At 44.1% G+C, this 230,686-nt stretch carries 186 protein-coding genes, 3 pseudogenes and 1 riboswitch (2 of these 190 cut by a window edge); of the genes and pseudogenes, 78 read left to right on the forward strand and 111 right to left on the reverse strand.

Translation table 11 applies throughout. The features are described from left to right. Both OCU90_RS21180 and OCU90_RS21185 read right to left on the reverse strand, forming a co-directional pair. Positions 1-1,376 carry the 5' portion of a TolC family protein gene (locus OCU90_RS21180; RefSeq protein ID WP_061025426.1) on the reverse strand. It extends 67 nt beyond the left edge of the window, so the window shows 1,376 of its 1,443 coding nt (coding positions 1-1,376); its start codon is at positions 1,374-1,376; its stop codon lies off the left edge, out of view. Positions 1,377-1,475: 99 nt separating this feature from the next. Further along, positions 1,476-1,940 carry a hypothetical protein gene (locus OCU90_RS21185; protein WP_061025425.1) on the reverse strand — a complete coding sequence of 155 codons (465 nt, stop codon included), beginning with the start codon at positions 1,938-1,940 and terminating at the stop codon, positions 1,476-1,478. 233 nt (positions 1,941-2,173) lie between these two features. Between OCU90_RS21185 and OCU90_RS21190 the strand changes: the two genes are divergently transcribed. Then, positions 2,174-14,872, forward strand: coding sequence for a VCBS domain-containing protein (locus OCU90_RS21190; RefSeq protein ID WP_061025422.1), 12,699 nt, complete (start codon positions 2,174-2,176; stop codon positions 14,870-14,872). 89 nt (positions 14,873-14,961) lie between these two features. Here the strand turns inward: OCU90_RS21190 and OCU90_RS21195 are convergent, their stop codons facing one another. The 6 genes from OCU90_RS21195 to OCU90_RS21220 all read right to left on the reverse strand — a co-directional run bounded on the left by OCU90_RS21195 (position 14,962) and on the right by OCU90_RS21220 (position 23,419). Beyond that, positions 14,962-16,275 (reverse strand): HlyD family type I secretion periplasmic adaptor subunit, encoded by a 1,314-nt coding sequence (locus tag OCU90_RS21195; protein WP_061025421.1) that lies wholly within the window; start codon positions 16,273-16,275, stop codon positions 14,962-14,964. Further along, the gene (locus OCU90_RS21200) at positions 16,268-18,520 is read right to left on the reverse strand and encodes an ABC transporter transmembrane domain-containing protein (protein ID WP_061025419.1); all 2,253 of its coding nucleotides are present in this window, start codon (positions 18,518-18,520) and stop codon (positions 16,268-16,270) included. Before OCU90_RS21200 ends, OCU90_RS21195 begins: the two co-directional genes overlap by 8 nt. Then, complete coding sequence (locus tag OCU90_RS21205) at positions 18,517-20,163, reverse strand: ABC transporter transmembrane domain-containing protein (RefSeq protein WP_061025418.1); 1,647 nt, start codon at positions 20,161-20,163, stop codon at positions 18,517-18,519. The genes OCU90_RS21200 and OCU90_RS21205 overlap by 4 nt, the downstream gene beginning before the upstream one ends. Positions 20,164-20,328: 165 nt before the next feature. Beyond that, positions 20,329-20,964, reverse strand: coding sequence for a CatB-related O-acetyltransferase (locus OCU90_RS21210; RefSeq protein ID WP_061025415.1), 636 nt, complete (start codon positions 20,962-20,964; stop codon positions 20,329-20,331). Positions 20,965-21,383: 419 nt separating this feature from the next. Beyond that, positions 21,384-22,439, reverse strand: a complete 1,056-nt coding sequence (locus tag OCU90_RS21215; protein ID WP_240513380.1) for an NADH:flavin oxidoreductase — start codon at positions 22,437-22,439, stop codon at positions 21,384-21,386. A gap of 344 nt (positions 22,440-22,783) precedes the next feature. Next, positions 22,784-23,419, reverse strand: coding sequence for an SDR family oxidoreductase (locus OCU90_RS21220; protein ID WP_061025411.1), 636 nt, complete (start codon positions 23,417-23,419; stop codon positions 22,784-22,786). Between the two features lie 231 nt (positions 23,420-23,650). On the opposite strand from OCU90_RS21220, the gene OCU90_RS21225 reads away from it, so the two are divergent. Continuing rightward, complete coding sequence (locus OCU90_RS21225; protein WP_061025408.1) at positions 23,651-25,594, forward strand: winged helix-turn-helix domain-containing protein; 1,944 nt, start codon at positions 23,651-23,653, stop codon at positions 25,592-25,594. Positions 25,595-25,770: 176 nt separating this feature from the next. On the opposite strand, the gene OCU90_RS21230 is transcribed toward OCU90_RS21225, so the two are convergent. The 4 genes from OCU90_RS21230 to OCU90_RS21245 all read right to left on the reverse strand — a co-directional run bounded on the left by OCU90_RS21230 (position 25,771) and on the right by OCU90_RS21245 (position 31,912). Continuing rightward, complete coding sequence (locus OCU90_RS21230; protein WP_054542536.1) at positions 25,771-26,892, reverse strand: phospholipase A; 1,122 nt, start codon at positions 26,890-26,892, stop codon at positions 25,771-25,773. Positions 26,893-26,896: 4 nt separating this feature from the next. Continuing rightward, entirely contained in the window at positions 26,897-27,577 is a 681-nt protein-coding gene (locus OCU90_RS21235; protein ID WP_017081484.1) for a DUF3313 family protein, read from the reverse strand. Positions 27,578-27,703: 126 nt separating this feature from the next. After that, positions 27,704-30,751: an efflux RND transporter permease subunit gene (locus OCU90_RS21240; protein ID WP_061025406.1), complete on the reverse strand. Its 3,048-nt coding sequence runs from the start codon at positions 30,749-30,751 to the stop codon at positions 27,704-27,706. 9 nt (positions 30,752-30,760) lie between these two features. Next, positions 30,761-31,912 carry an efflux RND transporter periplasmic adaptor subunit gene (locus OCU90_RS21245; protein WP_240513378.1) on the reverse strand — a complete coding sequence of 384 codons (1,152 nt, stop codon included), beginning with the start codon at positions 31,910-31,912 and terminating at the stop codon, positions 30,761-30,763. 244 nt (positions 31,913-32,156) lie between these two features. Between OCU90_RS21245 and OCU90_RS21250 the strand changes: the two genes are divergently transcribed. The 3 genes from OCU90_RS21250 (at position 32,157) to OCU90_RS21260 (ending at position 36,029) form a co-directional block, all read left to right on the forward strand. Further along, positions 32,157-32,417, forward strand: coding sequence for a hypothetical protein (locus OCU90_RS21250; RefSeq protein ID WP_061025402.1), 261 nt, complete (start codon positions 32,157-32,159; stop codon positions 32,415-32,417). A gap of 146 nt (positions 32,418-32,563) precedes the next feature. Then, entirely contained in the window at positions 32,564-34,282 is a 1,719-nt protein-coding gene (gene aspT / locus OCU90_RS21255; protein ID WP_061025399.1) for an aspartate-alanine antiporter, read from the forward strand. 148 nt (positions 34,283-34,430) lie between these two features. Beyond that, entirely contained in the window at positions 34,431-36,029 is a 1,599-nt protein-coding gene (locus OCU90_RS21260) for a bifunctional aspartate transaminase/aspartate 4-decarboxylase (RefSeq protein WP_061025398.1), read from the forward strand. 113 nt (positions 36,030-36,142) lie between these two features. Here OCU90_RS21260 and OCU90_RS21265 read toward each other — a convergent pair whose 3' ends face one another. From OCU90_RS21265 to OCU90_RS21295, 7 genes are all read right to left on the reverse strand, one after another. After that, complete coding sequence (locus OCU90_RS21265; protein WP_061025396.1) at positions 36,143-36,832, reverse strand: hypothetical protein; 690 nt, start codon at positions 36,830-36,832, stop codon at positions 36,143-36,145. Next, the gene (locus OCU90_RS21270; protein WP_061025393.1) at positions 36,832-38,022 is read right to left on the reverse strand and encodes an OmpP1/FadL family transporter; all 1,191 of its coding nucleotides are present in this window, start codon (positions 38,020-38,022) and stop codon (positions 36,832-36,834) included. Before OCU90_RS21270 ends, OCU90_RS21265 begins: the two co-directional genes overlap by 1 nt. 93 nt (positions 38,023-38,115) lie before the next feature. Then, a complete protein-coding gene (locus OCU90_RS21275; RefSeq protein ID WP_061025391.1) occupies positions 38,116-38,928 on the reverse strand; it encodes a crotonase/enoyl-CoA hydratase family protein in 813 nt (270 codons plus the stop codon). 237 nt (positions 38,929-39,165) lie between these two features. Then, positions 39,166-41,160: a Fe(3+)-hydroxamate ABC transporter permease FhuB gene (gene fhuB / locus OCU90_RS21280; RefSeq protein ID WP_061025388.1), complete on the reverse strand. Its 1,995-nt coding sequence runs from the start codon at positions 41,158-41,160 to the stop codon at positions 39,166-39,168. 2 nt (positions 41,161-41,162) lie between these two features. Continuing rightward, a complete protein-coding gene (locus tag OCU90_RS21285; protein WP_061025386.1) occupies positions 41,163-42,098 on the reverse strand; it encodes an iron-siderophore ABC transporter substrate-binding protein in 936 nt (311 codons plus the stop codon). 82 nt (positions 42,099-42,180) lie between these two features. Continuing rightward, positions 42,181-44,328 carry a TonB-dependent siderophore receptor gene (locus OCU90_RS21290; RefSeq protein WP_061025383.1) on the reverse strand — a complete coding sequence of 716 codons (2,148 nt, stop codon included), beginning with the start codon at positions 44,326-44,328 and terminating at the stop codon, positions 42,181-42,183. A 206-nt stretch (positions 44,329-44,534) separates the two neighbouring features. Beyond that, on the reverse strand, positions 44,535-45,443 hold the full coding sequence (locus tag OCU90_RS21295) for an AraC family transcriptional regulator (RefSeq protein ID WP_017091277.1): 909 nt from the start codon (positions 45,441-45,443) through the stop codon (positions 44,535-44,537). Between the two features lie 219 nt (positions 45,444-45,662). Between OCU90_RS21295 and OCU90_RS21300 the strand changes: the two genes are divergently transcribed. Further along, positions 45,663-46,424 carry a siderophore ferric iron reductase gene (locus tag OCU90_RS21300; protein ID WP_061025381.1) on the forward strand — a complete coding sequence of 254 codons (762 nt, stop codon included), beginning with the start codon at positions 45,663-45,665 and terminating at the stop codon, positions 46,422-46,424. A 77-nt stretch (positions 46,425-46,501) separates the two neighbouring features. Continuing rightward, the gene (locus tag OCU90_RS21305; protein WP_017077534.1) at positions 46,502-47,287 is read left to right on the forward strand and encodes an ABC transporter ATP-binding protein; all 786 of its coding nucleotides are present in this window, start codon (positions 46,502-46,504) and stop codon (positions 47,285-47,287) included. Between the two features lie 169 nt (positions 47,288-47,456). Here the strand turns inward: OCU90_RS21305 and OCU90_RS21310 are convergent, their stop codons facing one another. Further along, positions 47,457-48,650: a multidrug effflux MFS transporter gene (locus tag OCU90_RS21310; RefSeq protein ID WP_061025379.1), complete on the reverse strand. Its 1,194-nt coding sequence runs from the start codon at positions 48,648-48,650 to the stop codon at positions 47,457-47,459. 297 nt (positions 48,651-48,947) lie between these two features. On the opposite strand from OCU90_RS21310, the gene OCU90_RS21315 reads away from it, so the two are divergent. The 4 genes from OCU90_RS21315 to OCU90_RS21330 all read left to right on the forward strand — a co-directional run bounded on the left by OCU90_RS21315 (position 48,948) and on the right by OCU90_RS21330 (position 51,929). After that, positions 48,948-50,039, forward strand: a complete 1,092-nt coding sequence (locus tag OCU90_RS21315; RefSeq protein WP_061025377.1) for a PQQ-dependent sugar dehydrogenase — start codon at positions 48,948-48,950, stop codon at positions 50,037-50,039. A 448-nt stretch (positions 50,040-50,487) separates the two neighbouring features. After that, entirely contained in the window at positions 50,488-50,697 is a 210-nt protein-coding gene (locus OCU90_RS21320) for a cold-shock protein (RefSeq protein WP_004731543.1), read from the forward strand. Positions 50,698-50,815: 118 nt separating this feature from the next. Next, on the forward strand, positions 50,816-51,355 hold the full coding sequence (locus OCU90_RS21325; RefSeq protein WP_004731545.1) for a YaeQ family protein: 540 nt from the start codon (positions 50,816-50,818) through the stop codon (positions 51,353-51,355). After that, positions 51,348-51,929: a hypothetical protein gene (locus OCU90_RS21330; protein ID WP_061025375.1), complete on the forward strand. Its 582-nt coding sequence runs from the start codon at positions 51,348-51,350 to the stop codon at positions 51,927-51,929. Before OCU90_RS21325 ends, OCU90_RS21330 begins: the two co-directional genes overlap by 8 nt. A 527-nt stretch (positions 51,930-52,456) precedes the next feature. On the opposite strand, the gene folE is transcribed toward OCU90_RS21330, so the two are convergent. Continuing rightward, positions 52,457-53,110, reverse strand: coding sequence for a GTP cyclohydrolase I FolE (gene folE, locus OCU90_RS21335; RefSeq protein WP_004731548.1), 654 nt, complete (start codon positions 53,108-53,110; stop codon positions 52,457-52,459). Positions 53,111-53,326: 216 nt separating this feature from the next. Between folE and moeA the strand changes: the two genes are divergently transcribed. From moeA to OCU90_RS21370, 7 genes are all read left to right on the forward strand, one after another. Further along, positions 53,327-54,562, forward strand: coding sequence for a molybdopterin molybdotransferase MoeA (gene moeA, locus OCU90_RS21340; protein WP_061025373.1), 1,236 nt, complete (start codon positions 53,327-53,329; stop codon positions 54,560-54,562). Positions 54,563-54,574: 12 nt separating this feature from the next. Continuing rightward, a complete protein-coding gene (moeB, locus tag OCU90_RS21345; protein ID WP_004731552.1) occupies positions 54,575-55,324 on the forward strand; it encodes a molybdopterin-synthase adenylyltransferase MoeB in 750 nt (249 codons plus the stop codon). 255 nt (positions 55,325-55,579) lie between these two features. Further along, positions 55,580-57,715, forward strand: coding sequence for an LruC domain-containing protein (locus OCU90_RS21350; RefSeq protein ID WP_061025371.1), 2,136 nt, complete (start codon positions 55,580-55,582; stop codon positions 57,713-57,715). 11 nt (positions 57,716-57,726) lie between these two features. After that, positions 57,727-58,344 carry a hypothetical protein gene (locus OCU90_RS21355; RefSeq protein WP_061025369.1) on the forward strand — a complete coding sequence of 206 codons (618 nt, stop codon included), beginning with the start codon at positions 57,727-57,729 and terminating at the stop codon, positions 58,342-58,344. Between the two features lie 224 nt (positions 58,345-58,568). After that, the gene (locus OCU90_RS21360) at positions 58,569-58,883 is read left to right on the forward strand and encodes a hypothetical protein (protein ID WP_017077526.1); all 315 of its coding nucleotides are present in this window, start codon (positions 58,569-58,571) and stop codon (positions 58,881-58,883) included. Positions 58,884-59,023: 140 nt separating this feature from the next. Next, entirely contained in the window at positions 59,024-59,872 is an 849-nt protein-coding gene (locus OCU90_RS21365) for a sulfurtransferase (protein ID WP_061025367.1), read from the forward strand. 394 nt (positions 59,873-60,266) lie between these two features. Then, positions 60,267-62,561 carry a putative bifunctional diguanylate cyclase/phosphodiesterase gene (locus OCU90_RS21370; protein WP_061025365.1) on the forward strand — a complete coding sequence of 765 codons (2,295 nt, stop codon included), beginning with the start codon at positions 60,267-60,269 and terminating at the stop codon, positions 62,559-62,561. Between the two features lie 82 nt (positions 62,562-62,643). Here OCU90_RS21370 and OCU90_RS21375 read toward each other — a convergent pair whose 3' ends face one another. Both OCU90_RS21375 and OCU90_RS21380 read right to left on the reverse strand, forming a co-directional pair. After that, positions 62,644-64,011 carry a glycoside hydrolase family 18 protein gene (locus OCU90_RS21375; protein ID WP_181258801.1) on the reverse strand — a complete coding sequence of 456 codons (1,368 nt, stop codon included), beginning with the start codon at positions 64,009-64,011 and terminating at the stop codon, positions 62,644-62,646. A 172-nt stretch (positions 64,012-64,183) separates the two neighbouring features. After that, positions 64,184-65,188, reverse strand: coding sequence for a sugar-binding transcriptional regulator (locus OCU90_RS21380; protein WP_061025363.1), 1,005 nt, complete (start codon positions 65,186-65,188; stop codon positions 64,184-64,186). A 459-nt stretch (positions 65,189-65,647) separates the two neighbouring features. Between OCU90_RS21380 and tal the strand changes: the two genes are divergently transcribed. Continuing rightward, positions 65,648-66,598, forward strand: coding sequence for a transaldolase (gene tal / locus OCU90_RS21385; protein ID WP_029222135.1), 951 nt, complete (start codon positions 65,648-65,650; stop codon positions 66,596-66,598). A gap of 90 nt (positions 66,599-66,688) precedes the next feature. Continuing rightward, positions 66,689-68,680, forward strand: a complete 1,992-nt coding sequence (tkt, locus tag OCU90_RS21390) for a transketolase (RefSeq protein WP_004731573.1) — start codon at positions 66,689-66,691, stop codon at positions 68,678-68,680. 183 nt (positions 68,681-68,863) lie between these two features. Here the strand turns inward: tkt and OCU90_RS21395 are convergent, their stop codons facing one another. Beyond that, positions 68,864-70,426, reverse strand: coding sequence for a methyl-accepting chemotaxis protein (locus tag OCU90_RS21395; RefSeq protein WP_099426129.1), 1,563 nt, complete (start codon positions 70,424-70,426; stop codon positions 68,864-68,866). Positions 70,427-70,603: 177 nt separating this feature from the next. After that, complete coding sequence (locus OCU90_RS21400; protein WP_017086398.1) at positions 70,604-71,071, reverse strand: Lrp/AsnC family transcriptional regulator; 468 nt, start codon at positions 71,069-71,071, stop codon at positions 70,604-70,606. Positions 71,072-71,224: 153 nt separating this feature from the next. Here OCU90_RS21400 and OCU90_RS21405 point away from each other — a divergent pair, with 153 nt between their 5' ends. The 3 genes from OCU90_RS21405 (at position 71,225) to OCU90_RS21415 (ending at position 75,839) form a co-directional block, all read left to right on the forward strand. Continuing rightward, on the forward strand, positions 71,225-72,190 hold the full coding sequence (locus tag OCU90_RS21405; RefSeq protein ID WP_061022313.1) for a hypothetical protein: 966 nt from the start codon (positions 71,225-71,227) through the stop codon (positions 72,188-72,190). A 501-nt stretch (positions 72,191-72,691) separates the two neighbouring features. Next, complete coding sequence (locus OCU90_RS21410; protein ID WP_061021915.1) at positions 72,692-73,027, forward strand: hypothetical protein; 336 nt, start codon at positions 72,692-72,694, stop codon at positions 73,025-73,027. 55 nt (positions 73,028-73,082) lie between these two features. Beyond that, positions 73,083-75,839: an immune inhibitor A domain-containing protein gene (locus tag OCU90_RS21415; RefSeq protein ID WP_061021917.1), complete on the forward strand. Its 2,757-nt coding sequence runs from the start codon at positions 73,083-73,085 to the stop codon at positions 75,837-75,839. Between the two features lie 267 nt (positions 75,840-76,106). Here OCU90_RS21415 and OCU90_RS21420 read toward each other — a convergent pair whose 3' ends face one another. Beyond that, positions 76,107-77,282, reverse strand: coding sequence for an MFS transporter (locus OCU90_RS21420; RefSeq protein ID WP_054545657.1), 1,176 nt, complete (start codon positions 77,280-77,282; stop codon positions 76,107-76,109). A gap of 227 nt (positions 77,283-77,509) precedes the next feature. Here OCU90_RS21420 and OCU90_RS21425 point away from each other — a divergent pair, with 227 nt between their 5' ends. Beyond that, positions 77,510-78,400, forward strand: a complete 891-nt coding sequence (locus tag OCU90_RS21425; RefSeq protein ID WP_017082005.1) for a LysR family transcriptional regulator — start codon at positions 77,510-77,512, stop codon at positions 78,398-78,400. A gap of 148 nt (positions 78,401-78,548) precedes the next feature. On the opposite strand, the gene OCU90_RS21430 is transcribed toward OCU90_RS21425, so the two are convergent. From OCU90_RS21430 to OCU90_RS21455, 6 genes are all read right to left on the reverse strand, one after another. Then, entirely contained in the window at positions 78,549-83,474 is a 4,926-nt protein-coding gene (locus OCU90_RS21430; protein ID WP_061021919.1) for an ATP-binding protein, read from the reverse strand. Next, the gene (locus OCU90_RS21435) at positions 83,467-84,492 is read right to left on the reverse strand and encodes an HD-GYP domain-containing protein (protein ID WP_061021921.1); all 1,026 of its coding nucleotides are present in this window, start codon (positions 84,490-84,492) and stop codon (positions 83,467-83,469) included. The genes OCU90_RS21430 and OCU90_RS21435 overlap by 8 nt, the downstream gene beginning before the upstream one ends. Before the next feature lie 278 nt (positions 84,493-84,770). Continuing rightward, on the reverse strand, positions 84,771-85,535 hold the full coding sequence (locus tag OCU90_RS21440; protein ID WP_017094730.1) for an iron ABC transporter ATP-binding protein: 765 nt from the start codon (positions 85,533-85,535) through the stop codon (positions 84,771-84,773). 12 nt (positions 85,536-85,547) lie between these two features. Then, positions 85,548-86,498: an iron chelate uptake ABC transporter family permease subunit gene (locus OCU90_RS21445; protein ID WP_061021922.1), complete on the reverse strand. Its 951-nt coding sequence runs from the start codon at positions 86,496-86,498 to the stop codon at positions 85,548-85,550. Further along, the gene (locus OCU90_RS21450; RefSeq protein ID WP_017094729.1) at positions 86,491-87,444 is read right to left on the reverse strand and encodes an ABC transporter permease; all 954 of its coding nucleotides are present in this window, start codon (positions 87,442-87,444) and stop codon (positions 86,491-86,493) included. The genes OCU90_RS21445 and OCU90_RS21450 overlap by 8 nt, the downstream gene beginning before the upstream one ends. Positions 87,445-87,543: 99 nt before the next feature. Next, positions 87,544-88,476: a siderophore ABC transporter substrate-binding protein gene (locus OCU90_RS21455; RefSeq protein WP_004731599.1), complete on the reverse strand. Its 933-nt coding sequence runs from the start codon at positions 88,474-88,476 to the stop codon at positions 87,544-87,546. Positions 88,477-89,426: 950 nt separating this feature from the next. On the opposite strand from OCU90_RS21455, the gene OCU90_RS21460 reads away from it, so the two are divergent. Further along, a complete protein-coding gene (locus OCU90_RS21460; protein WP_004731601.1) occupies positions 89,427-89,636 on the forward strand; it encodes a hypothetical protein in 210 nt (69 codons plus the stop codon). Between the two features lie 231 nt (positions 89,637-89,867). Here the strand turns inward: OCU90_RS21460 and OCU90_RS21465 are convergent, their stop codons facing one another. After that, positions 89,868-90,461: a hypothetical protein gene (locus tag OCU90_RS21465; RefSeq protein ID WP_061021924.1), complete on the reverse strand. Its 594-nt coding sequence runs from the start codon at positions 90,459-90,461 to the stop codon at positions 89,868-89,870. 266 nt (positions 90,462-90,727) lie between these two features. On the opposite strand from OCU90_RS21465, the gene OCU90_RS21470 reads away from it, so the two are divergent. Next, positions 90,728-90,889 (forward strand): hypothetical protein, encoded by a 162-nt coding sequence (locus tag OCU90_RS21470; RefSeq protein WP_165690356.1) that lies wholly within the window; start codon positions 90,728-90,730, stop codon positions 90,887-90,889. 260 nt (positions 90,890-91,149) lie between these two features. After that, positions 91,150-91,689 carry a DUF3332 domain-containing protein gene (locus OCU90_RS21475; RefSeq protein ID WP_029222428.1) on the forward strand — a complete coding sequence of 180 codons (540 nt, stop codon included), beginning with the start codon at positions 91,150-91,152 and terminating at the stop codon, positions 91,687-91,689. A 145-nt stretch (positions 91,690-91,834) separates the two neighbouring features. On the opposite strand, the gene OCU90_RS21480 is transcribed toward OCU90_RS21475, so the two are convergent. From OCU90_RS21480 to OCU90_RS21495, 4 genes are read right to left on the reverse strand one after another with little or no spacing between them, the layout of a single operon-like run. Beyond that, entirely contained in the window at positions 91,835-92,494 is a 660-nt protein-coding gene (locus tag OCU90_RS21480) for a potassium channel family protein (RefSeq protein WP_004731606.1), read from the reverse strand. After that, entirely contained in the window at positions 92,495-93,595 is a 1,101-nt protein-coding gene (locus tag OCU90_RS21485) for an AI-2E family transporter (RefSeq protein ID WP_004731609.1), read from the reverse strand. A 22-nt stretch (positions 93,596-93,617) separates the two neighbouring features. Further along, the gene (locus OCU90_RS21490) at positions 93,618-94,637 is read right to left on the reverse strand and encodes a DUF2955 domain-containing protein (RefSeq protein WP_061021928.1); all 1,020 of its coding nucleotides are present in this window, start codon (positions 94,635-94,637) and stop codon (positions 93,618-93,620) included. Further along, complete coding sequence (locus tag OCU90_RS21495; protein WP_061021930.1) at positions 94,627-95,748, reverse strand: HlyD family secretion protein; 1,122 nt, start codon at positions 95,746-95,748, stop codon at positions 94,627-94,629. Before OCU90_RS21495 ends, OCU90_RS21490 begins: the two co-directional genes overlap by 11 nt. Before the next feature lie 159 nt (positions 95,749-95,907). Between OCU90_RS21495 and OCU90_RS21500 the strand changes: the two genes are divergently transcribed. Next, on the forward strand, positions 95,908-96,903 hold the full coding sequence (locus OCU90_RS21500; RefSeq protein WP_061021932.1) for a helix-turn-helix domain-containing protein: 996 nt from the start codon (positions 95,908-95,910) through the stop codon (positions 96,901-96,903). Positions 96,904-96,940: 37 nt separating this feature from the next. On the opposite strand, the gene OCU90_RS21505 is transcribed toward OCU90_RS21500, so the two are convergent. After that, the gene (locus tag OCU90_RS21505; RefSeq protein ID WP_061021934.1) at positions 96,941-98,002 is read right to left on the reverse strand and encodes a sensor domain-containing diguanylate cyclase; all 1,062 of its coding nucleotides are present in this window, start codon (positions 98,000-98,002) and stop codon (positions 96,941-96,943) included. Positions 98,003-98,183: 181 nt separating this feature from the next. Next, complete coding sequence (locus OCU90_RS21510; protein ID WP_061021936.1) at positions 98,184-99,188, reverse strand: Solitary outer membrane autotransporter beta-barrel domain; 1,005 nt, start codon at positions 99,186-99,188, stop codon at positions 98,184-98,186. Positions 99,189-99,531: 343 nt separating this feature from the next. Here OCU90_RS21510 and OCU90_RS21515 point away from each other — a divergent pair, with 343 nt between their 5' ends. Beyond that, positions 99,532-99,999, forward strand: coding sequence for a hypothetical protein (locus OCU90_RS21515; RefSeq protein ID WP_004731619.1), 468 nt, complete (start codon positions 99,532-99,534; stop codon positions 99,997-99,999). 96 nt (positions 100,000-100,095) lie between these two features. Here the strand turns inward: OCU90_RS21515 and OCU90_RS21520 are convergent, their stop codons facing one another. The 5 genes from OCU90_RS21520 to OCU90_RS21540 all read right to left on the reverse strand — a co-directional run bounded on the left by OCU90_RS21520 (position 100,096) and on the right by OCU90_RS21540 (position 105,534). Continuing rightward, the gene (locus tag OCU90_RS21520) at positions 100,096-101,295 is read right to left on the reverse strand and encodes a carbohydrate porin (RefSeq protein ID WP_061022316.1); all 1,200 of its coding nucleotides are present in this window, start codon (positions 101,293-101,295) and stop codon (positions 100,096-100,098) included. A 164-nt stretch (positions 101,296-101,459) separates the two neighbouring features. After that, on the reverse strand, positions 101,460-102,008 hold the full coding sequence (locus tag OCU90_RS21525; RefSeq protein ID WP_235447498.1) for a DUF3299 domain-containing protein: 549 nt from the start codon (positions 102,006-102,008) through the stop codon (positions 101,460-101,462). A gap of 203 nt (positions 102,009-102,211) precedes the next feature. Beyond that, complete coding sequence (locus OCU90_RS21530; protein WP_061021938.1) at positions 102,212-103,588, reverse strand: metal-dependent hydrolase family protein; 1,377 nt, start codon at positions 103,586-103,588, stop codon at positions 102,212-102,214. Between the two features lie 357 nt (positions 103,589-103,945). Then, entirely contained in the window at positions 103,946-104,926 is a 981-nt protein-coding gene (locus OCU90_RS21535; RefSeq protein WP_061022319.1) for a helix-turn-helix domain-containing protein, read from the reverse strand. A 179-nt stretch (positions 104,927-105,105) separates the two neighbouring features. Continuing rightward, positions 105,106-105,534 (reverse strand): PACE efflux transporter, encoded by a 429-nt coding sequence (locus OCU90_RS21540; protein ID WP_061021940.1) that lies wholly within the window; start codon positions 105,532-105,534, stop codon positions 105,106-105,108. Between the two features lie 138 nt (positions 105,535-105,672). Here OCU90_RS21540 and OCU90_RS21545 point away from each other — a divergent pair, with 138 nt between their 5' ends. Both OCU90_RS21545 and OCU90_RS21550 read left to right on the forward strand, forming a co-directional pair. Further along, positions 105,673-106,575, forward strand: a complete 903-nt coding sequence (locus OCU90_RS21545) for a LysR family transcriptional regulator (RefSeq protein WP_061021942.1) — start codon at positions 105,673-105,675, stop codon at positions 106,573-106,575. A 418-nt stretch (positions 106,576-106,993) separates the two neighbouring features. Continuing rightward, a complete protein-coding gene (locus OCU90_RS21550; RefSeq protein ID WP_009844840.1) occupies positions 106,994-107,338 on the forward strand; it encodes a hypothetical protein in 345 nt (114 codons plus the stop codon). A gap of 127 nt (positions 107,339-107,465) precedes the next feature. Here the strand turns inward: OCU90_RS21550 and thiE are convergent, their stop codons facing one another. Next, on the reverse strand, positions 107,466-108,083 hold the full coding sequence (thiE, locus tag OCU90_RS21555; RefSeq protein WP_061021944.1) for a thiamine phosphate synthase: 618 nt from the start codon (positions 108,081-108,083) through the stop codon (positions 107,466-107,468). 262 nt (positions 108,084-108,345) lie between these two features. Between thiE and OCU90_RS21560 the strand changes: the two genes are divergently transcribed. Continuing rightward, positions 108,346-110,289 carry a methyl-accepting chemotaxis protein gene (locus tag OCU90_RS21560; protein ID WP_061021946.1) on the forward strand — a complete coding sequence of 648 codons (1,944 nt, stop codon included), beginning with the start codon at positions 108,346-108,348 and terminating at the stop codon, positions 110,287-110,289. Between the two features lie 137 nt (positions 110,290-110,426). Here the strand turns inward: OCU90_RS21560 and thiM are convergent, their stop codons facing one another. From thiM to OCU90_RS21615, 11 genes are all read right to left on the reverse strand, one after another. Beyond that, positions 110,427-111,212: a hydroxyethylthiazole kinase gene (thiM, locus tag OCU90_RS21565; protein ID WP_017081466.1), complete on the reverse strand. Its 786-nt coding sequence runs from the start codon at positions 111,210-111,212 to the stop codon at positions 110,427-110,429. A gap of 29 nt (positions 111,213-111,241) precedes the next feature. Next, positions 111,242-111,922 (reverse strand): thiaminase II, encoded by a 681-nt coding sequence (gene tenA, locus OCU90_RS21570; protein WP_061021949.1) that lies wholly within the window; start codon positions 111,920-111,922, stop codon positions 111,242-111,244. Between the two features lie 8 nt (positions 111,923-111,930). Then, entirely contained in the window at positions 111,931-112,887 is a 957-nt protein-coding gene (locus OCU90_RS21575) for an ABC transporter substrate-binding protein (RefSeq protein WP_061021951.1), read from the reverse strand. Between the two features lie 103 nt (positions 112,888-112,990). Continuing rightward, positions 112,991-113,806 carry an ABC transporter permease gene (locus tag OCU90_RS21580; RefSeq protein ID WP_061021953.1) on the reverse strand — a complete coding sequence of 272 codons (816 nt, stop codon included), beginning with the start codon at positions 113,804-113,806 and terminating at the stop codon, positions 112,991-112,993. Continuing rightward, positions 113,799-114,557 carry an ABC transporter ATP-binding protein gene (locus tag OCU90_RS21585; protein ID WP_061021955.1) on the reverse strand — a complete coding sequence of 253 codons (759 nt, stop codon included), beginning with the start codon at positions 114,555-114,557 and terminating at the stop codon, positions 113,799-113,801. The genes OCU90_RS21580 and OCU90_RS21585 overlap by 8 nt, the downstream gene beginning before the upstream one ends. Next, positions 114,547-115,440, reverse strand: a complete 894-nt coding sequence (thiD, locus tag OCU90_RS21590) for a bifunctional hydroxymethylpyrimidine kinase/phosphomethylpyrimidine kinase (RefSeq protein WP_061021957.1) — start codon at positions 115,438-115,440, stop codon at positions 114,547-114,549. The genes OCU90_RS21585 and thiD overlap by 11 nt, the downstream gene beginning before the upstream one ends. Before the next feature lie 96 nt (positions 115,441-115,536). Continuing rightward, a riboswitch (TPP riboswitch) is annotated at positions 115,537-115,648 on the reverse strand. Positions 115,649-115,746: 98 nt separating this feature from the next. After that, positions 115,747-116,664 (reverse strand): DMT family transporter, encoded by a 918-nt coding sequence (locus tag OCU90_RS21595; RefSeq protein WP_061021960.1) that lies wholly within the window; start codon positions 116,662-116,664, stop codon positions 115,747-115,749. 73 nt (positions 116,665-116,737) lie between these two features. Next, complete coding sequence (locus OCU90_RS21600; protein ID WP_061021962.1) at positions 116,738-117,478, reverse strand: helix-turn-helix domain-containing protein; 741 nt, start codon at positions 117,476-117,478, stop codon at positions 116,738-116,740. A 173-nt stretch (positions 117,479-117,651) separates the two neighbouring features. Beyond that, entirely contained in the window at positions 117,652-118,677 is a 1,026-nt protein-coding gene (locus tag OCU90_RS21605; RefSeq protein ID WP_061021964.1) for a DUF4382 domain-containing protein, read from the reverse strand. Positions 118,678-119,099: 422 nt separating this feature from the next. Further along, positions 119,100-119,351, reverse strand: coding sequence for a DUF2999 family protein (locus OCU90_RS21610; protein WP_004731647.1), 252 nt, complete (start codon positions 119,349-119,351; stop codon positions 119,100-119,102). Between the two features lie 130 nt (positions 119,352-119,481). Beyond that, the gene (locus OCU90_RS21615; RefSeq protein ID WP_061021967.1) at positions 119,482-120,579 is read right to left on the reverse strand and encodes a YdcF family protein; all 1,098 of its coding nucleotides are present in this window, start codon (positions 120,577-120,579) and stop codon (positions 119,482-119,484) included. A 484-nt stretch (positions 120,580-121,063) separates the two neighbouring features. Between OCU90_RS21615 and OCU90_RS21620 the strand changes: the two genes are divergently transcribed. Beyond that, positions 121,064-121,738, forward strand: a complete 675-nt coding sequence (locus tag OCU90_RS21620) for a glutathione S-transferase family protein (RefSeq protein ID WP_061021969.1) — start codon at positions 121,064-121,066, stop codon at positions 121,736-121,738. 137 nt (positions 121,739-121,875) lie between these two features. Here OCU90_RS21620 and OCU90_RS21625 read toward each other — a convergent pair whose 3' ends face one another. Together OCU90_RS21625 and OCU90_RS21630 are read right to left on the reverse strand one after the other, a co-directional pair. Then, entirely contained in the window at positions 121,876-122,379 is a 504-nt protein-coding gene (locus OCU90_RS21625) for a hypothetical protein (RefSeq protein ID WP_017105147.1), read from the reverse strand. Positions 122,380-122,441: 62 nt separating this feature from the next. Further along, positions 122,442-123,413 carry a hypothetical protein gene (locus tag OCU90_RS21630; RefSeq protein WP_017105148.1) on the reverse strand — a complete coding sequence of 324 codons (972 nt, stop codon included), beginning with the start codon at positions 123,411-123,413 and terminating at the stop codon, positions 122,442-122,444. A gap of 526 nt (positions 123,414-123,939) precedes the next feature. Between OCU90_RS21630 and OCU90_RS21635 the strand changes: the two genes are divergently transcribed. Together OCU90_RS21635 and OCU90_RS21640 are read left to right on the forward strand one after the other, a co-directional pair. Continuing rightward, positions 123,940-124,263 (forward strand): hypothetical protein, encoded by a 324-nt coding sequence (locus OCU90_RS21635; protein ID WP_017105149.1) that lies wholly within the window; start codon positions 123,940-123,942, stop codon positions 124,261-124,263. Positions 124,264-124,479: 216 nt separating this feature from the next. Continuing rightward, positions 124,480-125,466 carry a hypothetical protein gene (locus tag OCU90_RS21640; RefSeq protein ID WP_061021971.1) on the forward strand — a complete coding sequence of 329 codons (987 nt, stop codon included), beginning with the start codon at positions 124,480-124,482 and terminating at the stop codon, positions 125,464-125,466. A gap of 205 nt (positions 125,467-125,671) precedes the next feature. Here OCU90_RS21640 and OCU90_RS21645 read toward each other — a convergent pair. The 4 genes and pseudogenes from OCU90_RS21645 to OCU90_RS21660 all read right to left on the reverse strand — a co-directional run. Continuing rightward, positions 125,672-125,773 (reverse strand): annotated as a pseudogene (locus tag OCU90_RS21645) (IS66 family insertion sequence element accessory protein TnpA); the annotation flags it as partial. A 51-nt stretch (positions 125,774-125,824) separates the two neighbouring features. Further along, a complete protein-coding gene (locus OCU90_RS21650) occupies positions 125,825-125,965 on the reverse strand; it encodes a DUF285 domain-containing protein (protein ID WP_240513376.1) in 141 nt (46 codons plus the stop codon). A 559-nt stretch (positions 125,966-126,524) separates the two neighbouring features. Continuing rightward, on the reverse strand, positions 126,525-127,154 hold the full coding sequence (locus OCU90_RS21655; protein WP_017104804.1) for a LysE family translocator: 630 nt from the start codon (positions 127,152-127,154) through the stop codon (positions 126,525-126,527). Between the two features lie 75 nt (positions 127,155-127,229). Next, positions 127,230-127,658, reverse strand: a complete 429-nt coding sequence (locus tag OCU90_RS21660) for an ester cyclase (RefSeq protein ID WP_017104805.1) — start codon at positions 127,656-127,658, stop codon at positions 127,230-127,232. A 332-nt stretch (positions 127,659-127,990) separates the two neighbouring features. Here OCU90_RS21660 and OCU90_RS21665 point away from each other — a divergent pair. Further along, positions 127,991-128,128 (forward strand): annotated as a pseudogene (locus OCU90_RS21665) (transcriptional regulator); the annotation flags it as partial. Positions 128,129-128,268: 140 nt separating this feature from the next. Here the strand turns inward: OCU90_RS21665 and OCU90_RS21670 are convergent. The 3 genes from OCU90_RS21670 to OCU90_RS21680 all read right to left on the reverse strand — a co-directional run bounded on the left by OCU90_RS21670 (position 128,269) and on the right by OCU90_RS21680 (position 131,621). After that, on the reverse strand, positions 128,269-129,312 hold the full coding sequence (locus tag OCU90_RS21670; RefSeq protein ID WP_009844818.1) for a GMP reductase: 1,044 nt from the start codon (positions 129,310-129,312) through the stop codon (positions 128,269-128,271). A gap of 865 nt (positions 129,313-130,177) precedes the next feature. Beyond that, positions 130,178-130,615, reverse strand: coding sequence for a PAS domain-containing protein (locus tag OCU90_RS21675; RefSeq protein ID WP_061021973.1), 438 nt, complete (start codon positions 130,613-130,615; stop codon positions 130,178-130,180). A gap of 1 nt (position 130,616) precedes the next feature. Further along, positions 130,617-131,621: a response regulator gene (locus tag OCU90_RS21680; protein WP_004731662.1), complete on the reverse strand. Its 1,005-nt coding sequence runs from the start codon at positions 131,619-131,621 to the stop codon at positions 130,617-130,619. 102 nt (positions 131,622-131,723) lie between these two features. On the opposite strand from OCU90_RS21680, the gene OCU90_RS21685 reads away from it, so the two are divergent. Next, positions 131,724-131,921: a hypothetical protein gene (locus OCU90_RS21685; RefSeq protein ID WP_017077466.1), complete on the forward strand. Its 198-nt coding sequence runs from the start codon at positions 131,724-131,726 to the stop codon at positions 131,919-131,921. A 27-nt stretch (positions 131,922-131,948) separates the two neighbouring features. Here OCU90_RS21685 and OCU90_RS21690 read toward each other — a convergent pair whose 3' ends face one another. Further along, positions 131,949-132,194, reverse strand: coding sequence for a hypothetical protein (locus tag OCU90_RS21690; protein ID WP_029223306.1), 246 nt, complete (start codon positions 132,192-132,194; stop codon positions 131,949-131,951). A 226-nt stretch (positions 132,195-132,420) separates the two neighbouring features. On the opposite strand from OCU90_RS21690, the gene OCU90_RS21695 reads away from it, so the two are divergent. Continuing rightward, positions 132,421-132,858: a Spy/CpxP family protein refolding chaperone gene (locus OCU90_RS21695; protein WP_017087288.1), complete on the forward strand. Its 438-nt coding sequence runs from the start codon at positions 132,421-132,423 to the stop codon at positions 132,856-132,858. A gap of 202 nt (positions 132,859-133,060) precedes the next feature. On the opposite strand, the gene OCU90_RS21700 is transcribed toward OCU90_RS21695, so the two are convergent. Then, positions 133,061-134,413, reverse strand: a complete 1,353-nt coding sequence (locus OCU90_RS21700; protein WP_061021975.1) for an MATE family efflux transporter — start codon at positions 134,411-134,413, stop codon at positions 133,061-133,063. Between the two features lie 100 nt (positions 134,414-134,513). Between OCU90_RS21700 and OCU90_RS21705 the strand changes: the two genes are divergently transcribed. Further along, a complete protein-coding gene (locus OCU90_RS21705) occupies positions 134,514-135,485 on the forward strand; it encodes a LysR family transcriptional regulator (protein WP_061021977.1) in 972 nt (323 codons plus the stop codon). A gap of 133 nt (positions 135,486-135,618) precedes the next feature. After that, positions 135,619-136,740 (forward strand): FAD-dependent monooxygenase, encoded by a 1,122-nt coding sequence (locus OCU90_RS21710; RefSeq protein ID WP_061021979.1) that lies wholly within the window; start codon positions 135,619-135,621, stop codon positions 136,738-136,740. 118 nt (positions 136,741-136,858) lie between these two features. On the opposite strand, the gene OCU90_RS21715 is transcribed toward OCU90_RS21710, so the two are convergent. Then, positions 136,859-138,259, reverse strand: coding sequence for an alpha-amylase family protein (locus OCU90_RS21715; RefSeq protein WP_017081444.1), 1,401 nt, complete (start codon positions 138,257-138,259; stop codon positions 136,859-136,861). Positions 138,260-138,528: 269 nt separating this feature from the next. Here OCU90_RS21715 and OCU90_RS21720 point away from each other — a divergent pair, with 269 nt between their 5' ends. Further along, positions 138,529-139,428, forward strand: coding sequence for a DMT family transporter (locus OCU90_RS21720; protein WP_081089960.1), 900 nt, complete (start codon positions 138,529-138,531; stop codon positions 139,426-139,428). A gap of 154 nt (positions 139,429-139,582) precedes the next feature. Here the strand turns inward: OCU90_RS21720 and OCU90_RS21725 are convergent, their stop codons facing one another. The 7 genes from OCU90_RS21725 to OCU90_RS21755 form a co-directional block, all read right to left on the reverse strand. Then, positions 139,583-140,002 (reverse strand): VOC family protein, encoded by a 420-nt coding sequence (locus OCU90_RS21725; RefSeq protein WP_061021983.1) that lies wholly within the window; start codon positions 140,000-140,002, stop codon positions 139,583-139,585. Positions 140,003-140,231: 229 nt separating this feature from the next. Then, on the reverse strand, positions 140,232-140,996 hold the full coding sequence (fecE, locus tag OCU90_RS21730; protein WP_061021985.1) for a Fe(3+) dicitrate ABC transporter ATP-binding protein FecE: 765 nt from the start codon (positions 140,994-140,996) through the stop codon (positions 140,232-140,234). 2 nt (positions 140,997-140,998) lie between these two features. After that, on the reverse strand, positions 140,999-141,970 hold the full coding sequence (locus OCU90_RS21735) for a FecCD family ABC transporter permease (protein WP_029224331.1): 972 nt from the start codon (positions 141,968-141,970) through the stop codon (positions 140,999-141,001). Beyond that, on the reverse strand, positions 141,970-143,004 hold the full coding sequence (locus OCU90_RS21740) for a FecCD family ABC transporter permease (RefSeq protein ID WP_061021987.1): 1,035 nt from the start codon (positions 143,002-143,004) through the stop codon (positions 141,970-141,972). The genes OCU90_RS21735 and OCU90_RS21740 overlap by 1 nt, the downstream gene beginning before the upstream one ends. Then, entirely contained in the window at positions 143,001-143,978 is a 978-nt protein-coding gene (locus tag OCU90_RS21745) for a Fe(3+) dicitrate ABC transporter substrate-binding protein (RefSeq protein ID WP_061021989.1), read from the reverse strand. Before OCU90_RS21745 ends, OCU90_RS21740 begins: the two co-directional genes overlap by 4 nt. 87 nt (positions 143,979-144,065) lie before the next feature. Beyond that, positions 144,066-146,195, reverse strand: coding sequence for a TonB-dependent receptor family protein (locus OCU90_RS21750; RefSeq protein WP_061021991.1), 2,130 nt, complete (start codon positions 146,193-146,195; stop codon positions 144,066-144,068). 184 nt (positions 146,196-146,379) lie between these two features. Next, positions 146,380-148,416 (reverse strand): TonB-dependent receptor, encoded by a 2,037-nt coding sequence (locus OCU90_RS21755; RefSeq protein ID WP_061021993.1) that lies wholly within the window; start codon positions 148,414-148,416, stop codon positions 146,380-146,382. 241 nt (positions 148,417-148,657) lie between these two features. Here OCU90_RS21755 and OCU90_RS21760 point away from each other — a divergent pair, with 241 nt between their 5' ends. The 7 genes from OCU90_RS21760 (at position 148,658) to OCU90_RS21790 (ending at position 157,157) form a co-directional block, all read left to right on the forward strand. Then, positions 148,658-149,869, forward strand: a complete 1,212-nt coding sequence (locus tag OCU90_RS21760) for an ATP-grasp domain-containing protein (protein ID WP_061021996.1) — start codon at positions 148,658-148,660, stop codon at positions 149,867-149,869. After that, positions 149,866-151,677 (forward strand): IucA/IucC family protein, encoded by a 1,812-nt coding sequence (locus tag OCU90_RS21765; RefSeq protein ID WP_061021997.1) that lies wholly within the window; start codon positions 149,866-149,868, stop codon positions 151,675-151,677. The genes OCU90_RS21760 and OCU90_RS21765 overlap by 4 nt, the downstream gene beginning before the upstream one ends. A 6-nt stretch (positions 151,678-151,683) precedes the next feature. Next, positions 151,684-152,901, forward strand: coding sequence for an MFS transporter (locus tag OCU90_RS21770; RefSeq protein ID WP_061021999.1), 1,218 nt, complete (start codon positions 151,684-151,686; stop codon positions 152,899-152,901). Beyond that, positions 152,873-154,738 carry an IucA/IucC family protein gene (locus OCU90_RS21775; RefSeq protein WP_061022001.1) on the forward strand — a complete coding sequence of 622 codons (1,866 nt, stop codon included), beginning with the start codon at positions 152,873-152,875 and terminating at the stop codon, positions 154,736-154,738. The genes OCU90_RS21770 and OCU90_RS21775 overlap by 29 nt, the downstream gene beginning before the upstream one ends. Then, entirely contained in the window at positions 154,731-155,933 is a 1,203-nt protein-coding gene (locus OCU90_RS21780) for a type III PLP-dependent enzyme (protein WP_017092036.1), read from the forward strand. The genes OCU90_RS21775 and OCU90_RS21780 overlap by 8 nt, the downstream gene beginning before the upstream one ends. 275 nt (positions 155,934-156,208) lie before the next feature. Further along, complete coding sequence (locus tag OCU90_RS21785; RefSeq protein WP_061022003.1) at positions 156,209-156,475, forward strand: DUF3081 domain-containing protein; 267 nt, start codon at positions 156,209-156,211, stop codon at positions 156,473-156,475. Positions 156,476-156,521: 46 nt separating this feature from the next. Further along, entirely contained in the window at positions 156,522-157,157 is a 636-nt protein-coding gene (locus OCU90_RS21790; RefSeq protein ID WP_061022005.1) for a CIA30 family protein, read from the forward strand. 113 nt (positions 157,158-157,270) lie between these two features. Here the strand turns inward: OCU90_RS21790 and OCU90_RS21795 are convergent, their stop codons facing one another. Continuing rightward, positions 157,271-158,296, reverse strand: a complete 1,026-nt coding sequence (locus tag OCU90_RS21795) for a zinc-binding alcohol dehydrogenase family protein (RefSeq protein ID WP_061022006.1) — start codon at positions 158,294-158,296, stop codon at positions 157,271-157,273. A 156-nt stretch (positions 158,297-158,452) separates the two neighbouring features. Next, positions 158,453-159,220 carry a glycine betaine ABC transporter substrate-binding protein gene (locus tag OCU90_RS21800; protein ID WP_061022008.1) on the reverse strand — a complete coding sequence of 256 codons (768 nt, stop codon included), beginning with the start codon at positions 159,218-159,220 and terminating at the stop codon, positions 158,453-158,455. Between the two features lie 267 nt (positions 159,221-159,487). On the opposite strand from OCU90_RS21800, the gene OCU90_RS21805 reads away from it, so the two are divergent. After that, positions 159,488-160,420 carry a LysR family transcriptional regulator gene (locus OCU90_RS21805; RefSeq protein ID WP_061022009.1) on the forward strand — a complete coding sequence of 311 codons (933 nt, stop codon included), beginning with the start codon at positions 159,488-159,490 and terminating at the stop codon, positions 160,418-160,420. A 155-nt stretch (positions 160,421-160,575) separates the two neighbouring features. On the opposite strand, the gene OCU90_RS21810 is transcribed toward OCU90_RS21805, so the two are convergent. Both OCU90_RS21810 and OCU90_RS21815 read right to left on the reverse strand, forming a co-directional pair. Continuing rightward, entirely contained in the window at positions 160,576-160,965 is a 390-nt protein-coding gene (locus OCU90_RS21810) for a hypothetical protein (RefSeq protein ID WP_017087308.1), read from the reverse strand. 170 nt (positions 160,966-161,135) lie between these two features. Beyond that, entirely contained in the window at positions 161,136-162,329 is a 1,194-nt protein-coding gene (locus OCU90_RS21815) for a benzoate/H(+) symporter BenE family transporter (protein WP_061022011.1), read from the reverse strand. Between the two features lie 99 nt (positions 162,330-162,428). Between OCU90_RS21815 and OCU90_RS21820 the strand changes: the two genes are divergently transcribed. Further along, positions 162,429-162,995: a helix-turn-helix domain-containing protein gene (locus OCU90_RS21820; RefSeq protein ID WP_061022014.1), complete on the forward strand. Its 567-nt coding sequence runs from the start codon at positions 162,429-162,431 to the stop codon at positions 162,993-162,995. 104 nt (positions 162,996-163,099) lie between these two features. On the opposite strand, the gene OCU90_RS21825 is transcribed toward OCU90_RS21820, so the two are convergent. Continuing rightward, a complete protein-coding gene (locus tag OCU90_RS21825; protein ID WP_061022016.1) occupies positions 163,100-164,149 on the reverse strand; it encodes a cysteine synthase A in 1,050 nt (349 codons plus the stop codon). A gap of 170 nt (positions 164,150-164,319) precedes the next feature. On the opposite strand from OCU90_RS21825, the gene OCU90_RS21830 reads away from it, so the two are divergent. Beyond that, complete coding sequence (locus OCU90_RS21830) at positions 164,320-164,535, forward strand: hypothetical protein (protein WP_004731730.1); 216 nt, start codon at positions 164,320-164,322, stop codon at positions 164,533-164,535. A 170-nt stretch (positions 164,536-164,705) separates the two neighbouring features. Here the strand turns inward: OCU90_RS21830 and OCU90_RS21835 are convergent, their stop codons facing one another. Beyond that, positions 164,706-165,899: an acetate/propionate family kinase gene (locus OCU90_RS21835; RefSeq protein ID WP_061022018.1), complete on the reverse strand. Its 1,194-nt coding sequence runs from the start codon at positions 165,897-165,899 to the stop codon at positions 164,706-164,708. A gap of 760 nt (positions 165,900-166,659) precedes the next feature. Then, the gene (locus tag OCU90_RS21840) at positions 166,660-168,753 is read right to left on the reverse strand and encodes a DEAD/DEAH box helicase (protein ID WP_081089953.1); all 2,094 of its coding nucleotides are present in this window, start codon (positions 168,751-168,753) and stop codon (positions 166,660-166,662) included. A 309-nt stretch (positions 168,754-169,062) separates the two neighbouring features. Between OCU90_RS21840 and rnb the strand changes: the two genes are divergently transcribed. Both rnb and OCU90_RS21850 read left to right on the forward strand, forming a co-directional pair. Beyond that, a complete protein-coding gene (gene rnb / locus OCU90_RS21845; protein WP_061022023.1) occupies positions 169,063-171,069 on the forward strand; it encodes an exoribonuclease II in 2,007 nt (668 codons plus the stop codon). A gap of 188 nt (positions 171,070-171,257) precedes the next feature. After that, on the forward strand, positions 171,258-172,061 hold the full coding sequence (locus OCU90_RS21850) for a helix-turn-helix domain-containing protein (protein WP_061022026.1): 804 nt from the start codon (positions 171,258-171,260) through the stop codon (positions 172,059-172,061). Between the two features lie 107 nt (positions 172,062-172,168). On the opposite strand, the gene OCU90_RS21855 is transcribed toward OCU90_RS21850, so the two are convergent. Further along, positions 172,169-172,531 carry a DUF3024 domain-containing protein gene (locus OCU90_RS21855; protein WP_004731741.1) on the reverse strand — a complete coding sequence of 121 codons (363 nt, stop codon included), beginning with the start codon at positions 172,529-172,531 and terminating at the stop codon, positions 172,169-172,171. 309 nt (positions 172,532-172,840) lie between these two features. On the opposite strand from OCU90_RS21855, the gene OCU90_RS21860 reads away from it, so the two are divergent. Next, positions 172,841-173,656 carry a phosphate ABC transporter substrate-binding protein gene (locus OCU90_RS21860; protein WP_017081946.1) on the forward strand — a complete coding sequence of 272 codons (816 nt, stop codon included), beginning with the start codon at positions 172,841-172,843 and terminating at the stop codon, positions 173,654-173,656. Between the two features lie 235 nt (positions 173,657-173,891). Here the strand turns inward: OCU90_RS21860 and OCU90_RS21865 are convergent, their stop codons facing one another. The 3 genes from OCU90_RS21865 to OCU90_RS21875 form a co-directional block, all read right to left on the reverse strand. Continuing rightward, positions 173,892-174,578: a MaoC family dehydratase gene (locus OCU90_RS21865; protein ID WP_004731744.1), complete on the reverse strand. Its 687-nt coding sequence runs from the start codon at positions 174,576-174,578 to the stop codon at positions 173,892-173,894. A gap of 333 nt (positions 174,579-174,911) precedes the next feature. Next, positions 174,912-178,064 (reverse strand): efflux RND transporter permease subunit, encoded by a 3,153-nt coding sequence (locus OCU90_RS21870; protein WP_054541799.1) that lies wholly within the window; start codon positions 178,062-178,064, stop codon positions 174,912-174,914. Between the two features lie 11 nt (positions 178,065-178,075). Continuing rightward, positions 178,076-179,212: an efflux RND transporter periplasmic adaptor subunit gene (locus OCU90_RS21875; protein WP_029222275.1), complete on the reverse strand. Its 1,137-nt coding sequence runs from the start codon at positions 179,210-179,212 to the stop codon at positions 178,076-178,078. A 259-nt stretch (positions 179,213-179,471) separates the two neighbouring features. Between OCU90_RS21875 and OCU90_RS21880 the strand changes: the two genes are divergently transcribed. Continuing rightward, positions 179,472-179,915: a dCMP deaminase family protein gene (locus tag OCU90_RS21880; protein WP_017081944.1), complete on the forward strand. Its 444-nt coding sequence runs from the start codon at positions 179,472-179,474 to the stop codon at positions 179,913-179,915. 144 nt (positions 179,916-180,059) lie between these two features. On the opposite strand, the gene OCU90_RS21885 is transcribed toward OCU90_RS21880, so the two are convergent. The 3 genes from OCU90_RS21885 to pepT form a co-directional block, all read right to left on the reverse strand. Beyond that, positions 180,060-180,902, reverse strand: coding sequence for a mechanosensitive ion channel family protein (locus OCU90_RS21885; RefSeq protein WP_004731751.1), 843 nt, complete (start codon positions 180,900-180,902; stop codon positions 180,060-180,062). A 409-nt stretch (positions 180,903-181,311) separates the two neighbouring features. After that, complete coding sequence (locus OCU90_RS21890) at positions 181,312-181,779, reverse strand: DM13 domain-containing protein (RefSeq protein WP_017088448.1); 468 nt, start codon at positions 181,777-181,779, stop codon at positions 181,312-181,314. A gap of 76 nt (positions 181,780-181,855) precedes the next feature. Further along, on the reverse strand, positions 181,856-183,088 hold the full coding sequence (gene pepT, locus OCU90_RS21895; RefSeq protein ID WP_061022028.1) for a peptidase T: 1,233 nt from the start codon (positions 183,086-183,088) through the stop codon (positions 181,856-181,858). Between the two features lie 348 nt (positions 183,089-183,436). Between pepT and OCU90_RS21900 the strand changes: the two genes are divergently transcribed. The 3 genes from OCU90_RS21900 (at position 183,437) to OCU90_RS21910 (ending at position 185,895) form a co-directional block, all read left to right on the forward strand. Beyond that, positions 183,437-183,583 carry a hypothetical protein gene (locus OCU90_RS21900; protein WP_004731758.1) on the forward strand — a complete coding sequence of 49 codons (147 nt, stop codon included), beginning with the start codon at positions 183,437-183,439 and terminating at the stop codon, positions 183,581-183,583. A gap of 409 nt (positions 183,584-183,992) precedes the next feature. Further along, positions 183,993-184,985, forward strand: a complete 993-nt coding sequence (locus OCU90_RS21905; protein ID WP_240513379.1) for an aldo/keto reductase — start codon at positions 183,993-183,995, stop codon at positions 184,983-184,985. A gap of 175 nt (positions 184,986-185,160) precedes the next feature. Then, positions 185,161-185,895 (forward strand): RNA methyltransferase, encoded by a 735-nt coding sequence (locus OCU90_RS21910; RefSeq protein WP_061022031.1) that lies wholly within the window; start codon positions 185,161-185,163, stop codon positions 185,893-185,895. Between the two features lie 97 nt (positions 185,896-185,992). Here OCU90_RS21910 and fdxA read toward each other — a convergent pair whose 3' ends face one another. After that, positions 185,993-186,316: a ferredoxin FdxA gene (gene fdxA / locus OCU90_RS21915; protein WP_061022034.1), complete on the reverse strand. Its 324-nt coding sequence runs from the start codon at positions 186,314-186,316 to the stop codon at positions 185,993-185,995. A 254-nt stretch (positions 186,317-186,570) separates the two neighbouring features. Here fdxA and OCU90_RS21920 point away from each other — a divergent pair, with 254 nt between their 5' ends. After that, complete coding sequence (locus tag OCU90_RS21920; RefSeq protein WP_017077435.1) at positions 186,571-188,202, forward strand: NAD(P)/FAD-dependent oxidoreductase; 1,632 nt, start codon at positions 186,571-186,573, stop codon at positions 188,200-188,202. 124 nt (positions 188,203-188,326) lie between these two features. Here the strand turns inward: OCU90_RS21920 and OCU90_RS21925 are convergent, their stop codons facing one another. The 3 genes from OCU90_RS21925 to bluB form a co-directional block, all read right to left on the reverse strand. Next, on the reverse strand, positions 188,327-189,790 hold the full coding sequence (locus OCU90_RS21925) for a hypothetical protein (RefSeq protein WP_061022035.1): 1,464 nt from the start codon (positions 189,788-189,790) through the stop codon (positions 188,327-188,329). Between the two features lie 176 nt (positions 189,791-189,966). Next, positions 189,967-191,622, reverse strand: coding sequence for an ABC transporter substrate-binding protein (locus OCU90_RS21930; RefSeq protein WP_061022037.1), 1,656 nt, complete (start codon positions 191,620-191,622; stop codon positions 189,967-189,969). Between the two features lie 204 nt (positions 191,623-191,826). Next, positions 191,827-192,498: a 5,6-dimethylbenzimidazole synthase gene (bluB, locus tag OCU90_RS21935; RefSeq protein ID WP_004731771.1), complete on the reverse strand. Its 672-nt coding sequence runs from the start codon at positions 192,496-192,498 to the stop codon at positions 191,827-191,829. Between the two features lie 167 nt (positions 192,499-192,665). Between bluB and OCU90_RS21940 the strand changes: the two genes are divergently transcribed. The 3 genes from OCU90_RS21940 to OCU90_RS21950 all read left to right on the forward strand — a co-directional run bounded on the left by OCU90_RS21940 (position 192,666) and on the right by OCU90_RS21950 (position 195,084). After that, positions 192,666-193,865, forward strand: coding sequence for a DEAD/DEAH box helicase (locus tag OCU90_RS21940; protein WP_004731773.1), 1,200 nt, complete (start codon positions 192,666-192,668; stop codon positions 193,863-193,865). A 106-nt stretch (positions 193,866-193,971) separates the two neighbouring features. Beyond that, entirely contained in the window at positions 193,972-194,376 is a 405-nt protein-coding gene (locus tag OCU90_RS21945; protein WP_061022039.1) for a PPC domain-containing DNA-binding protein, read from the forward strand. 84 nt (positions 194,377-194,460) lie between these two features. Beyond that, complete coding sequence (locus OCU90_RS21950) at positions 194,461-195,084, forward strand: 3'-5' exonuclease (protein ID WP_061022041.1); 624 nt, start codon at positions 194,461-194,463, stop codon at positions 195,082-195,084. Between the two features lie 69 nt (positions 195,085-195,153). Here OCU90_RS21950 and OCU90_RS21955 read toward each other — a convergent pair whose 3' ends face one another. Further along, positions 195,154-195,990 (reverse strand): DUF6279 family lipoprotein, encoded by an 837-nt coding sequence (locus tag OCU90_RS21955; protein ID WP_061022044.1) that lies wholly within the window; start codon positions 195,988-195,990, stop codon positions 195,154-195,156. A gap of 303 nt (positions 195,991-196,293) precedes the next feature. Here OCU90_RS21955 and OCU90_RS21960 point away from each other — a divergent pair, with 303 nt between their 5' ends. Then, positions 196,294-196,467, forward strand: a complete 174-nt coding sequence (locus OCU90_RS21960; RefSeq protein ID WP_081089954.1) for an RNA helicase — start codon at positions 196,294-196,296, stop codon at positions 196,465-196,467. An 84-nt stretch (positions 196,468-196,551) separates the two neighbouring features. Here the strand turns inward: OCU90_RS21960 and dbpA are convergent, their stop codons facing one another. The 4 genes and pseudogenes from dbpA to OCU90_RS21980 form a co-directional block, all read right to left on the reverse strand. Beyond that, the gene (gene dbpA / locus OCU90_RS21965) at positions 196,552-197,931 is read right to left on the reverse strand and encodes an ATP-dependent RNA helicase DbpA (RefSeq protein WP_004731781.1); all 1,380 of its coding nucleotides are present in this window, start codon (positions 197,929-197,931) and stop codon (positions 196,552-196,554) included. Between the two features lie 149 nt (positions 197,932-198,080). Continuing rightward, positions 198,081-198,989, reverse strand: coding sequence for an aldo/keto reductase (locus OCU90_RS21970; protein WP_017081935.1), 909 nt, complete (start codon positions 198,987-198,989; stop codon positions 198,081-198,083). Between the two features lie 218 nt (positions 198,990-199,207). Continuing rightward, positions 199,208-199,801 (reverse strand): hypothetical protein, encoded by a 594-nt coding sequence (locus OCU90_RS21975; protein WP_017089870.1) that lies wholly within the window; start codon positions 199,799-199,801, stop codon positions 199,208-199,210. Positions 199,802-199,968: 167 nt separating this feature from the next. After that, positions 199,969-200,082 (reverse strand): annotated as a pseudogene (locus OCU90_RS21980) (PstS family phosphate ABC transporter substrate-binding protein); the annotation flags it as partial. Positions 200,083-200,179: 97 nt separating this feature from the next. Here OCU90_RS21980 and OCU90_RS21985 point away from each other — a divergent pair. Beyond that, the gene (locus tag OCU90_RS21985) at positions 200,180-202,027 is read left to right on the forward strand and encodes a M3 family metallopeptidase (RefSeq protein WP_061022046.1); all 1,848 of its coding nucleotides are present in this window, start codon (positions 200,180-200,182) and stop codon (positions 202,025-202,027) included. Positions 202,028-202,120: 93 nt separating this feature from the next. Here the strand turns inward: OCU90_RS21985 and OCU90_RS21990 are convergent, their stop codons facing one another. The 3 genes from OCU90_RS21990 to OCU90_RS22000 form a co-directional block, all read right to left on the reverse strand. Next, positions 202,121-202,432 (reverse strand): hypothetical protein, encoded by a 312-nt coding sequence (locus tag OCU90_RS21990; RefSeq protein ID WP_054541813.1) that lies wholly within the window; start codon positions 202,430-202,432, stop codon positions 202,121-202,123. Positions 202,433-202,605: 173 nt separating this feature from the next. Then, positions 202,606-203,640, reverse strand: a complete 1,035-nt coding sequence (locus OCU90_RS21995) for a porin (protein ID WP_061022047.1) — start codon at positions 203,638-203,640, stop codon at positions 202,606-202,608. A 156-nt stretch (positions 203,641-203,796) separates the two neighbouring features. Continuing rightward, positions 203,797-204,714: a DUF3187 family protein gene (locus OCU90_RS22000; RefSeq protein WP_061022049.1), complete on the reverse strand. Its 918-nt coding sequence runs from the start codon at positions 204,712-204,714 to the stop codon at positions 203,797-203,799. A gap of 258 nt (positions 204,715-204,972) precedes the next feature. Between OCU90_RS22000 and OCU90_RS22005 the strand changes: the two genes are divergently transcribed. Continuing rightward, the gene (locus tag OCU90_RS22005; protein WP_017077418.1) at positions 204,973-205,767 is read left to right on the forward strand and encodes a response regulator transcription factor; all 795 of its coding nucleotides are present in this window, start codon (positions 204,973-204,975) and stop codon (positions 205,765-205,767) included. 39 nt (positions 205,768-205,806) lie between these two features. Here the strand turns inward: OCU90_RS22005 and OCU90_RS22010 are convergent, their stop codons facing one another. Together OCU90_RS22010 and OCU90_RS22015 are read right to left on the reverse strand one after the other, a co-directional pair. Continuing rightward, a complete protein-coding gene (locus OCU90_RS22010; protein WP_061022052.1) occupies positions 205,807-206,640 on the reverse strand; it encodes a RecX family transcriptional regulator in 834 nt (277 codons plus the stop codon). 234 nt (positions 206,641-206,874) lie between these two features. After that, positions 206,875-208,479 carry a mechanosensitive ion channel family protein gene (locus OCU90_RS22015; protein WP_019350652.1) on the reverse strand — a complete coding sequence of 535 codons (1,605 nt, stop codon included), beginning with the start codon at positions 208,477-208,479 and terminating at the stop codon, positions 206,875-206,877. Positions 208,480-208,731: 252 nt separating this feature from the next. On the opposite strand from OCU90_RS22015, the gene OCU90_RS22020 reads away from it, so the two are divergent. Continuing rightward, the gene (locus OCU90_RS22020) at positions 208,732-208,980 is read left to right on the forward strand and encodes a hypothetical protein (RefSeq protein ID WP_017077416.1); all 249 of its coding nucleotides are present in this window, start codon (positions 208,732-208,734) and stop codon (positions 208,978-208,980) included. 526 nt (positions 208,981-209,506) lie between these two features. On the opposite strand, the gene OCU90_RS22025 is transcribed toward OCU90_RS22020, so the two are convergent. Continuing rightward, complete coding sequence (locus OCU90_RS22025; protein WP_061022053.1) at positions 209,507-209,710, reverse strand: hypothetical protein; 204 nt, start codon at positions 209,708-209,710, stop codon at positions 209,507-209,509. A 180-nt stretch (positions 209,711-209,890) separates the two neighbouring features. Here OCU90_RS22025 and OCU90_RS22030 point away from each other — a divergent pair, with 180 nt between their 5' ends. From OCU90_RS22030 to OCU90_RS22040, 3 genes are all read left to right on the forward strand, one after another. Next, a complete protein-coding gene (locus OCU90_RS22030) occupies positions 209,891-211,954 on the forward strand; it encodes a protein-disulfide reductase DsbD family protein (protein WP_061022320.1) in 2,064 nt (687 codons plus the stop codon). 3 nt (positions 211,955-211,957) lie between these two features. Further along, positions 211,958-212,527, forward strand: a complete 570-nt coding sequence (locus OCU90_RS22035) for a protein disulfide oxidoreductase (protein WP_061022055.1) — start codon at positions 211,958-211,960, stop codon at positions 212,525-212,527. A gap of 127 nt (positions 212,528-212,654) precedes the next feature. Beyond that, on the forward strand, positions 212,655-213,374 hold the full coding sequence (locus OCU90_RS22040) for a DsbA family protein (RefSeq protein WP_061022057.1): 720 nt from the start codon (positions 212,655-212,657) through the stop codon (positions 213,372-213,374). 280 nt (positions 213,375-213,654) lie between these two features. Here OCU90_RS22040 and OCU90_RS22045 read toward each other — a convergent pair whose 3' ends face one another. Then, the gene (locus OCU90_RS22045; RefSeq protein WP_061022059.1) at positions 213,655-214,668 is read right to left on the reverse strand and encodes a succinylglutamate desuccinylase/aspartoacylase family protein; all 1,014 of its coding nucleotides are present in this window, start codon (positions 214,666-214,668) and stop codon (positions 213,655-213,657) included. 376 nt (positions 214,669-215,044) lie between these two features. Here OCU90_RS22045 and OCU90_RS22050 point away from each other — a divergent pair, with 376 nt between their 5' ends. From OCU90_RS22050 to OCU90_RS22060, 3 genes are all read left to right on the forward strand, one after another. Beyond that, entirely contained in the window at positions 215,045-216,043 is a 999-nt protein-coding gene (locus OCU90_RS22050) for a porin (protein WP_004731820.1), read from the forward strand. Positions 216,044-216,196: 153 nt separating this feature from the next. Further along, on the forward strand, positions 216,197-217,087 hold the full coding sequence (locus tag OCU90_RS22055) for a DMT family transporter (RefSeq protein WP_017077409.1): 891 nt from the start codon (positions 216,197-216,199) through the stop codon (positions 217,085-217,087). A gap of 68 nt (positions 217,088-217,155) precedes the next feature. Then, complete coding sequence (locus tag OCU90_RS22060; RefSeq protein WP_061022063.1) at positions 217,156-217,773, forward strand: glutaredoxin domain-containing protein; 618 nt, start codon at positions 217,156-217,158, stop codon at positions 217,771-217,773. Positions 217,774-217,927: 154 nt separating this feature from the next. Here the strand turns inward: OCU90_RS22060 and OCU90_RS22065 are convergent, their stop codons facing one another. From OCU90_RS22065 to OCU90_RS22075, 3 genes are all read right to left on the reverse strand, one after another. Further along, positions 217,928-218,062, reverse strand: coding sequence for a hypothetical protein (locus OCU90_RS22065; RefSeq protein WP_004731825.1), 135 nt, complete (start codon positions 218,060-218,062; stop codon positions 217,928-217,930). Positions 218,063-218,399: 337 nt separating this feature from the next. Then, positions 218,400-218,750, reverse strand: a complete 351-nt coding sequence (locus OCU90_RS22070; RefSeq protein WP_004731829.1) for a hypothetical protein — start codon at positions 218,748-218,750, stop codon at positions 218,400-218,402. A gap of 98 nt (positions 218,751-218,848) precedes the next feature. Beyond that, positions 218,849-220,054 (reverse strand): multidrug effflux MFS transporter, encoded by a 1,206-nt coding sequence (locus OCU90_RS22075; RefSeq protein ID WP_061022068.1) that lies wholly within the window; start codon positions 220,052-220,054, stop codon positions 218,849-218,851. 108 nt (positions 220,055-220,162) lie between these two features. Here OCU90_RS22075 and OCU90_RS22080 point away from each other — a divergent pair, with 108 nt between their 5' ends. Continuing rightward, positions 220,163-221,059 (forward strand): LysR family transcriptional regulator, encoded by an 897-nt coding sequence (locus OCU90_RS22080; protein ID WP_004731832.1) that lies wholly within the window; start codon positions 220,163-220,165, stop codon positions 221,057-221,059. 131 nt (positions 221,060-221,190) lie between these two features. Then, positions 221,191-223,029: a putative bifunctional diguanylate cyclase/phosphodiesterase gene (locus OCU90_RS22085; RefSeq protein ID WP_061022069.1), complete on the forward strand. Its 1,839-nt coding sequence runs from the start codon at positions 221,191-221,193 to the stop codon at positions 223,027-223,029. A 122-nt stretch (positions 223,030-223,151) separates the two neighbouring features. Here OCU90_RS22085 and OCU90_RS22090 read toward each other — a convergent pair whose 3' ends face one another. The 3 genes from OCU90_RS22090 to OCU90_RS22100 form a co-directional block, all read right to left on the reverse strand. After that, a complete protein-coding gene (locus OCU90_RS22090; RefSeq protein ID WP_004731836.1) occupies positions 223,152-224,444 on the reverse strand; it encodes a peptidoglycan DD-metalloendopeptidase family protein in 1,293 nt (430 codons plus the stop codon). 231 nt (positions 224,445-224,675) lie between these two features. Continuing rightward, positions 224,676-224,975 carry an isoamylase early set domain-containing protein gene (locus tag OCU90_RS22095; protein ID WP_009845720.1) on the reverse strand — a complete coding sequence of 100 codons (300 nt, stop codon included), beginning with the start codon at positions 224,973-224,975 and terminating at the stop codon, positions 224,676-224,678. Between the two features lie 126 nt (positions 224,976-225,101). Beyond that, positions 225,102-225,755, reverse strand: a complete 654-nt coding sequence (locus OCU90_RS22100) for a hypothetical protein (RefSeq protein WP_061022071.1) — start codon at positions 225,753-225,755, stop codon at positions 225,102-225,104. Positions 225,756-225,787: 32 nt separating this feature from the next. Here OCU90_RS22100 and OCU90_RS22105 point away from each other — a divergent pair, with 32 nt between their 5' ends. From OCU90_RS22105 to OCU90_RS22120, 4 genes are all read left to right on the forward strand, one after another. Further along, positions 225,788-226,270, forward strand: a complete 483-nt coding sequence (locus tag OCU90_RS22105) for a GFA family protein (protein ID WP_017077401.1) — start codon at positions 225,788-225,790, stop codon at positions 226,268-226,270. 150 nt (positions 226,271-226,420) lie between these two features. After that, positions 226,421-227,095, forward strand: coding sequence for a YoaK family protein (locus OCU90_RS22110; protein WP_004731845.1), 675 nt, complete (start codon positions 226,421-226,423; stop codon positions 227,093-227,095). Between the two features lie 229 nt (positions 227,096-227,324). After that, positions 227,325-228,695 (forward strand): YjiH family protein, encoded by a 1,371-nt coding sequence (locus OCU90_RS22115; RefSeq protein WP_017089884.1) that lies wholly within the window; start codon positions 227,325-227,327, stop codon positions 228,693-228,695. Positions 228,696-229,152: 457 nt separating this feature from the next. After that, positions 229,153-230,686, forward strand: partial view of a methyl-accepting chemotaxis protein gene (locus OCU90_RS22120; RefSeq protein WP_004731849.1) — the 5' portion only. 338 nt of this gene lie beyond the right edge of the window; only the first 1,534 of its 1,872 coding nucleotides appear in the window; it begins with the start codon at positions 229,153-229,155; its stop codon lies beyond the right edge, outside the window.

A 230,686-nucleotide genomic window follows, 5' to 3' on the forward strand; every position in this document is an offset into this window, starting at 1 on the left:
CCACTGACTAACGCCGCCAGTTTGCTATTAACGATGTTGAGATCGGTGATCAAACGTTGTTGCTCTAACTGAAGCGCCAGCTCATCGGTCGTTGCTGAAATGACATCGTTAAACTGGGCGGTATTGTTTTGATAGCCCCTCTCAACCGCGCTGATTCGGGCTGCGGTTTGAGGAAGCAAGGACGTTTGATAGCGATCTAATCGCTGGATCAGATTTGATCTGTCCACCAGCAATGCATTCACTTGCGCGTTCATTTGGGAAAGTAAGGTGTCTTTTTGAGATTTAGCCGCACCAACTTGATACTGAGCAGCCGATAAGTTTTTATCTTGTCGATTCCCAGTAAACAGCGGGATGTCGACTGTCAGATAAGCACTCACCAGATCAGAAGCAGGTTCACCCGCCATGTTATTGGCTTGACGGTGTGCATACATCACTTCCACCCCAAACTGCGGGGTATAAGCTTGCTCGGCTAACTCGACCTGAGTTTGATTGGAGGAAATACTGACATCGGAGATCTTAACCAAAGGATGGTCAGTCAGTAGCTGGTAGTGCTTGGTTGAATCGATATTGGTCGCTAATTTGCTTTCCAATAACGACCAATCGATTTGGTTAGTTGCATTCAGTGTACCCTGAGAATCAAGAACCTGAGAGCTTAGCCAATCAGAACCCAACCATTCAGAAAGCTGAGAGATTAGACGACGCTGAACCTGCTGGTTTGCCTGAAGTTTCTCATCAAGCTTGCTCACTTGGAGCTGAGCATTAAGCAGATCTTGCGCTTCACTTTTACCAATCGAGTAATTGGTTTGTACATAGTTTTCAAGCTCAACCAACAAACGACGATTTTGACGAATCACCGACTCAGCCTTTTGCTGATAACCTAACTCAAGCCAAAGCTGCGTCATGCTATTCGCAACCGTCAATTCTCTTGCTTGCACCTGCAAAGCTAAAGCATCTGCCTGTTGGCCTGCCTTTTTCTGTTGAAGGTTAAGCGTATTGCCACGCTCAAACTGCTGCATAAGCCCTACCGATATATTAGTCATCGGGTCTTCGTCGAATTGAAAACTATCGACAGGCAAACCGCCAAATCCAACTTTCAATTTCGGGTCCATTAAGGTCGAGCTGGCAATGCCCGTTTCTCGCATCGCTTGAGACTGAGCAAAGTACTGCTTGCGATTTCCATCTTCGCTTAAAGCAATCTCAATCAGTATATTGAGTTGCTGCGTCGAGCTTGCTTGGTTATGTGCTGAAATGTGTTGAGCATTTGAAGCTGACGCCGTGGTAGCCGCGAGCGTAGCACTTGAAAACAAGGCCATAGGCAAGGCAGCAGCAACCACTAAGCTCGTGTTCATGACAAACACAGAGGTTGTTGGTTTCATATTCACAATGAATGTCCATATCTAGCGCTAATTAGCGCATAAAAAAGAATGGCTTATCAGGTTTATCTAACTGATAGAGCTGTATTTTTAGATATAGATTTATGCGGAAGGTGGGCGTAGCAAAGATTGAGCGCGTGCGACTTTCTGGCCAATCGTGACCGATTGAAAACGAGCTAATGAAAAGGAAAGTTGATCAACGGCTTGAACAGCCTGAATTGGATAGGGACTTGCAGAACACATTGAGGCACAGCAATCGGCACTCGAACAATGGTTACCCATCATCGGACTGCCGTCTTCGCTCATTGAAGACATATCGCATTGAGCCATCAAAGCATGGGCACTCATGTTAGAGTCTTCAGCGTGTACTTCTTCACTCATCACATGACACCCCGCCATTGAATCATTAACCGAAGTATCGCTGTGGTAACAAGCCGACTTGCTCGACCCCATTTCCATCATCATTACTTCAGTCATCAAGGCTGAGGAGCTTGAGGCATAGCTAGACATCAACATCGCAATGATGCTGAAAACAATAATCCAAGTTTTTCGGAATGTGTTTGTCATAGTTTACCTTTGAATTTACAACGCAACTATAAACGTTCCCCTTAGGGTAAGGTCAATGCCATTGTGCCGATATTTACCTGACCGTTGAAAAAGTATTCATCCTCTCTTTCATCAAAACGAGATAATTCTTCGACTTTGCAGTTTTTTCTTTAAAAATTATCCAATTAGCTAGCGAAACCTCTATCTGTGTATTTTACTTAAAATAGTGCAACCACGATTCACGGATGATAAAAATGGCTAACAAAAAAAACGTCGAAACAAACAAGAAAAATACAGAAATCAAAAACAAGAAAAGTAACGAGCTAGAGCAAAAGAAACCAACACAAAAAAAGAAGCGCAGACTGCATTCACATCTAAAAGTGAATATCCCACTTTTTCAGTCACTCATGATGATTTTGCCATCATTGGCTAAACACGCTGCTGCAGAGAGCATAGACAATTCCAGTGACGCTGCAGATCAAGTAACCGCAAATAACGTGACCGAAAAAGATGTCACCGATGAGCATAGTAAGGCGGACTCATCAGCGGTTGCTCTCCAAGACGCTCAGGCGAGTGACAACGACGTAAACTCAACCTTAAGTGCAAATCATGCCGCCCATGGTTCGAGCTCTAACTTAGTTCCTTCTCATCATTTATCGACGCTTTCTCACCCGCAAGTCCATTACATTCCTTCGGTATCGATGCCGACTATCTCCTCAGGGAGTAACGGTCAGCCGACTCATTCGAATGCGCCTACGACGCCCGCTTTACCCGTCACCTTTATGCCAGAAGTCATAAAAGGTACGTACGGAGAGCTTCATGTTGATGCAAATGGTCAATACACATTCGTATTGAATCCAAATTCTCCTCAATACATCCTGTTAAACCAGCACCAACCAGGTACTGATCATTTTGCGTTACATCTATCTAATGGCTCGAGCATCATTGTTCAGATACCGGTAACAGGTAAGCAAGACACGCCAAATATTTCTGGAGACCTAACAGGTGTGGTAACAGAAGATCACAATATTGATTCACAAGGCTTGTTACATGCGAACGGTAAAATTGATGTCATAGACCCTGACCAAAATGAAAATTCGGTTACGCCTGAAGTTATCTCAGGTAAATATGGTTCATTAACTATCGATGCTGATGGACATTGGCAGTATCAAGTTGATAACTCGCTCTCTAATGTTCAAGCTTTAACCGCAGCCACTTCATTGCACGAAAGTTTCACAATTCACACCAAAGATGGCACACCGCAAACGATCGATATGACGATTGGCGGGAACGACGACAATGCCGTAATTACGGGTGTGGATGCTGGCACGTTAACTGAAGATTTAACGACACAAGTTCAAGGGCAGCTTTCGGTAACGGACTCTGATCTTGGAGAGGACCACTTTCAAGCCTCACAAGTGACTAGTAATTTCGGTACGCTAAGCATCACCAAAGACGGTGCGTGGACATACAGTTTAGACAACAATAACCCAGTAGTTCAAAGGCTTGGCCAAGGTTCAACTGCGACAGACATCGTCACTGTTCACTCAGCTGATGGTACAGCGCATCAAGTCATGGTTACGATCAATGGCACCAACGACCATGCAGTAATCACGAGTAGTTCAGCAAATTCACCAAGTTCATTTTTCGCTATCGGGACAAGTAATGGCTCAAGCCAAGTTACTGAAGATAAAGACCTAACGGTTTCAGGCCAACTCAACATCACCGATATCGACTCAAAAGAGGCGCATTTTTCTAATTCCGACCTCAAGGGGACACTGGGTACTTTACACCTTAAAGACAATGGCGATTGGAGCTACGACCTAGATAATAAAAATCCACAAGTTCAGGCTCTTGGTCAAGGATCTACGACAACAGACATCATAACCATCCACTCCGCCGACGGCACTCCTCATCAAATTGCAATTACCGTTAACGGCACCAATGATAAAGCCGTGATAAGCGGAACAAGCTCCGGTGCAGTGACCGAAGAAACACAACTGCAAACCTCGGGCACACTTGCGGTAACGGATGTGGATACTGGCGAGGCACACTTCTCCAACACCGATATCGTAGGCTCGTTTGGTACGCTTCATCTGACTGATACTGGTTCTTGGACGTACGATCTTGATAATACAAATCCTAACGTTCAAGCATTGGGCAAAGGAGCAACCGCTACCGACACCATCACCGTTCATTCTGCTGATGGCACGCCGCATCAAGTGACTATCACAGTAAATGGCACTAATGACGCAGCTACTGTCAGCAGTGCGACCGTTGCCATCGATGAGACCGACAAAGCAGTAACGACATCAGGAACGTTGACTAGTACCGATGTAGACAACCCAGACAACACGTTTACGCCAGACTCGATTACTGGATCTAACGGCGACCTAACTATTGATGCCAGTGGTCACTGGGTGTTCACCGCCAACAGCGCGTTTAATCAGTTAAACGTCGGCGACAAAGTAGAAGAAACCTTCACTGTCACTTCCGTTGATGGCACACCTTCGACCATTAAAGTCACGATTAACGGCACTAACGACGCCGCTACTGTCAGCAGTGCGACCGTCGCTATCGATGAAACCGACAAAGCGGTAACTACCTCAGGTACGCTAACCAGTACTGACGTGGATAATACAGATAATACCTTCACGCCGGATTCCGTTGTTGGATCTAATGGTGACCTGACTATTGATGCCAATGGTCATTGGACGTTCACTGCGAACAGTGCGTTTAACCAATTGAATGTCGGCGATAAGGTCGAAGAGACCTTCACGGTATCTTCTGTTGATGGCACAGCGTCAACCATCAAGGTGACGATTAACGGCACCAATGATAAAGCGACAGTCAGTACCGCAACGGTAAGTGTGGACGAGACTGACAAAGCGGTAACTACTTCAGGAACATTGACTAGTACCGACGTGGATAACCCAGATAATGCGTTTACTCCGGATTCTATTGCAGGCACCAATGGCGACCTGACTATTGATGGTAATGGTCATTGGTCGTTCACCGCGAACAGTGCGTTTAATCAATTGAACGTCGGCGATAAAGTCGAAGAGACCTTCACGGTGTCGTCTGTTGATGGCACAACGTCGACCATCAAAGTGACGATTAATGGCACTAACGACAAAGCCACTGTTAGCAGTGCAAGCATCGCCATCGATGAAACTGACAAAGCTATAACTACCTCAGGAACGTTGACCAGCACCGACGTGGATAACCCTGACAACACATTCACTCCGGTTTCGCTCACAGGAACCCACGGCGGCTTAACCATTGATGCCAACGGGCATTGGGTGTTCACCGCCGGCAGTGCGTTTAATCAGTTAAATATCGGCGACAAGGTCGAAGAGACCTTCACGGTGTCATCCATCGATGGCACACCGTCGACCATAAAAGTGACGATCAATGGCACCAATGATAAAGCTACTGTCAGCAGTGCGACCGTCGCCATCGACGAGACTGACAAAGCGGTGACAACCTCAGGCACCCTAACCAGTATCGACGTCGATAACCCAGATAACGCATTCACACCGGATTCGATTACTGGCACCAACGGCAACCTCACCATTGGTGCTAACGGCCAATGGACCTTCACCGCCAACAGCACGTTTAATCAACTAAACGTTGGTGATAAAGTCGAAGAAACCTTCACGGTGTCGTCTGTTGATGGCACACCTTCGACCATCAAAGTGACGATTAACGGCACTAACGATGCAGCGACAGTCAGTACCGCAACAGTCAGTGTGGATGAGACCGACAAAGCGGTGACAACCTCAGGCACCCTAACCAGTATCGACGTCGATAACCCAGATAACGCATTCACACCGGATTCGATTACTGGCACCAACGGCAACCTCACCATTGGTGCTAATGGCCAATGGACCTTCACCGCCAACAGTGCGTTTAATCAATTAAACGTTGGCGATAAAGTCGAAGAAACATTCACCGTAACTTCGATTGATGGCACACCGTCCACCATCAAGGTAACGATTAACGGCACTAACGACGCCGCTACTGTCAGCAGTGCGACCGTCGCCATTGATGAGACCGACAAAGCAGTAACGACCTCAGGCACCCTAACCAGTATCGACGTCGATAACCCAGATAACGCATTCACACCGGATTCGATTACTGGCACCAACGGCAACCTCACCATTGGTGCTAATGGCCAATGGACCTTCACCGCCAACAGTGCGTTTAATCAATTAAACGTTGGCGATAAAGTCGAAGAGACTTTCACTGTCTCGTCCATCGATGGCACACCTTCGACCATAAAAGTCACGATTAACGGGACCAATGACAAAGCCGTGATAAGCGGAACAAGTGCCGGCGTGGTAACCGAAGAATCTCAGCTTAAAACCTCTGGCTCACTGACTGTGACTGATGTTGATGCCGGTCAAGCACACTTCTCCAATACCGATATTGCTGGGACTTTAGGCACCTTACACCTCACTGATTCGGGTACATGGACTTATGACTTAGATAATAAGAACCCAACCGTTCAAGCGTTAGGTAAAGGAACAACCGCTACCGATACCATTACTGTCCATTCTGCTGACGGCACACCACATCAAATTACGATTACGGTGAATGGCACCAATGATGCAGCGGTAATCACTGGAACTACAACTGGCAATGTCGATGAAGGTCATGGCAGTTTCGGTGATATGTCACCAGATTACGCTCAACCTGGTTTGGTGAAGCTAGGACAAGCTGGACTATCAGCTGATGGCAAGTTGGATATTGTTGACCCAGATACTGGGGAATCTCAGTTTGACTCTAAAGGGGGAGCTTGGAATAACTCTTACCATGGCCAGTATGGGCACTTAATATTAAACCCAGATGGTACTTGGCATTATCATGTTACTGTTGGCAGCGTTGATTGGGTTAGTCATCGTAACACAACCGTCGGCACGACTATTGATGAATTAGGTGAAAATCAAACCCTCACCGACACCATTACCGTTTATTCTAAAGATGGTACAAGTCACGACATAGTCATTACCATTCATGGTGATAATGATAGACCTTATATCAGTTCTGAAGTAACACTTTCCACAGGCACAGAAGATACAGCACTTACTTTCACCAAAGCTGATTTATTAGCCAATACTGTCGACGTGGATGCGAATGACGCAGGCAAACTTTCCATTGCGAATCTGTTAGTCGATCACGGTTCTGTTGTTGATAACAAAGATGGCACCTACACTTTTACTCCAACCAAAGACTATAACGGACAAGTTCATTTTAGCTATGACGTGACAGATGCGCATGGGGGTATCACTGCAACAGGCGCGAATTTACACTTACAAGCAACTGGCGATGCTGCGACTATTACTGGAATTGATCAAGGGAATGTGACAGAAGATCGTGGTTATATTGATACACAATATAATCTTCATTTTGATGGAAAATTAGATATTGTTGACCCCGACCAAGGTGAAGCTCAGTTTGATATTCAAAGAGGCCACACCTATCACGGAATTGGCTATGATACAAAAATGGGTGGGTGGGTACTTTTACAACAAGATGGTACTTATACTTATACAATTGATAATCGTAAACCAGAAATTCAAAACCTTGGGTCAACAGAGACTCTTGTCGATAAAGTGACAATCCACAGTGTCGATGGAACAAGTCATGAAATTCAGATCACAATCCACGGTACAAATGATGACCCTAAGGTTTCTTCGGTAACAACTCTTCCTGCAGGAACTGAAGATACAGATGTCGTTCTACACGCTTCTGATTTACTCGCCAACGCTACAGACATCGACCACAATGATGCAGGGCAACTCTCAGTGGCCAATCTCACCGCCGACCATGGCAAAATCACCGATAATCATGACGGTACTTTTACCTTTCATCCAGCCCTAGATTACAATGGGAAAGTCTCTTTTACCTATGATGTAAAAGATGCACATGCTGGCAGTACAGCGACTTCAGCGAGTATGACGTTAGCACCAACCAGTGATGCGGCGGTTATTACAGGCCCGCATTCTGGTGATATTACAGAAGATAAACTTCAGCAGTATCAAGGTATGTTAAGTGTTCATGGTGATTTGCATATAATTGATCCTGATAGTGGAGAAGATCACTTTACTACGGTGACAAAAATCCATGACCCATTTAATTCTCACCAAAATGGGTTGATTATTTCACCTAGTGGTTATTGGTACTATTCAGTGAGGAATGACTTAGTCCAGCATATGGCTCAGGGTGAAACAACAGATTTAGTGTACGAAGTGTCAACTGTTGATGGAACTACTCAACGAATTAATATCACACTTCATGGTACTAATGATAATCCACACCTTATTTTTTCTGGTTATGGAAGTTTAGGTGGAGGTTCGAATCCAATAAGTACAGATGAAGATAAAGCGGTCACTATTCCAATAGAACGCTTTAGTCTTGTTGGAAAAGATATTGACCACGGGGATGCCCTTCATCTAGAACAGCTGAGTGTTGACCATGGAACCGCTGTCATTTCTCCTGATGGGAAAACTGTGCTGTACACTCCTGAAGCTAATTTTAATGGACGTGCTACTTTTACTTACTATATCGCTGATAGTCATGGTGCTAGGGCAATAGACCCGTCTACAGGCCATATCGGTATGTCAGGTATGATGCTTTCAGTGAATGCAGTATCTGATAAAGCTATTATTTCTGGGGTTGATACGGCGTCAATTATAGAAGACCATAATATCGGGCACAGCTCAGCTCAAAAGATTGCAGTATCAGGCTCTTTGTCTGTAACTGATCCTGACACAGGCGAAGATCATTTCCGGTTTAACCAATTTGGTGAGAAAGCGATACATGACCCCTTTGGTGGAGATCTAAGAATAACTCCAGCTGGAAGTTGGGGGTATGAGGTTTCAAACAGTCGCTTGCAATCATTAGCTGAAGGTGAAGTAGAAAAGGTTGTATATCGTGTTTATTCTGCAGACCACACTGCCCACGATATAACCATAACGGTGACAGGCACCAATGATCAGCCGACCATCATTGCGACAACACTTGCACATGGCACTGAAGACACGCACTACCAAATGCAAGCCAGTCAATTTGGGTTCACCGATATCGACTCCGGCGATACGCTACATTCCATAGCAATCACAGATCTTCCGCCAGCAACACAAGGTAAGTTTTTACTTGATGGACACGATGTTACAGCGGGACAACAGATCCCTACAGCTGACATCAGTAAACTTCAGTTCGTCCCTGCGCAAGATTTCAATGGCGATGTTCAGTTTAAATATACTGTTAACGATGGGCATACCGACTCTCAAGAGGCTACTAACACACTTCATATTGATGCGGTGGGAGATAAAGCCGTTATATCAGGTGTGGATACTGGCGATGTTTATGAAAACAGAAACCCTGATATGTCGCCAGACTTTGCCCAGCCAGGTATGGCACATTTAACTAATAGTATGATTCATGTTGAGGGGCAACTAACAATCATCGATCCAGATACCGGCGAGAATAGTTTTGATTCTAAAGGTATTGGTTATACCTATCATGGAAAATATGGCCATTTGATTCTTAATACAGATGGTAAATGGTTTTATGGTGTTGCAACCGGCACTGCTGATGTAAATGGTGGATTAACAACAAATGTAGGATCGACGATTGATCAACTTGGTGCAAATGAGACACTCACTGATACGATAACGATACAAAGTAAAGACGGTACTACTCATGATATTGTTATCACGATACATGGTGACAACGATAGGCCTTATTGCAATAGTGAAGTACAACTTAATAGTGGTAAAGAAGACACGCAAGTATCGTTGACTACTCAAGAGCTTCTTGCCAATACTGTCGACGTAGATGCGAATGACTTAGGCAAGCTGACGATTGCGAACCTTCATGCCGATCATGGTTCTATTCAAGATAACAAAGACGGCACCTACACTTTTACCCCAACCAAAGACTATAACGGCCAAGTTCATTTTAGTTACGATGTAAAAGATGCGCATGGTGGTGTTACGCATACTGGAGCGAGTACGACACTTGCTGCTGTCGATGACAAAACCATTATTTCTGGCATTGATCATGGTGTTGCAACTGAAGATATCGCCACTCATATGTCTACGAATGCCAATATTATGGATGCTGTAGATTGGCAAGCGCTACAAGTTACTGATGTAGACAGCCCTAATACTCAAGTCACTGTCGAATTTGCAGGCAAACAATACACATGGAATATAGGCAGTAACCTAGATGTAACGACTCCTTATGGCAAATTCCAGTTCCACACTATCGCAAGTGGATCTCACAAAGGTGAGCACTCTTGGAGTTATATTGGCGACAATAATAATGTTCATGTTCAAGAGTTAAAGCATGGCGAATCATTAACCGAATCTATAAAGCTAATAGCAACCGATGGTACTGAATTTCCTATTACGGTTAAGGTTAACGGCACAGAGGATGGGGTCGTCATCGATTCCAATTCAGAACTGGGTCATGTCGTAGAAAATGCCCAAACAGGTGCTTCAGTTACCGGCAATGTAGTCGCACATGATGTTGATCTCCACGATACGGTGAGCTGGACACAAACACCAACAGGTGGCATTAGCGGTCAGTATGGAACGTTCCATCTAAGTGCAGATGGACAATGGCATTATGACGTTGATCAGAGCAAAGCGACAAAACTAGGAGACGGCGACGAATATTGGGAGCACTTTACGGTTGAGGCAGTGTCTACTGATGGTAGCCATGTCTCGAAAAGTGTCTCTGTTGTTGTGCATGGCAATAATGATGTACCAACCGTTAGTGGTGAGGTCTCTTTACCTTCAGGTAAGGAAGATACTTCAATACATATTACACAAGCTGAATTAATCGCTAATGCGACAGATGTTGATACTAACGATAGAGGTTGGTTACACGTTGAAAACTTGACTGCAGACCACGGTAGCTTGGTATCAAATTCAGATGGCAGTTTTACCTTTAACCCCGACCCTAATTACAACGGAACGGTCAACTTTACTTACGATGTTGCCGATAGACACGGTGGCATAGCTCATACAAGAGCAAACACTTCTCTTGTTGCTGTTAATGATGCCGCAACATTTACCGGTGACTCCGGCAGCATAAGTGAAGATACAAACATTCATCACAACTTGCATACCACCGGGTCAGCAACCATTCCAGATGCCCTTTTTTGTCATGGGCACCTGATTGTTTCTGACGCTGATGGGCATGGCGAAGCTGCATTAGATCTTAAGGGGCAACAGAAAATATCTCTTGATGGAACCTATGGTCATTTCGACATCACTAGTACTGGGAGATGGGTTTATAAAGCAGACAACAATAGTGTGCCTATTCAAGACTTAGACAATGGACAAACACTCACAGATAGCATTGAAGTCACATCAAAAGACGGTACCAAGCATTCAATAACCGTCACGATTAATGGGACCACCGATGATCCTGTTCTTCACAGCCTTAGTGATTCTGGTGTTCAACATAGTGGTCCAGTTGAAGGGAATCTACTTACTGGCTCTGGGACGGATCAAGGATTGAGTGGTGCAGCAACAGACACCGATTCCAACGCACATCTGGTGTTGCAAGATATTCAAATAAAAGACCCCGTGTCAGGTTATGTCGCGGTAAGGCCGGGGCAACCACATACTATGGCCGGTATCGGTACACTCGCGATCGAAGCGAATGGTCATTATACCTTCACCCCGGAAGCTGGCTTTACAGGTAAAGTGCCAAGTATGGTTTATCGTGTCGGCGATGATGGTGGTAACCCAATAGGAGATTCTTCTCAAAATTCTCTCTCTATTGAAGTCACCCCTCCTCTACAACATGCGCCAACGGTGACAGGGCAAACCGTTTCTACAAATGAAGACATCACCAGAACCTTTACAACCAGTGAATTTGGTTACAGTGATCAAGATGGCGACACGTTACAGTTCGTGACTATTAGCAGCATACCGAGCCATGGATTATTACTTCTAAACGGTAACGCCGTAACCGCCAACCAGCAAATCAGCAAGGCTGACTTAGACGCAGGCCATTTAACCTTTACGCCGATCACTAATGAAAACGGCGCCAACTATGCGCAATTTACATTTACTGCGAATGATGGCCATAAAAATTCGGCAAGCGCAACGATGGTAGTGGATGTTAGTGCAGTCAATGATGCACCTATCGTTGGATCGAGTTTTATTAGTTCTTTAGAAGATAAGCCTCATGCGTTCACCACCGCAGACTTTAAATATTCTGATATTGATGGAGATGCGTTAAACCACATCACGATTACCAATGTCGCCCATGGCGTGTTATCGCTGAATGGCACCACAGTGAATGTTGGTGATGACGTCAGCGCCTCCGACGTTTCATCACTCATCTTCACCCCAACTCACAACTACTTTAGTTCTGGTGTCAGCGGATTAGGAGGGGTGCAATTTACCGCAAACGATGGTCATCTTGATTCAAAAGAAGGGTCAATACTCATTAATATAGCGAGTGTCGCTGACCCTGCAACATTCAGTGGAGACTCCACAGGAGTGGCCAAAGAAGACATAACACTTCAAGCTTCAGGTACGTTGACGGCGAGTGATCCTGATGGAACAGCAGGGTTTACCGCGGTACAGGGTGGAGCTGGAATAGCCGGAAGCAAAGGCTATGGGCACGCTCATATCGATGTAAATGGTCACTGGACTTACGACCTTGATAACAACCATCCTATAGTTCAACAGCTTGGCGAAGGTCAGACAGACACTGAAACCATCACGGTTCAATCTGCAGATGGCACGCACCATGATATCGTGGTTACCATTACCGGAACCAATGACGCACCGATTCTCGGCGTTAACCAAACATCATCAACGACAGGCACATTAACAGAGACAGATGTAGACGTTAATGACACTCATATGTTCTCTGTCGTCAGCTCAACAGGGCAATTCGGTTCATTGTCGGTAGATCCAAATACTGGTGACTACGTCTACACACCAAATACCTCTATCACAGGAATGAGTTATAACTCTGCCACCAACTCCTATCATGGTGTCGATGTATTCGAAGTAAAAGTCAGTGACGGCCATACGGAAGATTCGAAATTCATCACCTTTGATGCCTCGGGACATGTCACCATGTCACCAACGGGTAGCTTAGTCACCTCGACGACTGTTCCGCACCAACCTGTGGTAACTGCGACGCAACCAACCTTGCCTTCAGGCACTAACGTCGCGCCAACGAACACCGTTACTCTGGATCTCGCGTCAACAAGCGATTCAGGTTCATCGCAAACTGACAACCTGACCAATGACACGACCCCAACGATTACCGGACACACTGATATTCCATTCTCGAAAGTCACGATTTACGATGGTTCCACACCCGTTGGACACTCGGTATCTGATGCCTCTGGCCAATATAGTGTTTCAGTAAGCAGCTTATCGGACGGCGATCATAATCTATCCGCCAAAGCATTGGCTCCTTCATCAGTGATGTCTGCAACTTCTTCGCCTCTGTCTGTCCATATAGATACGCAAGTACACGTCGGTATTCAAACAGACCCGATTACCGCCGACAATGTGATTAATGCTCAAGAATCCAACAGCTCCATTGACATCACCGGATCCGTTTCTGGCGATTTTAATACAGGCGACATTGTGACTTTAGATGTAAATGGGACACAGCATACTGGCGTGGTCGATGCAAAAGGACACTATTCAATTGCCGTACCTGGCAGTGAACTCATCGCCGATGCTGACCAAAAAATAGAGGCATCAGTAGCGGTAACAGATACCGCAGGTAATAGCGCTCATGCCACTGCAGATGTTACTTACCAAGTTGATACACAGGTTAGCGTTCCTACGATTACCTTTGAAAACGCAGGGGCAGACAACTTATACAGCAAAGCTGAAATCGCCCGAGGACAAGCAAACACGATCACAGCAACCGTTACGCCTCCTGGTGATGCCAAAATCGGTGAGCATCTTGTCGTTAACGGTCAGGATCATGTATTAGATGCTCATACTCTACAGCACGGAATACAAATTGAAGTTCATCCGGGTTCTAATGTACAAGCAACAATGACTGACGAACACGGTAATACCGCGGGTAGCCAAGGTTTTGCTGCAAGCGCTATTCCTGAACCAATTATTGTCAGACCGCCATCGGGAAGCCACCAAGTGTCTGGCACTCTTGGAATACCACCACTGTTACCATCTTTAACTCCGGTACCAACAGCACAAAGCGGTTGGCGAATCCATTTACCTAATGGACAATATGTCACCAGCCACCATGGGCAATATGGAACATTAACCATTGATCCTCAAACCGGCCACTTACATTACCAAGAGCAAGCTCAGGTTCATACGGGCCCACATGGCAGCGCTTCAGGTATCGGTCAACATGAAGATAAATTTGAAGTAGCATTGCAAGGGTCAAATCAAGATGAAGTGGTCGCCCATGTGAATATTCAGATACTCAGTCATGGGCCTGGACATAGTGGAAAGCTGACAGTTGGAACTGAAGTGGTTGATATGACAATCACACCTTTAGTCCATACATCGCACCCTGCGCCACCGCCACCGCCTCCTGTTCAACATGACGAGCCAGATATGGCTTCGCAAGCCGACTTTACGGTCACACTAAGCGATGATAGTAATCTGGATTTAACCCAGCAGACCCATCAAGAACCCGAACAGAAAACCAGCCACCATGGTGCAGCAGCTTATCTGGATGCATTGGGCATTAAACCCGATGCGACATCGACAACGGTTCACGATCAACCTGCGGATATGGATATCGTACTTGCACAAGTCGACCAACCAGATGCAGCAACACATGACCAAGCGCACTTGGATATGTCAGACGCGCTGGAACACCATGATGCAAACATCAACCATAACCAAGATGATGAGCACCATCATCACAACGATATCGATGGGTTACCGGACATTGATCCAAATAGTTAACCGATAACGAGACTAAACAAAAGGGAGCACATGATGTGCTCCCTTTTCTATTTTCTTATTCGTATACTCTCATCGACTAGTTAAAGTAGCTACCTTTCACCAAATGCGACACTGACATTGGTGTAGATCGGTTTCCATAAATACTGGAAAACGGACTTCTCACCGGTTGTAATATCTACCTCGCCCGTCATACCTGGCAAGATAGAAAAGCTCTCCGGATTATCACGGAAATAGGGAACATCCACCGAGACGACGACTTCATAATAGATCTCGCCACGTTCGCTTTGACTTGTGGTCGGTGAAATACTCTCAACCGCTCCTTTTAGCGCCCCAAAGCGGCTGTAATCAAACGCATCAATCTTGATACGAGTCGGCTGCCCTACACTAACAAAACCAATATCTCTTGGCGATAAACGCGCTTTAAAGTCTGCTTTCCCACCAACAGGAACAATTTCAACCACTGTCCCACCCGGCTGAATAACACCTCCGTTCTGTGTACTTGGCAGGCTTTGCACCAAACCTTGTAGCGGCGACACTAACATGGTGTAGGTCAGTTTCGCTTGGCTTGAACGTACTCTGGCGTTCAGGGCTGACAAGTCAGAGACGGCTTTAGAACGATCATCGCTCACTTTAGCTTTCGCCTCGGCCAGAAGCTGTATAATTTTTTGGTCATTACTGTCAGCTTGTCTAATCAATACCGACTTCTTGCCACGAGCTTCTTCAATTTTCTGCTCAATACTGGCCAGTTTCTGACGCATTTCAAGCACACGTAAGCGTGAAATGTTGCCCGATTTATAACCCTTTTCCAGTATGTTCAACTCTTGCTTAGTCGCATTTAACTCTTTCTCATAACTCGGCAAGGCCTTTTCTACGCTACGAAGCTGCTCTGCAATTTGCTCGCTCTCTTTCTCAAGCACCACACGCTTTTGGAAGTAGAGGGCTTTTTGCGCGTTTAGCTGCGCTTTTTGTTGGCTGACGATCTCTGGGTAATCGACCTCAAACTCAGCAAGGTTAGGCTCACGCTGCTCAAGCAGCGCATTCATACGTTCCACACTGGCTAGAAGCGTCACTTGTTGGGACTTTAGCTCTTCAAGGGCGGTACGCTGGAAAGTGGCATCAAACTCAACAAGCGGCTGGCCTTTCTCTACCAACTGGCCTTCTTTAACGAGAATTTGCTTTAACTTACCGCCAATCGCGCTTTGTAATACTTGCTTCTCGCCTTCCGGAATCACAGCACCTTTGGCTTTGGCGATTTCATCAACTTGAGTGACTACAGACCAAGTGGCAAAAGCAATAACACATAAGGCAACCGACCATGTGGCCAGCGCCAATGTACGAGCCGTATTTTGTGATTCAACAAGTTCACCGTAGCGCTTGCCCTTCTCGATAGATTGTTTAGTCATTAGCGACTCCTTGCTTAGACTTTGATTGTTCTTGTTGGGCTGCATTTTGTTGAGCAGACGCCTCTTGAGTTGACGGCTGTAGCTCTTGAGATAACGGTTGCTCAGATAACAGCGGTTCTTGAGAAGCTTGAGGCTCTGAAGGCTGTTCCTGCTTCGAAGACTGCTCCGGCTCTAATGGACCGGCATAAACCACTGCACCTTCATTTAATACCACCACTTTATCGGCAAGCTTGATTAAATCCGGATCGTGGGACGTGTAAATCACCGTTGCTTTTCCTTTTTTCGACTGCACAAACTCACCAAATATACGTTTAGCATTTGGGTGAGCATCAGGCACAGGATTATCCATTAAGAACATTGGGTAGTCATAAACCAGCGCTTTCGCGTCAATGAGGATCTGCGCGACGCTGCCAGACAACATGTCAAAAAGGCTGTCCGGCTGAATACTGCTGATGGAAGTATCGAGCCCACCTGATAATGTCTCGAACCAACGCTTTCCTCCCACAATTTCAATTGCAGAGATCATTTTCTGATCTTCGACTTTGTGACCGTCGTTTAGCCACTCTCGAATACTCAGCGTAAGCAAATCAGGATATGCGGCTCGAATGAAACACCAGTGGCGATAAAGCTGCGGATCGTATTGAACGAGGTTAACGCCTTCAAGCTCGACCATGCCGTTTTGGATAGGCTGCAAGCCAGACAGCACTTCAATTAATGTTGATTTACCGCTCCCAGAAGGGCCGGTAATCGCGACAATTTCACCGGCTTCAATATCAAAGCTCACACCATTCAAAGCGGGGCGACTCTGTTTAGGATAACGCAGTGTCACTTGGTCTAATTTCAAGTTAGGCGCTACCACAGGTAACGGGTGATGCTGGTAACTGAATTCACGCTCAGATGGCTGAGACAAAATACGGTTCACTTGCAGCTTGGATTGATTAAAGCTATTAAAACGCATCGCGCTGTTTGCCAACACCTGAGCTGGGCCAGTCACCTTAGATATCAACATCATTGAAGCAATCAAACCACCGGGCGTCATCACTTGTTCAAAAATAAGTCCTATTCCTAACCCCATCACGGCGAGTGTCGACCCCACACCAATGAAATAGTAAATCGAGGTGTACCGGCTCTGGAGAACCGATTGATTAAAGGTCACTGTTGAAGCAAGAAGATTGGCCTTTTTGAAACGTTGAATCCAGTGCTCTGAGAATCCAGCACTGCGAATAAAGGCAAGCTTGGATGACAGTTCATTGGTCATGTTTTGACGATTCGTACCTGCCACTGTCGATTGCATTGAGCGCTTACTGCTAGAGCGTATCGAGCGTTTTGCTAGCAAGTAATAAAGGATTAAAGAGACGACTGGAACCAGTACCAACCATCCGCCTAAAACACCTATCGCAAGTACAAAAATAAGAATGAATGGCAGATCAAACAGCGCATTTCCTAATGGCCCCGATAGCACACCTGAAATACGCTCTGACAGCATCACTTGGTTTTGCTGACTAGAAGAAGCTGTTTGCTGATTTTGAGCATAGCTATTACGAAGCAGACGCTGCACGAGGGATTGAGAAATCTCACGACTTACTCGGTTGGAAACTGAAGCAAACACTCGGCTACGTAATGTTCTCAACCAACCCATCATCACAAACAACAACGCCGCGCCAATGGCGATACCTTGCAACTCATGCCCTGCATCACCACCAATCACATGGTCATAAATCGACATCGTGATGAAGGGAACAGCAAGCGCAAATAAGTTAGTGATAAAGCTGACCAACAACAATTTAGGAATGATGGGACGAAACGCATGTAACCTTTCGCCAACCCAGTCAGGAGAGGCCTTCTCTAATGGTGGCCCATCGATAACGATGAAAAACTGAGGGACATCGGTGATGTCGTCATTGGCGTTAAAAGCAACAAATTGCTTGGATTCTAAATGACCAGAGACCAGCTCATGTTCACCAAGTACCAGTAAGACCAATTTATGTTCACCAACTTCATCTAGGTTGGCAACCAAGCGATAAGGCAGTGCAAGCCTGTCGAACAAGGCAAACATATCGTCGATTGATTCAATGCCATTTTCATCGACCCATTGATGTGCGAACAACTGGATATTAGCATTCACTTCCAACTGCTTAAGAACGGAAAGGCTCTCGGTTTCTAAATGATTCATCACCTCTTGTCGACCGCTGGTATCTGCACGGTTGTTCTTACCTGAAGGGTTACCAATATCTAAACGATTCATACGACGGCCTCCTGAGTGCTCTCGCTGTCGACCGTAATAGCTCGACTTTCCACTGTAATGATTCGATTAGCCAATTCGCGAAGCTTAGAATAGTAGCTCACCATCAGTATCGTCCGCCCTGCTGTTACTTCTTCTTCCAACACCTTAGCTAAATTCCCAAGGGCGTCTAAATCAAGTGAAGAATCCGGCCTTTCCAACATGATTATGGGTTTATCACTTGCCAATTGAGCCGCGATATTGAGCATTTTCACGTTACCCATACTCAACAAAGAAGCACTCGTATGGCCAATTTGTGTCTCGAGCCCATCGGGTAATCGAGTAATCTCTTTGGTTAAACCCAAACGCTTTGCATAGTCACTGGCGCTTTGCGTTTTCTCAGGGTCAAAACCGCACAAGTTGTCGAGAATAGTACCCGACACCAACTGCCCTTTAACGCCGCAGTAGGCCGCAATGTTGGTTACGGATGCGATTGAAACGGCAGCTCCGTTAATGAAGCACTCCCCCGCTTTTAGATCATCGATACCTGCAATCGACGACAATAAATGACTGTTGGTGTGGCGGTCCTCACTCTCTAACAATACCAACTCACCTTTATTCAGTGTGACATCTGCATGAGAGAGTTCACCGTATCTTTCAACGGTCGCTTGCTTAATTTCCAACGTCTCAAACTCAGATAAGTGGTTCTCAGCTTGCTCAGAACCTGAAAACTCAGATAGTGACAAGTCACTCAATTTTTCTATTGCCTGATTAGCACTGTGTATTGAATTAAGCTTGATTCTAACCCCAACCAGAGCACTCAAAGGCGCAACCGCTCTGCCAGATAAGATAGAACATGCCGCCAAGCCACCAGTAGTTAACTGACCATCCAACACCCACAAGCTCCCCGTAATTACGAGTAAAACTGACGTGGCTAATGCGGCAAGCTGAATACATTCTTGGGCAAAGGCGTTCTGTTCTTCTTCTCTCGCTTTAGACTGAGACCGAACGTTATTGAGGGATTTAAACTGATTGAAGATTCGAGACTCAACGGCCTGGCGTTTGATTCCCTGAATGGTTTGGCTTAGCAAAATCAAAAACGCTTTTCGCTCCTGCTCATCTTGGGAAGCCTCTTCACTTAAGCTTTTAACACGAATAGAAGATAACCAAACGATTCCAAGAGTAATCAGCCAAACTGCCAAAGGTATCGCCACCAGCTCACCGCCGATGTAAGCCACCAAGCCCAAGAAGATCAAGGCAAAAGGCAAATCAATAAAGCCTGCAATCACACCACCGGAATACCAATCTTTGACTTTTGATACTGAGCCCAGCCCCTCTTCCACGCCGCCAACACCAATGTGGCGAAGATGGCCTGATGAAGCCGTTGTTACTCTTTCAACCAAGGTTTGATAGGTCACTTTCTCGGTATTGCTGGCCGCGGCTGACAAAAGCCAAGTACGCACAAACCGGATTAATGCTTCCATGGCAACAGCCAACGCTGCACCCGCCAACAACAATGTGGCAGTACCGTAACTTTGGTTAGGTAAAATACGATCGTAAATTTGTAAAACCGTTAATGGAACGGCGAGAGAGAGAAGATTCATGAGTAAAGAAGGCAGTAGGACTTTCCCCACCACCCCTTTGTTTTTCATTGAACTTGCGGGCATACACAATCCTTATCCATGCTTATGAAATAAGACTGGTACACCATGTTCAGTATTGCAAGGTAACGGACTGATTTAACGTGTTTTTCAATATAAATATGACACAGATCTTTTTACACAAATCTGTGGCTAAACCCGTACCTTAAAAATGCTCGTTACAAGCGCTCCTTACAAACAATTGTCGTAATCCGTTATCGCCTGCTTTAGCTTTGAAAAGTCTGAGTTACATAAATACGGTTTCAGCGCTTCAAATTTATCTGAGGGCCACTCGTATATTTTGAATGACATGAGCTCGTCAATAACGAACTCATCAAAGCGGTATTTGACGACTTTAGCTGGTGAGCCACCGACAATGCTGTATGGAGCGACGTCTTTAGTCACCACACTATTCGCTGCGACTACAGCGCCTTCGCCAATCGTCACACCGGGCATCACCATCGCTCTCATGCCTACCCAAACCCCATCTTCAATGTGAGTATCGCCTTTGCCAATGTAGGCGTCGTCGATAACATCCATAAATGGATACAGTGAAAACCAATCAACTCTGTGTGTATGGTTGCCACCCATTAAAATCACGACCTCTGCGCCAATACAGACATAATCACCGATATAGAGTTCGTCGATTTCCCATCGAGGCTCCCACTGGCGGCTGACTTCGTCGCCGTGTAAATAGCGCACTACCGATTGTTCAAAACCATTATCCCAGCAATCGCTGTAATAACTGTGTTGACCTTTTACATGAATATTGGGGTTGGTTACGACTTCATGCAGCAACTCGAATTTGGACCAATGCTTCTTTTGCATTTTTACCTCTGAATGATCTATTTAGTTTTATTCGTTAACGATCAAAATGTTCGACGGTGCAAATCCAAGGTGCACAAACTAACGCCCTATAAACACAGGGTTCACTGGGACTAATAGTGAGTATCACGCTTAAATCATAGCAATGTCGCTAAAACTAAAGAGACGTCAGTGGATTCGAGGTTGCTTAAGAAGAGGAAGTAGTTTCAAAGTTTGCTCAGTTTTTATCGATAACTTGGTTGGATAATTTACAGGCGTAGTGTAACTGTTTAGTCGCGCCAATTTGACAGGAAGATGTGATTAATAAGGTTTCAAATTTCGTTTCGTGGAATACGGAATGAACAAGAGCCTGCGCGATTACACAGGCTCAAACTTAGACTCGGCTATAAACTTCGGAGCTCGCTTGGAGCTAGGGTCAGCGACTACATGCGTGCAAGCTGTGCTTTTCTGTCTTTATTCACCACGCAGAAGTTACCGCGCTTAGTACGACACTTAGAGCACCGTTCGCATTCAACAGGGCTTCTATCCCCTTCCTTCCAACGCTTAACTAAATGGGGTTCAGAAAGCAGCGGTCTTGAAAGTGCGAAGTACTCAATGCCCGTGTTGTTTGCAATCGCTTCGATAGCATCAAAATCCGTTAGACCACCTACCGTGATCACTGGGATATTAACGTCTTGGCTGATCGCGTGACCATACTCATGGAAATAGCCTTCAGCTTGAATGGTAAAGCCATCGTGCGACTCGCCAATCATAGTGTCTGCTTTACCATGAATATTACCTGACACGACAATGCCATCCACGCCCATTTGTTCAAGCTTTTTACAAACAATACGTGTTTCGTCAAAGGTGACACCACCTTCAAAAAACTCCGATGCAGTGAGTTTAACTAAGATAGGGAAATCATCACCCACCAGCTTACATGTCGCGGTATAGATCTCTAACAAAAATCTCATGCGGTTTTCTAAGCTACCGCCGTATTCATCTTCACGTTGGTTGTAATAAGGGCTTAGAAATTGGTTAATCAGGTAAGTGTGAGCGGCATGAATTTCAACGCCATCAAAACCTGACTTCTGTGCTCTTAATGACGCTTGAGCAAAGGCATCAACAATGTAGTCGATCTCGCGTTTGGTCATCGCTTTGCCTAGTGTTTGAGTTCCTTTTTCTGGAACCTCACTTGGTGCGTAGATGACTCGTTCACCAAGATCATGTGTGGTTTTGGTGCCACCATAAGCCAACTGCATCACGATTTTAGAGTCGTTGTCGTGCACCAGCTGAGTCAGCTTCTGGTACTCTTCGATGAATGAGTCGTTATACATACCCATCATGCCCGCATTCGGCTTTTCTTCTTCAACGATGTTCGCGTAACCCGTCACGATCAGGCCGACTTCACCTTGAGCCAACTCTTCATAGATAGCGTAAAGCTTGTCTGTCATATGGCCATCTTCGGTGGCCATATTTTCCCACGTTGCACTTCTCATTAAGCGGTTCTTTAGTGTCATCTTGCCAATGTGGGTTTCTGTAAACAAAGTGCTCAAGTGTCTTCCTCTCAAAATCGTGTTACGCGAGTTACCCATCAAGCATGGGCACTGATTCAGGCGGATACTACAGAGAATAAACTAGGGAAAACTTAATCTAGATTAAGAGAGCGCCACTCTCATATGAGGAAAAGGCAGAAAGAGACAGCAAAAGAATAGAAAGGCAGGAATTAGAGAGAACAAAGGAAGCAAACAAAAGCCGCTTAGTTTAGCTAAACGACTTCAGGGATTTATAAGCTTATAGATTTATAGCTTGAAGGCTTTACTAAAAATCAGACTTAACAGCGTTATCCATATTGAACCGTAGGATCAACACACTGATAGATCTGCCCAATGCTCGCTTCATTGGTTAACAAGGCTTCAATAAGGCGCGCCACTTCTTGTCTATAAATCACACCATGAACTTCGACTTGCTGGGACAGCTCACCGTTGCCAGTCTCCTCACCGTCTAACAAGCCACCCGGACGTAAGATGGTGTAATCCAGAGAACTCGAGGTTAGCCAAGCTTCAGCCAACGACTTTTCACGAACCGCTGCGCCAAACCCTTTTCTAGATCGCTCCGACAAATACTGCCAAGAGTCACCACAACCTAGCGACGTTACCAGCACAAATCGAGCGATACCATTGGCTTCAAGCTCATCAGTAAGATGTCGGTGTCCAATGTAATCAACGGGAATGTCAGCTCTGAAGCTGCCCATACTAGAAACGACCAGTGTCGATTTAGGTAACTGAGCGACCACAGATTCAACCTGTTCTTTATCGGTAGCATCACAACGCAGTGTGGTGATACCAAGTTCAGCCAAGCGCGTGTTCTTCTCTGGGTTTCTCGCAATCGCTATTACTTGATAATCTTGTTTGTGAAAATGCTCAACAATTGCAGCACCCAGTCCACTTCCTGCTCCCCATACAACGACCGTACTCATAAAAAACCTCATAATATTCATGTTGTAGTGATACTAACCAGACAATTTAAACCGTTCCTTTATCGAGATCAACAAATGAGAATAAGTCTCAATGTTATTTTTATTTTTTTGCTGGCTTTCACTAATCCGCTCAAAAGCACGACCACTTATCATAATTAGACATTGGTTAATTGAATTGCCCAAACATGTCTACTAAAGTAATTTTAATACAATGACTTAGTCTCGGTGGTTATGAAAAAAGAACGCATTCAATACTCTTTCGACGTGTGGTTATTTATTCCTGATGAAGACAAACTCATCATGAATGATGAAGACGTGATCATCGACAATCGCTTGTCCAAGCTACTCAACTTCTTCTGCCAAAATCCTAAGATCGTATTCTCACGAGATGAGCTGATTAATGAAGTCTGGAATGGCTCAATCTTGACGGATCAGGTGATCACGCAAGTTATTTTTGAACTGCGCAAAATACTCAAAGCGGCTGAACGACATTCAATGGGACACATCATCACCGTGCCCAAACGCGGTTATAAACTGGATGTTGATGTCCACAAAACCATCTTAGTACCTGCAAGTGTCACCACAAATACCGTGTCAGTTACAGACATGAATCATGCACCTAATGCTTTTGGTTCCTTTCCTTCAACTCAATCAGACGCACCAGATACATCGCCAGTTTTGGATGAGGAGAAAAAACAACAAGTCGAACCAAAAGCAGAATCTATTACTGGTGAGAACCTAATAAGCGATCAAGGCTCAGAGGACAAATCCGTACTCGAAGAATCTAAAGAGCGTTCAATCGATGCAACCTCAGAAAAACCTGCTTCACAAGAGCCTGTTCAGCCTATTGATCCGCAACCTAGCGCTTCGAAACCTAGCGCTTCGAGACCTAGCGATTCGAGCTATGTCGATCCAAGCCATACCGATTCGAGTACAGCACAGTTCATTCAACAGTCACCTGTAAATAAAACAGCTAACGACAAACAAGCGCCTATCACAGAAAATAAACCGCAGAAAAGAACGTCTCGTGCTGTGATGTTTGGGGGCGCTATAGTTATTGCGCTTGGACTTATTTGGTGGACGTTAAAACCGACCAGCCCTACATCGGACGCCTTCGATTTGAGCAGTTTAAATACCGCCGCTAATGAATCAAACCAACCACTCGCTGACTCAAATCAATCAACGGAACAAAATCGTCTTAATCAAACAGCAGACAGCCAAAACCCAGAAGTCCACAAAGCACACGAATCTGTGCACTACTTGTCTTTAGAGCCTAGATATATCTACGTAAGTATCGATGACAACTTGAAGACGGATGCCTTTAAGCGTGGGATCATCCATAAATTAATGAGCTACTTGACCACCTATCGCGATTTTCGTGTCGTAGTCGATGAAACCTTGGTGCCGAATTCAGCCAACGTGATCAGTTTCAAGAGTGAAATTGATGGCGACAGAGAATACCTTGATATCACCTACTTCAACCGAATTTCTAATTTCAGACACCTAGGTCGAGATTACCTGATTGACCCGGCTTCACTCCACACGACCATGCGTTCAATGCTCGATGATCTATTGGATTCATTTAATTTGGATATTCAAAAATCGATATTGAAGCAGCAAATCTCTGAGTTACCCAAACAAGAAGAAGCCTTACAGCTCACCCTTGAAGCGCTCGGGCTCACCTTCATGACGTTAGACAGAACCGACACCTTGTCTAAGATCGCCCAAGCCAATGAGCTAGAACCCGACAACCACTTCGTTATGTCGAACCGTTACATGTATGAGCTTGCCGACATTTTTATAATGAGATCGAAGAATAAGAATAAGCAGGTTGAAGCGCTCAATAAGAAATTCAAAAAACAGTTACTCAATGCTCAGAACAATGCTAACTCTTATCGAGTCTATGACGCATTAGCAGCCTACTTCCTCACTGAAGATAACCCTGAACAAGCCGAGTACTATCTGAGCTTGATTCCGAGGAATGAATACAGTGTGATGTCTATGATTATCTTGGCAAAAATTGAAGAGTCTCAAGGCAACCCTTCAATGGCGGAAGAGTATTACTATGAAGCGATATTAGAATCTGGCCACCCTGTGGTTTTGAAAGTCGCTCAAACGTTGTTTTTCAAAAGTAACATCACCGAGATTGAATCCAAATTGGGTATCAACCAATGATTAACAGCTCTTAACTATTTGCTCTTAACTATTGGCTATTGGCTATTAACTATTAGCCGTTAGCTATTAATATAGCAAACACACCGCTTACTCAGGCGGTGTGTTTTTGGGTTCTCACAGAAATCAGTAATCGTTAATCGTTAATCGCTCAATCGTTGATAAAAAAGCGATAACCGCTATAAGGCATTGGTTAGCAGAATACCCACACCAATCCTTTCACTGTTGTAGTCATAATCAATCAAGCTTTCTCCATAGCCTTTGTAGTACTGGACATACCCTTGAAGCCGGCCATACAGAGGAAAGCTGAGTGATGTCTGTATTCCACCATACCCGGTTTGAAAGTTGTAACGACCCAATGCTGAAACCTCAAAACCATCCCACTTGTAAGCGCCAGACAATTCATAGTGACCGAGATAATCTTGAATATCAGGGTTGTCATCGCTACTGCTCGACTCAGGAATTCGGTACCAAGGCTGGAAATAAACCGCAAAGTCATCTTCGGTATACCCTAGCCCAACATAAGCGCGGTTCCAGCTACGACTAAGCTCTGCCGTTCGTCCGTTAGATTCATGCTCTAAACCCAAACGCGAAAACCACACACCATCAGCTGACTCGATGTTCAAAGGCGTTTCGTAAAAGATCTCTGGGCGATAGTTAGTCTCTCTAAATGGTGCCGAGATATCAGAAGAGTACGCCTGCCAAAATGATTTGAGCGTAAAACCAAAATAGATTTTGTCCGCTTGATTAAAAACACCATCATCGACCACTGGAATTTTCAAACTTAACTGCAGTTTGATCTCTTCATCGCTGAGGTCATCCGCTTTACCTCCGAATCGCTCATCCCCATAGGGCTGTGTATTCACGTTGGTCATATGAGTCACTGGCAAAATATAGTTCAAACGATAAGGCGTTATAACAAACGGGTTATCTTCAGTTGTGTACTCCATCTTCAATCGCGGGACTTTAGACTCAAGTGCACTTTCGCTGATTGAGTCTAAACCGACTTCGCTGGTTTCACCCGAGAACTTATTTTCGGGTGTTTTGTTTGATGTAACGGCTTCTTGGGATGCGCATTGCTGCTTTAACCACTCAATACTTTGTTGATTGGTTGCTTTGGCCAATGAAGACAAAATGCATTGCTCATAGCTTGCTCGTTCATCAACACCGATAGTATTGGCATACGCTGAAGCATTCACAGCGAGGCCAATAGCCAGTAGAGCAAGCATGTTTTTGTGTCCAGCTAGCTTTTCACCAACCCCAAGGCGTTTACTCGCGCTGTTCTGTTTACGAGCTCGCATAACTCTACCCTTGGTCTTTATCTTGGTAAGTCACTTCAAACGCAAAGTCGACCGCTTGCTGAGTAATTTGCTCAACGTTTTTATCAAGCATCTCAATGGTGATTTCTGATTTGTCGTTCTCAAGTACGCCATTATCGTTCACGACGAAAATACGACGACCAATAAGCTGAGATGAATCATGATCTTTCAGATCCACACTCGCCAATATACGAATAGAGCGATCACGAGTACCTGCTGCGTATTTTACAGCGCCGATAACCGAACCTACTGGGATAAACTCAGTCACACGCATGTCTTCAGGAATGTCATTGATATCATATAACTTCACGCTAATATCAAGCTCCTTGTTCTCCAAAACTACGTTCTTGTAGCCCTGTAATTTCTCAGCCAACTTCTCATCCATTTTCTTATGGATCTGTGCTTTAAATTGAGACTGAACCTCCTTTGATACATGCTGATCAACACCCGAGCTTTTCATGCTAACGGTTGTAAATTCAAATTGATTAAAGTGAAGTGACGCGCTGTCTTTCGCTATCCAAGAAACGCCTTTCCTATCATCATCAAACTGGCTATCAATAAAATAATGGTTTGAGTCGACGCTCTGGATTTCTTGTTTATCTGGCATGTTGCTTGAACAGCCAGCAGTGAATAAAACGAACAATGGGAATAGGTAATGTAGTTTCATGTGAACCTCTAGTTTTCTAAATTTTGAGTGCACGAATCCCTGAGCGATAAGGCTCATAAAATGGGACTCGTGTTGATTAAACTTTTATGTTTATTGGCCGCGTAAAGTAAGCAGCCAGATAACGGACTAAACTTCTTGTTCTTGCCCGCGGTGATCCGCAGCCAAGTAGGTGTATATCGTTGGCACAACGAACAGGGTGAATAATGTGCCCACCGACATACCAACCGTGATGACCAAACCAATCGAGAAACGGCTTTGAGCACCGGCTCCGCTTGCAATAAGCAGCGGTACGACACCGACAACCATCGCAGCTGTGGTCATCAATACTGGTCTCATTCGAACAGTCGCTGAACGAATAGCGGCCTCGCGTCGGCTACATTTCAATTCCTGTTGCATTTGGTTTGCAAACTCCACAATCAAAATACCGTGCTTACTGATTAAACCTATCAAGGTTACCAACCCCACTTCGGTGTATATGTTGAGCGTATCAATGCCCAAGTACAGTGGCATCAGAGCGCCAAAGATAGACAATGGCACACTGGTCAATACCACTAGTGGGTCTCGCAAACTTTCAAATTGAGCTGCCAGCACCAAGTAAATAATCACAAGAGCAAGGAAGAACGTCGTAACCAGTGAAGAGCCTTCTTGTAGGAACTGTCTCAATTGGCCTGAAGTGTCCGTCGTATAAGACTTCGGCAATATCTTCGCCGCCCCTTCTTCCATTACTTTATAGGCTTCACCGATACTGATTCCCGGCATCATTTTCGCTTCAATCATGGCGCTGTTAAGCTGTTGAAACTGATCCACTTTCGATGGCTGTACTGATTGGCTAATTTCAATCAATGACGCCAGTGGCACCATCTCATTGGTGTTAGAGCGTACGTGGTAGTTCTTCAAATCATCCCAAGAGTTACGGTTCTCGTTAGGTACTTGAGTAATAACTTGGTAGCTGCGCTGATCCATCGAGAAGTAATTCACGAAGCCTTCACTGATAAAGCGAGACAACACGGTACCAATATCTTGTGCGTTCACGTTCATCTGAGCCGCTTTATCGCGGTCGATGCGAATCTCTACCTGTGGCTTATTAAAATTCAGGTCGTTTTGCACATAGATGAATTTGCCACTATTTTGCGCGTACTCTTTCAGTTTTTCAGCGTACTGATAGAGATCTTGATAAGAACCCGTTGGCGTTTTCAGAACCATCTGGAATGGCAAGCCTTGCGGTGTGCCTGGCAAGTCCGGTGGAGAGAAGGTATACACCTGCAAACCCGGTAATACAGAACTCTCTTTTTCGAAACGTTGCATTACTTCTTTTGCCGTTGCTTCGCGTGAATCCCAATCTTTCAATACACCCAAACCAAAGAACGCATTATTGTTCATGTAACCGTTGTCTAGCATGGTCATTTCGACTTCATCGTTCTTGCTGATAGAGTCAATAAGAGCCGGAGTAAAGTGGCGAATGTAATCGGTATTCGCTTGTGCAGGACCTTGCCCCATCACAATCATCACGCCCTGATCTTCTTCAGGTGCCAGTTCAGATGAAGTATTCATAAACATGAACACCAAACTGATCAGTAACGTTCCTACCACTGGCCAAATATAAACACGGTTGTTCAACACATGTTCGAGCACTTTTCGGTAGCGCTCTGTTACGCCTGCAATCACTGCATCAATTTTCTTAACCAGTTTTCCGTCGAGAACCGATTTATTAAGCAGTTTTGAACACATCATCGGCGTTAGCGTTAAGGCGATGAAACCCGAAATGAGTACTGAACCCGCCAAAGTGAATGCGAACTCAGTAAACAGCTTGCCGGTGAGTCCTCCCATGAAACCAATCGGCGCATACACTGCGGCCAATGTAATGGTCATCGCAATAACCGAGCCTGCAATTTCACGAGCACTGTCTATTGCAGCCTTAATTGGGCTAGTGCCATCTTCTAAGTGGCGAAAGGTGTTTTCTACAACAACGATGGCATCATCAACCACCAGCGATATCGCTAATACCATGGCAAGCAGCGTCAACAGGTTAATACTGAAGCCCATGCTCAACATGAAGAACATAGAGCCAATCAATGACAAAGGAATCGTTACAAGTGGTATCAACATCGCTCGCATTGAGCCCAAAAAGGCGAAGATAACGATGACTACGATCAGTGCGGCTTCGATTAAGGTTTTCGCTACTTCGTCAATTGAGGTTTCGATAAACTTAGTCGAGTCATAGATTACATCCGCTTTAATACCTTCAGGTAAGCCTGCTTGGATCTGTGGAAGCAATTCGTAAATGCCTTCAACAACGGTCAATGGGTTAGATGTTGCCGTATTGCTGATCGCCGTTGATACGGTAGTCACACCATTGAACTCAACGTCTGAGTCGTAGTTTGCTGCGCCTAGTTCAACCGTCGCCACATCTTTTAAGTGCACCAGTTGCCCGTCGTGCGCTTTCAAAGCCATGTTCTTAAAATCGTCTACCGAACTTGAATCGGTATGAGCGTTAATATCAACTTCGATATAAGGGTTTTGCAACTTGCCCGCCGCACTCACAATGTTATTTGCACGAAGCGCGTTTTGAACATCTTCAGCCGTCAGACCATATGAAGCCAGTCGTTGAGGGTTCAGCCAGATTCGCATTGCAAAATCTTCTTGCCCCAATATGTCGACCTTTGACACCCCCTCAACAGTAGAGAAAGTCGGCTTAACTACGCGGCTCACATAGTCCGAGACTTGCTCCGTCTTCAATGTGTCACTCGAAAATGAAACATATAAGATCGGAGATTGAGACGTCGATTTAAGAATGCTCGGGTCCAATACACCCGACGGCAGCTTATATTTCACTTGCTGCACGAGAGACAAAATCTCAGTCAAAGCACTATCAGACGGATACCCTAGCTTCAAATAAACCGTGATAACCGACTTACCCAGAGCACTATCCGATGTCATGTAATCAATGCCCGCTGTTTGAGCAATTTCTGCCTGCAGTGGCTGCGTCACATACCCTTGAACGCTGGATGCACTGGCACCTGGATAACTCGTTGTAATGGTAATAACGCCCGTTTCAATTTCTGGATATTGGCGCACTTGCAGTGAGGTGAAGGCTTTAAGGCCTAACACCAACAGTACAAGGCTTAATACCGTAGCCAAAACTGGACGTTTGATAAATACATCAGTAAATGTCATGGGAGTTTCCTAGTTACTTTGCTTAGTACTTTTGTCAGTAATCAACGGATGTTGGTTATTAACCAGAACCCATCCACTATTCTTGAGTTGGTGTTGGTTTGAAGTCACAACAACATCCCCCTCTTTCAAGCCCGAAACCACACCAACATAACCGCCTTGTTTGGGGCCGACTTCAACAGTGCGCTGCACAACCTTGTACTCGTAAAATGGTGATGCATCGTTGCTCGAATGTTCGCTGGCCTTTTTAGTCGACGTATCCAACACAAACACGGTGTTTCCGTATAAGGTGTAACTGATCGCAACAGAAGGTACTGCCACGATAGTGTCCGATTCTGATGTGATTAACGTAGCGTCGACATACATACCCGCCTCTAACGGCACGGCTTGGTTAGCCATGGCTCTCAATTCGATATTGTGCGTGTTGCTGTCTGAGCTCGGTTCAATGGCAGAAATCGTGCCGTGAAAGACTTCGTCGTTCGTTGCTTCTGAATAAAATTGTAAATATTGCCCTACCTTCACATCGTGTAAATAAAGCTCTGGAATAGAGAAATCGACATATTGCTTTGATTTGTCTTCCAGCTCGACAATCGCTGTGCTTGAATTAATAAAGTCACCCACATCGATATTACGAATCCCAACGCTGCCAGAAAATGGCGCTTTCACTTTCATGTAGTCAATTTGCGTAGCAATATATTCCAGCTTTGCACCTTCAGCATTAAATTGAGCTTGTAGCTTATCAACCGAGTTTTTTGAAACACTGTTATTTCTAAGGAGCAATTTATTTCTCATCAATTCGACTCTAACCAATTCAACTTTGGATAGCTGGCTCTTATAGTTGGACTTCAATAACGCATCATCCAATTTAACAAGAACATCACCCTTATTTACTTGCTGACCTGAAGTAAAGAGAATTTCTTTCACTTGGCCTGACATTTGGCTCGTCACATCAATAGATTGATTAGAATGAATGTTACCAATGACTTTTAAACTTTTATCCCAAGTATCTTGATTTACTTTTTCCGTTGTTACAGATATAGCTGGCAATTTAAAATTAGCGACCTTCTCTTTGATCATTTCACCTTTTACATAATGAAAGCCAAATACAAAAGACAGTAATATAAAAAGAGCTGACCCGACAATAACGCCTTTATACTTACTCATGTGTTCACCTTGCTTTTTAAGTCTGGTCATTCTATCTATCGACACTGCCAATAAATCAAACTCATATAACATCCACCCAATCTTATATAAAATAAAAATCAAACCTTAAAAATCAAATACTTAAGATAAAAATATCAATCGGAACTCAATTTTTGTTTTATTGCTATTTTATTTGAACATGATTTATCTATTTTCTCGATCGATATAATTCTCATCGTTCCTTAAACAAATAAACGAGTTAACTATGTCGAATCAAATTAATCACACTAAAGTCGCTATTAAAGAAAAGATGAAACGTATATATGGAGAAGATGTTGACCATAAACATAATAAAGACCATTTAGAATATAGAGAGCATCAACCCTCTCATTCAGGTCAACATGGTGGCGACCCAGAAGGTCATAAGCATTTAGTCAATCACCATTCTGATGGTCATCATGATAAACATCACAAAGATAAAATGCATGATCATAAAAAATCATCGAGACTGCATCATAAAAAGTAGAAGGCTGGATGAAGTCCAGATTATTAAAAATAAAGCATTAGATCAGTTTATCAACCAAATATGGATTAATGCTTAATCAAACGTTAAACCAAATTAAAAAATGAAATAGCGAGTCAATGATGATGCTATTTCATTCAAGGATTACTATGTCATTTATTATTGAACAACTTAGAGACTATCCGTTTATAGCGCTCTTTTTATCACTCGGTCTCGGTTACTTAATCGGTAAAATTAAAATCGGTAAGTTTGAATTAGGTGGAATCGCAGGTTCACTGCTTGTTGCTGTAGCACTTGGTCAGATCGGCGGTATCGCGATCTCTAACGAAGTAAAAAGCATCTTCTTTGCTTTATTTATTTTTATGGTGGGTTACAACGGCGGTCCGCAGTTTTTCTCGTCATTCCGCCTTTCATCGCTAACACGCTTATTCGCTTCGTTTGTGATGACGTTTGTAGGATTAATCACGGTTGTGTTGCTCTCTAAATGGGCAGGACTAGATAAAGGTTTAGCGGCGGGCCTTGCGGCTGGTGGCTTAACACAATCGGCAATCATAGGTACTGCAGGTAATGCTATCGATCAGCTGAACCTAGCGCCAGATGTCACCTCAACGCTTAAAACAAATGTGGCTGTGGGTTACTCGATCACCTACATCTTCGGCTCTCTTGGTCCGATTCTAATGATGTCACTCATTCCAATGGTAATGGGTTGGAACATAACCAAAGAAGCGAAGAAGCTTGCGGAAAAAATGGGCGCTGGCAGCAAGCAACTAAACGAGGGTGAATTCTCTGCATTGAACCGCGTATCTTCTCGTGCTTATCAAGTGACCGCGAACTCTATGTTTGTTGGTAAAAGTGTTGTCGAGTTAGAAGAAGCATTCGATGCCGACCTCACAATTGAAGCTATTTACCGCTCACACCAAGACACAGAATCAACGTTAGATTTGGCGAAGAACCCTATTTTAGCGGCGGGTGACAAAGTTTACCTTACTGGTCTAACTCAGGCATTTCCTAAAGTGACCTCGTTGGGTATCGAACTCGGTGAATTTAATGAAGAAAGCAATGTTGTCCAAACACAACAGAAGGTCGTACTCACGAATAAGAAACTAGCGGGTATTACGCTACGTAAGCTTCACGATGAAACGAACGCACGTATTCGTCGTGGTGTTTATATCACTCAGCTATCACGCATGGGCCATGATATTTCGACATTGCCAGAAACTGAACTGCACATTGGTGACGAAATCACCTTAGTTGGACAAAAAGAAGACATAGCTAAAGTCATCAAAAAAATTGGCTACAACAGCCCACTGCCTAGTGTTACTGACTTCGTAACAATGTCTTTCGGCATGGTGCTTGGCTATCTAATTGGTGAGATTGGTTTCACTATCGGTGGTTCTCATATCGCTCTAGGTTCAGGTTTAGGCTGTCTGGTTTCCGGCTTACTTGTGGGCTACCTAAGAATGCGTACACCTCGTTTAGGCAGTGTTAACCATGGCGCAGCCAACTTTATGCAGACATTCGGCCTAGCAGTATTTGTTGCGGTTGTTGGTATTAATGCAGGCGCTCCAGCGCTGACGGCAATCAAAGAGAATGGCGTAACGCTTTTACTGCTAGGTGTGTTGGTCACTCTAATTCCTCAAGTACTGACGTTCCTATTCAACTACTACGTACTCAAAATCAAAAACCCAGTAGAAGCGCTAGCGGTTATCGCGGGTAGCCGCAGTGCAAACCCTGCATTCGCATCGCTACTAGAAAAAACACAAAACAGCACACCAGTACCGAGTTTCACGATGACTTATGCGGTTGCCAATATCTTCCTCACCTTATGGGGTCCGATCATCATCAACCTAATTACCAAAATCTCGTAATCAACACCGAATCAGCCAATTGATGATTCAACTTATTCATTAACGATTTAACACAGTAGCTAGCCAAACAGGCTAGCTGCTCAAAGAAATTAACTCATTTATATATCCAAAAAACTTGGATCTTAAACAAATTTAAAGAGAAACGACTATGAAACGCACAGATGAAAAACGCCTAGAAACACTAAGCCCATTCGAAGTAAAAAACACACTGATCGACCTTGCTCAGCATTCACATGAAAAAACCATGATCAACGCTGGTCGTGGTAACCCAAACTGGGTCGCGACAGCGCCACGTGAAGCCTTTTTCCAATTAGGTATGTTTGCACTAGAAGAATCAAAATCGAATTTCTCAGGGTATGAAGGCTTTGGTGGAATGGGAGTTCAACAAGATATTAGCCTGCGCTTTCTTCAGTTTTGTGAAAAATACGAAGACCAAGAAGGTGTGCAATTCCTCATTGAAGCCTTCCAGTTTATTACGGATCAATATCAGGTAGACGGTGATGCGCTTATTTATGAATGGGTTGAGGGGATTCTAGGTAACAACTACCCAGTGCCTGATCGCATGCTCAAATATTCGGAACTCATTGCTCGTAAATACATTGAGCAAGAAATGGCGGGCTCGCAGCCATTACCTGCAGGAAAGTTTGACTTGTTCGCCGTTGAGGGTGGCACAGCGGCCATGGTTTACATATTCAACACGCTAAAGAGTAACCGACTATTGAACCCTGGTGACACCATCGCGATTGGTGCGCCGATTTTCACCCCGTATATTGAAATGCCAGAGTTAGAAGATTACGCGCTCAACAAAGTAGAAATCATGGCGGATGAAGCGTCTGCGTGGCAAATCCCAGACTCTGAATTAGAAAAACTGAACGATCCAAGTGTTAAAGCTTTCTTCCTCGTTAACCCAAGCAACCCTGCTTCGGTTCGATTAAGCGATGAGACACTCTATAAGATTGCAGAGGTTGCTAACCGCCGCCCTGACCTCATCCTTCTTACAGATGATGTTTATGGCACTTTCGCTGATAACTTCACATCACTAGCGATGCTGGTTCCGAAGAACACGATTCTAGTGTATTCGTACTCTAAGTACTTTGGTGCAACAGGCTGGCGTTTAGGCGTGATTGGCGTGCACGAAGACAATAATTTCGACCGCATGATTCGAGATCTTCCAGAAGACACTCGAAGCACGTTATCTCAGCGATACCAAGGCATTGCACTTGAGCCTAGTAAGATTAAGTTCATTGACCGTTTAGTTGCAGACAGCCGTGCAGTCGCACTGAACCATACCGCCGGTCTTTCAACACCTCAGCAGATTCAAATGACAATGTTCTCGCTGCTGTCTTTGATGAAGGATGGCGAAGAGTACAAGCGACTCGCGAAACAAATTGTGCGTCGTCGCTACCACACTCTAATGCAGAAGAACTTAGCCGCGCCAATCGTTGCTGAAGGCGATCAAACCGGTGCGTTCTATTACGTGGAGATTGATCTGAAAGAGATTGCTCAAACGATTCACAGCAACGATTTCTTCACATGGTTAGAAGAAACGTATGAGCCGCTTGATTTCTTGGTACGCCTTGCAGAAGAACATGGCGTGATTGTGATGCCGGGTGCGGGTTTTGATGCGCCAACGTGGTCTCTGCGTGTGTCTCTAGCGAATCTAGAGGAAACACAATACGCAAATATCACTAAAGCGATGAACGCGGTAATGCAGAGCTATGTTGAACGTTACGAAGCGGCTTGCTAACACGACCTCAACACTAGAAAGCTCATAGAAAAGCGATAAATTCTGAGTGTAGATTCACTAAATTAGTGAGCCTACACTCAGTTCTTTTTATCTAGGACGATATATGAGAATAACTATTTGAACTCATAGGTGTAAGACGCACCAACACTGTTATTTTCACCGAAATCGTCCTCAGCAAAAATAGTGAAGAAGTTGAATGATTGAGCATCACTCAACTTGTAACTCGCGCCGACGCCAGCCCAATACCCTGAATAATCATCAGAGCCCATTGAACCACCACCGAAGCCCATGATAGACCATTCATCCGTAATCGTTTTTAAGCCAAACGCACCAATGTAGCCACCGTGTGTTGAACTCGGCATCAACACATAGTCAGAACCAACATTATCGTCATCGAAAACAGCTACTTCGCCGTCATTATAGCTGTAACCAGCCATAGGGAAGATTTGCCAACCGAACGGCTCAATATCGAAATAGCTCAGTGGTATAAATGTGCCAATACTGTAGTTGTTCTTATAAGCATCGTTGTCATATTCAGAACGGCTAAAGTTGAAATTCACGATACCCATCGGCAACAGCCATGAACCGCCTAATCGCCACTCTTCACCGTCCGCATTGACACGAGCATTGATCATTCGCGCTTCATCTAAACCAATAGAGCCTGAGAACTGCAAATTTTCGTTATAAGCAACGCCCGCTTTGGTCACGATTTTAGTCGGGTCGTCAGGGTGCTTCTCTTCAGAAAAAGCACCCGTCGAACCAAGCATTGCCGCAGCAACAAGTAATAGATTACGTAATGTCATTAGAAGGTCGCACTAACCCCAACAAAGTGGATACGGCCGTCGAAAGAGCCATCTAACAAATTAACTTTTCCGAATCGACCATAACGATCCATCTCAACCGATCCTAAATCAGCATATTCGTAGAACACGTCGATCAAGATATCATCCCAATACGTTGAAGCACCTACCGAGTAGCGATACTGTTCGCCAACAGGGAGGTCAACCCATTGCATTGATGGATCATCTTGTGGCGAGGTCTCGTAAGAGAAGCCCGCTTTTAAACGCCAGTCTGAATTCAATTGATAGTCTGCACCCACCGCAAACTTCCAAACGTCATCCCAGTCACGTTTGATTGGAATTCCGCCTACAGGATTACCATCAACTGATGCACCGAAGTCTAATACTGTCTCGTCCCACGCACTCCAGCGGTGGAACTGAATGCTAGCAAGCAGGTCAAGTTGAGAGTTCAATGCATAACTTGCACTGACATCGATGATTTCAGGAAGAGCAATATCTGTAGACAAAGAGTTAGCAACATTACCTAAACCTTTCACATCGTTATTGAATTCGTGTTCTAGCTTAGAGCGGTAACTTGCGCCCAACTTAAGTTTGTCTGTCGGTGTGTACATTACACCTAGGTTATAACCATAAGCCCAGTCAGTGTCTTGCTTTGCTGTGAAAACAGAGGATGACTGTTGTAACGCAGCCCAACTTAACTGGATACCGGCACCAACCGACCACTGGTCATTCAGTTGGTAGCTTAGTGATGGGTTTACTTGCATCGCAGTGAGGGTGATATCTTCTAAGAGTTCAGCTCCCGCCCAATCACTGCCGTAATCAAGGCTAGAGCCCCCGACTGCACCCAGCGCGATACCAAGGTGTAATTTGTCTGTGACTTGATGCGCGTGGAAGGCACCAAATGAAGGCATGACTGAATGAGCTTTACCATCTTGCTTGTCGCCGTTGTCTTGATATTGCATCTCAAGATCAAACGCCATGGTATTGATCGTGGTTTTGCTTTCGCCCATATGAGACATAGTGGCTGGGTTGGTCCACATCGCCGCAGCCGAACGAGTATAAACACCGTCACCGGCACCAGTAGTACCGGCATTGGCGACAACAGCTTCTTGTAAAAACAAACCACTTGCGAAAGCATTTAAGCTTGTAAAAATTGCGGTGGCAGCTAGCGAGTAAGTAAAAGTTTTGTTCATCAGATTGCTCATTTAGCCTTAGACATTAAATTGCTCTAAGGTTACCGCAAAGCCCCATAAACAAATGGAATATCCGTTATTCCTGTACAAACGCTATTTGAACTTTCTCGCGACGTATGAACGTGGCTTGTCTCGATGAATTTCACGTTGAGCAGCGATTGCTCTATTCTTGCCTAACCCTACCTTTATCTGATACCAGGTCTCGTAAAACACTGCCATGCCAGGGCTTGACCACCAAGTCTTGTTGTAGAGTTTCTTATTAGCAGCGACAACATCTGGCGACCGATTCGCACACTCAAGTGCCAACGCATAAGCTTCAGCGTAAGGATCTTCGGCAATCTTGGTTACCAGTCCATAGTCTTTCGCTGTTTCACAGTCGATCTCTTTAGCGGTCATCGCCATTTCTAAGGTGTGATCTTTACGCATTAGCTCTCGAAATGCGATGGCGCCTCCCATGTCAGGAATCAAACCCCATTTGGCTTCCAATATCGAGAAAGTCGCGTCTGGACTGGCCATCCTAAAATCACCACCACTGGCTAATTGAAGGCCGCCTCCCCAACAACGACCATGAATCGCAAAAATGACAGGACATGGGATCTCTCGCCAACCAAGCGAAAAGTGCTGCGCAGCATTAGGTAATGTCGGTAACCATTTGAACAAAAGCTTCATCGCCCCAACTTTACTGTTCAATAACGATTTAACATCTAAGCCAGAACAAAAATCGGAACCACTGCCCTTAACAATAACAGCTCGAATATCTCTGTTCTTCTTGAGCTCACTTATCATGTCATTAACGGCTTCAAACATCGCCATATCAATAGCATTGAGCTTATCGGGTCGATTCAACACAACCGTCGCAATTTGGTTTTCATCGATAGAATAAGTAATACGATCGAGGTTTGGCATGGTGGCTACCTTATAAGTGGTCAGACCTTTAGATTATACATTTTATTAACATATGCCAAACTTGCACATTAAGAAGCGAGACCTGTGTTGCTTAACGCCGCCCCCTTACACAAACAACATCAATAAAAAAGCAGTGATGGATCGCTCTATTCACTGCTTTTCATTCGTAGCTTTTATTGCCAGTAGCTTTGAATACCAGTAGCTTTGATAATCAAGGACTCTCAGTTTTGGTAGAACCTATGTTCTTCGAGATTTCAATAACAAGAAGATGAAGTAGCTACCACCAATAATGGAAACTAACGTCCCTGCCGCAAGCTGCGCCGGAAACACCACCACTTGCCCTAACCAGTCTGCAAATAGCATGAGTGCAGCACCAATTAAAAACGACAAGATGATCTGCTCTCGAACCAAACGAGCCCCCACCATTGCAGCGATATGCGGAGCTAACAAGCCGACAAACGCAACAGGCCCCATGGTGGTTGTCACGACCGAACATAAGATCGCAACAATGCACAACAACGCCACGTAAGCGATATTGATATTCAACCCTCTGGCACTCGCGAACTGACGTCCAGTCGCAATTAAGGTCACCCAACGACTCAGCAGCAGAGCCACACCAATAGAAGCCGTGATCACAATGGTCATAATTACTGCCGACTCAGGTTCAACACGATAGGTAGACCCTGCTAACCAAGCCAATAAAGTATATTTCCCCTCACCCACTCGCGTTAAAGAGAATTGCACCAAAGCTTCCAATACCGCGGTCAGCGAAATACCAGTGAGGATCAAAATCGATGGCGCGAACTGATGCTTCTTGCCAAGGAACAATAACAAACAGAGTGCAATCGCACTGCCCAGAAACGCAACCCACGGGCTTAGCGAGTGAATCGAATAGCCCATGAATAAGCTACTGAAAATCAACGCCAGAACCGCACCCGCCGACACACCAAGAATATCTGGGCTTGCGAGCGGGTTGTAGACCAATCTTTGTAAAATCACACCCGCCACCGCTAAGCCGCCACCAGCGAATATCGCGGTTAACATTCTAGGCCAACGAATAGACCATTCAAATGCGTCTGGAATAACAAAGTAGCCCATATCAGAAGAAGGCTGAGACAATGAACTCAACGCCAGCAACCCGAAAATCATTGTGCCCAACAAGAAGTAAGCCACTGATGAAATAAACTTTGGACCTTTAGGCATCGAGAAAAACAGCTGATCTTGGGCAGATAACTGCTTTCTCGCAATAATAATCAATGCAGGAGCACCAATCACTGCGGTTGCTGTCCCTGTTGGAATCATATCCAAAGACCATTGTGCCAAGAAGATCGCCAAGCTGTCAGTGACACACAGCAGTAACGCACCTAATACACAGCTTGCGATGAGTTCAGATTTCGCCTTTAGAAAACCTAGATGCCTAGCAATGTTCGGAGCAATCAAGCCGATAAAGCTGATCACGCCCACTGAGGTAATCGACACAGACACCAACCAAACGCCAACCGCCATCAATACAAAGAATGTCGTTCCGATGTTAAGGCCACGCGCTGCTGCCCCTTCTGTGCCGATGGAAAGCAGAGTCAGAACTCGTGGCGCCAACAAGAATATGGCAAAAATCGGCAACAGCTTAGGCATCAACCACAGCACTTGTTCCCAGCCATTTTGCCCTAGGTCGCCCGCTCCCCATACAAACAGATTCTGTGCGTACTGGTCGTTAAGCAGAATAATCGCCGTTGCAAATGCCCCTAGCAACAAGTTGACCGCCATGCCCGCCAATACAATTGGCAAGCCGCTCATGTTTTTGATTCCGACAATCGAAACAATCAGCCCCATCGCAAGCAGCGCACCAACTAGAGCAAACCAAACTGAATACTGAGCGACCAACATCGGCGCGACCACATTCAGAATAACCAGACCAAGCCATGCACCTGACGACGTACCTAAGGTTAGCGGCGACATCATGCGATTTTGTGTCAGTTGTTGAAACAAGCTGCCGATGGTGCCAAGTGTTGCGCCAACCAAGATTGCCATCACCAAGCGAGGTAAGTTGACATAGGCTAACGCCATCAACTCGAATGAATCATCAACCATTAAGTTGAATGTTGCGATATCACTGATCTGTGAGGCTTGCTGAAGCAACTCTCCAATAGGGCCAAATTCCGACTGCCCTAACCATAAATGAACAAGAGCAGCACAAAGCAGCGCAGCCCCCATCATAAAACTACTGGATTTCATTACTACTCCGCTAGCGTCAGCAGCGATTGCGCCATAGCTTCAACGTTATACAAAATCGACATGGCACCGCCGTAACTCCAACTTGCCGCGACTGGGCTAAATTGACCATTGCGAACGAAAGGCATGCTTTTCCAAACAGGAGAACGGTCTAGCTTGTCTTGATATGGGAAAGGTTCAAAGTAAAGCGCAATACCCTTCTTCACGTTCTTAAGCTCGGTCATGCGTTTTTGACTGATACCCCACTGACTTGCAGGAAGATCCATAGCGTTCTCAAAGCCTAGCTGTTCAAGTGCGTATTGTGGAATAGAGTTATCGCCGTAAATGAACACCGATGTGGTGCTCGCAAAACGGAAAGAGGTCACTTTCGGTTTGTCGCCCGGATACGCTTTATCCAGTTCAGCCTTAAGGACAGCGATACGCTCATCCATTGCGGCCAGCTTTTGGTTCGCTTGTTCTTCTTTACCAAGCAACTGTCCGATCTTCTTGAAGTTCTCGATAGCAGCCGCTGCATTGCTGTGCAGGTCACTGTACGTTTGGTAGTAAAGCACGGGCGCAATTTCAGAAAGTCGTTCCTGAAGATCTTTCTGAGGAGAAGCGATAAGAATCACATCAGGGTTTAGCTTCTTCAAAGCAGAAAAATTAGGCTCAGTTCGAGTGCCAATATCTGCCACGCCTTCTGGAATCGCAGGTTGAACAACCCAATCTGTATAGCCAGCGATATCAGGCACTGCCACTGGTGTTACACCGAGTTCAATCACTTGTTCAGCAATGTCCCAGTTCAGCGCAGCCACTCTAACAGGCTGAGCTTCAAGGGTTTTAACCCCCTCACTGTCTTCAACTTGAAAGTTGGCCACCGCTTGAGCTGATAACAACAAGCTCAATGAGACAATGAACGAACTCACTTTAGGAAAACGAGAAGTAAAATAGTTGGCTTTCATATAATCACTGTCACTTTTTAAGTGTTTATTTAACGACAAAAGCAGCCTACACAGGCTGCTTAGATTTATGTATTCAAATGAATTAGAACTCGTAGTTCACGCTGAGCTCTACAGACTGCTCAGCACCGAACCAACAGTTCGATTGGTCGTAGCAGGTGTAGTACTCTTCATTAAACAGGTTATTAACGAGCAAGTTAGCCGTTGCACCTGACAGAGTTTCACTTGCTTCCCCTAGGTCATAACCCACAGAGATATCAACGACAGTGTAAGACGGCACTTTCCCTTGAGTATTGGTTGCATCCATCTCCATGTCACCCATGTAACGAGCACCTGCACTGAAGCGAGTTCCTGCTAAAGCACCACCGTACACATAGTAGTTACTCCACAAATTCGCAGCGTGTGTCGGTACGTAAATTGGTGTCGTTCCTTCTAGATCCGGGTTTGCATCTTCCGTTACTTCCATATCAACGTATGTATAGCTCGCATTAACATCCCAGTTGTCCGTTGCAAACCATCGGCCTTCAACTTCCACACCTTGAGAACGCACTTCGCCTAACTGAATCTTAGAGCGATACGTTGGATCCGATGGATCGGCAGCAATTGAATCTTTCTTAGTAATGTAAAAGTATGATGCTGTAAGTTGCTGTGCCATATCAGCAGACAGGTATTTCACACCTAGTTCGACTTGCTCACCCAGCTGAGGTTTCAACGAGTTACCGTTGATATCAGTACCAGCAGCTGGCTCAAAACTCGTCGCGTAACTTACAAATGGAGAGATGCCATTATCTAACTCATACAAGGCACCTACGCGGTAAGAGAACTGATTGTGATCCGCTTTTTCTGTGCCATCGCTTGTTGGGTAAGTACTCGTTTTATCGTCACTCGCTTTGAACATGTCGTAACGTCCACCAGCAAGTAAAACCAGCGCGTCGTAGCGAACTTGATCTTGGAAATACAAGCCCAGTTGCTCGGTCGTGATGTCATGTGATTCACGATAATTCTCTTGTAGCTGACTCTTATCAAGCAAGTCATTATTTGGGTTGTATGCGTTAAATCCGTAGAAACCAGCGTTCGCGGTGAACTCTTGATACAAAGAGTCACCTGTTAGCTTTAGGTAGTCGACACCGAATAGTAAATTGTGCTCTAAGCCACTAATTTCGACGCGGCCTGAAACTTGGTTATCGATAACAAAGCTTTGAGAGTCTTCATCCGTGCTATACACATTTCGAATTAAGCTACCAGTTGCGGCGTTAAAATTCGTACCGCGATGGTAGGTGTTTTCTTGATATAGCGACGCATCGGAATAACGAGCGTTCTGAAGGAAAGTCCAGCTGTCATTGAATTGGTGGTTAATCTTATAGCCAACCATCAACACTTCACGTTCGAATTTACTCCAGTTCTTGTCGCCCATGGACACAGATGGATCACTTGCCTTCAATACTTCGAGCGGCATTGCAGAGTTAGTACCCATTGACGGATCATTCTGATAGTAAAGATTGAAGTTAATAAGTGTTCTATCAGATACCTGCCAATCTAGCGATGGAGCAATCACATAACGCTCTTCTTCAGCGTTATCAACTTGACTGTCTTGTTTACGAGCGAGTGCAACTAAACGATATGAAAAGTCACTGTCACCTAACTGACCTGAAGTATCAATTGACGCTTCCATCAAGTTTCTTGAGCCTGTAGATACACCCACTTTTGTCAACCCGTCTTCTTGCGGTGCCTTCGCGATCATGTTGACCATACCACCCGGCGGCATCGATCCATACAACACAGACGTAGGGCCTTTAAACACTTCAACTTGCTGAATCGCAATAGGGTCGATCTGAGGTTGCAGGTTCCATCCAGTCAGGAACGGCAGAATCAAGCCATCGTAGTAACTCTGATTGTTACTAAACCCACGAATCGAGAACGTATCGTACATGGTTACTGATGCGCCCTTTTGCTCAGTCACAACACCCGGCGCGTATCTAAGCGCTTGGTTAAGAGACTTTACACCTCGTTGCTCTAACTGTTCTTCATCAATGACTGTAATACCTTGAGGTGTTTCTTCTGGCTCAAGTGCCGATTTAGTTGCTGTATTACGATAGGCTTTACCCATAATAGTGACAGTTTCTACATTCGAATCTGCCGCAGTAACGGTTTCTTCCGCCAATGCTTGCGCTGAGAACGCAGTCAGCAACGCTACTGCCAATGATGAATACTTAAAACGAGTGTGAGTGGTCATAATTCCCTCGGTACCAATGCTTAATATAAATAATAATAAATCTCATTTGCATTGTATGTATCTAGAGGTGGGATAATTAACAATTTGGTGCAAATTCAAAAAGAACTTGACCTATTTTTAGTAGAAAACGGTCAATTGGTGATTTAAAAGACAATTGACCCTATTGATAGGAAGGCTTTGCTAGAAGAGAGTGAGCGGGAATATGACTACGATTTAATAATAGGAACCCAGTACTCCATTTCAGCGTCAGAGGCATGTGCTTGATAGGCAAACGGGTACACTTCAAGCTCATATCCATCGACGCCACGATAACCTGAACTTGGCATCCAATTCAGCACAAACCAACTCAAGGTGTGTCGTAAATTCTCAATTGGACCACAGTGCTTCACTACAGCATAAGTTTGCTTAGGAACCGTCAGTACCTCTAACCTTTCAGAGATAATACTCGGTAATTGCGGGATTGAAATGCCTTCCTGAAGTTCTACCCCTGCCCAATAGTGAATATTAGTCCCGTCAAAGCAAGACTGAGTCAGATCAACCACGCCAATGAACTGGAGCACGTTGTCGTCAGGGATCTCAACCTCACCTTCTAAACGTGACCATAACTGAGGGACTTTCTGAGCGAAGTCTTGCGTGAGTGAAAACAGACCACTGATTTCTGATGTCATACCTTTCACTAGGAAAGACTCTCTTTCATCAATGCGCACTTCCACAAAGCTTAACGCCCCTTTTTCAGAAGTACTCGCTGTTTCAGATACTTGTATCGGCTTTCTTAGTCCGACTCTTTTGCCTGCTTTTCTATACTGACTTGGGCTAGACCCAAACATCTGCTTAAACGAGCGGCTAAAGCTTATTTCTGAATTGAACCCGAGCCCAAGAGCAATATCTATCACGCGCTCTTTTCCATCAAGCAGGTGTTCTGCAGCTTGGCTTAATTTTAGCTCTCTCACATAGTTAGCCACAGTAAGCCCTGTTTCGGCTTGAAACACTCTCTGAAGCTGCCAACGAGACCAACAGCTTTGTGTCGCAATATCTTCTAACGATAGCGAGGAGCTAAGGTTCGAATGGATATAGGTTAAAACGCGACTGATACGACCAAATGCAGGTGTGTTCATATTTAAGCTTTTATATTCTCTATAGTTGGCAGCGATATATTCGATTCACCAATACTTTTATCATTTAAAGCGGCTTTTATCACTCAAAAAAGAAGTACTCATATGTGTTCTATAAAATAACCAAAAGACAGAGACACCGAGTAGATGCTCCATTTTGTATGGTTATCCTCGATTATGTTCGTTATGATAACGCTACTGATTCTCATTTAATGGTTTATGATGCTTTCCCAGCTGCACAATATTATCACTCGTCGGAGAGCCCCGTCTCTACATCAGAAAATCTTCGCTCACTCAAAACAAGTGACACCTTATTTAAGTGGAAGCTTTGGTACTCTGCATAGCAAGAGCATTGCAATAACGAATGATGATAGCCATAAAGAAATCAAACGAGTTTACGATGGCCTTGCGCAGAGCCACCCTGAAGCAGGCAAAGCCTATTGGTTAACCCGAACGTGGGATCTGGTTTGCTGGCAACCAATCTACGTGACCTTTATATCTATCTACGGCCTTCACTCACTGCCTGATATTAAGAACATCGGCCAGTTTAGGTACAAAGAATTTGTCACAGGCTACCGTTTCTTTAATGGTGATCATCAACACGGTTCACCAGAAGAACTGATTCCACAAGCAGGTGAAGCTATTCTTGCACTCACAGAGTTTTATCGTAGCCAGATTAGTGAGTGGACACGTATTCGTCCGGGGTTTACCAGTCATCTACTTGCTGATCTGTTACTAGGCAGCTTGATAAAACTACAGCAGCACGAACCGAGCCTAACCAACGATTATATCACTCAACAAGCTAAGCTTTGGTTAGAAGCGTGCCAGTTACCTGAAAATCATTTAGACAGCCTTAAAATAGACGCTGATTCGGGGATGCTAAAACTGATCAGAATCAGCTGCTGCTTAGTTTATAAGTGCGACTCTAGAAAGTATTGCGACGATTGCCCAAGACACCCCGACAACAAAAAAACAGCTCAATAACACCCTCTATTTTTAAAAGCCAATAAAGCTCGTTTAATTTCACTGAAGCGCTTTATTGGTCTAGGCACAGGACTGACATGTTTCAGCTTTCAAACATAAAAATTGTTCGTGATGAACGAACGATTCTCTCAATCGAAGACCTCACGATTCCGACCAACGAACTGACCGTCGTTCTTGGCCATAATGGTTCAGGTAAATCTACACTCGTTAATTTGCTCTCAGGGCAGATGTCACCAGATCATGGCAGCGTGGAACTAGACGGCGCTTCCCTCTCTTCATTCAAAAGCAAAGACTTAGCCAAGCAGATTGCGTATTTACCGCAAAAGCTTCCCGCTTCTGCTGGCTTAACAGTCGAAGAGCTGGTTCGTTTAGGACGTTTCCCATGGAGAGGCGCACTAGGTCGTTGGAATTCAGAAGACAAATCGATTATCCAACAAGCGATGGAAAGAACCGGTGTCACTGAATTCTCACAAGCTTTGGCGGATGATCTATCAGGAGGAGAACGTCAACGAGCATGGGTCTCTATGTTATTAGCTCAGCAGTCACCGGTATTGATCCTTGATGAACCGACCTCTGCATTGGATGTTCATCATCAGTTTCAGCTAATGGGCTTACTATCTGAACTCAACAAAAAAGAAGATGTTGGGGTGATCGTTATTTTGCACGATTTGAACCTAGCGCTTCGTTACGCGACGCACATTGTCGCCCTGAAAAAAGGTCAGATTGCGTTCGAAGGCAGCGCGGATAAGTTACTCGATGAAGAAGCTTTGTCAGCACTGTATGAGTCCCCTATCCGACTGATCGATCATCCAGTTCCAGCCAATACTGCAGCAAGTGAGAAGGTTGCAGTCGTCTGTGAATAGTTCGGGCATTTCAATTTAAATCTAAGTTCTAAGCTCTAAGCTCTAAGCTCTAAGCTCTAAGCTCTAAGCTCTAAGCTCTAAGCATAATAAAGGCCATCGAAATCATAAACTTCAATGGCCTTTTCGTTTTTCACTCGCTAGCTAGCTAAATAATTAAATAACCAAATAACTAGCTAAGCTGGGACTCTCTCGCTTCTTGGCTACTGAAACCACGTAAAATATTAAACAGGGTAATCAGTGTGAACAACATGATGACAAGCGATAGATGCCACGCTTCCCCTAGCCCTAATTGAACTAGCCCCATACTCACCATTGAAGACACCACCATCTGCCCTCCGCCAGACATCGCAGCAGCCGCGCCAGCGTTCTTCTTATAAGGCAACATCACCAAGGCCTGAGCACAAGGTAACGCTATACCATTGCCAAGAATCATCAAGAACTGGCCCAGCATTAAATACAGTGGCTCAAGTGGACAAAAGAAAAGCCACAACGCCGCAGCAATATGTAATACAGGTGTGCATAACAGAGTTTTCTTGTTACCCAACATAGGGCGAATACGGTTACATAAGCTTGTTCCGCCCAGCATACCTAATGCAGGAATCACCGCCCACATCGCGTATTCATCTGACGTCATGCCAATCTGATTTTGCATGATAAATGGCATCACTGATACGGTGGTGATCATCAAGCTAAAGTTAAGCCAGCCAATACTCGCAAAGCTCATAAAATAACGAGAAGTGAGTAACTCTTTATATTGAGAAACCATTTTCTTCGGTGAAGGGATAGCCGAAACCTGAGTGACGGTTTCCTTAAACTTGAACGCCAATACCACCCAAGCCAATGAGACATAGCCAAGTAGTGAGATAAACACCATACTCCAGCCAAAGTGGAAGTTAATAAACCCACCGATAACAGGCGCGATCAAAGGTGTTATAGAGGCAACCATAGCAATATAAGACATCGCCAAAGGCAAGTCTGCGCCGTTGAATCTATCGCGCGTCGAGGCACGAGCAAGTACAGCGCAACAGCCAGTTCCTAGGCCTTGCAGAAATCGCCCCATCACCATATTGGTAAACGAGTGGCTGAAGAAAATGATCATCAATAGTCCCAGCATGGCGATTAATAATCCGCTCAGCAGTACTTTCTTGCGCCCGAGAGCATCGGAAATAGGGCCATAAATAAACTGGGAAGGCCCAAAACCTAATAGGTACACGCTTACCAAAAGCTGGGCTTGCTCTAGTGACACATCGAAGTCTTTGGCGATCCAAGGTAGTGATGGAAACACCAGTCCCATACTGAGCTGACCGATACTGATGACCAAACACGCAAGTAGGATCGATTTAAAGTCAAATCGACGACTCATGATGTAAAGTATCCAATAGAACCGCAGGTCTGAGATCGGGTGGTTTGAGAATAGATAGCTTGAATACCTACCTGACAACGTAAAGACAGAGAAAATAACGAAAAGGTTGCAGGGTTAGTATTCATTGTGCTCCGAAAAATCGAATAGAGGATGGCAGGGTAAACATACGTGAGCTTGTATAATCATACAATACTCGCTCAACTAAATATGTGAATAGTCACTTTTCATTTATCTTAACTATCCACTTAGCAGCCACAGGCTAAACTAATACAACGTCATGACAATCAAGGGACTTCAATGAACACTCATCATCGTATTCTTTCCTGTGCTTTGGCACTCATCGTTTCAGGTCCAATGGCTTCAACTCCAGTATTTGCATGGCAGGCAGAGAAGATCACTGACGGTCTCGAGATTCCATGGGGTCTCGCTTATGTCGATGACGGTACTATGCTTCTCACAGAAAAAGCAGGCGTCATTAAACACGTTGATTTAAAGACTGGTGAACAAAGCACACTGTTCAGGCTTCCCAACGTTTGGGCGAAAGGCCAAGGTGGTCTGTTGGATATCGCGCTCTCCCCTTTTGAACTTGGGAGATTCTATGTCACTTACAGTAAAGACGTCGATGGTGACGGCGTAACAACACTCGCTTCTGCCAGCTACACAAACGGTGGAGTGTCTAATTGGCAAGATGTGTTTGTGTCTAAATCTAGAACAGATACAGGCCGTCACTTCGGTAGCCGTATCACCTTTGATGATAGCCATCTGTATTTTTCAATCGGTGATCGTGGTGACAGAGACAACGGCCAAGACACCATGACTCATGCTGGCTCAATATTGCGATTAAATGCCGATGGAAGCACGCCAAGCGATAACCCATTCACTGACAACAATAAGGTACTTAATGAGATTTGGAGCTATGGCCATCGTAATCCACAAGGGCTGTTCTATGATGCTCCGACTCAAAAACTTTGGTCGATTGAACACGGCCCGCGCGGTGGTGATGAAATCAACCTAATAAAAGCAGGCGCCAACTATGGATGGCCAGTCACATCACACGGAAAAGAGTATTGGGGGCCAATTAGCGTTGGCGAGTCTAAAACCAAAGATGGTATTGAAGCGCCTAAAAAAGTCTATGTTCCTTCAATAGCTCCGGGGAGCTTGATTGTTTACCAAGGCGATAAATACCCAGAGTTAAAAGGAAAGCTGCTGGCTGGCGCACTTAAGCTTACTCACATTAATATTGTGACAGTCAATGAACAAGGTGAGGTAATCAAGGAAGAGCGTATTTTAGAAGACTTAGGCGAAAGGATAAGAGACATCGAAACTTCACCAAGCGGCGACATCTTTTTCAGTACCGATAATGGCAACCTGTACCGCTTGAAAAAGTAGTCTAGTTCTCGTTCAAGTAAAGACATTTCCCTTACAACGACAGTGATAAATATAAGCCGTTAAAAGTGGGCTCAACACCCAGTTAGCGGCTTCTAAATTGCAAAAATAAATGCGCTAAAACAGTGCATTCACTCCAAATTCGTCATCAATTTCGACCACTATTTTCACAAAAACGACAACAAATCACCATACAACTGTAACTCCATGATATTTAAGGAATGCAAAGTTTGACTACCCCCAAGTTTCTGCAACCTTTCACTATGGATTCGATTGACTATCCCCTGATTTGATTTAGACTTCATCTCGGCTAGAAAGAAAGTTCTTTGTATATAAACATTTCGTTGGATTACTAGTAACCCCGTTGTGTTGTACGCAATAGCAATAAACTTTTCCGCGCTATCAGTGCCACAATTGGCTCATAATAAAAATTTAATTTTAGGATATCATCATGTCTAACACAGTTACTGGTAAAGTAAAATGGTTCAACGAAACTAAAGGCTTCGGCTTCATCGAGCAAGAAAACGGCCCAGACGTATTCGCACATTTCTCTGCAATCACAGGCGACGGTTTCAAAACTCTTGCTGAAGGCCAACAAGTTGAGTTCACTGTATCTCAAGGTCAAAAAGGCCCTCAAGCTGACAGCATCAAAGTACTTTAATTTAGTATTTTTAAGCTTTCTAAAAATAGCCAGCCTCTGCTGGCTATTTTTTTACCCGCTATTCAGAGATTTAAGGTAATATTCCCCCCTCACTATTTCTACCTAAGACACCCTATCAATGGCTCTTAAACCGACAATCTACAAGTTTCGTATCTCTTTAACCGATATGAATCGCGACTATTACGACTCTTTTAATCTAACGGTTGCTCAACACCCTTCTGAAACAGAACAGCGCATGATGGCTCGTATCATTGCTTTCTGTATCAATGCATCTCCTGAACTTGAGTTCACTAAAGGGTTGTCTAGCATTGAAGAACCCGATTTATGGCAGAAGTCGTTAGATGACCAAATCTTAGAGTGGATTGATGTGGGTGAACCCGATCCAGAACGCGTTAAGAAAGCGACTCGCTTATCTAAGTCTGTGAGCGTGTTCAGCTTCAACACTAAATCGAATGTTTGGTGGGAACAAAACAAAGGTAAGTTCGGTTACCTGAAAGCTCAAATCGTTCGTCTAGACAACGATGGTATTGAGCAACTAGCAGCGATGACACAACGTACTATGGACCTTTCAGTAATGCTGTCGGGTAACTCTGCGTTCGTAAACAGCGACACTCAATCTGCAGAAGTAACGTGGGAAGAGCTACAGAGTAATGACTGAGATCCAAACTCAGACTGAACCTCAGCGCCAAACTAAGCTCGAAGCGTGTTTGCAGCTCGCTGGTCTCGATTCAGTCAAAGCGCTGACGACTGGCTATGAAAAAGAGCTATCGTCATTTATTGATGAAAACCATGCTCTGTTTAAGCACGCTTGCGAGAACAAGCCGGACAACTCTGCACGTCAGACGTTGCTTGGCCTGTTAACCAAAGTACATATCGATGCAAGCTATCGCTTTGAAAGCAATAAAGAAGCGAATGAAGCGATGCAAAATGTATTCGATAATACAGTGGGTACTGAGCACAGCGACAAGTTTCAAAACTCTAACGCGCAACAGTTAAAGTTAATCACTCATTTGTGGTTGTTCATTCAAGGACGACTAGGAATGGATTACAGCCTTGCTAATGATCATGCTGCTGTAGCCGCTACGCTGCTGTCTCGCATATCGAGAAGCAGTGATGATGAGATTCGCGTAGAGTTTATGGCAAGTTTTTATGATGGCTTGAACCTCTATCAAGCTGAGAACAAGCCGTCCGGTTTTGTTCACCACTTTAAGCGTTTGTTTAATCTTACTTAAGCATTCCACTAGCTGCTGTACCCAAATTTGCGCTTTATAGATTCTGTAGAGCGCATCTAATTTCCGTTCCAACCACCCCCCACCGAAAATGCAGATTCCCTATTACGCTCGTTCCTCGCTTTAGGGAATGACGAAAGTAACTAAGTCACTCATTCTGCAAGATCATCAGCGTTTGCTTCTAATAGGCTGGCGTAGAATACACTCTGAACCCCCACCCTCGTATTTTACCTCACTCGCCGTCATCCTCGAGAAGGAGGAACGACTGAGTCGGGGATCTCCCGCTAACTATACTAATAAACACCTAATCAAAACAGATTCCCTATTACGTTCGTTCCTCACTTTAGGGAATGACAAAAGTGAATAAGTCGCTCATTCTTCACTCTAGGGAGTGACGACATTCGCGGTCTTTGCAGTTTACTTCATTACAAGTACAAAAAAGCCCCACAAAAAGCGAGGCTTAGAAAATTTATTTTCAACGAACATCAATTTACAGAGGCTAAATCGCGTTCATCCAGTGACGAAACGTATTAACGCAAGCCGTGTAAGAACTCGTGGCGCGTTGCTGGGTTTGATCTGAAGATACCACCCAATGCTGTTGTTGTCGTTTCGCTGGTTGCGTCCATTACACCACGAGATTTTACGCAGTAGTGAACCGCATCCATGGTTACAGCAACATCATCCGTTTCTAGTAGCGTTTGCAATGCTACAAGGATTTGCTGTGTCATGCGCTCTTGAACTTGAGGACGTTGAGCAAAGAAACGAACGATTCTGTTGATCTTCGAAAGACCAATAATCTTACCTTGAGGAATGTAAGCGACTGCGGTTTTACCATCAATGGTCACTAAGTGATGTTCGCATGTGCTGGTGACGGTAATGTCTTTTACACGAACCATTTCACGAACACCCATCTTGTTTTCGATCACGGTGATTTTAGGGAAATTGGCGTAATCCAAACCAGAGAAAATCTCATCCACATACATTTTTGCAATACGTTGCGGTGTTTCTTCCAGACTGTCATCTGCAAGATCAAGTTCAAGGAGAGTGAGAATCTCACGCATATGGTGTTCGATTCGTTCCTTTTTCTCTTCTCGGCTAACCTGATTAGGACGCATTGGTGTCTCTAATCCGCGGCTTGCTAGCGCATCTTTAACCAACTTCGCTGATTCGCTAAGACCTGACATTGAACTTCCTCTTTTAATACCCCTTCTGGATGGCAAACAAGGATACTCGGAATTTTGAATAAATACACCCATATTTTAAGGGAGGTCATTATTTACGGGGCTTAAACTATGCTAAAGTGGCTGCAATTTCGTTGGCGAACAACCGTGATTTGATAATTATTGAGCCACCATTGCCAACCACTAAATCAAAATAATAACGACCAAAGGATTTCAATTATGGGCTGTTGCGACGCTCCGGGCTTGATGCCAATTGAAGAAGCACTAGATAAGCTGCTATCGCCAATTAAACCTATTCAAACGACCTTATCATTGCCATTAGCAGAAGCATTGGGTTACGTACTTGCTGAAGATATTCTGTCCCCTATTTTCGTCCCTCCTTTTGATAACTCAGCAATGGACGGCTATGCATTGCGCTTAGCAGACTTAGAGAACGGTAAAGTTCTTCCATTAGCAGGCAAGTCTTTTGCGGGCCAACCGTTCGAAGGTGAATGGCCAGCAAACACCTGTATTCGCATTATGACAGGCGCAAAGATCCCAGAAGGTTGTGACGCCGTAATCATGCAAGAAAATACGGCCGAAACTGAGGTTGGTATTGAGATTCAACAAGACGACATCAAGCTGAACAATAACATTCGCCCTACTGGTGACGATATCAAGCAAGGCGATATCGTACTTAGCCGTGGTGAGCGTTTAACACCTCGTGACATCCCAATGATTGCTTCATTGGGTGTGAGCCACGTGACAGTGTTACATAAACCTAAAGTCGCCTTCTTCTCTACTGGCGATGAGCTAAAGCCATTAGGTCAACCGCTTGAAGACGGTCAGATCTACGACAGTAACCGTTACGGTATTAAACCATTAATCGAAGCATTTGGTTGTGAAGCTATCGACTTGGGTATCATCCCAGATTGCCCTGCAACGCTTAAAGAAACGTTCGAGAAAGCACAGCAAATAGCAGACGTGGTTGTGACTTCTGGTGGCGTGAGTGTTGGTGAAGCGGATTACACCAAAGATATTTTGGAAGAGATCGGCCAAATCGGATTCTGGAAACTGGCAATTAAACCGGGCAAACCGTTCGCATTTGGTGAGTTGGATGACGCGTGGTTCTGTGGCTTACCGGGTAACCCAGTGTCGGCGATGATGACCATGTATGTTTTGGTTCAGCCTATGTTAGCTAAATTGGCTGGTCACACAGCATGGACAGCACCAGAGTCGATTCCTGCTATCACTAAATCTGCATTCAAAAAAGGCCCAGGCCGTACTGATTACCAACGTGGCATCTACTCGATTGAAAACGGTCAGTTTGTAGTAGAAACAACAGGTAACCAAAGTTCAGGCGCTTTCCGCTCAATGAGCTTAGCAAACTGCTTTGTGGTACTAGAGCGCGAACGTGGCCGTGTTGAAGTCGGTGAAACGGTTCAGATTCAACTGTTTAACTCGACGCTTTACTAACGAGGCTTGATGATGGAAATACTGTCTGATGCTGAAATGCTTCGCTACAATCGCCAAATCATTCTTAAACAGTTTGACTTTGAAGGCCAAGAAGCGCTAAAGCAGAGCTCAATCTTAGTTCTGGGTGCCGGCGGCTTGGGTTGTGCCTCTGCGCAATACCTTGCGACGGCGGGTATTGGTAAACTGACACTGATCGACGATGATATTGTCGAGCTTTCAAATTTACAGCGACAAGTACTTCACACCGATGCTGATATTGGTAAGAAGAAGGTCGATTCTGCCGCTGAATCGTTACAGATACTGAACCCTCACCTGACGATTGAAACTGTTGACCACAGGCTTAATGACCAAGCACTTGGCAAGTTGATTGAAGCACATTCACTTGTTCTTGATGCCAGTGACAACGTTGAAACGCGCAATCAACTCAACCGCTTGTGTTACGTCTCTAAAACGCCACTCGTATCAGGTGCAGCGATTCGCATGGAAGGTCAGATTAGTGTGTTCACTTATCAAGACGCAGATGCACCGTGCTACCAGTGTTTAAGCGCTCTATTCGGCAACGCTGCTCTAAGCTGCGTAGAAGCTGGTGTGATGGCGCCTGTTGTTGGCATGGTGGGCGCAGCTCAGGCTTTGGAAGCTATCAAGGTTATTGCTAAGTTTGGACAACCAAAGCAAGGCAAGCTTTTGATTCTCGATGCCATGTCGCACAGCTGGCGTGAAATGAATTTAATGAAGATGCCTAATTGTTCGGTGTGTGGATAAGCTAAGTCCTATCCCCTCTTATCGAAAACCTAAGCCTTGACTAAAAGTCAGGGCTTTTTTAGAGCTCAACATCAGCTTCTTAAATCGCTTTATCAATTTGAAATACTCTATGAGAGATTAATTTCATTTGAGTTCTCATTTTGAGAATACAATAAAAACCCCAGCACCCAAAAATATAAATAATAAAAATCAACAACTTAAAATTGGCACGTAACTTGTAAAAGTATCTAAACCTTCCATGACAAGGATGTAGATATGAGAATTACAACGTTAAGTTTGCTATTAAGTGCGCCCCTAGTCGCCAACGCAGCGCCATTCGATACATGTCCAAGTAAGGCGTACCTCTTTCAATCCACCCCAGTGCAAGTTTGGGGCGTTAACCTAGTGACCGGCTCAACCACTCTGTTAGAAGACGATACGGGCATGAATGCCAATATCAATGGTGTTGGTTTCGACTTTCAAGACAGATATATTTATGGCTATGACACAACCAACAAACGCTTGGTGCGCCTTGGACAGGATTTCCAAGCTGAAGTCATCAATACCAGTGGCTTACCCACCGATCACACCTTTTATGTAGGTGACGTATATGATCACGTTTACTACTTATACCGTACAGGAAAAGGGCTATTCACCGTTGACCTATCTCCTTTAGATACCGACCCAAACGCGACCGTTACGGTTAATAAAATAGCTGGTAGCCCGGCAACCGTAAAACTGACCGATTTTGCTTTCCACCCAAGTGATGGATCTTTGTATGGTATTGATAACAACTCGGGTGGCCTGTACAGCTTCAACCCCACTACAGGCGCAGAAACCTACATTGGTGACACTGGAGAAACAGGTACATTTGGCGCAGGTTATTTCGATGTAAACGGCTACTACTACGTATCTCGAAATCAAGACGGTAAAATTTACCGTATCAATCTGTCTCCTGACAACGCGACCAATATCGCTGCTGGGATTGTTCCGGCGGTTGAATTTGTATCGAATGGCCCAGCTTCTGGTCAAAACGATGGCGCTCGTTGTGCGAACGCGCCTGTTGTAGATGAAGATTCAAACATCGACTTCGGTGACGCGCCAGACAGCTACCTGACTCTTCTCGCAAGTAATGGCCCTCGACATGAACTTGATGGCATCACATGGTTAGGTACAACACCTCCAGATGCGGATTTGGATGGTTATGTCACACCACAATCAGACGAAACCGTTGGAGTGGATGATGAATGGGCCAACGGTGGTATCGGTTTTGTTACCGCACTTGAAGCCGGACTTGATTCAAAAGTTGTGATTGAAGCTTCAACAACCGGTTACCTTTCAGCTTGGATAGACTGGAACCAAGATGGCAGCTTCGATGGCGCCAACGAGCAAGTGTTTACAGATTACGCGCTCGATGCGGGTGAAAACGATCTGTTCCTTAATGTTGATATCAACGCACTAACCGGTACTACGTGGGCTAGATTTAGATTCAGCCAACAAACCAACCTAAGTTATTTTGGCGGTTCAACCTCTGGTGAGGTGGTCGATATTCAAGTCGATGTCCTTAACGATGGTGCCACCGCTCGTTACTTCCCAAGTGCTTCTGGCTACGCAACGCTCGCGTACGAAGATAACTGGCCATATAAAGCCGACTACGACATGAACGATGCTGTTCTTATGTATCGCATTACCGAGATCCTTAAAGATGGAAAGGTCGTTAAATCCACCATCGACGGACGCTTAGCTGCTGTCGGGGCATCGTACAGAAATGGTTTTGCTGTTCGACTTCCTAACCTAGACCCGAGCTTGGTGAGTAGTGGTAGCTCTTACATGAAACACAATGGTGTATTCACTGACCTCGACCTAGAAGATGGACGTAGCGAAGCAATCTTTGTTATCGCCAATGACCTGACAGAAAAAATCAGCACTGGCTGTACCTTCTACCGTACCAGTAATGGATGTAAAGAGGATGAGCAGTTCTCATTCCAAATTGGTATTACTTTAGCCGGTGACGGTGTGAGTACTGGCAGCTGGACCGATATGCCTTACGACCCGTTCATCTTCGCAACGCCTGGGTATTATCACGGTGAAAACCTACCTCTACATCCAGGACGCAGCTGGGAGGTTCACTTGCCAGACCAAGCGCCAACAGAAGCATTTGATACCACTAACCTCTTTGAAGCTGGTTTAGGCGTCGATGACAGTAATCCATCAACAGGTAAATACTTCAAAACAGTAGAAAATCACCCTTGGGCACTAATAGTGACTTCGGATGACGAATGGGAGTGGCCTCTAGAGTACGTCGATATTGTTACCGCTTACCCAGAGTTTAAAGAATACGCAGAGTCCGGCGGTGACACGAACCAAACATGGTACCAATCACCTACAGACAACCAACGTTACAAACCATAAGGAGAGACGTTATGACTATTCACACTAAACAATATCGAGACAATCATTGCGTTGATTCAAGCCGCAATCTCTCTGAGGAAGAACGTATGTCTGTACCAAGCACTTGGAACATGAAGAAGTCACTAGCCGTTATTTTAGCTGCAGCTCCATTGGTATTAGCCGGTTGTGGGGGCGGTGGTGGTGGCGGCGGAAGTGCATCTACTCCATCACCATCTACACCCTCGGCACCTGCAACCCCATCGACTCCGGTAACAGCAACGCCTTCGCCGTCTCCCGCGACAAGTGCGGTAGCTGCGCAAAGCTATACGATGAGTGATTTGGTGGTACCTGACGGGTTTGACTACAGCTCTGTTGAACAATTTGATCTCGACATCGACATCAGCAGCATTTCGACAGACCGTTCTTTTGTGACCGTTTATAGCCGATTTAGTACAAGAGGTGACTCAACCTTGAAGCCAGATTACTCCAGTAAAGTCATTGCAGGTCCATTAGATAATGGTGTGTTCGCCTCCAACTTTGCAGCACCGGTAAACCATGAAGCACTCTTGATAGAGATTTGGTTCTACGATGGTCAACCTCCATTACAACAAGTGGTTTCCAGCGGCGATTCTCAGATTGTCTGGCAGTAAGTCGTTAACAACAGGTAAGTCGTTTAACAGCAGCTAACTTGTCGTCAGCGAGGTCTATGACGAAACCGATTCAAAATTGATTCTTTGTAGGTAGAAAGTGAGCAGAAATGCTCACTTTTTTGTTTTCGCCGAAGAGCGGTTAATTCAGATTTCTTAGCGAGTAACATTCACTTTACCGCCAATCTCACTTATATTTTCAATATAACCTTCAAAGACTTACTCTCATGAAACAGTTAAAAATAGGTCTATTTATATTGATGTGCGGTGTGGGGGTGCTATTGGCCCTCTCCTATTTCCCGCTAACATCTGAGACGGGACAACGCATTCAAGCCAAAGTAATTTCGAACACGCTGACTCAATCCTTAGATGGACACAGGCGTTATCTTACGGTTCAGACAAAAGATAATGACGTATTTCGCGTCTCTATTGCTCCAACCACAGACTGCCCTATTGATTCTGTGGTCGCGCTTGATACATTAAACAATCAAATAACCGGACAAAGCAGTTATCAGTTCATCCACTGTCGAGCTGCACAGTAACGGGCTATACAACAACGGTATTCGTAAAAACGACAGTAATCTCTCTAACAACAAGAATCGCTCTAACACTGTATTAGCTAAAACAGTAGTAATGCATAACAACAATAATCGCTAAAACAACAAGAATGGATATAACAATAATGAATCAGCCACTCATCTCACCACAACAACTTCAACAACGTTTGCTAGCAGAAGACAATATCATCCTCCTCGACGCCAGTATCGAGTTTCAAATTCCAAGCGAGTCAGAGAAGATCAAAGGACAAATGATTCCTGGGGCTATTCGTTTTGACTACGACAAAGATTTTTGTAACAAGCACACTCTGCTTCCTCACATGTTCCCGACCGAAAAACACTTCAACACACGTGCACAAGAAATTGGCATCAATCAAGACAGCACGATTGTGGTTTACGATAACGCCGGAACCTTCGCTTCGCCCCGTGCGTGGTGGATGTTTATGGCAATGGGACACAACAACGTATACATCTTAGATGGTGGTTTACCTGCGTGGATCGAAGCTGGTTACGCGACAGAGACTGACTATCGAACCGAAGTGAAAACGGGCAACTTTGAAGGCCATATTCAAGACAACTATTTTGTCAGTGCTCAGCAGATTGAAAGTTACTCAACTGACAAGAGCGCAAACATTGTAGACGCGCGTTCTCAAGCTCGCTTCGATTCAGAAGTTCCTGAACCACGTGAAGGCTTACGTAGTGGCCACATCCCAAACTCAGTTTGCTTACCGTTCGCTCAAGTATTAAATGATGGAAAATTAAGAACTCAACAAGAGTTAATTGAGATATTTTCCACCATAGAGATCGCCCCTTCTCAACCTATGTTCTTTAGCTGTGGCTCTGGAGTAACAGCCTGCATCATATTATTGGCCGCTAAACTCGCTGGCTATACAGGTGAAATGGGCGTTTACGATGGCTCATGGACTGAGTGGGGCGCTAACGAGAAGCTACCTATCGCCGTAACTGAAAAGTAATTCAACTTCACTCAGTGCTACTGTTAACCATACTGCTAGAACATACGACGTGCGCATAACAAGCTTATTCACAGTGAGAATAAAACCTCATGGAGTAAGCTTTTTACTCTGTAGCTAACGGCTACCTCCGCTTGAAGCCAGAGCGCGATTAGCGTTACTGCTATAAACGACGACCGTTTGCTAACTATAAACTGTGATTAACCATGGGTTATTCGTTATCAAAATTCTGAATACTAATATTTCGCTCAAGAATCTCTGCTCGTAGTCGTTACACTATTTAATCATTAATACTTCCATTATTGATATTTGTATCCTTCGTTGCATGAATCACGCTGACAATCCACTAGTTTGTCACTTGCTCTCTGTTTAAGTAGTAATTAACAAAAGGCATCTCATGGCTCTATTTAAGAAAAATATCTGGTCGCTGTATGTTCTGATCGTACTGCTTACCCTGATACTTTTCGCTGTGTTGGGCGTAAGCAAGTGGCAAGCAAACAGAGATGACTTCACGGAGCAACAGCACATACAGGTAGAACTTTTTTCTAGCTCTGTTAGCTCGCTGATGACCAGTCAAGAAGCACTACTTGAAGTTGTAGGGCACCAGTTAGCCCAACAATCTGATTTTACTCGCACGGCTTCTATCCAGATTCGACCAATATTAGATAAACTACTTGATACTCACCCCGCGATAGCCGCATTTGGGTTACTTAATCCTGAAGGTGATTACCTTGCAATTAGCTCGAACCTACAGCTATCCGATCAGCATAATTTGCTTAACGACTCATACACCAGAGATTCATTTCTCGAGGTCATGTCTAGCGAAAAAATGGTGTTGGGACGTACCTATTTCCAGGACTCACTTAACAGCCTAGTAATTCCGCTAAGAAAGTCGATTTCAATCGATGGCAAGCATGTCGATGCGGTCATGACTGCGGGTTTGCGTTTGGACAGTACGATCGTATTTGAAAGCAACGCACACGCAGGTAGCTACAACACGTTAACTTTGCTTAGAACAGACAACTATCGTCAGTTCTTTTCTAGCGACATCGAATCTCTTGACGCCTATTTGGAACCTGTTGCTAACGACCTGATGAAGCGCATTACCAAAAACTTTTTAGAACAAGTGAATGTCAGTGTCAAAGAAGCAAAAACCGGTAAAGACACGTACTCTTTCAGTATCAGTGACGACACATATCACTCGCTCGTTAGCGCTAAATACATTCCAGACTACAAGCTTTGGGTGGTCGGCCGTACGGATCTATCGCACGTCGATGGCATATTCGTAAAAGAGTTTGGCATTCTTTTTGTTGCCTTTATTTTTCTTCAATTTGTTTTCTACTTTTTAGTAAAATCGATTGCCAAAAACGAACAACGTACTCGAAGCCAACTCATCTACCAAGCGAATCATGACCCGTTAACCTCTCTACCCAACCGTTTATACATGCGTAGAAACATTAGTAAATGGATTGAAGATGAGTCAGAGCCGTTCTCACTATTGTTTATCGATATCGATAACTTTAAATGCGTCAACGATACCCACGGGCACGACTTCGGTGACAAGGTACTCAAGCAAATCGCTTTACGTTTGATGAGATTCCGCTCTCGAGTCAGCCTATTGGTGCGCGAATCCAGTGATGAGTTTTTATTCTTAACGCCTTTATCGAATGAAGTTGAAATTAAACGACTCGCCAAGCGAATTATTGAAGTGCTATCTCAACCTTATGAAGTCGAAAGCGCGCAGTTCTTGTTAGGTTGTAGCATCGGCGTAGCGCGTTTTCCTGAACACGGAAAAGATCTTGATAGCCTGTTACGCTCTGCCGACATTTCCATGTACAAAGCGAAGCAGCAGCAAAACTCGTACAGTATTTTTACAACGGAGATGCAAGACGCCCACCTCTACAAAATGAAAGTAGAACAAAGGCTACGTATCGCAATCGAGAAACAAACTCTGTTCATGGTCTTCCAACCACTGGTCCGTGCTAATGAAAGTATTCACGGTGTAGAAGCACTCGTTCGCTGGATTGATGACGAGCTGGGTTTCGTTCCACCAGATGTCTTTATACCGGTGGCTGAAAACACTGGCTTAATGCAAAAGCTCGGCACTTTTATTATTGAGTCCAGCATTATGCAGATCGCCCATTTGCACCGAACGACGGAACAAAAGATCGGGCTTTCGATCAACATATCTGTTCGACAGTTTTCTCACCGATCTTTCTCTGAGCATTTATTTACAACGCTGGAGAAATATCAGCTCTCTGCAAGTTGTCTAACATTAGAGATTACCGAAAGCTTGTTTATTGAAGACGTAGACATAGTGAAGCCTATTTTCGAAGCCTTACACGAAAAGAATATAAAGATATCTTTAGATGACTTCGGTACAGGCTATTCCTCATTAAGCATGTTGAAAGCACTTCCTATTGATGAGCTTAAGATTGACAAGAGCTTTATTGAGAATATTGCTGTCGATCAGCAGTCACTCACCATGGTGCAAAACATCATCGCAATCGGTAAGAACTTCGGCATGGTGGTATTGGCAGAAGGCGTAGAATCGAACGAGCACTTCGCGATTCTAAAGGCATGTGGATGTGACTTAATGCAAGGCTACTACTTCTCTCGCCCTATTCCTTACGATGAGCTTGCTGCTCACCTAAACCAGCAAGTGACCGAGCACGCGGAATGTTCTGTTTAAGAACGTGAGTTAAATAGACGAGCTAAATAAAGAAGGTAGGCGGACAAACACCTACCTTATTTTCTGGGTATTTTCTGTTCGGTTATTTATTCATTTCGCTATGCATAACATCGATCAACTGTCCGGAAGGATCACCTGATAATTCCCAAGTAAAAATACCGCCTAGGTCAGACTTCTTCGCCCATTCTGCTTTTGCTTTAATGGAACGCTGATCTTCAAAAGATATGAATACTTTTTTATCTGGGTTCCACAAATAAGGTGCTTGAGCTTGTTCATCGTACTTGTACTCATAACCTTGTTTGCTGCTGTAGTTATTCATAAGATCCCAAAACATGAAGTAACCATTTTCACCAGTACCAAATTGCGCCCCTTGTTCAGAAACTAGGTCACCTTTAGGCAGCTCTCCAGCAAAGTCTTTTGTCCCTTGCCAGCCTCGACCATAAAAAGCCGCCCCGATCACGAGCTTCTCGCTAGGAATACCTTGCTCTATCATCTGATTAATGAAGACATCAGCTCCCATTCCCCACCAACTGCGCTCTGTGGCATGTAAGTTGGTTGTGTGACCAGTCTGAGTTCCCCAACCTCCGAGGAAGTCATACGTCATCGCAAACATGTTCGTCAAATATGGGCTAGCTGCGTTCCAATCAATTTGGGCTGCCTTAGCACCCACACCAACAGCCGTTGAAAGCTCGTAATCTCTTTGAGTCGTCTTTGATAGAGCGTCCAAGTCACTTCTAATTGTTTTTACTAGAAGTGTAAATGCTTCACGCTCTAGCGCTTTTTGCTCATCCGTTAGTTTAGTATCTGGGTTCCAAGGCGAAGTGGTTAAACCACCGCCTCCTGGGTATTCCCAATCAAGATCAATACCATCAAAGAAGTCATATTTTTGAATCAACTCAACAGCCGTTTTTGAAAAGTGCGCAATGGCTTTAGGGTCTTTCGCCATCGCATGGAAAGGTTCAGACATCGTCCATCCACCAAATGATGGCAATATTTTGATATTTTGATTGTCGGCCTTCAGTTGAGCTAACTGGGCAAAATGACCTTTATAGGCGACATCAACATTCACGTCTCCGAAATCGACTTCTAACGCAGCTTCTTTATCCACAATGATCGCGGTATATGGTTCTTTGTCTGCACATTGCTGCTTAATTTGTTTTTGGACAGGCTCACCAGCACCGCTATGAGGACCACACATGCTTAAGAAGGCGTAAATAATATGTGAGAGCTTGTCTGCCGGTATGTCGTCAACGGTATAAGGGTTGTCTTTATTCAGATATTGCCAATCTGCAAAATACCCAGCGACGACTTTATCATCAGCATGTGCAGTAGGCGTGAGTATACAAGCAGCGGCTATTAAGCTAAGCGCACTGATAGAATTAAATTTAAAGATAGAACTTGATTGGTCACTGTTACTAGAAATGGCTTGTGTGATAAATGACAGTTTCATAATTATCTCCTTTAGTGTGGCTTAACATTAAAGAGTGATAATTCTTTCAACCGCTGAACAAATTCACTATTCGAGTCATATCTAATAGTTATCCCCTTTATTGCACTGGTTTCATTAGGGGGAATTACCATCATTGCTCAAATAGTGAATTCAACGAAGCATGAGTATCTTACTATTTACTGCCGTTTGGTTTATTCACGCTAAGTTGTTCATCCAAGTTAAGTACCGTTAAAGCATTACTTACACTAGTCGCAATCACATCAACTACGCCAGTTCTTAACGCGCCTAATAAAGCTAATGGTTTACTGTTCTCGGCAGCGATGGCGATTACATCAGCGATAGGGCGGAACTCTTCCAAGGCCAAACCAATCACACGGTCACTCATTACTGTATTTGCCGCTTTGCCGTGAACGTCGAAAAAGTCATAGCCAGCAAAGTCACCGACGACACCTTGTAGTAAACGAGACTGTACTACCTCACCCGCGGTAAACCAGCCTAAGTCGACCATATAGCTGTTTTCACTCATATCACCGATACCCACTAATGCGACATCCGCTTTACGAGCTAGATCGAGTGTTTGCTTAACAGTACTGTTTTCCATGAACGCGGATTTTTGTGCTTTGTTTTCAGCATAAGCAGGCGCGTACAAGGTTTCAGAAGATCCGCCGTACTTTTTCGCTAGTTGTCTGCATATATGGTCGGCGTTAAACATACCGCCTCTTGGGTGAATACCGCCGATACCGCATACGAATTTACAGTCACGTGGGGTAATTACGCCAGTATGGTGAGCAACAGACGATACGTTTCGACCTTGTCCTACTGTCACCACCATGCCGTTTTTCAGTGTACTGGTAAGATAGTTAGACACCAAACCAGCAACCTGTAACCGCTGCTTCTCTTCATTCGGTTGGTCTAGTGCAACCAATGCACGCTTAACACCAAATCGTTCGATCAAACGTTGTTCGATCTTCGCGCTGAATACTGGGTGGTATTTCACGGTGATCTCGACAATCCCTTCATCGCGGGCTTGCTTGAGCATTCGACCAACCTTTGCACGAGAGATAGAGAACTTTTTAGAAATCTCTTCTTGTGTAGCGCCTTCTTGATAGTAAGCAACGGCTACTTCAGTGAGGAGATCAGTGTTTTCTTCGGAAACATCTTGGATATTCTTACTCATATACCACTCAACCAATATTTAACAATTATTTTACCTGCTGTACTTCCTAATATAGGAGAGCTCAGTAAGTGATACACAAGCTTACACCCTGAACATATGTAACAACAAGGAACATTTGCTCAGCATCTTAACCATAGTTTTATTGTTGATTAATTCACCTCACTTTGTCTGTTAAACGTTTGCTTGCATACCCCATGATTACTAGAGCGAAATATATTTGACTGAAGTCACCATACGGCACTATTTACCGTTGACTTTGGGGCTAGATCGGATAAATATGGCTACATCATTTACTCATCGAGCGAACAAATGTTCTGTGCAAATGTTCGTTCGGAGAAAAATTTAAATTAATGTAAGTTAGGCTCACTGGTACAACCATGAGGAACTTCATTAGTTCGCTTGCAAATGCCCACACCTCTCCCATTAAAGGGGTGTTCTGCGATACATAGGATGATCAAAATGAGCAATAAATTAGAGCAACTTCGTAAACTAACAACTGTTGTAGCTGACACTGGCGATATCGAAGCTATCAGCAAGTACACTCCGGAAGATGCAACAACTAACCCTTCTCTAATTCTTAAAGCCGCTCAAATTGCTGAGTACGCACCTCTAATCGATGCTTCTATCGAATACGCTAAAGCGCAAAGCGCTGATAAAGCACAACAAGTTCAAGACACTTGTGACATGCTTAACGTGAACATCGGTAAAGAAATCCTTAACGTTGTACCTGGCCGTATCTCTACTGAAGTAGATGCTCGTCTTTCTTACGACATGGAAGGCAGCGTTGCTAAAGCTCGTCAACTTATCAAAATGTACAACGACGCTGGCATCACTAACGACCGCATCCTTATCAAGTTGGCTTCTACTTGGGAAGGCATCCGTGCTGCTGAAATCCTAGAGAAAGAAGGCATCAACTGTAACCTAACGCTTCTATTCTCTTTCGCTCAAGCTCGTGCTTGTGCTGAAGCGGGTGTATTCCTAATCTCTCCTTTCGTTGGTCGCATCATGGACTGGTACAAAGCGAAAGAAGGTCGCGATTTCGAAGCTTCAGAAGATCCAGGCGTAATCTCTGTTTCAGAAATCTACAACTACTACAAAGAGCACGGTTACAAGACTGTTGTTATGGGCGCAAGCTTCCGTAACATCGGTGAGATCCTTGAACTTGCTGGCTGTGACCGTCTAACTATCGCTCCTCAACTTCTAGCTGACCTAGAAGCAGCTGAAGGCGAAGTCGTAGAGAAGCTAATCGACTCTAACGGTACTAAAGAGCGTCCTGCTGCAATGACTCACGCTGAGTTCCTATGGGATCATAACCAAGACCCAATGGCTGTAGAGAAGCTAGCTGAAGGCATCCGCAACTTCGCCGTAGACCAAGGCAAACTAGAAGACATGATCGCAGCTAAGCTGTAATCACTACCGAATAAATAAGAGGAACGAATTTCGTTCCTCTTTTACATCTATCCACGAATTTTTAATTTCGAATCAATTTTGGAAGCAATTATGAACCGCAAACATCTAGCTAACGCGATCCGTGCTCTAAGCATGGACGGCGTACAACAAGCAAACTCTGGTCACCCTGGCGCACCTATGGGCATGGCTGACATCGCTGAAGTACTTTGGCGCTCTCACCTAAACCACAACCCGTCAAACCCAGAGTGGGCTGACCGCGACCGTTTTATCCTGTCTAACGGCCACGGCTCTATGCTGATTTACTCTCTGCTTCATCTAGCAGGTTACGAGCTTTCAATTGAAGACCTTAAGAACTTCCGTCAACTGCACTCTAAGACTCCAGGTCACCCAGAGTACGGCTACGCACCAGGTATCGAAACAACGACTGGTCCTCTAGGTCAAGGCATCACCAACGCTGTTGGTATGGCGATGGCTGAAAAAGCTCTTGCGGCACAGTTCAACAAAGAAGGCCACGACATCGTAGACCACTACACTTATGCATTCATGGGTGATGGCTGTCTGATGGAAGGTATCTCTCACGAAGCATGTTCTCTAGCAGGTACGCTAGGTCTTGGTAAGCTGGTTGCTTTCTGGGATGACAACGGCATCTCTATCGATGGCGAAGTGGAAGGCTGGTTCTCTGACGATACACCTAAGCGTTTTGAAGCTTACGGCTGGCACGTAATCCCAGCAGTTGATGGTCACGATGCTGATGCTATCAACGCGGCTATCGAAGCAGCTAAAGCGGATCCTCGTCCGACTCTAATCTGTACTAAAACAGTAATCGGCTTTGGTTCTCCAAACAAAGCAGGTACGCACGACTGTCACGGTGCACCATTAGGCGCTGATGAAATCGCAGCAACTCGTAAGCAACTAGGTTGGGAGCACGGTCCTTTTGAAATTCCGTCGGAAGTTTACTCAGAGTGGGATGCGAAAGAAGCAGGCGCAGCTAAGGAAGCAGCGTGGAACGAGAAACTTGCAGCTTATGAAGCAGCATACCCTGAGCTGGCAGCTGAATTCAAACGCCGCGTAAACGGTGATCTTCCTGCTGAATGGGAAGAGAAAGCATCGGCAATCATCGCTGATCTTCAAGCTAACCCAGCAAACATCGCATCACGTAAAGCATCTCAAAATGCACTAGAAGCGTTCGGTGCTATGCTACCTGAATTCATGGGCGGCTCTGCTGACCTTGCGCCTTCTAACCTGACTATGTGGTCTGGTTCTAAGTCTCTTGAAGCAAATGACTTCTCTGGTAACTACATCCACTACGGTGTACGTGAATTCGGTATGACGGCTATCATGAACGGTATCGCTCTGCACGGTGGTTTCGTACCATACGGCGCAACGTTCCTAATGTTCATGGAATACGCTCGTAACGCTATGCGTATGGCTGCTCTGATGAAAACTCAGAACATCCAAGTTTACACGCACGATTCTATCGGCCTAGGCGAAGATGGTCCTACTCACCAACCGGTTGAGCAGATCGCTTCTCTACGTCTGACTCCAAACATGAGCACATGGCGTCCATGTGACCAAGTTGAGTCTGCTGTTGCTTGGAAACTGGCAATCGAGCGTAAAGATGGTCCTTCTGCACTTATCTTCTCTCGTCAAAACCTTGCACAACAAGATCGTGACGCTGAGCAAGTAGCAAACATCGCTAAGGGTGGTTACATCCTGAAAGATTGCGCTGGCAAGCCAGAGCTAATCATCATTGCAACGGGTTCTGAAGTTGAGCTAGCGGTTAGCGCTGCTGCTGAACTAACCGCTGAAGGTAAAGCGGTACGCGTAGTATCTATGCCTGCAACTGATGCATTCGACAAGCAAGACGCTGAATACCGTGAGTCTGTACTTCCGTCAGACGTTACAGCACGTATCGCAGTAGAAGCTGGCATCGCTGACTTCTGGTACAAGTATGTTGGCTTCGGTGGCAAGATCATCGGTATGACAACGTTCGGCGAATCTGCACCAGCAGGCGAGCTATTCAAGATGTTTGGTTTCACTACTGAAAACGTAGTAAACACAGCGAAAGAGATTCTTGCTTAGTCTGTTAATCCGTTAGCTGATTTCTAAGCACATAATAGAAAGCCCTACTCTTTTGAGTAGGGCTTTTTTGTATCTGTTGCCTGTTAATCTGTTATCTGTTCTTTTGGCTCACAAAAAAGCCCTGCTAGCTTCGCAAGGCTCTTTCTTGTTTCTTAATTTCTCATTCGGGTTTGAATTTGGCAGCTACTTCTCTTCGAAGCGCTTCGCCAAGTGATAGAACTCATTCACTTGCTCTTTTAGCTCAGTGGAGTGGTCTTTCACGGAATGCGTTGCCACTAAGTTTTGCTCTGCAGTAGACGCGATAGACTGCATATGCAGGTTTACATCACTCGATAGCTGACGCTGTTTATGCGCGGAGCTTTCAACCGACTGCATTAAATCGTTCATCGATTGCATTAAAGTTTCGACTTCAGACAAGCGCTCTGCACTCACTTTCGCAACATCGCCACACGCATCCGTTTGCTCTCGGTTCGCCAGAATATCCTTTTGCCAGCCTTCAATCGTCGCTAGCATGGTGTCGATACTCTCTTTGATCTGAACCGTCGCCTTTGACGTACGACCCGATAGCGCACGTACTTCGTCTGCAACAACGGCAAAGCCTCGTCCTTGCTCGCCCGCTCTAGCCGCTTCAATTGCTGCGTTTAGTGCCAACAAGTTGGTTTGTTCGGCGATTCCACCAATCTCTTCCATTATCTTGCTTACGCTCTGCGCTTGATCGCTCAATTGGTAAGTTGTTTGAGTCGCCTTTTCAGCCTGTGAAGCTAAGCTTTCTAAATTTCGATGGGTTTGATTAATGCTCTCTTTAGCACCAGCACAGGTTTGTAAAGTCACATCAACAATCTGGTGCGCTTCTTCTGTACGAGAAGAGACCTCGTTCGCGGTGACTTCAACCTCTTCAGTCGCCTCTCGTACTTGAAGAATGTCTTTTGTTTGTTGGTCTAAGGCTTCAGATACTTCAAATGACGTGGCATTCAGGTTGTCAGCCAAATCCTGTAGTGGCTTGGCTGAGTCTGTCATGCGACCTAGTACCGTGCGGATTCTTGCAGACAATAGTTTTAAGTGAAAGTCGGCAACAGAGAACTGACTATTACCTGAATAGACAAGGCGACTGACACTATCGAATTTAGATTGCAGCTTTTTTAACTGCAATGGAGTATCAATGAGCTCTTGTCGGAAAAGCAATGCTAATGCGGAAACAGGAAGTAAGCTCAACAACCATTGCGATACTTGCCCTACTTCGATCAGGTTTGAAATCAAAGGGGCTACTAAAGAACCGAGTAACACTGCGTAACGAACACTGTCACTGATCTGCAACGACCATTGACGACCCGACTTCTCAGCCTTCAATAAGCTTTGGTAAGCCTGATCCGCGACTTGTACCCATTCGTTTTTAGGCTTAACACGAACCGATTGGTAGCCACTCACCTTCCCGCCATCATAAATAGGGGTAACGTAAGCATCAACCCAGTAGTAACCACCAGATTGGGTTTTATTTTTTACGATACCGCGCCATGCTTTACCTTGTTTTAGGTTAACCCACATATCGGCAAAAGCCGCTTTCGGCATATCGTTATGCCTCACGATATTGTGGTGTTGCCCTAGCAACTCTTGTTGGCTGTATTCTGCGATACGACAAAAAGCATCATTACTGTAAGTAATCACACCTTTAAGGTCGGTAGTCGAGACAAGTTGTTCGTTTTCGCTTAGAAGCGTTTCACGAGATTGAGAAGATGAGCTGACAGTCATTTATATTAACTTTTGTTAATTATTGTTTTAGGCGAGGAATATATACAATTATTAAAGTTATGACAAAATGTGAACGTCACATTCTATGTAAATGCCTGCAATTTATACAAAAATACGCCTGACACCTCACAAAGCTCAAAGCTTCACGCCTTTTCTTTTCTCTTCTCAAATTAGCGGTCATGACTCATCTAAGTTAACTGCAGTGGTAAATTTCACAGTTCTCATTGAAACAGAGGTATGGAACTTGCGAATGTTTAAATCTTTGCGCAGTACTCGTTCAACAAAATCTTCGTAGGCTTGAATGTCTTTGACCGTCACAATCAACATAAAGTCAAAACTGCCCGATATCTGATAGCACTGCGTGACCTCTGACGCCTTAGAAATAGAATGGCGAAAGATTTGGTAAATATCCCCTCGGTCTCGTTCCATTTCTACGGACACAACTAAAGTCATCTTACTGCCTGTAAGTTCTGGGTTGATAATAGACACATCACTCACAATCACACCTTCCTCTCTCAATCGTTTCACTCGCTTTAAGCAAGCCGGAGGCGATAACCCAACCATCTCAGCCAATGTGAGGTTTGGGATTCGGTTGTTCTTCTGCAGTTCAACGAGAATATTTCTATCTATACGATCAATTTCCATAATTTCTCAATGCTCTAATTTTGTGACCAATAATTTCTAATACTACGACAAATAAAAAATTCGAGTCGAATATTGATGTAGATTTTGAAATAAACATCACAATAATCAAGGTAAAATCTTCTCATTCCAAACAATAGAACCATGGTCGTAACTATGAAATCAATCTATCAATTTTTTAAAGAACTCCTCAGAGAGATTTTCGATGTCACCTCGACTCTTTTCCGAATCATGATTCCAATCATCATCGTGATAAAGGTCGTTGAAGAGCTTGGCGGCGTCGTGATTCTTAGCGAATGGCTAAGCCCAATAATGGAAAGCGTCGGATTACCGAAAGAAATGGGCTTGGTATGGGCAACAACCATACTCACTAACATCTATGCGGGGCTGATTATTCTTATTAATTCCGATGCTCCCTTAACGGTTGCTCAAGCCTCGGTTTTAGGCAGCATGATGCTACTAGCGCATTCATTACCGATTGAGGGTGCAATAGCTAAAAAGGCGGGTGTGAGCTGGCTGGCTACCCTATCAGTGAGAGTCGGTGGTAGCTTGGTGCTGGCATGGTTACTCAATCTCAGTTATCAAGACGGGGATTTGCTCAACTACCCAGCAACCGTGCTTTGGCAGCCTGAAGTATCTGGAGACACGAGCTATCTTGGATGGGCTATTGAGCAGCTAAAGAGTTTTGCTGTTATCTTCATCGTCATTTCAGCACTATTACTGCTACTCAAGATTTTAAAGATTCTAGGCGTTGAAAAGCTCATGGCAATATTGTTAAGACCCTTCTTGAGACTGCTAGGAATTAGCAAGGACGCAACCAACTTAACGATCATCGGAATCACGCTTGGTCTTTCGTTTGGCGGTGGTTTATTGATCAATGAAGCTAAAAAGGGACATATCTCGGCGAGAGATGTATTCACTGCAATCATGCTGCTCAATCTACTCCACAGTTTGATTGAAGATACACTTTTGATCATGTTAATTGGGGCTGACTTTTACACCATATTTTGGGGAAGGTTAGTATTCTCAGTGCTGGTTATCGCCTTAATATCAAACGTCATTAAGCGCATGAATCCACGTACTTGTGAACGTTATTTTTATCGTGATGTCTCTCAGTCATAAGTAAATCGCCAACGAAAATAAAAGGAAAAGAGCTCAAATACGGGCTCTTTTTTACGACTTGGTGCTCCTATCACCTCCGCTATTGTTAAATTTCACGCCCTTAAAACACTGAAAATCATTCTCAGCACCCTAATTATTGATATTTCGAGTGAAAATAATTTCAGCATGGATATTTACTAATAACTCAATTATTACATGCATTTTTTTAACATAGATAATAAAACATTTGTTTGATTAATTTCAACTCCACACCTTGTATAAAGCGTTCTGAAGCAGAATAACCATTTACCTAACGATGATATTAAATATTAAAACTATCAGCTATTAATGCACCCAACCTTACTAAATAACTGACAATAAAATAAATAACCATCCTTATTTGATATTAACTCTTAATGTTGAAACCGGAACGAATAATGATTTGTAATGATTATTCGTTTGATTGGTTAATTTTATAAATATATTTTGTTACATAATCAAAACTGATGGCTTGCTATAAAAATGTCACACAAAACAATGGCTTTAATGGTTCTAATTTTTTCCTCACTGTCACAGGCTTCCACTATTGAGAACGACGAACTATTGCTGAAGTCATTGATTGAACGAGGCATTATCTGTCCTGGCTTAACCTATGAGGGCAATCAAGAAGCTTTGCGTATCTATCTAAACGCTAAAAAAGTAAAGAGCACTCAGTTTGATTCAAAAAATAGAAAAGAGACAACCAATACAAAAGAAATAGAAAGTATAAAAAAGATGGAAAGTACGAAACATACAACAAACACACGTCAGTTAAATAAGACACCACAAGAGTGTATTAGGCCAGACTCGGACAACTGATTCGAATAAGGCAGTTGATACTGATATCGACATGGAAATATAAAAAGGAAATATAATGAAAATGATGAGAAAAACATTGTTGGCTTCAGCAATGCTTACTCTATTTAGCGTCAGTAGTTATGCAAAAACACCTATTGATTTAGGCGTTGTTAATGAAGACAAACTTATTGAAATGCTAGTTAGACAAGGCTTAGTCGACCAAGATGCAACCGATGTGGCAAAGCACGACGCACTTGACCGTTACTTAAAAAATAAGATCAATTCCGGTTTTAAAGGCGACGCTCAATTCGGTAAAAAAGCACTTGAGCAACGAGCGAAAATACTCAAAGCCATCGAAAAAGGATCCGGTGTTAAAAAAGCGAGTGTCTTTGCTTTAGAAATCGGCACCAAGCGTACCGATAAAGTACTCGCTCTGTTGGTCGATTTCCCTGATTTGAACTGGGATAATAACAAGCTGACCGAAGAGCACACGCAAATGCTCTACGAGAGCTACAACCCTGAACATTATCAAGAGTTGTTGTTTTCAAATTCTGGCTACACAGGGCCAAATGGCGAAAACCTAATCTCGATGCGTCAGTATTACCAAAGCGAATCAGGTGATAGTTACAGCGTTGCAGGTCAAGCTGCGGGTTGGTATCGCGCCTCTAAGCCTGCGTCATTCTATGGTGGCAACTCCCCTACCACCGACAACGACTTAAACGCACAAGAACTGGTTCGTGAAGCGCTGAATCAACTGGCGCAAGACCCAAGTATCAACCTTGCCGATTACGACATTGAAGATCGTTACGATTACGACGGTGACGGAAACTTCCGCGAACCCGATGGTGTGATTGATCATCTAATGGTGTTCCACGCATCTGTGGGCGAAGAAGCCGGTGGTGGCGTATTAGGCCCTGATGCAATCTGGTCTCACCGATTCAACCTTGGCCGCACACATGTGCTTGAAGGTACCTCTAGCTCTCTTCCTGACCGCTTTGGTGGCCAATACGCAGCATTTGATTACACCATTCAACCGATTGACGCGGCAGCGGGTGTCTGTGCTCACGAGTATGGCCATGATTTAGGCTTACCAGACGAGTACGATACGCAATACACAGGCAAGGGTGAACCAGTATCTTACTGGTCAATCATGTCTTCAGGCAGCTGGGCTGGCAAAATTGGTGGCACACAACCAACGGCATTCAGCTCTTGGGCAAAGCACTTCCTACAAAAATCGATTGGTGGTCGCTGGGTTAACGATGATCAAATCTCGATTGATGACCTAGAAGACAACCCACAAGTTTATACACTGTTCCAAACAACGGATAACAGCCGTCCGAACATGATTAAGGTCGATCTTCCTGAAAAGCAAATTGAAAGTCTGAAACCCTTTGAGGGAGAGTATTCATTCCACTCTCAAAAAGGCGATGATCTGAAAAATAGCATGACTCGCAAGTTGGTGATTCCAGCGGGTGATTCTGCATTGCTTTCGTTCAAAGCGTGGTATGAAATAGAGAAAGACTACGACTTCGCTCGCGTACTAATCAACGGACAAGCAATAGCTGGCAACATCACCTCAATGGATGACCCATACAATACAGGCCTCGTTCCTGCTATTGGCGGCGAATCTGGCGGGTGGATTGACGCTGAGTTTGACGTATCACAATGGGCAGGCCAAGAAGTAGAGCTTTCGTTTGAGTACATCACCGATGGTGGCTTGGCGATGGAAGGCTTCTATCTGGATAACCTCAGTGTGGTCGTGGATGGTGAAGTAACCTCAATAGACGATGGAGAAAGCAACTCCACCTTCGCCCTAAATGGCTACAAGCTAAGTAATGGATTCCACCAAGCGCAACACTACTACCTACTGCAATGGCGTAGCCACATGGACGTTGATGAAGGCCTAGCCAACATCAAACGCATGGGCCAACTCATCTCATTCGATCCAGGTTTGATCATTTGGTACGTAGACGAGTCGCTGACTGATAACTGGGTAGGCAAACACCCAGGTGAAGGTTGGTTAGGCGTGGTCGATGCAGACCAGAATGCCATGACTTGGGAAAAATCCGGTGAAGTCGCTCAAACTCGTTATCAAGTTCGTGATGCTGCGTTTTCACTCAAAGATCATACCCCAATGCGTCTTGTGAACAGCGACGATGATGTACTTGAAGATACCAGTTTGGTTGGCAATGCTAGCTTTTCTGACGACCAAGATTACACGTCTCCACAAGCGCCTGATTCAGGACGTATCCTAACGGAGTTTGGCTTAGCCGTTGATATTGTGAATCAGAGTGACAACAACGAATACGGTGTGGTTCGCTTATCGAAAGTAAGCCAACACAACGTCGCTCCTACTGCTAACTTCGAGCTTAATGTTGCTGGTCTGAACGTTTCTGCACGTAACTTCAGTTCTGATCAAGACGGTGAGATCGTCAGTTATCTATGGGACTTTGGCAACGGCACAACAAGTAACGAAGTGGCACCAACTTGGTCTTACGAGCAAGCCGGTGAGTACACGGTGAACTTGACTGTTGTTGACGACAAAGGCGCTACCGATTCATTTAGTTCCGTAGTGAGTGTTGAGTCTCCAAACGCCCTTCCAGAAGCGAGCGCGAAGTACATTCACTTGGGTCGCTGGGTAACCATGTGGTCTACGAGTTCAGACAGCGATGGTCGTATTGTTGATACCGAGTGGACACTTCCAAACGGAAAGGTGAAACGAGGTCGCACATTCACTTCAATCTTCCCTTCATACGGAGAGCACGAGGTGACACTGAAGATAATCGATGACCAAGGTGGGATTACGACTAAGACAATTTTAGTCGACCTGTAGCTCATCTTGGGTCTTAGGTTTTAGGTCTTAGGTCTTAAACGATAGACCATCAAAATAAGTACGCGGCTCTATCACACGTACTTACAAGCAAGCTTAAGCACTGTTGTCTTCGAGCATGAGCCAAGACAGCAGTTTTAAGGAAACGTTATTATTTAAGCCGTAAGCAAAAGCCCTACCGATTTGGTAGGGCTTTTTATTGGTCGCAGTTCGAGATGCTAAGGTTCTAATCACAGTAACAAATTTACTAAACCGCCATTCTACAAGCCATTACACAGGCTGCTTTTGAATGCGTGATTTACGAGCACTAAATGCGAACAGCAAGATAACAGCTAACACGAATGGTAATACGTAGATATTGAGGTTCTGCCACCCTGCTGTCGATTCTAGCCAGCCAGAGAGCATCGCTGTAATAGTCACACAGCCAAAGACAATAAATTCATTAAACGCTTGTGCCTTAGCTTTATTCTGCGATTGGTAGGACTGACTAAACAAACCTGTTGCCGCGATAAACATGAAGTTCCAACCCACACCAAGCACAACCAAGGCCGCTCTGAAGTGCCAAATAGATTCGCCATGAATGTTAATCGCGATACAGACGACGAACAGAATCCCGCCTGCCAAGATCATCATTCTTGAGCCAAACCTCTCGATAAGTGATCCGGTAAAAAATGCAGGTACAAACATGCCCAACACGTGCCACTCAATCACGCCAGCAGCTTTCGTAAAGTCAAAACCACAGCCAATCATTGCCAATGGCGTTGCAGTCATCAAAATGTTCATTACAGCGTAAGCAACCATGGCTGCAAAGACCGCACCAATAAAGTTCGGTGCTTTAACGATCACACCTAAAGGATCGGCTTTGGGAGCCTGACTATTAAAAGAGACTTTAGGAAACTGAATGGTTTGTAAGATGAGTAACGCAAGAATGTTCAATCCAATCAAAGAAGCAAAAGCACCAATGTACAAGCCATCTGCTGACCATTGTTGAGACATAATCGCCAAGTTTGGCCCCAATACTGCTGCTAAAACGCCACCAGCCATCGATATAGATATCGCTCGATGACGGGCATTTTCATCACACACCTCGATTGCAGCAAAGCGATAAAGCGTGCCAAAACCTATGCCTATCCCAAGTAAGAACGTGGCGAAACAAAACAGATAGAAATTTTGCTGAGACAGTGCGTAAGTGGCAAGGCTAGCCCCTGTAATGCCAACCACATTACCAATGCTAAATCCTCGCTTTCTCCCTAACTTACCTGAAATTAGAGACGCAGGAATAGTGGCTGCCATTAAACCCAAAAACTGCAGTGCAACCGGCAAGGTAATCATGCTCACACTGGGCGCAATCTGCTTGCCGATCAAGCCAATCACAGAGATCAGTAATATGTTACCCGTCATCAACAAGGCCTGACACAGTGAGAGCAGCCAAACATTTCTATTCATCTTCGTTCCTAAATATGAGCACAGTTGGTCAATAGACCAAATAATCAACAAAGTCGCAACACTTTGTTACTCATAGCAACTCTACAAAGCGGCCAATAGACCAATATCAATAGTTACCACCATATGACTTTGATTAGCGTTACTTAAGACGCTAGAGTTGAAATTATCATTACTTAAGATAATAATAATTTTCTGTTATTTATAGGCTTTAGCATTTGAAGGTGAGTATGATCAATCCACTTTGGCTCAATACATTTAAGACTCTGGTTGAAGTTGGACATTTCACCCAAACGGCTGAAAAGTTGTACATGACACAACCAGGGGTCAGCCAGCACATCAAGAAGCTTGAACAAGCTTGCAATTGTGACCTGTTATCGAGAGAAAATAAAAGCTTCGAGCTGACCGAACAGGGTCGGATTATGTATCGCTATGCGCTCAAGCTAGAAAAAGACCAAGAAGATTTATTCGAATCTCTGAGTTTTGACAATCCTTATGCTGGGCAATGTCATCTATCCTGTTCGGGTTCACTCTCTTTACGTCTGTATCCCAAGCTTCTTGAACTTCAGCAGCAACACCAAGATCTGAGCATTAACTTAGAAGCAGCTCCAAACAAAAAGATATTGAACGACCTGATCCAAGGCACCACCGATATCGGCATTGTTAGGCACTCCCCAAACGACAGTTACTATCAGAGCCAAGTCATTGGTAAAGAAGCACTCTGCCTCATCGTTCACAGCAGTCTGGCTCACTTAGAGATAACACCACAAGTACTGCACGACATTGGCCTTATTGCGCATCCAGATTCTGCTCACTACCTGTCTTTGTATTTCGACCTATGTGGAGACAAGGATCTCGCGAACATCAACGTTAATGAAATACCAAGATCTGGCTACATCAATCAGCTTCACCAGATCTTGCTGCCAGTATCGAAAGGGTTAGGCTTTACCGTCTTACCGGCTGGCGCCGTTGAGCACTTCCCAGAAAGAGACAAGTTGCACGTTGTGCCACCCAAAGTAGAGGTTGAGGAAATACTGTATCTGGTTCAAAAACGAAACAGAAAACTGCCGCACCGATACGATACAGTTATCGATCTGATCAAACAAAATGTGAGTGGTTAGAAGCGTTGATTAGTTGATTAGTTGATTAGTTGATTAAATTTAAAGCCTTTAACCCAAAAGGTTAAAGGCTTTAATACTGAAGTGCTTGTTATTCAGACAGTAATAGCGATAAGACAACAACTGTAATATACCGACGAAGCAAAGCGGCTTATTCCAAGGTGTGGAGAACCTCGCACGCTCGCTCGAAGTCATAATTATCTAACGCACGTTGTACATCGTTAAGCGCAGCAGAACTTGGATACTCTGCAAGTAACTCGGCCACGTATTGCGTTGCATCGTTATCATAAGCTTCCAGCAGCGAGAGCAGCTTAACCCTTTGATCTTCTTTGACCACGGCTCCCATCGCACTCGCTTCACTCATGTATTCTACTTGTGGCTTCACAATCTGGCTTTCCGTTGCTGCAATAAGCTCAACTAACCTCGCCTCACCTTCTCTGAGGGCTTGCTCATCACACAAACGATTGTGAGCTTTATCTTCTAACTCTCCCATCAAATCAGCAAACCGGAGGCCGCCAATCGACGCTGCCATACTTTTCAAAGTATGCAGGTTTCTTTCAAGCGTAATCCAATCGTCTTGTGCCAAATTATCAAACGCATCAACCATCATGTTTGGGGCACTGCTATGGAACTTCCCAATCAGTTTGTTTTGAAGTTCCGCATCATGATGAGTGAGCTGTTCAAATCGTTGCTGAGAAAACACACTGATCACATTAATGCTGTTAGGTTGACTTGTTAGGTCTTCGAGTTGTTCTGCCTGCCCATCTAACGACTCTACCTTCCCTTCTACCATCACCTCCGGCACGATGTATTTGATGATCAAAGAAGTCGCTTTATCGATGATAATCGGCTTGTCTAAGAAGTCCGTTACACCTGCGTCTCTTGCTCTTTTCTTCGCATCAGCAAACACATTGGCGGACATCGCGATAATAGGAACCTGCGAATCAAACTCACGGATCTGACGCGTCGCTTCAAAGCCATCCATTACGGGCATTTGAAGATCCATAAGAATCATTTCATAGTCATTATTTTTGGCTAGTACTACCGCCTCTTTTCCGTTCTCGGCCAAGTCAGCATTCAACTTCGATCGCTTTAAAAATGCCAATGCTAGGTCTTGGTTTAATTCATTGTCTTCAACCAGTAATACCTTTTGCCCTTTGAACTCGATGTGATAATCCAGCTTGAGCTCTTGTGATTTAAAGTGCGCCAGTTCTTCTGTATCTGACCTAGGCAAAGTGAGAACGAAAGAGAACTCACTGCCCTTACCCAAAACGCTTGCGACTGAAATTTTACTGCCCATGGCTTGCACGAGCTTTTGACTGATATTTAGCCCTAGGCCAGTACCTCCAAACTTTCTCGTGGTAGTACTATCTGCCTGACTGAATGCTTGAAAGAGCTTGTGCCTATTTTCTTCTGAAATGCCAATCCCTGTATCGGAAACAACCACCTTCATACTCACGCTGCGATCATTGGATTCGAGATGAGTAACATTCAAAGTCACGTTCCCATGCGATGTAAATTTGATGGCGTTACCAATCAGGTTAAGAATGACTTGGAATAGTCTTAACGGGTCGCCAATCAACGGAGTATCTAGCTCTGGATCTATCGACATAGACAACTTAAGTTGCTTCTCATCCGCTTTCGATTCCATCAACTCAATGACATCTTGGAATGTCGTCACGGGATCAAATGGGATGCTATCAATGACAAGCTGTCCCGCCTCTATCTTAGAGAAGTCGAGGATGTCATTAATGATGCTTAACAGTGAATGCCCCGAACGGTGCACTTTCTCAATATAGTTTCGAGCAACAGGATTAGATATTTCGCCAATGGCCAGATAAGACAAACCAATAATCGCGTTCATTGGCGTTCTAATTTCGTGGCTCATGTTCGCTAAGAACTCAGACTTGGCTTGGCTTGCAAGATCCGCTCTCTGTTTCTCTTCTTCAAGTTGTTCGTTAAGACGCTTCATTTCAGAGATGTCGAACGCCCAAAATAGCGTGGCTATCTCGCCATCTAACTCAAACAAATAGTAACTGACTAAAGCGACGAAACGGGTTCCATCAGATTTTCTAAGCACCAACTCCCTGTTTACCACCTTGCCATTGAGTTTAAGTTCCTTGTGTACCTCATCCCGAATGGATAAGGAGTCATGAATAGCAGCCACATCGATAGAATCAAGATCCAGACCTTCAACCCCAAACAGGCGTTTCGCAGTGTCGTTGGCATAACGAGCCTTCTCTTCAAACACAACACTCGCAGCGATTGGAGAGCTATTGAGCATATTGTAGAGCTGATCCTGAGCCTTCTTAAGTGCCTCTGTTGCATCATTGGCAATGCTTATCTGCTTCGCGAGTTTTCGATTCCAAAAAACGATCAGTAGAACGATCAACAAAGCAAAACCTGAAATGGTATAAACCAATTCGTAATCGATTCTTTCTATCGCTTTTGGCGCTGCCCACTTCGCCGATATCTTTTGATGTTCTTCAGCAGAAATGCTCTCAATCGCCTTATTCACAATCGAATAAAGCAAAGGTTCAGACTTAATAACATGTAAGGTGGGTGAAAGGAAAAAATCGAGTCGTCCGATAATTCCGATCTCACGGTGACCAAATGAGTCAATGAGGTAATTGAGGACGTCGACAGTATCGATCATGCCATCTAAGGTTTTATCATCCAATCGGTTGAGCCCATCAGCCGTGGATTCTACCTCCACCCACTCAACGTTTGGGTATTTCTCAACAATCGCGTCGGTGTTTGCCGCGTTCTTCAAGATACCAATTTTCCAACCCTCAGCTTCTTCAAGCACTAAGCTGCTTACATCTCGTCTCGACGCAATAGCCAAACGGCTTGAAAACAGGCTTTTGACTGCTTTGACGTTGTCTCCTAACGAACGATTCTCTTGAGCTGCAGAGACCAGTTCCACTTCATGATGATCAACCAAACTTCGGGTCTCAGACCAACTCGCCACGTCTACATGGTTGATGCCTAACCCTGTTTTCTGCTCAATCAACGTTAGATAGTCGTCAATCATCCCGATGTATTCACCGGTATTGGATACTGCTTCATAAGGCAGCGAATTCGGATCGATACCTATCCGTACATCCGGATTATCTTTAATCCACTTCCTCTCTTTTTGGCTTAGGTTTAAGATCTCTCCAGTCAGATTATTGGTTTGGTAAACATCGGCGATATAGCGTTTCGCCGAATCACCGAATGAACTGAATTGCTCGACGGCTGGAAAATAAACATGGTTTCGATCTAACGAATTAACATCAAAGTAGAAAGTCATCGAACCAGAGTTGGTACTCCCTCCCTTGGTTCGATAATTCGCCATCTTTGTAACTGACGAAAAGTGAGAGGTGTTTTTCTTCTCTCCGTATTCATCAACTAGGTTGCCGATGTACCAAGATTTGATCGGACGATTATTGTTATCCGCTTGTGCGGTGATCACCTGAAAAGAACTGTCGGTGTCGAAAATTTCAAACACTTCCGTCAACTCTTCAAAGCGGTCATTGACGATAAAATACGCGGATATTTGCGCGATAATATTCGCTTTTTTCAGGACTTGGCTTAGATCACTCTGAACCTGCATCTCGATAATTTGGTTTAGGCCATCATCCGCCTGTTTAAGCCTTTTAATCGCGGCATTAAAGCTGTCTCTGATTTCTTCGCTCTTAAAATCAACATAGATCGGGTACTCAATCTTATACTCGTCATGTAACGTGAGCTCAGCCATTTCGATAAAACGAGTATTGGTGATGAACCATTCCAGTACTCTTCGTTCAACCATTAATAGGTCAACATTTTGAGCCCTAAGCTGTGAGAATGCCGATTCAAGACCTTCGTAGTCTTCGACACGATCGATGTCTAACTTGCCCTTCAGTACTTCAACAGAGTTTTTAATTGGAGAAGTCTCGTCAAAGAGTAACGCCCCTAGCGACAAGTCTTTCTGGGACTTGAGGTTAAGTTTGCGGCGAGTCAGTGAAACAGGAACAAAGTCAACATTGATAACACTATCACTTAAAAAGTGTGCATTAGGATCATCAAACTGAACACCAGAAACAAAAGCGATGGAGTTGTTGTTATCGATGGCCTTTCTAGCAGCACTAGGAGGAAGAGTGACAACGTCACCTAACTTATACCCCATATCATTAAGTGCTCGCTGAAGAATGTCGTGTTCTAGCCCGACCGCGGTACTGTCTGGGTACATATACGGAGGGTTACCAAAGCCAAACACGCCTTTTAACGGCACTCGATAGGGCGAGCTGTCTAGCCACTTTGATAGAATCTGGTTCTTGTTATCAACGTCGAAGGTTTCAATCTGTTTGTTGATTAGCGTCAGCAGCTCTGGCTCATCGGTTCGAATCACCATTGATGCTTCTAACCTTTTCCAATGCTCCAAAACATAATTGACCGCGAGATCATGCACGCCAATTTTTTTCGCAAGATCCATGGTAGTAATGGGCTCACCGACGATGCCTTCAACATCGCCAGCCCCTAACGCACGTACTGCATCAATAACGTTATCAAAATCCACTCGTTCAATAGAGCTCAATTGGACGCCAGCTCGTTCCAAGTCGATATTTTCATTAACCATCGCGATGCGGCGCTTTTGAGTTTGGTCGATGTTGGTATCTATTTTGTTGTCGATGGGAACAATCACTGCGACCTGATAAGGAAGATAAGGATCACTCGCTAGAAAACGGCCACCTTCACTGGGGTCAAATTGTTGGAAAGGGAACACATCCCCTCGCCCTTCTAACAAAGCGTCTTTGGCCTTAATACGTGAGTCCACGCTGATAAATCGCGTATGAACACCAAATCGATTCTCAAGATCTAATGCCCAGTCTTTGATGATCCCTGAAACCTTTCCATCATCATCGATAAATGAGTAAGGGTAATGATCAGAAAGCGCAATAAAGGTGATGGTAGGTTGTGTTTCAAGCCACTGATTTAACTCGGCATCGGTCACTTCAACGGCATTAACACTACGAATGACCAACGGCCACAACAATAAACCAATGACAAGAGAGACAACAAAACGATTAAGCGACAACATTAAGCGATCACTCATCTTTAAACTGCTCTTTAATCTCTAGAATACGAGGTAAGTTTTCGAACAAGAGCTCTACAATTTTAGGGTCAAAGTGTTTGCCTTTTTGCTCTTCGAACAAGCTCAATGCTTCATCGACACTCCACGCTTTTTTGTAGGGTCTTTCTGCTGTTAGGGCATCAAACACATCAGCAACCGCGGCGATACGTCCCACCAAAGGAATTTCTTCACCCGCGATCTGGTTTGGGTAACCGCTGCCATCCCACTTTTCATGGTGATACTGCGCAACTTGAATGGCCATACGCATCAGTTTGGAGTCGCCCTGCCTACCAAGGATTTCAACACCGAACTCGACGTGTTTCTGCATGGTAGTCCATTCATCGGCATCCAATTTCCCTGGCTTCAGTAACACACTGTCAGGAATGCCAATCTTGCCAATATCATGCATTGGCGCGGCATCACGCAAAGTCTCGGCATCTTCGTCTGTCATGCCCAAGGCTTTGGCTAATATCTCGCAATAATGGCTCATGCGCATAACGTGCATGCCCGTCTCGTTATCTTTAAATTCAGCCGCTCTACCCAATATGTTGAGCGTTTCCAGTTTGCCGAGATTGATCTCTTGGGTTTTCTCTTTCACCTGACTAAACAAAGCTCGTTGCTGGTCATAAAGAGCAATATGGGTTTTTACACGTTGTAGTGCAATTTCAGGTGTAATTGGCTTCGTTAAATAATCAACAGCACCTAAGGACAAGCCTTTTACTTCGGCTTCAGGACCAATCTTTGCGGTAACGAATATAATGGGGATATGCGCAGTATTTGGCTGGGCTTTTAATTGACGGCACACTTCGTAGCCATCGATGTCAGGCATCATGATATCAAGGAGAATAAGGTCTGGCTGTGGCACCATCTTCGCTATTTTGATACCGATAGTACCGTTAATCGCGACCTTAACTTGATAGGTATCTTTGAGGATTGCCGTTAACACATCTAAGTTACTTGGGGTGTCATCCACGACTAACACTATAGGTTTACGACTCATTGACACCTCGTATAAAAATCAAACAGTTATAAACATAGTGTAGATGGGTTTTCGTACCTCTCAACATGAAAATGACAAATGATTGTTAAAAATGAAGAGTCGATCTTCGAGTGACATCAAACTAACGGTTTGATGTCAAAAATATGGCAGAGATTAGCATATAACACAAGAGGGAATATGCTGTCTTGGACATATGAACCATACGAAAAGAGCTCCCATATGAGGAGCTCTTTTCATTTCGTTAACTAAGGGGTTAAGCAGGCTAGAGACCCAGTAATCTAACGACCTGAATAATACATACATATTCGAACGCCATCGAACTCACGAATCTCAAAGGGGATCTCATAGATAGACTCCATCACTGACTTTTCAACCACTTCAGAGACCTTACCCGACTTAACCACTTGGCCCTTCTTCATCGCAACAATGTTATCCGAGTAGCAAGAAGCAAAGTTGATGTCGTGAATCACGATAACGACCGCTTTATTGAACTCATGCGCTAAACGACGCAGCGTCTGCATGATTTCAACCGAGTGTTTAATATCAAGGTTATTCAGAGGCTCATCTAAAAAAACATAATCTGTATCTTGCGCCACAACCATCGCGATAAACGCCATCTGACGCTGACCGCCACTGAGCTCATCTAGGTATTTGTTTTGAATATCGGTAATACCAAGGTGCTCTAACGCCGTATCGACGATCTTATGATCTTCGTCTTTCAAGCGGCCTTGAGAATGTGGGAAACGACCAAAACAGACCAACTCACGAATCGTAAATCGCATATTGATGTTGTTTGACTGTCTTAAGACGGCAAGGTGCTTGGCTAGCTCTTTGGTATCCCATTCAGCCAGTAATTTATCGCCGATAACGACCTCGCCCGCATCACTTTCGGTTAAGCGACTCGCCATAGAAAGCAGTGTACTTTTACCCGCACCATTTGGGCCAATGATAGAAGTCACTTCTCCTTTCGGGAACATAGCACTGGCATCATCAACCACGAGTGACTTGCCATACTTCTTAGTTAAACCTGTTAATTTAATCACTACTTACTACCTTTACTGAATTCTGGTGCGTAACAACAAGAACATAAAATACAAACCACCGACCAAGTTAATGATCACACTCACTGTGGTTTCAAACGCCATTACTTTTTCTATAAACCACTGGCCTGAAACCAATAGAACGACCGCTAACAAGCTGCTTGCGATGATAAGCACACGATGCTGATAAGATCGGAATGTCTGGCGAGCTAAGCTCACGGTGATTAAACCAAAGAACAACACAGGGCCAACCAAAGCAGTCGATACCGCGACCATCACTGACACAATCACCAAGGTAATCTGAGTCAGTCGTTTTGTGTTCACACCCAAGCTTGTTGCGTTATCAACACCAAGCCAAAGTACATCAAGCTTAGGCGCTAACAACCACAGGCCAAGCAAGCTCAAACCTAATGGAATAAGGCTAAGGTAAACCAGTTCGCCTTTCACGTTATTGAAGCTTGCGAACATCACATTCTGCAGCACCGCGAATTCATTGGGATCAATCAACATCGCAAGGAAGTTCGCTAAGCTCGAGAATACGCTGCCACACACGATGCCTATTAAAAGCAGTGTGAAAACGTTATTTCGCTTGCTCTTAAAGTAGAAATGGAACAGAGCAAACGAGAACAAGATCATCACAGTTACAGACATCGAAAAATTTGCGATTGAATCAATCACCCAGAAACTGGTACTGCCAAACACAAACAGAAGTACCGTTTGAACCAGCATATACAAGCTATCAAAGCCCAAGATGGATGGGGTTAGAATTCGATTATTAGTGATGGTTTGGAAAACCAACGACGACGCAGAGATCGCCACCGCCGCCAACACAATCGAAATCAGTTTGGGTAGTCGCAGAGACAAGAAGAACTCATAGTTATCCCACGTAAGTCCCTGCCCCACAAATACTGCCGCCATACACAAAGACGCGATGGTCAGAATCGCAATTTTTACTGAATCACGCATTCGACTTGTCTCTCATGATTAGGTAGATAAAAATCAAGCCACCAAAGATGCTGATTACCATCGAGATTGGAATCTCATAAGGGAAGATGACGATTCGAGCTAACAAGTCACAAACCAATACCAAGATCACGCCCCAATAGGCTGTCCAAGGCAGAATCTTCTTCATGTTATCGCCCATCATCAGCGACACGATATTCGGCACGATAAGGCCAAGGAATGGGATAACACCGACGATCATCACTACAGAAGAGGCACAGATAGCGACCAATGCAACACCAATGAAGACGATCTTCTGATAATTCAAGCCGATGTTTTTCGCAAAGCTCTCGCCAATACTCGCTGCACTGAACTGACTCGCGAAGTAGTAAGCCAACACACAAGCAGGCACTGCGAGGTAAAGAATTTCATAGCTGCCTTGCAACACACTCGCAAAGTTCGCCATTGTCCATGCCGACATGGTTTGTACTAAGTCGTACTTATAAGCAATAAAAGTTGTTAGAGACGAAACAACGTTGCCATACATGATGCCAATCAAAGGCACCAACACCGCATTCTTGAACTTCAGGTGTTGTAGAAAACGGACCAATAGCATGGTTCCGAAAACCGCAAACGCGAAGATAAAGCCTAAGTAGCTCCATTGCGCAGCATTGCCCAGAACCAGAATGCCGACTATGTACCCAAGCATGGCGCAGTCAATGGTGCCCATAGTCGAAGGCGCGGCAAACTTGTTCTGCACGATCTGTTGCATGATCAAGCCAGCGACACTCAAGCCCGCACCGGCAAGCACAATCGCGAACAGTCGAGGGATTCGACTAACAACATAAATAGAGTTGGCGTGTTGGTTGCCATTGAAGAAGTCGCTAAAACTGATCTCAGCGACTCCAATCATCAATGACATAACGCATAACACAACAAGAAATACAGCAGCGGCAATGGGTTTCAACATAGAAATAATACTAAAGGTAGGGCTCTTTAAGTCCGTATGAAAAGTGAAAAAGGGCTTATAAGAACGCTCTTATAAGCCCAAAAATCTGATGATTGATGACTATTGAATCGTTCGTTCAATATCACCCAACATTCTGTGAATCGCTGTCACGCCACCACCCGCCAAATACCAAGCACTTGAATCAAGGTAAACGATGTTGCCTTGCTGCGCTGCAGGTGTCGCCGCAACTAATGGGTTATCAAACAGCTGTTGTGCGCGACCTTCTGATTTGCCAATCGCTTTTTCGCGGTCAAGAACGTAAAGCACTTCAGGTTTTGCGTCAGCAATGTATTCGAACGAGATTAGGTTGCCGTGAGTCCCTTTAATTGGAGCCACTGTCGCACTCTTTGACTCCTCGAAACCAAAATCATCAAAAATGATCGAGAAGCGGCTGCCCTTATTGAACATCGCAATGTTGTTGCCGTTGTTCATCAGCATCATTGCTGACGTTTCGTCAGACGCGACTTTGTCGTTTACCGCCGTGATAGACGCTTGAGTCTCTTTGATGATCGCTTCTACTTCAGCTTGCTTACCAAAGATGTCACCTAGCGCGCGCCAGTTTTGCTGAGCATCAGCCCAGTATTTATCACCTTCAATAGAGAACATGACCGTTGGAGCGATTTGTGCCAGCTTGTCGTAAACCTTAAGCATGCGGTTTTCCGCGATAATGATGTCAGGCTTCAACATGTAGATAGCTTCAAAATCAGGTTCACTCAATGATCCTGTATTTGCTGTCGTTTCTTTGTACGAAGCTAGGTAATCGGGCAGCAAGCTATGAGGCGCACCAACTGGCTGTACACCAATTTGATCAAGCACATCCAAGCTACCAAAGCCAAGTACCACAACGCGCTGTGGTACTTCAGTAAACTGCGCCGTGCCCTTTACGTGTTCAATGGTCACGGTTTTCGCTTGAGCGGTCATCAGTAATGATGATGCAAGAACGATGGCAAGCCCGCTTAACAACTGGCGAACTGAATTGATTGTTTTCTTCATATTTCTTCCTTTGCCATTGATACTAACCACCACTCATGACAATGAAAGTCACATTACTCATAGGCGAGCATGGGGCGTACACAACGGCTAAATAACGATAATTTAAAGTCTGTCATTGCTTTGATAACAAACCCGTAACGCAAGTGAGAACTATTATCAATTATATTTGCGTTAAACTGGCGACACAACAACTTTATTATTCAGAAATGTAAAAGTGAGTATTCATATTTTGCGTAGTCAGGAGAGATACTAGGGATCAGAAATAACAAAAAGACGCGAAGAGGAAAATGATCATCAATCTGAAGAATAAACTGATGGGAAAAGTGCTCGAGAGCCCTGCAATTACAACGTTAAACCCCAGAATTACAACGCTAAACCTCGGAGTCACGAATTGAAATTTACAATGTAAAGATCATATATAACAGAGGCTTAATCATCACTAAATTAGCTGAATAAATAAAACCACTAATGACAAAGAACACAAAGCGGTGCAAAGCCAAACATCGGTCAGGTATCATGGTCAAATTATCGGTCCTTCGCTCATTTAACTCTCAACAAGCGACGGCAAATCATTCAAAAATATTTTTAAATTTAATTAAAAATAGAGTTGCAATTCAAAAAACTAGGCGTATAGTGCGCCACTTGGCTCTAATCTATAGAGCTGTTAATGCTAAAGTAAGTCCAAGTTCCTCAAAGACAGTTCTCGATTTCCTCGTTACACCATCTCTGCGTCAGCTTTCACCTAGATAGTCATTCAATAGCTTTTAAATTCGATCCTCACTACCGATCTATCGTCATTCGCTCTTTTGCTAGCGAAGTCAAAATAGATCGATCACTTAAATATAAATGTAATAAACACAAGGCACAGTTATGTCACGCAGAACAACACGACAAACCCATTGGTACCAACTATCACGCGACAAATCAGTCAATAAACTAAAAGGTAATAAATGCTCAAGATTAAAATAGACTTACACAAAGAAGAAATTTCATGGGTCACAGAGATTCGACAGCTCAATAGCGATATACTCCACCGCCACATATTGCCCAAGCTACAACATCACAGTTATCTCATCGATTTTGAATTTAATGAACGAGAAAGCATCGGAACTATTGTTTCAGGCAACGGAAACACCCTAGGACATTTCACACTCCTATAGCATTTCCCAAAGGCTACAAAAAGAAACACCGTTTAGTCCCAAAGATGTAAAAGATGTCACCCTCAATTCGCTCTAGCAGAACAAAATAGAGTAGAAGTAAAACAGATTAGAAACCTAGCCCTTTTTGCATTTCACACGCGGCTAACGCTAGCTAGGTTATCGTACTTCTATTGAAACCAACTTATATCAAACTCTGAATCACCAATGAGTCATTATCATTGCGTTCATGGACTAATAAGTTAACGGCATCGACCTTAACTTTTGATCAAGAGTATATAAGTGTTCTGCAGCTTGCATGTGTTGAGGGTAATCACTGAATTTCTCACGATTCTCCTCATTCATCTTACATGTCTCATCCACCAGCATTAATTTCCAATACAGCTTTGTTGTATGCAGCATGGCCAGTAAAGGTTTGAATACCTCTTTTTCATAAGCTTGAATCAATTCTTCAATCAACTCATCACGTTCATCTTCACTTGCGATTGAACCATTGGTTGCCGACAACACTTTTTGATACTTCAGGTTTTGTTGCAGCTTATCCATGACTGTTTGGTTTTCTTCCGCTAGCTCAACAAGTTTCGACTTAATGATATTTACCCAATTGGCTTGGCTCAGTACCGTGTCATCAACACTGGTAAAGTCTTCTCGTATCTGTCGCTCCACGTCTTTTTGAGCTTTCTTTAAAACGGCGCGCACCTTTTGAAATGGCAGCTGATATTCCTTACTTAGATCGATAATCAGTTTATGAAAACCACCATTTGGAAGGTGTAAGTTTTCCTTAAACGTCGCCATTGCAGCTTCTTGCTGATCGGTAAGGTGAGTCATTCTGTTTCCTATTCTTTATCACTTATGGTGCTGAGCCCGCGATCATACCACTATACAACCTCATTTTTTCGGTAACTTGATCAGTTACACCTAGCTATGCCGTTAAATTCTCTCAACCCTTTCTCTTTTGGCTAGTTATTAATCCATATGGCATGAAATGGTAAATCTCTCTCTGCGAAAGTTCGTACATTACGTGCTCAGGGTATATCGCCAGACAGGAGTCATTACTTACATATGAAAGACAACAGCGAGAAATGAGAAACCATATGACCTATTCAGAATACAAAGAATCCGATCTGCATAAGTGCGTTAGCATTGGTGCAGAAGCAACGGTATCAATCGCCAAGTTTACCGTTAAAGCCACTACCCTTTTATTTCGATTTTTCCGCTGGCTTGTCGTATCGGCCTATTCATATGTGATGAAGTAATTCTGTATTGAAGTCGTTGTTTTCATTACGACTTATCCAAATACTCAAAAGCGCGCCCTATTAGGTCGCGCTTTTTTTATGCTCCGATTTTTGTAGCCAGCTTTTCTATGTCCGTTTTTTCTAGATCTAGCTTGTGATGCTTAAAGTACATAACTAATTTTCTATCGTCAGTGGCGTTAAATGGTAAAACTGTGAATCGAATAAAAACCATACTACACCTGTTCCAACAAAACAGACTTCTAACTTATACAGGTACTAAAATGAAAAAGATTGCACTTAAAATTGTAGGACTAACGGTTTTGGCTTCTGCGCTAACTGGTTGTATCGGCAGCAACGCCGTAACAGGGAAAGTGATGAAATTTAACGTTGAAGTTGTCGATAACCGCTATGCTCGTGCAGGTGTAAACTTCTTATTAGCGCCTGTGTACGGTATTACAACCGCAGCCGACTATGTCGTATTCAACTCACTTGAATTTTGGACAGGTAAAAACCCAATCAGTGGTTCGCCACACGTATTTGATACAAAAACAGATACACACTTCGAAGTGAACGACGACCTAGACCCAAGCCTGAAAGAAGCCCCTGTAGGCCCAATTTCAAACAATCGCACGATTGAAACGGGTGAGATGATTAAGATTGACGAAAACACGGTTCAAATGGACATCGTCTATACCTCTGGTGAAACGGCAACTCTGACAGGTATCAAAGAGGGGCAAAACGTTAGTTATTACATGGATGGTCAGCTTGTGTCACAAACGACCATAGCTGAATTAGAGAAGATACAAGGCACTGAAGCTTAAGGTTTGTAGCTCACACTAAGGCTTAAGATTCGTAGCCCATAGGGAGTTCAATCTCAAAGCTAGGTTTGACTTTAAAAAGCGTAAAACAGAACAAGCCCGGCAATTGCCGGGCTTGTTTGTATATGATCTATTATTTGTACCCGCTCTATTGGGATTGAGACTGTGTAAGCCGAATACTCACCAAACTTGCCACCATTATGGCCAAGTAAAAACTGCCGATAATGGATTCCATAAACACGAAGAACTGAGCAATAGGTAATGCCGGTGATATGTCACCATAACCAACCGTAGTCAACGTGATAAAGCTAAAGTACATCGCATTAAACAAATTGGTTAGCCAGATTTGCTCTTCTAACCCATTAAAGGCGTTGGGAAATATTTCTAAAATCAACAAGTAGATGGTCGACCAAGCGAACCCCAACAACAAGTAAATACAGATCGAGCCGATAATGTGATTGGGCGTCACCGTTTTGGCTTTCATCACCTGTTTCAACGCCGAGTAAATGTGTGAAAACAAGAACACAGCCAACGCTGATAGCGTCACTATCGACAGGTTATAGCCTTCCAAAAACGAAAACACACCCGACACTAGCGCCGTAATCAATAACAGCCCGTACCAAGAGCGATACAAGGCTCGCTCTTTATGAATACCGACAATTGAACTCGCCAGAGTAATGATGATGAGAAATAGTATTGTTTTCTGGCCTTGCGGATAAAACTGCTGCATCACCGCGCAACCAAAAAACAACACCAACAGTGCATAGAATAAGAAGTAGAAGTTGTCGTCTTTAGAGACTGGCTTCATCTATTTTTCCTCTGCCTCTGCTGGTTTTTTCTCAGTTTCTTGTTGGTTTTTCTCTTCAAGCCCAAGCCACGCCATCATCAGCTCATAGCTTAAACTCAGTATCACAGCACCAACAAACAGACCAACGATGCCTGACATCGCCATTCCGCCCAACGCACCAAGCAAAATGACCAACATTGGAATGTGAGAGCCACGGCTCAGTAGTACTGGCTTCAAGATAGCGTCACTGCCGCTGACCAAAATACACCACACTAAGAATAAGCTCGCCGCCAGTGTCGATTCGACACTGAACATGTAAATAATGGCAGGTAACAAAGCAAGAATCGGCGGCAACTGAATAATAGCGACCAGTAACACCGCTAGCGCCCACAATGCCGCGGCTGGAACACCCGCGATAACCAAACCAATTGCCGACATGATAGATTGAATCACAGCAACACCAATCACACCTTGCACAACGCTGCGCACAGTCGATTTAGATAACTGCACGAGCTCTACGCCTTTGCCATCCGTTAAACGAACCACTAAGTGAGTCACACCGGTTTGACATTTATCGGCGTTACTCATGAACGCACCTGCAATGATGGTTGAGATAATAAATTGGACAAAACCACCGCCCAATGAGCCTAAGATCGATGCCATTTTAGAAGCAAATACCTTAAGTTCGTCTGCATACGTGATAAACACGCCCTCTATATTCGAAGAAGCATGGACCAAGGCGGCATAGACTCTTTCGCCAACTAATGGGATATCTTGCAAGGACTCTTTGGGTTTCGGCAGAGACAAGGTTCCGTCCTGTAGCCCTGTCATTAGGTCCGATGCGCTAGTGTAAATACCGGAAGAGAGCGCAACTAAAGGAATGAGCAGTAACAGTACTCCGATAAAGCTCAGTAATGCGCTGGCTTTTCCTTTCGACATTCCCGTCTTATTTGAAATCGCGACAGCAACTGGATAGAGCGCAGTCGCAATGATCGCCCCCCAAATAACCAATAGAATAAATGGGCGTAAAATCGAGAAACACCAATACACGAGCATGGCAATTGCTGCGATCTTGATGGCAGCGTCTATCGCCTGTTTTGAAAAATCATCGGTTAACTTCATGAGACGTCCTTGTAAGACATAATTAAGGCTGATTTTGTAGGAACTTCCAATTCCGAGTTTCTAGGAATAAAGAAGCCAAAATCATATATATACCAATTAACACTAATTGGAATATGCGTATAAGAGTGTTGCTATCGATGTCGCCTGAGCTCATCAAAGTGCTACCGACAAGTACTAACAACGTACTAAATGCAGTGGCGAAAATCGGCGCTTTTTCGGGAACCGTGTAGATCTTCTTGGCGATCACAATAGCGACCAAGCCTATGAATAAAGAGTAGAAGATAATATTAGGAACAATCGAAAGGATTGAAAAAGCCGCTATCGCGAGCAATCCCCCGATACCGTTACTTATCACTAGAAAAGCACTCAACTTTATCGACTTCTCTGACGTAATCATCAACGATAACAGCGCAATGAACATCATTGTCAATAAAGCTTCAGATATTTGAAAGATAAAGAAAAAACATACCACTGGATAGGAGATAATCATCGCCCTAAAGGCTGCATACCAACGCTGTTTCTTTTCGAGTGGCGCAGCAGCGAAGCCTGAGAACTCCGATTTAGGCTCAGGGAAAAACACATGCACTAACGCAAAAAGCATCACTGAAACCACACCAGAGGTCGCCAAGCCAGATGCCAGCATTACCGAAACGCCAGGGTTATCAATCGCCATGAATGGCAACATCAAGACAGCAATCAACAATATGGTGGCGAAAAGGTTCCATTTAGGGTCGACAAACAAGTAGTAACCCCAAAGCATCATTAGCCCCACTAAAATCAGCAATGGGATTGGGTAATGGGTAATTCCTCGCGACAGCAATAAACCTAACCCCATCGTCACCACAACGGCCAAAAGCAATTCGTAGACCGTTTCCTTATGGAGGTTTGGTTTATCAATTAGGAACTTAGCAGTGAACACTGGCGCCACAAACGCAAGTGGCCAGTTTATCCACGCCGCCAAGAAAACAGCCAACGTAACCCCGACAGTAAATCGCAGGATTCGTTGCTGTGTTTGTTGATCAAGAATCGGCTTATCGAACATAAGACAATACGCTAATCAGACGAATCCATACTTTGCCTATCGCGTTGAACACAAAGTTGTCACCGCTATAAACAATCACATCCGCTTGGCCACCCACTCGGAGCATGCCTGTCACTTCTTCATTATCAAATTCAATGGTGATAGGAAGCATCTGTGTTTGGCGCAACCAACCCGTTTGTTGACTAGCTTGCGCAAGCTTACCTGCTTGATCATTTTGCCCCCAATCAACCCCCCAATCGATACTACTTACGCGCCCTTTTACCACTTTGCCCGGTGCGAAATCTAACGCCACTTCAACTTCATCACCGACCGTTACATTACCTAGGCTGTTCTCTCGATAATAAGCTTCAATCCAAATATCTTCGGTTGAAACAAAGGTCATGATTGCTTGCCCTGCCGATGCATAAAACCCTTCAGACAGGCTAAAGTTAGAAACACCACCTTGTGTCGGCGCGGTAATCACGGTGCGCTCTAGGTTCAATTGAGCTTGTTCAAGTGCCAGCAACGCCGCTTTCACTTGACTGTTTTCTTGTCCCTCTTTACCCATTTGTTGCTTCGCACCTTCAAGATCAGCCTCTGCATTCACAACAGCTGCTCGAGAGGTCGCTAATGCTGCTCGCGCTTTATCTGCATCTGATTTAGAAACCACACCTTTGTCGGCCATCTCTAAAACACGCTTGGCTTGCAGTTTGGTGTTTTGTCTTTCAACAATCGCTGAAGTGAGTTTCGCTTGAGCTGAAGCAATGCTCGCGGTTTGAGCTCCGACATTTTGGCCTGCAATCTCTAAATTTTGCTCGGCTTGTTGTACTGCTATTTGGTAATCAGACTCATCTAAAATGGCTAACTTATCGCCTTGATTAACCAGTTGGTTAGGTTGAACCAGTATATCGAGAACTTTTCCCGACACCTCTGGCTTGATTGGAACGATATAACCTTTTACACGAGCATTATCAGTAATAGGGATGATTCGGTCTGAAATGACACTGAAGATCAACATGAATGCAACAAACAACAATAGGTAGTTTGTGACCTTTCTTACTCTGTCTTTTCCATTTTCTTGCTGGCCAACTTCTTCATTGGCTTCTTGCTTATTCCCTTTGACTTCTGACATGGGACTCCCTTCTAGATAACTAACATCAACAAAATTAATACTTTAAAAATAAACCCAGCGATGGAAAACTCAAGTAAATAGGGTTAGATTTAGTAAACAAAACGTTGCAAATGATATGCACGTCTAATAATGCAACAATATATACAGGATTGTATTCTCATGACCTCTAGTCACTACCAAGTCCCGGTAATTCAAACGAACTACGCCAAGATTCTGGTTCAGGTATTTTCTGACTATGGTCTTGATTTACATCTGTTGCTTAAAGATTCCGGTTTACCACCCGACCTTATCGAATCAGAAAGTGATTTTGTGCCATCGGAATCCATTAAGCGTTTGATTTATCTTACATCGGCACAACTCGGCGTATCTCGGTTCACCGATATTCTTGGACTCGCATTTCGACGTCGAATCATCCCAAATGTCTTGCATCAATTTACCGAATTCGAAACCATTGGTGATGCACTAAAACAGATCAATTCAATCTTTGCCTACGACTCCCCAGGCAGCAAAGTCGAGTTTATTCAAGAACACGGTCAGAGCTGGTTTTGCCGTACTGCCCCGGAAGATAATTCCCCTATGTTTCAATGGGGAGAAGCTTTTGCGATTACATATATCATTGAATTAATAACCATTTTATCCCAACTTCCATGGTTACCTAATAAGGTGCGTCTGCAAGGACATGACATCGATGTCGTCAAAACACTGGTGCCAAGTAGCTGCCAACTGTTTGTTGATCAATCGTCGACGGCTGTACTTATTCCTGAAGAAATATTACAACTCCCAATTCGCCTAACCTCTAAAGAACTCAGTGCTAAACCGACACTTATTGAGTGGCATACCAGCTTTACCGATAGCGTTTATGAGCTTCTAAAGCCGTACATGAAAGAACAAGATCTCTCTCTCGAAGAAGCCGCTGAACTACTCAACTTTTCGGTGCGAACGTTCCAACGCAAACTCAAGAACGAAAACACTACTTATCGAAAAATCAAAGAGAACCTGATGTTTTCGGTAGCTTGCGAACTGATGGAAGAAGGCCACACGCTGACCTACATTTCTAGCCAGCTCGGTTACACCAACATCTCGCATTTTTCTCGTGCGTTTAAGCGTGTGTCTGGTCTTACGCCGAAGATTTACCAACGCTCAATCTCGGCTTAGATACCACTCTCACCGATTAGCTAAGTGTGACCAACTCTTAGCCAAGGGCAATAGGTGTCGCGCAGCCTGGGCTAGAGCTACACACTCTATTTCGCCCATTACCTTTGGCACGATAAAGTGCCTTATCTGCACTGCGATAGGTCGCTTCGGCTTGCGCCTGTATTTCAGACACACCACTGCTTACGGTCAGGTTCAATGTTGTCCCTTTGGCAATCACTTCTTTCAATCGATACATCGCCTCAAACGCTTCTGCCAAGTTAGTTTCTGGCATTAAGATAGCGAACTCCTCGCCGCCTACTCGCGCGACGATGTCGGTGTCTCGACTGTTATTTCTCAACAGTTCAGCGACCTCTTTCAGCGCTGAATCACCTTGGTCATGACCATGATTATCATTGATGGCCTTGAAATGATCTAAATCGATCAACGCCAGACAGGAATGCGTATAACCATAACGCTCCGCTAGGTTTGAATAATGTTTTAAGTCATTATCAAAGCGACGTCGATTCCAGCACCCTGTCAGTGAATCCGTTTCCACCAGCATTCTTAATCGACGCTCCAATATCTTGCGTCGGCTAATATCGGTAAAGGTCACCACGTACTTATTATTGTGCGGCAGGATTTCGGTTAGCTTTTCCACTACAACGTTAACGGTAAACTGCTCACCAAGTCGACTGACGCCACTCAACTCACCTTTCCATCTCTGGTTTTCCTTGAGTGAGCGAGTAATGGTCGATATTAAACTGCTGTTATTCATAAAACAGAGATCAGAAATCGGGCGAGACTCGACTTGATTAAAGGCATAACCTGAAACTCGAGAGAACTGTTGATTCACTTGTATGACCCTCAATTGACTATCGAGGACAATAAAACCAGCGACGCCATCAATGATCGCTTCCGACAAGCTATTCTTGCTTTGAGCCATTTCATGTCGATATAGGCGTGCAGTAATGAGGGTGCTGAGCAAAAACAACGCGCACACAGAAAAAGCCATGACTGCCGAAGAAGCCATACTCAATAACCACAAGCTAACTGCCATATTAAGGGCAAGTGTAGACACCACGTATAGCGGCATTTTTCGGTCCAAACTTAACTTATTCATAGTCTGCTCTAGTGATGGGCGAATGACTATGATGGCTAAGTTTCCACTAAGATATTTACCATTTTACGACACATACAAATTCAAATTACATATCGAACATTAAGCGCATAGGCTTATGCTAACTATTGATCAGAAGAAACGAGTTGTTTAATAGAAAGAGCTAGTTATTAATAGAGAACAACTAATTATTGAGTAAGAACAACAAGCTACCACCGCTCAACGAGCTGCCATAATTGAAGTTAATTCCAATCCCGAAGTTGTCAAAAAAGTAAGAGTCATAAGGCACATCAAATACTAATCCGGCCCCGAATTCATAGTAATAGTGCGTATCTAAAGGAGCAGTCAAATCACCCGCGACATCGATTCTTGTTAAGTTATAGTGGATTTGAGGGTTATTAAGCGACCAAGCATCGAGCGCTACATTTTGCCTAAACTCTAGTTCATTAATGAATCGCATCCCTTCTGGGTTTCCGATATCGCCATCGTTCGCTTCGCCCCAGCCTGCTCCATAAAAGTAACGAACTCTTGAAGACACATTCCAACTGCCCCACTCCTTTGGTTGCAAGTATTGAAGTTTGACTGAAGGTTCTGCAACAAGCGCCCATGCTGATGTATTCAACGCGTAGCCGTCTAGCTGAGATTGAAATGCTTGAGAGTAGCTGTTGTTGTATTCGTATTTATTGCGGTAATAGAGCAAGTGAGTGCCTAAGCCATAGGCGATAGACCAATGTTGGTTTAAATGGTTTTGCCCTCCGAAAAAGCCATACAGGCCCAATACCGAGTCTTCATTTGGGTTAACACGACGGTCAGGAGTCACATCTGATGAGATCTCAATATCCTGTTCAGAAAGCGCATAAGACCCTCGCACAGACCAAATAAGGTCGAAGTCAGGGTCATCCGTTTTAATCACGGAAGAGTAAGGGATGGAGCCCACACTCACTTGGCTTCGAGTATCGATGGTTTTATCGGAACCAAAACCACTGTCGTTCAAATTGATAAATGAATTTGGGTCAAAATCAACAAAGCCAATAGATACGGCATCGCTGTCAGTCAACGCAATGGAAGCCGCGAAGATCTTCTCTAAACGATTTTGAATCGCTTCATTTGAGGCATAGGCTGAGGATGAAAAAAGGCCAGTTAAGATCAGAGTAAAAGAAGAGGAATACTGCGATTGGGGTGAAAGCATTAAGTTGACTCCATTCAAACTTATGCTTCAAGTGTAATTGGTAACTTAACTATTTCAATCAGAGAGTTAACGGTGTGGTTGATACTGCTCTCAGTTCCAACTGCAAGAGCGTTGCTAAATCGATGGCTCCCCAAAGTTCTTCTACGTCTTGGATTCTAAAATGAATAATCATATGCGCCTCTGTCTAAATTGGAGTCTTATCTTGGATCATTCTTAAAACCCTTACTTACCATAATGCGCCAAACTGACTTTAAGACCTGTTTCGCATATAAAACAATAAGCGGTTGAAAATTATAGGATTAACTCCTAAGTTTTTTATAACCCTTTACTCAGGAAGAAGTAGATGAGCAATATAGAAAAAGTATACGGATTTAATACGCCCCAACGACTCTTTGTCGGATACACGCTTGCGGTACTCGTCGATTTAACCGTTCTTAATTTTTTTGATGAATACTGGGACTTCGTCAATATCGAGTCTTTCACCATCTCATTTGCAGCTGCGATTCTGCTCCAGCTATTGCTCAAATTGTCTATCGGTTTAGAACATAAGCTGGCTGATTACTTCAAATCTAAACCGGGGACTGCGCCTAAGATTTATCGTGGTTTATCCAGTTACGTCATCTTAGTAGGTTCTAAGTTTGTAATGCTGGAAGCCATCAATATCTTATTTGGCGACAAGGTAGATTTCACAGGCCCTTGGAATGGTGTGGTGGCGTTTTTCGCTGTGGTATTTACTATTTTGGTCGCAGAGATTATTGTTTCAAAGATCTACTTCGCACTTGATGACACGCCCAAAGCCGAAAAAGCATAGCCGCTTTTGATACAGACCTAAGACAAAAAAAGTGAGCCAAACAGGCTCACTTTTTACATCTATTCTTTAGGTTTCAGCGATTAACAAGCAGAGAAGTTAGATAAAGACTCTCGCTCTAATACCAAACACCCAAGCGCTGCTTTCATTGGAGAATGCAGGATCCTTTATGTACTGGATGTCAGGTGTCACTTGGATGAAATCGTTGAGTTGCATGTTGTAGTAAATTTCAGCCGTCCATTGCTCTGTATTACCACTTATTGCTTTCGCATCAGCTGCAAAAGAATCACCATTCACTTCCGCCCAATTTAGCGCTACACCAAGGTTGTTGGTCGGCTTTCCTAATCCAAAGTAACCCATACCAACAGAAATCGATTTATCGTAAAGGGCAACATCCCCTTCAGAGAAACCACCACGTACAAACGGCATAGCTTGATCAGTCATGAACTGACTCCATGAGAAGTTAACGCCCGAGCCACCTTCCGCAGCAAGGCTATTACTGTGGCGAGTATCGTCACCAAAGTCCCAGAACGTCACATGGAAGTTATCGGTATAAATCAGTTCTTGTGAAGCCGTCCAACCTAATTCAAGTGTTGTAAAGTAAGACGCATCACTACCAAAAGCGCTATCAAAGCCATCAAAAATATCATCTGACTGACCATTTGCATCAGCGATACCACCGACCACATAAAAGTTTTCGCCTAGCATATGACCGGCAGAAAGGGCCAATACACCGTCATCCGGCAAGCCCATCGCACCGGAGCCTGTCGAGAATGCCAAGTTAGTAAAGCCAGACCACGGGCTTGCTAGAGCGTAAACATCCGCATAGTTCGTTACATCCTGCCAACCGACAACAATAGTCCCTTTGCCATCATTGATTTTTTGCTTCCAGTTTAAGTCCGTAACACGAAACCCTTGGTCACTGTATGCAGGGCCAATTGCACCAACATAGCCAAGCGGGCCGAATGAATAGTCTTTTGGCGCAGTATCACCATAGGCATGCCTATGTTCCACCTTCCAAACCAGGCTACCTGAGTTCTGTGTGTCCTTACCTAATAGATGCCATGAACCGTATAATCGTGCCACACCCGACGATGCATCAACGCTATCGCCGCCAACCCCATCCCCAGAGGTCAGCCCCAAAGCAAAGTAATCTGCACCAAATGTAAAACCATCTTCAGCTAATGACTCCCTCCAAGATTTCTTTTGTGCTTTCTGCTCTGCAATTGTATTTTCAACAGAATCTGGGCCTTCAAAGTTAGCGCCGTAAACAACGCCGCTCATTGGACTAGCCGCCATCACAATTGCCATACTTACTTTAGAGAATCTTGAGTTCATCATGTCACCAGTGCTTTTTAAGTTAGTTTTATTTTAGTTATTACTCACATTGAAAATTGTCATTTGATGACACTGAGTGATTTAGATACTTCCAACAATAGATTGTATTCAACTAGACGTACTAGCTAAGGTTGATACTGTTCTATACCGTCCGCTTTCATAGCATAGACCGACTGCACGTTGGCTGCGCCGTCAGAGTAATTCACATTTTCTTTCGATTGGTGCCCTGTTAACTGCCCTTCAACCCAAACCGGCGTCATTAAACTCACCAATTCAATGCCTTGCGGGTAGTCTATCAGCACCAGTTGATTCGCTGGAGGTGGTGGAGTGTGGATACAGGCTCCAGCAGAAGGTACTAAGAAAAACTTGGTCACCTTAGTTCCATCCATTTCAATCGGCGTGATGTAACCAGGGATACGATGTTTACTACCTACCACTTCAGTATTGGGTTTCGAACCCAACGCTTCGCGTTGCTTCATAATCTGTTCACGAGCTACAAATAACGCTTCAACATCGACGTTTTGTTTTCTCAACCTCTCTGTCACTTCAACGATTTCTTGCGTTGCTTCGTCACTTGCCACAAAACCGTCTTTAGACTGAGCCTCTTTAAAGCGAGCAATAGTCGCCATGTCAAACATCTGATTTCTATCTAACTTTTGAAATGGATCCTCCATTAACTCCATATTCGGAACTAACTCATCCCAGTACGTCACTTTTATTTCACTAGCCAATGATGAAAATGACAAACAACAGAACATCAAAAATGAGCATATTGATTTTAAATCAACCATCAAAATCTACTCCAACCAAACACAACAAAAAGGAAGTAGGTAGAGGAAAAGCTCCCCTACCAAATGATTAAAAATCGAATCGGAAATTACATTTCGTTGCGGTATACAACGCCATCTTTCATTACCAATTTGATAGTGTCGATGGTCTTGTATTCAGGATCAGCGTCAAACCATTCCGGAGTCGCGCCTATCACTGCCATGTCTTCCAATGGGTTACCATCAATCAATAAGATATCTGCAACCGCTCCATTTTCAATAACGCCTAATTTCCCTTGTGTGGTGCCTCTAGGGCCTGACATCGCCAACATCTCACCAGCCGTTGAAGTCATTTGTTTCAATACTTCAAAGTTGCTGCCGAAAGCTTGTGTGCGCCAGTAAATTTCGTAACGACGAGCTCGCTCTGCATCGGAATCTGCTCCTACATAGTCAGAGGCGAAAACGACCTTCACATTGTTTTCTAACAATCGTTTACCGTAATCACCGTATTCTTCTTGAAGTTGGGCGACCATTGGCAATTTCTCAGCTGGCATTAACGGGTTTTTCGCTAAATCTGGCGATAATCCCCACATTTGAGGAACAACATATCCGCCTTCTTTGGCAATTCTCTTCATCGTTTCATCATTAATAAAGAACCCATGTTCAAAGCTTTTAACGCCACAATCCAATAATCGATTTACCGATCGATCGTTAAAAGTGTGTGCCGCGACATAGGTATTCCAATCTTTAGCGGCTTCAACAATCGCACATGTCTCATCAACCGAGTATTGAGTCGTATCTATTGGGTCAAATCGAGATGAACCACCGCCACCAGCCATGATCTTGATTTGAGTCGCGCCATTTCGTAGGTTCAATCGTGTCGCTTTCAACACTTCTGGTACGCCATCGGCAACCGCACCAATACCCATTCGTTCGAAGTTGGAAATGTCACCTACAGAATTCGGTGTAAAACCGGGATCACTTCTATCTCGGAAATCACCATGCCCCGATGTTTGAGAGATAAATGCACCAGAAGGATAAATTCGAGGGCCAACGACATTACCACTCTCAATTTCACGTGCCAAACCAAAGGCGGGTCCGCCCATATCACGAACGGTAGTAAAGCCATCATCTAGGTAGCGCTTAGCTACTTGAGTCGCATGAATTGAGATGTCAGTGAGATCTTTGTTGGTTTCGATGTCACCAAAATTATAGTTAATCATGACATGGGCATGGCCATCGATTAAGCCGGGCATCAAAGTCTTGCCCTCGCCATCAATCACTTTAGCTTCACCGGCTTCTATTGGATTTGCGGAGATTTGCTTGATCAGGTTGTCTTCAACCAATACGTGATGGTCTTCGTAAAGTTTGTTTTCTGTACCATTGAAAATATCAACATTGGTGAATAACGTTGAAGCGGCATTTGCAGAAAGAGCAAATGAACACGAAAGAGCAATAACAGAGAGATTTAAGCCTGCATTTTTCATTTATACACCTTGATTCCGTTTATGAGTGGAGTCCACTTCCCATAACGATTCCGTAACTACTAATGAGTGTTATGAGGTTTCAAAGGTGTTTTTATTAGCCGCGATAATCACAAAAATCTAATCAAAATTCCGGGAGAAAATCGAGGTAAAAACAACTCATCCACATTCAATAACTTAGTAGTGATACTGCCAGTGTTCAAGGTTCACAAATGGCCATTTGGTGACAATAAATAATTATGCGTTCAAGCACCGGTTTCTGCTTAATGGCTGGAGCTATTACTTATTGGCTAGAGTTTCGCTGCGGAACTGTTATTGCCGGAGCTCTTACTGATAGCTTGGTACTGTTGCTTACCGACGTTAGCTGTACTCTTTTCGGTACTGTCTTGGCGTCATGTTCATCTGTCGTTTGAAGGCTCGGGTAAAGTGGGAAGAATCGGAATAGCCCATTTTCGCGCCTACTTGTGTGATCGATAGATCTGACTGCTTAAGCAATTCTAAAACCTGCTCAAGAACCATCTCTTCAATCAAGGTTTTGTAGACCACCCCTTCACTTTCCAACCGACGCTGGATCGTTCTGACATGAATATTTAGAATCTCAGAAGCTAAGCTAATTGGCAGTTTTCCCATCGTGAGATAAGGTTTTATAACAAGCTTAAAAGCGCTCAGAAATGAGTTAGGTAAAGGCTTAGTGAGATCTGATGCTTGAGCGACTTTGGGTAAAACAATCGGCGCAAGCATGATTTCTTCAGGGATCTCAAAGGCAGTGACCGGTCTATGCGTATAAAACTGAGCACTGCCCATTTGGGGAAGAGATTGAAAACATTCGAGATCGCCACTTTGAATTCCGACCTCAGACGGCTTCCAACGACCTTGTGTTAATACTGAAAGTAGCTCGTTGATGAAAATAACAGAGAACAGTTCAGCGAACTTAAACCACGGTGCGTTAGTAAACGGCTTCTCGCGAACCAACCACCACTTGCCTCCGGATTGCTTGGTATAGACATTCGCACCATTGGATACGAGCTTCAGCTGCTCACCAAATTGGTCTAGCGCGCTTTTCAATGAATCCTGCTGGCTTAGCTTAGCCACAAACCTTGGTACATAGGTTTGCTTACAAAAGCTCCACATAAAAAGCGAAAACTCTGCTCTCGACGCAGATTCCCCCATAATCTTGACCACATTCTTAACCGTGGTCTCAGGAAGATAATCGTAATGGTCATTACTGGTGAGAATATCATTAGGGATTTGGGCACTGCGTAACAAGGTATAGATTTCACCATCAATATGTTTGAACAGTTCCGCGAACAATTCGACTTCTTTCTTATCTACAACCGTCATTTGAGGGATATTCGGCATCCTTTCCTCTTAATCTGTTCTTTCACGAACTCAAATTATCACCTTATTTAAGATAGCAGAACAAACGCCCAGTTACCTAGACCTACTAACCGGGTACCTCCGTCAAAATAACGGATAAACAAACGGTTAGTAGCCAAACTAGTATTTACTGACTTGGTAGATTACTGAACGGCTAAGTCCGCTCTGCGTACCCAGAATGCTCGTATATGATCGTAAATCAGATTAAACACAAACGCGTAAATGGTAATAAAAATGGTCACGCCGATATCCATTAAAAATGCCTGCCAAATCCCCACATCAAGTAAGTAAGCCATCACTGGGATCGTCGCCACCAGCAAGCCTGCCTCAAATAGCACGACATGAAAAACACGTAACTTGAGCGAACGCTTTGATTTTTCACCCGTGAAGTAGCGATCAAAAATGCGGTTGAAACAGTAGTTCCAAATCATCGCGATGGTCGCAACAACTATCATGGTTCCTGATAAGGCATTCACATCATGATCAGTAAATATCGCTAAGCCTATAATTGATAGTGTTACGGCCAGTACTTCAAATAACACAGAGTGGAACAATCTTTCTAACGTACTCATACATTCCTCTAAATAATCTATTACGTGTTGGATTGGTCGAGATTATGTCACCTGAAATAATAAGAGAAAGTTAACAGCCATCACGATTAGTGATAGCCTGAGCATTATCATCCCATTTGGTATTGAGCGAGAAGTAACATGTACAGTTTTGAGCAACTAAAAGTCTTCGTCACCGTGTGTGAAAGTGGCTCTTTTTCTGCTGCAGCACGCAAGCTGAAACGCGCTCAGTCTGGTGTCAGCCAATCGATCGCCAACCTAGAAATAGCCATCGATCAAGAGCTGTTTAACCGCGAGAAAAACATCCCTGTTTTGACCAACACAGGTAAAGCCTTATTGCCTGTCGCTAAGTCGATTCTCGACCAACAAAAGTACTTCGACCAAAAAGTAGAATCGCTGACACAAGAAGATGAACACGAACTGATCATTGCCATTGATGAGAGCATCATAGATAAGAATTTCATTAAGATAATCAGCTCACTAGCCGATCAGTTTCCAATCACACACTTCGATATTATTACCACCTCAACCTTCGATGTTGAAGACTTAGTCAGACGCGGCAAAGCACAAATTGGCATCATCTATGCGGATGGTGAACTTAAAGTAGATATGGACTTCTTCTTACTGGGTCAAGCACGTTTTCTTACAGTTAGCTCCGCCACTCACGAGCTGAGCCAAATGCCCGTCGTTCAAGACTCAGACCTAAAGCGCTACCGCCAATGTGTGCATCGTAGTTCTAAGCAGCGCGAATTGTGGTTCACCTATGGCATCAGCTCCATGCTTTGGTATGCCAACAACCACAAAACGATCATCGATCTCGTTGAACAGAACGTAGGGTGGGCAAATGTGCCTGAAATGATGGTGATGGAAGGGATTCAAAAAGGCGATCTCGTAGCACTGCCAGTGGCACACGAGCATGGTGGTTGGATTACTCCAGTGGGTTGCTTAGTGTCTCGCAGCCATATCAATGGCCCAGTGTTAACAAGTTTACTTGAAAAACTAAAAGGCCACTCATTAGAGAACAATCAGTGGCAAGCCAACTAATCTCCCCCAATTCTTGAATTCAGCCTATTTTAGCAACTGAATCCTAAATCAATGACGATGGTGTTTTCTCCAGCACTACCTCATTTCCACTTTTTGTGCCGATAATTTTCTTTGTCGTGTGGATAAAACACCCTAGTTGATATCCCAAAGTGACATAACTAGTATGCGATCCCAAAGGGTTTGTCTTATCAAACTGATATCGACAAAACCAAATCGCTCTTTAACACCACTGACCCAACTTCAAATCTCCCACATAAGTGCCCCTGCCCTGCAACCACTTGTGACAGCTTCAAATAGATCACTTTTGAATATTGATTCGCACCCAGTTTATGAGCCCTCTTTGAGTGCTTTTTTATATCTAAATGAACCTTTTGGAAAATTTGTCGTGAACGTTTTAAGAAATATTTGCCCTGAGAAAATGGGTAAAGAGCGTAACAAACGAGAGTATGATTTACGCGTACTTAATTGTGTCAGTGAAAGCGAATATGAATCGCGTATGGCAGTTTGGAATAGCTTAACTTTGGTTGCTACTCCGTCTGTTTCAGAAACAAAAGGCTTCATCGATGAGGCTTTCAACAAACTTCAGCAAGACTTGAAAGAAGCGAGCCGCGAGTTATCGATTAACTACACAGACTTCATTGCAATGGCGCATGAAGAGCTTAACTACATTAAAGTGTTTGTTGCTGATAAGACCGCACAATACGGCTGGTATGCCGCGATCGTTCTTATGATCATCGGTACTGTTGCTTTATGCGCTCAGTAAACCAAACTGTGTATTAAATAAATTGTCTTAAAAGCTCAATCAATAGGCCAATTTAGCCTTTCTATGAACCTGTTGTTTAACTAGAAAACAAATGATTAACCTCATTTGTTTTCTAGCAGACACCCCTTCACTCTCCCATTAGAGACAAAAGATCCCGCGTCGCTTGTTTGGGATCTTCAGCGTGACATATCGCAGATACCAATGCTAACCCATGAATACCGCTCTCAACTAACTGCGGGATGTTCGATTCGTTAATTCCACCAATACCGACAATCGGTAACTTCGTTGTCTCCAACGCCATTTTAATACCGTCATAACCCCAATGTTTCTTAAGATTCGTCTTGGTCGGTGTGGCAAAAAGCGCACTGAGGCCAATGTAATCAATAGGCAGACTATCGGCTTCTTGAAGCTGTTGTTCAGTTTCAATCGATAACCCAAGAATCTTATCCGGACCAATCAACTGACGTGCTAACTCTGCAGGCATATCCGATTGCCCTAAGTGCAAACCATCGGCGTCGACAGCCAATGCAACGTCCACTCGGTCATTGATGATCAGCGGAACACCTGAGCCAACCAAAATCGACTTTACGGCTTGTGCTCGTTCAATGAAGGCTCTTACATCCCCATGTTTCTCTCTTACTTGAACCATAGTGACGCCACCAGCGACCGCTTGTTCAACCACAAACTTAAGCGTTTCTAAATCTTGCTGGTCATCCGTTACTAAATAGAGCTTATAAGGGTTCATATCGTACCTTTGGAGTCGATGTCTAAAATTGGCGTTGTACTATTTTACCGACAAATCACATCATGCGTATGGAAGTTAATACTAAATTAGCTCAATTACACACGCACCATCAAATACGCAACTCGTTGAAAGCATGCCGAAAAACCTGAATCTTTTAACTAAAGCGTTACTTATTACACAAAGTATTCACTTCAAGCATGCCCAGAACGCTGTTTTATGAAATACTCCAAGGTGAAGGAATCAGGTAAATATAGGGATAGTTATGCGCCACCTTTCTATAGCGCTCAAGATCAAGCTGGGTTATGCCATCTGCTTGCTCTTTTTCGTCATTTCAGGCTTTGTGAGTTACAAAGGTATCCAAACCTTGTCGAACGGCTTTAGCCAATACAGTGAGCTCAGCCAAAAAGCGACATTATCAAGCAACATTCAAGTGCACTTTCTTCAGATGCGTTTAGCTTCTGAACGTTACTTAGAGTCATTGGATGAACAGTACGAAACGAATTATCAATCAAGCAAACTTGCGATTGATGAACTGCTCTACAACTTAATCCAATCCACCACCAAAACCGATAGCCTAGCTAGCCTGCAATTAGTGCAAGACAGTGTGGCGGCGTTTGATGTGGCTTATGGTTCAATGAAACAGAGTGAGCTTCTCATAGACCAACTGGTCAACGTTGAGATGGTCCAACGAGAAACCAACGCACTGAAAGCGGCTCAGAGTTTGTTGTATGAGTCATACAATAACAATGATCCTAACGCGAGCTTATACGCGGGCATGTTGATGGAGAATTTCCTCGCAGCCAAGATCACCGTACTCAGTTATTCAAACAACAATGACCTCAAAACCTATGAAGCGGGTAAAGATATCTTTGAATACGCGCTACCAGGTATTGAAGGCGATATTGAATCTCTCAAATCATCGCCTTATCAAAGTGAGCTGATTGAAGACTTCTCAAACCAACGTGAAGCGTATGCAAAAGGCTTTGAGCAAGTTCATCAACAGATGCTTGAGAACACTCAAAGAACCGCTAGCCTTGCCTCTATTGGTGACAGCTTAGCTATCGCGGTAGCGGATGCTCAAAGTATTCTCGAGCAGCAGAAACAAGCACTCACGCCAGTACTGCAAGCCAGTGAAAAACGTTCAGTTCAAATCATCATCTTGCTAACGGGTGTCGCTTTAGTTATTGGCATGACGAGCGCTGTGTTGGTGACTCGCTCTATCACCAAAGGCATCGCACAAGTTAAACAGATCACCAATGAGCTTTCTCAGGGCAACCTGAATGTGGAAGTGAACATTGAGAGCAAAAATGAGATTGGTGAACTGCTGACTAATATGGAGATCACCATTGAATCTCTGCGCGATATTGTTGGCCAAGTGAACCGCTCTAGCGTGCGTATTGGTGAGATGTCGGAGTCACTCAATCAGGTGACAAACAACAGCTCGACCAACGCAACACAATTGAACAGTGAGATGATCAATATCTCTTCTGCCGTTGATCAATTGGCTTCGAGCACATCAGAAATTGCGGCAAGTGCTAACCACGCGTCTCAAGTTGCAAACCAAGCAACCGAGAATGTCGCGATGGGACTCAAAGAAGTAGACAAAACACTGCATGAAATTGGCAGCGCCGATGAAAGCATGCAGGTCAGCAGCCAGAAAGTGACGGACCTACACAAAGAGTCGATGAACATTGGCGCCATTCTTGAAGTAATCAAAGGCGTTTCTGAGCAAACCAACCTGTTGGCATTGAATGCGGCTATCGAAGCCGCGCGCGCAGGTGAACAAGGTCGCGGATTTGCTGTCGTAGCCGATGAAGTAAGAACGCTCGCTAAACGTACTCAAGACTCTGCAAGCCAGATTGATGAGCTCATCACCTCGCTACAGCGTGGCGCTAAAGATGCGTTAGAGTCGATCAAAGAGAGCCACAGCACGGTTTCAGATGCTTCAACTCAGGCACAACAAGCCTCTCAGAACCTGCATGTGATTAACCAACACATCCAAGATTTGAATCAGGCCAACAGCCAGATCGCAGTATCTGTTGACGAGCAAGATTGCTTGACCAAGTCACTGGGTGAAAATGCGCAAGGTGCAAACACCATCGCGCAAAGTAACCAAGAGTCAGTCAGCAGCATTTCAGGTGCAGCGAGCGACTTAACCGAAGTTGCTCACCACTTAGAAAGCCAAGTGAATCGATTTAGAACCTAACGAAGCCAATTGTTGATATAACGAGATAGCTAACACGACGACGAGTTAATACGGTTTTGAAGCAATAATAGAAAAGCCCTCAACACATATGTGCTGAGGGCTTTTTAATAAGCTACGAATGCAGATCTAGATTGAATCTACTGAATCTTCAAACGTTGGATCAACGTCTCTTCGTCCAATTGATACAACTCATCAAGCAAGTTCATTTGCAAACTACCTGGGCCGCGTGAGTTCTCAGCGGCGATTTCACCAACCACACCCAACACAGCTGCAGCAGCCAAACCACTATCATCACCGACTGCAGCGAAAGCTCCCGTTAATGCAGTAAGAGTACAACCCATGCCCGTCACATACGGCATCATTGGGTGGCCATTGTTTAACGTCACAACACTGTCTTTAGTGACAACGTAATCTGTCTCGCCAGAAATCACCACATTCGCACCGTATTCAGCGACTAAGCATTGCGCTGCGCCTAATGCGGCATCACTGCTATCTAGTGCATCAACGCCTTTGCTCTGTGCTTGCTCACCCGCTAGCGCGATAATCTCAGACGCATTACCACGAATGATCAATTTATCCGCTAAACGTGCAATTTCACGAGAAGTCTCGGTACGCAGTGTACTTGCGCCACAACCCACAGGGTCAAGCACCACAACCTTGTTGTTCGCGTTCGCTTGCTCAACAGCAAAGCGCATTCTCGGCGTCCAAACACTGTCTAACGTGCCAATGTTAATCACAAGCGCGCCAGAGAAAGACATCATCTCAGCCAGTTCTTGTTGTGAGTGCGCCATGATAGGCGAAGCGCCAATCGCTAATAACGCATTGGCCGTATTGTTCATCACAACGTAGTTAGTGATGTTCACAACCAGTGGCTTTTGCTCTCGTACTGCGCGCAACGATTGGATGATTTGTTCAGTTAGCATGGATAAATCCTTATTCGTAAAAGTCGCTTTTAAGCCGAAGTTGAGTCATTAAGTGCATTCAGCCCTTGCTGCCAAAAAGCCACTTCCATACGCGTTGCGGTTTTGAAGATATGAACGATGTTCTGACCGCGCTCGCTGTTGATATCAATTTCAGCAAGCAGTTGATTGAAGTATTCTGCGCCCGTTGCTACGCCAGACTGGAACTCTTCTCCGCCGTAAAGCTGAAGCCAGCTCGTGTATGGGTTGCCTTCTAAAACAGTATCGCTGCTTTCTAACAACGCTTTACCGATCACAGCGTAACCAATGGAACACGGAGCCAGTGCCGCATAAAGATCGACAAGATCACCCGTCATGCCTGCATCCAGAACGTAGCGCGTGTAAGCAACTGTACCGAAATCTTCCGGTTCGTTTTCTAGGTCAGATTCGGTTAAACCCCACTGACCACAGTAAGTCACGTGGTGAGAGATTTCAGAATCTAGCAGAGCATGAACACTTGGCAGTGCACGACGCATATCAGCCAAGGTTTTCGCCTTGTAAATCGCCAACGCATAAGCGCGAGCATATTGCTTCAAGAACAGAAAATCTTGTTTCAAATAATGCAGAAAACATGGCTGAGCAAGAGTGCCGTTTGCCAGCGTTTTAACAAAAGCGTGCTCAGTGTACTCTTGCCAATCTTGCTGACAGGCTTGGATTAAGTCTTGGTATTTCATGAGATTCCTTAGTCAAAAGTCGGTACGTAGTCAGCGGCTTTTGGTAGTGATTTGATAATGCCTTTGTCGAACATGAACTGTGCGTAATTGTCGTAACGTTTTAGGTCAACAGCAGAAGGGCGAAGCGCAAAACGAGTCAGCGTGTCGTTCCATGCGCGTTGGTTAAGCTCGTTGTTCAACGTATCTGGTGAATACGCAACAAACTCGCTCCATGACTCTTGTGGGTGGTTCACGATGTAAGTCGTTGCTTGTTCCAATGCTTTATTGAACGCTTTGATCGCTTCATCATCGTGCTGCTTTGCGTTCGCAACAAAAATAAGCTCATCGTAAGCTGGCACACCGTGCTCTTCTGGGAAGAACGCTTTTGCTTTAAAGCCTTCAAGGGCTAGCTGGTTGGTTTCGAAGTTACGTAGGCCACCCCAAATTGCATCTACCTTGCCTGATGCCAATGAAGACGACAGTGCCCAACCGACATTGATGGTTTGCACGTCGGTAAACGCAACATTTTCTTGCGCTAACATGGTGCCAATTGTTGCTTCTTCGTTTCCTGCGATCGCAATACCGATCTTCTTGCCTTTCAGATCCGCTAGTGAATCGTTCTTGCCGTTATCCAGAACCATTAGTGTGTTCAGTGGCGTCGCGATAAGGGTTGATGCACGAACTAAAGGAAGACCCGCTGCCACATCCATGATTAAACTTGGTTGGTAAGTTACCGCTAAATCGACCTTACCTGCCGCGACCAATTTTGCCGGCGTGCTTGGGTCTGCGGGTTCTTGAATTTCAATGTCTAAGCCTTGGTCAGCAAAGTAGCCGCGCTCTTGAGCGATCACAATCGGGCCATGGTTCGGGTTCACAAACCAATCCAACATCAATGTCAGTTTCTTTTGTTCAGAGTCCGCTAGAGCATGACCTGAAACCAATGAAGCAAGCAGTGCCACTGCACCTATCAATTTTGTATTTTTCACGGTTAACCTTTCCTTTTGAATATTATTCTTATGTTGAGCGAAGCTTTATTAAACAGGCTTTATTAAACGAAGCCTTATTAAACAAGTGTTATTGAGCAAGCCATCATTGGTTCTCCCAAGGAATAGCTTTTTTGAGTAATTTATCTGTAACGAAGTAGAGCGAGATAGACAGCACCGCCAAGATAAACAAGGCCGCAAACATCTCATCGATGATCATGCGCGCGTTGGCCTGTAGCATTAGATAACCCAGCCCTTCACTCGAACCCACCCACTCCCCGACGACCGCGCCAATTGGGGCAATAACCACCGCCACACGAATACCAGACGCCAGTGTTGGCAATGCAGCAGGCAATTGGATATAACGCAACAATTGCCATTTCGATGCACCCATCGTTTTGGCAAGATCGAGATAGCCTGTCGGTGTATTGCGTAGGCCGTCATAACAACAAGTGGTTACAGGGAAGAAGATAATGATCGCTGCCATCACCACTTTTGAGGCGATGCCATAACCAAGCCACAACATCAATACTGGAGCAATCGCAAACACAGGGATCGCTTGGCTAGCGATTAAGATAGGTAACAGCCAGCGTTTTAGTGGTTCGAACATCAACATCTGCAGGGCGAAAAATAGCCCCATCGACAAACCAAGTAGCAAGCCAAGTAAGATCTCTTGCGCAGTCACCCAAGTGTGTTTGAGCAATACATCGTAGCGTTCGAATAGTTTAATAAAGACTTCTGCAGGCGCTGGCAGAATGAAGCTCGGCATCTCGAAGATAACGACCACCATTTGCCATAAACCGAGAATCACAGCACTGCTGATAAGCAAACGCATAACGGGATTCATCTGACGAGGGCGTGTAATGGTAGTCTGTGCGTTAGTTGAATGAGCCACAGTTTCGCTTCGCGTTAGATCATTCATAATCACGCTCCAACTGATCTAAGATCGCTTGTTGTAACTCAGCACATTCACCATCTAACACTCTTGGTGTCGCTGTGTTAGGCACAGACAATGACTGAGCATTCGCGGGTGTGCCTTGCAACACATACAAATTGTCCGCCAAACGCACCGCTTCTTGTGGATCATGAGTGATCAACACAACGGTTTTACCTTTTAGTAGTTCACACGCTAAGCTTTGAAGCTTGTGTCTTGTTACCGCATCCAGCGCAGAGAAAGGCTCGTCCATCAGCACCACAGGCTTGTCTTGCATTAAGGTTCGAGCCAAAGCAACACGCTGGCGCATACCACCAGACAATTGATCCGGCATAGTAGACGCGTGATTAGCCAAACCAACCGCAGCTAACAACTCTAGTGCTTGGTTGGTTTGCTGTTCTTTATCAGAAACTGGATTTTGAAAGCGATGACTCAGGCATACATTGTCGATAACCGATAGCCATGGCAGTAACAAATCTTGCTGTGCCATGTAAGCGATGCGGTCCGTTAAAGGCAATTCATCGGACGTTGCCAATGTGCCCTGCCACTCCACCTTGTCGTCCAGCAAGCCTGCCAGATAACGCAATACCGTGGTTTTTCCGCAACCACTTCGACCCAGCAATACTGTCCACTTACCTGCGTTTAAGCTAAGCGACAACCCAGACAAGGTCGCGTACTCGCTGTCTCGGTAACGTAACGTCGCGTTGCTGAGTTGAACGCCAACCGTATTAACGGACATTACCGTGTCCAGCGAAGAAGTGATTTACCGGGCCATGACCTTGACCAACTTGCAACTCATCAGCATGAGCAATCGCGCGAGAAATGTATTGTTTGCCTAGGTCAACAGCTTCTGCCAGCGTGTTGCCCTGAGCCAAGAAAGAAGCAATGGCAGATGAAAGCGTACAGCCCGTGCCGTGGGTGTTTTTAGTCGGGAAACGCTTCGCGCTAATCAAGGCAGACGTCGTCGGGAGAATCAGTAGATCGTTACTGTTTTCATCTTTCTCTAAATGACCGCCTTTGAGAAGAACGGCTTTAGCACCTAGTGCGCGTAAATCTTCAATCATGCCCTGCATTTCAGCTTCGCTTTCAGGTACCGGCTTGCCTGTTAGCGCCGCACCTTCTGGCAAGTTAGGAGTAATGATGTCTGCCAGTGGAATCAGTTCTTGTTTCAGCGTTGTAATGGCAGAGTTTTCTAAGAGAAGATCGCCACTTGTCGCGACCATTACAGGGTCAATCACAAGATGCTTAGGTTGGTACTGATTAATTTTGTCCGCGACGACTTTGATGATTTGCGAATCAGCCAACATGCCGACTTTTACTGCCACGATATTCAGATCAGTAAAAACCGCATCTAACTGGCTAGCGACATGGTCGAGTGGAATAGGAAAAATGGCGGAAACGCCTTGCGTGTTCTGGGAAGTGATAGCGGTAATTACCGAACAAGCGAAACTACCTGTAGCAGACATAGCTTTAATATCAGCTTGGATACCTGCACCACCGCCACTGTCAGAACCCGCGATAGTTAAAACAATCGGAGTATTCGTGCGAATCGTGTCTTCTGCAGAGTGCTGTGAAACTGAGGCTTTTGGCGTTAAATCTTTTGAAATAGAACTGTGTGTCATTGTCGCTCCTACTATCTTACAAGACGTAGGAGAACGAACACTGATCGAAGGAGAAGTCGCATTAGGCTCATGAAAGTTTTCATGGGTGCAGACGTAGATCGAGTGCTTATAGTTCCCTACGCCAGTGTTAACTGAATCAGGTTCAACGGGTCTCGATTAACGATCTCAGCAAACACCAAATAAGGTATATGCCCCCCGACTATTGATAGCGATAGTAACAGCACTCTCACAACTGAGATACTGATTTTATTCAATTATAAGAATTACGCATGAATAAATTTCAATTAGGCACAACAAAACAAATACTTATAGCGTTCCTTTAGATGGCTTCGACTGTATCAACAAGCACAGCACAATCAGAGACATACCTAGCCAGCCTGTAAAAGGAATCAGCTCACCGACAACGCAGACGGCAAGCACCGCTGCAACTACTGGTTCAAACAGGGTCAGCAGGTTGGCACTGCTCGCGGTCACGTGGCGTAAACCAAAACTGAACGCGATATAGCCCACGCATTGTGGAATTAGTGTCAGATAACTGATGACTAATACGTTAATCTGCGAGGAAAACAGGTTCTCACCCGTAAACCAGAGTGTTGGCAGCAACAGCATCGCGCCGAGGCCAAAAATACTGCCCATCGCCGCTTGCGACTTAATCCCTTTATCGATCAGTGCTTTTGTCGCCCAAGAATAAATGGCGTAACACAACCCAGCGAGCAAACCTAAAGCAATACCCAACAGCTTGAGATCATCACCTGACTCATTCGCCGATGAAGCTTCTGAAAACACCAACAACCCAATACCCACCACACCAATCGCAAAGCTAGTGAGCCAACGTTTGTTGATATTATTCTTTTTGCTAATCAGACACTCTAACAATGCCGAAAAGAAAGGCGCGGTTGCAATCGAAACCACGGTACCAATCGCCACGCCTGATAATTTCATTGAAGAATAGAAAGCTAAAGGATAGACCGCCAAAGCCAAAGCGCTCACTGCCAACAGCCTCTTGTTCTGCAAAAGTTTATCGAAAGCGAATAGGATTTTTCGATACGCCAATCCCGCTTGCATTAGGCCACCGACGCCCATAGAGAAAGCACCAATCGCTAATGGGCTGAGATCAGGTGCAAAACTTGCGGCGGTGCCTGTCGTGCCCCATAAAATAGAAGCAAACAAGATGGCCAAAGTGCCCGTTTGGAATTCGTTAACGCGATTGATGGCAAGATTCATTTCTATTACCCAATTTTCAGTTCTGAAATAGATAATAGTGAAGATTGATAAAGTTTAGTTTGCCGAAAGGACGCTATTGTTGTTTTGAAAGACTCTCTTTCATCGAACCTAGAAACGCCCTTGGAGACATGCCAAAGTGCTGAGAGAAGCGACGACTGAAAGCAGACACGTCACTATAGCCCACATTTTCAGCAATCAATTGAACGGGTAGATCGGTATGAGTTAACAAGGCTTGAGCTTTCTCCATACGATATCGAGTGATGTATTTAAGCGCACTGATACCCAAGCACTCTTTGAAGCGTTTTTTGAATTGAGTGAGACTCAAACAGGCCGTTTCTGCAAGTTGTAGAATAGAGAGAGGTTGGGCGTAATTATCCGCTATCAGCCTTTGTACCGCGCGAATACGAGGGTCGATACTTTTGCTCACTTCTTGTTGCTCTAGCAGCAGTGAAAACACATCCAAAATAGATGACTCAATGCCACTGTCGACCTGATACTCCAGTTGCTTCTCAACAAACAGCAAGAAGCTCATTAAAGGTGGTGTTATCGTGAAAACCGAGAGCTCATGCTCTAACAAATGCTGCGGTAACTCTGCCATATCCGCGACAATAAACCGCGCGGCTTCATCCGCCTTAAACGCATGCGCGGTGGTTACTGGAATCACCACACATTCGCCCACGGCCACCTTGCCGACATACCCCACCATCTCGATATTGATACTGCCTTGGATCGGCAATACCAATTGGTGATGGTCATCATGAGCATGGGTATTAAATTGCTTGGTATAAGATCGAATGCTTAAGCTAGATTTCATAATCAACGCCGGAGTACATTTCGCTAGGTTAAAGTAAGAGATACAAAGTTACATCATCACTTCCCTAGAGTCACACTCAATGCTCATCAAATTCATGCTAGCTAGGTGACATGATCAAAAACGGCCTCCAAATGAGAGGCCGTTTTTATTAAAAATCGTTATTCACATCAAAGTTAGAATGACACTTGGCTGTCTTGACCAACAGTTACTTGCACGCCGTTTTGAGCTTCGTATATTTCGAACCCAGCGGCTAATGGTGCTGCATTGTCTTCATCACTGTCGTGTTGCGCAGTACAGGTATAACCCAATGAATAAATACCTGGATCAATGAAGCCCAGAGAAAACTCATAGTTGGTCTGTGCTTGATTCATTGTCACTGATGCTGAAGTGATCGGTTTCACTTCATCACTGCCGCCAATCGGAGCCATGTCAGCTTTAGCGATGTCACCTTCATATAGATAGATAGCTTGTACTGTCCCACCATTATCTGTCAGACAGTTTTTATAAGTTTGAAGTGCAACAGTACCTTCAATATTACCTGTTTTGGCCGTATTTATTAGGCTCACCGATGTGCTTTGAATTGTGTAATCAGGGAAGGTCGAACTGTTTTTTAAGCCTCGTCGAAGATCAAACTCTAATACGAAATTATTGCTTTGCTGATTAATATCAAATTTCTTATTAATGAAAACCACGCCAGCATTGTCTTCTTTACCAACAGATTGGGGGCATGAACGTTCGCCTTTGACGGATAGCTCCTGAACCGTATTGTCATCTTTTACAACATAAGATGGATCTGTTGGATGATCGCCATCATTCGCAAACACACACATTTGATAGCTACCTACGGGCACCACCTCATTTTCAATCAAAGGAAGCGCATCGCTGCCTTGGTAATCCAGCAAATTCACACTTAATGGAATCGGATCCTCACCATCTGGCAATGGATCGCCATTTTCATCAACGTAATCGCCGTTTTCGTCCGTTTTATACACATCATAAATCAGTGGTGAACCTCCCCCTTGAGGAAGCAAAGCGACCTTACTGAATGTCACAGTTACGTCTTTAACATCATCAATGGGCGCATCACTCACGCTCAAAGTAATTGGTGTCGTGCTGCTTGATGAACCTGAATCACCGCCACAACCAACAAGCCCAGCCAGCACAAGGCTCGCTAAAGCGGTTTCCTTTAAATACTTCATAACTCATTTCCTATAAATCACTGCTCGATAAAGGGCTTAGTTTGTTGCCCTCTTATTCTTTTCCTTAATGTGACTCATAGACAAACCGCGTTTATGGCCCAAATCGGCTAGCCCTATTATTTAGGGCTGTCTTCATCCAAAAACTCTGTTCATCAAGGTGCACATCTCAGGTCGCACATAGGTTAATTAAGTCTAGTAAGTAAATTGTCAGTAGTCGCACATATTTGGCAAGGTTGCTGTCAATTGTGTTGGAATGGTCGGTATGTATAGGGTCGGAGAGGATGATTGAAAGCACTCAAATCAAAGTCAAAAATCGCCCCCAAGATCAAAAAAGGCCGTTAAGACAGCCTATTGCTGAACTTAAACGACCTTTTTATTGAATGTGGATAACGCTAATTCGATATTAGCTCATTCAAATTCACTTATTTTTGAAGTTGCTCTTTAGCCGCTTCAACCTTAGAAAAATCTAGGCCAAGCTCTTCAACTGCTTCTTTGATTAGCGCAGGGTTTTGCATCACCTGACCCATCAGCATTTGAAGCTTATCTTGTGGTAAACCAAGTTGGCTGATTGTCGCCATTGCTGCAAGAGGGTTCTCTGTCAGCGTTTTGAATAGCTCACTGATCTGCTCGTCGCTAATATTGTTCTCTTTCAACATTGCTAAAATCGGGTTCATTTTTTTGCCTTTGAAACACTAAATTAAGTAGGAGCACAGCATACCATCTAGCTGTTCTCGATTGTACTAACAAGTGACGCTTTGGTTTAACGCGAACCGCACTTTTCCCAAACGCAAATAATGCTTGGGCTTAGCGAGACTCTAATGGGTAAGAACGGTAGCTCCACATGCCATAAGTTCTTAGAGCATCACGGTAGATACCTAATAGCTCACCACTGCTCGCTTTCTTAAGATCTTCTAGCGGCTTGTCTGGGTAAGAAACCGTATCGAAGGTAATGCCCTGAGGGCCAGTTTGCCAGCTCGCGATCTCAAACAGAGTTTGACCACGACGAACATGGCTTGCCGAGCTGATAATGGTCGCATGTTTAATATCATGACGAGCAAGCGCATAGCTACTGAACAAGGCGTTGCCTACCGTGCTGGTCGCGTAGTTCTCTTCAATGATGCGGTCTTTGCTTACCCCTTTTGAGATAAGCCAATCCGCCATTAACTTGCCTTCTGTCTTATGGTTCTTAGGCACGCCGCCGGTCAACACGATCATCGCATCAGGGTTCGCTTTCGACATTGCTAATGTTGTTTCAAGACGTTCAATCAGGATTTGATGCATAGAGCCATCAGGGTTAAGCGCGTAGCCCAAAGTGACGATGGCACCGTGGTCATCCAATAAACCTTTGTCTGCCGACTCTTTCAGTGGTGTTTCTAACACGCGGTCGACCGTAGCAAAAATACGCTTGATGTCTTCGGCTTTGCCCTTGTTCAGGTTTTCCAGTTTCTCCATGTGCTTGTTGGATTCACTGTCATTGCCTTCAAATCTTTGCCAAACAGCAAGATACGCATGTAAGTCGACATCGTCTGGCGCAACCGTCAATGCTTGCTCAAACAGCTCAATAGCGCGCTCTGCATTCTTGTTGTAGATCTGAGCGTTCGCTGCCGAGATCAGCAAGTCAGTGCGGTAAGGTTCTAACTGGTACGCTTCTAACAATCGGTTAGTCACAATTTCCATGTTGCTTGGCATTTTAGCCGTGAAGCCCGCGTGTGAAATTCTTGCCGGAGACTTAAACGCCTGCAACGCATCAAGAAGTAATTGGTCGACAACTTGTCGCTTAGTCACCAACTGCGCGTAATCCGCAGAAGCCTGTACTGCGCCATCGTTAGCAGCAAAAGAGTAAGGTGTTGCGCCAAAAGCAAGCATGCCACCAAGAGCGAGGGCGATAATGTTCTTTTTCATGGAAAGATCCTGTGTCGTTAAGTGTTCACATCAGATTTGCTCCCCAATGTAAGTCCCTAAGATTAAAAAACTGTGAACCAAACCTTACTCCCCAAGGTTAATATTCATTTGTTGCATAAGATGTGGCTGCAGATCACGATTTTATGCGCCAGAGTAAGCTCAGATATCTAGATAGCTTCGAGTTATAAGAAGCTCCCTTGATTACTTTGGAATAGTTAACTTCGCCCCCCACACGCCTATTCCATCTAAATTCGTAAGTTTCGAAGCTCAACATCAAACCTAAATGTGCATTTTATGTTCATTATTTCAGCAACTTAAAATGCTATCTCTCTACAAGTCGACGCTCATTCACGTTTGCTCAACCAAGTTCAAAAAGCACAGAGTGTGATATCAAATCAGTCAATTCACAGAAAATTCAAAAATCACTTATTGAACGATCGTTCAAGTGATGCTTTAATGAATCACCAATACAAGGAGTTACCCCATGCTTAAGTTCTATTTTCACCAAACACCCAACCCAATGAAGATCGCTCTGTTTCTAGAAGAGACAGGCCTAGATTTTGAACTTGTTCCTGTCGATACCTTAAAAGGCGAGCAACACACACCGGAATATCGTTTGATCAATCCAAACGGCAAAACGCCCGCGATTGAAGACGAAGGACAACGTGTATTCGACTCTAACGCTATCCTGCTGTACCTATCCGAGAAAACAGGCAAGCTAGCTGGTCAGCCAGAAGATAGAGCCGAACTGCTATCTTGGATGATGTTTATTGCGAGCGGCCTTGGTCCATACTCTGGCCAATCGGTACACTTCCGTCATGCTGCACCAGCAGGCTTAGATTACGCGGTAAATCGTTATCTACGCGAAGCACAACGTCACTACGAAGTGTTAGAAAAGCACATGGAAGGTCGTGAGTTTTTCGTCGGAAATGAGTACACCATCGTCGATGTCGCGGCATGGGGTTGGATTGATAAAGCACCGGTTGTGCTTGGTGAAGAAGGCTTAGAACCTTACCCGAATTTGAAGCGCTGGTTCGATGCAATCAACGCCCGCCCTGCTGCACTGCGTGCTCGCGAAATCGGCAAAGGCATTGAGTTTAAAACCGAACGTGATGAAGAAGCGAAACGAGCACTGTTTCCTTCAAATTATGCGAAATAACCAAACGCAAAATAACTACGCGCAAGATAAACAAGCTGTACGCAATCTCTAAGTTAAACGAGTACAACTCAAACAACAAAAGAGCGACTAACATGCCGCTCTTGTGTTGTTCAATTCATATACGCTGCATGAGCTTACTATTCAGGTCTCGCTACAAAGTTAATCTCTCCAGAACCCGTTAAATATGGGTCTTTGATCTTACCGCTTATCTCATTCTCAGAAACAAAGTCAATCAACAATCGTGAAGCAAACTCGGAGTAGTACAAACTCTTAAATGTGCCATCAGTTAGTAAGATTGAGGCTGACGCTCGAGTACGACCGTCAACACTCAATCGGTAATAACGACCGCCGCTAAATGTTAATACCGCGTCTGGGTAAGAATCAATCTTCCATGACTTACTTTCTAAAAATGAAAACGTAGTTTGATTAATTTCAAAACCTTGAACCGCGTACTTTAGTTCACCATTAGAGTTAAGAAATACGATCTCTGGCCTACCGTTACCATTTAAATCGGCTAATTCGAACTGCTGAACATCTTCACCAGGGAGCAGTGCTTTAGGAGCTATATATGACATCTCATAAGCAGAAGCTTGAAGTGATATAAATGAAATTAAAGACGTCAATAACACTCGTGCATTCATTGCTACTTTCCTTTATATATTAGTATTTTTAAAAAAATTCACGAACTGAAAAGTAAAAGCACTTACATACCAAGAAGGCTTTTCATGTCACCAGACATATTAAGCATCCAATATTCGCCATCGCTTTTAAGCGTAATAATTTCATATTGAGTAGTGATTCGGCCGCCGAACTGCTCTTTTTTCTCAACCGTAATATACTTTTGACCTTGGTAATCAAAGTCATTAATTACACTGAACGAAGATAATTGAGCAACATTGGAGCCTTGAGCAACCTTCCGAATATTCAAGAAAGTATTCATAAAGACTTTTTCGTCCATAATCGCGATATCTTCTCTGGTAACTCCAGAACCAAAGGCAATATTCGCAATATCAAGAACATTCTGATTTTCGTTTTGAAGACCTTCCATAATGATGGATTTGAGGTCTCTAATGACATCCGTATGATAGAAACTTGCAGACTGGTTAAAACCGACCTTAGTGATGAAATCAAAATACTGCTCAACAAACTCAACGGGATCTTGAGACAAAGATAGCTCCCCTTCAACCACGACATCGACGTTTTCAATCAATGCGAATACTGAACTGTAAGGCGTAAAGTTGATACGTTTGTCAACCAACCAATTCTTGTAAACCCACGATGATTCGTCCAGGCAATGCTGTGAAACTTCTGCCAACGGCACTCTGTCGCCAATAGTGGTATTGTGTGTTTTTTCACCTTGAGTGTTTATCGCATACGTGTAAACCAAAACACCAGATTGCGGATAACGCGCCTCTCCATCTATCTCACTAAACGTAGTGTTGATACACACTCTATCTATGCTATTTAGCGCTATTGGCAATAAGGCACTGGCTTCAGCCCTCTGTGTCAAATATCCCTCACTAAAATCGAAAAAATCAAAGCTAGGAGCTTGATACAGATTGGGTTCTTCAGTCAGTGTAGGGAGACCATGTTTTAAATTTGGACTAACCGTGTATGTTTCACTCGCAGCGTTCGCTGATAATAATAACATTGTTAATGGTGCGATATTTTTCATTATTTACTTCCTTTATTTTTGGCGAGAATATCTTTTATCCTGATAAAAAATTCAACCGTATAAACAGTAAAATAAGCAATAAAAAACTCATCTGTGATTACAATCAACTATATAAGCTTAATAAAATACAATTAAAACAATAAATAAACAAAACACTATAAGCTATAAGCTATAAGCTATAAGCTATAAGCTATAAGCTATAAGCTATAAGCTATAAGCTATAATTAACTATTGATAGTAGTAACTAAAGTTACAACTGTAGATATAAACCTCTATTTATCTCTTTCGCATTCTAATTAATTTAAATTAAAAATGGGATCATAAAATAAAATATTGATAAAAATAAAAAAACGATTACATTCACTTCCTGTACTAAATAAGCAATTACACAATATTATTATTAACATCACTTTAAAATACCTTATATCTCAAAGTTATTATTAGCTAACCGAAAATTTCACACCATAAGTGAAAGATAAAATCTATAACCTACGTGATTTCAACCTATCTTAAAGAGCCACTCCAAATGAAAAGCAAACTCGCATTATTAGCACTACTCTCGTTCAACACAGCTTCAGCCAACGACTTATTCTTATTTGAACAAGTCACCGCTTTCAAGTTAGGCGGTGAGCAACATAGCCTTAGTGGAATAGAAAAGCACACGCAGCAGAGAATTCGTATTGAGTGGCGAGAAAACCCTTACGAGAATTCACAGCGTTTAGATAGATGTATTACAACGTTCCAACAAGCAATGAACCAACCGGAACGTTATTACTTGCATGTTGAGCTCGCACAATCGACGTTCATAGGCTGTGAAATCGGAGTGAAGGAAAGCTTGTTAGCAAACTGATCCAGACAGATTTGATAGTCTACGATTAGTATTCGTTATTACTAATCTTGTCTAATCTCATTCAGGTTCAGCGTCCATGATTAGACACCGAACACCTGAATCGAGAATTCATTCATATTTGTGATATATGCAACTTAATTTATATAACTGTATTGCATACATACGGAAGACTAACTAACTTCGCATGCTCCACAAAAAACTGAAGGAATCATTTGCATGCGACGTTTATTACCACTCTTAACTGCCTCTATACCAGTCCTCTTTTCACCAACGTTATTTGCACAAAGCTACTATTCTGTAGCTAGTTGTGATCAGCTGGTGAACATATACAATGAAAAAAACAGACCACTGTACATCGATATTGTAGGTAATCTAGATTGTGCGAGCGCTCCTACCTTAGTTGAGAGCCTATCAGGAGTCATCAATGGTAATGGTCATGCCATCACGAACCTGAATTTCCGAAGTGAAAGAGGGTATAAATTAACTAAGGCAAATCTAAATAACATTAGATTCGAAAACACTTCTATCCATAATGAAAAAAGCTTTGATCACTTGTTTGACATCGATGATCATTGGCGAAACGTCAAATTCATAGACATAGAAACCACTGGTGCACCATTCAACCAGTTGTTTTATTCAATTGATAACAAAGAGCTTACAGATGTCTCGATTGATCTTTCGGGGGTAAAGTTGGCAGTTGTTAGAGATTTAGTCTCTTCACGTATTTCTCGATCTAGTATTAACAACCTAGAGCTTTTGAATGCATTTGTAAGCCGCCATTCGTCATCGCCGCTATCTCTGCTTAGTGGGAATGTATCCAGGTCAACCTTAACGAACGTTACACTAGCTGATATAACAGTTATCGGTGAGCCTACTGGGGATAATGGGAAAACCAGCATAGTAGATAAGATAGCTGACTCTGACATCAACGGGCTAACTCTAGAAAACGTTACATTCTCACGTTCAGAAGAAGATGCATTCTTTTATTATGAATCCGATAACAAAAGTACCTACACAAACATCTACCATAACCTGTTCGATGACACGACAAATATTGGGTTTATACCATTAGTCTCAAAACCTAAAGACGATCCACTTAACCGTACGATCAATTTTCAATCTATGAACCAACCAATGCAAGCTCCGGCAATGTGTACCCCATATTTACTTCAAGATAGTTACTTCGGTATTAAAGCTGAATAAACATAAAAGTGACTCATCCGTAAGTGGCCAGACTAAACTGGCCACTTCAAGCCTCCTTTGAACAACGTATCCTTGTTAACCTCAGTAACGAGATGGGAGAACAAACTTAGTCCTCTAACCGCTTTGTAGGACACTAATGAGATTAAGGGACGCTCCGATATATCGCTATCTAATGCACCTACGTGAAGGCGATACCTTTCTGGATATTGAGTTCATTGAGCTTACAAAATGCGAGTGTTGACAATGAACTCGATTCAGATTGCTCGATAAGCGTTTGCCACTCTTGACTAGTGTACCGTTTTTCCATTTCAAATCTCCTCATGGTTGGTGACTTGATCTTATTATTCGTGTTAGGCGATTAGAATGCGAGGTTTATGGAGCGCTTACGGTCAAAGCGCTTAACACCGAAGAACATGCGATTCATGTTGGTGACACGGGAAGTCTCCCAACTACTGATGTCCTGATCGAAGTATTTATAACTAGCAAGAAGGCCACTCATATCAATTACGTGAGTCGTGCAGAATTGAATATTGCCATTTAAGAAGTTTTACCAATAGTCTGAATTTCGAATGAGTGGACCATTGACGACTACAAACAACTCATCCTCTAGAACCATGAGGGTTCCTGGTTTGTTTGACTCATAGGCAACTGTTTTAGGCTCATTAGCCAAGGCTTAGCTACAACTGAGTAGCGCGCAGGCGGAAATAATCGAACGTAACTTCAGAGTTAACACTATGATTTTATAAAAATTAGCTCTAAGCCATACAGAAAGCTCACTGGCTATGGTCACTTTTTCCGATGAAGATTATCCCCAAATGTATAAATTGAACCCCTCTCCTAAAAAAACCGCCCAACTAATAACAATCGAGTTACTAAGTAGCTTAACAAATCAATTCTATTAGGGATTAGTTTCTGTTTTTATCCCTTTATTCAACGTTCTAATCATAGAAATTTCATCATCTAGCACGTAGCTTTCAGGCTATCTAACAGGCACAAAAAAGCCACCGAAAGGGTGGCTATCTGAGATAGTAGCACTTCAAACTTGTACTAATTCTCAATTATCTCTGAGTTGAAATTGCCAAAGCTGCACCAGCACTGATAAATGTAGTTCCAAACACCTTTCCAATAATGCTCCCTGATACAAATTTTTTAGTCCCAGTTTTTAGCTTTTGACTTAAAAGAGAATATGAAAGCAAACATAAAAATGAACACATCATTAGAGTAATAACTAATATTAAAAATTGAATAAATAAAGGCTCTGAAGTATTAATGAACTGTGGAAAAAGTGCAGATGTAAATATAATAGCTTTTGGGTTTGTTAATGAAACCAGAAGTCCTTGAGAATAAAGGCTCCAAGCACTAAATTTTGTTTGGTATATGCTGTCGGCTGTCTTTAGGTTTACACCACTACGCCATAGCTTTATTCCCATATACAAAAGATATAACGCCCCAACTACTTTTATGATCGAAAAAGCTGTTGAAGAAACAATCACTAGCGCGCTTAATCCCAATATAGAGCAAGTAGACATAATAAAAAGTCCAGTCACATTACCCGCTGCGGTAATAAGAGCACGTAGAGCCCCGAACTCTAGACTATGCGTTGATATTAGCAATATCGCAGGACCAGGAATTGCTGCTGCAATAAATGCAATTGAGCAAAACGCTAACCAATTTTCAAAATTCATCATATTTCCTCATATAAAACTTATCTTCTATTAAGGGAAAAACAACGCCAAGCGTTACGAATCACTCTTAAATACTTGTTAGCTGAATTTCTTAAGGTTTTCTTCCAACTGCCCTCTTAAACCTTGATTCTCTTGCTGAATCCAATATTCCGCTATTTGGTTTTCACTGACTCGGTACACTGCGCTTCCTACTGTAGAAAGTTCTAAACCTGTAGGCTCATAACCATAAATGACTCCCTCATGGCGACCTTCTTGACGCCAACGTACGTAGACCTTCGCTCCTTGAACTAAAAACTCTTCTACTTTGAGGTCAAAATTACCGTAAGCCTCTAGAAACTCTTCGACGTGTTCACGATAGTTTTCAGGAGTTCTTTCAATTGCTTGTGAGACTCCAGATACAATTTGATGAGCGACAACTACTTGGGCTAGATACTTGTTAACTAAGTCTAGCTGTTTCCCCGACCTTACTTCCTCAATAAAACCTCTAACCACTTCTTCAACTGACATCAAATATTCCTTCTCTCCTGCTAACAGCTTTATTAGACAAAAAATTCTGCATTTACATACAGAATTTTTCTATCTAGTAATCTTATACAGGGAGAATACACACTGATATGCAATACGATCAATACCTTACTTTCGCTGATGATTGATCACTTCACAAAATACAGAATTTTTCTACATAGTCCGACAGCTATGGTTCATCTAGGTAAGTACGCCCATTTACTAATAGAAAAAGATGTCTCTAAAATGATAAAACTGTGTAAATCATCACCACAATTTAGTACCGTGGGCTTATCATTCCGATAAGTCTATGGTGTGATATAAGAGTAGTTTGCCCCGAATGTGGCCATTCCTTCGTAATGAACCTAGCCTTCACTCATACTCTTAGTCCATCGGACAAAACTACTTCTCAGTTAGTTTTTGAAATGATTAAAGCTCTTGCATCCGATCAGCGCCAAGAGCTAGTGAGATAGGCTCACTTCGCACCCACCCAACATGCTGTCCACACTATCAAAAACTTTCTTCCACCACTTTGTCGCGAATTAACGATTTCAAACAAAAAGAGCCGCTAAAAAGCGGCTCTTGATTTTCAAACTATTCGAACTCGTTCAGATTACTCTTTACCGAATACGTTGTTCTCTTGCTCTTGTACACGGATGAAAGTCGTACGCTTAGTTAGCTCTTTAAGCTTTGCTGCACCTACGTATGTACAAGTTGAACGTACACCACCAAGGATGTCAGAAATTGTGTTGTGAACTGAACCACGGTATGGAAGTAAAACAGTTTTACCTTCCGCAGCACGGTACTTAGCAACACCACCTGAGTGCTTGTCCATAGCCGACTGTGAAGACATGCCGTAGAACTTCATGTATTGCTTACCATCTTGCTCTACAACTTCACCGCCTGACTCAGAGTGACCTGCTAGCATGCCGCCTAGCATTACGAAGTCAGCACCGCCGCCGAACGCTTTAGATACGTCACCCGCACATGAACAGCCACCGTCACCGATGATCATGCCGCCAAGGCCGTGTGCCGCGTCGCCACACTCGATGATTGCAGATAGTTGAGGGTAACCTACGCCTGTTTTAACACGTGTAGTACAAACAGAACCAGGGCCGATACCAACCTTAACAATGTCTGCGCCCGCTAGGATTAGCTCTTCAACCATGTCACCCGTTACAACGTTACCAGCAGAGATAACTTTAGTCGGGAATTCAGCACGTACTTTCTGTACGAACTCAACAAGGTGCTCTGAGTAACCGTTAGCGATATCGATACAGATGAATACAAACTCTTCGCTAAGAGCCATGATCTTCTTAACTTTCTCGAACTCAGCTTCAGATGTACCTGTTGATACAAAAACGTTGTTCAGAGTTTTCTTGTCTGCTGTTTTAGCGAACTCAGCCCACTGCTCTACTGTGTAGTGCTTGTGTACTGCAGTCATAACACCGTGCTCTGCTAGAGCAGCTGCCATTTCAAAGCTTGCTACCGAATCCATGTTCGCTGCAATTACTGGAGTACCAGACCATTGACGACCGCTATGCTTGAATGTAAAATCGCGGGTTAATTCAACTTGAGAACGGCTTTTAAGGGTAGAACGCTTCGGACGGAAGAGTACATCTTTGAAACCTAACTTAAGTTCTTGTTCGATACGCATGGTGTTTTCCTTGATTCATAAAATTATGTGTCTCTCGCGAAATGCGTAGTAAAACCGTTGGCAGACGAGTTTACTTTTCTTCGGACACAAAAAAACCGGAGCGTTGGCAGACGCTCCGGTTTTCAGCATTATAGGTCGTGATTTAGTAACAGCAAGTCTGATATTTCACTTTTTTTTATGCTATCCTCTCAAAGATTCCATATCCGCTAAAACTTCATCAGTTACACTTTCCAACTAAATTCTTATTAATTAATAACTTAGTGAACCATTCGCGCAAACGCTGTTGGTTTATTGCGCAATCGTTTTCCTTCATATTTCACGCAATATCGCCCTCATAATGCAAATATGTGAAGAAAGCGCCTCAAAATCACATAAAAGCCACACTTTTCTCCAACAAAAAAATGCCTTTTTTCTTAAATAAATTCGATTATTTTCCAATTTTTATCTGTTTTTGACCAAATTGGCTAATCTCGTGACGTTTCTGTTTTGCAGTCACTTAGAAAAGTAGAGTGAAAAGGACTCAATCTAGAGACCAATATTCACTTGGGTTTGAGAGTCGAGCCCTCGCACTCCATTAAATGAAGCTTTCAAGCTTGTACTTTATAAATCCAATTTCTATTCACCCGTAGCATTACCGTTCCAAAAGCTAATTTCGTGGCTGCCCTTTCGTTCATTTAACCTGGAAGACTCTGCAAAGCGCTCAGAAAAAGAGGATTGGTTGACGTGAAAAACTGGGGGGAAAGACAAGATTTGAAGAATAGAAAGCAAAAAATGGCTAAGGTGGTTAACCTTAGCCATTTTTATTCGCTGATCAGACTGATGCTAATGCGCGTATAGGAATGCGTTGTTTGGCGAATAGAGCGATCTAGTTCTTTTGAGAGACTAACGCTTCAGCGGTCGCATCTTGAATAGACAAGAACAATGAGCTGACTTGTCCAGTTGGTGAGCGCATTGGGTTCAGCGTCACGTTCTGATACATGAAATCGGCTTGTTGAGTTACAGGGCGAACATTGCGGCACTTAAACAGATAAGGCCTTTGTTGCCATGTAATGAAGCTGCGACAGCCTAGGTCATAGACTGGCTTGGTTTTCAGCTTAAACCACTCTTCTGGGATCTCAGGGAACAGTTCAAAGATAGACTTACCGATCGCATCATGCGATTGCTTACCGCTATGGTGTGTCATGAAACCATTCCAGACTTGTACCTGAAAATCACGGTTAATAACCACCAGCCCCATATCGACGTTTTGAACCATATCCACCATCCAGTGAAACTGTTCAAATTCAGCAGGAAGATTCAGCATATTAAAACTCCTCCATTAGGTAGGCCAATTTGTTGTCTAGAAGTGGCAAAGACTCATCAACAAACATAAATAGAAGGTCACAACGGATGGACGTGCCGTCGATGTTGTAGCTGACCTCGAATGTCATGGTCTTTTTAAATGAGCCGCTGGTATTTTCGATGACCGAGTCGATCGAGATATGTTGCCCTAGTAGAACAGGCGAACTCTGGAAGAAACGAACTTCTGATTGCTCCCCTAACCCATTCAAGAAAGAGCCGACTAAGATGTTCGATACATCCATCAGCAGCTCTAGTTCTTCTAGCTGCTCGCTTTCTGTTGGCACCTTCATGAGCTTCTTAAGGTCGCTCACACTGGAATCACTCAACAAAACTAGTGCTTCACCTGCAATGCCTTCTCCGCTGAAGCCTTGGCAAACACCGGACACTTGGTCGTTGTCGGCTAGGTCGCGAAGTGCCATGTGCAATTCACTCACTTCGAAGATGTTAACGTTCGGCAGCGGTAGGTGAACAAACACATTAAAGTGACGAGCCAGTGCATCAGCGGCACGGCCTATCGCTACGTTCGCGACTTCCATATAGATATCGCGTCTGCGAAGTATTGGCAGTTCTAAAGCGGTTGGGGTAATGATTTGAGGTTGTTTTGGCGGCTCAACATGCTCACGTAAAATGGCTTTTAGCGCTTCTTTATCGATCGGCTTTTGCAAAAATGCTTTGGCGCCAAGATCCAGCACCTTCTGTTGCGCTTTTGGTTGTATGTCACCAGAAACAACGACAACAGGCGTGGTATCGCCTAAACGTTGCATCTCTTCCAATGTGCCATAGCCGTCTAATTCGGGCATGGTGAGGTCGAGGAACATCAATTTGAATTGGTTTTGAGCGAGCTCTTCAAGTGCATTAAGCCCATGAACAGCAAAAGTTATATCTGCATTTAGAGAACTAGGCAGTGATCGAGCCATCTGCTTCCTTGCTAACGCAGAATCATCACATATAAGAACTGGGAACGACATAAATGCACCACTGACAAATTAAAGCTAATTCGAACGAGTGTAACAGAACATTATAGTATCAGGTACGGGGTGAATGAATTTATGTGTAGATTATTAGTAAGAATGATGGAACAAGCAGGTGAGCTATTATCTGGCATTATTCTTCATGAAAAACAATATGCTACAAAGGTAATAACCGTTGATCATTATAGAGTAATAGCACTTTTTGATAGAGCAATAGAGCTAATTTATGAAATGGCAGCCTTAATAAGTGAGTTTATTAAGGCTCGGTTTGCTCATTCATTTATCGGCTTTATGTAGCCATGATAAGAGACGTAATGTGAAGAACTAGAACTGGTATGAAGGCCATAGGATCAGTAATGCGAAACGTATAACCACAGCAAACACCAATAAAGCGATACCCAAACGATACCATTTGTATTCCGCGATATTCATTGGGATGCGCTTATAAAACATTGTAATCACGCCCTTCCAATCGCTACTGCGTCTTCCGTACTGCATCATGCTTGTCAAAACAAACAGTGCGCCAAGCACTAACATTCCTTTTTCAGCCCAGAACAATCCAACTTCCATTTGTGTATTCCTTGATAAAACGGTGAGCAACTCAAATCATTCTAGTCACCTTTGCCGTAGGTTTCTGTAAGACCAAGGTCTAACCCACTCTCTACTTACTTAAAGGTACTTATCTGAACGAATTTAAGTGAACGTAAATCGCTGAGCACACTTAACTGAACAGCGTGTTCATATCGAGTTCAGCTTCGCCATCTATACTCATGTTTCCACTAACAGGAGAAATTCAATGAAATCACTGAAAAAGTCGCTTTGTGTATTAACTGCTTCAGCTCTACTCGTTACCGCTCCGTTTGTGAGTGCTTCATCACCACAACAACCGCCACAACCCGCAGTGAGCCCACTGCAAATGGTTATTGCTTCTTTAAACCTAAGCGAAGAGCAACACGCGGAAGTCATCTCCCTTGTTGAAGGCTACCAATCTGATAGAACACAGATTGACATGGATAGCGCGATCGAGCTCAAGAAGAAACAGATCAGCCTTGTGACTCAACCTGATTTCAATGAAGCCGAGATGGAAAAGATCATCGACACCGTTCAAGCAACCGAGAAGTCGATGGTGATGCAAGAGATGCGTCTCAAGAACAACATTTATAATGTGTTAACTGAAGAGCAGAAAGAGCAGTTCAAAACCATGATGAAGTCTGCGCTCTCTGGTGGAAAGTAGTCTGGTGGAAAGTAGTCTGGTGGAAAATAGTCTGGTAGAAAGTAGTCTGGCAATAAATCGTCTGGTAGAAAATAGCTGCCCCTAATCCTGATATTGATTCACTCCCATCTCCCCCAGAAAAGGGAGAATCTGAATAGACAACAAAAAGCCGCAGTCATTATGATAACTGCGGCTTTTTTGTGTTCAGTACACCATTAGCAAATCACGTATAAGCATGATTCGACAAATCCGGAGACTTGCTGTTCTTTTGAATGACACGCATCAATTGGATAAGCAGCAGAATACCTGTCACGCCCAAACCAACGCCGATTCCACCCCAGATCCCTGCCAATTCAAATTTTGGCATCAAATACCAAGCGGCAGGTAAGCCAAATACCCAGTAACCGATAGCAGTCATCACGGTTGGCATAGAGACAATCTTCATGCCTCTTAGCAGGTTAATCGCCAGTAACTGCCAAGCATCAACAATAAAGCACAGAGCGACGACCCAGATAACAGAAGCCAACAGTGAAGTCATCGCACCCGTGCCATCGTCCAGCTTGAAGATAGACGCGATCATTTCGGGCCATATGATGAACACGGCAGACAAAGCAACGCTCAACACCGACACCAAGATAAAGCTGAGAATCGAGGTTCTTTTGATACCTTCGTAGTTTCCCGCACCGAAATCACGCCCCACCAAAATCGCCGCAGCTTGTGAGAAACCGAAATTGAAGTTCCAGGTGAAGCTTAAGCATTGCAGCAGGATTTGGTGTAAGGCTAACGAAGCAATACTGATCGTGCCCGCCATCAAGGTGCCACCGTAAATAAGGCCATGTTCAAGTAATGCTGCTAATCCGATAGGTAAACCCATCATTAAAAGCGGACTCATCAACTTAATTGAATACTCATCTGTGTTTAACCAAGGGGCGAACTGCTTGAATTCGTCACGTTTGAATACCCAAACCGTGTATCCAACCATCACGATAAATGCCGCGATAGCCGTACCTAGCCCTAACCCCGTTAAGCCCATGTCTAATTGGAAGGTTAAGAAGTAGCTGACTGGCACATTCAGAATTACGGTGATAATAGACATCACAAGAATGGAGCGCACATTGCCAAACGCGCTGGTTAAGCCACGAAGCACCAATAAGATCAGCGAAGGTAACATCACCCACTTCAAAGCATGGACATATTCCATGGCTAAAGTGATCACTTCTGGCGGCTGTTTGGCGGCTTCCAATACCAACGGAGCAAACCAGAAGCTGGCCATTAAGGTCACACTGAGCACGAATGCCAACATAGTTGCGCCTTTCACAGCCAATCTAATTTGAGTGTTACCAAACTCAGGGCGAGCTACGCGCTGACCATAAGCAATCGCAATCAAGTTGGCGACACAACCCACAGTGCTGCTCGCAATAATGAAGATGAAAAAGTAGATAGAGGCGCCTAAGCCACCAGCCGCAAGGGCTGACACACTGATACGCGACATCATCCAAACATCGGTAAGGACTAACGCCATAGAGATCAGCTGTGAAATGATCAAAGGGAATGCAAGAGTAAGTATTTTTTTCATGAGCGCCTCAGTTAATTCCGCCCAAAATACGATCGAAGAGGCTGGCGTTCAATTGATAAATTTGAGACTCTAGCATTCCATAAACTCATGCGAACGAATTATGACCCCATATCCTAGCTTGCCATCCTCACATAATGGCTTAAAAGCGTTTGAAGCTGCTGCAAGGCTGATGAGCTTTACTCTGGCTGCCGAAGAGCTGCATGTGACACAAAGTGCAATCAGCCGACAGATCAAACAGCTTGAAGATGAGTTAAACGCATCACTGGTTATTCGTAAGCATCGAGCGATTGAATTAACGGTACAAGGTCATGATTTGTATGTGGCTTTGCGTGAAAGCTACGGCAATATCGAAGCTATCATTGCCTCTTGGAGTGAGCCCAAGCAGAAACGTATCGTGATCAAAGCGACCTTAAGTTTCGCGACGCGAGTATTGATCTCTAAAGTCAGGGAATTAAACGAGCGTTATCAAGATCATGAGATCGTCATAGTTCCTGTGATTGAGGAAGACGAATCGATTAATAGTAGTGAGTATGATCTACTGATCTTCCACACGCGTTTCAAAAAACGCTATGACAAGGCACCTGACATCACCTTCTTGCGTGAAGAGTTTATGGCACCGGTCTGCTCGACTAGCTTAACTAATTCGACCAACTTAACGAATAAAGACACCGACCTCGATTCGATCTTAACTTTACCAAGACTCCACCCAACCTTAGATCATCACGACTGGAAAGTGTGGTTGGCCGATGTTGAATTCCCACCAAAGAAACCCGTCAGAAATACCAGTTTCTTGTCTTTAGATATGGCACTCAGTGCTTGTTTATCCGGTGAAGGCGTTACGGTCACGGATCTATTGTTAGTACAACAAGATCTCCAACGAGGCTTCTTGTACTGCCCTAAGAATGCAAAGATCCAACACAGTGCTTGGACTTACTTCATGCACCAACGTACTCACACGCCTATCATCAATGACCTTATTGAATGGCTTAGGGAAGAGACAGAAAAAGAGATCGAGTTGCTTAAATCACTATCCCATCAGAACCATTGGTTTGGTGTTATCCAAGATTATTAGGGGATCGGTGCCTCATTTTTTAAAACTGCATTAACCTTATAATTTATAACGTTTATTTATCGATTCGAATGACCTATCTTACGCCCTATGAACCAGTACACAGATATTGGCATCTTATTCTTAGGAGAAAGTCATGGAACAACAACGTCTAAAAGTCGCAATTATTGGTGCGGGGCTGAATGGTTTGGCACTTGCATTATCACTGCGTAAATTTGGTATTAGAGCTCGAATATACGAAAAAGCAGCACAACCACGTGCTGACGGTACTGGCATCATTATGTGGCCAGAAGGCATGCAAGTACTTGCGGCACTGGTTGGTGTCGATAAAGTCAAAGCTGCGTGTAACCAAGTCGATACCATCTCGACATTAACGGCGACAGGGTTGCCCATCAACACACTTAATATGAGTGACTCTCCGAGTAAAGCTAACGCGCCAATTGGTTTATTTCACCGCAGCCGTTTATACCAACTGCTATTAAATGAGCTAGGAGATGACTGCATCGTCACTAACCAAACCTGCACTGTTGTTCAAAACGACGATGAGCCGCAAATTCTGATCAACGGCGAACCCATTGATGCGGATATTATTGTGGGTGCCGACGGCGTGTTCTCTCAAGTGAGAAAGTTTGTCGCGCCTGATGTGTCACTAAGACAACCGAACGTTTATTGCTGCCGTGGTGAGATTGATTTCAAAGCATCAGAAATCAGCGATGATGAGTGTTATGTTTTTGCGGGTGATAAATCTCGAATCGTAACCTACACCTACGATCGAGAAACCCAAGGCAAATACTGGTTTGCTGCGTGTGCCGCTCAAGAGGGTGAAACGCTGTCTAAACAAACCGTGTTAGAGCAATTCTCTCACTATCCGAGCTATTTACTGAATATGATTCGAGATACGCCTGAATCGAAGATCTTGCCTTCTCCACTCACCGATGTCGCCCCATTTGATACTTGGTATCGCGGCAATGCTGTTCTACTAGGAGATTCTTGTTGCGCTGTGCTGCCGACCATGGGTATCGGGTTCAGCTTGGGCATTGAGAACGCTTACGTATTGGCACAAAGCATTGCCTCTAACTTTGAAGGTACAGAGCAAGCATTCAAACGCTATCAGCAGCGTGCTCAACAACGGTCGCATGAACTGCAAAACATCACACACCGACTCAGTGAGCTAACTTACAAAGATGAGTTCAACCCAGTCGAAGTGGCGGAGCTTTACCAACAGTTCGCCATTGCAAATAGCCGTTCGCCTTTCTAAACATTTGGCTCGTAAAAACGCGCCAGTTGCAAAACGACTCGTTTACACAACAATAAGCCGCAGCAAATGCTGCGGCTTATGCTTTCTACCCGTTATGTTTCACTTTGTTGAGCAAACATTAAAGCTTAAACATACGCGCACTGCGTGGTGGTAGATTGAATGTATGGTAGCGAGAAGAAATGGTTTCTGTCGCGCTGCTTAATACGTCTTTGTATTGAACATTCCAATTAAATTCATGTTGGTAGGTATCAACCGTCACGCCACGAGTTTCGCCACACTTGTTAATACCAACAACGCCTTCTTTGCCACGTTTAAACAGCAAAGTACATTGGTCACTCGAAATCATCGTCATCGATTTACCTTGCATCGCGTTATGGAAGCTCAGCATATTCTTCATATTCGAGCTATTCCAAACATTGCCCCAACGACCGTTATCCTTGTCTTCAGAATCCGGTAGGTCATCGCTGTAGATCAACGGAGTACCGCCATCTTTGCCAAGGATGTAAGCGTAAGCAAGCTGCTCGTCTTGTGGATCCATAATTTGGTAACGGAAACCGTCATTGGTTGGAATATCATGTGTGATCGCAAAAGTAATTGAGCGATTGTCATCCAATGCTTGGCCGTACGCTTTAGGATCATGCAGTTGATTCAAACCACCGCCCATTGAGAATGCCGAGCGAATCGACGCAAACAGCGGGAAATCGTACGCGGAGTGATTAGTATTATTCAGGTACGGCGCTAAGAATGACTCATAGCCGCTGTTCCCTGCTCCACCGCTGGTAATAACTTCACCGAACACATGCATGTTCGCAGTAATTTCAGACGTGAATACCTGATCGATTTGGTACTGGCTCATGTGTTTTACCGCATCAATACGGAACCCTTTGATCCCCATATCTTTTAGCGCTTTCAGATATAAACGTTGCTGTGAAACCACCCAGTTATTTGGGTCGAGATCAGGTAAACCTACATCGCCATCGGCACCACACAAACGCCAGTACTGAACGTGACCAGGATCGTTCCAATCTGAAATACAGCCAGCTGCATGGAAATCGTTAGCCGAGACAAAACCTTGTGCTAAGCTGCCAAACAGAGTCTGGTCAGCATAGTAACTTGAACGGCTCGCATAATCGTTTAGCACTTCAGTGCCTGGGTAATCCAAGTCACTTCGCTTCCAGCTTTCATTCGCCATATGGTTGAGTACCACATCGGCATACACATCGACGCCCACACCTTTGAGTGCGGCAATCATTGCAGCTAAATCTTGTTTGTTGCCTAAAGGTGAATCAATGGTACGCAGATCTTGAGGTTGGTAACGCGCCCACCATTGGCTGCCGCTAGACTTCATCGCAGGTGCAACAAGCACCTTCTTATAGCCAGCTTGTGCAATTTGATCGGCGTTGGCCGTTACGTCCGAATACTTCCAATTGAAAGCATGCAAAATAGTGTCAGCATAAGTGGCTGAGCTAAAAGAACAAACTGCAAGTGCGGATATGAGTAGGGTATTGATTGGTTTCATAGAACATATCTCTCATTATAAATTCACAAGAATGATATGAATAAGAACGACAATTAAAACGACGGATAAATCAGAGTTGAATTAGCGTCACCTTCTGTTGATGGTGATTTTATAAAACTGAGCTATCGCCGATGTTATGCGGGATGAGTTTTGAACAGAACTGAAATGAGAATTAATTGAATCAAGTTGACCAGAACAGGACAAAGACTTTGGTCGGCTCTTCTAAACTACGTTATGATTCCTTTTCCCCTCAACCAATTGATATTTTTATGCCTTCTTTCTCTTTTTCACTGATCCCTGTAGGGGTTCGGTTCATGATCCTTTCTGCTTTTGGATTCGCACTGATGTCAGCTTGTGTGAAATACGTTAGCAATTACGGCATACCTGTATTTGAAATTGTTGCAGCAAGGGCTTTGGTGTCGTTGATCATCAGCTACATCGATGTGAAGCGCAAACGTATTTCTATCTGGGGCAATAACAAGCCTCTGTTGTTTGTTCGTGGCGCGGTAGGCACCGCAGCCTTGATGTGTGTTTACTACGCTGTGACCACTTTGCCATTAGCAGAAGCGACCATTCTACAATACGTTCATCCCGTATTTACTGCGTTACTTGGCGTACTGTTCCTGAAAGAACGCGTCCAAAAGTCGACCATGATATGCATTGTATTCTGCCTAGCGGGATTATCGGTAATGGTACAGCCAAGCATGAACAGCAGCGCGAGCAGCGAGTTGCCGCTATTCAGTATTATGCTGGCGTTGTGTGGCGCGTTTGGTAGCTCAATTGCTTATGTGATTGTAAGAAAGCTTAGCCAAACTGAAGACAGCTCAGTGATCATCTTTTACTTCCCACTGGTCGCTCTGCCAATATCGACCGCCCTGATCTGGAACGACTTTGTGTGGCCTAGCCTTTTCTTAACCATGATGCTGGTTCTGGTCGGGATTTTCACTCAGATCGGCCAATATGGTTTGACCAAAGCAATGCAAACTCAAGCGGCTGGTAAAGCTTCAGCTTACTCATACGTTCAGATCGTATTCTCAGCACTATTAGGTGTTTGGGTGTTCAATGAGATTCCATCAGTTTGGACCTACCTAGGTGGTGGCCTTATTGTGACGGGTGCTCTTATCAATGTGTTTGGCAAACAACTGTTGGTGCCGTTTAGAGCTAAGTAGATAGCCAAATAACAGAGCTGAATACCATTTAGCTAATCAGCGATTAAATAGATCTAAAAAGGGCATTGCGGATTATTCCACAATGCCCTTTTCTATAAATGCTCTAGCGCGTTTTCATTCAGCTAACCAACTTTAATAAAGCGGCGTATTACGGCTAGCTTGTAGCGTTACGTAGTTTTGGATCGTCACTCAAATACTCAACAAACTCGATTTCAAAGCCCGCCGGATCCACAAAGTAGACGTTTTTACGATAAGGTTCTTCGGCACCGGGTTTGGCAATTGGGAAGCCCGCATCAACAAGCCGCTTGGTTACGCTTTCGATATTATTGGTCACATAAGCGAAGTGTGCGAGGCCAACCGAATGCCCTGCCAAATCTCTATTTTCACCTTCACCGTGATCGCTCAACGCGATGTATTGGTACTCGTCACCAAAATGCAGCCAGTTACGTGGCTTGCCTGACCACTCCCCTTGTCCCTCATCACGGACATACCAATGAGGGAACGCCGCTTTATAGAAAACCAGCATTTCTGGGATGTCTTTTACCACTAAATTCACATGTTCAAGTTGGATCATTCTTCTCTCCTTAAAGTATTCTCGTAAGCAACGTTGCATATCCTAATACCTCAAGTTAAGTTGAGGTAAAGGGTTAATTTACGTTTATTTTCGAGAACGTTTTTAGAGCCCAAATTGTTCTGCTTTGACTACATACAAACTTTAAGTTTAGACGACTTAATCTAATGTGGCTTCCTTGCCTGTGTTCTGTTCTTTGTGCCTTGGTGATCTCGTTGTTCAGAACAGATAACTAAATCGCGACACACATTGGCGTATTTGAAATAGGATCACGAAACACGCTCGCTTTAAGATCAAACACCTTACTGAGCATAGTTTCGGTCATCACCTCATCAGGCGAACCTTCTGCTATTAAGCACCCTTTTTCCAAAACCACTAGATGGTCGCAGTAACGACTGGCTTGGTTAAGATCATGCAACACAACAACCACCGTTTTTCCTTTGGCATTCATCTGTTGCATCAGGTTCATTAATTCCACCTGGTGAGACATATCAAGGTATGTGGTCGGTTCATCCAACATCACTACGTCCGTATCTTGTGCAATTACCATCGCAATCCATGCTCTTTGACGCTGGCCACCAGACAGTGACTCAACAGGCTTATCAGCAAACTCAAGCACACCTGTATCACGCATAGCTTGTTCGACAATCCTTTGATCGTCCTGTCCTAACCTCCCCCAATGAGAGACATAAGGCGAACGGCCATATTCGACCAACTTTCTTACCGTGATCCCCTCAGGGCTGACCAAGATTTGCGGAAGAAGTGACAACGAACGAGCGAGCGTTTTATCGCCATAGCTTGATAGCGGTTTGTCTTCAAACAACACCTCTCCAGCCACTGGCTTGTTAATTCTGACTAACGTCTTTAACAAGGTAGATTTACCGCACCCGTTAGGTCCTATCAATGCGGTAATTTTTCCCTTAGGGATAGAAACAGACAGGTTCGGTATGATCGTTTGTTTGCCGTACGCGACGGAAAGATTCTGCGTTTTAAGCATGGTTACCAACCTCGATAACGATAGAGAAGAAAGATGAAATATGGCGCGCCAATCACAGACGTGAGAACGCCTGCTGGCAATTCAATAGGTGGTTGTAGACCTCTGGCCAACCCATCAGCGCTGGTAACCAGAATTGCCCCTACCAGTGCAGATGCTGGGATTAACAACTTATGATTATGCCCAAACAACAAGCGTGCTACGTGAGGCGCCAATAAACCCACAAAACTGATCGTTCCAGCAACAGAAACGCTAACACTGGCAAGCAATACAGCGGCCAATAACGCGAGAGCCTGTATCTGTTTTGGCTTAGTACCCAATGTGGTCGCACTTTCCTCGCCAAGCCCCATCACATCCAATCGCCACGCCAACCATAATGCCATGGGTAACAACAAGAGCAGTGCACTCCAAATAAACGGGACTTGCTGCCAATTTCTGCCCCAAAGACTGCCAGTTAGCCACACCATGGCCGTGTTGATCTCGATCGGGTTGGTAACCAGCAAGAAGTCGATACAACTGGCCAGAAACGCACTCACCGCAATACCAATCAGCGCCAATTTGGCGGGTGTTGGCCTTGACCACCATGCCAATACAGCAATCAGCCCAGCAGCCAATACCCCACCGAACATCGCCACAACCGGAAGCACACTGACTGGTGCATTGGGGAACCAAACTAAACTCGCTGTCGCAGCAAGGCCTGCCCCGGCGCTAATACCCATAAGATCAGGCGATGCTAACGGATTACGTATCACGCCTTGCACTAATACCCCTGAAAGCCCTAACCCTGCGCCCACGCTTATCGCGAGCAACATACGTGGTAGCCGATACTGATGGATAACAAAGTCGTCGCTGGAAAACGCGACCAAATGTTCGATGACTTGAGAAACAGAAAGCGAAGCTGCGCCGACAAACAAACCTGCGGATGCCACTAATATGAGAATCCCTGATAACAAAATTATCTTAGTGTGATGGTGCATTAAGATCTCCTCGTCGCAATCAAAATAAAACAAGGTGTTCCGAGCAAAGCAGTAATAACACCAACGGGTGTTTCAGTCGGGAAAGCAATCGCTCGCGACAGTGCATCTGACCAAGACACCAATGCTGCGCCGGCCAATGCTGAAATAGGAATCAGTAAATGGTAATTGTGCCCGACCATAGGTCGAACCAAATGAGGCACTAACAATCCAACAAAGCCAATTGGCCCTGCGATAGCGACACTTGCTCCGGCAAGCAACACGATCGTCAGTCCACTCACGAGGCGAGTAAACCTGATGTTACTGCCCAACCCCACTGCAACCTCTTCACCAAGTGCCAGTAAGTTGAGGTTGCGAGCAAGACTCATTGCCAACACCAAACCAATCACTACAGGCGGCCAAAGCTGTTGCCATTGCTCATCATCGACACTAGACAGTGAGCCAGTAAGCCAATGCAAGACGCTATAAGCCATGTCGTCAGCAAGAATCAGCGCCGCTCGTGTCAGTCCGAGCAATAACGCTGTAATGGCGATACCCGCGAGAACCAAACGTAACGGATGAGAACGTTCGGAGAAAAAACCACCGAGGAGCATCACGGCACCGCCGCTTAGCAATGCACCAAGAACAGCATTAAGGATTGGGTTTAAATCACTAACCACAGGTATGCCTATTGCAGCTAACGCCATAAAACAGGCCGCGCCAGCGTTAATGCCAAGAATCGACGGAGACGCGAGTGGATTGCGCGTCAAACCTTGCATTAATACCCCAGCGACGGCCAAACTCGCACCAATAAACAACCCTACGTAAGCTCTTGGCGCTCTTAGCGTCGCCAATATTTGATGAGTCATATTGTTTTCATCAAACGCAAACCAGTAATGAATCAAGTCACTCAATGTTAAAGAGAAATTAGACCATCCGGTCATAGAGGCTGCGTAACCAGATAGTGCCAAACACGACACTAGTGCAGTAAATAATATGACTCGCCACGACAGTATTGGCCAGAATCGCTTACTTTTAGAGAACAACATCGTACTCATGATGGATCCAAGATCTGCTCAAGATTTTTCGCCATTTGTTCTGCCGCTAACATGCCTCGGTTCAATGACCAAAGTGCTGGTGACACTTCTACAACTTGCTGTTTTTTTGCAGAGGTTAGTACATTGAATAACGGATTTTTCTGCCAATCATCAACAATATTTGGATGAGAGTAAGCGCCAAGGAGCAACCAATCCGGATTGGTTTTCAACAACAACTCAAAGCTGGTTGGTAAATATGCCTTCTCTGTTGGTTTCACAATAGGGCTCGCAATGCCTAATTCGGTCAACACGCCACCTGCGTAAGATGCAGGGCTATGTAACCACATACCTTTATCCGACACGACAGCGAATTGGACGGTTTGTTTGAGCGAGAAATGACTTTTGAATTCAGCCATGGCGTGTTGATGTTGTTGAATTCGTTGTTCCATTGACGATTGCTTGTCGAGAGCGATGCCAATCTTGAGCGCAGACTCCAAATTTTCTTGATACGTCTCGCCGCGGCTTTTAAGCAGCAGCGTTGGTGCGATGCGTTGTAGATCTTGATATACAGTACGATGACGCTCTGCATCTGCGATGATCAGGTCAGGCTTTAATACCGCAATGGCTTCTAGGCTAGGCTGAGAACGCATGCCAACCGATTCCCATGGTTGAACCAATTCACGCACCGCCGGAATCACTCGTGAAGCATCATTGTCATCAGCAACTCCAACGGGAGAAACACCTACCGCAGCTAACGCATCTACAAATGAGAACTCCAGTACCACGATGCGTTGTGGCGTAGTGGCGATCTCAAACTGACCTTGCTCATCTTGTATGACCCTAGTTTGTGCTGAACTGGAGAATGAGAACAAGCTTAAAATCAGCAAAGTTAAGGTTATCGCTATCTTGCTGAATAAACACTGCTTATTGAATGACAGCAGTCCGTTCGACAGCAGCAATGGATTCGAAAACAAAAGGCGAGAGCTGTTTTCCATATTTAATTTTCCTTAAACGCTAGAACCGTGAAAGTCGCCAAGAGTATTGGCGACTTTTATTCGTTATTACTTTCAATAAATTACGTATTAGAACTGATAATTCAGATCCAAAGTGTAAGAACGTCCTGGGGCTGGATAACGACCAACCGGGCTGGTATCAATACCGCGGAAGTAATAGTCCTCATCAAACAAGTTGTTCACCGCAAGGTTCATTCGCAGCTTACTGTTTTCATCCTTGTACAAATCCGAACCTAGGTTAAAGTTCCAGACCATGTAGGCAGGCACTTTACCTGTCGCGCCCGTTGCATCTTCGGCACTTGTATTCGCATTGTCAGAGTAAGACTCGCTGAAGTAGTAACCAGACAAAGTCGTATCTACCTTGCTAAAGGCGTAAGTCGCATCCCAGCTAAATTGGTGTTTGGACGTGTAAGGGAGTTGATTACCTTTGTTTGCACCCTCTTCCTCTAACGTTGCATCTAAGTAGTTATAGCCAGCGCCCAAACTCAAAGCTTGCATCGCTTGAGGAATATAACGACCAGAGAGCTCAACACCTTGGTGAAGGGTTTTACCAATGTTATCGAAAGTTTGGGTAGCACTTTGCCATTGCAGCTGATCTTCAAAATCAATGCGGTAAAGTGCAATGTTAAAGCTGGTTGAATCTTGGTTGTAGCGAGCACCCAACTCGTAGTTCCATGCGAGCTCACTGCCCTCTTCACCCTTGCCTCGAATGTAAGCAATTTGTGGTGCACGCAGAGATTTCTGTGCATTAGTGTAACCAACCCATTGCTCTGTCAGGTGGTATGCCACGGTTAAGCCCGGCAACCACTCCGTCACTTTGTTGTCTGTGCTCTGTGCTGTACCCAGATCATCAAACGTCATATCAATCGATTCGTAACGAATACCCGGCGTGACTTTCAGTACGTCATTGAACAGGCCGATTTCATTGCTGATGTAACCAGCAAAAGCGTCAGTATCTAAGTGCCAATCACGTGGGGTTGTTGTAGCACCACCAGCAATTGGCGTTTGAGTCAGCTTGTAATCGATATCTTCGTTGACGTAGCGTGCCCCAACAATCACATTTTGCGTTACGGTATTTCCGTCAAAGTACATCGCGAGTTTAGGTTCAACACCATAAACAGCAAATTCACGTGGTGACGTACGAATATCGGTTGATGGTAATGCCGGGTCCGCCCAGTGACCGCCAGCGCTGTTAAAGCCCCATTGGAAGAAACGCTCAGAACGGTGGCCAAACGTCAGTATTTCTAATTCGGCGCTATCTGCAATATTCAAGTCATGTAAATATTTCAGACTCCAACGCGTTGAAGTGCCTTGATATTCATCGTATGGACGCTTCGACTGAGTACGATCTTTGTCATAATCATCTGGCGATAAAGCACCGGGCATTTGGGTGTCGGCATCATAGCGTTGAACGAAAGCTTGTAGCTCTTGAGTATCACTCAGTAACCATTGCAGTTTCGCTTGGAAGTTTTTGACATCTGTGTCGGAGTGTTCACGGAAGCTTTCACCTTTTAAGAAATTCCCCTCGACTTGAAGTGCCAGCGTATCGGTTAACCAACCACCCGTTCGCAGGTAAAAGTCGTTGAGCGGCGTATCGCCATCCTCGAATACAGTAAAGCGATTACTGATTTCCGTTTGCCACTCATGTGGAATAGGCTTGGTCACCAAATTGATCACACCACCGACGTTGTTTGGTCCATACTGAACCGCAGCACCGCCTCGCACAATATCAATACGATCAAGCATCGACAGCGTTGCAGGGAAAATTGATTGTCCTGTGTGACCATACGGCGCCAGTGTCAGAGGAACACCATCCATTAGGAATTGAGCGTGCCCACTGCGACTCGCTTTCAAACCACGCACTGAGATGTTAGGTAAAACACCGGTGCCCGTTTCGTCTTGAACCTTAATGCCCGGCACACTTTGGAAGGCAGAGTCAATCGAGAGTGCGCCAGTCTTTTTAATTTGTTCATTAGTCAGAACAGTACGAGCTCCCGGATACTCTTTCACATCCTCAAGTTCTGAATTACCGATCAAGCTGCCCGTCACGACAACCGTTTCCATGGTCGTCGTTTGTGGATCTGACGCGGCAAATGCGCCCATGGAAGTCACTGAAGCGATGGCCATTGCAAGGGCACTTAGACGCAACTTTTGATGTGATTGAGTACAGGGTTTACCATCCAAATTCTGGTAAGGCATGAAAATCTCCTAAATAGGCAAGTTAGGATCAAAGGCCATGTTTACGATTCGGCGCTTTGATCCTATGGGCTAAACGGCCTCAAAATGAAGCCAACTGTTCACTCACTCGTAGTGAACAAATCAATCGTTTTTAGGGTCGAACTAGCTCTTAGAAATGAACGAACTCTTAGAACTGAATTAGCTTTTAAAACTGATAGCCGTAGCTGAGCATAAATTCGGCTGGTGCTCCGTAACCAATCTGATTAGTACCAGACGTGCCGTTGGTTGCGCCCAGAATGTATTTCTCATTAAGCACGTTGTAAGCATTCGCTTGAACTTTGTGACGACCCGTGGTGTACGCTGCCATCAAGTCAACCGTGGTGTAGTCACCCAGAGCTACCGCTTCATCATTACCCGCGTAACGGTCGCCTACGTATTTCACGCCACCACCTAAACGCCAGTTGTCATCTAACTGATAAGTGCTCCAAAGAGAGAACAAATGATCAGACACATCGTTTGGCTTTTTGCCTGTCTCTTTGTTCTCCGCGTCTAAATAGCTGTAGCCTACAGAAATGTCCCACTGCTCGGTAAACTGACCGCGAGCTTCTAATTCAATACCTTGGTGACGAGCTTCGATCTTGTTAACAACGTCGCCGTCTATATTCGTTTCTGGTTGCTCTTGATCAATTTGGAAGACCGCAGCATTCAGCATCAAAGCGTTATCTAATAGGTAAGCTTTTGCGCCAATTTCTTTTAGATCGGTGTGGAAGAATTCTGCTAATTTAGGGTTGATGTAGATACCTGAGTAAGGCAATTGCCATGAACGAGCTAAGCTTGCGTACACTGACATATCGTTGTTGATTCGGTAGACCAAACCACCGCGGTAGCTCACTTTGTCATCGTCTAGATTCTCTTTTGCTGAGCCCGCTTTTTGCTGTTCAAGCTCCATCGAGTCGTAACGCACATTGCCGATCACTGAAAGATCACCAAAGGTGTAAACGTCTTGAATGTAGACACCTGTCGTCGTTGTCGTGTTATCACGGAAAGGTTTGAAACCCGGATCAGGTGTTGGGCCTGCTACAGGGTTGTAGATATCTTTTGGAGGTAAGGTTTTATCACTTGCGAGCGTTAAGTCGATATTGATCTGATTATAATCCGCACCGATCATCATTTGGTTCGAATCGGTTTCCCAAACTAGCTCAGATTGAAGAGTCGTCGTGGTACGAGGATCGTAACCGAAGTTATTTACAGTCTGAGATACTTCATTCCCAGTTACCGTCCCTTGGCGTGTACCCTTTTGCTCAAGCTCGATATGGTTGTATGCTGCGCGGTTTGTCCATGCCCATTCACTGTTCAAAAGCCATTCATAATTAACGCCAACACGGATGCTGTCTGACTCTTGATAGTCATTCGTGCCACCGTAAAATGTGCTTTCAGAGACATCGACAGGCTTACCATTTTTAGATGGAACACCACGATATGGCACTAGCTCTTGGTGCGCATATTCTACATCGAGATCAATGGTATGCCCCTCAGCAGGCAATACACGAATGGTGGGTGCGATAAAGAAATCATTAGAGTCGACGTGATCTACATAGGAATCAGACTGTCGACTTTCCACGTTGATACGACCACTAACCTTGTCACTAAGCGCCATCGAGCTGTCAACCTGACCAACAAAAAGATTATTGCTGCCAACACTGCCATTGACGTGTGTGAAATTATCACCGTTAGCGCGCTTGGTGACCAAGTTGATGATACCGCCCGCAGAACCTCGGCCGTAAAGTGCGCCTGCAGGGCCCTTTACCACTTCGACACGTTCGATATTCGCTAGGCTTCGGTACGATTGCAGAGTCCCGTCATCACGCATACCATCACGGTACATGTCGTTGAGCGCATCAAAACCACGAATCACAAATTGGTCTCGGCTTCCCTCACCCAAGGTATTGTTAACCCCTGCAACACCATCAAGTGCATCCACCAAACGTACAGCACCGCGGTCTTCCATTTCCGTCTTTGTGACCACCGATACTGCCTGCGGTACATCCAACCATTCGACATCCGTTTTGGTACCCGACTGCGGCATGTGCTCCGCGTAACCTTCGTACTGATGACCAATAACTTGTAGAGTTTCATCCACCGTTACTTCTTCTGCAGCCATTACATTCGACACGGTAGCCACTACGGTTAATGCACCTCCAATAGCCAAAGCGAGAGGGGACAAGGCCAATCTAATGTTCATTTTCTAATTCCGTTTTAGTTTATAAAATAACAATATTGCGAATAAGAACAAATATCATTTATATTTGCAATATATATTTTTTGATCTATATTTACTTTGCAATATGCAACACCACTAATGATATAAGAATCAATAAAAACAATAAGATAGAAAAATTCTCTTTCTTTTAACCCCGAAAGAGAGCACTTGAAAGCGAGTTGTGAGCAGGCGACAACAACGTTTTGGAAATTAGGAAAGCCCCATGAAATCTACGATAATCATCGTGAGTCACGTCGTGAATGATGCGATCACTCACGGCTTCGTGCCGACAGCAAAAGCGATGGGTCTCCACGTCATTTTGATCACAGACCACAAACTCAACCACTTAAAACTGGCAAATGAAGATGACCGCTTTAATCCCGATGAAATTTTGGAATGCGATGTCTTCAACCCTCTTGAACTCATCGAAATCATCACAGAGCAAGAGCTAGAACCTCATGCTGTTTTCAGTAACAGCGACCACCTACAAACTTCCACCGCAATCTGTGCACAGTTCTTTGGCGTGCCGACTAAAGATTGGAATGTGACTCTTAAGGCGAAAAACAAATACTTAACTCGTCAGGTTCTCAACGAAAAATCGTTACCTAATACTCAAAGTGTTTTGTTAAGTCGAGAGAGCGCTCCTGTATTCGATTTCGATTTTCCTGTCGTTGCGAAGCCCAAGGAAGGCGTGGCTAGTTTAGACGTGCAGCGCTGCGAGTCTGCAGCTGAGCTGGATAACTATTGCGATACGTTTTGGCAAAAGCACCCTACGGCTCCCATTTTGGTTGAGGCGTTTTTACAAGGTCCGCTTATCACTGTCGAAACCATTGGCGACGGGGAAAATTTAGTCGCACTTGGTGGGTTCGATGTAGAACTCTCTGCGCCACCTTACTTCATCGAAACAGCGGCGAGTTGGAATGGTATTAACAGCGTGCACTACCGAGAAGAATGTATACGTCAGCTTCAAACATTTGGGGTGGGGTTTGGTGTCTGTCATAGCGAATTCATCATCACAGATTCGGGGCCGGTACTGGTCGAGATCAACTATCGAAGTATTGGTGATGGCCGGGAATTTTTGCTTGATAACCTCAGTGGCGGGAATTGGTTCAATACCATCTTAAATCTTCACTTGGGTCACAAGCTTGACCCTATATTTCGTATTGATGGCAGTGCCCATGTGCACTATGTAGTGGCGCAACAAAGCGGTTTGATTGAAGGGTCATCAACCTCTTTCATTCACCAAGAGGGCGATATTGTCACTCAACAGCAAGTGCTTAAGAAGGTTGGTGAGACGTTCCAACAAAGTTTCTCCAACAAGGATTACCTAGCGAGAATTTCGGTCGTTTCTCCTTCTGGTCGAACACTAGAACCCGCGCTACAACAGGCAATCTCTCGCTTCAATCTAACAGCAACAAACGAGGTAACAGCATGAATGAAAACGCGTTATACCTCACTCAACGCTTAGTCGATACTTGCTTGCGTGAAGATTTATTCGGATTAGTTTCTCAAAGCCGATTTGAATCTCAGCTCCCGAGTACACTCAAGTTATCTTCTTATCCTCGTAATCAAATTTGGGCTGTTTTTGAGGGTTCAGACTTTACACTCTACTTGCCCGTTACTCCGAGCTATTACATGCAGCGTTGGGTATACGGCCAAACAGATGGTTCGAAAGGTGATGGTTGGCTCATCGAGAGAAATGGTGTCGTTGAAGCACAGCAGCACTATCAAGATTGGATCGAATTACTGAAAGTGAGTGCTCACGAAAGCTCGCATTCGTTATTAGATGGTTATTTGCAAGAACTCGAATGCGCAGAAAAACACAAAGGATTGTGTGATAGCGCATTCAGCCAGCACTCGGAAGCACTCATGCTGCCGATTTCTCAACTAGAACGTTGGGAGAAAAAGCTATTACGTGCCGATCAAATCGCATCCTATCTTGACCATCCTTACTACCCGACAGCACGTGCTAAGTTCGGTTTAAGCGATCACGACCTAGAGCAATTCGCGCCAGAATTTGCACAAAGCTTTGAACTTCGTTGGCTCGCAATCGAAAAGTCACTCGTTACATTGACCAGTCCACAACCAGAATGTTGGCCAACGATGGAGCAAGTGGGTCTGCCCGCCGATTTTGCTCTTAGCCATGAGTTATTCCCCGCACACCCATTAACACTAAGAAGTCTTGATCGACTTCCTGACGGTGTCATTGAAGCGCCGGTTGCGTGTCTTGAGGTGACTCCTACCCTGTCAGTGCGCACTGTGGTCGTGAATCAAGCACCACAGACCCACATCAAAGTACCGCTGATCATGCGATCTTTAGGTACTAAAAACATTCGCCTAATCAAACCATCGACGCTCTATGATGGGCATTGGTTTGAACGTTTATTGACGCACTTAGAGCAAACAGATCAAGACTTACGTGGCACGCTTTTCCATTGTAATGAGAAACATGGCGGCCATGTTGGAGACGATAAAACCTTTGCTTACATTGTGCGTGAATACCCGCTGAGTTACTTCCAAGACAAAGCACTAGTACCTGTGGCTGCGCTTGCCAGTCCAATGCCTGATGAACGTTTGTTCTTGGAACACCTCGCCGAGCAGTATTATCAGCAAGATACGCTGACTTGGTTTAAAGATTACGTTGATCTGCTTTGCAAAGTGCACCTTACATTGTGGATTCGTTACGGTATCGCTTTGGAGTCCAACCAACAAAACGCCATCATTGCATTCGATGAGCAAGGCAAGATGACCTTAACCATGAAAGACAACGATGCAGCGCGTATCTGGCCAGAACGTTTCCAAACGTTTGAACAACAATCGCCTGTAAAATGTGAGCAGCTTTTAGATCAACGCATCACTGTAGACAACGAACTTGCTCTTGGTCAGATGTTTACCACGATTACTTTGCAGTTAGACATTGCCGCGATTGTCGAAGCAATGGCGACGAAAGGAATCGCCACGTCAGCTTATCTGTATGAAGTGGTTGCCAATAGCCTTTCCCAACAGCTTAGCCAGTTGGACAAACAAGGACACAACACCAAGCTCGCAAACGAGATGTTGTTTGAGTCACCCAACCTATACGCTAAATATCTATTGAGCTCAGGTAGCTTGTTGTCTAAAGAGTCATCCGGTGCAAGCGATATCAATAAATTTTATGGCTTGTCAGCACCGAACTTTTTATTGCTAACCAGCGAAGAAGCACAACACGCTTACCTTGAAAACATCAAGCAGAGTGTGAGTTAACGCATCATGACCAAACTCATCTATTGTGTACTTTTAAGCCACTTTATCGCCGCGTTTGCAGCCTTAGGAATGCCGCTGTTTTTGCCAATGGTATTGCCAACACTGGATGCAAACATTACTTCGGACTGGGCGGGGGTACTGTTCATTTTGCCGACCTTTTGCACTGCCGTTGCGGCACGCTTTTGGGGGCAGTTTGCTGATAAATATGGCAGACGTCGCTCTCTATTACGTGCTCAACTCGGGCTTGCAGCAGGCTTCGCGCTGTGTGGCTTAGCCGATAATCTCTCAATGTTTGTGTTTGGTCTTATCATTCAAGGAACCTTTGGTGGCACCATGGCCGCCTCAAACAGCTACTTATCCAGCCAAATCAACGATGCGAAATCACTCGGTAAGTCACTCAATAAAACTCAGCTTTCTGCTCGTCTGGCGCTAATTATTGCTCCGATAGGGCTTGGTTGGAGCTTATCAGAAACAAACCCGCTGAACGCGTATCTGTGGTTGTCCGCTTTGCCGCTATTCGCGCTATTGATCACCTTAACATTACCCATCGATGACTTAGCGAAATCTAAGGGGATTGTAAAAGATCAGGCATCGAATAAAGCTCAAAGCAGCCAAACCAACTCGTTAAATACGCTTTATTGGGTGTTTGGCGCGCAGTTCAGCTTTGCTTTCGCCATGGTCGTCACGTTCCCCTATTTCTCGCCTTATGTGCAGCAATATGGCGTGACAAGCCAAGCGTGGATTGGGTTTTTATATGCCCTCCCACATGGTGTTTATCTGCTCTTTGCAGGAAAAGTCCATCTGTTCTCAGAATGGGTTGATCGCCACCAGGTTGAACGCAATCAAGCGCAGCGTACTTTATGGCTAGGCTTTGGTTTGCTTTCACTCAGTGCAGCAATGCATCTCACTCCTTATCAAGAAGTGTTGATTATTGCTCGTATTGTTTTCGGACTTGGCATGGTTTGCTGTTATCACGGCTTGCATCAAGCGTTAGCAAACCAAATTGATCGACGACAAAGCGGCAAAGTATTTTCGCGCTTTGACGCTATGTCTAAATGGGGTGGCGTTGCGGCTGGGTTGACCGCGTCTTTTATATCAAGCTTGGGCTGGCTTGAGGTTCCTTTCATACTTTCTATGTTGGTCAGTGGCATTGCGGCTATCGCGCTGATCATCCATTCAAAATTTGGACATCAACATGTTACAGACTCAATTATCTCCAAGTGAGTATTACGCTGAAGACCAAGTTCTTCAAAATCGTAAAAAAGTACTGCTAAACCGAGAAAAAGCCCAACTCAATACCATCATGGGCGTGGTGAACTGTTACTTACGTGAATACGCGATACCAAAGAAACAGGTTAATTGGCGCTACAGTTCTGCCTCTCTGCCTCAAACTTTGAAAAGAAACTACAACGCTCACCAACGCGTGGCCATTCACCTACCTCACCAAGATCAACCTCAGAAAAATGGTCTGATGGTTTTACCCGTTGAGTACATCAGTAAACTGGGGAAAGTGAAGCTCAGTGATACACCTTGGGCTAAAATGCCCGGCGCAGCTTGGTGCAAATTGGACGCAACGCAAACCCTGACGCTTCTACTCAGTTACCTAAAACAAGTGCTGACGATTCCATTCAATCACGAACTGATCGAGCAAATGGAAAACAGTTTGTTGATCACCGAACAGTTCCTAAACTCAGACAGCTCACCTCAGCATCACAACGCGTTTATCGCATCAGAGCAATCGTTACTTTGGGGACATACTTTTCATCCAACGCCAAAGAGTCGTTCAGGGGTCAGTATCGATGATCTGCTAGCGTGTTCCCCTGAGGTTGGCGCTAAAGTTCCTCTCTATTGGTTTAAGGTCGACACCACGTTGCTTGATGTCTTGAGTTCAGATGACCGAACCTCACCAACGACCATGCTTGAACAACTTGCACCTGATGAAAACAATTCAGCAGGTACCATGCTTTACCCTTGTCACCCTTGGGAAAGTTACACACTTTTGCAAAACCCAGTGGTCAAAACGGCCATTGAACAAGGCAAAATCATCCCGCTTGGATTAGGTGGTGAAAAACTCTTACCCACTTCATCCGTGCGCACTCTGTACCACCCAGATATGGATTGGTTTGCTAAGTTCTCTATCAATGTACGTTTAACCAACTGCGTACGTAAAAACGCATGGTATGAGCTCGATAGTGCCGTTCAATTAACCTCGATTCTGCATCCCATCAAAGAGAGTGAACAGTTACGTAATCCTGTATTCAAGGTAATGACTGAACCTTACGCGACCACATTGGATCTAGAGTCGGTTGCCGAGCAGGAACAAACTGATGTTATTAAAGCTCGCGAGTCGTTTGGTATTTTGTATCGAGAGAATTTCACCTTAAGCGAAACCGATATTTTGCAACCAACGTTAGCGGGTGCCCTCTTTGCTTACGATACAGACGGGAACAGCTGCATCGCCACTCAACTCAAACAAAAAGCGCAAACAACACAAAGCCAATATGACAATGTCGCCACGCTGTGGTTTGAGCGCTATCTGCATTGTTTGATTCCGGGCGTCTTTAACTACTACTTCAAACATGGGGTTGCGTTTGAACCGCACTTACAAAATACGTTGATTGGATTTGAAAAAGGCATGCCTTGCTGTGTATGGATTCGAGACTTAGAAGGTACCAAGCTACTACGCGAGTTTTGGCCATCAGAAACACTTCAGCAACTTTCAGAGCGTGCTCGTCAATCGGTGTACTACAGCCGTGAGCAAGGTTGGAACCGTATTGGCTATTGCACCTTCATTAACAATATCAGCGAGGCCATTTTCTTTATCGCTGAGGGTAACTCGGCACTTGAGAATACGTTATGGGGAACTTTAAAAGACGCTATCGTCCGCTGGCAGTCTATCAATGGCCAGCAACCCGAACTAATGGCATTGCTTAACGATGGTCATTTCCCAAGCAAAAATAACTTCACAACACGTTTGATGCAAAATGCCGATAAAGAGTCCGGTTACACCCAAGTTGCAGCACCGTGGCCAACTCATTCAAAAGGAGTTCACCATGCTTAATTCTCCTCAACTTTCAGCCTCTATCCATCAAGAAATCCAGCAATTGGCCAAGCAACAAACGCAACCATTATGTGCTTATCTTTATGATCTCGATGCATTGGAGCAGCACATTAAACAGATGCGCCATGTATTGCCAAAAAACGTAGAGCTATTTTACGCTGCGAAAGCGAATCCTTCAGAGCCGATACTGCGCACTTTAGCCCCTTATGTTGATGGTTTTGAAGCGGCATCAGGCGGAGAGCTTACACACCTCCACCAGCAACAACTCGACAAACCACTGATCTTTGGTGGCCCGGGGAAAATGCTAAGTGAACTGGAGCAAGCAATTGAACTCGATGTTGATGCGATTCATGTAGAGAGCCTCACTGAGTTACAACGCATTGGTTCTTTAACACAAAAGTTGAATCGACCTGCTTCGATCTTCCTGCGTATGAACATAGACATTGGTGACATCACACTTAGCAAATTAGCCATGGGAGGAAAGCCCACCCCGTTTGGTCTCGATGAGAGTGAGTTAAGTAATGCCTTGATGTACCTACGCGATTTCCCCTTAATAAAGCTGAAAGGCTTTCACTTCCATTTGATGTCACATCAACTCGACGTTGATCGCCACCTCGCCTTGATGCAACGCTATTTCCAAGTGGTCAAAGAGTGGAAAAAAACGTTCTCACTCGATGAGTTGATCATCAACCTCGGTGGAGGTATGGGGATCAATTACCAAAACCCTAAACAACATTTTCCTTGGATGGAGTTCTGCGACAAATTGGAGTTCCTGATTTCCAAGGAACATTTACAAGATTGGAAGCTGCGTTTTGAATGTGGCCGCTACATCTCTGCACCTTGTGGCTATTACGTAATGGAGGTCTTGGATATTAAACAAAATCTTGGCGAGCATTTTGTGATTGCCCGTGGTGGCACGCATCATTTCCGTACTCCGGCAGCGCAAAGCCATGACCACCCTTTTGCAATCGTGAAAAGTAATCAGCAACCCACGATTTCACATCCGATAAACCATGCCACAGCCACGTTGGTTGGACAGCTTTGTACACCAAAAGATGTTCTGGCACGAAATCAACATATCGAGCAAGTCGATATCGGTGACTATGTGGTGTTCACTCTAGCAGGCGCTTATGCTTGGAACATCTCGCATCAAAACTTCTTAATGCATGAACCTCCAGTGTTTCATTATTTCTAAGCGTCCCGCTGTGCTCGATGATTCCTAACTGATAGTTAGAGTTGAAACTCCATAGAGCCAGCTAAAGACACTAAATATAAAAGGCACTCAATAAAAAGGCGTTGGCAAACTCAGGTCTGCTAACGCCTTTCTTCTGTTTATCGTAGCCCTTTTGCCAAACAGCTAAGGTGATTGAACACTCGACTCCCCACTGTGATCGTAATGCAGAACCAAACCGTAGTTAATTGAAATACAAATACTTAGCATTTTTATCGACTACTCAGCGGGATCAAAACATGGACAACAGAATCACCATTTTAGAGTTTCTCAGAGTGTTCGATAGCATTCGCTCCTCGGGCAAGCAATTGGATAGCAAATATCAATTGGGAGAGATGGTAGCGTGGCACGATTACGATGGTTACACCTGTTGGTTGAGCTACAGAGACGTTACGGTAACCCTGATGTTCCACGGCTCATTGAAGATCGAATACGACAAGGCGTCGAACTATGAAGACTTCATCAATCGTTGTTTAGCTATGCTTGAAACTGAGCCTTCACCGTAAACTACCCATAACTAGCGAGTAAATAACGCATCGCTATGGAGAAGCAGTGGAGAAAATCATGAACAGAACCAAATGTAAAACGCTGTTACCCCTTAGGTTAACCACACCTTTACTCCTTCTACTCAGCCTACATTCGTTAAGTCTTAAGGCTGAAGCAATAGGGACAAACATGATCGACTTTACACAAGCTAGTGAGCATCAAAACTGGACAGTAACCAACGACGATGTAATGGGTGGCATCTCAACAGGCGAGCTCATTTATCTTGATAATATGAGTCGATTTAGGGGCGAGCTATCGTTAGAAAACAATGGGGGGTTCAGTTCTGTAAAGCGCTCCATTGAATCACCTACCCATGAAATAGATAGCGTAGAACTAGTATTCGTTGGTGATGGTCGCACCTACCAACTGAGGTTCACAACATCGAAGGATGGCAATCGAGTTCAATACAAACACGATTTCGATACGATGAAGGGAAAGCAGTTTAACAAGGCGTTCCACTTCGATGATTTTCAAGCGGTGTTCAGAGGTCGGCTACTGAGCGATGCGCCGGAACTTAAGGCACAAGACATCAAACAAATCGGCTTTTTGATTGCAGACAAACAGCCCTCGTTTTTTGAGCTAGACCTAATACAGCTTCACTTCAAAACATCGAAATCTATCACATCACCAGAAGCTGACTAAACTGAAAACAAACAAAAGCCCCTGATACCTTTTGACTAGCAATCAGATATCAGGGGCTTCTTCTATTTAAACCGTCAACAATTCAAAACAACGGCGGATTAAAACATCAGCAATTAGTATTTGATAGCTGTTTTACCAATCGAGGCACTGCTTTCAATACGTTGGTGTGCATCTTTGATTGTATCCACACTAAAGCCATTTAGGGTCGTGGTTAGCGTCGTTTTAATACGTCCCGCATCAATCAGGTTCGCAGCTTGGAATAAGATGTCTTGCTGCTTCTGGATATCTTCAGTGTTAAACAGTGAACGTGTAAACATCAGTTCCCAAACAAAGCCTGCTGATTTACCTTGCAGCGCTGATAAGTCAATGCCACCGTCAAACTCTACGATCGAACTGATCATGCCTTGCGGTGCAATCAGCTCAACCATCGCATCCCAGTGCCCTTTGGTATCCGCAACATTGAAAATGTAGTCGACATGTTGAATGCCTTGCTCTCGCACAGACTCGACAAGGTTACGGTGGTTCACCACATGATCCGCCCCCATATCCCTTACCCACTGCTCCGTTGCAGGCCTTGAAGCTGTTGCGATAACATTTAAGTTGGTCAGTTGCTTAGCCAGTTGAATCGTAATTGAACCTACACCGCCTGCTCCACCAATGATCAGGATAGACTTTTTCTCTTCAGGACGAACACGCAGGCGGTCAAACAACGCTTCCCATGCCGTAAGCGTTGCTAGAGGCATAACGGCTGCAGCTTCATCAGAAAGGCTCTTCGGCGCTTTAGCGGTAATACGGTAGTCCACAGCTTGGTATTCGGCATTAGCGCCCATACGAGTTACGTCACCTGCATAGTAGACACGGTCACCGACTTCGAAGCCTTCAACGTCAGCACCTTTGCCAACAACTTCACCGACTGCGTCATAACCCAAGACTTTTGGTTGTTCGAGTGTTTTGTCTTTGGCACTACGAATACGAATTTTTGCGTCAGCAGGGTTAATCGAAGTCGCGCTTACTTTTACCAGCAAGTCATTATTTTTTAGTGCTGGCAGACTCGTTTCAAACTCAAATAAACTGTCTTGCTCTGTAATCGCAAGTGATTGAGTAAATCCGATAGCTTTCATTTTTGATGGTACTGACATTGTGCTTTCTCCTTGAATTAGACGAGTTAATCTTAGTCAATTCTCACTCTAGATAAACCGCCTAATATTTGAATAATTCTCAAATAATTTTTGATAATGGTGTTACCGCTATCTGGGTAATGCAGACATCTAACTACATTGCCAACGGCTTAGAGGTTAAATAAGGCCGTTCTCAATCAACCAATCATGTGTCACTTGATCTTGTGGTTTACCTTCACGGCAAACTTTGTAATCCAGATCTGCGATGATGTCGTTCGAGAAGCGTAGGGAGTCCAACTTCTGAATCTGTTGTTCGCTGAACAGATGCTTCTTGTCGTCTCTTAAAAGAAGCACTGCTCTGTCCACAATTCCAAGTAGGCCTTTTGGTTCTTTGAGTTCACGAATATCGTAACGATAGTGCAAAAACTGAGGTTTCCACAGTGGCACTACCACCCACTCTTTGTTTGCGACCGCACTTTCAAAGGCACTGAAACAATCGTCTTCACTGCCAGGAAAGAACTGGTAGCCGGCATCGCTCAGGCCATAGTCTTTCATCACCTGGATAGAGAAGCGTGTGATGCCAGCGCCGGGGTTGATACCTTGGATGGTCGAGTTCATTTTCTCGACCACTTCGGCTTTTAATAAATCAGAGACTTCAGAAACCGCCGCTTCAGGCACATAGTCTGGTAAACCCCACAAGGCATAAGGTTCATAATGAAGCCCAAGCTCGATAAGCGGCTCAACTTCTTCAACGCCAGCTTTGTAGATACCGTGACTTGATGGCAACCACGCAGAAGAAAGCATATCCACTTGGCCTGTTTTCAGCTTTTCAAAGTTCTCCTGATGTGGAGAGAAAATGCGCTCTACCTCAAAGCCCATGGCTTTCAATACATTGGCAGCCAATGATGCAGTCGTACGGTGGAACGACAAATCCGTTACACCCATTATGATTTTCTTAGTCATCTTGTCCCCCTAGATCGTAGGCTTCGTTCATACAGTGTGTACTGAGCTACGTTGTCGATAGGGGAAATGATAGTGAGAAAATTACTAATGAAAAACAGCCTCATATTTGAATTATTATCAAATTAGTTTTGACAATTAAGTGTTTGAAGCTAACTTAGAAGCGATAATTAGAGATAACCCATCTGCAGATTGTGATGGGGAAATATTCCAACACCATGTTTAGAACATAATTCAATACAGGTAGATAACATGCTTCTTGAAGACTTACAGGTCATTTTGAAAGTGGCGGAATTTCGCAGTATTACTGCAGCAGCCACCAACCTAGACATGCGTACGGCTACCGCAAGCGCTGCCGTCAAACGTGTTGAAGCGGCACTGGGGGCGGAGTTGTTTGTAAGAACCACGCGCCACCTAAGGCTCTCTTCAGCAGGTGAACGCTATTTACCTGAGTGTGAACAAGCCTTAAAAATGTTGGAGCAAGCGAAGCTCAACATGCGCGAAGAGCTCGGTATTGTTGATGGTGAAATTCGAATTGCGCTTTCATCGGATCTAGGACGCAACCTAATCACGCCTTGGCTTGATGAGTTCTTGCTTGAATACCCAAAGGCGACGCTTCGTACTAGCATCAGCGATAGTAATATCGACTTCTACCGAGATTCCGTCGATATGGCACTGCGTTACGGTTCCCCTACCGATGCGAACATGTATGGTTTCAAGATATGCGATGTGCCGAGGATATTGTGTGCGGCTCCTGAATACTTGGCTGAAATGGGCACACCAAAACACCCGAGTGACTTAGCTCAGCACAATGGTTTGCTTTACCAACTTCATGACATATTGCAAGACGAGTGGGTGTTTAACGACGGTACTCAAGATCATAAAGTGAAACTAAAAGGAAATCGCGCTTCGAACGACGCAGACCTTGTAAGACGTTGGTGTATCGCAAGTAAAGGAGTGGCAATAAAATCTTGCCTAGACATGTCACGTCATCTGCTTTCAGGCGAAGTGGTTAAAGTCATGCCTGAGTTTAAGCCCACCCCTACCGAGCTGTGGTTAGTGTGTCCAAGTCGTCAATCCATCACCCCTACGGTGCGACTACTGAGAGATCTGTTCCGCGATAAAACTGCGGAGATCCTTTCGCAACTTAGTGAGCAAGGCATTATAGAAAGTAAAATATCATAGGATCTAATGCAGCTTAGAGATAAGAAATAGAGATACAAAAAAGCGTTAGCGAACTTCAATTCGCTAACGCCTTTAATCATTTGAACATCATATGGGTATGATGAACATACTAACTTTATTGCAAGTACTTGGTTTAATAACCTTAATACAAGAGTTTAGTTTGACTCGTCTTCAACAACGTCACAACCTGCACAGCACTGAAGAGCAATTTCATGTTCGAAGGTGATGGTGTCTTCGCCTTCTTCTAGTAGCTCTGCGATTTCATCCGCGACTTCTTTCTCATCATCCGCTTCAATTTCGCTTACTAGCTCTTCTTCTGAATAACCGAAGAAGTTAAGCAATAGGTACTCACGAGCTTCCTCTTTAGTACATACCACATTTGCTGAAAGATCAGGTGTAATCTCACCTTGCGCAAGCGTCGCTGTCAGTTGAGCTATCACGTCTTCTTTCATCGCAGGCGTTAACCAACCAAGATCAGTACTTACCGTCGTTTTTTTACAGTCGAAGCAAGGCAGTTGATGAAAATAGTATTGAAAGGTAGTCATAAGTAATTTCTTCTTTAAATGTTGTATAGCGAGATTATGCGCGTTTTGTAGCAAAATACTATCTCAATCACAACCTAAGGCTGGTTCGAACTGAATATTTGTACCAAGCACAAAGCACCATGATGACTACTGATAAATTTAAGGCCTCGTTCACTAGGGACATCATCTCATTACGACGAAGTTTGCGAAGTCTTGCTTGCTCCACGCGACTTAGCTTTATAATTGTGTAACCAGCAACAAAACAACCCGATGCACAGACCCCAAAATGCACTGCCGATCCCCAGTAAATTGGTGCCAGAAGCAGTGAATAAAAAAGTAAGCAGTGCGGGTTCTCGGTAATGACTGTCTGCCATTGATACCGCAAGGCAATTCATCAAGGTCGGCATCACCGCTAAGCCAGCAACCGCAATGACAATCTCGGAGGGCACAGCGCTAAACAGCGACACAAATGACATCCCCATCACACCAGCTAACAAGTAAAACCCGCCCATACAGATCCCCGCCATGTAACGTGTCTTTGGATTGCCATCCGCATTCGGCCCCATGCAAATAGCGCCCGTAATCGCTGCAAGGTTATACGCAAAGCCACCAAACGGTGCGAAGATCAAACCTGTCACCCCGGTGGTGGTAATGATCTTCGATGAATCGACTTGGTATCCGTTCGCTTTTAGAACCGCAAATCCCGGTAAGTTCTGTGAAGCCATCGTCACTATAAACAATGGAATTCCTACACTGAACAACGAAAAGAACTCAAAATCGGGCGTAATGAACACTGGGGTCGTTAATCCCATAGTCACCTGACTAACATCGAGTTTGCCAAACCCCACACACATGACCAATGCGATGATGAAAATGCTTGGGATCAGTAAATTTCCTAACCGCGCTTTCGCCAGAATAAATACGGCGAGCATGACCGCTACGACTTGTGCCTCTTCCATTAACGACGTGAATAAACCCAAGCCGAATTGCAATAGAATCCCCGCGAGCATCGCAGAGGCAATCGAGGTTGGGATCTGCTTTAGGACTTTCTCAAATATCCCCGCTAATCCAACTAACGTGATCAACATCGAACTGCACAAAAACACGGCCACTGCCTGATTCATTGTCAGCCCTTCCAGAGACGTGATTAGCAACGCTGCTCCAGGCGTCGACCACGCTGTAACCACTGGCTTCTTGTAGTAAAACGAGAGCAGTATTGTGGTTGTCCCCATGCCAATACCCAACGCCCAAAACCATGACGCCACTTGTTCTTCAGTTGCTCCAGCACTCATTGCCGCTTGGAAAATAATCGCCGCGGCGCTCGCATAACCAATGAAAACAGCGATAAAGCCGGTACTGACGTGAGAAAATTTTAGCTTAGTCATGTTAATCTCTTCCTGCGTGCGTTATAACGTCCATAGACTGAACTTAGCACCCGTGCGCTATAACGCACAACTAATTTTTGAAAAACTTGTAGAGAAAATATGCAAACAGAAATTAAAGTCGGCGTTAACTTGAAACGCCTTCGCCAAGAAAAAGGCTGGAGCTTAGACAAAACAGCGAAAGCAACAGGCGTGAGTAAAGCAATGTTAGGACAAATTGAACGTGGAGAATCAAGCCCGACAGTAGCTAAGCTCTGGCAGATAGCTTCTGGGTTCGAGGTGTCACTTTCAAGCTTTATCGCGGCTAGCCCAAACAGTGAACTGACGAGTTTATTCAGAGATGCAAACGAACTAAGGCATGAGGAATACAACATTGGTTTTTTCGTCAGTTTGTTGTTTCCTTTTGAAGAAGCACTAGGGTTTGAAATATTCGAACTCACCCTAGTCCCCGATTACCAACATGAATCCGCCCCACATAACGCAGGCGTCACTGAGCACATCTTATGTATTTCAGGAGAGATGGCCGTGATGTTTGATGGTGGGTGGCATACGTTACGAGCAGGGCAAGCCGTTCGCTTCAATGCTAACCAAAACCATGGCTACAAAAATATCGGTGAAGGAAATGCCGTATTTCATAATGTGATTCACTACCCTAATAACAAGCAATAGTGCCGGATTTGGTGATAACGGCTATAACCGGATGTTTAGCGCTAACGGATGTCCATCACTAACGAAAGAGCAGGCATCCCACTGGCAGTATTCACTTAGAACAGCTATACGTTGACGACCATGCTGCCATCTTCTGCTTGATAACGAGCCCATAGTTGAGAAAGGTTTTCTTTATTAAGCTGTATCTCTTTTTCTTTCAGAAACGCTTCGTTGTGCAGCTTCGAATACGAGCGCTCAGCAAGGTCACAGCTAAATGTAACGATGGTTTTCCCTTTCCCCATTCTAGCTGCAGCGTATAGTGCACCTGCTACGTTTAACGACGAACTGCTTCCTAGAAGAATACCGTCATGTTCCGCAACAAGGCGGGATATCGTCACCAAATCCTGATCGGGCAGCGTGATTGCACGATTGATGTTTGCCTGCCTGAAATTTTCAACCGTCCGCATGATCCCTATGCCTTCCGTGAACGAACTTCCCGTTGATTGATAGTGTCCATTACGTAGAAACGAATAAATGCCGGACCCATTTGGGTCAACTAACCAAGTTTCGAGGTTGGGTTGCTGCTCAGATAGATAGTGGGAGTTTCCGGCAATGGTTCCACCAGTCCCCACCACTGAAACTAGAGCATCAATATTTCCCTGTGTTTGATGCCAGATCTCAGGTCCAGTATTTAAATAGTGCGCTCGATAATTACTAAGATTTTCGAACTGATCTGCCCACCAATAATCTTCATTTTCGACACCGATCCGTTTAGCCGTGTGGTAAAAGTGTTCAGGGTTTGCAAAAGGACAAGGGTCGACCAATAACAGTTCAGCGTTATAAAGCGAGATCATGCGCTCTTTCTCTTGTGCCTGCCCTTTTGGCATCACCACCAACATTTTGTAACCAAGGGATTTAGCGACTAGAGCAAGGCCGATCCCCGTATTTCCTGCGGTACCTTCAACGATTGTCATTCCCGGCTTAAGCTTACCGGCTTCTACTGCATCCATAACCAACTGAAGTGCCGCTCTATCTTTAATCGAACCACCCGGGTTCTGGTGTTCGCACTTAATAAGAATCTCACAACCTGATATCTCTGAAAGGCTGTTGATTCTAACAAGATCGGTATCGCCGATGAGTTCACTAAGATTGTTTGCAATGTGGGCAGATGACATCGCGACTCCATTTATTTATTGAGGATGAGTTTGTTGATCGATTGATCTGTCGATGATCATAAGCGTAGCTCTGAGGTCTGCTTAGTCAAGGAGTGGCGGAATTGAAAAGACTCTCATTTTCCAAATAACAATTATAATTAGGGGTGATCGAATAGACTGAGGGTAAAAAAATGTTTCTAAAAGAGAAAAAGAGCGGTGACCTCGTAGATGTAACTGAAATGACCAAATTAACCAACTTATTTCAGGACAGTATCGAAGGTCGGTTTCAAGCTGGCGAAGAACAGCAAGACCCTGAGATGTTTAAAAAGTCCGAACTGGTGTTTATGTCAGGTGAAGAGTTACCTCGATGCTGGACAGATCCAAACTACCGCTCAGAGGTTAAATAACCTTAACTCTTCCAGAGTACCAAGTGAGTTGTAATTGAAACTCTGTTCTAAAAGCGTTTGACCATGTGGGCTATTCCCTCTGTTAAAGCGTTCAGATGCATCTTTACTAAACACAAAAAAGCGAGCCACTTAGGCTCGCTTTTCAATTGTTTCTTAAGCAGTTGCTTCGATTACAGAAGTTCTACCGACTGTTGAGCAATAACGAACTCTTCGTTAGTTGGGATAACCATTGCTACAGCGTCTAGCATTTCTGATTTAGCGATGATGCCTTCAGCGCCAAAACGAGCGGCTTCATTGCCTGCTACGTCTTCAACAAAACCAAGAATCTTAAGGTTGTTTAGGATTTCACGACGAATTGGTAGAGAGTTCTCACCGATACCACCAGTGAAGATGATGCCGTCTAAAGAATCTAGCGTTGCAAGGTAAGAAGCAACGTATTTAGCTACGCGGTAAGTAAACACCTCAAAAGCCAGTTTCGCGCCTTCGTGGCCCTCTTCCATTGCTTCTAAAATGCCACGAGCATCGCTCGTAAGACCAGACACGCCTAGGAAGCCAGACTCCTTGTTTAGAGAGTTGAATACTTGCTCTTGTGACCAACCTTTCTTAAGTAGGTACTCGATGATACCTGGGTCTAAGTCACCACAACGTGTGCCCATCATAAGGCCAGAAAGCGGTGTGAAGCCCATTGATGTATCAACACTGTTACCATCTTTGATAGCACATACTGAAGCGCCGTTACCTAGGTGAACAGAGATGAAGCTAGATTCTTCAACTGGCTTGTTGACCATCTTCGCTGCTTCACGGCTAACGAAGTAGTGGCTAGTACCGTGGAAACCGTAACGACGAACGCCAAAGTCTGTGTATAGCTCTTTTGCGATTGCACCCGTAAATGCACGTTGTGGCATTGTTTGGTGGAAAGCAGTATCAAACACAGCGAACTGAGGTAGAGAAGGGAAAGCTTCAATCGCAGCACGGATACCAATAGCACCTGCTGGGTTATGAAGTGGAGCTAGATCAGACAGGCTTTCAATTTCATTCGTTACTTCTTCTGTAATACGAACAGTCTGAGTGAACTTTTCACCACCATGAACGATACGGTGACCGATAGCTACGATATCTGCAGTAAAGCCTAGGTCTTCCATCAAGCCTACCAACTTGCCAATGGCAATTTTGTGGTGGTTACCCTCACCTTGAATAGCAATTTCTGTTTTCTGACCTTGATACTTCCAGCTCATGCGAGCATCTTCAAGACCAAAACACTCCCCTAAGCCACTTAATACTGCGTCGCCAGAAACAGAATCGATGACAGCAAATTTAAGGGAAGAACTACCCGAGTTAATAACCAGAACAAACGAATTAGACATTGGATATGGATCCTGTTTCAGTACGAATTTAGTGAAGTTTGCGCTTCAATTTTAGTTAAGTCTATTATTCAATAATTTTTGAATCTTTCAACTTTTGTTTTGCAAAAACCACCAAATGAACACAATTAAGTTGATCTTAGTCATCAGTTTATTTCTTTCGAGAACAAAAATTAAAAAATAGTTGAATTAGATGACGTAAATGCACTTATGAAACTGATAGATTCATACAAACCACATTGAGAGCAAAGTCATCTTGGATTGAAATCTTATCCAAGAGACCAATTCATAAATTAAGTCCATAAAGCCAAAAAACAAGCTAGCGTTCTACACTGCGACTTAAAAAATACAGCACGACACTTTAATATAGAGCTGTTGATTGCCAATACCCGCTAATAGACTTTAAGGCGTTTAACTTCATCTCAGCATTTCAAGAGCTCACTTATTCGGATCGAACGGTTGAGCAGTTCTTACTTCAAAGTCTGTTTTCATTTTCATTATAGCTGTGCACTTCTTTTATACATCGCTCGACTCCCATACCTCCAGACTAAACACGCTACACGGCGCTTTACGCACATCTCACTGTTGCAGCCTTATGATGCGAGGCACTATCTTAATCAGGGCTTAGAACGTGCTACAGGCGTGAAGAATAAAATAGCGGGCACAAAAAAGCCGAGCATTATGCTCGGCTTTTAAATTCACTGTTTAAGCTATTCGTCTATAAGCACTTGGCTTGTAAATTTCAACTTAAACCAAAGGTTGATTAACCTTCGCTGCGCTCTGGACGACGACCGCGGTTGCCGCCATTGCCAGCTGCTGCGTTGCCATGGCCACGTTCGCCACGGTGGTTACCACGGTGATCACCACCACGGTTACGGTCAAAGCGACGTTCGCCATCACGACCACCAGCAGAGTTACCATCACGTGCGCCGTCACGGTTACCACGGTAGCCACCACGACCGCCATTGCCACCTTCACGGTTACCACCTTCGCGATTACCGCCTTCACGGTTACCACGGTAGCCGCCGCCATCACGACCGCCACGGTTGCCATCACGACCGCCACGGTTGCCATCACGACCGCCGCCGCCACGACGAGGCTCACGGAAGTCGTTGAAATCAACAACTACAGCGCCAGCTTCTTTTTGACGAATGCGAAGTTTGCTTAGCTTACCAGCAGTTTCAGAGTTCATTGCTTTTGGCAGTTGAACGTAAGTAGAACCTTGGTCTAGCTTGATAGCACCGATAGAACCTTTAGTTAGGCCTAGTTCGTTTGCTAGTGCGCCAACGATGTCTTTAACCTGAACGCCTTGCTCACGGCCAACTTGTAATTGGTACGTATCCCAATCTTGAGTATTGAAGTTACGACCACCACCGTCACGGCCATTGTCACGATCTTCACGACGCTCTTTGCGACGGTTCTTATCACGCTCAATAGCAGCGATCATTGGGTCTTCGCCAACGTAGAATAGTGGGCTCTTACCTTGCTGACGCTTAAGAAGCATTGCAGCTAGAGTAGCAGCATCAACTTCTAGAGATTCTTGTAGTGTAGAGATTAAACCTGCGAAGTTTTCTAGAGCTTTGCTCTCTTTCTCAGTTTCAAGCTCAGCACCAAGCTTAGCAACACGTGCAGCAGCAACTTCGTCACGTTGTGGAAGTTGGATTTCTTCCATTTGAGACTTAGTTACACGCTCGATTGTGCGAAGCATACGGATTTGGTTAGTGCGAACTAGTAGGATCGCTTTACCTTTACGTCCAGCACGGCCAGTACGGCCAATACGGTGGATGTAAGATTCAACATCGAATGGGATGTCGTAGTTAAATACGTGAGTGATACGTGGAACATCAAGACCACGTGCTACAACGTCAGTTGCAACTAGGATATCGATAACACCTTGTTTGATGTGATCAACAGTGCGCTCACGTAGAGACTGAGGAATATCACCGTGCAATGCAGCAGCTTTAAAGCCACGTGCAGATAGCCAATCAGCTAGACGCTCAGTGTCTTGACGAGTACGTACGAATACGATTGACGCGTCAGTTTCTTCAGTTTCAAGAAGACGAGACATTGCTTCGTCTTTCTCTACGCCTTTAACAACCCAGTAATTTTGAGCTACTTTGTCAACTGTGTGGTTAGTACCAGCAACGTCAACTCTAGCCGGGTTACGTAGGTAACGGTCAACAATAGTCTTAACCATTGGAGGCATAGTTGCAGAGAAAAGTACGCGTTGTGCAGTTTCTGGAGCTTGCTCAAGAATCCAAGTAACGTCATCTACAAAGCCCATTTTCAGCATTTCATCTGCTTCATCAAGAACAAATGTATGCGCTTCATCTAGGTGTAGACGGTCACGAGTTAGTAAGTCTTTAACACGACCTGGAGTACCAACAACAATGTGAGCACCGCGGCTTAGAGCACGCATTTGGTCAACAATTGAAGCACCACCGTAGATTTCAAGAACTTTAAGACCGTTGATGTCACGACCTAAGTTTTTGATTTCCGCAGCAACTTGAATCGCTAGCTCACGAGTAGGAGCCATGATGATTGCTTGTGGTTTGTGTTGGTTCAGGTTGATTTTGTTAAGTAAAGGCAGAGAGAATGCTGCTGTTTTACCAGTACCAGTCTGTGCTTTACCTAGTGCGTCACGGCCTTCAAGAAGAAGAGGAATAGCTGCTGCTTGGATTGGAGTCGGAGAAACGAAACCCATGCTATCAAGAGCTGAAAGAATGTTATCGTTAAGGGCTAATTCATTAAATTGAATTACAGATTCGGACATTGGGATCCCACTATATATAAGTAAACAAAAGGTCCCGGGAGCTCTATCAATTCCAATACTGATCCAATCAGATACTGATTCCATTCAGAGTTACGAAGCAGTAATAAAACACTTCAAGCCATTAGGGACGTCTAAGGGAGGCGGATTATTCCCTAAATGCATAAAAAAATCCAGAAAAAATTGAAATACATCACATATTTTTCGCTTTTACATCAATACTGGTTATCATATCGTCAAAACTTGATGAATATCTCGTCACAGCACCCATCTTCTAGCAAATTGACCTAGTTATATAAGAGGGCAATTAATTAACGCTCACTTCGCCTTTAAGTAGTAATCAAGCCTCGCAATGATTATAGTGTGCTCAATTGTCCTCGATAGATAAAAGTCAAAATGTTTCAAGATAATCCTCTACTCGCTCAACTCAAACAGCAAATCCAAGAAACCCTCCCTAAAAAGGAAGGTACAATCAAAGCCACTGAAAAAGGGTTTGGTTTTCTCGAAGTCGATAACAAGACCAGTTTCTTTATCCCACCGCCATACATGAAGAAATGTGTGCACGGTGACAAAGTTATTGCCATCATTCGCACCGAGAAAGATCGCGAAGTAGCAGAGCCTGAGGAATTGATCGAACAGGGTCTTACTCGTTTTATTGCTCGAGTGAAGTTGTTTAAAGGTCGTTTGAACGTAGTTCCTGATCACCCGCAACTGAAAAAGCTGCAACTTAAAGCGAAAGCAAAGAAGGGTCTAAACCCTGAAACGCTAAAAGAAGGTGACTGGGTTGTTGCTCATATCGTTCAACACCCGTTAAAAGGTGACAACGGATTCTTGGCTCAAATCTCTGAAAAAATCACAGATGCTGACGACAAGATCGCACCTTGGTGGGTAACGCTGGCACAAAACGACCTACCAAACAGCGAACCTGAAGGCATTGACGACTGGCAGATCAAAGACGACGCTGATCTTGAACGTATCGACATGACACACGTCCCTTTTGTGACCATTGATGGTGAAAGCACAAAAGATATGGATGATGCGCTTTACGCGAAGAAGAAAGAGAACGGTGATTTTGAACTGACTATCGCGATTGCAGATCCTACCGCTTACATCTCTCCAGATGATGTGATGGATAAAGTGGCTCGTGAGCGCGGTTTCACTATTTACCTGCCTGGCCGTAACATTCCTATGTTACCTCGTGATCTAGCTGACAACTTATGTTCACTAATAGAGAACGAAGTTCGCCCGGCACTTTGCTGCACAGTAACAGTATCTAAAGAAGGTGTTATCGGTGATGACATTAACTTCTTCGCTGCGAACATCAAATCTCACGCTCGTCTTGCTTACGACCACGTATCAGACTGGCTAGAAACCGGTGCATCAGACAAATGGCAACCATCAGAAGAGATCGCTGCGATTGTTTCTGACCTTCACCAATTTGCACAAGCACGTTCAGCATGGCGCTCAACAAACGCTGTAGTGTTCCCAGATCGCCCTGACTACCGCTTTGAACTAAGCGAAGACAACGATGTTGTCGCTATCCACGCAGACATGCGTCGCACTGCAAACAAGTTGGTTGAAGAGTCTATGATCAGCGCGAACATCTGTGCAGGTCGAGTATTAAAAGAGAGCTTCAACCAAGGTGTCTTTAACTGTCACTCTGGTTTTAAAGCTGAGAAATTAACAGACGTTCTAGAGCTGGTTAACCCAGAAGCAGAAACACCATTTACAGAAGAGCAGATCGTTTCTCTGGAAGGTTTTGCTACTCTGCGTCGTTGGTTAGGCTCTCTAGACAACAGCTACTACGACAACCGTATTCGTAAATTCCAAGCGTACAGCGAGATCAGCAATGAACCTGCGCCACACTACGCGATGGGGTTAGACATTTACGCAACGTGGACTTCTCCAATTCGTAAATACGGCGACATGATTAACCACCGTATGCTTAAAGCACACATCTTAGGTAAAGCGCCAATTCAAACACCAGACGAAACTATTGGTGATGAACTTGCCCTGCACCGCCGTCACCACGGTATGGCTGAGCGCAATGTTGGCGATTGGTTGTACGCTCGTACTCTAGCAAACGCTCCTGTAGAAGAGACTCGCTTCCAAGCAGAGATCTTCGACATTAACCGTGCTGGTATGCGTGTGCGTCTGCTTGAGAATGGTGCAGCTGCATTTATCCCTGGTTCTCTCATTATTGATAATAAAGAGAGAATAGAGTGCAACGGTGATATGGGTACTGTATCTATCGATAAAGAAATGGTATACAAACTGGGAGACGTTTTAGAAGTAGTTCTCTTCGAAGTTAATCAGGAAAACCGTAACTTAGTAGCAAAACCTACTCAAGTATTTGCGGACTTGCCTAGCGAGCCTGAAACGACAAACGAAACCGAAGCTTAAGAACTTTAACGGGTACGGCTTTCAAGGTCAAAGCTTGCAAGGTTAGAGCTTTCAAGGTCAAAAGCTTCAAAGGTTCACTTCTAAAGGCGCTAATTATTAGCGCCTTTTTTGTAAATGTCTCATGCTTAAACAATACTTAAAAAAAATAATCAATAAGCAATCAGTTTACAACGTCAAAGAAGCGCACTATGTCATCAATCACAGTTACTCAATTCAGAAATTTCATTCCCAGGAAACGGGAACGTTACCCCGCCTCTAAAAACGGTATTTTCATCGTTTCTAAAGGCAGTATTTCTTTCGTGCTACCTGATGGGACTGAAGCCTCATTGCAAGCCGGAGATTTTACTCTTTACAATTCTGGTCAGATTAAAGACATCACCGTTGACACTGAGAATGGCGAATTCAGCGCAACCTGTGTAGATTTTGATTTGGCTATTTTTCAGAAATTCATTAATCAGTTTAGCGACCTAGAACCCACTCGAGTCCCAGATAAATACATTAAGTTTAATCAAACTGATACCGAAATCTGCCAATTGAAAGAACTCATCATGTCGCTCGTTCATTCATCGACTCAGAATGACTACGCACTCACTCAATTGGGTTTAGGTTTGCTCTCTCTAATGGTCGAGCAGCACCCTGCTCTGTTAGTTATTATTGCCCGAGCGTCAAGGTTAACCGTGACGCAAAAGGTCATTCATTACATTGAACAGAACATTGAAAATAATATCTCACTCGATACCCTAGCCAGCTATATGGGGATGTCACCAGCCACACTTAAGCGCCGTTTATCAGCCGAAGACCTTTCCTTTTCAAATCTATTAAAGATAAAGCGAATTGCCCACGCAGCGACACAGCTCAGAACATCGAATAAATCTATTACTCAAATCGCTTATGAATCTGGATTTAAAAGCGCGGCACACTTCAGTACAGCCTTTAAAACCTATCATGGCAAGACTCCAAAAGACTTCCGCTCTTTGGTTGCACAGTCTTAGAAAGTACAGGTGCAGGTAAAAGTATAAATCTGAAATGTGTTGGTGGGAATGTACGAAGGTCGTTCGTTTTTGGTATCAAACCACCAGCGAACGCCTAAGTAAAATGGTCACGACCAGAAGTAAGATTTAGGGTCTTTTTCTATTTCAGCCAAAATAGCATCAAGATCCTTGGATTGAGGAAGGTAAGGGTAAGGTCCCCAATTTACAGAGTCGGTTTCCGCATTATCTTCAAGTGGCACCATCACCAACCAGCAAGATAACGACTCATCAAAGGTAACGCAGGCGATCTCGTTGGTATAATCACTATGAGATGAGTCGAGTAGATAATGCGCCTGAGAAAACAGCACACCACCTTCACACTCTTCATAAAGGGATTTGCCTAGCTCTACAGGTAAACTACGATTTCGTGAAGTACAGAGCCTCTCAGCTCCAATTAAAAGACGATTCAGTTCTATATGAATAACGGACATAACACCCCTTGTAACTTCATAGAAACTTCTAAGTAGTGAATTCCTCTACTTAGCTTAGGACTCAACGATCATTTTAGCGAACAAGTGCAAACAAAATACCCGCCCTGCTCCCAGAAACGAATCCTTCTTCAGTAAACACATTCTAAAAGGGTAAAGCCGTCTAAATTTCATTAACCAGTGCCATTTTGGCAGCCAGACTGTCTTTCACTCACCAGATTAACTGCTATAACGTATCCGTATAGAATTTCACAAAAGTGTCATATAACCGACCTATCATAGCCAACAAATGTTATTAACTAGGAGTTGTTTATGTTACGAGTCGCGCTTGCCTCTCTTTTATCCTTAGCCCTGTCTTCTCAAGCTGCTTTAGCACAAGAAACCACTATTTCGGGCTCCACTTCAGTATCACGAGTGATGGATGTATTAGCTGAGGAGTACAACAAGACTCACCCTGATAACTATATTGCGGTTCAGGGCATCGGTTCTACAGCGGGTATTACCATGGTTAACAAAGGTGTCTCTGATATCGGTATGAGCTCGCGTTATTTAACCGACCGCGAACAGGACGAGAAGTTGAAGGTGTTTCCAATTGCCTTTGACGGCCTAGCTGTCGTAACTAACCGCTCGAACGCTGTAAGCAACGTTACACGTGAGCAGCTGTTCGATATCTACAAAGGCAAAATTACGAACTGGAAAGCCGTGGGTGGTGCGGATCAGCCTATCGCAGTTGTAACTCGCGAAGCGTCTTCTGGTTCACGCTATAGCTTCGAAAGCTTGCTTGGTTTAACGAAAATCATTAATGACCGTCTAGTGTCTGACATCAACCCAAATAACCTGGTTGTAAGCAGCAACAGCATGGTTAAAACGATTGTTAACCATAACCCACACGCGATTGGATTTATCTCTGTTGGTTCTATCGACCGTTCGATTAAGGCCATTACCTTTGAAGGCGTAGAGCCAACATCTAAGAACATTGCTAACCACAGCTATGAATTGGCTCGCCCATTCTTGTTGCTACACAAAACTGAATCAGTTTCTGACGAGAGCAAAGATTTCATCAAGTTCGTGAAGTCAAAGCAAGGGCAAGATCTTATCGAAGAGTACGGCTACACACGTATTAAGTAGCTTACTGCGTCTAAACTAACTAACCGCGTATTAATTAGCAAAACACGCATTAAGTAATTACACACGTACTAAATAGCGACATACACATTAAGTCAGCAAAATGCTTTTCGTGATGTTGTTACCAACGCTAGAGATGTCGATTTGATATGGCACAAACAAAAAGAGAGAGCCTTAAGCTCTCTCTTTTTTTGAATCTATAATCTTCGCTTAAAAGCAGTTCCACTTATAAAAAGCTCTAGAAGTGAAGTTGGATCACTGAAACGATCACAGCGCCAGGACGACGAATACCTTCGATTTCTACGCGAATTTCGCGTTCAATCTCTAGGCCTTTCTTAATTGGCGTTACTTTTGTTAGCGTACTTTTAGCACGAACGTTACTGCCCGATTTGACAGGATATGGGAAACGTACTTGGTTAAGACCAATGTTTACAACCATCTTCGCTGTTGGGAATTGAGACTTATCAGGATCAACACTGTCAGTCAGTCTAGGAAGCAGAGACAAAGTCAAAAAGCCATGTGCGATGGTTGTTTTGAACGGAGAATCTGTTTCAGCCTTAGAAGGTTCAGTATGGATCCATTGCATATCTTCAGTAACAAGGCCGAACTGGTTAATACGATCTTGACTAACATTGATCCAGTCGCCAGTATGAATAACTTCACCGATCTGCTGATTAAGCTCATCAAACACAAGCTGTGCTTCTCGCGTTAATACGAGCGGCTGTTCTATTGGCATCTCTGGTGCATCTTCATTTACAGCTGGTTTGTGGTGATCACGAACCCAAGCAAAGAAATGGCTATTTTGCGTACGATTCAGAAAGTCACCCCAGTAATCTCTAAGAGCTGGAGACATCCATTGCATAAACTCTGAGTGTTGCGAAGACACGCTATCGCCTCGGTGTTTAAATAAATCAATGACTTTCATAAGAACCTCAATGCACAAAAAATTTCAATATAACTAGGTAATTTTGAAACACTTCACACTATTGTGCAAATGTTTTCGAGCATACACTCGTTAGCTGAACACTGTTATTTCTATATTAAACAGACACTTAATAATAAAACATCATTTTATTACAAAACCCAAATTAGAGTGTTAGCTCCATCACAAAACGAACATTTGATTATATAAATAGCGTTTTTATTCACAAGCGGAATAAAAAAGGCTTAGCGTAATGCTAAGCCTTAGTTTTTACAAGGATTTAAACCTGCAAGGGATTAGCCTTGCAAGGCGTTAATCTGACCGGAGTTAAGTCTCCTATTCGTCATCAAGTGGAATCAACTTAGTCGTGCCACCGTGTGCCTTCTCACGCTTACGTTGCACGAATGCATAGAAGCCTGGGATTAGGAACGTACCCGCTAACAACACACATAGCAGACCGCCGATCAGTGAAATACCCAACGAGTTCTGGCTCACGTGACCTGCGCCCGCTGCAAAGATAAGCGGGAAGATACCTAAGATGAACGACCAAGAGGTCATGTTCACAGCACGGAAACGCAGCGTACCGCCCTTCACTGCCGCATCTTCAATTGATGCGTCTTTCTCTTCACGCTCCACTTTTGCGAACTCTACAATCAAGATTGCGTTCTTCGCGGCCAAGGCTATCAAGAGAACCAAACCAATTTGCGCATAGAGGTTCAACGGTGTGCCTGTTAGATTCAACGCTAAGAAGGAGCCTAAGGTTGCAACCGGTACCACTAAGATAATCGCTATCGGTATTGTCCAACTCTCGTATTGAGCCACCATAAACAGGTAGATGAAGATCAGAGCCAGTGCAAAAGCAAAGATCGCTTGGTTGCCTGCCAATACTTCTTGGTAGGCCATGCCTGTCCATTCGTACTGATAACCCTGAGGTAAGACTTCAGCGGCTACACGTTCCATTGCAGCAATCGCATCACCACTTGAGTAACCCGGCGCTGGTTGGCCTTGAATCACTGCACTGCGGTACATGTTGTAACGCCATGCGACATCTGGTTCGAAGATCTGGTCGTAAGTCACCAATGTACTGAGCGGGATCATCTCGCCATTAGACGAGCGCACGTGGAATCGTTGGAGATCATCCATGCTGCTACGGTGTTCACTGTCAGCTTGCATGGTCACGCGGAAGTTCTTACCAAACATGGTGAAATCGTTCACGTACAGAGAACCTAGGTTACCTTGTAGTGTTTGGAAGATTTCCGACAACGGAATACCAAGTTGCTGCGCTTTCTCACGGTCGATATCGACATAGTAGTGAGGAACGTTGGCACGGAAAGTACTGAACGTATGTGAAATCTCAGGCTGTTTGTTCGCCTCAGCAATCACGTCATTCATTACCATCGCCAGATCAGTACGACTACGACCTAATGTATCTTCTAGAACAAATTCGAAACCAGAAGCAGCACCCATACCCGGAACTGCTGGAGGTCCCATTGCAAACACAATAGCTTGAGGCAGTTCTGTGGCCGCTCGACCATTAATACGTTGTGAGATAGCTTGTGCGGAATGTTGACCATCCAGTGCGTTACGCATATCCCAATCATGCAGTTTGATAAATAGCGACGCGCCATTCGAAGCAGAAGCGCCTGTCATGAATGCGTAGCCGTTTACCAGTGTCACACCATCAACACCCGGCTCTTGCTCAACCATCTCTAGCAACTGCTCAGTCACATCTTCTGTACGAGACAGTGATGCCGCATCAGGAAGCTGGACGTTAACCAACAAAATACCTTTATCTTCTTGAGGTACAAACGCCGTTGACGTCGTTTTCGCGAAGTAAGTAACCGCTGCTAGTGCCACAACAAAGAAGGTAAACAGCAGAACACCTTTTTTCACAAGGAAGCCCGCGATTTGGCCGTATTTGTTAGTAACAGACTCTAAGCCACGGTTGAACGCTTGGTACCAACGAGCTGTGTTGCCACCGCCCTGCTTTAGAACCAGTGAACACAATGCTGGTGACAGCGTTAGAGCATTAATAGAAGAGATAACAACAGCGATACAAATAGTCAGAGCAAACTGACGATACATGATGCCAGTAATACCCGGCAACATCGCCACAGGGATAAACACGGCAAGAAGTACCAGTGTTGATGTAACGATAGGACCCGTTACTTCTTTCATCGCGATCAGTGTTGCTTTACGCGGTGAAATCGTTGGGTCTTTGGCCATCGTCGTATCGACGTTTTCGATAACCAAGATCGCATCATCTACCACGATACCAATCGCCAATATCAAACCAAACAGGGTTACCGTGTTGATGGTAAATCCTGTCATCTGCATGACGGCAAAGGTACCAATCAACGACACCGGAATCGCAACCACAGGAATCAAGGTTGCACGCGCACTACCTAAGAACAGGTACGTCACCGCAATAACCAGCAAGATAGCTTCGATTAGCGTTTTCACTACGCCCTTAATCGACTCTGCAACAAAGACTGTGGTGTCATAACTCGCCTCGTAAGCAACACCTTCAGGGAAGTTAGTACTTAGATTGTCGAGCATCGCCATGACCGCTTTACCACTTTCCAACGCGTTTGCGTCTGACTGAAGTGACAGCGTTACGATTGAAGCGTCTTGTCCTCGGTATTTACCATTGCCATCGTAGAATTTTTTACCTAACTCAACGCGTGCAATGTCTTTTAAGTAAACGGTGGAACCATCTTGATTTGCACGAAGTACAACATTTTCAAACTCATCAGCCGTTTCTAAGCGGCCTTTTGTCACCAAGTTGAACTGTACTTCTTGTGGATTGGCGTATGGTGCGGCACCAATACGACCGGCAGCGACTTGAACATTTTGTTCAGCCAATGCGCCATACACATCAGATGTTGTTAAGTTCAGGTTAGCCATTTTCTCTGGGTCTAACCAAACGCGCATCGAATACTCACCGCCGCCCAACACGTTTACTTCACTAATACCCGACACACGTGCCAGTTGGTCTTTAATGTTTAAGTTTACGTAGTTGATCAGGAACTGGTCGTCATACTCACCATTTGGAGAGTAAAAGTTCAATACCATCAAAAGGTCAGGTGAACGTTTCTTAACCGTTACGCCAACCATTCTAACTTCTTGTGGAAGCTTCGATTCGATTTGGGCGACTCGGTTCTGAACGTTGACCTGAGCCATATCAGCATCAGTACCGACATCAAAGGTCACATTAAGGCTGTATGAACCGTCGTTAGCACTTTTAGAAGACATGTAGATCATATCTTCTACGCCATTCACCGACGTCTCTATGGGGTCAGCTATCGCCTGTTCCACCACTTCAGCACTGGCACCCGTGTAGAATGCCGATACACTGACCGATGGTGGGCTAATTTTTGGATATTCTGCCACTGGTAAGATAGCGAGAGAGATCGCACCCGCCAGCGTTAATATTATGGATATGACAAGGGCAAACTTAGGCCTTTGAATAAAGAAACGACTTAACATAAATAGCCCCCTTACTCAGCTTGTTCAGCAGAAGCTTGAATACGAACGGACATACCATTACGTACACGCTGTAGGCCTTGAGTGATCACCGCGTCGTCTTTCTCTAATCCAGATTGAACAATCACGCCACCTTCAACTTGTCGCCCCATCTCAATATTTCTACGCTCAGCGACTGGTGCAGCTTCGCCTTCAACCAGTACCATTACAAAGTCACCTTCTAGGTCGGTTTGAACTGCACGGCGCGGAATAGTCACAACATCAATAGGTTGTTTCTCACGCAGATCAACACGAACGTGTTGACCAGGAAGCAGTTGCTGATTCGGGTTATCGGCAATCGCACGCATCGCGATCGTACCTGTATTGAGGTTGATACGGTTGCCCAAGAAATCAAGCTGACCTAGATGTTCAAACGCTTCACCATTCTCAAGTATGATCTGAACTTCAACCCCAGCAGAGTCGCTGCTGCCGTCGCCTTCAATGCGATCCATCCCTAACTCAATACGCTCACGCTCACTGATGCTGAACGACGCATGGATTGGGTCTAGGCTAACCAACGTAGTTAATACACCTGAAGACGGCGAAACCAGATCACCAGTACTCACTTTGGTGTCGCTGATTCTTCCAGAAAAAGGCGCGGTAATTTGGGTATGAGAAAGCTGAACATTGGCTGCGTTTAACTGAGCATGGCTAGCTTCAAGTTGCGCTTGAGAGCCTAATAAGTTTGCCGTCAACGCATCGAATTCCGATTGAGAAATGCTGCCCTTCGGGAGAAGGTTTTTACCACGGTTAAAATCAAGTTCGGCTTTTTTAAGGTTCGCATTCGCTTGAGCAACAGAGGCTTTTGCACTTGCAACTTCAGCTTCAAACGAAGATGGCTCGATTGAGTAAAGCAATTGACCCTTTTCGACCATTTGACCTTCATTGAAATGACGGCTTTGTAGATAGCCTGAAACCTGCGCGGTGATAGCCGTGTCTTCAACGGCTTCAATACGACCGATGTACGACTTACTTTGCTGGTGAGAAACAACGCTAACATCCTGTACAGCTACGAGAGGTAGAGGCGCTTGCTTGGCATTTTGAGCATCTTGCCCACACCCAGCAAGAATAAGAGAGCTTGCAAGAGCCGTAAGGATCAACTTTTTACGCATGGTTATACCGTCACTTATTAGTATTTGAACAGCATAAAATTTACGTAACACACTCGTCACCATTGTCCGAGGAATATCAATTATAACTAGCCAAAGTGTATCAATATGTTAATTGAAACCAAGTGCTTATAAAGTATTTACAAACGCGTTACAATTCCTAAGTAAATCAACCTCTCAGCTTTTGTTCTCTATGGATATTGTCTAACATAATGTATGGTCAGACAGATAAGCATTCACATTTAATTGTTAAGGAATTCTCATGATTTCAAAATGGGCTAAGCGTTTCTATCAAATGGCGGAATTGGTCGGTTCTTGGAGTAAAGATCCTTCAACTCAAGTCGGCGCCGTAATCACTAAGCACAACCGTATTGTTTCCGTTGGTTTTAATGGCTACCCACATGGCGTGTCTGATAGTGCGGATACTGATGACAGAGAAATGAAGTACCTCAAGACGCTTCACGCTGAAGAAAATGCAATCTTGTTTGCTAAACGTGATTTAGACAGTTGTGAAGTTTGGGTAACTCACTTCCCTTGTCCGAACTGTGCAGCAAAAATCATCCAAACTGGGATTTCAGCGGTACATTGCCCAGAGCAAAGTGAAGACTTCCTTTCTCGTTGGGGAGATAAGATCAAGATAAGCCAAGATATGTTTGAGCAAGCAGGTGTGGAAGTAGACTGGTTACCACTCGCTGACCTGAACTAATATCGAAGCCGAATTTCAGATTTAGAAAAGCCGAGAGTCGATCTTATCGCTCTCGGCTTTCTTTTACTTTCAGAGCCTTACGTTTCGTAACATGAAATGCGTAAACAACATAAAGCGTTAGTTAGGATTAAGCGTTAATTGGGGTCAAACGCTAGTTGGAAAGGCCTCTGCGTACGCTTCCATAAAGTCTTTACGAATATCTTGCTCAAGATGAATCGCTTTTTCGGTCGGACAGAAGATCATAAAGTGCACTTCTTGCTCACCCGTCGAACTGCTCGTGATATGGATATGAGGCTCAGATCCCGGAAGGTCAACGCCAGCGTGTTTTTCGATCACACCGTTATAACGGCGCGCAACATCGATAAACTCTTCACAGTGCTCTTCAATTTTAACGATAAGGCCCGGCACCATTGGATATAGGTTAACGAAGTCTTTGACCGTCACAAAAAAGTTATGATAAACGTAGCGCTTCATGAAATTAAGGTTCTTGACCGGGTAGGTGAAGAACATGCTATTGGGCAGCGTAGCGGTCTTACCTGTGAAATGGTATTGCCCGTGATATAGGTCGATTTCCTGAATCACAGTCGCCATCAAGTTGTGCTCAATCACCTCGCCGCTGATTTTACCCACTTCGATCCAGTCACCGATTCTAAATGAGCGAGAACTCGCACGCTGAATAGAACCGGTGAAACACAAAATGATCTCTTTAGATGCGACGACTATAGCAACAGCAATGGCGGTGACTGACAGCGCAAACTCGCTGATTTCAGATTTCCACAGCACAAATAAAGTGACCATAATAATGGCAAACGTACCGTTTTTGGTACGTGACATCCAGTTACGTTGGTCTTCACTGAGAAAAGCGACATCACCACGGATTCGAGACAGAGTGATTCGTCGGATAATTAATATAATGCAGATGATCAGCACACTAAAAATAAACTTATTAGCGAGTAAGAAATCGATCACTTGCCACAACTTTTCCATTACGTATTCCTTTGTATTACAACAATTAAGCTTTATAACGACGAGCTTTACAGCGACTGACTCAACCCAAAAAACGCATTATAAAAAAGCGCTCAAAAATAGAGCGCTCCTTTTCATGATTAATTCAGCTATTAGGGCGTGTTGACCTTTCGCGGTTAAATTTTGTTCGAAATAAAAGCGTTTTAATCGCGGCGAGGGGGAAGTAGCCTAGTCATTCTAAGCAAATCCCCCTCAACAAAGAGTAAAACGCTTTTAGCCGAACCCTTAGGGCAGCGTTTGCTGGTCATTCCTACTACGTTATCGGCTTCTCATGTAGGCTAGCTACACATCGAAGTCTCTGCCTTGTATAAATACCCAGCAACTCGCTGCAAAAATCAGCTCGAAAGATCAACACGCCCTAGTAAGGCTATCATTTTATCTTGGCAGAAGTAATAAATTGACCAAAAGTTTCACACCAAATCACAACCGTATTAAATCGATTAAGATCAGTACCTTCAGGCAGCTCAACCATAAATCGGTCGAATGTTTTCACATCTCCGACTCTCAGTAACTCGCTCTTGCTGTCATTGAATGCCTGTTCGGTTTCAATAAACTTAGGTGATAGGTAAACCTTATAATCCGGCCCCGGCGCCAACTCACCTTCAAAAGCTATCGCACTTTCAGAGACAGAGACGATGCCCTCTCCCCAATGCAAAAAGTCACTGTCTTGTCGGTCTTTGGTGAACTCACCTGTATAGATCGCCTGCTGACTGATCGCTTCAACAGAACTTGAGGAAGGAGAATCAGGCTCAATCAAGATAGGTAGTGCATAAACACCAAGCCCAAAACCAAAAGCACCCACGGCTAAGTGGGTGCAAAGTAAAACTAACTTTTTCATCGCGTACTCCCTTATGCTTAAAGAGAGTATTAATGAATACTCTCAAAAATACAAAGAGATATCGCGTTTTAGGCGGCTATTTTTGATAGTGAATAGCGGTACGTTGAGACAGTTCCACTATCACTTTTACCGCTTGTTCCATGCCTTGAATAGTAATGAACTCATGAATACCGTGGAAGTTATAGCCACCAGTAAAGATATTCGGACACGGTAGCCCCATGAAAGATAAGCGAGCACCATCTGTGCCGCCTCGGATAGGCTTGATCATAGGCTCAACATCGCACTCGATCATTGCTTGCTTGGCTAACTCGATAATGTGCTGATGTGGTTCAACCATCTCCTTCATGTTGAAATAGCTATCAGTGAGCACCAACTCAACACGACCTTTCTCTAGGCGCTCGTTCAGCTCATCCACTTTCTGTTGCATGAATGCCTTACGCGCTTCTACACCTTCACGTTCAAAATCACGGATGATGTATCCCAGTTCAGAGCGAGCCACACCCATTTCAGCCGATTTCAGGTGGTAAAAGCCTTCATACCCTTCTGTGCACTCAGGTGTATCTTGCGCTGGCATCATCAATTGGAATTGAGCCGCGATATTCATCGCGTTGACCATTTTGCCTTTTGCGGTACCCGGATGAACATTCACGCCATGACAGATAACATCGGCGCTCGTGGCATTAAAGTTCTCAAATTCCAACTCCCCTACCGGGCCACCATCAATGGTATACGCCCATTCGGCACCAAACTTCTTAACATCAAACAAGTTAGCACCACGGCCGATCTCTTCGTCTGGCGTGAAGCCAATACAAATATCGCCATGTTTAACGTCTGGGTTCGCTTTGAGGTAAGCAATTGCACTGATGATTTCAGCGATGCCCGCCTTATTATCAGCCCCAAGCAGAGTCGTGCCATCGGTAGTGATGAGGTCATGGCCATGCAAGGCATCAAGATCTGGGTATTGGCTTGGATTCAGGCATTCGCTGCTTGCACCTAATTCTATCGTTCCACCTTGATAATCTTTAATCAGCTGTGGTTTCACGTTCGCACCGGAAGCATCAGGAGCGGTATCCATATGTGCGACAAAGCCAATGGCAGGCACATCGTAATCGACATTCGACGGCAGTTTCGCCATCAAATAGCCATTTTCGTCTAAAGAGACATCAGCTAACTCTAATGCGATCAATTCTGATTTTAAGGCTTCAGCAAATGTTATTTGACCCGGTGAACTTGGGCACTGCTGATTAGAAGGATCGGATTTAGTATCAAAAGTAACGTAATTCAGAAAACGTTCTACAAGCTTTTCCATAATTCATCTCACCATGGATTAAGTAATTGATTTACTGACCTAATTATTATGTCGATAAGCGATGCATCGTTAAATAAAGACGAACACAGAGTCAGTAGCGAGGTTTTTCATCTTACGCCCCTGACCATCTATGTAATTGCTCTACATCATTATTGTGCGAAATTAGACGAGCTTCCTATACTTGAAATCAGAGGGTTTCGTCAGTTCAACATTGCATACGGATGATAAGAGATCGCTTTGTACGCATTCTACGCCCTCCACTCTCAGCCTATAAAAAGTACAAAGTGGATGATGATCACCCTTTATCCTTGATGCAGAATCTGTCATACGTTACACGGAGACACAGTTATGACGATTAATAAATATTTCATTTTATCTCCTCAAGCCTCTGAGGAAACGCTTCAGCCAGCATTAACTGAGAAAGAAGTTCAAAGGCAGGAAGCTCTAAGACAGGCGCAATCTCAAGGTGGGTTTGACACCAACGCGACCTCGTAACTTAATCAATACTCAGAACTTGTTTATAGAACCCCTAAAAAAGAGCTCTACTTCACTTTGATGTAGAGCTCTTTTGTCTTTGACTCTTCTTCTCTCTTTCTATGATGTCCTATTTCGGCGTCGAACCCATTCACGTTTTGTGACTCCCCTGCTTTATATTTATAGCTCCACGACTATGCAGCTAGCTCATTCGCTACGTTGAGAAATGACTCATTAAACTTACCTCAGCCATACCTTGTCATGTCATTTTGTGCTAATAATTTATATTCGTTTTCATTCCTCACTCGCTCTCTTTTCAAAAACTCTAATGCGAGTACCAGAGAACTTAACCACAGGAATCCCGAATTCAATGGAATATTCAAAACTAGGAAGTAGTCAAATTCCCGTTTCCCGCATCTGTCTTGGCAGCATGACTTGGGGGCTGCAAAATACACAACAGCAAGCCGACCAACAGATCGAATACGCACTAAGCCAAGGTATTAACTTCATAGATACTGCAGAAATGTACGCGGTTCCGCCTTCTCCAGAGACCTACGGCAAAACAGAAGCGATCATTGGTAACTGGCTATCGCGCCACCCGCAGCGCCGCCAAGAACTGATCATAGCGAGTAAGATTGCAGGCCCAGGCCTTCCTTGGGTTCGAGATGGTGGTCCTATAACGGGTGAAGCCGTAATCGAAGCGGTTGATGCGTCATTAAAGCGTCTACAGACTGATTATATCGACCTATATCAACTGCATTGGCCAAATCGAAATACACCTCACTTTGGAAAACAGTTCCCAAATCAAATTCGCTTCAGTGATATCGACCGGAAGCAGCATGAAGGGGAAATGTTGGAGATCCTTCAAGCCCTAGCGAGCTGCGTTAAAGCAGGAAAAATCCGTCATGTTGGTTTGTCTGATGACACTACTTGGGGTATCAACACCTATCTCAAGCTGAGCGACAAACACGATTTGCCACGCATGGTCTCGATTCAGAATGAATTCAGCCTACTTCACGCAAAAGACTGGCCGTATCTGATTGAGAACTGTGTGCATGAAGATGTCGCTTACCTGCCTTGGTCACCGTTATCTGGAGGAATGCTCAGTGGAAAATACATTGATGGTGCAAGACCGGAAGGCAGCCGCTGGACATACATGCAGCGTAAGGGCATTTTCCGCGACACCGAATCTGCCAATGAAGCGGTAAAAGGATATGCAGAAGTCGCGAACACTCATGGATTTACGCCGAGCCAGCTTGCATTAGCATGGTGTAATCAAGTCGATGGTGTTACCTCATCCATCATTGGGGCGACCACGATGGAGCAGCTTAAAGAGAACGTGGCTGCTTTCAGTAAACCATTATCAGAAGAGATTCTTACCGATATCAACACAGTGTTTAAGCGCTATCCTGTTCCATATTAAGCTGTCAGTTCAGCTTAACTTAGGCAAGTAAATCCCATAAGGGCGCGCTATTTAGTGCGCTTTTCTTTTTTAAGTGAGTTGCTTTTGCTTTTTATGTGGATCGCATTGAGCTATCACGCTTTTGGTTCTCCAACCTTTGCTCTATAATGCGCGGGCTTATATCTAGGATAAAAACATGATTTCAAAAAACCAATTAAAACTCCTTCGTGCTTTGGGCCAAAAGAAACAACGTAAAGCCCACGGCTTGTTTCTAGTTCAAGGTGAAAAGAACGTTCTTGAGCTGTTCAATAGTGACTTAGTCGTGAAGAACGTCTTTGCTACCGCTGATTTCTTATCTGAAAATCACGCTTCACTGTTTGAGTTTGATTGTGTTGAAGCCTCGCTAGATGACCTAACCAAAGCAAGTACTTTGGTCAGCAACAATGCAGCGATTGCTGTCGTTGAGATCCCAACATTTGAACTGCCAAAAGCAACAGGGCTGATGATTGCACTAGATGGCGTTTCAGACCCGGGCAACCTAGGTACGATTATTCGTGTAGCAGACTGGTATGGCGTTAAGCATATCGTTGCGAGCAGCGATTGTGCAGACCCATACAACCCTAAGACCATCAGTGCAACTATGGGTAGCTTTGGCCGAGTACACGTAAGCCAAACATACTTACCGGCTTATTTAGAACAAGCGAACCTACCGGTTTACGGCGCGTTCTTAGAAGGCGAAAGTGTTCATAAGACAGAATTTACTGCCAATGGCATTTTGCTAATGGGCAGCGAGTCTCACGGCATTCGTGAACATGCGGCTAAATACGTAACGGATAAGATTACGATTCCTGCATTCGGTGGCGCAGAGTCTCTGAACGTAGCAATGGCGACCGGTATTATTCTCGACAACATGCGTCGTCAGCATAGCTAGATTTCATAAGCTAACGATCCAATCGACAGTGTTCAGGTATTAAAAAAGGCGTATTGATTAAATCAGTACGCCTTTTTATTTGAGTTCTTTTCAACAACTACTTTTCTAACATTGCCAACTTATCAGACACACCATTCCACTTTTCAGCTTCATCCATCGGTGCTTTTACTTCAGTTTGCACAGGCCAAATCTCGGCAAGCTCGGCATTCACTTCAATAAAGATCTTTTGATTTTCTGGCAGTTCATCTTCTTGGAAGATCGCTTGAGCATCACATTCAGGTACACATAAACCACAATCAATGCATTCGATTGGGTTGATTACCATGAAATTCGGGCCTTCATGGAACGCATCTGCGGGGCATACCGCCACACAGTCTGTGTATTTACATTGAATACAGTTATCGCCTACGACAAATGCCATGATGCTCTGCTCTATAAGTTAGTCAAAATTGAAGAATGGAGGATAATACTCATCCCAAGGCAAAATTCAACATCATACGGCTCTAATATCGTGTCTATTTGCTCCATGTTTCCAAATTAGTATGACAGATAAATCAATTTCTCGTAAAATGCGCGCCATTGTGAGCTTATCGCTTCTTTCAACATCAGCGTTTTCATCAAATTCTGTATTAAGAAACGATCTAGCTAAGACACCTATAAAAACGAGACATCAAAATGATACGTTTAACCGAAATTAAACTCCCACTAGACCATGAAGAGTCAGCCATTCAAGACGCTATTGAAGCAAAGCTTGGCATTAACGCTGATCAGGTACTTTCTTTTAATATCTTTAAACGTGGCTACGATGCTCGTAAGAAATCAAAAATCTTACTTATCTACACGCTTGATGTTCTCGTTGAAAACGAAGCTGAGTTGTTAGAACAATTCATCAGCGATCCACACGTAAAAGTGACTCCTGACATGGAGTACAAATTCGTGGCTAAAGCGGTTGAGAACCAAACTGAGCGCCCTGTCGTTATCGGCTTTGGCCCTTGTGGTCTGTTCGCTGGTCTAGTGCTTGCTCAAATGGGTTTCAACCCGATCATTGTTGAGCGCGGTAAAGAAGTTCGTGAACGTACGAAAGATACCTTTGGTTTCTGGCGTAAGCGCACACTGAACACTGAATCAAACGTACAGTTCGGTGAAGGTGGCGCAGGTACATTCTCTGACGGTAAGCTATACAGCCAAGTTAAAGATCCAAAGCACTACGGCCGTAAAGTAATCGAAGAATTCGTAGCTGCTGGCGCACCAGAAGAAATTCTATACGTAAGTAAGCCACACATCGGTACCTTTAAACTGGTTACCATGATCGAGAAGATGCGTGCTTCTATCATTGAGCTAGGTGGCGAAATCCGTTTCAGCACTCGCGTAGACGACGTTCATATGGAAGACGGTCAAATCACTGGCCTAACGCTTTCTAACGGTGAAGAGATTAAAACTCGTCACGTAGTACTGGCTGTTGGCCACAGTGCCCGTGATACGTTTGAAATGCTGCACGAACGTGGTGTTTACATGGAAGCTAAGCCTTTCTCTGTTGGTTTCCGTATCGAACACAAACAGGCGATGATCGATGAAGCTCGCTTCGGCAAGAACGCAGGCAACCCTATCCTAGGTGCTGCGGACTACAAACTAGTACACCACTGTAAGAATGGCCGCACTGTATACAGCTTCTGTATGTGCCCGGGTGGTACTGTGGTTGCAGCGACTTCTGAAGAAGGCCGCGTAGTAACCAACGGCATGAGCCAATACTCTCGTGCAGAACGTAACGCAAACAGTGCCATCGTTGTGGGTATCGACCCAGAGCGTGATTACCCAGGTGACGCACTAGCAGGTATCCGTTTACAGCGTGAATTAGAAAGTGCCGCTTATGTTCTAGGTGGCGAGAACTACGACGCCCCTGCACAGAAAATCGGTGACTTCCTGAAAGGTCGCGATCCAAGTGAAATCGGTGAAGTAAAACCATCATTCACACCGGGTATCCATCTAACGGACATTTCAAAAGCACTGCCTGATTTTGCTATCGAAGCAATTCGTGAAGCAATTCCAGCGTTCGAGAAGAAGATCAAAGGCTTCTCTACGCCAGACGGTCTATTAACAGGCGTTGAGACGCGTACGTCTTCTCCTGTATGTATCAAACGTGGCAAAGACTTCCAAAGCATCAACTTAAAGGGCTTCTTCCCTGCAGGTGAAGGTGCAGGCTATGCTGGCGGCATCTTGTCTGCTGGTATCGATGGTATTAAGGCTGCAGAAGCACTAGCGATATCAATGGCAGAACAGAACCAAGCTGAGAAAATTGAGATCGCTTAGGCGCTTTTAATAAAGTAAAGCTACATAACGGTCAACCAAAACTAAAAATCCAGTGTCTTGTAGACACTGGATTTTTTTATTGCATAAAGGTATCTAAAATTATTTATTCACGACTTCGTCAGTGTTACTTACAAGTCTCTTTTGACCAGTTCACACCATCATCTGAACACTCAAATCGACTTGTTCCATTTTGGTAATAATAACCTTTAGTCCAGTTACCTTGAGAATATCTAGACGTTATCGTTTGAGTATAATCAAACGGCGTATTTTCAATGTGCGCATACTTGTGTCTGTTCCAGTTATCGGAGCCATATGAACTATTGTCATTAAAATCTACCGATAGATAGTTGAGCGCATCAAAGTCGCTGCGAGAAACATTATCTAACGAATCACCAAGATTAACCCACTCAGGATGTGGTACGTTATTCTCAAAATTAAATTTGGCTTGTACCTGGGTAAACTGATCCTTGTAGTCACCGACAACATCTGCCGTCAAGGTTTGCATAAAGCCCGCACCAACGTCTTGACGAGAACAACTTCCCCAATCAAGTTGTTGAGACCCGCCACGGTTCATCACACCAAAGGTAGTCAATGAGTTAGGCAGGATCTGCTGCTTGATGGTCTCTTGCACTGAACATGAATATTCTGTTCCATCACTACTCAATGAGAACAAAGCTGCTTTGTCATACTCTAAGCCATCTTTCTTCTGACCATTGCGCTCAAAATGTTCACTTAACGCCAGTTCTGTCTGCAAGTCGGCTGAAACTTCATGTTCGATCACAATCAGCTTGTTCGCAGTCATCACTGTTTTAACTTTATACCACTTATTAATTTCGTTTTTCTTGGAGTAATCCCAATGCTGCCAGTAATAGTCAACATAAGCTTGCTGGGCTGTAGGGTTCTCTTTTTGAATCTCTTTGGTCTCTTGATACGACTTTTTAATGGCAGGCATCATCTTCTGCGCTAAATCGTAGAGCTCAGTGTTTTGATCTTTAACGAAATCACCATACAAGTCCTCTACTGCGATGTTGTATCGGTTCGCAATTCGGAAGTCATGCTCTTTCACATTTTGGATAATGCTATTTTGGGTGTTCACAGCTTGCTTCAAAGCAGAACAACTATTTAAACCACCTTTATACAAGTCGGCTTGGATCTGATTCCATAAAACAGTTGTCAGTGGCGTAGTCGACTTAATTTTTTGCTCAGAACTCACCGTCATGACTGGCGGAAAGATTAACTGATAAGGTTCAGTAATCGGTGTGTTTGGGCTATCCGCATCAATAGCGCCTACTGGCACGTTCACTACGATTGGAGCGTAGTCCATACAGTCTGAGTTAGAGCCCGTCAAAGATAGCTCATAGCTGCCCTCATGGTCGGTGATGCTGCTTGGCTCACCTTCATCTAACACACCATTGTAATTGATGTCCAAAAACGCGGTCGCCCCTGAAATATAACCATCGATAGCCACACCTTGTAAGGTTTTTGTTTGAGGAGCGGGAGCACTTGTACTGCTACCACCGCCTCCTCCTCCGCCACAAGCAGTAAGGCCACCAGCGATAAGTGCGATAGAAATAAGCTTAAGTTTCATTCGATGAGATCCTAATGAAATACATTAATAAGTAGGGTTGTCATTGGGGGGATGACCGAGAATGACTGTGATAGTCATGGCCAGTCATAATAGCGATTGGTATTCAAAAGAAACATGAAAGGGTGCTAGGCAGTTTATGCATGTTTTGTTCTAACGAAGGGTCTTAAATGGACTAATTACATATCGCTTGAAGATATCCAGAGTTTATAGAAATCACTGTAGCCAGTTTGATTGATCTCTACGCCTTGAACCTCAATACTATTAGAAACCTTCTCTTTACCATGAAATAACGGACAAAGGAGCTTCTGTTGATACAGTGATTGTTCAATCTTTTTCAACTCGCCGACTGGATTATCACAACTAACGGCTAAGTGAACTCTCTCACAATGCTCTCTCATCTCAGAACTGTCATAAATGAACCTGAGTCCAGACGAAGCAAGTAACCAATCATACAGGCCATAATCTTTAGGCTGTTCAATAATTTCTTCGATAAATAACAGGTCTGCCGATTCGCTCATAGAGCTAGGATCACTAATATTGGGAAGTTCAACGACTTCAATAGCGACACCCGTTTTTGCAATCGTTTGTTGTAGCCAGTCAGCCATATCTTGAAGTAAAGGAATCGTCATTTTAGGTCGAGTTAGGACAACAGTGCCCGTCAAAATAGGGACAGAATCACTGCACATTAATTCGCTCGACGAGAAAGACAAATCATCCACCACCATATCGATGTCAAAGTCTTTACTACTGGTTTTAATAAACGATACCAAGCAGGCTAGGTTTTCGGGGGTAATATATGAATTTTTTCTGTGATTCACGGCAAGGTACGACAGGGCATTAATGGTGGTTTCTTCCGCTACACCAGACTTATTGAAACTGAGAGTATGATCATTTAAGCCATCAATATCCGTCAGAGTGATCTGCTCTAACAGTGAGTGTTGAGCAAAGTAACCACGGTGACGTTTTAGAATAAGGCGCTCTTCGCTCCAATCATCTAAAGAGAAAGGTCCCGTTCCAATATACGCGCTGCGTCCACTAGCAAAATAGCTACGCTTGCAACGGTAGATAGACGCGTGTGCACTACACAGCGCATAGATAAACATTGGGTTTGCGCGCGCTAACTCGATAGTTAGTTTTTTCTCACCCACCACATGAACCTCATTCACCTGCTCAAATAAAGACTGTACCGGGCCATCTATGTTTTTTAACCGTAACAAACATTGAACGACATCTTTTGCACTCAAGGTTTCACCGTCATGGAAAACAACATTAGGCCTTAACCAAAAATGCAGAAAGCGCCCTTCCATCTTCCAATGGTGGGCAAGACTGGCTTGAGGCTCGCCATTAAGATCTTGAACTAACAAAGTATTATAGATACTTCTCAGAATTTGATGTTCAGCGATTCTATAGGTTTTGGCGGGCTCAAGATTATCAACCCAGGGGTATTGAGTGATCAACAAATGATCATGCTGTTGATTGAAAAGGTTATGTTTTTCAGTGGCTAGCGTCAGTGCCTTTATTGCGGTATCACCATAGCTTTCTAAAAGGCGAGGAATTACGTTAAAGCGACCTTGCTCTAACTGAAGCGCTAAAACTTGCTCTAATGCCTCAGAGAAACTAAGCAAAATTTTAAATTGACTAAGCCTCCCTCGTCCTTTGGACGGAATCCAACAAATCCACTGGAATTCAGATAGGCATTTCAGGACGATCGAAGTGTTTCTACGAGAAGTAGAAAGCGAGTGTTCCAGATCATCTATCGTTAGGTGGTACTCTTCACCTAGTTCATATTTGACCAGCAGCTGTTGGAATCTACGTAAGTTCGCGTCGTTCAATGGGTATCCAAATTCAAGCGTTTAAAGGAACGAGAATAGCTATCACAAAAATATGGTCTCTATTTACTCGTTCAACATTGGAATATGCTTTGTGAAACTGTTGATATAAATATTATCAAGACCCAATTTAGTTTATAAACACCTCTTTTAGCAAACAAAATAACCAATGATGATACGTAGTCGTAATCAAAATAAGAGATGCGTTTAGTCTTTGACTGAATTCGTTATTTGCTCTGAGTTCCACTTCCCTTCATGAATCGCTGAATTGACGTCTCGTCTTGGTAGCCAACCCATGGTTTCTAGTTCGGGTTTATCTTTGAAGTGGTCAACGTAGCCGATACATAAATACGCAACGATATCGATGTTTTCTGGGATATCTAAAGCGTCTCGCAGTGTTGAGTCGTGAAGAATGCTCACCCAACCTAACCCTAGGTTTTCGGCTCTTGCCGCGAGCCACAGGTTTTGAACCGCACACACGGTGCTGTACAGATCCATTTCTTGTTTGATGGTTCTACCTAGCACGACCTTTCCGGTTCGATTACGGTCGCAAGTCACGCAGATTCCGATAGGTGATTCGACGATGCCTTCTAGTTTTAGGCGCTTATACATTGCTTGCTTTTCATCGGTGAACATTTCCGCGGATTCTGCATGAGCCTGATTAAAACCGGCTTTGATTTGTTGCTTGGTTTCGATATCACGGACAACGACAAAATCCCAAGGTTGCATAAAACCGACACTGGGAGCATGGTGCGCTGCGGTTAGTACACGCATCAAAACGTCTTCTGGGATCTCATCAGGAAGAAACTGACCACGAACATCTCGGCGAGAAAAAATCGTTTTATATACTGCATCGCGTTCATTCGGCGTAATTTCCATACATCCCTGTCTTATCGTCGTCTTATTGAGTCAGTATTATCCAACTAAAGTGTCTATGTTACTAGCGGTACACAAGCAACATGGTAGAATGCCGCCATTAATCTTATCCTTGTATAAGATTGTTGAACCTTTCCATCGCTATTTAGCCAAATCATACCGAGAAACTTATGCCATTTTCCAAGCTTGGATTAAGCTCACCTATTGTTAAAGCCGTTGCAAAACAAGGCTATGAAAAGCCAACCTCTATTCAAGAAAAAGCGATTCCGATTGTGCTTTCTGGTAAGAACCTAATTGCTGCTGCACAAACAGGTACAGGTAAAACTGCGAGCTTTGTTCTCCCTATCTTAGAAATGCTAAGTAAAGGTGAAACACAACGTAAAAAACGTATTCGTGCTGTTATTCTGACACCAACTCGCGAGCTTGCGATTCAGGTTGAACAGAACATTACTAAGTACGCGAAGTTCCTAAACCTAACATCACTAGCGATGTACGGTGGCGTGTCTTACCAACACCAAAAAGACCGCTTGATCGAAGGTGTCGATATTCTTGTGGCAACACCAGGTCGTTTGATCGACATGTACGGACAACGTGCCGTTCACTTTGATGAAGTGGAAGTACTGGTTCTAGATGAAGCTGACCGCATGTTAGACATGGGTTTCATTGAAGACATCAACAAGATCATCGCACGTTTACCACAAAACATTCAAAACCTGTTGTTCTCAGCAACGCTATCAACGCCAGTTCGTGCGCTAGCGAAAAGCGCAATCAGTGAAGCAGAAGAGATTTCTATCGCCAAAACTGACGCTTCTAAAGCAAACATCGAACAATGGTTAGTTACAGTCGATAAAGACCGTAAGTCTGCACTTTTAAGCCACATGATCACTGACGGTGAGTGGGACCAAGCGCTTATCTTTATCGAGACTAAGCACGGCGCGGCTAAATTGGTTGCTCAACTTGAAAAGCGTGGCATCCAAGCTGAAGCTTTCCACAGTGGACGTAGCCAAGCGATTCGTGAAAAAATCTTGGCTGACTTCAAGAAAGGTCGTCTAAAATACTTAGTCGCGACGGGTGTTGCTGCACGTGGTATCGATATCGATAACCTAAGCCGCGTAGTCAACTACGACATCCCATTCCCAGCGGATGACTATGTACACCGTATTGGTCGTACAGGCCGTGCTGATGCGTCTGGTGAAGCGATCTCTTTCCTATCGAAAGACAACTTCAAGAACCTGTGCATTATCGAAAAACGTCTTGGTCACTTGATTGAGCGTCGCGTTGTTGAAGGTTTCGAACCACGCAAAGAAGTGCCAATCTCTGTATTGAACTTCGTGCCTAAAAAGAAAAGAGATCTGCAGCAACCTGAGTAATTTCAGATTTAGAAAATGCGAAAGTCCGCATTAGCCAAAAAATAAAACGAAGCCCAATGTGGCTTCGTTTTGCTCTTAGAAATACAAATAAAATTGAGGCAATAAGATGATCACTCCTATCGCAACGAGATTAACCCGAGGCCAAGACCTAAAGCTTGAGATCCAAAAGCTAGTGACAGCGCACAATATCTCAGCGGGCTCTGTCGCGTCTTGTGTCGGGTGTGTTTCTCAACTCAATATTCGTCTGGCTAATGCAAACAACACCAAGCTAATTATAGCTCCGTTCGAAATTGTGTCACTTATGGCGACGCTAACCCCAAACCACCAGCATGTTCATATATCCGTTGCTGATGAAAATGGAAATGTGATTGGTGGGCATTTGCTTGAAGGGACGATTATCGCAACCACCGCTGAATTGATTATTCACCGCTACGATACTTTGACCTTCAACAGAGAGCATGACGATTCGACGGGTTACACTGAGCTCACTGTCAGTAGCAACACGCAATAGAACAACACCACGCAATAGATCGCCCCATAGCAACACTAAGCGCCCCATATAAAGCGATACAACCAAATAGTATTAGGAAACACGATGGCTCCAAACTCCGCAGACTCCGTTATCGTTCTCGATTTCGAAACCACAGGCTTATCACCAAACATGGGTGACCGAGCGATTGAAATCGGTGCGGTTAAATTAGTTAACGGCAAAGTCGTCGACACCTTCCAGCAGCTCATGAACCCGGGATTTCGCGTCAGTGGGTTCATTGAAAGCTATACCGGAATCAGTAACCGTATGTTAAGCACAGCGGCCAGTTGCAGTGAAGTGATGGATGAGTTTGCAGACTTTATCCAAGGCAGCCAACTTGTTGCTCACAATGCGTCGTTTGATAAGCGCTTTCTCGATGCGGAATTAGACTTTATTGGCCGAGACTACACAGGCAAGTTCGCTTGCTCAATGTTGATCGCTCGTCGTCTAATCCAAGACGCACCGACTCATAAGCTAGGCGACCTTGTGCGTTTCAAAAATATCGACAACGACGGTACTTTCCACAGAGCGTTAGCCGATTCAGAAATGACAGTACGGTTATGGTTATTGATGATTGATGAACTGCAAAGTGATCACGGTATTCAACAGCCGAGCTTTCAATTGATGCAAAAAATATCTAAGACAGCTAAAGGCTCGATTCCAAAGCTGCTGATGAGTAACAGAGGCTAACTCTCTGCATTCGGTTTAGGGCTTGTAGAAGGCTAGTGGCAAACAGTCACTAGCCTTAATATAGCTACCCTACTCCTGCAGTGTCACCAGCGTCGTCTTGAGGCTTTCTAGCTCACTCATAAAATAAGCCCATTGTTTATCACTGCTCACTGCGGCGATATCCACCAAGAACTTCGCTGATGTTTGCATATTCTTATCAAGCTTAGACTCCAGTTCTTGCGGATAATAATCTTCATTGTTCAAAAGTAGCTTCATAATAATTGGCTGTGCAATATGTAAATCGGTCTTCTTTTGCATAAGTGTCGTTAGGTCTTGATACGTATTATTTTGATATTGTCGCCAGCTATCGTTAGTATTTATCCATTCTTGAGACCACGTCAAAATAATCTGTTTTTGCTCTTTCGATACCGACCCTAACCATCGCTCTAGCCTATCTTCTATTCGACTTCGATATCGTTCTCTCGAATCCTCATCATTCAATGATAATCTTTCTTCGTAATATTCTTGCTGCTTTTCTCTAAAGTTCTTTAAGAATTCGTTATCTTGCTCAGGGGTAAGCTGCATACTTAATGCGTAAATATCAGGAGAGAACTTGTTAACGATTGAGCGAATATGATTTTTAGTTTGTTCACTTTGATCAATGATAAAAGCTGAATTCATATCAGAACGGTCTAGGTTTTGAATCGCTTGCAGTTGCGACATATACAGCGGAAGTTGGGTTTCTTTATGCCATTGCTGTAATAAGTCGAGGCGCTCTTCGAGCTCTGATTCTTGACTGTTGGATAGAGAAACAAAGTCTTCAATATAGCTAACCGCAAACCAGCTTATATTGTTGTAGGCAAATTTAGTCCCGCAACCAGCGAATACAAAACAGACTAATAAGACTAACCATCGACACTTTCTCATTTAACCCTCTCACGATATTCAGCAAAGCCACAAATCCATTAACTCACCCTTTTGAGGTTAGCTCTAGTTCTTATAACGCTCGTTCTAGCTCTTATAAAAGTAGCCTTAATAAGTAGTGGCTGTAAAAACTTTGAGATAAATTGAGACTCAGACTTGCTAATCTAGCTATTTCGGCAAATGATTAAACTAAAAATAATTAATGGCAGTGATGTAACTTGATTTTTATTGCTCATTTGATGTAAACGAAACCTATAAACGAATGGTTTATTTATTTTCAAATGATTAGTATTTGGGAGGTAAGCTATGGCCGCTACTCCTCATTATACAAGCGAGTTAGAGTACGAGCTTTGTTATTTTGACGATGGAAGACTAACCACAATTACGATATCCGCTAATAATCGACAGGAAGCGATGACTTGGTATCTTAGAGAAGGAAGACATATCAACGATTTCTATTCGATCAGACCTGATGAATAAACGTTTGATACGTTACTGACTGTGGAACACCCTTTACTGCATTATCACTAGCATGACTTAGCAGTAAAGGGAGACAATCTCGAATTACTTCAGAATTCGGGCGCGGAATTGACGACCCTTCATTTTACCTGATTCGATTTTACCTAGTGCTTTCTTAGCCATTGATCTTTCTACAGCAACGTAAGCGCGCATCGCGAACAAGTTGATCTTACCTACTGACTTACCATCAATACCGCCTTGGCCTGTCAACGCACCAAGGATATCACCTGCGCGAAGTTTCGCTTTCTTACCACCATCAATCTGGATGGTTACCATGTTTGAGTAGTACGGCTTAGCGATTGGTTTAGCTGGCAACTGAGACGGTTCGATTGGCATATCCATGTACTCATCAATTTGAGCAACACGGTGCATCTCTTTTTCGCTAAAGAAGCTAATTGCGACCCCTTTGCTTCCTGCACGACCAGTACGACCGATGCGGTGCACGTGTACTTCAGGATCGCGAGACAACTCAAAGTTGAACACTGCATCAAGGTTATCAACATCAAGACCACGAGCGGCAACATCGGTTGCAACCAAGATAGAGATGGTTTTGTTTGAGAACTGAACCAAAGCTTGGTCACGTTCACGCTGTTCCATGTCGCCATGAAGCTCGATAACACTGAAACCACGGTGGCTTAGCTCATCATTTACGTTCTGCACTTCTTTCTTAGTATTACAAAACACAACCGCTGACTCTGGTTGATGATGAAGAAGCATTAGCTCTAGTGCGTCATCACGAGCTTCAGTACCTTCAACCTTGTAAAAGTGCTGTTGGATGCTTGAGTGATCGTGCGTTGATTCAACCTTCACCATTTCAGGGTTATTCATGATGCGGTCTGCAACAGATTTAATCTGTTTAGGGAAAGTTGCACTGAACAATAACGTTTGACGATCTTTTGGTGCTGCTTCAATAACAGCATCTAGTGCATCTTGGAAACCCATTTCCAGCATGCGATCGGCTTCATCTAACACAAGTGTGTTCAACTCAGATAAGTCAATACGCTCTCTCTCTAGGTGGTCCAGGATACGACCAGGTGTGCCCACAAGAATGTGTGCGCCATGCTCTAATGAACCAATTTGTGGGCCCATTGGCATACCGCCACATAGTGTCAGCACTTTAATATTGTGAATGCCACGAGCAAGAGTACGGATCTCTTTTGCTACTTGGTCTGCAAGCTCACGAGTCGGACATAACACTAAAGACTGAACACGGAAACGCTTAACGCGTAGGTTCTGCAGCACGCCTAAACCAAAAGCAGCTGTTTTACCTGAACCCGTTTTACCCTGACCGATAACATCCTTGCCATCCAGAATAGTAGGAAGACTCAACGCTTGAATAGGCGTCATTTCAGTATAACCAAGAGAATCTAACGTGTTTAGAAGCTCAGGTTTAAGGGCGATTGAAGAGAATTTTGAAGTGCTCAATGGAAATATCCAACTGGTGAAAAACAGAGTGCATTATGAGTGTTTTTGAAAATTATTCCACCTTAATCACAGTTTTGAAGAAACATGTTAGGCGAACACAAAAAAGCCAGCTTTGTTAGCTGGCTTTTGCTTCTATTTTGAATCGCTGCCTATGGCACACCGTGGCCTTTAGATGCGACCCATACGCGATACCATTGCTCGCGAGTCAGTTCGATTTTCAGCGCATCAACAGCCGTCTTCACACGTTCAATCTTACCTGAACCAATAATCGCGATCGGGTTAGATGGTAAACGACGAACCCAAGCGTAAATCACTTGGTCAATGCTGTCTGCACCCACTTCTAGACGAATCGCCTCTAGCTCATCACGAACGCGAATCGCTTGTGCTGAATCACCACTGAAGATGCTACCGCCGCCTAGACAAGACCACGCCATTGGACGAATACGGTTCATCTGTAGTTGATCCAGCGTTCCATCATGAGCCACGTCGAAGTTCAATGGGTTGATTTCAACTTGGTTTGTCACCAGTGGCTTACCTAGTCGAGATTGCAATAAGTCGAACTGGCGCGGAGAAAAGTTAGAGACACCGAAATGCTTAACTTTGCCGACCTTATGCAGTTCAGCGAACGCTTCTGCTACTTCATCCGCATCCATCAGTACATCTGGGCGGTGAATCAGTAATACATCAAGTTCGGTTACACCCAGACGCTCTAGAGAGTTATTTACCGACTGGTAAATATGATGCGCGCTGGTGTCATAGTGATTGATCTTACGATCTGGAGTGTGGTCACCACACAAGTTGATGTCGCACTTGGTGACGATTTGAATATCATCACGGAGGCTTGGCTCAAGCGCTAATGCTTCACCAAACAACTTTTCACATTGGTAGTTACCGTAAATATCCGCGTGATCAACGGTTGTGATGCCAAGATCAATGTGCTGCTTCAGGAAAGTCAGGCGTTGTTGCGGGGTCATACCCCATTCTGCTGTACGCCAGTATCCTTGCACCAACTCAGAGAGTTCTGGGCCTTGTGGCGCTGTCGTTACTCTTGCAACCATGGGTTGTCTCCTTTATCAATACTGAACGTATCCTAAGCTCGTTTTACCGAAGGCTCAACGTATAACAAATGGCAAAGGTAAACGCTTACTAAAAAATGTGAGAGCCGCAGAAAAACGAACACTAAAATCAATAATAGCTTGCTGTCTGCCCCTCAGCCGCTCTCCCAAAAGGCTTTTTTACTCTAATGAATGACGAAACTATCTATAAATTTAAGCAATTAAAGACGATTTAGTTCAACCGTTAAATTGTCACCATCACTATGTAGCTGAATCCAAGGAGCTGACGAACGAGAATAAGATGAGGAAGAACTAGGCACATTCCATAAACTCATTTGCTCAGAGGAATGATGTGGTGCATTAATGAATTCGACGAGTTGTTTATCTACCTTATCGTAACCAACGCCCTCACGTTTCGCTTGTTCGAGTTGAGCGACGACATCGAATTCATCCTCGCCAATCCGAATAGAGCTGAGCGCAAAGCCATCTTGACGAAGGTATGCCTGAATCTTTGTGTAACTTAAGTTCGAATATGGCAGGTTAAGGCGAACCACCTCTACGCTTGAGTCACCCAACTCCAGTTCAACATAAACATCCAAATCGTAATATTGAGTGAGGTCACTGCACAACAGGGTGCCTTCAACTTCGCCACAATCCATGAGATCGATATCGTTAATATAGTTTTGAGAACTCGGTTGAATTGGGCTGCTATTGAATACCGTTCGCAACCACCAGCTTTCACTCGCTTGCGCAGAGAATGAAAGGGTATTCAGAACCAATAACAAAGGTAGGATTAAGACAGGAAGAGTTCTCATTAATTGTGCTTATTCGCGCGGTATGAAGCGCCCATTATACGTGACCAATCAACAAACAACCGCTCAAGCCACAAATTTTAGGCGAAAAAAAACGGGCATGCATGCCCGCTAGATAAATTCTATCGCCGAATAACGTAACCCTTCACGATTACATCACGATATTTGAATCACTTATACCCACCTTCAATAGCTGGTTCTTCAAGGGATAGCCTTACTTTATTTCGTTGAATAGCTTCTGGCGGCAAACTGATGAAACCGTATTGGTTCAACACGCCTTGATAGCCATGTAATTTACATTCCGTTATATGCAACATCACAAAATACATTCAATGAATGTGTCATAATGTTGAAATTACTGGTTAATTTTCAAGGAATGTCATGACTGCAACGAACTATCTCAATCAATTGAATCAAAAGTATCTTGCGACTCATAAAGCGAAAGAAGACTTCTTTTGGGATACATATATGGGGATCAGTGACGACCACGATGGCTCGACACTCGCGCAGACTCAGTGGACTGAATTTCTAAGCTCTGCCGAACAGATTGCTGCTATCGAAACGCAACTCGCTGCTATCGATAAAATTCAAGATCCCCTAGAAAAAGAGAGTACGCTAACAGGCTTGAATGGTTGGTTAGCGACCTTTAGATCTCACGCTATTGAGCCTGAGCAGTCACAGAAGCTTAAAGCCGAACTCATAAAGTTTGAGGCTGAACTGTTTGAGAAAAAACAAAACCATGTGATGACTTACGTAAATGAAACAGGCGACGAAACAGAAGGGTCACTGCCCGTTTTAGGTTCAGCCGTTAGAAGTAATGGTAATGAACAAGTTAGGCTTTCTGCACATCAAGCACTATTAGATTTAGAGCAATGGCTGCTGGCTAACGGCTTTATTGAGCTGATCAAAAAACGTAACCAATTTGCTCAATCACTGGGGTTTAAAACCTTCTTTGATTACTCAGTGCTGAAAACCGAACAGATGACGACAGAACAACTGTTTACGATTCTGGATGACTTCGAAGCACGCACGCGTGATGGCCATCAGCAAAGCCTAGCCAATTTGGCAGAACAAAAAGGCGAGAATGCACTTCAAGCCCATAACTTTACCTACTCTTTTGCAGGTGACGTTATGAATGATCTTGATCCTTATGTTCCGTTCTCAAAGTCACTTCGACGCTGGATTGAATCTTTTGGTCGCCTAAACATCGAATACTCTCAAGCGACATTAAAATTGGATCTGCTTGATCGTAAAGGTAAGTACCCTAATGGTTTCTGCCATGGCCCTATCCCATCTTTCTACGATCAAGACACTTGGGTAGCGGCTCAAGTTAACTTCACGAGCAACGCCAAACCCGACCAAATCGGCAGCGGTTATGATGGTATCAACACGCTATTTCACGAGGGCGGCCACGCAGCGCATTTCGCCAACGTTAAGATGAACGCGCCTTGTTTCTCTCAAGAGTTTGCACCCACCTCAATGGCTTATGCCGAAACGCAATCCATGTTCTGTGACAGCTTGTTGAATGACGCCGATTGGCTCAAACAATACGCGCTTAATGCAGATGGCCAAGCAGTACCTGATGAATTAATCAAAGCAATCATCGATAACAAACAACCCTTCAGAGCTTATCAAGAACGCAGCATTTTAGTGGTTCCATATTTCGAGCGAGCACTTTACGAATTGGCGGATGAAAATCTGACACCTGAAAAGATTACCGCTCTTGCTCGTAGCAGTGAGAAAACGATTCTTGGATTAGCTTGTAGCCCTCGCCCATTAATGGCGATCCCGCATCTGTTGTCGGATGAAGCGTCTTGCGCGTATCAAGGTTACCTGCTGGCTCATATGGCGGTGTATCAAACTCGTGCATATTTCACCGATAAGTTTGGCTACTTAACGGACAACCCAGAGATCGGCCCTTTGTTAGCTAAGCACTATTGGCACCAAGGCAATAGCGTGAATCATAATGGGACAATCCAAAGCCTGACTGGCGAAGGTTTTAATGCCAAATACCTCGCTGACGAGTGCAACTTGTCGCCAGAAGAAGCTTGGGCTATTGAGGAGCAAAAAATCAAACAGCTGTCGACAAGAGAACGATCACCAGTCGCTGATTTGAATGCGAAGATATCGATCGTTGATGGGGCCACCGAGTTGGCGAATAATGATAAGTCAAACCATCAGATGTGTGATGAGTTTGAACACTTTATCGTTGGGCAATACGGCCGATAGCGGGTGCTGATCATCTGTAACCAAGGTTAAACCAAAAAACTCAAACGAAAAAAGGACGATAATTTATCGTCCTTTTTATATTCAGCGTTGGATCTATGCCGTGACACATGTCGAGCGAGTTTCAGTATCAAACTCAACATCAACAGAATCAGCACTTCGCAATGATTTTCGATGAATGCCAAATACTTGCCCCGTCAAAACAATATAAAACTTCTCTGTTTTGAGTAGATTCCAAGCTTCATCAAGAGATTCAGCATAAACCTTGTTCTTGAGATCTTGTGGGCGGGTACCTGCGACTCTTCCATGTTTACGCGCCAATTCAAATAGTCCATTACGATTCGGTTTACACGTAAACAGGGTATCATTTCCATAAATAACACCCTTGGCTGTAATGCTTTTAATCATTACATTTCTCCAGATAATAATTCCACTCGTAGCACTTGAGTGACAAACCACATATCAATCGGTGGATGCTTACACTGCAAAAAGAAGAGAACATGGTGTAACGACCGGGCAAGCTATTACACCATTACCATCAAATGTCTTAGAAGCTCTTAAACTCTGAAGAGTTCAAGTTCTTAGAAGTAGTAGTAAGCTGCTGCGAATACGTGTGTTTCTTCGTCGTATTGCGCACTAGTTTTGCCCACACGATAACCGTCTAAGTCTTGCTTGATATCAATACCCATGTCAGCGTTGTCTGCAATACGGTACATTGCCGCGATGTTGATGTAAGAAGCATCTACATCTGCTTGGCCATCAAGTTCATTGTTGCTAGATGCATAACCCGCTGCGATTGTTAGGTCTTCAGAAACCGTGTAACCACCTGAAACGTAGTAGCCTGTGTTCTTAGCAGAATCACTCTCTTCAATCCAAGAGTTCATACCTAGTTTAAGAGCACCAACCTTCACGTTACCTGTCACTGTGTAAACTTCGTAATCAGCATCGTCATCACGAGCTTCATAACCTGCGTATAGGTTGAATACCTCTTGCTCTAAACCGATGTAACCGTTAATGCCTTTATCCGCATCATTATGATCATCACCAGTTTCAAAGTAAGAAATACCGTAAGCGATACCGTTTGTTGCGCCTTGGAATTTAACAACATTGAAGCCGTCAGAAGCATCACCAGCAGAAGCGCCAAACTCGTAAGTGTTGTCGCCAGCGCCATCCACTTTGTCTAGTGCTGTGTCGTTTTCCCAACCGAATGAAGCGATACCGAAACCAGTATCGAAACCTAACCATGCTTTATCTACATCTGTTGCTGGACCAGTATCGATACCGTTTGTCCAACCAGCTGTTGCTGCGTCGTTCGCAGATACGTTGTTGTCTGTCGTGTAGTTCACCATCAAGTCAGTTTCGAAATAACCAACAATACGGTTGTTACGGTAGTTTACGGCAAGAGTAAGACCCGTAGCCCAGTCATCGTAGAACGCTTTAGAGCCAGTGTCGTAGTAACCACCAACACCGAAAGAGCCTGATACTGAGAATTGATCTTTGTGCATTGAATCGAATGCAAACATGTCTTCGTTTTGGCTGTTTTGGCTGCTTGTGCTTACAGCGAAAGCTGAACTTGAAATGCTCGCAATCGCAAGTGCTACTAATGTCTTTTTCATGATAACCACTACCTATATATTGATTCGGCCTTGTTAGTCCGGCCTTTTGGAGTGGCGCTATTGTTCAAAAAAACAGGTTATTGATATACCGTAAATTTACTGAAAATTTTATAGCTTTGGTGAATTTCATGAAATAAGAATATATTAATGTGTCGTTTATATTGAAAAACGTAATCCGAGTGTAAAGCCGATATCGGTGCTGTTATCCATATTACGGATGTTCTCAATCATCAGCGCTTCGACTACGAGTTGATTTAAGCGGTAGCGATAACCCAAAACGACCTCGTTAGAAGGTTCAGAAAAGTCCGGGTCATTGCTCGCCCAACCTTGATAGTTGAGAGACTCAATCAATAAGCTATGGCGTTGATTCAGCCGATACTCATACCCAATCGCCCAACTTGCGCTGAAATTTTCAAGACTAACGACATACACATCGCTATCTCGATGTACAAGACCAATGGTTGAAAAAACGCTGTGCCTAGGAGTGATATAGCTGTAGTTAAGCTGAACACCTTGCTCAAAACTGGTTCTCGCAAACTGCCCACTTCTTACATTGTTGTAAAACAAAGAGCCACCAGCCGAGAGCGACATTGGCCCTCTAGAATACAGTAGAAGTTCATTGTAGAACGTCAGAGCGTTGGTTAAGTCATCCCCCTCAAAATCAGACATATAAATACCTGCATTGTGAAAACCCATGGTGAATTGATCTTCCGCCACTTGATCGCGACCATTCTGGCCAATGCGGAACAGGTCATGAAACCCCATCACAAAACTGTCTAAACCATTATCTTTTGCAGTCACAACTCGGTAATCCAGCTCCGTTTTCCAGACAGGTGAAGCTTGCCACTCAATCGCAATATTGGATTGATTTTGATAATAGTCGAGAGCATACGCACTCGTGTGTGCCCATATACTGGCTTGGGTAAAAGAGGACTTGAACTCAATGGTCCCCACTCGGTTAGGTTGAGCAGAACGAAGTTGTGTTGAAAGCACATTTGAATGAATTGGAGATTGCGCGTAAACAAACATTGGAGAGGTATTCGCGTGTGTAACGGAATGAAAAAAGGTCAACATCGAGACTGAAATAGACAGTAACGTCCTTAAACTTATCACAGTGTTTACTCGGTTATAGAAATGCCCGATCTTATTAAAAAACACCGTTCAATTAATGCAGTAAATGTACTGCTTATCATTCGAAAATCTAGAACTAAGAGTTATAAAAAACTTAAAAATAGAACCTATGATATATATAAGAATCTTATCTTGCACTGAGCCACTCGAACGAATATCTTCTGAGTATTGACCTAATGAATGTATCGAGAAAGGAAAAACGTGTCTGCTTTAAGCCTAAGTTTTGAACAGCTATTAATGAAACAATCAACCTCTCTTATTAATAGCGATCCTAAGAACTTTCAAACAACGTGGTCAGAAGCAAGCTTTGACGTACTCGATTGGTTCGGGATTGATCGTTTAACGCTTTACCCGAATTCAATGGTCTTACTTGAAGACGGGAAAACTTGTTCAGTATCCAAAGCAAACATACCTCCTGTCGATAAGAAAAGTTTGGTTGGCGGTAACTACCTTGATTACCTAAAGCTATTGAAAACCAATGAAACATATCTCACCTTTACCAGTGACGAACTCGTTTCAACCAAAAACTATGTGTTAAAGAAGATCTATAAAGAAGGGGGAAGATGGCACTGCATCATTCCTTTGCAGCTGTTTAACCAACGCTGGGGAGCATTATCTTTCACTAACTTTCACGACAACGAAACCACCTTTGACCTCGAAGACATCCAGCGCTTAAAGTTAGTCTGTGAACTTTGGCTCTGTTATTGGCAGCACTCAACGCTAGCTAGGACACTAAAGCAAAATGAGAATCGGCTAGCAGATGATAGTGAGAAGCTATTATTACTCACAAAAAAACAAACCAAGGTTTTGGCTCTCATTGCTCAAGGGTTTAGTGCAAAAGAGTGTGCAGAACAGCTCCACCTTAGCTCTCGAACGATAGAATCGCATAAATACAGAATGCTTGGATTGCTCGATTTAAACAGCCACAATGACCTGATTCAATTCGCCTTACGCAATGGCCTAGGTCTTACAGAAAACCTACACACGACACGTTAAAACAAGGCTATGTGCACTCTTTACGCATAATATTGGTTGTTATTCGTTGCCTTCACTCAGAGCAAATTTGATTTCATCTGAAGAGAACCCCTTTCGACTTAGCATCGCATAAGCCTTGGAGCGTTCTTTATGATCGTTTAGGTCATAAGACTTCTTCTGCAACTGTTCTAAACAAGAAGAATAGAAATCTAGCTGCTCTTCATTAATCAATCGGTCGATGAGCGATGACAGTTCACTAGTGTCGATTTGTCGCTGTCTAAGTTCTTGCTGAATAGCAGTCAAGCCTTTGCCTTTACGAGCATACTTAAGCACCTCTTTTTCCAAATCAGCTTTCTCTGCCTTAATTTGAATATTACTTTTCAGTTCATGCGACTGCGTGTGCTGGTCAATCGCTACCTTCACCTGCTGGTAGCTAAAACCACGCTTTTGCAGGGTCGCGACAAGCTTTTCACGGCTCATGGTAAAACTTGTATAGTAATGGTTGATGCGGTCTATCAGGATGGTCTGTTCATCAATAGACTTTTCGAAAGACACCTTATGGATTGCATCAGAAATCACTGAGTCCGTCAGGTCCTTCTTTTTCAATTTTTCGACAATGTATCGAGAACCAAATTCACCAGAGAAAGCTTGTTCCACGAATTGTTCAGCAAACACTTGGTCAGACTTGAGATACCCAAAGCCTTTCAAAGTATTCAACGTTTCATCGATCCATTCTTGATTGTCGGTTTTCACTTTTAGCTTCGCAATCAACTCGCTTTCCGTCATATCTCTCTGGGTTAGGTGCCACATCGCAGAGTTCATGACGCTTTCAATTCGTGTTGCTTTTCTTACCGTTGTATTTCTACTATTCGTTTTTTGCTGTGAATCATCCATTCGCTTTCAACTGTCCAAACTAAGCCTACCCCATCATAACGTAATTCTAAGGCGGTTGAGTGACATAAAAGAATGAAGCTCAATACAAACGGAAGCCAATAAAAATGGACGCTTATTCAGCGTCCATTTGATATCACATTAAGAATGTCGACTCTAAGCTGCGCTTAGCTTTGACGCATTAGCTTTTTTCGTAATAGCTCTTTTCGAAATCGCTTTTCATATTAGCTCTTTCGTTTAGCTCTCTTCGTGATTGTAAATATGCACATCTCGTTGAGGGAATGGGATCGTGATACCTTCTTCATCGAAGCGTTTCTTCACGGTTTCCGTCACATCCCAATACACATCCCAATAGTCATCGGTCTTAACCCAAGGTCTGACGACAAAATCAACAGAAGACGTATTCAAGGTATGAAGCTTGATCATATGCTCCGGTTTTTTCAGTACTAGAGGGTGCGCAAGAATGATGTCGTTCAATACCGCTTTCGCTTTATCGATATCATCTGAGTACCCAATGCCGAAGACCATATCAACACGTCTCACACGTTCTGCAGTGATGTTGTTGATCACGTCACCCCAAATCTTGTTGTTCGGGATCACCAAGCGTTGGTTATCGATGGTTTGAATGGTCGTCGACACTAAGCTCATGTCTTTTACTGTGCCTTGAACGCCGGCCACTTTAACCATGTCGCCCACATCATAAGGACGATAGATCAAGATCATCAAACCTGACGCAAAGTTAGATAGTGTGTCTTGCAATGCGAAACCAATAATGACACCCGCAACACCGAAACCGGTTAATAGTGGCGCTAGCTCAATCCCAATTTGAGACAGAGCGATAAGCAAACCAATAAACACGACCGCTTTAGATGCGATGGATACGAAGAACTCCTGCATCAATACGCTAAAGTCCATTTTAGAGTGCGAGACACTCTTACGAACGGTCTTACGAGCCACGTTAGCAATAAGGCGAGTTACGTATAAAATACCGAGAAACAGAGCGAGTTTAACGATAAATGAAGGGGTGTTTTCAAACGCCCATGAACTGAACGATCGAAGCCAGCTATCCAATAGATCCAGTGCAACATCGACATCCAACACATCGGCGTTAATGTCCCCAGTAGTCGCTAATAGAATGCGCTTGTACGAAGTGACATCCACACCAAACGGGGCCATCATAGAGATACTTGTCTCTAAGCTGGCAACCATTACACTGGTTCGTTCGCTGAAACGTATTAACTCAGTTTTTATTGTCGCCTTTTCGTCTTCACTAACAAAAGACAAGCGACGCTCTAGATCTTGACGCTGCGTGTCTGTATACAGGATCGCATTGGTCAGATATTGAGAACGAGAAACCAATGCGGTTTTTAACTGACTTTCCGCAGCCGATACATCAACGCCTCGACCTTTTGACCAACTTAAGGTTTTAGAGAGTTGCTGATAGTAATCATCCATCATTCCGATACGTTTTTGAATCAACAATTCAAGACGCTTTTTAGCATCACCTTCAGCGGAACGGTTGTCTTTGCTCATAGAGACAATTTTAACTTCGTTCAATGACAGTAAATGTTGTAAAAGATCTACCTGTTGGGCAAGAACAGCGTCTAAGCCCTCCTTCTTATCGGATGATAATTGGGAGGAAATCTCTTTACGTAGTGCTTGGTTCTTTCGTCTTAATATATCTTCTAGAAACGGCTTCTCAGCATCGTGCGCTGTTTCTAATGTTGTTAGGTCCAGCATTAGCTGGTCTTGTACTTCTGCTATTTTATCGACACTTTGTGCAAAACTCCCTGATGCCACAAACGCCAACATTAAAAATAGACAACGCCAAACCTTTATCATGTTAATTCCTATGAATGTCCAAATTGACCCCTTAAATAGTAGTAAAAAGAATATGGATAACAAGCATTTAAACGTATGTTGTGTTAAAAATTCGCAAAATATCAGTACGTATCTAATATTTGAGAGTTCCAATCCCCTCTTATGACCTGTAAAGTACGCAACCAACAAAGAACAACAGCCAATATCGTCACTTAAGCACATGCACAAAAACGCCTTAAATCTGATGTTAGCTAACAGCAAGAGAGCATAGAAATGAACAACGAACTTGATATTATCGATTCCTTAGAAGAACTAGAAAAGTTCCTAATCTCAGTGGAAGCTGGCGGTTTGGGTCTTGAAGGCGTTGAAGGTGTAGGCATGGCAACCAATAATTCAGATGGTCGTCACTTCGTTGCTGTCTTCAACAGCAGCCACAAAGTTCTGCTCGCTCGCTGGATCACCAAAGAAGTTTTCGAAAATGGTAAAGATTTGGTACGTAATGGCCCTCGCCGTACTCACTAAGCCTTTCCAATAAAACCAACGATTAAGCCCAATAAGTTCCTCTAAGATCTGTTGGGCTTTTTGCATAGCCTCATCGTGAATAAACAAATCGATACAGAATAAATTAGTTATAACTGCCGGTTATTGTGAACTTTAACCAGAGCCCTATGTCGTATTCGCGTGAGTCCATGTTTAATCATCGTCTCTCGTGTATATACATTTTCTCTCGTTTATATATAGTTTCACTTTAACCATTTTATGACTTGTGGCGCGAAGAGAACTTATCTAAGCTAGCCACAATTCAATGAGCTCGCTTTAACAACTAACTGATTTGATTACCGACTAATTTGCTGAACACATCGCTACTTTTCTTACCCACACAGAATCGCCAACAAAAGCAATCGCTTTGGGCACTTCTCCTTACCGGACTGGTTATCATAACTTGCCTGGAGAGCACTCTGGCCGTAAAGAAAGTATCGTTATCGACATCCGCTAATGGTCAATCCATCCTAGTTGACGCGCAAACTCACACAAAAACCACTAATCCTCAAACCGACATCGCTTCGTCAGAAAAAATGGCCGCTCTATACGCCAGTATTTTCGGTTTAGAAGCATCTAAAATGTTAACGTCACCCAATTCAAGCTCGTGTAGTCTAAGTTCAAAAATGCTGACCTTTGCCGCACCTAAAACGGGCTGGCTGATCCCTTTCGTTCTGATGATTGCTGTTGCATTCAACTTATCTCCGCACATCTCGAGATTATCCGGAGAGAATCACCGCTCTACTCGACCGACAAAACACCGCTTACACCTAAAGCACTGTATATTTAGAGAGTAAATAACCGGGCTATTCCACCCTTTTATTTATTTTTTGGAGATACATTTGTGTACAACACACTACTAACTAAGTTTGTCGATTCGTTGGCATTCTGCATGCGCACATGCGCAAAAGCTTTCGTCACTGCAATCTTAGTCATGACGTCATTTACCGCCCTGGCTCAAACCACGGGCTGGATAAGCGTGCCTGAGCATCCACCAGTTAAGATGCGAATGATGTCGACGGGTGAACAGTCGGATAACGGCGGTACCGTTCAAACTGTATTGGACGTTACACTCGACGGTGACTGGAAAACCTATTGGCGCAGCCCAGGTGAAGGTGGCATTCCGCCAAGCTGGGATTGGTCTGATTCAACTAATATAGAGTCTGTAGATTGGCATTGGCCGATCCCTAAATACTACGAACAACTTGACGTAATGACGCTGGGCTACAAAAAGCACGTAAGCTTTCCTGTCACCCTAACGTTGAAAGACAAAACGCAACCTGCTGTATTTAGGGCTTCTCTCTCGTTCCCGTCGTGCACCAATATTTGTGTTTTGACTGACTATGACATCGAACTCCCTATCGACACGCATCAATTGCAGTTCGATGAAGAAGCGATGTTCTTGTTCAACCAAGGCATGAGCCAATCTCCAAGAGAAGCGAACCGGACTTCAGTGAACGGTCTATTTTGGGACAAAAGCAAGCAACAACTGGTCACTCAACTAACCAGTAACGAAGGCTGGGATAAGCCGATGGTGTTGATCGATGGCAAAGAAGTCATCGATGATTTCTTTGCTCAACCAAGCGTTCACATCACCGGCAATACGATGACCGCGGTATTTGACGTCAGCAACTGGATAGGCGAAGTCGACTTAACGGATCGCACCGTTAGTGTCACCGTTTCAGACACTAATTTTGCCGAAGAGATGACCGCTCAAGTCGGCTCAGAACCTATTGCTTATCAAGCAAGTAACAACGGTTTTCTTGCAATGATCGGCTTTGCTTTGATTGGTGGTTTAATCCTCAATATTATGCCGTGTGTGCTGCCTGTATTAGGAATGAAGCTAAACAGCATCATTCAAAACCAAGGCGCATCTAATCGTCATATCCGACTCTCATTCTTAGCTTCTGCGTCAGGTGTCATTACATCATTTGCATTCCTAGCCCTTGGCATGACCGTTCTAAAAATGGGTGGCAATGCGATTGGTTGGGGAATCCAGTTCCAAAATGTTTGGTTCATCGGGTTCATGCTGATCATCACTTTGCTGTTCTCGATTAATCTACTTGGGTTATTCGAATTCAGACTACCATCAGGTTTAAACACTTGGATGGCAACCAAAGGTGATGACTCACATTCAGGCCACTTTATTCAAGGCATGTTTGCGACGCTGTTGGCAACGCCGTGTAGTGCTCCGTTCTTAGGAACCGCAGTTGCTTATGCACTTGGGGCAAGCTACCAAGAGTTGTGGGCTATCTTTATCGCACTCGGCATCGGTATGAGTGCACCTTGGTTGATTTTCGCGCTGTTCCCGAGTCTTACAAAACTGCTTCCAAAACCTGGGGCATGGATGTTCAGAGTTAAGCTGGTATTTGGCTTAATGATGTTCATTACCAGTCTATGGTTAGCAAGCCTAATGAGCCCATTCATTGGTAAATTCCCGACGATCCTGTTGTCACTGTTTATCGTGATTACAGTATTGATTTGGATTGGCCGTAAGTTGGGCCGCAAGGTACTTATTCCTATTGTCGCAACCACAACCTTGGTGTTTGGTGCTGCATTGATCGTCGGTAGTGTCACCGCTGATAACTGGGCGACACCGATTGTTGACGATCTCGATTGGCAAAAGCTAGATGCAAAACAAATCCCCCAATTGGTTGAGCAAGGCAAAACGGTATTTGTCGATGTGACCGCTGAGTGGTGTATTACCTGTAAAGCCAACAAGATCGGCGTCATTCTCCAAGACCCTGTCTACAGCCACCTACAGCAAGAAGACATTGTTTTGATGAAAGGCGATTGGACAACACCAAGTGAAAGTGTCACTCAATACCTACAAAGTAATGGTCGATTTGGTGTGCCATTTAATATCGTCTACGGCCCAAGCTATAGAAGCGGTATTCCACTGCCTGTCATTCTCAACAGTGACACGGTCGTTCAAGCCATCGACGCTGCGAGATAATGGATGAAGACTCCCAACAATGAAGATAAATCTAGCACGACTGAAGACAGCGCTGTAAAGGGTGAAACCAAAAAGCCAAGTCGTCTTAAGAAGTGGGGAAAGGAACTGGTTTCAATGATATTGATCGTTGGCGTGGTTTCATTTGCGATGGACTTTTATCACAGCAGAAGCATGCCTCAGGGCGACGCGATTCCAATTGTGGGTCAATCGCTCCAAGGCGAAGATATTGATGTTATCGAGCTAAGCAAAAATGGTAAGCCAGTCATTGTCTATTTTTGGGCGACTTGGTGTGGCGCCTGCAAATTTGTAAGCCCAACCGTCAATAGCTTCAGTGATTCCCATCAGGTGGTTTCGGTCGCTCTATCGTCTGGTCCAGACGAGCGTGTTCAGCGCTACTTGGAGGCGAAAGAGTATGACTTCCCTGTGATCAATGATCTTTCTGGATCAATCAGCAGAAGTTGGGGCGTTAATGTCACTCCAAGCATCGTCATCATAAAAGATGGAAAGATTAGCAGTATCGCAACAGGCATTACTTCCCCGATAGGGCTTTGGTTGAGAACCTACTTTGCCTAACTCGCTTACAAAGAAAAACAGAGCAAAGCAAGGTGAATAACTCGATTTAGCCCGTTTAACGAACAGAATTTCCGTGAGCGAGACCCAATGAGCGCTCACGATTATCAAGAATTAGAGAATAAATAGCATGAAAAAGCATCTGATTAGTACACTGATTTTAGGCTCACTAATGAGCACCACTGCCTTCGCTGAGTTAAGCACAGAACAAACCCAGCAACTTGAAGAGATTAACCAATTTCTGAAAGAGAACCCTTCTACGATCTCTGGTTTACATACCAGCTTAGAGCAGTACGTAGCAGGGCAAGAACAGTCGAAGAAGGCTCAAGCAGGAAGCCATGATTGGTTGTACAACAATGACGCTCACCCAATCACGGGCAATCCGGATGGCAAATCGGTCATCATTAACTTTACCGACTATAACTGCCCTTACTGTAAGCGATTGGAAAAAGGCTTGGTTCAATTAGCCTCTGAAAATAGCGACATTAAAGTGATCAACGTGTACTTATCGTTTAAACAACAACAAGTTGTAGGGCTAGACACCAACGCGGCGCTATACGCGATGAAAGTATGGAAAGATAACCCAGAAGCATTCCCTGAAGTTGATAGATTGCTAATGGCCAAAAGTGGTATTCACTCGAAAAGCTCACTAGAAGCCGTTGCCAAAAAGACGGGAACAGAGGCGGAACTAAAAACAACTCAAGAACAAAACCAGGTTCTAACCACTAACCACCAAACGTTCAGTGCACTCGGCTTAACGGGCACTCCAACCATGATGATGAACGGAAATGTTTTACCAGGATATGTGCCTTACGACCGACTTAAAGATATCGTGGATGACGCTTTTTAATCGAGTGTAGATAGAGATAAAGACTCGAAAGAGAAGTGAATAAAAGCCGACTCGCGCAACCCGCAGTCGGCTTTTTCATTGCTTCGAAACAATAGAACACTTTGAAACGACAGTTCTGAAGTCATGGTTTTGAAACAAAAAAAGTCGAAGTGTCACCATCTCGCAATAGATTCTTAATTAACCCTCACTACGCTAAAAGCAGTTCTGTCGATGAGTCAAAGACGTGTTAACTCAAGACAACTGTCCTTTGACCGAGCCTTGCTCGGTCTTTTTTTTTTGCTTAACTCAGCAAGCGACAAACAAGCGCACCCGGCTCCCTTAATGCATCCACGTTATAGCTGAGTACACGACCAGAAGATGGTGCGTGATAACGACGACATTCATTACCGAACGCATCATATTGGATGGCGAGCAGATCATCTTGTTCGACACTTTGCAAAAGCTCGACCTGAGGCAGCACAAAGCCACCTATGTCTGCGCGGATAGATACGACGTTGTTGCCTTCTATCCAGTCCATACTTGGCAGCTGACTTGCCTCAAACGGGTCTTCACCATCAAGCATCTCGTAGTAAGACAGCATATTAAAAACACCGTCCGCGGCTCGTTGAATCATATCAGGCTGAGTAAACTTACCCATCCCCACTTCCACCGTAATACTCGGAATTCCACTTCGATTCCAAACCGTTTCAAGAATACCTGGATCGCCAGGATCATTGAGAACACAATCTGGTGTCATCAACCTTGCCATTTCAAGGCATTGTTCAATTCGGTAGTCAGCAAAAACATAAAGTGGGTAGACCGCGCCACGAGTTTGGGTATGCAGGTCAACGGCGAATGTCGCATTGTGTTTGAGTAACCGATCCCACAAAGACGCAACAAAGCGCTCTGCCGCTAAGCCATTCGCATCACCCGGAAAGAGTCGATTAAGGTTGGCAGGGCAAGAGCCCGGATCTGAAGAGATAAAATCGCGGCTGTGGTTAAGCAAACCCGACAAATTCACAGTAGGCACTATCGTTACCGTGCCTTTGAGAGTTTTACCGACTAAGTCTCTAATAATTTGCTGAGCAGCCAACACACCGTTGAGCTCATCACCGTGAATACCAGCGGTGATCATCAACTTAGGACCTGCTTGACTGCCTTTGAAAACAGAAACCGGCATGTTCTTGGGTTGCCCCAGCCCATCACTGGTTACTTGAAACCAAAACTGGTGCTCTCCAACGGGTAAGTCTTCAACATTCAAGGAGCCAATAACCTGCCTACCTTGTAAAACATCGCCTAAGTACTCTGTTTTCATCCAACGTCTCCATCTTGTTGAGCAAAACCTATTCTCTTCTAAGTTTTTGCATCATAGAGGATATCTTAATCAGTACAAACAGTTAATAAGATGAACAAGCTCTGACTTCCCCATAATACTCACTCATATCATCATCACTTCCCCTAAATAGAAGCTTGTGAAAGTCAGCTCTCAAGAACAGATAAGTTGTATAACCATTCACAAACCACTCAGTCCATTGAAATAAAAGTGCAATAAAATCAACACTTAAAAAGTTCCCTATTCACGAAAATGTAATTTTATAGAAATGAAAGCTTAATTTAGCTGCTCTAAATTAGCTTCATATCGAAACGGAGAGCACATTGCTCACGGATTTTAAAATACAAGGTAAGTGATTATGAAAAAGGCAGTTCTAGCTTCTGCAGTGGTAGCGGCACTAGTTTCAGGTTCATCTCTAGCAGCAACAGTTTACAGCTCTGATGGTACAGAACTTAAAATTGGCGGCCGTGCGGAATTCCGTGGTGATTTCATTGGTTCAGGCGGTAAAGAAATCGACGGAACCATGAAAAATAAAAGCCGTGTGCGTTTAAATGTTGGCGGTACTACTGAAATCACTAGCGATTTATCTGGTTTCGGTTTCTACGAAGCAGAACAAGGCGTAAATTCTTCAGCGGATAACGATGAAACTGATAACTTTAAACAACGCTATATGTACGCTGGCCTTGAAGGTAACTTTGGTGCTGTTTCGGTAGGTCGTCAAGATACAGCCGCTGCTCAAATCTCAGAAATGTCGGATGTTACTATCTACTCAGGTGATCAAAAAGCCTTCATTAACGCGGGCAACGAGCAGATTAACAACACATTCGTGTACGCTTACGATGCTGATGCTCTTTCGTTGAAGGCAAGTTTAATCGCTGGCGAAGATAAAGATACAGACGGTTACGGTATCTCTGGTATCTACACATTACCTATGGGCTTAGGTTTTGGTCTTGGTTATTCAGGTAATGACAATGGCGCGGGTAATGGCTCTGCAACCGCTGTAATTGCTGGTATCAACTACAAAATGGATGCTCTATACCTAGGTGCAACCTACACAATGGGTGACCTAGACGACAAAGCTAAGACTGAGTTCTCTGGTGTAGAAGTTGCGGCTAAGTACAAACTAACCGATCAATTTGAATTGGCGGCTTTGTACCAAAAACAAGAAAAAGACGCGACACAGAACATCACTGTTGATACAGCTGATTTCTTCGAGCTAACGGGTACATACAAGTTCAACAAGTCTATCCGTACTTACGTTGCTTACCAATTAAACAACCTAGACGATGTAAAAGTTGCGGGTCTAGAGACACAAAGCGAAGATTCTCTTCGTCTAGGTCTACGCTACGACTTCTAATCTAAATCGGCTTTAGATACAGACTAAAAGGTTGGGCAATAGCTCAACCTTTTTCATATTCAAATATTCTGACTAACTTCATCAATGCTTTTTCTGGTTAAGTGGTGCTAAATCCGTATCATAGGTGAACCACATCAAATAATTAGAAGCATCATGTCACAACACCATCCGATCCAAGGCGCTAGCTGGATGCTAACCGCAGGCCTAGCCTTTGCCGTCATTAACAGCCTAACTCAAATCGCTAGCATTCATTTCGGACTTACTTCTACTACCGTTGCCGTCATTCAATACGCCATCGCGTTGTTCGCTATTCTTCCTTATCTGAAAACGCTGGGCATTCGCCGCGCGCTAAAAACCGACAACCTTAAGTTGCATGTATTCCGTGTGTTTTTATCGGTGATTGGTATTCAACTTTGGATATGGGCGCTGGCTTACCCAGTTCCTATTTGGCAAGGCATTGCCCTTCTCATGACGTCGCCACTGTTTGCAACCATAGGTTCAGGGCTTTTCCTCAAGGAGAAAGTTGGAGCTGCTCGCTGGGGAGCGACCTTAGCAGGTTTCGTGGGTGCGATGGTGATTCTAGAGCCGTGGGCTGAAGACTTTAACTGGGCAACGCTACTACCGATTGGCGCCGCTTTCTTTTGGGCATGCTACTCACTAATGGTGAAAAAGCTCTCTTCACAAGACAGTCCTTCTACCATGGTGGTCTACCTTTTACTATTGATTACGCCATTTAACATCCTACTTGCTGCGCCAGATTGGCAGACTCCAAGCGGCGGTAAGATTTGGGCTATCTTAATTGTCATCGGTGTTATGACGGCACTTGCTCAATGGGCAATTGTAAAAGCCTACTCAGTCGCTGATGCTTCATTCGTACAACCTTTTGACCACGCAAAATTACCGCTAAATGTCCTAGCAGGTTGGATTGTATTTAGCTGGGTTCCACCGGGTCGTTTATGGCTCGGGGCTGCTATTATTATTGCGTCAGTCGCATTTATAACGCACTGGGAAACGAAAAAGCCGTCAAAACTGAAGAAAGTTTAGGGTTAGTGAAATAAATAGTTCAACTGTCCGTTCTATATGGATAAGAGAATTCAAACGAGGCCGTAACCATGAAGAAACCAGTCAAGATTACACTATACCGTTGGGCAGGCAGCTGGGGTCCATTTAAAGTTAATATCCCATGTGGGGAATGTACCCTTACCAAAGACATTCTTAAGGATACTTTTGAGAATGAGTTATCAGATGTCGATGTCGAACTGGAAGTGAAAGATTGGTTGTCTCACTGGTGGGAGCCTCTAAAACTGGGCTCTTGGCATGCTCCAATCCTTGTTGTTGAAGGCAAGGTTGTAAGCCAAGGCGAAGCGCTTAACCGCGGTGTGTTAGTTCAATCCGTGATCAAAGAGTGGACCAAACGCGACAGCCTAAAAGGCAACATCATTTATGGTAAAGCGACCTGCCCATTCTGTGTTAAGGCAAAGAAAATGCTTGATGAAGCGGGTGTTGAATACCAATACCACGATGTCGTAAAAGACAGCGCAGCTTTGTATCGCATGATTCCTGAGGTCAAAGCGCACATTGGTGAGAAAACACCAGTAACCGTTCCTCAGATCTGGCTCGATGGTAAATACATCGGTGGAGCAGACAACTTAGAAGCATGGATGAAAGAAAATGGTTTAGATACCATTCCAAATAACGTTGTCGACCTGTCCAACCAATCGGCAGGCTAAACTCACTGAGTTATAAATCCGATCGTGAATTAATCCGTGTTTTTTGTGTCCATCCACAACAAAACGAGCGATGATCTTCATTAATCGCTAAAACGAAAAAGGCCTTAAACTTCATCGAGTTTAAGGCCTTTTTAAATTCCGTTTTTGAAAATGCTTATTTCGCCATTTTCTTCATCATTCGCTTAAAGAATGATGCTTTTTTTGGCTTAGGCTTGCCATACAATGCTTCGTGCATCATGTTTTTTGCTACCATTTGACCAAGGTATGCGTGGCCTAGTTCGTAATTCATGCTTATCTCCGCACATAATCGATTTTCTTATGCGCGGATTCTACACTTAAAGCGCCTAAAAACAAGATCTAAATCACACTTTAATGCAAGTAACTCATACTATTGCAACATCCGTATTCTTGTCTCTGCGTAAATCAGCATTGTATCGTTATATCAATGAGTTAATGTTAAGTCCGTCTAACCTTGATTCACCATACCCATTTGCAATCCAAGACATTGGTTTAGACATTCATAAAAAAAGCAGCTCAAGAGAGCTGCTTTTTAAATACTTAGCTTAGAAACACTGACCTTAAAAAGGGCATTATTCGCTAATGCCTAATAGTCAGTAACTAAAACACTAGCTACGCTTTGGCTGTCTGTAAGTTTTACCCGCAATTTGGTATGTGTCTTTTTGTTTTAATTCGAACATAGTTTCAAAGAACCAAGCTGCAAATTTGATTAAGTCATCGCCTTCATTCATGACATGTTCGATGTACTCTTGCTCTTCGCCTTGTTCATTTTCTTGAAGCGTCACGTGGTAAATACGCTTTTCGCCTTCTACTTCAGCTAACGCAAATTGACCTGTTAGTGATCCAGCAGCCTCAGCGACTTCTGTATCCTCATTGGATTTCAATAGCTCAAGCGCTTGAGGCAGGCCATCTAGTGCGCAGATAGCTTTTACCAGTACTTCAAATTCATTTTGCTGCATGTTTATTACCTATTAAATGGACGCAGGTATTGTAGAAAACCATCCATACAAATACAACGTATTAACGACTGTACGCAGAACTATAGCGAATTAGCTGTTTAACTGTATTCTACTTCGGTAGCTGCGGCTTTCTTATTCATTCTCGTTGAAGACCAAAGTACTGTGCCCATGCAAGCACCAATAATCAGATAAAACACGCCGAGTTGTAGGTGAGTTGTCACCCAGCTTTCCACCAAATATCCTCCTAACAAGCCCGCCAAGCACATCTGAATTGAGCCTGACAATGCCGACACTGCGCCCGCTTGCTTCTTATGAGGTTCTAACAACATACTGATCGATAGAGGGAACGAGATACCTTGTGCTATCGCCAACCAAGTAAACGCCCAAACTAAGTTAAAGATGGATAACTCATGAGTAAGAAGCCAAGTTCCCGACGCCAAAATAATCAAAATCGCAAGGCTCATCAATTGCGGAGTGCTAAACCTACGATTGAGCAAGTTCAAAGCCACGCTACCTATCAGTAAGCCCGCCGAAGGAACAATCATCAATGAGCCATATTCAGCGGCGGTCAGCCCCAATTGCTCTTGCATTAAGAATGGAAACAACGACAACGAAACCAAACTCGCCATATAGCTCATCCAGTTGTAACTGGCACTGGTCAACACTTGGCGATTGGTCAACAAGCACCCGTAGTTCTTTACTACTTGGCATGCATCAAAGCGGCTCTTTCCGTATGGCAAAGTTTCATGCAGAACAAAGTAACCCAGCGTAAATATCGCTAATAGGTACAATAAAACAAACAGGAACACCGCCTGCCAACCTAGATGGAATGAGATCCAACCACCAAATACAGGCGCAATGATCGGCATGATCGAAGCAGTGATCGAAATATAAGACAACGCTTTGGTCAGTTGAGGGCCATCATAGCTGTCGCGAAGCACACTTCGTCCGAGAACCGAGGCACTACCCGCCCCTAAACCTTGCAACAAGCGACCAACCTCTAGCGCCGTCATGTTGTCAGAAAATACGACACAAACGACAGTACCAATCAAATAAACACCCTGACCTAACAAGAAGATAGGTCTTCTTCCCACTGCATCAGACATCGGCCCGTAAAATAGCTGAGACAAGCCAAAACCCACAAGAAACAGCGTGACGAGCAGCTGTACATCTACCTGAGTCACACTTAAGTCAGAAGCAATTAACGGCAATGATGGCAAGTAGATGCTCACACCCACCTGTCCCGTAGCAATAATCATCATTGCTAAAAGTAACGGCGTTTTTTTAAAGGTCGATTGGCTCAAAAAATTCCCTATTCGTTTGATATTTGTTCATGATATAAGTTTATATTCAAAACCAGTAATTGATAATTAACCAAATTGGAATTTAATTAAGTCCTAACAGGAAATAATATGGATTGGATTCTCAACGTAAAAAGCTACGTTCGAGTAGTGGAAGAAGGCAGTTTCAATGGTGCAGCTCGCAAACTTAACACCACCAGCTCGGCGATCAGTAAAAGAGTAAACTGGCTCGAAGAGCGTATCGGCACACAACTTTTAAAACGCACCACTCGCTCGATTAACCAAACCGAAGCGGGAGCACTCTTTTACTTGCGGGCCAAGGATCAACTCGACAATTGGCAATCAATTATTGATGAGACTCGCTCGGTTAACCAAACCCCGGCAGGCCTCTTAAAGATTGGCGCGACGATTGCTGTTGGCTCTAAGTTTCTCGTGCAATACATGGACGACTTCTTAGAAAAGTATCCAGATATTAAGGTGCAGCTGATCACGACCACGCCAGGGCAATTACCAGAGCTGGGCTTGGATCTGGTGATCAGTCGAGAACTGGAACAGCTCAACTCGTTAAGCTTCAAGAAAACACCGCTGTTTGAACACAAGGCCAGTTTCTATGCTGCGCCGAGTTATCTTGCCAAACATGGTTATCCCACCAACGAGCAAGACTTAGAACAACACAACTCCTTAATATGGGGAGAGCGCCCTACCCGTGAAGTCACACTCACCAAAGGGCAGCGCATCACTTTGAACGGCAACTTTGCGACCACCAACCCTGAGGCTTTGTTTCACGCGGCGAAACGAGGAATGGGTGTGCTGTTAACCATCAAAGCAATGATCAAAGAGGATCTTAAACAAGGGACATTAGTTCCAGTATTGCCAAATATTACCGCCGACGAAGTGATGGTTTACGCGTACTACCCTAAGCTTGATTACTCACATACGCGAACCAAGTTATTTTTGGACCATTTGAAAGATAGGCTAGATAAAGAGAGAAATAACCAGATTTTGTGAAATAAGTCTCAACTTAATTTGAAAAATGATACAACGCGGCCAATAATAAACTAAGCGCATATAAGAATAGATGCGTACAAACTAAACACACAGGCTTACACGCTGGATCTGGTTAACTAGGGATGGTAGCTATGACTCAACAAACGTACAACAATATGATAGACACTGAGCGTATAGGGCGCTTGCTCAAGTTGGAAGGTATCGACCTTTTGGAGTCAGCAGTGCTTACCCTGCACCAAATGTTCAATACTAAGTACACCACTATCATTGAGAAAAAGTACTTTCCAGACCAAATTGTTCCTTTAGTTATTGCTCATTCTGATCACGTCTTGCATGACAGAATCAACCCTCGTCATGGGCAAATCTATCAGCAAGCCGTCAATCAAAACCACCCTGATTGCTCATTTGCTCAATACGTTGTCAAATCATTACCTACATCTGCCTTTCGGCAAGAGATTACCTCACAGAATTCCATTGCGATTCCTACACGGACTCGAAGCGGTGAAGTCATGGGGGTACTTTTTTCTACGTTTACTTCCCCACTGAGCAATGCTCAGCAACAAGAAGCGATTAAACATCATCAACTTTTTTCGGATATCATCATCCACACCCTGCGTGAGATGTGGTTCAACGATCGCTCTGAGCAACTGGTCAATCAACTCAGCTATGAAGTATCACACGATAGCTTAACAGGTCTACTTAACCGCAGTTGTTTATCTGATACGCTAGAATCAATCACTCAGCAAAACTCAACACCGTTCACGTTAGCAATACTGGACATTAATAGTTTTAAAGCGATTAACGATCTTCACGGCAACTATGTTGGAGACAAGGTACTGCAACATCTGGCTGAGATTTTGAGACGAACACTCCCAGAAAATAACCTCACCTTTAGAACGGCAGGAAATGAGTTCGCCTTCATCACCTATTACGCCGACCCAACCGCAATTTGTGAACAAATCGTCGCCAAAGTAAAACAGGGGTATAACAGTATTGATCTTAGGATCGATTTTGATATCAGCATAGGCATCGCAGGATCAACCGGAGATAGCAAAGACGTAGAGCAAATCATCTTCAACACCAGCTTGGCGTTAAAAGAATGTAAGCAATATTCGGGTACCCATATCAAGTGCTATGACACCCACTTAAGAGCTCGATATCAGAGAAAGACCGAGTTAATTACGGCCTTGAGAAATGAACTTGAAAACTCTATCTCGTTGAACAGCGGAATGTATGTTGTGGCTCAACCGATTGTTGGTCAACAAGACAAACGTTGGAAGTATTTCGAAGTACTCACTCGTTGGAAAACGGAAAAGCACGGCGACATATCCCCAGTTGAGTTTATACAAGTAGCAGAAGAATCCGGGCTAATTGTCGAGCTGGGTGAACGCATTATCGAACTGGTATGCAGAGCCAAAACGACATTAGAACAAGGCTTAGGATACAAAGTTAAGCTCGGAATAAACTGTTCAGCCCATGAGCTTACCGACTCTAAGCGTTACATTTCCTACCTCACTCGAACCATTGAACAGCATCACTTTAAGGCTGATGAGTTTGTTATTGAGCTGACCGAAACAGTATTGCTATCTCCAACTCAAGACACCAAAGACGCACTCAACTTTTTGCGAGAACAAGGCTTTACGATTGCGCTAGACGATTTCGGCACCGGTTACTCTAGCTTGAATTACATTCACAGCTATCCGATTGACTGCATTAAAATTGATGCCATTTTCATTCAAAATTTACTCACCAATTCGACATCAGAGAGCGTTGTTTGGTTGATCATCCAGCTTGCTCATCGACTCAACGTATCACTTGTCGCAGAGGGTGTGGAAAAGCGTGAACAGCTAGAGAAACTTCACGATATGGGGTGCGACAAGATCCAAGGATACCTATACTCGCCTCCTATGCGACCTGAAGCTATCGTGAGTTTAGTGACTCATTCAGAAGCACTCATTCAAAGCCCATAAAAATTAAAAATATAAAGCAGTAGCCAGACCAAAATCTAAAAAGCCGCGAAGCATGACTAAATACTTAAATATTTAGAAAAGCTCTCGCGGCTTGATTAATCGGCCTAATTTAGAGAAATCTATTAACTGTTATTAGATTGTGCTTCTAAAGCTACCTTTAACAGCTTATCAGCTTCATCTCTTGACGCTACGAACGTCGCTTTTTCCTTTTTAGGCACTGAATCAGCCATCGGAATATTCGCTGTCATCGCGTTCACAGGACGACCACGTTCGATTAACTCATAATGCAAGTGTGCACCCGTCACTCGGCCCGTTTTACCTGACAAGCCAATACGCTGACCACGAGATACCGTTTGTCCTTTACGAACTAAGATCTTACTCAAATGGAGATAACGTGTTTTGTAAGTGCTACCGTGCTGAATAACCACGTAGTTACCGGCGTATGGGTGCTTACGGGTCATGATCACTTTACCATCACCCGTCGCTTGAACTGGCGTACCAATTGGCGTCGCGAAATCTGTACCGTTGTGAGGTGAGACTCGCCCTGTCACAGGGTGTAAGCGCTTAGGATTAAACTGAGAACTCTGACGCCATCCACTGCTCACAGGGTAACGTTGGAAAGCACGTTGTAAGCTATCGCCATTGGCATCGTAATATTGCCCATCAGTGTGTAAGTACGCAGAAACAACACGATTACGATTCATGATCTTAATCGCTTCGATTTCACGCTTTCCGGTTGCGACACCATCAACAAATTGCGCTTTCTGAAGCACTTCAAACTGATCGCCAGCACGCAGGTCGCGGCTAAAGTTCAGCTTATCTTTAAGAAGCGTCACAATATGGTCAATCTCAAGACTATTCAGGCCAACCTTGTTCGCCGACATAGAGAAACTGCCGTGAATATCACCCACTAAAGGCTTTTGTTTCCATTCACCAGGAATAGAAATGTCTTCAAATTCATAGCTGCCATCTTCAAGTCGTCGGTAAACCGCTTTATCCGCAACACTAAATTGAATTTCCATTTTGGAAAGATTGCCCGTCGCCTCATCACGCCAAAAACGTAATGTGTTACTAGGACGAAGTGTGTCTAGGGCAAGGAAGTTTAAATCGGTTTCCATCACGCTCATCATCGATTTATAAGAAAATCCAAGTTGAGTGAAAATGCTACTCAAGTTATCGCCCGTTTGAATTTGATACTCAAACGTCGGCGGTTCGATAATCGCGACAGAAGAAGGTGATAGGATTGACTCAATAACGGTTGAGTCAGGTAAATCAAGATCGATCGTTTTCGTCAGATCCGATTCTGAAGATTGCAAAGCAATACCAAACGCTGCAATAAGTGGCAGTCCTAAAATAGCTACTTTTTTTACAGGTGAAAGCTCAGCAAACGGAGAGGAAAATATTTTTGAATACACGGTAAACAGGTCTTTCTACGATATAAAGGCATAGGATATGCTTTTCAAACGCATAAATCATCATTGCATTGTCATAATATGATGTGAATCTGCCCAATTTGGACTAAGTCATTGAGTTACCGTAAGTGGAAACCCGCTTCACGATTAATAATATTAACCGCCAAAATAAAAAATAAAAAAGCAGAAACGGCTAGTTTCTGCTTTCTATTGATTCACGCTACTTCATCTCGATTAAGCGTTAACCGTCGATACCAAGCAATTGTCTTCACCAAACTCATTCGGGATATAACGATCAGCATTCGCATCGTTCACCCATTGTTGGTCGTCAACTAGATAGCGGAATTGAAACTCGCCATCTTTAGGTAGGCGAGTTTTAAACTTGTAAACCTTCCCTTTGGCCAGTTTTTTCATTGGGGTGGCTTTCCAATCAAGAAAGTCAGCAACGATGGATACAGAGTTCGCTTCTTGAGCTTCTAGCTCGAAGGTCACTTCAACTTCATCTTTCGTCTTAAAAAAACGTTTATTAATCATTCGCAAGCTCCATTTGTAAAAATAGGCAGACACCAAGTATAAGGAGTGTCTAAATTTCATTCATCTAATTAAGATAATATGTAATTTAGCTCACATAAACAACAGATCCTTGCATTAACGAAAACGTTATTGCTTACCAATTGATTGCGTATCAAAAGAAAAGCTCATTAACACCTTTTCAGAAGGGGATTCTGCAAATGATTGTTCCGCAGAATGCTGAGTAAAGCCGATAAAACCTTCCCCTGTTTGTTTGCTAGCGGATTGTAAATCTTGCTGCTGAGCGACCTCTAAAGTCTGAATTTGCACTCTATCGCCTAGAAAAAGCTGGTCGACTAGCACGACACGGCTTCGCTGCTGGTCATGTTTAAACAAGCCAAGATAATAGAACACACCACTGCCTTGGTTAGATACCCACATCGGCGCGACAAAGAAACTCGCTTTGCTCAACGTGACGGCTGAAAGGTTGTTGGTGTCTACCGTTACCACACCACGCTCAACACCCGAGTCATAGCGTCCAAAGGCTATAGCTCTAGGTTCATCGACTTCATTAATAAAAGCGTACGCGTTGGTTTCGGGTACTTTAATTGTCCATGGGTTGGTCGTCTTCAAATCAAAAACGGTTTCTACAACAGGGTCATAACTGACTTGAGAAGAAGGAAACTTCGCCAAGATCTCTTCGTCACTTAAGCTAAATCGATAAATACCCGCCACTATCACGACAACCAGCATGACAATTGGAATCAGTAAAATCAGAGGTATAGGTAAGATTTTCTTTTTCATGAGCAATTATATTCTTTTGTTTTCATCCAGTTGTGCAGACCATAAAGGGCTTTAGTATAATTATCAATACAGGGTTAACCAGAAGTGGAGCATGGATGGATATCAATCATATTAAAGATAGAAATATCAGAAGTTGCGAATGCCGCTGTGGAGCAGTCAACCTAGTATGCCGAGGCGAACCTCAACGAACCTCTGTATGCCATTGCTATGAATGTCAGAAACGCACCGGAAGTGTGTTTGGTGTTCAGGCTCGATTCCCAATAGAACAAGTCACATTAAACGGAGAAGTCACCTCTTTCTCACGCATCAGTGATACGGGCAGTGAAGTGACCTATCAGTTTTGCCCTAAGTGTGGCACCACCATGCTCTTACAATCTGTTGCTGCTGCCGATTTTTATATCGTCCCGCTCGGATTATTTAAAGAGCAAGACTTTCCGCTACCGAGCTTTTCAGTCTACGAAGAACGCAAACACGGCTGGGTCAAATTTGACCATCAAATGAGTCACTACAACTAGCCTGTTACTGACCTTTATCTCGATAAAGCAACTGCATTAGAACAAACTGCAATACTGTTGCCTAAGATCAAATATCAACGCACCACAGCGCTAGCGTATCTTTTCGCTAGCGTTATAATCTGCTCCTCTTTTTAACCCAGGGTGAACCACATGATTTCTAAGCTACCTCGCTGGGTTGAATACGGCGCTTTGCTACTCGCAGGCCTTGCTGGCAGTGTTAATGCGATTGGCTTACTCGGCTTTCAGCATCAAGCGATCTCCCACATTTCAGGCACCATGTCTTTATTAGGCAGTAGCCTGCTCACACCAACTTCGGCTTCTTTACATCTATTACTGATTATCATGAGCTTTATGTTAGGTGCAGCCTTCAGCGGGTTCTTTATTGAGAACCAAGCACTGAAGTTAGGGCGTCGCTACGGCGTTGCTCTGTGTATTGAAGGGGGATTGCTATTTTTAGCACTTTGGGCACTGTTACAGGGCTACACTTCAGGTCAATACTTCGCTTCAGCAGCCTGTGGTTTACAGAACGCGATGATAACGACTTACAGCGGTGCGATCATTCGAACAACGCACATGAGCGGGATCATCACGGATCTTGGGATCATGATTGGTGCTCGCTTAAAGGGGATGCCTTTTGACCGTCGTAAAGCCAAACTGCTGATGTTCATTGTGGTTGGCTTTCTGTTTGGTGGTTTAAGCGGTGCTTGTCTGTTCCAGCGCTTTGAAATTTTGGCGCTGGCTTTCCCTGCCTCTTTCGCCTTCATTATCGCATTTAGCTACTGGCTCTACCTGACCTATCGAACTGAAACTCCAGTCAATTTATAAATATCTGGCAATATATCTTCAAGTTACGTAACATCCGCAACACTTTATTCTAAACTCTTAATGAGTTGCAGAATAACCAGTGTGAATAGTTAGCGATATTTGATGAATAGTATTGCAAGCACTATCAATACTGGGTAATCTTGCAGCCAATGAGAAAATACGGATGTTTAGAGAATAAAAACGCCAAGGATGTGGCTTTTTTACATGTAGAAATACGAGAACAATTAACATGTCTAACAACACGAATACTGCTCAACCAGAGAAATCTAAAGGCAGTTTCTGGGTTTTCTTAATCCCATCTCTGATTGGTTTATTCCTTTTCATGGCACCAATCAGCTACCAAGGTGATCTAACGATCCCTGTCGCTATTCTAGCTAAATCAATTCAAGCGGTTTTCGGTGAGTCTCTAGTTGCTATTATCACTGCAATCGTTGCCTTCATGTCTGTAGCTTCCGTTTTAAGCACCATTTTCAAGCCTGCATTCATTACATCGAACTCATTTTTGAACGGCCTTTTCAATCCATCTCCACTGTGGTTGTTGGTTCGTCTGATCGGTGGTGCTGCAGCATTCATGGCTTTCTTCCAAGTAGGCCCTGAGTTTATCTGGGAAGAAAACACTGGTGGCTTAGTCCTAGAAGGGCTACTTCCAACACTGTTCTCAGTATTTATCTTTGCAGGTTTACTACTGCCACTGCTGCTTAACTTTGGTCTGCTAGAACTATTCGGCACTTTGCTAAGTAAAGTGATGCGTCCAATCTTCAACCTGCCAGGTCGTAGTGCTATCGACTGTATGGCTTCTTGGTTGGGTGACGGCAGCGTTGGTATCCTTCTTACAAGCAAACAGTACGAAAAGAAATTCTACACTCAACGTGAAGCTGCGGTTGTTGGTACGACTTTCTCTGCAGTATCTATCACGTTCAGCCTTGTGGTTATTGCTCAAGTAGAGCTAGAGCACCTATTCCTGCCTTTCTACGCAGCAATCTGTCTAGCGGGTATTGTGGCTGCGGTAATCATCCCTCGCCTTCCGCCACTAAGTATGAAGAAAGACACCTTCATTGATGGCAGCAAGCCTCACAAAGACGCTGACGCTATCCCAGCGGGTCACTCAACATTCTCTTGGGGTCTTGAGCTAGCAGTAAGCAAAGCATCACAAGTTAAGTCAGCTAAGTCAGTATTTGCTGAAGGCATCCGTAACGCCGTGGATATGGTATTTGGCGTACTGCCTGTGGTGATGGGCCTTGGTACGATGGCACTGGTTATTGCGGAATACACATCGGTATTCTCATTCCTAGGTCAACCTTTTATTCCGTTCCTAGAGCTACTTGGTGTTCCTGAAGCGGTTGCGGCATCTGAAACCATCGTGGTTGGTTTTGCAGACATGTTCATCCCAGCAATCCTTGCGGCTTCTATCGACAACGAAATGACTCGCTTTGTTATTGCTGCAATGTCGGTAACTCAGCTGATCTACATGTCTGAAGTAGGTGCTCTGCTTCTAGGCAGTAAGATTCCAGTGAACATCCTCGAGCTGTTTATTATCTTTATTCTGCGTACGTTAATTACACTTCCGGTTATCGCTGGTGTAGCACATCTAATATTCTAAATTAGACCCTACTGATATAGCGCAATTAAGAACTATTTTATAAAGCCTCACTTTTGTGGGGCTTTTTATTGCCAGTAAATACATTCCCTACCCGCTTAAAATACATTCACCCACCCACCAGAAATACAGCCAATATATAAAATTGGCATATCATTTAATTTCATATCTGTTTACCTTCCTTCTCGTCTGAGAATAGAAAACAACACACATAAACGCTAAATTAATACATTCTTAATGCTCTTACACTCCGATTAAACCAATTCTTCAACTCATTGAACCAAATAACAAAAGTAGCAAATATGTAAATAAGTGAATTTTGCATTGTGTGGGTTGTTGTATTTTTGTAGTCTATTTTGTGAAATTAAACTCAAGTAAATTTCAATCTAGTCGATATATATAATTACAAAAATACGATTAACTTTAGTCTTCGCAAAGTCTGTGAGAAGGGGAAAACTCAATGAAATTTAGCCATAAGGTGGTTGCTGCATCATCAGCCTTGCTGCTAGTGACAGTATCATTGCTTTCAATACAACAACTTTACACTGTAAGAAGTGCTGTAGAAAACCACGTCAATGCAAGCCTGAAAGAAATGGTCTCTGGCGTTAAAAATACCGTCGAATCAGAGATGAACGCCAAGAAAGCGTTGGCTCAATCGACGACTGAAGTCATCGAGATCAACCCTGAAGATCGTACTTACGTAAAAGAAATATTAGAAAAGCCAAAGCTTAAAAGCAGCTTCCTAGCGGTTGGCTTTGGTTACGAAGCAAACGGTTTCGTTATTGAAAATGATGACGGTTGGGAAGCTGGCCCTGATTACGATCCACGAATTCGCCCTTGGTACATTGATGCTAAATCCAAAAACAGTTTAGTTGTTACCGCTCCTTATGTGGATGCATCAAGTAAGAAAGTCATCATCTCTGTAGGTACGCCAGTTAAAGACAACGGCCGCTTCACGGCAGGTATGTTCTACGACCTAGAATTGACTAACCTTGCGACATTGGTAAACCAAGTGAACTTGTTCGATGCTGGCTACCTATTCCTAGTCACTGCCGACGGCACAACGATTGCTCACCCGAATGCGAAAAACAATGGCGAAATGCTTTCAAGCTACATGCCACAAGCAAGCATTCGTGAAGGCTCTCAAGAAATTGAAGTCGACGGCAAGATGTTCCTAGTGAACTTCACTCACATCCCAAGTGAAGATTGGTACATAGGTGCAATCCTTGATGAAGAGATCGCTTACCAAACCGTTGAAGATTTGAAAAACAGCTCAATGATCTACTCGTTGATTGCGGTTATTCTCAGCATCATTGCACTGACTGTTTTGATTCGTGTGTTAATGCGTCCACTTGATGTGCTTAACCAAGCAATTCAAGATGTGGCGAGCGGTCAAGGTGACTTAACTAAGCGCCTAGATACCAACACAGACCAAGAGTTCTCTGACCTAGCAAAAGGTTTCAATACCTTTACTGAAAACCTGCAAAACCAAATCATTCAATCAAAAGCGATTGGTGTTGAGATTAAGCGTGGTACTGAAATCACGGTTAAAGGTGCAGGTGAATCAGCAAACGCGATGAATACCCAACTGCAAGAGCTTGAGCAATTAGCAACCGCAATGAACGAGATGGCAGTGACTGCAACAGAAGTAGCGAACAACGCTCAAGGCGCAGCAGCAGCGGCTCGTGAAGCAGACGAAGCAACGCTAGACGGTACATCTGTAGTCAGTGATACCACTCAAGCGATTGATAACCTTTCAGCACGTATCGACCAAGCGGTTGCAGAAGTACAAGTACTGGAATCAGCGACAGCCAACATCGAAACGATTCTTAAAGTAATCAACGATATTGCAGACCAAACCAACCTACTGGCGTTGAATGCGGCGATTGAAGCGGCGCGCGCTGGTGAATCAGGCCGTGGTTTCGCAGTCGTTGCCGATGAAGTTCGAACTCTGGCACAACGTACTCAAGAATCGACCACTGAAATCCGCAACA

Origin of the sequence: Vibrio splendidus (assembly GCF_024347615.1) — a bacterium.
Taxonomy (GTDB): domain Bacteria; phylum Pseudomonadota; class Gammaproteobacteria; order Enterobacterales; family Vibrionaceae; genus Vibrio; species Vibrio splendidus.

Excerpts from the sequence above, each read along its gene's own strand:
- OCU90_RS21695 (WP_017087288.1), top strand. The coding sequence starts at position 132,421 with ATGAAATCACTGAAAAAGTCGCTTTGTGTATTAACTGCTTCAGCTCTA.
- OCU90_RS21260 (WP_061025398.1), top strand. The coding sequence starts at position 34,431 with ATGAAACGCACAGATGAAAAACGCCTAGAAACACTAAGCCCATTCGAA.
- OCU90_RS21495 (WP_061021930.1), bottom strand. The coding sequence starts at position 95,748 with ATGTCAGAAGTCAAAGGGAATAAGCAAGAAGCCAATGAAGAAGTTGGC.
- OCU90_RS21305 (WP_017077534.1), top strand. The coding sequence starts at position 46,502 with ATGTTTCAGCTTTCAAACATAAAAATTGTTCGTGATGAACGAACGATT.
- OCU90_RS21395 (WP_099426129.1), bottom strand. The coding sequence starts at position 70,426 with ATGACTGTCAGCTCATCTTCTCAATCTCGTGAAACGCTTCTAAGCGAA.
- OCU90_RS21780 (WP_017092036.1), top strand. The coding sequence starts at position 154,731 with ATGCTTAATTCTCCTCAACTTTCAGCCTCTATCCATCAAGAAATCCAG.
- OCU90_RS21700 (WP_061021975.1), bottom strand. The coding sequence starts at position 134,413 with ATGAAAAAAATACTTACTCTTGCATTCCCTTTGATCATTTCACAGCTG.
- OCU90_RS21800 (WP_061022008.1), bottom strand. The coding sequence starts at position 159,220 with ATGGGTGTAACGGATTTGTCGTTCCACCGTACGACTGCATCATTGGCT.
- OCU90_RS21765 (WP_061021997.1), top strand. The coding sequence starts at position 149,866 with ATGAATGAAAACGCGTTATACCTCACTCAACGCTTAGTCGATACTTGC.
- OCU90_RS21725 (WP_061021983.1), bottom strand. The coding sequence starts at position 140,002 with ATGATCCAACTTGAACATGTGAATTTAGTGGTAAAAGACATCCCAGAA.
- OCU90_RS22050 (WP_004731820.1), top strand. The coding sequence starts at position 215,045 with ATGAAAAAGGCAGTTCTAGCTTCTGCAGTGGTAGCGGCACTAGTTTCA.
- OCU90_RS21785 (WP_061022003.1), top strand. The coding sequence starts at position 156,209 with ATGGACAACAGAATCACCATTTTAGAGTTTCTCAGAGTGTTCGATAGC.
- OCU90_RS21850 (WP_061022026.1), top strand. The coding sequence starts at position 171,258 with ATGTCATCAATCACAGTTACTCAATTCAGAAATTTCATTCCCAGGAAA.
- OCU90_RS21820 (WP_061022014.1), top strand. The coding sequence starts at position 162,429 with ATGCAAACAGAAATTAAAGTCGGCGTTAACTTGAAACGCCTTCGCCAA.
- OCU90_RS21995 (WP_061022047.1), bottom strand. The coding sequence starts at position 203,640 with ATGAAAAAGACATTAGTAGCACTTGCGATTGCGAGCATTTCAAGTTCA.
- OCU90_RS21580 (WP_061021953.1), bottom strand. The coding sequence starts at position 113,806 with ATGAATGATCTAACGCGAAGCGAAACTGTGGCTCATTCAACTAACGCA.
- OCU90_RS21650 (WP_240513376.1), bottom strand. The coding sequence starts at position 125,965 with ATGAGTGGCCTTCTTGCTAGTTATAAATACTTCGATCAGGACATCAGT.
- OCU90_RS21685 (WP_017077466.1), top strand. The coding sequence starts at position 131,724 with ATGATGGAACAAGCAGGTGAGCTATTATCTGGCATTATTCTTCATGAA.
- OCU90_RS22065 (WP_004731825.1), bottom strand. The coding sequence starts at position 218,062 with ATGAATTACGAACTAGGCCACGCATACCTTGGTCAAATGGTAGCAAAA.
- folE (WP_004731548.1), bottom strand. The coding sequence starts at position 53,110 with ATGTCAGGTCTTAGCGAATCAGCGAAGTTGGTTAAAGATGCGCTAGCA.
- OCU90_RS21795 (WP_061022006.1), bottom strand. The coding sequence starts at position 158,296 with ATGTCAGTACCATCAAAAATGAAAGCTATCGGATTTACTCAATCACTT.
- OCU90_RS22040 (WP_061022057.1), top strand. The coding sequence starts at position 212,655 with ATGAAAAAGCATCTGATTAGTACACTGATTTTAGGCTCACTAATGAGC.
- OCU90_RS22015 (WP_019350652.1), bottom strand. The coding sequence starts at position 208,479 with ATGATAAAGGTTTGGCGTTGTCTATTTTTAATGTTGGCGTTTGTGGCA.
- OCU90_RS21735 (WP_029224331.1), bottom strand. The coding sequence starts at position 141,970 with ATGCACCATCACACTAAGATAATTTTGTTATCAGGGATTCTCATATTA.
- OCU90_RS21880 (WP_017081944.1), top strand. The coding sequence starts at position 179,472 with ATGATTTCAAAATGGGCTAAGCGTTTCTATCAAATGGCGGAATTGGTC.
- OCU90_RS21295 (WP_017091277.1), bottom strand. The coding sequence starts at position 45,443 with ATGAACACACCTGCATTTGGTCGTATCAGTCGCGTTTTAACCTATATC.
- OCU90_RS21480 (WP_004731606.1), bottom strand. The coding sequence starts at position 92,494 with ATGAAGCCAGTCTCTAAAGACGACAACTTCTACTTCTTATTCTATGCA.
- OCU90_RS21525 (WP_235447498.1), bottom strand. The coding sequence starts at position 102,008 with ATGGAGGATCCATTTCAAAAGTTAGATAGAAATCAGATGTTTGACATG.
- OCU90_RS21380 (WP_061025363.1), bottom strand. The coding sequence starts at position 65,188 with ATGAGTAAGAATATCCAAGATGTTTCCGAAGAAAACACTGATCTCCTC.
- OCU90_RS21625 (WP_017105147.1), bottom strand. The coding sequence starts at position 122,379 with ATGAATGCACGAGTGTTATTGACGTCTTTAATTTCATTTATATCACTT.
- OCU90_RS22045 (WP_061022059.1), bottom strand. The coding sequence starts at position 214,668 with ATGAAAACAGAGTACTTAGGCGATGTTTTACAAGGTAGGCAGGTTATT.
- OCU90_RS22085 (WP_061022069.1), top strand. The coding sequence starts at position 221,191 with ATGACTCAACAAACGTACAACAATATGATAGACACTGAGCGTATAGGG.
- fecE (WP_061021985.1), bottom strand. The coding sequence starts at position 140,996 with ATGCTTAAAACGCAGAATCTTTCCGTCGCGTACGGCAAACAAACGATC.
- OCU90_RS22110 (WP_004731845.1), top strand. The coding sequence starts at position 226,421 with ATGATTTCTAAGCTACCTCGCTGGGTTGAATACGGCGCTTTGCTACTC.
- OCU90_RS21470 (WP_165690356.1), top strand. The coding sequence starts at position 90,728 with ATGACCTATTCAGAATACAAAGAATCCGATCTGCATAAGTGCGTTAGC.
- OCU90_RS21370 (WP_061025365.1), top strand. The coding sequence starts at position 60,267 with ATGGCTCTATTTAAGAAAAATATCTGGTCGCTGTATGTTCTGATCGTA.
- moeB (WP_004731552.1), top strand. The coding sequence starts at position 54,575 with ATGGAAATACTGTCTGATGCTGAAATGCTTCGCTACAATCGCCAAATC.
- OCU90_RS22035 (WP_061022055.1), top strand. The coding sequence starts at position 211,958 with ATGAAGACTCCCAACAATGAAGATAAATCTAGCACGACTGAAGACAGC.
- OCU90_RS21205 (WP_061025418.1), bottom strand. The coding sequence starts at position 20,163 with ATGCCCGCAAGTTCAATGAAAAACAAAGGGGTGGTGGGGAAAGTCCTA.
- OCU90_RS21885 (WP_004731751.1), bottom strand. The coding sequence starts at position 180,902 with ATGGAAAAGTTGTGGCAAGTGATCGATTTCTTACTCGCTAATAAGTTT.
- OCU90_RS21465 (WP_061021924.1), bottom strand. The coding sequence starts at position 90,461 with ATGACTCACCTTACCGATCAGCAAGAAGCTGCAATGGCGACGTTTAAG.
- OCU90_RS21320 (WP_004731543.1), top strand. The coding sequence starts at position 50,488 with ATGTCTAACACAGTTACTGGTAAAGTAAAATGGTTCAACGAAACTAAA.
- OCU90_RS21500 (WP_061021932.1), top strand. The coding sequence starts at position 95,908 with ATGACCTCTAGTCACTACCAAGTCCCGGTAATTCAAACGAACTACGCC.
- OCU90_RS21690 (WP_029223306.1), bottom strand. The coding sequence starts at position 132,194 with ATGGAAGTTGGATTGTTCTGGGCTGAAAAAGGAATGTTAGTGCTTGGC.
- OCU90_RS21285 (WP_061025386.1), bottom strand. The coding sequence starts at position 42,098 with ATGAAAGCCAACTATTTTACTTCTCGTTTTCCTAAAGTGAGTTCGTTC.
- pepT (WP_061022028.1), bottom strand. The coding sequence starts at position 183,088 with ATGGAAAAGCTTGTAGAACGTTTTCTGAATTACGTTACTTTTGATACT.
- OCU90_RS21215 (WP_240513380.1), bottom strand. The coding sequence starts at position 22,439 with ATGAGAAGTGCAACGTGGGAAAATATGGCCACCGAAGATGGCCATATG.
- rnb (WP_061022023.1), top strand. The coding sequence starts at position 169,063 with ATGTTTCAAGATAATCCTCTACTCGCTCAACTCAAACAGCAAATCCAA.
- OCU90_RS22025 (WP_061022053.1), bottom strand. The coding sequence starts at position 209,710 with ATGTGCGGAGATAAGTTGAATGCAACAGCAATCATCAGAACGAAAGGG.
- OCU90_RS21560 (WP_061021946.1), top strand. The coding sequence starts at position 108,346 with ATGCGCCACCTTTCTATAGCGCTCAAGATCAAGCTGGGTTATGCCATC.
- OCU90_RS21760 (WP_061021996.1), top strand. The coding sequence starts at position 148,658 with ATGAAATCTACGATAATCATCGTGAGTCACGTCGTGAATGATGCGATC.
- OCU90_RS21455 (WP_004731599.1), bottom strand. The coding sequence starts at position 88,476 with ATGAAGAAAACAATCAATTCAGTTCGCCAGTTGTTAAGCGGGCTTGCC.
- OCU90_RS21985 (WP_061022046.1), top strand. The coding sequence starts at position 200,180 with ATGACTGCAACGAACTATCTCAATCAATTGAATCAAAAGTATCTTGCG.
- OCU90_RS21925 (WP_061022035.1), bottom strand. The coding sequence starts at position 189,790 with ATGAAACTTAAGCTTATTTCTATCGCACTTATCGCTGGTGGCCTTACT.
- OCU90_RS21585 (WP_061021955.1), bottom strand. The coding sequence starts at position 114,557 with ATGTCCGTTAATACGGTTGGCGTTCAACTCAGCAACGCGACGTTACGT.
- moeA (WP_061025373.1), top strand. The coding sequence starts at position 53,327 with ATGGGCTGTTGCGACGCTCCGGGCTTGATGCCAATTGAAGAAGCACTA.
- OCU90_RS21210 (WP_061025415.1), bottom strand. The coding sequence starts at position 20,964 with ATGCAAAAGAAGCATTGGTCCAAATTCGAGTTGCTGCATGAAGTCGTA.
- OCU90_RS21200 (WP_061025419.1), bottom strand. The coding sequence starts at position 18,520 with ATGAATCGTTTAGATATTGGTAACCCTTCAGGTAAGAACAACCGTGCA.
- OCU90_RS21655 (WP_017104804.1), bottom strand. The coding sequence starts at position 127,154 with ATGATGAATTTTGAAAATTGGTTAGCGTTTTGCTCAATTGCATTTATT.
- OCU90_RS21190 (WP_061025422.1), top strand. The coding sequence starts at position 2,174 with ATGGCTAACAAAAAAAACGTCGAAACAAACAAGAAAAATACAGAAATC.
- OCU90_RS21900 (WP_004731758.1), top strand. The coding sequence starts at position 183,437 with ATGACGATTAATAAATATTTCATTTTATCTCCTCAAGCCTCTGAGGAA.
- OCU90_RS22080 (WP_004731832.1), top strand. The coding sequence starts at position 220,163 with ATGGATTGGATTCTCAACGTAAAAAGCTACGTTCGAGTAGTGGAAGAA.
- OCU90_RS22010 (WP_061022052.1), bottom strand. The coding sequence starts at position 206,640 with ATGGATGATTCACAGCAAAAAACGAATAGTAGAAATACAACGGTAAGA.
- OCU90_RS21920 (WP_017077435.1), top strand. The coding sequence starts at position 186,571 with ATGATACGTTTAACCGAAATTAAACTCCCACTAGACCATGAAGAGTCA.
- OCU90_RS21365 (WP_061025367.1), top strand. The coding sequence starts at position 59,024 with ATGAATCAGCCACTCATCTCACCACAACAACTTCAACAACGTTTGCTA.
- OCU90_RS21270 (WP_061025393.1), bottom strand. The coding sequence starts at position 38,022 with ATGAACAAAACTTTTACTTACTCGCTAGCTGCCACCGCAATTTTTACA.
- OCU90_RS21350 (WP_061025371.1), top strand. The coding sequence starts at position 55,580 with ATGAGAATTACAACGTTAAGTTTGCTATTAAGTGCGCCCCTAGTCGCC.
- OCU90_RS21615 (WP_061021967.1), bottom strand. The coding sequence starts at position 120,579 with ATGAAAAAGAACATTATCGCCCTCGCTCTTGGTGGCATGCTTGCTTTT.
- OCU90_RS21240 (WP_061025406.1), bottom strand. The coding sequence starts at position 30,751 with ATGACATTTACTGATGTATTTATCAAACGTCCAGTTTTGGCTACGGTA.
- OCU90_RS21420 (WP_054545657.1), bottom strand. The coding sequence starts at position 77,282 with ATGAATAGAAATGTTTGGCTGCTCTCACTGTGTCAGGCCTTGTTGATG.
- OCU90_RS21875 (WP_029222275.1), bottom strand. The coding sequence starts at position 179,212 with ATGCGTAAAAAGTTGATCCTTACGGCTCTTGCAAGCTCTCTTATTCTT.
- thiD (WP_061021957.1), bottom strand. The coding sequence starts at position 115,440 with ATGACACACAGTTCTATTTCAAAAGATTTAACGCCAAAAGCCTCAGTT.
- OCU90_RS21815 (WP_061022011.1), bottom strand. The coding sequence starts at position 162,329 with ATGACTAAGCTAAAATTTTCTCACGTCAGTACCGGCTTTATCGCTGTT.
- OCU90_RS21970 (WP_017081935.1), bottom strand. The coding sequence starts at position 198,989 with ATGGTTGCAAGAGTAACGACAGCGCCACAAGGCCCAGAACTCTCTGAG.
- tenA (WP_061021949.1), bottom strand. The coding sequence starts at position 111,922 with ATGAAATACCAAGACTTAATCCAAGCCTGTCAGCAAGATTGGCAAGAG.
- thiM (WP_017081466.1), bottom strand. The coding sequence starts at position 111,212 with ATGCTAACTGAACAAATCATCCAATCGTTGCGCGCAGTACGAGAGCAA.
- OCU90_RS21375 (WP_181258801.1), bottom strand. The coding sequence starts at position 64,011 with ATGAAACTGTCATTTATCACACAAGCCATTTCTAGTAACAGTGACCAA.
- OCU90_RS21475 (WP_029222428.1), top strand. The coding sequence starts at position 91,150 with ATGAAAAAGATTGCACTTAAAATTGTAGGACTAACGGTTTTGGCTTCT.
- OCU90_RS21220 (WP_061025411.1), bottom strand. The coding sequence starts at position 23,419 with ATGAGTACGGTCGTTGTATGGGGAGCAGGAAGTGGACTGGGTGCTGCA.
- OCU90_RS21355 (WP_061025369.1), top strand. The coding sequence starts at position 57,727 with ATGACTATTCACACTAAACAATATCGAGACAATCATTGCGTTGATTCA.
- OCU90_RS22100 (WP_061022071.1), bottom strand. The coding sequence starts at position 225,755 with ATGAAAAAGAAAATCTTACCTATACCTCTGATTTTACTGATTCCAATT.
- OCU90_RS21975 (WP_017089870.1), bottom strand. The coding sequence starts at position 199,801 with ATGAGAACTCTTCCTGTCTTAATCCTACCTTTGTTATTGGTTCTGAAT.
- tal (WP_029222135.1), top strand. The coding sequence starts at position 65,648 with ATGAGCAATAAATTAGAGCAACTTCGTAAACTAACAACTGTTGTAGCT.
- OCU90_RS21410 (WP_061021915.1), top strand. The coding sequence starts at position 72,692 with ATGTCACACAAAACAATGGCTTTAATGGTTCTAATTTTTTCCTCACTG.
- OCU90_RS21660 (WP_017104805.1), bottom strand. The coding sequence starts at position 127,658 with ATGTCAGTTGAAGAAGTGGTTAGAGGTTTTATTGAGGAAGTAAGGTCG.
- OCU90_RS21630 (WP_017105148.1), bottom strand. The coding sequence starts at position 123,413 with ATGAAAAATATCGCACCATTAACAATGTTATTATTATCAGCGAACGCT.
- OCU90_RS21405 (WP_061022313.1), top strand. The coding sequence starts at position 71,225 with ATGAAATCAATCTATCAATTTTTTAAAGAACTCCTCAGAGAGATTTTC.
- OCU90_RS21445 (WP_061021922.1), bottom strand. The coding sequence starts at position 86,498 with ATGCGTGATTCAGTAAAAATTGCGATTCTGACCATCGCGTCTTTGTGT.
- OCU90_RS21510 (WP_061021936.1), bottom strand. The coding sequence starts at position 99,188 with ATGCTTTCACCCCAATCGCAGTATTCCTCTTCTTTTACTCTGATCTTA.
- OCU90_RS21775 (WP_061022001.1), top strand. The coding sequence starts at position 152,873 with ATGTTACAGACTCAATTATCTCCAAGTGAGTATTACGCTGAAGACCAA.
- OCU90_RS21870 (WP_054541799.1), bottom strand. The coding sequence starts at position 178,064 with ATGTTAAGTCGTTTCTTTATTCAAAGGCCTAAGTTTGCCCTTGTCATA.
- OCU90_RS21485 (WP_004731609.1), bottom strand. The coding sequence starts at position 93,595 with ATGAAGTTAACCGATGATTTTTCAAAACAGGCGATAGACGCTGCCATC.
- aspT (WP_061025399.1), top strand. The coding sequence starts at position 32,564 with ATGTCATTTATTATTGAACAACTTAGAGACTATCCGTTTATAGCGCTC.
- OCU90_RS21450 (WP_017094729.1), bottom strand. The coding sequence starts at position 87,444 with ATGTTGAAACCCATTGCCGCTGCTGTATTTCTTGTTGTGTTATGCGTT.
- OCU90_RS21435 (WP_061021921.1), bottom strand. The coding sequence starts at position 84,492 with ATGAGTCGTAAACCTATAGTGTTAGTCGTGGATGACACCCCAAGTAAC.
- OCU90_RS21620 (WP_061021969.1), top strand. The coding sequence starts at position 121,064 with ATGCTTAAGTTCTATTTTCACCAAACACCCAACCCAATGAAGATCGCT.
- OCU90_RS21520 (WP_061022316.1), bottom strand. The coding sequence starts at position 101,295 with ATGGCGGCTAGTCCAATGAGCGGCGTTGTTTACGGCGCTAACTTTGAA.
- OCU90_RS21245 (WP_240513378.1), bottom strand. The coding sequence starts at position 31,912 with ATGAGTAAGTATAAAGGCGTTATTGTCGGGTCAGCTCTTTTTATATTA.
- OCU90_RS21605 (WP_061021964.1), bottom strand. The coding sequence starts at position 118,677 with ATGAAGTATTTAAAGGAAACCGCTTTAGCGAGCCTTGTGCTGGCTGGG.
- OCU90_RS21960 (WP_081089954.1), top strand. The coding sequence starts at position 196,294 with ATGGCCGCTACTCCTCATTATACAAGCGAGTTAGAGTACGAGCTTTGT.
- OCU90_RS21600 (WP_061021962.1), bottom strand. The coding sequence starts at position 117,478 with ATGAAATCTAGCTTAAGCATTCGATCTTATACCAAGCAATTTAATACC.
- OCU90_RS21940 (WP_004731773.1), top strand. The coding sequence starts at position 192,666 with ATGCCATTTTCCAAGCTTGGATTAAGCTCACCTATTGTTAAAGCCGTT.
- OCU90_RS21360 (WP_017077526.1), top strand. The coding sequence starts at position 58,569 with ATGAAACAGTTAAAAATAGGTCTATTTATATTGATGTGCGGTGTGGGG.
- OCU90_RS21990 (WP_054541813.1), bottom strand. The coding sequence starts at position 202,432 with ATGATTAAAAGCATTACAGCCAAGGGTGTTATTTATGGAAATGATACC.
- OCU90_RS21825 (WP_061022016.1), bottom strand. The coding sequence starts at position 164,149 with ATGTCATCTGCCCACATTGCAAACAATCTTAGTGAACTCATCGGCGAT.
- OCU90_RS21230 (WP_054542536.1), bottom strand. The coding sequence starts at position 26,892 with ATGCGAGCTCGTAAACAGAACAGCGCGAGTAAACGCCTTGGGGTTGGT.
- fhuB (WP_061025388.1), bottom strand. The coding sequence starts at position 41,160 with ATGAAATCCAGTAGTTTTATGATGGGGGCTGCGCTGCTTTGTGCTGCT.
- OCU90_RS21415 (WP_061021917.1), top strand. The coding sequence starts at position 73,083 with ATGAAAATGATGAGAAAAACATTGTTGGCTTCAGCAATGCTTACTCTA.
- OCU90_RS21595 (WP_061021960.1), bottom strand. The coding sequence starts at position 116,664 with ATGAATCTTGCCATCAATCGCGTTAACGAATTCCAAACGGGCACTTTG.
- OCU90_RS21610 (WP_004731647.1), bottom strand. The coding sequence starts at position 119,351 with ATGAACCCGATTTTAGCAATGTTGAAAGAGAACAATATTAGCGACGAG.
- OCU90_RS21225 (WP_061025408.1), top strand. The coding sequence starts at position 23,651 with ATGAAAAAAGAACGCATTCAATACTCTTTCGACGTGTGGTTATTTATT.
- OCU90_RS21515 (WP_004731619.1), top strand. The coding sequence starts at position 99,532 with ATGAGCAATATAGAAAAAGTATACGGATTTAATACGCCCCAACGACTC.
- OCU90_RS21955 (WP_061022044.1), bottom strand. The coding sequence starts at position 195,990 with ATGAGAAAGTGTCGATGGTTAGTCTTATTAGTCTGTTTTGTATTCGCT.
- OCU90_RS21705 (WP_061021977.1), top strand. The coding sequence starts at position 134,514 with ATGACCCCATATCCTAGCTTGCCATCCTCACATAATGGCTTAAAAGCG.
- OCU90_RS21430 (WP_061021919.1), bottom strand. The coding sequence starts at position 83,474 with ATGAGTGATCGCTTAATGTTGTCGCTTAATCGTTTTGTTGTCTCTCTT.
- OCU90_RS22000 (WP_061022049.1), bottom strand. The coding sequence starts at position 204,714 with ATGTTGACCTTTTTTCATTCCGTTACACACGCGAATACCTCTCCAATG.
- OCU90_RS21535 (WP_061022319.1), bottom strand. The coding sequence starts at position 104,926 with ATGACGGTTGTAGATAAGAAAGAAGTCGAATTGTTCGCGGAACTGTTC.
- OCU90_RS21840 (WP_081089953.1), bottom strand. The coding sequence starts at position 168,753 with ATGGAATCAGTATCTGATTGGATCAGTATTGGAATTGATAGAGCTCCC.
- OCU90_RS21710 (WP_061021979.1), top strand. The coding sequence starts at position 135,619 with ATGGAACAACAACGTCTAAAAGTCGCAATTATTGGTGCGGGGCTGAAT.
- OCU90_RS21195 (WP_061025421.1), bottom strand. The coding sequence starts at position 16,275 with ATGACTAAACAATCTATCGAGAAGGGCAAGCGCTACGGTGAACTTGTT.
- OCU90_RS21275 (WP_061025391.1), bottom strand. The coding sequence starts at position 38,928 with ATGCCAAACCTCGATCGTATTACTTATTCTATCGATGAAAACCAAATT.
- OCU90_RS21550 (WP_009844840.1), top strand. The coding sequence starts at position 106,994 with ATGGGTAAAGAGCGTAACAAACGAGAGTATGATTTACGCGTACTTAAT.
- OCU90_RS21750 (WP_061021991.1), bottom strand. The coding sequence starts at position 146,195 with ATGCCTTACCAGAATTTGGATGGTAAACCCTGTACTCAATCACATCAA.
- OCU90_RS22095 (WP_009845720.1), bottom strand. The coding sequence starts at position 224,975 with ATGATTAATAAACGTTTTTTTAAGACGAAAGATGAAGTTGAAGTGACC.
- OCU90_RS21540 (WP_061021940.1), bottom strand. The coding sequence starts at position 105,534 with ATGAGTACGTTAGAAAGATTGTTCCACTCTGTGTTATTTGAAGTACTG.
- OCU90_RS21265 (WP_061025396.1), bottom strand. The coding sequence starts at position 36,832 with ATGACATTACGTAATCTATTACTTGTTGCTGCGGCAATGCTTGGTTCG.
- OCU90_RS21865 (WP_004731744.1), bottom strand. The coding sequence starts at position 174,578 with ATGAAAGTCATTGATTTATTTAAACACCGAGGCGATAGCGTGTCTTCG.
- OCU90_RS21835 (WP_061022018.1), bottom strand. The coding sequence starts at position 165,899 with ATGTCTAATTCGTTTGTTCTGGTTATTAACTCGGGTAGTTCTTCCCTT.
- OCU90_RS21720 (WP_081089960.1), top strand. The coding sequence starts at position 138,529 with ATGCCTTCTTTCTCTTTTTCACTGATCCCTGTAGGGGTTCGGTTCATG.
- OCU90_RS22060 (WP_061022063.1), top strand. The coding sequence starts at position 217,156 with ATGAAGAAACCAGTCAAGATTACACTATACCGTTGGGCAGGCAGCTGG.
- bluB (WP_004731771.1), bottom strand. The coding sequence starts at position 192,498 with ATGGAAATTACGCCGAATGAACGCGATGCAGTATATAAAACGATTTTT.
- OCU90_RS21490 (WP_061021928.1), bottom strand. The coding sequence starts at position 94,637 with ATGTTCGATAAGCCGATTCTTGATCAACAAACACAGCAACGAATCCTG.
- OCU90_RS21300 (WP_061025381.1), top strand. The coding sequence starts at position 45,663 with ATGCTTTCCCAGCTGCACAATATTATCACTCGTCGGAGAGCCCCGTCT.
- OCU90_RS21635 (WP_017105149.1), top strand. The coding sequence starts at position 123,940 with ATGAAAAGCAAACTCGCATTATTAGCACTACTCTCGTTCAACACAGCT.
- OCU90_RS21250 (WP_061025402.1), top strand. The coding sequence starts at position 32,157 with ATGTCGAATCAAATTAATCACACTAAAGTCGCTATTAAAGAAAAGATG.
- OCU90_RS21315 (WP_061025377.1), top strand. The coding sequence starts at position 48,948 with ATGAACACTCATCATCGTATTCTTTCCTGTGCTTTGGCACTCATCGTT.
- OCU90_RS22020 (WP_017077416.1), top strand. The coding sequence starts at position 208,732 with ATGAACAACGAACTTGATATTATCGATTCCTTAGAAGAACTAGAAAAG.
- OCU90_RS21640 (WP_061021971.1), top strand. The coding sequence starts at position 124,480 with ATGCGACGTTTATTACCACTCTTAACTGCCTCTATACCAGTCCTCTTT.
- OCU90_RS21945 (WP_061022039.1), top strand. The coding sequence starts at position 193,972 with ATGATCACTCCTATCGCAACGAGATTAACCCGAGGCCAAGACCTAAAG.
- OCU90_RS21770 (WP_061021999.1), top strand. The coding sequence starts at position 151,684 with ATGACCAAACTCATCTATTGTGTACTTTTAAGCCACTTTATCGCCGCG.
- OCU90_RS21740 (WP_061021987.1), bottom strand. The coding sequence starts at position 143,004 with ATGAGTACGATGTTGTTCTCTAAAAGTAAGCGATTCTGGCCAATACTG.
- OCU90_RS21810 (WP_017087308.1), bottom strand. The coding sequence starts at position 160,965 with ATGACTACCTTTCAATACTATTTTCATCAACTGCCTTGCTTCGACTGT.
- OCU90_RS21530 (WP_061021938.1), bottom strand. The coding sequence starts at position 103,588 with ATGAAAAATGCAGGCTTAAATCTCTCTGTTATTGCTCTTTCGTGTTCA.
- OCU90_RS21905 (WP_240513379.1), top strand. The coding sequence starts at position 183,993 with ATGACTTGGGGGCTGCAAAATACACAACAGCAAGCCGACCAACAGATC.
- OCU90_RS21505 (WP_061021934.1), bottom strand. The coding sequence starts at position 98,002 with ATGAATAAGTTAAGTTTGGACCGAAAAATGCCGCTATACGTGGTGTCT.
- OCU90_RS21715 (WP_017081444.1), bottom strand. The coding sequence starts at position 138,259 with ATGAAACCAATCAATACCCTACTCATATCCGCACTTGCAGTTTGTTCT.
- OCU90_RS21675 (WP_061021973.1), bottom strand. The coding sequence starts at position 130,615 with ATGCTGAATCTTCCTGCTGAATTTGAACAGTTTCACTGGATGGTGGAT.
- OCU90_RS21860 (WP_017081946.1), top strand. The coding sequence starts at position 172,841 with ATGTTACGAGTCGCGCTTGCCTCTCTTTTATCCTTAGCCCTGTCTTCT.
- OCU90_RS21755 (WP_061021993.1), bottom strand. The coding sequence starts at position 148,416 with ATGAACATTAGATTGGCCTTGTCCCCTCTCGCTTTGGCTATTGGAGGT.
- OCU90_RS22055 (WP_017077409.1), top strand. The coding sequence starts at position 216,197 with ATGTCACAACACCATCCGATCCAAGGCGCTAGCTGGATGCTAACCGCA.
- OCU90_RS22030 (WP_061022320.1), top strand. The coding sequence starts at position 209,891 with ATGCGCACATGCGCAAAAGCTTTCGTCACTGCAATCTTAGTCATGACG.
- OCU90_RS21425 (WP_017082005.1), top strand. The coding sequence starts at position 77,510 with ATGATCAATCCACTTTGGCTCAATACATTTAAGACTCTGGTTGAAGTT.
- OCU90_RS21330 (WP_061025375.1), top strand. The coding sequence starts at position 51,348 with ATGACTGAGATCCAAACTCAGACTGAACCTCAGCGCCAAACTAAGCTC.
- OCU90_RS21400 (WP_017086398.1), bottom strand. The coding sequence starts at position 71,071 with ATGGAAATTGATCGTATAGATAGAAATATTCTCGTTGAACTGCAGAAG.
- OCU90_RS21460 (WP_004731601.1), top strand. The coding sequence starts at position 89,427 with ATGCTCAAGATTAAAATAGACTTACACAAAGAAGAAATTTCATGGGTC.
- tkt (WP_004731573.1), top strand. The coding sequence starts at position 66,689 with ATGAACCGCAAACATCTAGCTAACGCGATCCGTGCTCTAAGCATGGAC.
- OCU90_RS21185 (WP_061025425.1), bottom strand. The coding sequence starts at position 1,940 with ATGACAAACACATTCCGAAAAACTTGGATTATTGTTTTCAGCATCATT.
- OCU90_RS22070 (WP_004731829.1), bottom strand. The coding sequence starts at position 218,750 with ATGCAGCAAAATGAATTTGAAGTACTGGTAAAAGCTATCTGCGCACTA.
- OCU90_RS21855 (WP_004731741.1), bottom strand. The coding sequence starts at position 172,531 with ATGTCCGTTATTCATATAGAACTGAATCGTCTTTTAATTGGAGCTGAG.
- OCU90_RS21235 (WP_017081484.1), bottom strand. The coding sequence starts at position 27,577 with ATGAAACTACATTACCTATTCCCATTGTTCGTTTTATTCACTGCTGGC.
- OCU90_RS22115 (WP_017089884.1), top strand. The coding sequence starts at position 227,325 with ATGTCTAACAACACGAATACTGCTCAACCAGAGAAATCTAAAGGCAGT.
- OCU90_RS21890 (WP_017088448.1), bottom strand. The coding sequence starts at position 181,779 with ATGAAAAAGTTAGTTTTACTTTGCACCCACTTAGCCGTGGGTGCTTTT.
- OCU90_RS21545 (WP_061021942.1), top strand. The coding sequence starts at position 105,673 with ATGTACAGTTTTGAGCAACTAAAAGTCTTCGTCACCGTGTGTGAAAGT.
- fdxA (WP_061022034.1), bottom strand. The coding sequence starts at position 186,316 with ATGGCATTTGTCGTAGGCGATAACTGTATTCAATGTAAATACACAGAC.
- OCU90_RS21680 (WP_004731662.1), bottom strand. The coding sequence starts at position 131,621 with ATGTCGTTCCCAGTTCTTATATGTGATGATTCTGCGTTAGCAAGGAAG.
- OCU90_RS21290 (WP_061025383.1), bottom strand. The coding sequence starts at position 44,328 with ATGACCACTCACACTCGTTTTAAGTATTCATCATTGGCAGTAGCGTTG.
- OCU90_RS21745 (WP_061021989.1), bottom strand. The coding sequence starts at position 143,978 with ATGGAAAACAGCTCTCGCCTTTTGTTTTCGAATCCATTGCTGCTGTCG.
- OCU90_RS21670 (WP_009844818.1), bottom strand. The coding sequence starts at position 129,312 with ATGCGTATCGAACAAGAACTTAAGTTAGGTTTCAAAGATGTACTCTTC.
- OCU90_RS21950 (WP_061022041.1), top strand. The coding sequence starts at position 194,461 with ATGGCTCCAAACTCCGCAGACTCCGTTATCGTTCTCGATTTCGAAACC.
- OCU90_RS21310 (WP_061025379.1), bottom strand. The coding sequence starts at position 48,650 with ATGAGTCGTCGATTTGACTTTAAATCGATCCTACTTGCGTGTTTGGTC.
- thiE (WP_061021944.1), bottom strand. The coding sequence starts at position 108,083 with ATGAACCCTTATAAGCTCTATTTAGTAACGGATGACCAGCAAGATTTA.
- OCU90_RS21805 (WP_061022009.1), top strand. The coding sequence starts at position 159,488 with ATGCTTCTTGAAGACTTACAGGTCATTTTGAAAGTGGCGGAATTTCGC.
- OCU90_RS21830 (WP_004731730.1), top strand. The coding sequence starts at position 164,320 with ATGTTTCTAAAAGAGAAAAAGAGCGGTGACCTCGTAGATGTAACTGAA.
- OCU90_RS21910 (WP_061022031.1), top strand. The coding sequence starts at position 185,161 with ATGATTTCAAAAAACCAATTAAAACTCCTTCGTGCTTTGGGCCAAAAG.
- OCU90_RS21325 (WP_004731545.1), top strand. The coding sequence starts at position 50,816 with ATGGCTCTTAAACCGACAATCTACAAGTTTCGTATCTCTTTAACCGAT.